This is a genomic window from Cupriavidus sp. C2SS-8b, assembly GCF_057073745.1.
In genome coordinates this window covers 3,058,319-3,286,423 of record NZ_CP172716.1, presented here as the reverse complement: position 1 = coordinate 3,286,423, position 228,105 = coordinate 3,058,319, and the positions used below count along the sequence as shown (strand labels likewise).

Sequence of the window (228,105 nt, the reverse complement as noted above, 5' to 3'; positions counted from 1 at the left end):
GACCGTGCAGTACAAGCCGTATCGCGGGTCGCCGGACGACACCGATGCGACCATCCGCACCCAGGTGATCAACAAGGGCGAGCCGATCCAGCTGGACTACCGCCTCGAGAAGACCGCGCAGGGCTGGAAGGTCTATGACATCAACGTGCTGGGCGCGTGGCTGACCGAAGCCTACAAGGGCAGCTTCAACACCATCGTCGGCCAGCAGGGCGTGGATGGCGTGATCAAGACGCTGCAGGACCGCAACCGCCAGCTGGCTAACGCCAAGAGCTGATACCCCGGGTGTCGCTGCATCGCAGCACGCACCCCCGAAACTGCTCTACAATAGCCCGCACGCACATAGGCTCCCGCTTGAAGCGGGAGCTTGTGTTTTCCAGAACGCCGCTGGCTTCGCTCGAACCAACCTCCACCATGCTCTCGCTTGGCACCTCGCTGACCAACCAGAACGCCGCCGCCGTGCTGCGTGATGGCCTGTCGCGCGTGGCGCAAGGCGAAACGCAGGTAGACTGCGCCGCGCTGGCGCAGGTGGATTCGTCCGCCGTGGCCGTGCTGCTGGCCTGGCAACGCGCCGCCGCTGCGCGCCAGGGCAAGCTGTCGCTGCAGGGCGTTCCGCCGCAACTTGCCGAGCTGGCTTCGCTGTACGGTGTCGACGGTCTGCTGGGCCTGGCGCCGCAAGCGGCTTCGCATCGACATTGAACCGGCATCCCTGACCACGCGCCTCGGCCGTGGTTATCCGGATGCCCCGGCCGCCGCCTGAAACGGTGGCCGCGCCCCAAGCGGGAGTCTCCCCGCATCCCCTATAATTCCGGGTTGTTCGCCCATTCCCCCGCAGCCCCGCAACACGTCGGGGCCGGTTCAGGGTAGCCCGGGCACCAGTGCTCCAGGTTGGTCCCCATTTCCAGACGGTTGGTCCCAGGCGGGCCAGCTCCAGACATTCGGCCATGAAAGCCATCGAACTCACCGACGTTCGCAAGCGCTACAGCAACCTGCAGGCGCTCAAGGGCGTCAGCTTCACCGTCGAGCGCGGCGAATTCTTCGGGCTGCTCGGTCCCAACGGTGCCGGCAAGACCACGCTGATCTCCATCCTGGCGGGCCTGAACCGCGCGGACTCGGGCCGCGTCAGTGTGCTCGGGCACGATGTCGTGTCCGATTACCGCATGGCGCGGCGTATGCTCGGCGTGGTGCCGCAGGAACTGGTGTTCGATCCCTTCTTCACCGTGCGCGAGACGCTGCGGCTGCAGTCCGGCTACTTTGGCCTGACGCGCAATGACGACTGGATCGACGAGATCATGGCCAACCTCGATCTCACCAACAAGGCCGATGCCAATATGCGCCAGCTGTCTGGCGGCATGAAGCGGCGCGTGCTGGTGGCGCAGGCGCTGGTGCACCGTCCGCCCGTGATCGTGCTGGACGAACCTACCGCCGGCGTGGACGTGGAGTTGCGCCAGACCCTGTGGAAGTTCATTTCGCGGCTGAACCGCGAAGGGCACACCATCATCCTGACCACGCACTACCTGGAGGAGGCGGAGGCGCTGTGCGACCGCATCGCCATGCTGAAATTCGGCGAGGTCGTGGCGCTGGACCGCACCAGCAACCTGCTGACGCAGTTCGCCGGCCTGCAACTGGTGCTGACGTTCGCGCGCGGCACGCTGCCGGTGGCCCTGGAGCCATTGCGCATGCCGGCCAACCCGGGCGAGCGCGCGGTGCGACTGCGCCTGTCGGGTTATCCGGCTGTGGAACCCATCCTGGCCGCCTGCCGCGAGGCTGGCTGTGAAATCGAAGACATGGAAATCAACAAGGCCGATCTCGAAGACGTATTTGTCCAGATTATGCGGCGCGAGGGCCACATGCCCGGCGCCTTGCCCGACCAGGCCATGGAGGCCGCGGCATGAAGCAGCCTGGCGATATCGAAGTGCTCGACAGTACAAGGCTCGCGCCGATGTCCGTCGGCGGGCTGGTCGGTTTCCGGACCCTGCTCTACAAGGAAGTGCTGCGCTTCTGGAAGGTCAGCTTCCAGACCGTGGCCGCGCCCGTGCTCACGGCGGTGCTGTACCTGCTGATCTTTGGCCACGTGCTGGAAAACCGCGTCAAGGTCTATGACCAGATCAGCTACACCGCCTTCCTGGTGCCGGGCCTGGTGATGATGAGCGTGCTGCAGAACGCCTTCGCCAACAGCTCGTCGTCGCTGATCCAGTCCAAGATCACCGGCAACCTGGTGTTCGTGCTGCTGCCGCCGCTATCGCACTGGGACATGTTCGGCGCCTATGTGGTGGCATCGGTCATCCGCGGGCTGACGGTGGGCCTGGGCGTGCTGCTGGTGACCGCGTGGTTCGCCAACCTGCATTTCGCCAATGTCGGCTGGATCCTGGTGTTCGCGCTGCTTGGCGCGGGCATCCTCGGCACGCTGGGGTTGATCGCCGGTATCTGGGCCGAGAAATTCGACCAACTGGCCGCTTTTCAGAATTTCCTGATCATGCCCGCGACGTTCCTGTCGGGCGTGTTCTATTCCATCCATTCGCTGCCGGCCTTCTGGCAGGCGGTTTCCCATGCCAACCCGTTCTTCTACATGATCGACGGCTTCCGCTATGGCTTCTTCGGCGTCTCGGACGTGTCGCCGCTGTTCAGCCTGGCGGTGGTCGGCGCGGCCTTCGTGCTGCTCGCGACGCTGGCGCTGCGCCTGCTGAAGTCGGGTTTCAAGCTGCGCCACTGAAAACGCGGCCCTCCACACAGAAGAGAAGACATCATGCTGCCTACTCCGGAACAAGTCAGGGATTACATTGCCCAAGGTTTGCCCTGCGAACATCTGGAAGTCGAAGGTGACGGCCAGCACTTCTTTGCCACCATCGTCAGCAACGAATTCGATGGCAAGCGCCTGATCCAGCGTCACCAGCGCGTGTACGCCGCACTTGGCGACCGCATGCGTGCCGAGATCCATGCGCTGTCGATGAAGACGCTGACGCCGGCCGAATGGCAGGCGGGCGCCGGCAAATAAGCGGCCGGGGACGGTTTCACCGATTCGGGCTGCGTGCTATGCATGCGGCCCTCGCGATAACGACGCCGGGCGTGCTCACCCCGTCCGGCTGCAACTGACAGAACATGGACAAATTCCAGATCCAGGGCAATGGCCCGCTCAAAGGCGAGATCCGTGTTTCCGGCGCCAAGAACGCCGCGCTGCCGATCCTCTGCGCCGGCCTGCTGACGGCCGACACCGTCACGATCGACAACGTGCCGAACCTGCAGGACACGCGCACCATGCTCAAGCTGCTGCGGCAGATGGGCATGCATGCCGAGATGACCGGCGCCACGGCTACGCTGGCAGGCGCGGACATCAATTCGCCCGAGGCGCCGTATGAGCTGGTGAAGACCATGCGCGCGTCGATCCTGGTGCTCGGCCCGCTGGTCGCGCGCTTTGGCGAGGCCCGCGTCTCGCTGCCCGGCGGATGCGGCATCGGCGCGCGTCCGGTGGACCAGCACATCAAGGGCCTGCAGGCCATGGGTGCCGAGATCAATATCGAGCACGGCTTTATCCATGCCCGCGCGAGCCGCCTGAAGGGCGCCCGCGTGGTGACGGACATGATCACCGTGACCGGCACCGAAAACCTGCTGATGGCCGCGACCCTCGCCGACGGCGAGACGGTGCTGGAAAACGCCGCGCGCGAACCCGAGGTGACCGACCTTGCCGAGCTGCTCGTCAAGATGGGCGCGAAGATCGACGGCATCGGCACCGACCGGCTGATCGTGCAAGGCGTCGACAAGCTGCATGGCGCCAAGCACTCGGTGGTTGCCGACCGCATCGAGGCCGGCACCTTCCTGTGCGCGGCCGCGGCCACGCTGGGCGACCTGGTGCTGCGCGACGTTTCGCCGCTGATCCTCGACGCCGTGCTGATCAAGCTGCGCGAGGCCGGCGCCAACGTGGAAACCGGCGACGACTGGATCCGCCTGTCGATGCCGCGCCGCGCGCAGGCCGTGAGCTTCCGCACCTCGGAATACCCGGCGTTCCCGACCGACATGCAGGCGCAGTTCATGGCGCTGAACGCCGTGGCCGAAGGCACCGCACGCATTACCGAGACGATCTTCGAAAACCGCTTCATGCACGTGCAGGAGCTGAATCGCCTGGGCGCCAACATTACGGCGGAAGGCAACACGGCCGTGGTGACGGGCGTTCCGCGCCTGTCCGGCGCCACCGTGATGGCGACCGACCTGCGCGCCTCGGCGAGCCTGGTCATTGCCGGCCTGGTGGCCGACGGCGACACGGTGATCGACCGTATCTACCACCTGGACCGCGGCTACGACCGCATGGAAGACAAGCTGTCGGCGGTTGGCGCCAAGATTCGCCGCATCGCCTGAGGAAACCGATGAGTCCCGCTTTCAACGCTTCGCCCAGCCAGCTCACCCTGGCGCTTTCCAAGGGCCGCATCTTCAAGGAAACGCTGCCGCTGCTTGAAGCCGCCGGCATTCGCGTGACCGAGGATCCGGAGACTTCGCGCAAGCTGATCCTGCCGACCACCGATCCCGCGGTGCGCGTGATCATTGTGCGCGCGTCGGACGTGCCGACCTACGTGCAATACGGCGCCGCCGATTTCGGCGTGGCCGGCAAGGACGTGCTGATGGAGCACGGCATGACCGGCCTGTACGCGCCGATCGACCTGAACATCGCGCGCTGCCGCATGTCGGTGGCGGTGCCCGCCGGGTTTGACTACGCCAAGACCGTGCGCCAGGGCGCGCGGCTGGCGGTGGCGACCAAGTACGTGCAGACCGCGCGCGAGCACTTCGCCAAGAAGGGCGTGCACGTCGACCTGATCAAGCTCTATGGCTCGATGGAACTGGGCCCGCTGGTCGGCCTGTCGGATGCCATCGTCGACCTGGTCAGCACCGGCAATACGCTGCGCGCCAACAACCTGGTGGAAGTCGAAGAGATCGTGCAGATTTCGTCGCGCCTGGTGGTGAACCAGGCTGCGCTGAAGCTCAAGCGCGAACGGCTGACGCCGATTCTCGACGCGTTCGAGAAGGCATCGGCGGCGCTGGCCTGAGGCCCGCGCCCCAGAGAGGAATGGAGTCATGAACGCAACCGAAATGGACAACGTGTCGATCCGCCGGCTCGACTCCGCGGAGCCTGGCTTTGCCAAGGCGCTGCGCGAGGTGCTGGCCTTCGAGGCGGGCGAGGACGAGGCCATCGACCGCGCCGCGGCGCAGATCCTGGCCGACGTGAAGGATCGCGGCGACGCCGCCGTGCTGGAGTACACGCAGCGCTTTGACCGCGTCGAGGCCGCGTCGATGGGCGCGCTGGAAGTCTCGCAGAGCGAACTCGAAGCTGCGCTCGAAGACCTGGAGCCCAAGCGCCGCGCCGCGCTCGAAGCCGCCGCCGCGCGTGTGCGCGCCTACCACGAGAAGCAGAAGATCGAGTGCGGCAGCCACAGCTGGGAATACACCGAGGCCGACGGCACCATGCTGGGCCAGAAGGTGACGCCGCTGGACCGCGTGGGCATCTACGTGCCGGGCGGCAAGGCCGCGTATCCGTCGTCGGTGCTGATGAACGCGATTCCGGCGCGCGTGGCCGGCGTCAAGGAAATCATCATGGTCGTGCCCACGCCGGGCGGCGTGCGCAACGAACTGGTGCTGGCTGCCGCGCAGATCGCGGGCGTGGACCGGGTGTTCACGATCGGCGGCGCGCAGGCGGTCGGCGCGCTGGCCTTCGGCACGGCGACGCTGCCGCAGGTCGACAAGATCGTCGGCCCGGGCAACGCCTACGTGGCCGCCGCCAAGCGCCGCGTGTTCGGCACGGTCGGCATCGACATGATCGCGGGCCCGTCGGAAATCCTGGTGATCTGCGACGGCACGACCGATCCGGACTGGGTCGCGATGGACCTGTTCTCGCAGGCCGAGCACGATGAACTCGCGCAATCGATCCTGCTGTGTCCGGACGCCGGCTATATCGCCGAAGTCGAGGCGAGCATCCAGCGCCAACTCGACAGCATGCCGCGCCGCGAGGTGATCGCGGCCTCGATCTCGGGCCGTGGCGCGCTGGTCAAGGTGCGCGACATGGAAGAGGCCTGCGAGATCGCCAATGCGATCGCGCCGGAGCACCTGGAAATCTCCACCGAGAATCCGCGCCAGTGGAGCGAGAAGATCCGCCACGCCGGCGCCATCTTCCTGGGCCGCTATACCAGCGAATCGCTCGGCGATTACTGCGCCGGCCCCAACCACGTGCTGCCGACCTCGCGCACCGCGCGCTTCTCGTCGCCGCTGGGCGTGTACGACTTCCAGAAGCGTTCGAGCCTGATCGAGGTGAGCGAGGGCGGGGCGCAGATGCTGGGCCAGATCGCCGCCGAACTGGCGTATGGCGAAGGCCTGCAGGCCCATGCCCGCAGCGCCGAATATCGTTTCAAGCGTAGTTGAACCCATTGCTGCCGCATCGGTGCGGCAGCGCAAACAGGAGCATCCATGTCAGTCGTAGACCCTTCCCTGATCGAGCGAATCATCCGTGATGACGTGCGCGCCATGGGCGCCTACCACGTGCCGGATTCGCATGGTCTGGTGAAGCTCGATGCCATGGAGAACCCGTACCGCCTGCCGCCCGAGCTGCGCGACCAGCTGGCCGCGCGGCTCGGCGAGGTGGCGCTGAACCGCTACCCGATGCCGAGCAGCGAGGCGCTGCGCGCGAAGCTGAAGGACGTCATGCAGGTGCCCGCCGGCATGGACGTGCTGCTCGGCAACGGTTCGGATGAAATCATCAGCATGCTGGCGCTGGCCGCGGCCCGGCCCGGTGCGAAGGTGATGGCGCCTGTGCCCGGCTTCGTGATGTACGCGATGTCGGCCCAGTTCGCCGGCCTGCAGTTCGTGGGTGTGCCGCTGCGCGCGGACTTCACGCTGGACCGCGAAGCGATGCTGGCCGCCATGGCGGAGCACCAGCCTGCCATCGTCTACCTGGCCTATCCGAACAATCCGACCGGCAACCTGTTCGATGCCGCCGACATGGAGGCCATCGTCCGTGCCGCGCAGGGTCCGGTGTGCCGCAGCCTGGTGGTGGTGGACGAGGCCTACCAGCCGTTCGCGCAGGAAAGCTGGATGCCGCGCCTGACGGAATTCGGCAACCTGCTGGTCATGCGCACGGTCTCAAAGCTGGGCCTGGCCGGTATCCGCCTGGGCTATGTGGCAGGCGCACCACAGTGGCTGGAGCAGCTCGACAAGGTGCGGCCGCCCTATAACGTCAATGTGCTGACCGAAGCGGCGGCGCTGTTCGCGCTCGAGCACGTCGCGGTGCTGGACGAACAGGCCGCGCAACTGCGCGCCGAACGCGCGCGCGTGGCGCAGGGCATGGCTGCCCATGCCGGCGTGACCGTGTTTTCAAGCGCCGCTAATTTCCTCCTTGCACGCGTGCCGGATGCGGCACAGACGTTCGACCGGCTCCTTGCGCGCAAGGTGCTGATCAAGAACGTGAGTAAAATGCACCCATTGCTGGCCAACTGTTTGCGCGTCACGGTCAGCACTCCCGAAGAAAACGCGCAATTTCTTGAGGCATTTGCAGCTTCGCTGCAGGATTAACACCATGCGTGTTGCAGAGGTCACCCGCAATACTTCGGAAACGCAAATCCGCGTTTCCCTGAATCTCGATGGCACCGGCCGCCAGCATCTGGCGTCCGGCGTGCCATTCCTCGACCACATGCTCGACCAGATTGCGCGCCACGGCATGTTCGACCTGGAAGTCGAGGCTACCGGCGATACGCATATCGACGACCACCACACCGTGGAGGACGTCGGCATCACCCTCGGCCAGGCTGTCGCCAAGGCGATCGGCGACAAGAAGGGCATCACGCGCTATGGCCACAGCTATGTGCCGCTGGACGAATGCCTGTCGCGCGTCGTGATCGACTTTTCCGGCCGCCCCGGCCTGGAATTCCACGTGCCGTTCACGCGTGCGCGCGTGGGCAGCTTCGACGTCGACCTCCTCATCGAGTTCTTCCGTGGATTCGTCAACCATGCGGGCGTGACCTTGCATATCGACAACTTGCGGGGCATCAATGCCCACCATCAGTGCGAGACCGTGTTCAAGGCCTTTGGCCGGGCACTGCGCATGGCGGTGGAGCTGGACCCGCGTTCGGCGAACACCATCCCATCGACCAAGGGCACGCTCTGACCGGCTGCTGAACCGAAGGCGTGCCGGCTGGTTGCGGCGCCCGCTGACCGAACTTCGCGAAACTGGGCCGGGGCACCGGCTAATCCGCAACCGATGGATACGCTCAAGTCGTTCATCTCGCTGCTGGCGCTGATCAACCCGATCGGCGCCATTCCGTTCTTTATCAGCCTGACCGGGCAGCAGTCGGAAGCGGAGAAACTGCGTACCATCAAGATCGCATCGGTCTCGGTGGCCATCGTGGTGGCGGTATCGGCGCTGCTGGGCCAGCAGATCATCGAGTTCTTCAATATTTCGGTGGCGTCGCTGCAGGTCGGCGGCGGGCTCATCATGATCATGATGGCCATGAACATGCTCAACGCCCAGACCAGCCGGACCAAGGCCACGCCGGAAGAAGAGGATGAAGCCGAGGCCAGGTCCAGTATCGCGGTGGTGCCGCTGGCGCTGCCGCTGCTGACCGGGCCCGGCTCGATCAGCACGGTGATCGTCTATGCCGGCAAGACGCAGCACTGGTACCAGCTGCTGATCCTGGTCGGTATTGGCGTGGTGCTGGGGGCGGTGGTGTATGCGGTGTTTCGCGCGGCGGATCCGATCGCCCGTGTGGTTGGGCGTACCGGCATCAATATCGGCACGCGGCTGATGGGGCTGATCCTGTCGGCGCTGGCCGTCGAATTCATTGTGGACGGGCTGAAGACATTATTGCCTGTTTTGAAATCATGACTACCATAGCAATTGTGGATTACGGCATGGGCAACCTGCGCTCGGTGGCGCAGGCCCTGCGTGCCGCGGCGCCTGAGGCGGATGTGCGCGTCGTGGATGTCCCGGAAGGCATCCGCAGCGCGGACCGCGTGGTGTTGCCGGGGCAGGGTGCCATGCCGGACTGCATGTCGGCGCTGGGCGCTTCGGGGCTGCAGGAGGCGGTGCTCGAGGCGGCGGCCAGCAAGCCGATGTTCGGTGTGTGCGTTGGCGAACAGATGCTGTTCGAACACAGCCGCGAAGCCAGGGCCGGCACCGACAAGACGCCTTGCCTGGGGCTGATGCCCGGTGAAGTCATCCGCTTCGAGCTGGAAGGGATGACCCAGCCGGACGGCTCCCGCTTCAAGGTGCCGCAGATGGGCTGGAACCGCGTCAGGCAGTGCAGGGCCCATCCGCTGTGGGATGGCATTCCGGACGAAAGCTGGTTTTACTTCGTGCATAGCTACTTCGTGCGCGCGCAGGACCCGGCCCATATTGCCGGCGAAACGGAGTATGGGAGTGTGTTTACCAGCGCGGTAGCACGCGATAATATTTTTGCCACGCAGTTCCACCCCGAAAAAAGCGCAGCCATGGGGTTGCAGCTTTACCGGAACTTCGTGCATTGGAATCCCTGAAGATCCGATCCGAGCCAGTCAACGCCATGCAGGAATGCTTGCCTATTGATCCGGACCTGCCGGCCGTTGGCCGCACTGGCTCTATCTCACTCACTTAACCACGCTCGTCACGATTATGTTGCTCATTCCGGCCATCGACCTGAAGGACGGTCAGTGTGTACGCCTCAAACAAGGCGACATGGACCAGGCCACCGTCTTTTCCGAAGATCCCGCCGCCATGGCACGTCACTGGGTCGATCAGGGTGCGCGCCGCCTGCACCTGGTCGATCTCAACGGCGCATTTGTCGGCAAGCCCCGCAACGAAGCCGCCATCAAGGCCATCATCGCCGAGGTTGGCGACGAGATCCCGGTGCAGCTCGGCGGCGGCATCCGCGACCTCAATACCATCGAGCGCTGGCTGGATGGCGGCCTGTCGTACGTCATCATCGGTACCGCCGCCGTGAAAAACCCTGGCTTCCTGAAGGATGCGTGCTCGGCCTTCGGCGGCCACATCATCGTTGGCCTGGACGCCAAGGACGGCAAGGTCGCGACCGACGGCTGGAGCAAGCTGACCGGCCACGAAGTGGCTGACCTGGCGCGCAAGTACGAAGACTATGGCGTGGAAGCCATTATCTATACCGACATCGGCCGCGACGGCATGCTGCAGGGGATCAATATCGACGCCACCGTGAAGCTGGCGCAATCGATGTCGATCCCGGTGATCGCCAGCGGCGGGCTGTCCAACCTGGCCGACATCGACAACCTGTGCGCCGTGGAGAACGACGGCGTGGAAGGCGTCATCTGCGGCCGTGCCATCTACTCTGGCGATCTCAACTTTGTCGACGCGCAGGCGCGCGCGGACAAGCTGAGCGCCGGGGAATAAGCCAAACGCGCCCTTGCCGGGCGCCGCCGCTGCGGGCCGCCACCGGGCCCGCGGCGGACAAGGAATCTCATGCTAGCCAAACGTATCATCCCCTGCCTCGATGTGACGAACGGGCGGGTGGTCAAGGGCGTCAATTTCGTCGAGCTGCGCGATGCGGGCGATCCCGTGGAAATCGCGCGCCGCTATGACGAACAGGGCGCCGATGAAATCACTTTTCTCGACATCACCGCGACCAGCGACGGACGCGACCTGATCCTCCACATCATCGAAGCGGTGGCTTCGCAGGTCTTTATTCCGCTGACCGTGGGCGGCGGCGTGCGCGCCGTGGAAGACGTGCGGCGCCTGCTCAATGCCGGCGCGGACAAGATCAGCGTCAATTCGTCGGCCATCGCCAATCCGCAACTGGTGTCGGACGCAACCGGCAAGTATGGTTCGCAGTGCATCGTGGTGGCCATCGACGCCAAGCGCAGTTCGGCGCCAGGCGAGCCGCCGCGCTGGGAAGTCTTCACGCATGGCGGGCGCAAAGCCACGGGACTGGACGCCGTGGCGTGGGCGAAGGAAATGGCCGCGCGCGGCGCCGGTGAAATCCTGCTGACCAGCATGGACCGCGACGGTACCAAGAGCGGCTTCGACCTGGAACTGACGCGCGCCGTCAGCGACGCGGTGCCGGTGCCGGTGATCGCCTCGGGCGGCGTGGGTGGCCTGCAGGACCTTGCCGACGGCATCCGTCTGGGCCACGCCGACGCAGTCCTGGCCGCCAGCATCTTCCATTACGGCCAGCATACGGTTGGCGAGGCAAAAGCATTCATGGCCCGCGAGGGCATTCCCGTGCGGATCTGATCATGGCAAAGAAGTGGCTCAACAAGGTCAAGTGGGACGATAACGGCCTGGTGCCGGTGATCGTCCAGGAAGTCGGCAGCAACGACGTGCTGATGTTCGCGTTCATGAACCGCGATGCGCTGCAGAAGACCGCGGAACTCGGCGAGGCCGTGTTCTGGTCGCGTTCGCGCAAGCGCCTGTGGCACAAGGGCGAGGAATCCGGCCACGTGCAGAAGGTGCACGAGATGCGCCTGGACTGCGATGAAGACGTGGTCCTGCTCAAGGTCACGCAGGTCGACAGCATTGCGTGCCACACCGGCCGGCATTCCTGCTTCTTCCAGAAGTTCGAGGGCGATGCCGAAACCGGCGACTGGCAGACCGTCGAGCCGGTGCTCAAGGATCCTTCGCAAATCTACAACGCCAAGCCATGACCGAATCCCACTCCGCCGGCGCCGACGTGCTGGCGCGCCTGGCCGCGGTGCTGGAATCGCGCAAGCCTGAAAACGGCGGCGACCCCGAGAAATCGTACGTTGCGCGCCTGTTCCGCAAGGGCGACGATGCCATCCTCAAGAAGATCGGCGAGGAAGCCACCGAGACCGTGATGGCTGCCAAGGACGCGCGCGCGGCCGGAAAGACCGGCGCGGACGCGGACAAGGTGGTCTACGAGGTGGCGGACCTGTGGTTCCATACCATGGTGCTGCTGGCCAACTTCGGCCTGAAGCCGGCGGACGTTGTCAACGAACTCGCGCGCCGCGAAGGGTTGTCCGGCCTCGAGGAAAAGGCCAGCCGCCCGGAGCAGGGCTGACGGGCAGGGCAACGGCGGAATCGAAAGGGCGAGCATGGCGAACGATTACACCGGGCAGGTCACGACCAGCGATAGCGAACGGCTCGCCAGCCTGCGCAAGCTGATGCACATCCTCTATGCGCTCTATGCCATCTTCTGGCTGACGGGCGGCGTGACGGCGCTGATCGCCATCATCGTCGACTACGTCAAGCGCGACGATGCGCGCGGCACATTGTATGCGTCGCACTTCGCGTGGCAGATCCGCTCGTTCTGGTGGTCGGTGGCGTGGGCGGTGCTCGGCGGCGTGTTTTTCGTCAGCGTGGTGCTGATTCCGCTGGCCTTCGCGGTGTGGGCGATTCTGTCCCTCTGGATGCTGTATCGTATCGTGAAAGGTTGGCTCTATCTCCATGACAGCAAGCCGATGTACGCGGAACAGGGCTTCTAGTGATCAAGTATGTCGCGATGACCGGTGTGCGCTCGACATCGCAACAAAAATTTCATGAATTCCCAGGATAATTGCATCTTCTGCAAGATTGTGGCCGGCCAGATCCCGTCGCGTAAGGTCTACGAGGACGACGACATGATGGCCTTCCACGATATCCACCCCAAGGCCCCGGTACACTTCCTGCTGATCCCCAAGTCACATGTCGACTCGCTGGCGGAGTGTGGTCCGGCCGAAGGGGAGGTGCTTGCTAGAATGATGCTGAAGGTGCCCGAACTGGCGCGCGCGGCGGGCTGTGGCAATGGCTTCCGGACGGTAATCAATACCGGCCCGGATGGCGGCCAGGAGGTCTACCACCTGCACTTGCATGTGCTTGGTGGTCCGCGCAACGAATGGAAGGTGCCGCTGCCCTGACCGGGCAGACGAAGCATAAGGAGCCGGACCGCGTGCGCGGACCGGACGCTGCGCCGGCAACCGTCGCCCGGCGCAGCCAGATTTGGACGGAACAACGGGTCCGGGCGGCAACAGGTATCGCCCGCGGCTTCATCAGGAGCAAGAAATGGGTTCGTTTAGCATTTGGCATTGGCTGATCGTTCTGGTGATCGTCATGCTCGTTTTCGGTACCAAGAAGCTGCGCAATATCGGCCAGGATCTGGGCGGCGCGGTCAAGGGCTTCAAGGACGGCATGAAGGAAGGTGGTGACGACAAGCCTGCAGAGGCCAAGGAATTGCGTGATTCCACCACCATCGATGTGGAAGCCAAGGAAAAGAGCCGCCAGCAATAAGCCTGGCATTGCCGCTGTTTCCCTTTTCGCCCTGTCTCCGCACCGAGTGGTTGCACGACCGATGATTCTCGCCCTGGCAGTAATCCGCCTGACGCCCGCATGATCGACCTTGGCATTTCGAAGCTGGCGCTGATCGGCGCCGTGGCGCTGATCGTGATCGGCCCCGAGCGCCTGCCCCGCGTGGCGCGGACGGTGGGTGCGCTGGTCGGGCGTGCGCAGCGCTATATCAATGACGTCAAGGCTGAAGTCAGCCGCGAGGTGGAGCTCGAGGAACTGCGCAAGATGCGTACGGAATTCGAAGACGCCGCGCGCGATGTCGAGCGCACCATCCACAAGGAAGTCAGCGAGCAGACGCAGGCGCTGAACGAAGCGCTGGGCGGTGCGGAGGGCTCTGCCGCGCCTGGCAGCGATGCCTCGAGCTTCTCGCCCAGCTGGGACTCGGCGCACAAGTCGCACAACGGGCGCAAGAGCTGGCGGGTCAAGCAGGGCGCGCGTCCGCTCTGGTTCAAGCGCCAGAACAATGTCCGCGTCTGGGTCCAGTCCGGCGCCGCGCGCGTCAAGCGACACCGCCCGGCCGCCGGCCGGGCCCGATCCTTCTTCGAATGAGCATGGCCGGGCAGCAGCACGCTTGCCGCCCGCCATCGCGATGCCTGCCGCGCAAGCGGTCTCACCGAAATACAAATGCCAGCCGCCACGGCTGAGCGGTCCACGCCATGAGCGACAACCGGTCGAACGATCCCCAAGACGAATCGCAGCAGGAAACCTTCATTTCCCATCTGGTCGAGCTGCGCGAACGCCTGGTCAAGGCGGTGGCCGGCGTCCTCCTGGTCTTCGTGGGGCTGGTGTACTGGGCACCCGTTATCTTCAACCTGTTCGCGCGCCCGCTGATGGATGCGCTGCCCAAGGGCGGCAGGATGATCGTGACAGATGTGACCGGCTCCTTTTTCGTGCCGATGAAAGTCACGCTGCTGGTCGCTTTCCTGATTGCGCTGCCGTGGGTGCTGTACCAAGTCTGGCAATTTGTCGCGCCGGGCCTGTACCAGCATGAGAAGCGGCTGATTGTTCCGCTCGTGAGCAGCAGCTACGTGCTGTTCCTGTGCGGCGTGGCGTTCGCGTACTTCCTGGTCTTTCCGACCGTCTTCCATTTCATGGCGCACTACAACGCGCCGCTCGGCGCGGACATGTCGACGGACATCGACAAGTACCTGAGCTTTGCCATGACTACGTTCCTTGCCTTCGGCATCACTTTCGAGGTGCCGGTGGTGGTGATCGTCCTGGTTCGGTTTGGCGTGGTGGAGCTGGATAAGCTCAAGCAGATCCGTCCCTATGTAATCGTGGGTGCATTCATCATTGCTGCCGTGGTCACGCCTCCGGACGTCCTGTCCCAGCTCCTCCTTGCCGTGCCATTGATCGCCTTGTATGAGCTTGGGTTGCTGATGGCGCGCTTTGTGGGTCGCCCTGACGCCCGCACCGATGCCGCCGCCGAGACGCAGGCTGATTGATTCAATGGGACAAGGAAGCGGCGGTTTTGCACCAATTTGGTGAAATTCTGCCTTGTTTCTGTTGTTCAGTCACAACAAAAAGCGGAGGTATACGCGGTTTACGCCGAAAAAGCCTTCTGACGGCCGGGGACGCTGGCCCATAATACGCAGCAGACGTGAAAGTAAATGCGTCGCCCAAACACTTGGGCAACCAAGATTTCCCAATCAGTTGACAAGGAAAGTGTCGATATGAAGATGAAACTGTTTGCTGCTGCCGTCGCCGCTCTGGCCGCTGGCGGCGCATATGCCCAATCGAGCGTAACCCTGTACGGTGTGGTTGATGCTGGTATCGAATACCAGAACAATCAGCCTGCCAACGTGGCTCAAGGCGTTGGCTCCGGCCACAGCGTGACCCGCATGATCTCGGGTGGCCAATCGGGCAGCCGTTGGGGCCTGCGTGGCGTGGAAGACCTGGGCGGTGGCCTGAAGGGTCTGTTCGTGCTGGAAAGCGGTTTCACCGTTGACGACGGCAAGATGGGCAACGACGGTCGCCTGTTCGGTCGTCAAGCCTACGTCGGTGTTGGCAGCCAGTTCGGTCAGCTGACCCTGGGTCGTCACCAGACCCCGATGTATGACTTCGGTCTGCAGTTCGACCCGATGGCCATTGCATCGAACTACTCGATCACCGCGCAAGACGGCGCCTTCGCTGGCCGCGCTGACAACTCGATCAAGTACATCGGTACGTTCGGTGGCCTGACCGCCAACGCTCTGTACAGCTTCGGCTCGAACACGGGCGGCGCCGCTGGTGCATTCCAGGGCAATGCTGGTGAAGTTCCGGGTACCTGGAAGATTGGCCGCGAGTACAGCCTGGCGCTGACCTACGCTGGTGGCCCGTTCGCTGTGGGTGCCGTGTACGACGAAACCAACCTGGGCTTCACCGCTCAGCCTGACGCGACGGTTCGCCGTGCATCGCTGGCTGGTTCGTACGCCTTCGGCCCGGCCAAGGTGTTTGCCGGCTATCGTTGGGCCAAGGGCGTTGACACCGGTGTTCTGCCGTTCCTGGGCAACACCAGCCTGCAAGCCATCACCGGCGCAAAGGCTTCGTCGAACCTGTACTGGCTGGGTGCTGGCTACCAGATCACCCCGGCGTTCTCGCTGAGCGGTTCGGCTTACTACCAAGACTTCCGCGGCGCCAAGGCTGATCCGTGGCTGTTCGTTGCTACGGCTGACTACGCTCTGTCGAAGCGCACCGACGCTTACCTGAGCCTGGCCTACGCCTACAACCGCGACAACTCGAACCTGGGTGTTAGCGGCTTCGGCAAGACCAACGTTGACTCGACCGGCAAGGGCGACAGCCAGTTCGGCGCTACCGTTGGTATCCGCCACAAGTTCTAATCTGATGCGGGCCTGAGCCCGCTGTAGATTGGCTTGAAAAACGCCGGCACTCGAAAGAGCGCCGGCGTTTTATTTTGTCGGTTGTACGTCGAGCTGGATGCCAGGGGCGATGCTACGGCAAGCGCGCTGAGCGAAGTCCTGTGTGCAAAGTCGATTGACGACTTGATGATGGCTCGGGGTCGCAGGAAGCGGGAGGCGAAAGCCTGCGCCTCGCGTCGGCACCGCCTGACGAGCAACATGAGACGATGTGCTCTCGGTCATCGCTACCCCTCCGGCTGGGCCTGTCTCCCGGTGGCGTGCGACGGCTCGCGATTCTGTCGGCATCATGCCGCGCAATCTGCGGTTTATGTGATCGGGCTAGAGCACCTGCCGGTGACATGACAACAAAAAAACCCCGCCATCTGCAGCGGGGTTTTTGTTTTGCGTACTTGGACGAGGGATCAGACGAGCGCGCTATTCCTCGTCGTCGAACGGCACGGCACGCCGTGGAGGCGGGGGCCGCTTGCCAATGGTCACGGTCAGCTCGGCCGGCTTGCCGCGGCGGATCACTTTCATCTTGCTGTCCACGCCCGGCTTGAGCTGGGCGATCGCGTTCAGCAACGCGGTGGTGTCGGTGATGGGCTGACCATCCACGGAAGCCAATACATCGCCCGGCTTCACACCGGCCTTGTCGGCCGGGCCGCCTTGCACCACGGCGGCGATCAACGCGCCTTCCTTGGCCTCGAGCCCGAACGATTCAGCGATTTCAGGCGTCATGTCCTGTGGTTCCACGCCAATCCAGCCGCGTGTCACGCTGCCGGTCGAGATGATCGATTCCATCACCTGCTTGGCCGTCGAGACCGGGATGGCGAAGCCGATGCCGAGCGACCCGCCCGAGCGTGAATAGATGGCTGTGTTGATGCCCAGCAGGTTGCCCTGCGCATCCACCAGCGCACCGCCGGAATTGCCCGGGTTGATCGCCGCATCCGTCTGGATGAAGTTCTCGAACGTGTTGATCCCGAGATGGCTGCGGCCCAGCGCGGAGACGATGCCCATGGTCACCGTCTGGCCGACACCGAACGGATTGCCGATGGCCAGCACCACATCGCCGACCTTCACGTTCTCCAGGCGGCCGAGCGTGATGGCAGGCAAGTCCTTCAGCGAGATCTTGAGGACGGCCAGATCGGTTTCAGGATCCGAGCCCACGACCTTGGCGTTCGCCTTGCGGCCGTCGGTCAGCGCCACCTCGATTTCATCGGCGCCATCGACCACGTGGTGGTTGGTTAGAATGTAACCCTCGGCACTGACAATGACGCCCGATCCCAGGCTGGACACCGGCTCCTGGCGTTCCGGCAGGCGGTCGCCGAAGAAGAAGCGGAACCACGGATCCTCGGCCTGCGGGTGGGGCGAGCGCCGGGTGCCGTTCTTGCTGGTAAAAATATTCACGACGGCGGGCATCGCCACCCGGGCAGCTTCACTATAAGACCCTTCCGCGGCGGCGCCGGCCACGTTGGGCACGACCTCCTTCAGCGCCACGATGGGCGACCCCGACTGCACCGCGACGCGCCCCCTCTGAAGCCACTCGGGCTTGAGCGTGGCGACGACGAACCAGACTGCCAGCACGACGGTGACAGCCTGGGCAAAGAACAGCCAAAAGCGCCGCAACATATTGGAGTTTGATCAAAAAATGAAGACGAAAGAGCTGGAATTGTACTTGAACGACCTGTTGGCGGTTTCCCGCTACAAGGACTATTGTCCTAACGGCCTGCAAGTGCAAGGCAACGCCGAAGTCACACACATCGTGACGGGCGTGACGGCCAGCCTGGCGCTGGTCGAAGCGGCCATCGAGGTCGGTGCGCAGGCCATCCTCGTGCATCATGGGTACTTCTGGAAAAACGAGGATGCGCGCGTGGTCGGCCAGAAGCATGCTCGCCTCAAGCGGCTGCTGGGCTCGGACGTCAACCTGTTCGCGTATCACCTGCCGCTCGACAACCACCCGGAGTTCGGCAACAACGCCCAGCTCGCGCAGCAACTCGGCTTCACCCCGACGGGGCGCTTCAGCGGCGATGAACTCGGCTGGACCGGCACGCTGCCTTCGCCGATGCCGCTGCAGGCGCTCGCTGCCCATGTCGGTGGCGTGCTCGGCCGCGAGCCACTGGCCATTGGCGACCCCGACCAGATGATCCGCACGGTGGGGTGGTGCACCGGCGGTGCGCAAGGCTATTTCGATGCAGCCGTTGCAGCGGGCGTCGATGCCTACCTGAGCGGCGAAGTCTCCGAGCAGACCACGCATCTCGCGCGCGAAAGCGGTGTGGCATATCTCGCAGCCGGGCATCACGCCACCGAGCGCTACGGCATTCGCTCGCTCGGCGAGCATGTGGCACAGCGCTTCGGCCTGCATCACACCTTCATCGATATTCCCAATCCTGTTTGACTCGTATCAATAAAAACGGCCCCCACGGGGGCCGTTGTCTTGTCAGAATCCTGCTCTTGCCCAATCAGGGCTGGCGGGTCTGCAAGCTGTCGCGGATTTGGCGCAGCAGGACAATATCTTCAGGCGTCGGCGGCGGTTCTGCCGGAGCTGCCGGCTCTTGCGCACGCATCTTATTGAATGCCCGCACCATCAGGAAAATGATGAAGGCCAGAATCACAAAGTTGACCAAGATGGTCAGGAAATTACCGTAAGCAAACACTGGCACGCCGGCTTTTTTCAATGCGTCAAGCGTCATTGGCGTACCCGGCGGCGGCTCCGCCAGCGTGACGAACATATTGGAAAAATCCAGCTTGCCAACGATACGCCCGATCACGGGCATGATCAGGTCATTGACCACCGAATCGACGATTTTCCCGAATGCCGCGCCAATGATCACGCCGACCGCAAGGTCGATCACGTTGCCGCGCATTGCGAAGGTCTTGAACTCCGACATCATGCTCATGGGGCTTTCTCCTTCTTGTTGCAAAGCAATGAACGCCTTCAAGCCCAGAAGCCTGCCGCATCGATGGGCGGAAAGCAAGCTTGCAAGCGGCTATCAGTGCGTTCGACCGATAATCGTACATTCCCATTGGGTTTTTCGCCTATCTTGCGCGGAGGTGCCTCATGTACAATTTATGGTTGACGCAAAATCTAAATTGACTTCCCCTGGGGTTTGGAATGAGTGACCAGCAAGACGTGAAGAGCGTGGATAAAGGTCGCCGCAATTGGTTGATCGCGACATCCGTCGCTGGCGGCGTCGGAGGCGTAGCAGTAGCGGTTCCTTTCGTCAGTACCTTTGCACCATCCGAGAAGGCCAAGGCGGCCGGCGCGCCAGTGGAAGCCGATATCGGCGCCCTCAAGCCCGGCGAGATGATGACGGTCGAATGGCGCGGCAAGCCGGTCTGGATCCTGCGCCGCACCGACGAGATGCTGGCCTCGCTCAAAAAGACCGACGGCGAAGTCGCTGATCCCAATTCCGACGTTCCGTTCACCATGAAGACGCCGGAATACTGCAAGAACGAAACCCGTTCCCGCGCGGAACACAAGGACCTCCTGGTCGTCGTGGGCATCTGCTCCCACCTGGGTTGCTCCCCTTCGGGTCCTTTCCCTGCCGGCTCCAATCCTCAGCTCGGCACCGATCCCGGTTTTCTCTGCCCCTGCCACGGCTCGACCTTCGACCTGGCCGGCCGCGTCTTCAAGAACAAACCGGCTCCACAGAATCTCGATGTTCCCCCATACCAGTTCCTGACCGACACCAAGCTCGTGATCGGCAAGGATGAAAAAGGAGAAGCTTGATCATGGCGGCCGATAAGCAAGTCAAGACGACCGGTCTGCTGGGCTGGGTCGACGCCCGCTTCCCCGCCACGCAACTGTGGGAAGACCATCTCTCCAAGTACTACGCGCCGAAGAACTTCAACTTCTGGTATTTCTTCGGTTCGCTGGCGCTGCTGGTGCTGGTAATCCAGATCGTCACCGGCATCTTCCTGGTGATGAACTACAAGCCGGACGGCACGCTCAACGCCGCCGGCATTCCCGTGGCGTTCGCCAGCGTGGAATACATCATGCGCGAAGTCCCATGGGGCTGGCTGATTCGCTACATGCACTCGACCGGCGCCTCGGCGTTCTTCGTGGTCGTGTACCTGCACATGTTCCGCGGCCTGCTGTACGGCTCGTACCGCAAGCCGCGCGAGCTGGTCTGGATCTTCGGCTGCCTGATCTTCCTGTGCCTGATGGCCGAAGCCTTCATGGGCTACCTGCTGCCATGGGGCCAGATGTCGTACTGGGGCGCGCAGGTGATCGTGAACCTGTTCTCGGCCATCCCGGTGATCGGCCAGGACCTGTCGCTGTTCATCCGCGGCGACTACGTGGTGAGCGATGCCACGCTGAACCGCTTCTTCTCGTTCCACGTCATTGCGGTGCCGCTGGTGCTGCTGGGGCTGGTGGTCGCGCACATCATCGCGCTGCACGAAGTGGGTTCCAACAACCCGGACGGCGTCGAGATCAAGGCCAAGAAGGACGCAAACGGCGTGCCGCTCGATGGCATCCCGTTCCACCCGTACTACTCGGTGCACGACCTGCTGGGCGTGGGCGGTTTCCTGATGATCTTCTCGGCGGTGATCTTCTTCTTCCCGGAAGTCGGCGGTTATTTCCTGGAATCCAACAACTTCTTCCCAGCTGATCCGCTGAAGACGCCGCCGCACATCGCGCCGGTGTGGTACTTCACGCCGTTCTACTCTATGCTGCGCGCCACCACGTCGAACTTCCTGCCGATCCTGTGGGTGTTCTTCGCGCTGGTGCTGGGCATGCTGTTCGTGCGCAGCAAGGACGCCCGCATCAAGGCGGCGTCCGTCGCCATCGCCGTGATCCTGGCGGTCGGCTTCTACTTCATCGACGCCAAGTTCTGGGGCGTGCTGGTGATGGGCGGCTCGGTGGTGATCCTGTTCTTCCTGCCGTGGCTCGACTGCTCGCCGGTGAAGTCCATCCGCTATCGTCCCGCCTTCCACAAGACCATCCTGACCGTCTTCGTGGTGGTGTTCATCGTCCTCGGCTACCTCGGCGTGCAACCGCCGTCGCCGGTTGGCGAGAAGGTGTCGCAGCTGGGCACGCTGCTGTATTTCGCCTTCTTCCTGACCATGCCGCTGTGGAGCCGCGCTGGCCAGTTCAAGCCGGTCCCGGAGCGCGTCACGTTCCATCCGCACTGAACGACGCGCGAACCGACAAGAGGACAAGGACACACGATGAAAAAGCTGCTTTCCATCATTGCGCTGGCAGGCGCCTGCTTTGCCGCCGCGCCCGTCATGGCCAACGAAGGGGGGTATCCCCTGGAGCCGGCACCGGTGAACACTGCGGACCTGTCGTCCCTGCAGCGTGGCGCCAAGCTGTTCGTCAACTACTGCCTGAACTGCCACAGCGCTTCGCTGATGCGCTACAACCGGCTCAAGGACATTGGCCTGACCGATGACCAGATCCGCGACAACCTGCTGTTCTCCGCGGACAAGGTTGGCGAGACCATGACCATCGCCATGCAGCCGAAGGAAGCCAAGGCCTTCTTCGGCGCGCAGCCGCCCGACCTGTCCGTCATTTCCCGCGCCCGCGGCGATGACTGGCTGTACACCTACCTGCGTACCTTCTACCGCGACGACAGCCGCGCCACCGGCTGGAACAACCTGGTCTTCCCGAGCGTCGGCATGCCGCACGTGCTGTGGGAGCTGCAGGGGCAGCGCGCCGCCAAGTTCGCCGAAACGGAAGAGCATGGCGAGAAGGTCCACAAGTTCGCCGGCTTCGAGCAACTGAGCCCCGGCAAGCTGAGCAAGGTCGAGTATGACCAGGCGACGGCCGATCTGGTCGGCTTCCTGGACTGGATGGCGGAACCCGCGCAGAACCACCGCAAGCGCCTCGGCGTCTGGGTGCTGCTGTTCCTGGGTATGTTCACCATCTTTGCGTGGCGCCTGAATGCCGCCTTCTGGAAAGACATCAAGTAACGTCCCAGCCGGCCCGGTGGCATAAAAAAGGGGCCAGAGCGGAAGTTGCTGTAGCAGCACCGCTCTGGCCCTTTTCCTATTGGGATTGCTCAATCAGTCATCCCATAAGTGACGTATTTATATCTTATTTGCTTTTCGATGCCCGAGTTTGGCAGAATGTCTGACCTTACCGTCCGACCCCGCATCGGCTAAGCCCAAGGAATCCAACCATGATGGTGTTGTATTCGGGTACGACTTGCCCGTTTTCCCAGCGTTGCCGTCTCGTCCTGTTCGAAAAAGGCATGGACTTCGAGATCCGCGACGTTGACCTGTTCAACAAGCCCGAAGATATTTCGGTGATGAACCCCTACGGCCAGGTGCCTATCCTGGTCGAGCGCGACCTCATCCTGTATGAGTCGAACATCATCAACGAGTACATCGACGAGCGCTTCCCGCACCCGCAGCTGATGCCGGCCGACCCGGTGCAGCGCGCGCGCGCGCGCCTGTTCCTGTTCAACTTCGAAAAGGAACTGTTCACCCACGTCTACGTGCTGGAGAACGAAAAGGGCAAGGCTGCCGAGAAGAACCACGAGCGCGCCCGCGCCGCGATCCGCGATCGCCTGACCCAGCTTGCGCCGATCTTCGTCAAGAACAAGTACATGCTTGGCGAGGAATTCTCGATGCTCGACGTTGCCATTGCCCCGCTGCTTTGGCGCCTGGACCACTATGGCATCGAGCTGTCGAAGAACGCCGCGCCGCTGCTCAAGTACGCCGAGCGCATCTTCAGCCGTCCGGCCTATATCGAAGCGCTCACCCCGTCGGAAAAGGTGATGCGCCGTTAAGCTGGCAGGCCCGATGCTTGCGCATCGGGTCAACCACCGGCGTCATGAAGAAGCACCATGCCTGAAACTTCCACCAAGCCCTACCTGATCCGCGCCATCTACGAATGGTGCACGGACAACGGCTTCACGCCGTACGTCGCCGTTTTTGTCGACGCCAACACCAGCGTGCCGCGCGAGTTCGTCAAGAACAACGAGATCGTGCTCAACGTCAGCTTCGACGCCACGAGCGGCCTGGACATGGGCAATGAGTGGATCACGTTCAGCGCGCGCTTTGGCGGTATCTCGCGCAAGATCGACGTGCCCGTGGAAAATGTGCTCGCCATCTACGCGCGCGAAAACGGCCAGGGCATGGCATTCCCGGTCGAGCGCAGCGTGCCGGAAACCCTGGCCGCGACCGAACGGGAAAGCAACCCGCCGCCCAAGCTGGCCCCGGTGGAATCCGAGACTCCGGTCGACGCCGAGCAGGGCGCTCCGGACGACGACGAAACGCCGCCGCCCGTGCCGCGCATCGGTGGCAAGAAGCCGTCGCTGAAGGTGGTGAAGTAAGTCACCCGCAACGCACCAAAGCGGACCGCAATGCAGTAGAATCGCGGTCTGAATCAGAAATGCCGGCTTAGCTCATCAGGTAGAGCAGTTGATTTGTAATCATCAGGTGGCGGGTTCGAGTCCTGCAGCCGGCACCAGCATTTAAAAACGGGCTACGCAATCTTGCGTAGCCCGTTTTGCTTTTTAGGTGGCGCAGGAGATCCGGTCAACTAAGTCTGCCGCTTCTGCGTGTCACTGGGCAACTCATTGAAGCGTGCCGCGTAATAGGCGGCGAAGCGGCCAAGATGGCCGAAGCCGAGTGCCAGCGCGGTTTCAGTGATGCTGGCCCCCGGGTCGAGCAGCAGGCGCGCGCGTACCGCATCCAGGCGGATATTGCGCAGCAGTTCCATTGGCGAGATGCCATGGTGACGGTGGCAGACCGCATTCAGCGTGCGAAAGCTGACGCCCGCGGCGCGCGCCAGGTCCTCGAGCGAGACCGGCGCGCAAAGATGGGACTCGATGTAGGCCATCACGGCATCCATCTGCCGCATGCCACGGCCGGCCGGTGTGGCTGCGGCTTGCCCCGACACCGCAGCAAGCGGCAGCGGCAGGGCGACAGTACTCACGGGCTGGTGCAAGAGGAGAAACAGGGCCAGGCTCCGCTCCAGATGATCAACCCAATTGGCATGCACGGCAGAGTCGTGCGAGCACGACAGCACATTCAATAGCGATTGCGCGATCAGGTCCCATTGCGGTTCGAGCACACGCGGCAGCAGGACGCCGGGGGTGAGTTCGACAGGGGCCATGCCTTCGCGCCCCACGGCCTCATGCAACAGCGTGTTAGGCACCCTGACAATCATCTGCTGATTGCCGGGGCTCCATCGGAGCCGAATCCGCTCCTTTGGCGCGAGCACCGCGGTGCGGCCCTCGGCAACCCACAGCCGGTGGCCGTCACATTCGATTTCGGCGCCGCCTCCGAGCGACGTATGGACGAGGGAAAAGTCCTCGAACGGCCGAGCGGATATCTCGACTTCGGCGCCATAGCGCAGCGCATAAATCTTCAGGCGATTGAGTTCGCCCTTGAACATCGCCGCATTGGGCGCGCCAGGTTTCCAGCGCAGCACATGGTCGGTGAGTTCACGCGCGACGTGATCATGCGCCTCCACGCGTACATCGGATCGGAACAGCGGATTGCTATAGAGCGCGGAGAGGGCAGGGGTCCGCGGAGAAAGTGGCATTTGTTGTCCCCGTTTCGGGGCCTTGCGGTGGTTTCACTGCGCCGCCTGCACTGAAACTGCCTGGAAAGGCCCGGACTGATCTGCGGGAGGGCCTGATGGCCCTTTTGTTTTTCTGCGATCCATCTTGCCATAGCGCGCGCGGCATGAGTAGCGCCGCACGGCCGCCGCAACCCCCATCTTGCCGAAAGTGGATGGCAAATCGGGGGCACCTTGCCATTTCCGGATAGCCCGCGCCTGTGCGGCAAAAAACGGATCGCCGCGCGGCGCGGGTTCGCCAGTTTCGGATAGTGCGGCTGGCAGTGAATTCCTACACTCGGCCCATTCCCCTACCCACATAATTTCGCGGAGACAGCGATGTCAGACTCCCCACGGATGGCCGGGTGCGCCAGCGATCGGAAAGTGTTCTTTCCCCAGGCCGACGGCTCATGCGTTCCCTACAGTGTGTTCAGCTCGCAAGAGGTCTACGACCGGGAGCAGGAGCGCATCCATCGCGGGCCATATTGGAGCTTCGTCGCCCTGGCCTGCGAGATTCCCAATCTCAACGATTTCAAGAGCACGTTCGTCGGCGACACGCCGGTAGTGGTAACGCGCACGGCAAACGGCTTTGCCTGCTGGGTCAACCGCTGCGCGCACCGCGGCGCGATGGTGTGCCGCGAGAAGTATGGCAATGCGGAGTCGCATACCTGCGTGTACCACCAGTGGAATTACTCCTGCGAGGGCGACTTGCAGGGCGTGCCGTTCCGGCGCGGACAGAAGCAAGGCACCGTCACCTTGACCGGGATGGCCAAGGCCGAGCCTGTCAGATTTTTAGTGTGACGAGGTCATGAGACGATTACGGAAACGTCCTATGACCGACACAACAGTGACCAAGAAGAGCAAGAGCCCGAAGGCACCCAAGCTGTTCCCTGATGAACTGATCGATCAACTGCTGGCGCAGGTCCAGAACAAAGATGCCGAGTCGATCCTCGGCGAATCAGGCCTGGCTGGGCAGTTGAAGAAGCAATTGGCCGAGCGAATGTTGGCGGCCGAACTGACTCATCACCTGGAGAGCGAGGCGGAGCAAGGCAAAGCCGGCAACCACCGCAACGGCAAGAGCCCCAAGACAGTCATTACGCCCAACGGCGAGCTGACGCTCGATATCCCGCGCGATCGGCAGGCAACGTTCGAGCCGCAGTTGGTTGGCAAGTATCAACGCCGGCTTCCAGGCTTCGACGACCACGTCATCAGCATGTATGCGCGCGGCATGAGCGTGCGCGAGATTCAGGGCCATCTGCTGGAGCTATACGGGCTCCAGGTGTCGCCCGATCTGATTTCCACGGTCACGGATGAGGTGCTGGCCGACGTCGAGCAATGGCAGCAACGGCCGCTCGAGGCCATGTATCCGATCGTGTACTTTGACGCGCTCCGGCTGAAGATTCGCGACGAAGGCACGGTCAAGAACAAGGCGGTCTATCTGGCGCTGGGCATTCGGGCCGACGGCCGCAAGGAAGTACTGGGCCTGTGGATCGAGCAAACCGAGGGCGCCAAGTTCTGGCTGAAGGTCTTCAACGAATTGAAGAACCGCGGTTTGAACGACATCCTAATCGCAGTGGTCGATGGCTTGCGCGGCTTTCCCGAGGCGATCGAAGCGGTCTATCCGGATGCCCAGATCCAGACCTGCATTGTGCATCTCATCCGCAATTCGCTGAGTCTGGCGAGTTGGAAGGATCGCAAGCCGCTCGCTGCGGCGCTCAAGCCGATCTATCAGGCCGCCACGGCCGATGCGGCAGCAGCGGCGCTGGAGGCTTTCTCCCAAGGCGAATGGGGTCGTAAATTCCCTACCGTCGCGGCCATGTGGCAACGCCAGTGGGAGCAAGTGATTCCCTTCTTTGCCTATCCACCGGAAGTACGCAGAATCATATATACGACCAACGCCATTGAAAGCATGCACATGCAGTTGCGCAAGATCGTCAAGAATCGAGGCCACTTCCCCAGCGACGAAGCGGCCAGCAAGCTGTTGTTTCTGGCCTTGCGCAACATCGAAAAGGATTGGAAGATGCCGCCTATCACCTGGCGGCAGGCAGTCAATCAGTTCGCCATTCTGTTTGGCGAGCGATTCACCAACGCCATCGGCTGAGATTTCTTACAACGACCTCAGCACACGAAATTCCTGACACGTCCCCAAGGCCTTCGATCCGTCGCAGCACGGACTGCAGAAGCTGCGCGTTGAAGAGTACCGTGGTCTGTTGTTCGCCACCTTCAGCGACGGGGCGCCGCCGCTGCCCGACTACATCGGCCCCGAGATGCGCCCCTGGGTGGATCGCGTCTTCCACAAGCCGGTCGTCTACCTGGGCTGCACCCGCCAGTACTCGAAATCGAACTGGAAGCTCTACTTCGAGAACGTGAAGGATCCGTATCACGCCAGCCTGCTGCACCTGTTCCATACCACCTTCAACATCTTCCGCGTCGGCATGAGCGCGCGCTCCATTCCGGACGCCACACATGGCCTGCACAGCCTCATCACGGTGACCAAGCCGAAGCAGGACACCAACACCGCGGCGGCATACACGGACCAGAAGATCCGTTCGATGCAGGACGGCTTCGCGCTGGAGGATCCATACGTGCTGGGGCAGATCTCCGAGTTCGAGGAGGACTGCACCAACCACATCCAGCCCATCTTTCCGCAGCTGGTCATCCAGCAGATCCACAACACGCTGGTGGCGCGCCAGTTGCTGCCCAAGGGGCCGAACAACTTCGAGCTGGTGTTCCACTTCTTCGGCTACGAGGACGACACCCCGGAGATGCGCGAGTTGCGCCTGCTGCAGGCCAACCTGGTGGGACCGGCCGGCTACATCTCGATGGAAGACACCGAGGCCACCGAGCTGGTGCAGCGCGGCACCGTGCGCGACGGCGACAAGACGTCCTACATGGGCATGGGCCTGGATGCGCCCGAGCAGACCAACAGCAATATCACCGAAAACCTGATTCGCCGCTTCTGGGCCGGATATCAGCACGCGATGGGGTACTGACATGAATAATGACCTGCAGCTCTGGATGGAGTTGAGTGCGCTGCAAAACCGCTATGTGCACGCCATCGACAACAACCTGCTGGAAACCTGGCCGGCCTTCTTCACCGAGGAAGGCACGTACACCATCATTTCGCGCGAGAACGCCGACCGCGGTCTGCCCGCACCGATCATTCACTGCCGCAACCAGAAGATGATGCGCGACCGCATCGTCGCACTGCGCCACGCCAACATCTATGAAGCTCACGGCTATCGCCATGCACTCGGTGGGCTGGTGATCGAAGCCGCAACGGACGAGGAAGTGCGCACGGTGTCGAGCTATATCGTGGTCAGTACCGGCGCCGCCGGCGACTCCGTGGTGTACCAGGCCGGCGTGTACCGCGACACCGTCGTCAGGCAGGACGGTGCCTGGCGCTACAAGGAAAAGCGGGTCGTCTACGACACCTCCCGGGTCCAGACCCTTCTCGCCACGCCGATCTAGGAGTGCATCCAATGAGTACATGGCATGACGTCGGCGCCGCCGATGAATTCATCGAGGACGAACCGCGCGCCGTCGAGGCGGCTGGGGTATCGATTGCCGTCTTCCGCGTGGGCGAGGAGTTGTTCGCGCTGCATGACCTGTGCACCCATGAGCGCGTGCCGTTGTCCGAAGGCTTCGTCGAGGACGGCTGCGTTGAGTGCCCGCTGCACCAGGGTTTGTTCGACCTGCGCACCGGCGCGCCGCGCAAGGCGCCTTGCGTGACGCCGGTCCAGACCTATCCGGTGCGGGTGGCAGAGGGCCGCGTGCGGATCCAGGTGCTGCCGCAGCTGGTCGCGCTGTCCTGAAGGCGGGAGCTGTCATGAGTACGGATCCAAGGACGATTGTCATTGTCGGCGCCGGCCAGGCCGGCGGCTGGGCCGCACGCACGCTGCGCAGCGAAGGCTTCGACGGCAGAGTGGTGCTAATTGGCGACGAGGCTCACCCGCCCTATGAACGCCCGCCGCTCTCCAAAGTGGTGCTGGCTGGCGAGGCCGCGCCTGAAAGCGTGCATCTGCTCGACACAGCGACGCTGGCGTCCTTGTCTGTCGAATGGCTGGGCAGCGCGCGCGTGGCGCGCCTCGACCGCGCGGGCAGGCATGTTCAGCTCGCGGGCGGCAACACGATCGCCTACGACAAGTTGATCCTCTGCACCGGCGGGCGCGCACGCATGCTCGACGTGCCGGGGGCCGACCTGCCCGGCGTACACACATTGCGCACCATCGACGATGCGCAGCGCCTGGGCCCGGCGCTGCGGCCTGGCGCGCGCGTGGTGGTAGTGGGCGGGGGCTGGATCGGCCTGGAAGTGGCAGCCACCGCGCGCAAGCGCGGCGCCGAGGTCACGGTGATCGAAGCCATGCGCAGGCTGTGCGAGCGCAGCGTTCCGACAGAACTGTCCGAACACCTGCTCGAACTGCATGCCGCCCGAGGCACCGAGGTGCTGCTCGATACCGGCGTGACCGGCATTTCGGCGATCGCATCGGGCGGGCTCCGCCTGAGGTTGTCCAATGGCCGCGAGATCGATTGCGACGTAGCAGTCGTGGGCATAGGCCTCGTGCCGAACGACGAGCTGGCACGTGTGGCGGGACTGGATTGCGATGGTGGCGTGCTGGTCGACGCGCAGTGCCGCACGTCCGATCCGGACATCTTCGCTGCCGGCGACGTGGCAGTCGCACGCAATGGCTGGGCCGGGCGCCGCATGCGGCTCGAGTCGTGGCAGAACGCGCAGGAGCAGGGCATTGCAGCGGCAAAGTCCGCGCTCGGACGCGAGGTGCATTACGACCCGCTGCCGTGGTTCTGGTCCGACCAGCACGGCACGAACCTTCAGATCTACGGCGTGCCGCAGCCGTCCCAACAGATGGTGGCGCGCGGCGATCCGGCATGCGGCAGCTTTGTCTTCTTCTATCTCGAAGGCGAATGCGTAATGGCCGCACTGGGCGGAAATGCCGCGCGCGAGCTGCGCTTCGCGCGCCGCCTGATCGAGAACCGCACACCGGTCAGGCCGCAAGACCTGGCCGACCCAGGCATATCGCTGGCCAGGCTTTAGTGGCTGGCACCACGCAGCCAATGCCACACGGATGGCATTCAAGACATAAAGAAACGGAGGAGACCATGCGGCAAATCGACATCCAGAGAATGGCCGGCGAGGCCAGGCTCAATGCCTTCCACTACCGCGTGCTGATCTGGTGCGCGCTGATCATCATCTTCGATGGCTACGACCTGGCCGTGGCCGGCATCGCACTGCCGTCGATCATCAAGGAAATGGGGGTCGGCCCGACCCAGGCCGGCTTCCTGGTCAGTACCGCGCTGTTCGGCATGATGTTCGGCAACATCCTGCTGGGCACCGTTGCCGACCGCATCGGCCGGCGTCGGGCCATCGCGGTCTGCATCGCACTGTTCAGCGTATTTACCGCAGCAGCAGGGTTTTGCAAGGACCCGCTGTTGTTCGGCGTGGCGCGCTTCCTGGCCGGCATCGGCATCGGCGGCGTGATGCCAAACGTCATCGCGCAAATGACCGAATACGCGCCGCAGCGCGTGCGCAGCACGATGGTGACGCTGATGTTCAGCGGCTACTCGGTTGGCGGCATGCTGGCGGCCGTATTGGGCAAGAGTCTGATCGAGAGCTACGGCTGGCAATCGGTGTTTATCGCCGCGGGCCTGCCGTTGCTCCTGATCCCGCTGGTCCTGAAGTCAATGCCGGAATCCGTGCCGTTCCTGATCCGGCGCGGCCGCACCGACGAACTCAAGCGCCTGGCGGGCAGCATTGATCCGGCGTACCGGCCGGGCGCCGACGACCGCTTTGTCATCGCTGGTGCCGAGGTATCCACGAGCGCGCCGCTCCGCCAGCTGTTCCAGCAAGGCCGTGGCCTGAGCACGCTGATGTTCTGGCTGTCGTGCTTCATGTGCCTGTTCATGGTCTACGCGCTCAGCTCGTGGCTGACCAAGCTGATGGCCAGCGCCGGCTACAGCCTGGGCTCGGCGCTGACCTTCGTGCTGGTGCTCAACCTCGGCGGCATGATCGGGGCCATCGGCGGCGGCTGGCTGGCGGACAAGCTGCATATCAAGTACGTGCTGATCGGCATGTACCTGATGGCCGCGGTGTCGATCACCCTGCTGGGCCATCCCATGCCGACCGGCTGGCTGTACCTGCTGGTCGGCCTCGCCGGCGCATCGACCATTGGCACGCAGATCGTCGGTTGTGCCTATGCCGGGCAGTTCTATCCCATCGCCATCCGCGCCAGCGGCATCGGCTGGACCCTGGGCATGGGCCGTGGCGGCGCCATCCTGGCACCGATCGTGATCGGGGTGCTGGTCGGGATGGGATTGCCGCTCGCGCAGAACTTCATGGCCATCGCGGTGCCCGGGATGGCAGCGGCGCTGGCCGTGCTGATGATCCGGCACGCACGCTCGGCCTCGGCCGCGGCTGACCCGCGCAAGGCCACGATCAGCGGCGAGAGGATCGATATTCCGCAACGTCCTGCAAATTCCAACCCTTAAGGAGACCACTCATCATGGCTGAATACACCCCTTCCGAACTCCTCGCGCTGGTCAACGGCAGCCAGGTCAGCGCAGGCGACGAGCGCGTGCGCGCCATCACAGCGTGCATCGTTGCCGATCTGTTCCGCACCATTGAGGCGTTTCAGGTCACGCCGAATGAATTCTGGTCGACCATGCAATGGCTGACGCGCCTGGGCCAGGCCGATATGGTTGGCCTGATCACAGCTGGCCTTGGCTTCGACCGGCTGCTCGATATCCTCGAAGACGAGGCCGACCAGGCCGCCGCGCGCGCCCAAGGCACGCCGCGTGCCATTGAAGGCCCGCTCTACGTTGCAGGCGCGCCGTCGGCCCAGCGCGAAGTGCGTCTGGATGAAGGCAATGAGGGCAAGGGTGAAGTCCTGGTGATGGAAGGCCGTGTGCTGGACCTGGACGGCAAGCCGGTGCCGCACGCGAGCGTCGACGTCTGGCATTGCAACGAACTGGGCCGCTACTCGCACTTCGACCCGGCGCAGCCCGACTACAACCTGCGCCGCCGCATCGAGACGGACGCCGATGGCAACTACCGCTTCCGCAGCTTCCTGCCGCCGGGCTACGCGATTCCGCCCGACAGCCCGGTGTCGGAACTGTTTGCGCTGCTGGGACGCCACGGCAATCGCGCGGCCCACATCCACTTCCTGGTATCGGGCAGCGGCAAGCGTGCGCTGACCACGCAAGTCAACATCCCGGGCGACACCTTCCTGGACGACGATTTTGCCTTCGCCACTCGCGATGGCCTGGTCGTGTCGCTGGAAAAGGTGGCGCGCTCGACCGAGTATGCGGCGCTCGGCGTGACGGGCCCGTTCACCCGTGAGCGCTTCGACTTCGTGCTCCAGGATGCGCTAAACGAAGCAGAAGCAGTCGCCGCCAGCCGCTACGCCACTGCGGCTGCCTAAGCTCGCAGCAAGCGGGCAACGCCACGGACCGATCGATCTGGCTGTGGAAATATTTGAAATATAAACAATCGTAGCCTAAATTAGTCGGCAATGGGCCCTCCCGAGGGATGGCCCTTGATTCCGGCAAGCCCTGGCGAAGCCGGAATTGCACACGCCAACTAGAACGAAAAGGGGGAGCAACGAATGAACATCAACAAAAGCAGAGGAGTGTCAGCCTGGCTCGGTCTCGCGGCTGTCGTGCTGCCGCTTGCAGGCTGCGGGGAGGGCTCATCGGAACCTGTCGCCGACACGATCTACACCAACGCAAAAGTCCTGACCGTCGATGCTGGCAACGCTGTAGAACAGGGATTTGCCGTCAAGGATGGAAAATTCCTGACGGTCGGATCGGCAGATGCATTGACGAGGCATATCGGGCCGGCCACGCGTGTGGTCGACATGGGCGGACGCACCATTGTCCCTGGGCTCAGCGACGGCCACCTGCATGGCGCGGGCGGTGGTCCTGGCATCGACCTGTCGCGTACGCGCAGGATTGACGATGTGCTGGCAGCCATTCGCGATGCCGTTGCCAGTCATGCGCCGGGCGAACTGCTGCAAAGCAACTCCGACTGGCACGAGGCCCAACTGAAGGAGGTTCGCCTGCCTACCCGCGCCGAACTCGACGCAGCGGCGCCGAATAACCCGCTGGTGCTGCACCGCGGCGGCCTGACGGCCATGCTCAACAGTGCGGCGCTGGCCAAGTGGAATATCACGGACAGCACAGTGTCGCCCGAGGGCGGCATCATCCAGAAGGACAGCAACGGCCAGCTGACCGGCGTCCTGATCAACAACGCGCGCTCGCTGATGACGCTGCCCGCGCCGCCCAGATTTGACACCGCGGCACTGGAAGAAATGCAGCGCAAGCTCAATGCGCTGGGGCTGACCAGCATACGCGTGCCGGGCATGTTCACGGGCACCGACGTACCGTCAGCCTACGCCGTCATCCGCCAACTCCAGGGTGCAGGCAAGCTGAGCCTGCGCTTTCAGCTGCTGCTCAACGCCATGGCGCCGGTAAGCACCGCCGGGCAGGTCAAGGCCATTATTGGCTCGGCCCAGCTGCCGCCAGGGACTGGTGACGAATGGGTACGCATCTGGGGCGCGAAGACCTCGGTCGATGGCGGGTTTGAAGGCGGCTATATGAGCCAGCCTTACAACGAGCCGTTCGGCAAGGGCGGCACGTTCTACGGACTGCCGCTGGTTTCCGGCCAGGCGTACCAGGATGTTGTCGCGGAGCTGGCCCGCAATAAGTACCGCGTGGCCGTGCACGTCGTTGGCGATGCGGCACTGGACCAGGTCCTGGCGGCGTGGGAGAGTCTTGACAAGGCCAGTCCGGGCGCCGTCAAGGGCTGGACCATCGAGCATGCATTCGTGGTCCGCAAGGAGCAGCTGGAGCGCGTGCGTGCCCTGGGCGCCCGGCTATCCGTGCAGGCCCACCTGTACGTTGCGGCACCGGTACTGTCCAAGTACTGGGGGCATGATCGGGCGGAACACGTGACACCCGTGAAGACCTTCATGGATTTCGGCTTTAAGCTGGTAGGCGGCACCGATTCGGCGAACATGCCGGTCAATCCGTTCTGGGCGATGTATCACTTCATTACCCGCGACACGATTACCGACGGCGTATATGGCCCGGACGAGCGCGTGGGACGTAACGACGTGCTGCGCATGTTCACCATCAACTACGCCGACCTGAACGGCGAGGCCGATACCAAGGGCTCGATCGAGAAGGGCAAGCTGGCCGACTTCGTGGTGCTGTCGGGAGACTATCTGACGGTGCCTGAAGTCGACATCCAGAATCTCCATGCTGTTGCGACCTATGTCGGAGGCCGGCAGGTCTACCGCGACGCGGCCACTTCGGTTCCAGCCTTTTAAATCGACGCCGGGCGCACGGAGCAATTTCAAAACGAACAAGGGCGGGAGGCCAAAACCTCCCGCTCTTGTTCTCTTGGCTGAATTGCCCGCGGGGGATGCGCCCGGTTACCCTTATCGTGATTATCGTGACAACGCGGCCTCGATGCGTGCGATTTCGCCTTCCATCCAGCGCCGCAGCAAACCATCCGACATGACCAGCGCCGTGCTGCCCCCAAGGATGCGATAGACCTTCTTGCGATCGGTCTTCGAGACCTTGCCCGGATCGAGCCAATCCTCGTTCTCCACGAGCAGCCGCAACGTATCGAGCCCGATCAGAATCGGCCACAGGCAAGCGAGCCGCAAACGCACGGCGGTGCGCGGAATCGCCAGCGTGTAGGCCATGGCTTCGCGGAAGTGGTCCAGCGCCAGCCGCACCAGTTCGAACAGCACCGGTCGCATGCGCCGGAAATTTGCCGGTTGCAGCAGGTCGTGCGGTTCGTATCCGTGGCGATCGAGAAGTGCCTTGGGCAGATAGCAACGCCCGATACGCAGGTCGCCGCCGCAGTCGCGCAGCACGTTGACCATCTGCAAGGCTTTGCCGAAGCGGATGCCCCGGCGTTGCATGATGGCTGGCTCTTCTCGGAGTACGCCGGGCTGGTGCGCGTAGGTCATCGTCGACCAGAAGTCTCCCACGCAGCCGGCGACCAGGTAGGTGTAGCGGTCCAGGTCGGAAAGATCCTCCAGCGCGCCAAGTTCGCCCGAGCGCTCGTCCGGGAACGTGCGCAGGTCGAACTCCATGCCCTCGGTCAGTGTGGTGACGATGCCGCGGACCGCGGCGCGGTCGGCATCATCGAGTTGCGCCAGCACGTCGAACGCGGGTCCGATCGATTCCAGCAGTGCCTTTTCTTTTGATTCCGTCTGATGACTGGCGACTTCGCGCGACAAGCGCTCGGAGAACGGTGCCGGGTCGCCGCGGCCGTTGACACACTCGCGCAGCGCCAGCAGCAGATCCAGGCGCTCCGCAGGAGGAATCAGAGCGGTGTCCGCAATGGTGTCGGCCGCGCGCGCCAGCAGGTAGGCCAGCCCGACCGGGTCGCGCATGCCCGCCGGCAGGATGCGCAGCGTCAGGTAGAACGAACGGGAAACTCCCTTCAGCAGCGGGCCGAGCAGGTAGGCCCGGGTCGGGTTTTGCATGGGTCGATGGTGGCGCGAGGGTAGGGCGCATTGTAGCGGGCGTGGGCGGCATTGCCGCCGCTTTGAACCATCAGGGGAGCCGCGCGATCGCCTCTTTCAGCTTTCCCGCAAACCTCGATTCTTCGCCGCACGTCATCACCAGTTGTCGCGTTGCTCTTGTCATCGCGACGTAGAGAAGGCGGGCCTCTTCTTCCACCGATTCATCGTATCGATGCGGCATGCCTGTTGCCGGGATGCAGACCAGCGGAAATTCCAGCCCCTTGCTGCTGTGCATCGTCACAACCTTGACGGTATCCGCGCCGGGCATGAAACGCTTGCTCTTCTGCGGCAGTTCAAACGGGATGCCTTTGCGTTCCATCATGCCGATCAGCGGTTCAACCATATCGAGATGCCGATACACGACGGACATCTCCTTCCATGGCGTACCTGTCCGGTTCTCATCAAGCAAGATTTCCGCGATGCGATCGGCCTCGTCCTTTAGCGTCGGCAGCTCCAGCAACAGCGGCCTGGGCCCCTGGCGCCCGGCGGCGACGGGTTGCACGGTGGGCGCTTCGTCTTCCTGGGCATCTTTCGGCGCCAGCAATTCATCGGCAAACCTCCGTGCGACGCGCAGGATCTCCCGCGTGTTCCGATAGTTCAGCTTCAGGATGGTGGTCCGGCCGGTTGCCTTGATGCCAACGCTCGCGAAGGTGAATTTCTGCTTCTTCGATCCCCCGTAGATCGATTGGGCATCGTCATACAGCACCAGCAGCGAATTGCTCTCGGGGTTCACCATCTGAACAATGAGCTTGAACCACTCCGGTCGGAAATCGTGGCCCTCGTCGATCAGCACGGCATCGTATTGCCCGGAGGGAATCGCCTTTCTGTCGACGCCGCAAATGACCCGTTCGACCATCGCATCGAAGAACGCCTCATTTCTTGGGCCTTGCGGCTCGCCGACATGGAATGCTCTCAACTGGCGCGAGCACCAGGAATGGAAGTTGTGAACGTGGACTTTGTCCTGGATGCCTTTCTCTTCCATGCTCGCAGCCAGCTTGGCCGCCAGCGTGCGATTGAAGCAGAGGACGAGAATCGGGCGGCTGACCACCTTTGCGAGGTGCTCGGCGCGATAGCCCAGAATGATGGTCTTGCCGGATCCCGCCACCCCATGGATGACCCGGTGACCCTCGCCGAGACTTCTGGCCAGTTGTTCCTGCTGCAGATCCATCACGCGCAGGATGTCAGGGATTTCTTGCGCGTCCGCCGCATCGTCCTGAAACAGGCTGCGCTGCTCCGGCATGCGAATCTGCGGAAAGAGATGCCAGCGAATCCGGTCGATCTGTGGCAACGACAGCTTCATGGTGAACTTGACCGGAAACATTTCCCAGAAACGCTTCTGAAAGGCTTCCGCATCAACGCTGTCGTACATCTCGTCCTGGCAGATCACAAGGTGCGGCGGCAGGACTTCGCCGAGGTTGGTCTTGTCGAACTGCGCGCGGGTGATATTGGCGAGCACCACGCCGTGCCCATAAGGGAAATACGGCTTGCCTTTCAGGGACCCCGAGGGCCATACCAGTTGCGGATCGCGTTGCAGCAGGTCTGTCACGAAATACATGAACTGCCGCGCCTGCTCCAGCGGGTTCAACTCATGCACGAGCCCGCGGGCTGTCAATAACGTGACGTTGCGCTGGTCGATCTCGTGGATGGTGTCCAGGCGCCAGTCCTTGACTTCGAGAATCAGCAACCCGCGGCTTGGGTGGAAGACGATGAAATCCGGATGCCGCGTCTTCTCGCCGATCGCAACGTCGTACCAGCAGAGGTAGTCGTCCTCCAGCTTCGCTTCGAGACGCTCGGCGAAGCGGCGTTCGCCACCGGTCATGCGCGATGTGACCGAACCCAGCGCGGGAATCAGCGTGGCCATACCTTGTGTCGTTTTTTGGCTTGTTTGCGGCTGCACGAACGGCGTACAAGCAGTCGCGGACCCGGTGCGACGACCGTTCTGGCAGGGTATTCCTCCGCGCAATTGTAAGCAAGAAGCGGTAAATGTGGCGATTTCGTTTCCTTCTTGCTCGTCGCGGCCGGATGCTGAGGTCTGGCTTCTGGCTCTGCCATCCGTTTCGCCGATAACCCTTACCGAAATATCGAGTTATGCGCCGCCCCGCCTGCTAGCGACAATTCGCCAAAGTCCTCATCGTGGACACTATATTCAGAACAAAAGGGAGAAGACCATGACTGCCCCCGATCATCCCCACCACCGCGATACGCGCGAGCGGCGTCGTTTCCTGCAGGGAGCCGGCGCTCTGATGGCGCAAGCCGCGCTTGGCGCCACGGCATTTGACGCATTGGCCGCCGGCACGCCGGGCAAGGTCGTCTTGCCCTTCGCCAATGGCGAGCGCGAAATGGCCACCTTCCCGCAAAAGCGACCGCTGATCTTGCTGACCAGCCGCCCGCCTCAGCTCGAGACGCCGTTCAGCGTGTTCAACGAGGGCATCATCACGCCCAATGACGCGTTCTTTGTGCGCTACCACTGGAGCGGCATCCCGACTTCGATCGATCCCCAGGCTTATCGCCTGCGCATCGGCGGCCATGTGAAGGCGCCGCTGGAACTGTCGCTGGCGGACCTGAAGTCCTTGGCCGATCCGGTCGAGATCGTCGCCGTGAACCAATGCTCGGGCAACAGCCGTGGCTTCTCTGAACCGCGCGTGAACGGCGGCCAGCTGGCCAATGGTGCGATGGGCAATGCGCGCTGGACGGGCGTGCCCTTGAAGAAGGTTCTGGAAAAGGCCGGCGTGCAGCCGGGTGCGGTGCAGGTGACCTTCAATGGCCTCGACAAGCCGCCTCTCGAAACCGGCCCGGACTTCGTCAAGGCGTTGAACATCGATCACGCGCTCGACGGCGAGGTGATGCTCGCCTGGGCGATGAACGGCGCGGACTTGCCGATGCTAAATGGCTACCCGCTGCGCCTCGTGGTGCCGGGACACTACGGCACGTACTGGGTCAAGCATCTGTCGGACATCCAGGTCGTGGACAAGGTGTTCGATGGCTTCTGGATGGCGTCGGCCTACCGCATTCCGGCGAACCCGTGCGCCTGCGTGCCACCCGGCACCGCGCCGTCGGCCACCACGCCGATCGGCCGCTTCACCGTGCGTTCGTTCATCACCAGCCTGGAAAACGGGGCCAAGGTGCCGACGGGCCGCGAAACGGTGGTGCGTGGCATTGCCTTCGACGGCGGCTACGGAATCGGCGAAGTCGGCTTCTCGCCCGATGGTGGCAGGACCTGGCAGGCGGCAAAACTCGGTCAGGATCTGGGGCGCTACTCGTTCCGTGAATGGACGGCCGTACTGCGCCCGCCGCGCCGCGGCAATCTTGACCTGCGTGTGCGCGCCGTGAACCGCATCGGCCAGAGCCAGCCGATGGAGGCGCTTTGGAACCCGCCCGGCTATATGCGCAACGTGGTGGAAACCACTCGCGTCACCGCGGTTTGAGGGAGGGGACATCATGAACATGAAGACCCTGATTGCCGCCGCGCTCGCTGCTTCCGCTTTGCCAGCCATGGCGCTGGAGATCACCCTGCCGGCGGAAACCGCCGCCTGGCGTCCGAGCGATCTGCCCGGATACCGGCTCGTGCAGCAGAACTGCATGACCTGCCATTCGGCGCAGTACGCGGAGACACAGCCGCAGACGTCCCCGCGCGCCTATTGGGACGCGACCGTCAAGAAGATGAAGAAGCCGTACGGTGCCCCGGTGCGGGATGAAGACATGCCGGCTATCGTCGACTATCTCGTCAAGACCTATGGTGCTGAGCGCGGCAGTGCGACACCTGTAGCCGCTGGTGCTGTGCCTGCCGCGCCGGCAGCCGCTGGTGGCGCGCCGCGCACCGCGGATGCGCTGCTCGGCGCCAACCAGTGCAGCGCCTGCCATGCGGTCGACAAGAAGGTCGTTGGCCCGGCGTTTCATGACGTGGCGGCGAAGTACGCCGGTAATGCCGATGCTACCGGCAAGCTGATGCAGAGCATCCGCAACGGCGGTAGCGGCAAGTGGGGACAGGTGCCGATGCCGGGGTTCCCGCAGTTGGATGAGGCGGATCTGAAGACGTTGGCGACTTACGTGTTGTCGCGGTAATCAAGCGGCGAATCTGGCGCAATGTTCGCATCGTGCTGTCCGGCAGTCACAACTTGTCGGACAGCAGGATCGGATGGCTGCTTGCCGGACGTTAGGTGACGGCAGTCTCGTCTGTGTTTTGGGGTTCGAACTTGGATGCCCACCCCGATTTAGCCGCACGCAGCACAATTCGTTGCTTTTCTGCCCGCTCCACGGCGTTGATGCGCTCAACGACCGAGGCAATCGGGGCATTGCCTTCGGCCCTTGCCAGGTAAAGAAGGCGCACCAGCTTGTCCGCCCAACGCGGCACCTTGCCCGTTTTTTCCCACCGGGCAACGGCCTGCTCGTTATTGCCGAGAAGATTGGCAAGCCCAGCTTGAGATTGCATTAGGCCGGCACTGCGGAGATAGCGGAATTCCACGCCCGTGAGTGGTGAGAGTTTTTTTGCGAGCGCGAGGCAGATGGCGACACACAGGCCATCCAGATCCTTGATGGATACGCCCTCGCCGTAAGGCGTCATTCGCACTTCATAGCCGTTGACCAGCCACACGTCCTTGAGGCCGCCGTCTGTGTAGTGGTACATGTGCTTCATCCTTTGGTGACTTCCATCACCGTGATGATGGTCAATTCAGGGGCACGGTGTTCGACCAGCACAACGACGCCCACATTCATGCCGGAAACATACCGCTCCATCACGCAGCGCAGCCCCATTGCGCGCATGTCTGGCTCCGGTTCGCGCACGATGACGCCTTTGCGCAGCGTTTCCAGCACCATCGGATCGTTGATTCTCCTTTGCAGCATGCGCTCACGGGCGTGATGCACGAACACGATGTTCGACGTATCCTGGGCGCATGCACGGACGTGCTTTTCGAGCTGGTGTTTCGAAGGTTGTCCCAACGAGTCACCTATTATTTTGATAGGTTGAAGTGTACCGAGGAGTTCGGCCTGCGTCTATCAAGAGGAAGGCTCGTGACTTACCAATCGGCAGCTGAATTTCCCGACTGTTGCGTCGTGTGGCATTGCCACACGGATACGACGTCCTGGCGCAGCGCAAGGCTATGCCACGCCAGAACCACTCGAGTTAATGCGCCAGCAATTCCCCAGCCATTACCAATCCCAGTCGCGCCCTGACCAGCTCAAGCAGGCAGAACGCACTGAAGCACTCCTCCGACCGCTCACACTGCGGCTCCAGCAGGCGAAGCACACCTTCGATTCCTGCGCTGACTTTTTCAAGGCTGGAATCCGCTGCTGCTACATCGATGATCGACATATGACCTCCATCGTTTATGGAAAGCCTGCCGCAAGAAGTTTGGGAGGCGGCGGGCCTGACGACGAGGGTGGAAGACCGGTGCAGTGATCGGTAAGCCTTGCGGCTGCCTCGTGTCCGCCCGCCATAGAAGCGGATGATTCGCGAACTCGAATCGAACGGCCCCTTGAGGGCCGTTCGATCACTGCTCTCGGGCTTCCACACCCGGTCACCGCTACGCGATGACAGCCCCAAGTATTCCGCGGCGCCGATGGCGATTCGATAGGACAGTTCGCATTTCCGTGCGAACCCGCGCATGCTGCGTCAGCATGGTCGCCTGCGAAATGGCGGCGCGCTGAAACCGATCGCCGAAATTTCCGATTCCCTGTGCCGGTTAACTTGCGTCGCCAAAATCGAGCAACACCTTGCAGCTCTCGCGCGGGTTGCGTTCGGCGAGATCGAACGCGCTGGTGACTTCCCGAAAATCGACCGCATGCGTGACGATATGCCCCGGGTCCACCAAGCCGCGCGAGATCCAGTCGATCACGGTTGGGAACATCGCGCAGTTCAGGCGCGACGCATACAGAGTCAGTTCCTTACGCGTCAGCTCCTGCTGTGGGATCGCCGACGGTGTCGCGGAAAAGCCTAGAACGCCGATCCTGCCCGCCGGCGCTGCCATGCGCACCGCTTCTTCCAGAATCGAAGGGTGGCAGACGGCGTCATAGATCAGTGTCGGCCCGCCCTCTGCGCCGCGCCGTGCAAGCGCCTGCTCCAGCGGTTCGCGCAAGGTGTTGATGATCTCGTCCTCTTCGGCCCCGCAGCCGCGCGCCAGCGCAAGGCGCTCATCGACGTGATCGGTAATGAAGGTCCGCACGCCATGCACGCGCTTGAGGACCTGCAGCAAGTTGAGGCCGACCGGCCCCGCGCCATAGATCAGCGCGATGTCTTCACGCAGCACGCCGGTGCGGTAAATCACGTTGGCCGCCACGGCAAACGGTTCGATCACTGCTGCGCTGGTGGCCGGCAGGCCATCCGGTACCGCGTAGGCGTTGCGCGCCGGCACGCACGCGTATTCGCTGAAGCCGCCGTCGCGGTGGACGCCGATCACTTGGAGGTGGCTGCAAACATTCTGCCGGCCAATCCGGCACGCATGGCATTGGCCGCAACTGATCACCGGATCCACCACCACCCGCTCGCCAATGCGCGCTGCGCTGACGCCCACGCCCACCGCATCGATCTGGCCCACGAACTCATGGCCGATGACGCGCGGATAGGCCGCGAAAGGGTTCTTCCCATGGAAGATATGCAGGTCCGAGCCGCAGATGCCGGCGTAGCGCACGCGCACGCGGACTTCGCCCGCGGCGGGCTCGGGGGTCGGCCGTTCGCACACGGCCATGCTGTTCGGTTTGTCGACGACCACGCTCAACATGCTCGATCCTTGTTCGGCTTACCAGTTCCACATCGCACCGTCGCGCAGGCGCGCCACGGGCAGGTAGGCGCGCTCGTACGGATATTTCGCGGCCAGGGCCTCGTCGATGTCGACGCCAAGGCCCGGCACTTCATCCATGACGAGTTGGCCGTCTTCAAGGCGGTAGTTGTGCGGAAACACTTCATTGGTCAGGGCGCTATGCGGCATCAGTTCCTGGATGCCGAAGTTCGGCGCCCACAGCCCGAAGTTGACCGCGGCCGCCATGCATACCGGCGACAGGTCCGTCGCGCCGTGGAAGCCGGTGCGCACCTGGTACATGGCCGCGAAGTCCGCGATGCGACGCACGTGCGTGATGCCACCGGCGTGCACGATAGTGGCCCGGATGTAGTCGATCAGCTGGTGGCTGATCAGCTCCTTGCAGTCCCAGATGGAATTGAAGATCTCGCCCACGGCCAGCGGCGTGGTGGTGTGCTGGCGGATGAGGCGGAAGGCATCCTGGTTCTCGGCCGGCGTGGCGTCTTCAAGCCAGAACAGGCTGAACGGTTCGAGTGCCTTGCCGAGGCGGGCCGCTTCGATGGGTGTCAACCGGTGGTGCGCATCATGCAACAGATGGGGCTCGAAGCCGACCGCCTCGCGCACCTTGCGGAAGAGTTCCGGTGTGTGGCGCAGGTAGAGCGACGTATCCCATGGCTCCTCTGGGGGCAGGCCTTTCTCCGCCGGTTCGTAGTGGCCTTGTTGCTTGCCCACGCCGTACACCTTCGACAGGCCCGGCACGCCGGATTGCACGCGGATGGCCTTGTAGCCTTCCTCGATATGCCTGTGCACGGCATCGATGACCTCGCTGTGGTCGCGGCCATTGGCATGGCCGTACACCATCAGTCCGTGGCGGCTTTTGCCGCCCAGCAACTGGTACACCGGCATGCCCGCCAGCTTGCCCTTGATGTCCCACAGCGCCATGTCGATGGCCGCAATGGCGGTCATCGTGACCGGACCGCGCCGCCAGTAGGCGCCGCGGTAGAGGTACTGCCAGATGTCCTCGATATTGCGCGGGTCGCGTCCCACCAGGCAGGGAATCACATGCTCGTCGAGGTAAGCCACGACCGCTAGCTCCCTGCCGTTGAGCGTGGCATCGCCCAGTCCGTACACGCCTGCGTCGGTCGTCACCCTGACCGTCACAAAGTTGCGATCGGGGCAGGTGACGATGGTCTGTATGTGTTCGATCTTCAAGGCGCGCGCTCCGGTCGGATCCGTCAGTGAGGTAGCTTTCCGTACAAGGATGCTACGTGGTGGAGCGCCATGAAAATTGGGGCGATGTCTGCAAAAAATGCGGCATTTTCCGCTTACACCGGCGGAAATGGAGAAGATCGGCGCGCCCATCCGCGATGTACGCTCGCAGTCATCTGCAAATTTCAGGCGGCGAATGTGGAAAGGCGGACGATCGAGGTACCGAGATGATGGAACTGGGCCAGCACACGCTTTCCAGCACCGAGACGGGAAAGACCAGTATCCAGCTGCCCGGCTACCATCCCGGCTGCCTGGCTCGCGGCATCGTCCACCTCGGCCTGGGCGCGTTTCACCGGGCGCACCAGGCGCTCTATACGGAGGCCGCCATCCGGCAAGGCGATAAGCGATGGGGCATCGTCGGCGTCAGCCTGCGGGATCCGCGCACGGTGCAGGCGCTGGCGAGCCAGGATCACCTCTACTCCGTCACCGAACGCGAAGGCGATGAGGCCACGACGCGCGTCGTAGGCGCCGTGGTGCAGGCCCTGTATGCGCCGCAGGCCTTGCAGCAGGTCATCGCGGCGCTGGCTGACCCGGCCGTCACGGTTGTCACCTGCACGGTGACAGAGAAGGGATACAGCCAGAACCCGTCCACGTCGGACCTCGATATCGATGATGCGGACATCCGCCACGACCTCTGTCATCCGGCTGCGCCAGCCAGCACGCTCGGTGTCCTGGCCGCCGGCCTCCGCAGGCGACCTGCAGGAGCGCCGCTCAGCATCGTGTGTTGCGACAACATGTCTGACAACGGCGATACGCTGCGCAAACTGCTGACGCAATACGCCGGGCTGATCGATCCGGCGCTGGCGCGGCGCGTCCGGGACGAGATCGCACTGCCCAATTCCGTGGTGGACCGGATCGTGCCAGCCGCCACGCCAGCATCGCTGGACTGGGTTCAGGAACGCCTCGGCGTGCGTGACGAGGCGGCTATCGTTTGCGAGCGCTTCACGCAGTGGGTCATCGAAGACTGCTTCGCGGGGCCCAGGCCGGCGTGGGAAGCGGGCGGCGCCTTGCTGACCGGCGATGTGCGCCCCTACCAGGCAATGAAGCTGCGCCTGCTCAATGGCACGCATTCGGCCATCGCCTATGCCGGGCAACTGTGCGGCTTCGAGAGCGTAGCCGCGGCCATGGCCGACCCCGTCGTCGGCGCCTTTGCCCATGGCGTGATGCAGGACTTGCGGGACACCGTCGACGCGCCGGCCGCCTACGACGTTGGCCGCTACTGCGGCGAGCTGTTGCGGCGCTTTGCCAATCCCGCTCTCGCACACCGCACCGCACAGATCGCGATGGACGGTACCCAGAAGGTTCCGGTGCGCTGGCTTCCGGCCTTGCGCGAAAGTGCCAGCGCCGGCATCGAACGGCCATGCCTCGAACGCGCGCTCGCCGTCTGGCTGCACTACCTGCGCAACGATGCCTGTGACAGCGGCGAGCCGCTGGCCGTCCGTGACCCCGGCGCGCCCGCGCTCGCCGTGCGCCTGCGCGTAGCGGCCAGCGACCTCGAGGCCGCAAGGCTGGCGCTCGGTCATACCGCCGTGTTCGGCGACGAACCGTGGCCGCCATCGTTCGCGGCACGGCTGGCCCGTTATCTGGCGGTGCTGCGCGAACGCGGCGCGGCCGTGCTGCTGTCGTCCTGAGCCAGCCGCAATCCAAGTTCAACACAAGAGGAGACATCCCAAGTCATGGCTACTGCATTGACCCGGCGCCGGTTCGGCGCTTTCGCCGTCGGCCTCGCCCTGACGCTGCCCACCTGCCGGGCGCTGGCCCAGGCCGGCACCATCAGGCTGAAGTACGGCACGGCTTTTCCGGCGGATCATCCGGGCACGCTGCGTATCCAGGAGGCCGCGCAAGCCATCCGCAAGGACACCGGCGACAAGGTGGATCTGCAGGTTTATCCGACCAGCCAGCTCGGCAGCGAACCGGACATGATTTCGCAAGTCCGTGCCGGCGCCATCGATTTCATGTCCACGGCCGGCACCAACCTGCAGACGCTGGTGCCGACCGCCGGCATCAACGGCGTCGCCTTCGCCTTCAAGGACTACGCCACGGTGTGGGCCGCCATGGACGGCGAGCTGGGCGCCTATGTGCGGGCCGCGCTTGGCAAGGCCAACCTGCATGGGTTCGATCGCTGCCTGGACAACGGCTACCGCAACATCACTACGGCCAGCCGGGCGGTCAACACGCCGGACGACCTCAAGGGGCTCAAGCTTCGGGTGCCTGGCATTCCGCTCTGGATTTCGATGTTCAAGGCCTTGGGTGCGTCGCCAACGGCCGTCCCGTTCGGCGAACTCTATTCAGCGCTGCAGACCCGGGTGGTCGATGGCCAGGAGAACCCGCTGGCCCTGATCCGCAGCGCCAAGCTCTATGAAGTGCAGAAGTTCTGCTCGCTGACCGGCCACACGTGGGACGGCCACTTCATCTTCGGCAACGCCAGGAAATTCCAGGCGCTGCCGCGCGAAGTGCAGGCGTCGATCACCGCCAACTTCACCGCTGCGGCGCTGAAGCAGCGCGAGGACATCGCGCGCCTGAATGTCGATGCGCAGGCCGAACTGACGCGGCTCGGCATCACGTTCAACCGGCCCGATTCGGCGCCGTTCCGCAAGCTGCTGCAAAGCGCCGGCTTCTATGCGGAATGGAAGCGGAAGTACGGCGGCGAAGCCTGGTCCAAGCTGGAGAAATATTCCGGCCCGCTCGCATGACGCCAGACGCAACCGATAAAACAAGAAGGAGGAGACTGTGATGGAGCACGCCGCCGAAACTTTTGTCCATCCGTCACACGCATCGTCGGCGGCCATGGTGCTCTGGGGCCGGATCATGGCCTGCCTCGTGGAGGTGCCTGCCGCGCTGATCGTGCTTGCCGAAATCGTGATCCTTGGTGGCGGTGCCTTCGCGCGGTACGTGCTGCATGACCCCATTCCATGGACGGATGAACTGGCCGGCATCCTGTTCCTCTGGCTGGCGATGCTCGGCGCCATCATTGCGCTGCATCGCAGCGCGCACATGCAGCTGACCACGTTCATCAAGAACGTGTCGCCGGCCACGCGCGTTTGGCTCGATACCTTCGGCATGTGGCTGGTGGTGGCGTTCCTGCTGCTGCTGGTCGGGCCAGCCTGGGAACACCTGACCGCACACCTGGAAGTCACGACACCGACGCTGGAGGTCAGCGAGGGCTATCGGGCCGCAGCCGTATTCGCAGGCGTGGTGCTGATGCTGGTGACCGCCGCCATGCGCTTGCTGGACCGCGCAAGCTGGAAGCCGATCATCCTGAGCGGCGTGCTGGTCGCCGTTGGTGGCGGCGCGCTCTGGATGTTGTCGCCCACGTTGATGGAACTCGGCAATGCCAACCTGGTGATCTTCTTCCTGCTGATGCTCGTCACCTGCGTGGTCATCGGCGTTCCCATCGCCTTTGCTTTCGGCCTTGCGACGCTGTCCTACCTGGCGCTGTCCACGGCAACGCCGCTGTCCATCATCCCGAACCGCATGCAGGAAGGCATGTCCCACCTGATCCTGCTGGCGGTGCCGCTGTTCGTCTTCCTGGGCGGACTGATCGAGATGACGGGGCTGGCGCGGGCGATGATCAACTTTCTGGTCAGCCTGATCGGCCATCTGCGTGGCGGCCTGCAATATGTGCTGCTGGGCGCCATGTACATCGTCTCGGGCATCTCGGGCGCCAAGGCCGCCGACATGGCCGCCGTGGCGCCGGCGCTGTTTCCGGAGATGAAGAAGCGTGGTGCAAAGGATGGTGACCTGATCGGGCTGCTGTCGGCGTCGGGGGCCATGTCGGAAACCATTCCGCCTAGCATCGTGCTGATCACGGTCGGATCGGTGACCGGTGTGTCGATCACCGCGCTGTTCGTTGGTGGCCTGATGCCTGCAGTCGTCGGCCTGGTGATGATGGCCCTCGTGGTCTGGTTCCAGACGCGCGGGGAAGACATGAGCGGCGCCGCGCGGCCATCGCGCAAGGCAATCCTCAGGTCGCTGCTGATTGCGTTGCCTGCGTTGGCCCTGCCGGTGATCATCCGCACCGCGGTGGTGGAGGGCGTGGCCACGGCTACCGAGGTATCGACCATCGGCATCTTCTACACGGTGCTGGCAGGCGTCCTGGTCTACCGCCAGTTCGACTGGCGGCGGGTCTATCCGATGCTGCTGGACACGGCGGCGCTGTCGGGGGCGATCCTGCTGATCGTTGGCTGCGCTACCACGATGGCGTGGGCGCTGACCCAGTCGGGCTTTGCGCAGGACCTGGTGAAGATCATGTCGGCCGTGCCGGGCGGCAAGATCGGCTTCCTGCTCGTCTCGGCGTTGGCCTTTGTAGTCCTGGGCAGCCTGTTGGAAGGCATTCCCGCCATCGTGCTGTTCGGGCCGCTGCTGTTCCCGATCGCGAAGCTGATTGGCGTGCACGAGGTGCATTACGCCATGGTGGTGATCTTCGCGATGGGCCTTGGCCTGTTTGCGCCGCCGTTTGGTGTGGGCTTCTATGCGGCTTGCGCCATCGGACGGGTTTCGCCCGATGTGGCGATGCCGCGGGTCTGGCCCCACATTGCCGCGTTGTTCATTGCTCTGTTGCTGCTGACGCTGGTGCCGTGGTTCTCAATCGGCTTTCTGTAAGCCTGGCACGCGGGCTAGAGTTCGCGCGACGCCAGCCACAGACGCGTGTCGAACTCAAGCTGGTGGTAGTGCGGCTCCATGTGCTCGCACAGGCGATAGAACGCCTTGTTGTGGTCGCTCTCCTTGAGGTGGGAGAGTTCGTGCACGACGATCATGCGCAGGAATTCGGGCGGCGCTTCCTTGAATAGCGAGGCCACGCGGATTTCCTTCTTGGCCTTGAGCTTGCCGCCCTGCACGCGGGAGATCGCGGTATGCAGGCCGAGCGCCTTGTGGGCCGTGTCGAGGCGGGCTTCGTAGCCGACCTTGTGCAGCGGCGGGGCGCTGCGCAGGAATTCCTGCTTCAGTTCGGACACGTAGTCGTACAGCGCACGGTCGGACTGCACGCCGTGCTGGCCCGGGTAGCGGCGCGAGATGTGCTCGCCGAGCTTGCCGGCCGCGGCCAGTTCGCGCACCTGGTCGAGTACGCCTGGCGGGTAGCCGCCCAGGAAGCGCATCGGGTCCTTCGCGGACGGCTGCCAGGTGTTTGCGTTCACGGCGCGCGGATCAGTGGTGGTGATGGTGGTGCATCCAGCTGTTGTCCATCGAATTGACGAAGGACTCCACGGCGTCCTTGTCGCCAGTGGCATGGCGCATCAGTTCGCCGCACTTGCAGAAGCCCTGGTAAGGCGTGATATGCGAGCACGCCGAGGTCTTCTGCAGGTACAGCGTGACGGGCTTCGTGCACTTCTTGCACTTGAACTTCAGGGTCAGGGCGGGTTTGCTCATGGGCGAATGAAATCAATGGGTTAGCGCTTCGGCGAACCGTCGATTGTACCGTTCGTCAGGGCATTTCGCAGGCCGGCGCGCACGTGCTTTGTTAAACTCGGCCCATTCCCAAAATTCCCTGAAAACCCGGACACCGCACTCCATGGCTCAGTACGTTTTCACCATGAACCGCGTGGGCAAGATCGTTCCGCCCAAGCGTCACATCCTGAAGGACATCTCGCTGTCCTTTTTCCCCGGCGCCAAGATCGGCGTGCTGGGCCTGAACGGCTCGGGCAAGTCCACGGTGCTGAAGATCATGGCTGGCCTGGACAAGGAGATCGAAGGCGAAGCCACGCCGATGCCGAACCTGAACATCGGCTACCTGCCGCAGGAACCGCAGCTGGATCCCGAGCAGACCGTGCGGGAATCGGTGGAAGAAGCGCTCGGTGGCGTGTTCGAGGCGCGCAAGAAGCTCGACGAGATCTACGCCGCCTATGCCGAGCCGGATGCGGACTTTGACGCACTCGCCGCCGACCAGGCCAAGTACGAGGCCATCCTGGCCGCCAGCGATGGCAACAACGCCGAGCTGCAACTGGAAATCGCCGCGGACGCGTTGCGCCTGCCGCCGTGGGACGCCAAGGTCGGCCACCTGTCCGGTGGCGAGAAGCGCCGCGTGGCGTTGTGCCGCCTGCTGCTGTCGCGCCCTGACATGCTGCTGCTCGACGAACCGACCAACCACCTGGACGCCGAGTCGGTGGACTGGCTGGAGCAGTTCCTGACGCGCTTCCCGGGCACCGTGGTGGCCGTGACCCACGACCGCTACTTCCTCGACAATGCCGCCGAGTGGATCCTCGAACTGGACCGCGGCCAGGGCATTCCCTGGAAGGGCAACTACAGCTCGTGGCTGGACCAGAAGGAAAACCGCCTCAAGCAGGAAGAAGCCAGCGAATCGGCGCGCCAGAAGGCACTGCACAAGGAACTGGAGTGGGTACGCCAGAACCCGAAGGGCCGCCAGGCCAAGTCCAAGGCGCGCCTGGCCCGATTCGACGAGCTGAACAGCCAGGAATACCAGAAGCGCAACGAAACCCAGGAAATCTTCATCCCCGTGGGTGAGCGCCTGGGCAACGAGGTGATCGAGTTCGACAACGTCAGCAAGGGGTTTGGCGACCGCATGCTGATCGAAAACCTGAGCTTCAAGGTGCCGCCCGGCGCCATTGTCGGCATCATCGGCCCGAACGGCGCCGGCAAGTCGACCTTCTTCAAGATGCTGACGGGCCAGGAACAGCCGGACAGCGGCGAGATCAAGATCGGGCCGACCGTGAAGATGGCCTTCGTCGACCAGAGCCGCGACGCACTGGATGGCAGCAAGACCGTGTTCGAGGAGATTTCGGGCGGCGCGGACATCCTGACCGTGGGCCGGTACGAAACCCCGTCGCGCGCCTACATCGGCCGCTTCAACTTCAAGGGCGGCGACCAGCAGAAGCAGGTCGGCACGCTGTCGGGCGGTGAACGCGGCCGCCTGCACATGGCCAAGACGCTGATCGCCGGCGGCAACGTGCTGCTGCTGGACGAACCGTCGAACGACCTGGATGTGGAAACGCTGCGTGCGCTCGAAGACGCGCTGCTGGAATTTGCCGGCTCCGTGATGGTGATCTCGCACGATCGCTGGTTCCTGGACCGTATCGCCACGCACATCCTGGCCTTCGAAGGCGATTCGCACGTGGAGTTCTTCCCGGGCAACTACCAGGAATACGAGGCCGACAAGAAGCGCCGCCTGGGTGAGGAAGGCGCCAAGCCGAAGCGGATCCGCTACAAGCCGATTTCTCGCTGATTGGTGCGGCAGTAGAGAAAAGCCAGGCCCTTGCGCCTGGCTTTTTTCATTCTCGGCAAATTTACGAGTATTTCGGCACTAGCCTTCCGCCCGTACCAGCCGCACCCGCGTAATCTCCGACGGCGCCCCAAACCGCTTCGGCGGCCCCCAATACCCCGTCCCGCGGCTGACATAGACCCACATCGATCCATGCCGCGCCAATCCCGCCGTGTAAGGCTGCTGCATCGGCACGAACAGGTTCCATGGCCAGAACTGACCGCCATGGGTGTGGCCGGACAACTGGAGGTCAAAGCCGGCCTCGACTGCCGCCGGCGCCGTGCGCGGCTGGTGGGCCAGCAGCACGCGTGCGCCGGCGCGCGGTGCGCCTTGCAGCGCGCGCGTCGGGTCGCTGCGGTGGTGCTCATGGAAGCGGCCGGCCGAATAGTCGGTCACGCCGGCGAGCACCAGCACGTCGCCGTCATGATCGAGCGCCACGTGCTCGTTCATCAGCACGCGCAGGCCAAGCCGCCGGAGTTCGGCGATCCACGATTCCGCGCCAGAGTAATACTCATGGTTGCCAGTGACGAAGTACACCCCGTGGCGTGCCTGCAGTCGCGCCAGCGGCGCGGTGTGGGCGGACAGCTCGCGCACGGTGCCATCGACCAGGTCGCCGGTGATAGCCACCGCATCGGCCTGCAGGCTGTTGACCCGGTCGACGATACGGTCCAGGTAAGGCCGCTTGATCGTCGGGCCGACGTGGATGTCGCTGATCTGGGCGATCGTGAAGCCATGCAGCGCCTCGGGCAGGCGGCTAACCGGCACGTCGATTTCGACCACGCGGGCAAGCCGTCGCGCATTCACATAGCCGACCAGCGTTACCAGTAGCGCCAGCGCTGGCACTGTGGCGGCGCTGTAGGCGTACAGCCCGGCAGCCTGCCAGCCCGCTAGCCAGGCCACGCCCAGCACGATGTCGCGCGCAACCGTCAGCACCAGCAGCGTGGAGAAGAAGCCCATCGCCAGCATGCCGATCCAGGACACCGCGTCCGACCACGGCTGGCTCACGCGGCGCGCCAGCATGCCAGCCGGCAGCAGCGCGCATGACAGCGCCAGCCAGGCGCCGCCCAGAATCTTGACCAGCATAGGCACCGGCAGGTCAGGCAGCAGGCGCAAGCCGATATAGGCGTGCAGCAGTGCCGCGATGGTACCGGCGGTCAGGATGGTGATCCTTGGGGTCATGGGGGCGGATTTGGGCGAGCGTCCGGAAAAGGTGGGGCCAGCGCGGCGCAGGTTCAAGGGCGTACACGCTGCCGGCGTGGCTGCAATGTGTCATTGATGATCGTGGCGGGATTTACCGCCGGTCTTCCGGGATCCAACCGAAATCGGCATGTGACGCAGCCGGCGCGCTTCGCGCATGCCGCGGTGAGTGATCTGAGCCCTTTGCGGTCTCGTGCTGAATGTTTTTGAAACGGATTGTCCGCCCTTGCAGGCTCATCTAGATTCGCACACAGACGCGTCGGTTGTGCCGCATCGTGCCCAGCGTTCGTCTGTTATGCCTGCACGGCGGTCATCCCAAGCCGGAGATATGCCATGTCGTTTCGCCTGAAGCACGCCAGCGCGCTGGCGGTTGCCGTCTGCATCGCGCTGTCGCCGGCCGCGCCACAAGCGGCAACACCGTCCAAGACGGTTACCCCACTTACCTGGCCACGGAATTTCGACGCGGCCAGCGAGCATGTCGAGCTGTACCAGCCCGAGATCGAGAAGTGGGAAGGCAACCGCATGTCGGGCCGTGCCGCGGTGGCAGTCGGCGCGAAGGACGGGTCGCCGACTTATGGCGTGGTCCATTTCTCGGCCATCGCCGATATCGACAAGCCGTCCGCGCTGGTTCAGCTGACCCAGATCACCATTGAAAGCGTCGAGGTGCCGACCCGCCCCGACGCCGCCGATCAGGTGCGCAACGCGCTGCTGGCCCGGCTTCCGCCCGCCGGCCTGACCGTGCCGCTGGATGAGCTCCAGGCCAGCTACGCCGTCTCGCGCCAGCTGGCCAGCGCCGCGCGGGTGACGGTGAAGAACGATGCCCCGCAAATCATTTTTGCCACCACGCCGACCCTGCTGGTGCTAGTGGACGGCGACCCGGCCTGGCGCGCCGTGCCGGGGACCAGCTACGAACGCGCGCTGAACAGCCGGGCCATGCTGCTGCGCGAGCCCGGCGGCGAGTTGTACCTTCAGGCGGCAGGGTATTGGTATCGGTCCGAATCCGCAGGCGGCTCCTGGGAAGTGATGGCGAGCGTGCCAAAGAGCCTGCAGTCCGCCGCCACCAAGGCCGCCGCATCCTCGAAGCCCGACGCGATGCTGCCGGCGGACGGCAAGCGCCCCGCGCGCGGACCTGACATCGTGCTGGCGACGCGGCCGACCGAACTCGTGGTCACCAGCGGCGCGCCGCAGATGAAGCCGGTGAGCGGCGGCGGACTGCTGGCCATGTCTAATGCGGACCACGCCGTGTTCGTCGATCCGACTTCCAACAACTACTACGTACTGGTGTCAGGCCGCTGGTTCCGCGCATCGATGCTGCCAGGCCCCTGGGAGTACGTGCCCGGCGCCGAGCTTCCGGCCGATTTCGCGAAGATCTCCCCGAACGATCCCAAGGCCAACGTGCTGGTGTCGGTGCCGGGCACGCCGCAGGCAAAGGAGGCCGCGATCGCCGCCTCCATTCCGCAGACGGCCACCGTGTCGCGAGCGAAGGCGGAACTGACCGTTGCCTATGATGGCGCGCCGCGCTTTGTGCCGATCACCGGCACCTCGCTCAGCTACGCGGTCAACACCGGCACGCCGGTGATCGAGGTGGACAACAGCCATTACTACGCCGTGGCCAACGGCGTCTGGTTCACGGCGCCTTCGCCGGCGGGCACCTGGCGCGTGGCGACCGAGGTGCCATCGGCCATCTACACGATTCCACCGAGTTCCCCGCTCTACTACGTGACCTACGTGCGCATCTACTCGGTCACGCCGGAGACCGTCGTGGTCGGCTATACCCCGGGCTACATGGGCGTGGTGGTCAGCGCCGATGGCACCGTGGTGTACGGCACCGGCTACGTCTATCCGGCGTACGTGGGCGGGGTCTATTACGGCTATCCCGTCACCTACGGCTATGGCGCGGGCTTTGGCATCGGCCTGGCCGAGGGGTTTGCATTCGGCTTTGCGGCCGGCGCCTTCTGGGGCGCGGCATCGCCGTACTGGGGACCGTACTGGTGGGGCGGCGGCCCCTACAACTGGAATTACGTGAATGTGAACCAGGCCAATTTCTACGGCCGCTGGGGACAGGGCACCGTCACGCACGCGCAGGGCTGGAATGCCTGGACAGGCACGGAATGGCGCGGCACTGCCGCCGCGGGATTCAACCCAGCCACGGGCGCGCATTTCCAGGGCAGCCGTGGCGCGGCGTTCAATCCGTATTCCGGCAATTTCGCGGCGGGACGGCAAGGGTCGTTCGCCAATCCGTCCACCGGCCGTGAAGGCGCTGGACGCGGCGGTGTCGTCGGCAACGAATACACCGGTAACTACGCGGCGGGACGCCAGGCCGCCGGCTACAACGCCCAGACCGGGCGCGTGGGCGCGGCCGAGGTCGGCATCGCCGGCAATGCCCAGACCGGCCAGCACGCGGCCGGCAGCCGTGGCTTCGTTGCCAACCCGGACAAGGGCAATGCCGTGGTCTGGAACAACGGCAATGTCTATGCCGGGCACGACGGGTCTGTGTACCAGCACACTGACAACGGCTGGCAAAAGCACACGCCGGGCGGCTGGGAACCGGTGCAACCGAACAACGAAGTCACCGGACGGCTGGATCAGCAACGCCAGGCGCGAGAGGTCGGCCAGCAGCGCTTCCAGGGTGCGGCGCAGCGATGGCAGGGCGGCGGCCGTTTCGGCGGCGGCGGCTTCCGTGGCGGCGGATTCCACGGCGGCTTCCGGCGCTGAGGCGCCGGCGGCAGAGCGAAGCGGCACCCGCGCATGACCGTCGATTTGCGCGACGAAATGAGTAAACACGGCCACAAAAAGTTTGAATAGGCGCGCCCTTTGGCGCGCCGTAACCTGCCTGAACGGGCACCAGCACGGCCGGCATTGGCTCGTCGTGACTGGAACAAGAGGCTGCCATGTTTGCTGGCACAGGAGGTCACGTGAGGACAATGCTCAACTGGCGCAGGGCAGCGGGGCTGCTTGCGGTCTTGCTGGTGGCGGGGTGCAGCAAGGAAAAGCCGGTGGCAGCTGCGCCTCCTGCGGTGGAGGTCGGGGTCATGACGGTAGCGCTGCGGGACGTGCCGCTGGTCTACGACTTCGTCGGCCAGACCGAGAGTTCGCAGCAAGTGGAGATCCGGGCGCGCGTCAATGGCTTCCTGGACAAGCGGGTCTATACCGAAGGCGCCGTGGTCAAGGCCGGCCAGACCCTGTTCGTGATGGACCGCAAGCCGTTCGAGGCCACCTTGCAGGCGGCCGAGGCCGAACTGGGGCAGCAGCAGGCCCGCCTTTCCACGGCCCGCGCCGACCTGAAGCGCGTGCGGCCGCTGGCCGAGCGCAACGCCCTGAGCCAGCGCGATCTCGACGATGCCGTGGGCAAGGAGCAGGCCGCCGCGGCAGCGGTCGAAGGCGCGAAGGCCAATGTCATCAGCGCCAGGCTCAACCTGGGCTATACGACCATCACTTCGCCGGTGGCCGGCCTGTCGAGTTTCGCCAAGCGCCAGCCGGGCTCCTATATCGACGCGGCCAACAGCCTGCTGACCTACGTCGCCAGGCTTGACCCGATGTGGGTGAATTTCAGCCTGTCCGAGAATGAAGTGTTGCGCATGCGCACGGATCGGGAATCGGGCGCGATCAAGTATCCCGGACAGGACCAGTTCGATGTCGTGATCGTGCTGGCCGATGGCACCGAGTTCCCGAACCATGGGCGCATTGCGTTCGCCGATGCGTCGTTCAACGCGCAAACCGGCACTTACCTGGTCCGTGCCGAGGTGAAAAACCCGGAAGGCGTGCTGCGCCCCGGCCAGTTCGTGCGGGTCAAGGTGCATGGCGCCACGCGCACGAGTGCGATCGCCGTGCCGCAGGATGCCATCATCCAGACCCAGCGCGGCCAGACGGTGTGGGTGATCGGGCCTGACAACAAGGCCCAGCAACGCGTGGTCGATGTCGGCGAGTGGACCGGCAATAACTGGGTGGTACGTTCCGGCCTGAAGGCCGGGGAGCGCGTCGCGGTGAGTGGCACGCTGCGCCTGGCGCCTGGCGTACCCGTCAAGCCGGTCGAGGCCACGCCTGGCGCAGCCCCCGCTGCGGCCAGCAGCGCCGCGGCGCCACCCGCGGCTCCCGCTCCGGCATCGAGCACCGCGGCAGCAGCACCGGCCGGGGGCAAGTCATGAAACTTGCCCACTTTTTCATCGACCGCCCCATCTTTGCGGCGGTCGTTTCCATCGTCATCACGGTGGGCGGCCTTGTCGCGCTGACCAAGCTGCCGATCGCCCAGTTCCCGGACATCACGCCGCCGACGATCACCGTCACCACGCGCTACCCGGGCGCCAGCGCCGAAGTGGTGGCCCAGAACGTGGCCGCGCCGATCGAACAGCAGGTCAACGGCGCGGACCGCATGATGTACATGAGCTCGACGAGTTCCTCGACGGGCGACCTGACGCTGACCTCCTATTTCGAGATCGGCACGGACCCGGAACTCGCGCAGGTGGACGTCCAGAACCGCGTCAACCTGGCGTTGCCCACCTTGCCGAGCGAGGTGACATCGCAGGGCGTGTCGGTGCAGAAGCGTTCGTCCGCCTTCATGATGGTGATTGCCATCTACTCGCCGGACAACAGCTACAACCAGACCTTTGTCGGCAACTACGCCAACATCTATGTGCTGGACGCGATCAAGCGAATACCGGGCGCCAACCAGTCGTCGATCTTCGGCAGTCCGGACTACGCCATGCGTATCTGGCTGCGGCCGGATCGCATGGCCTCGCTCGGTATCACGACCGAGGACGTGAAGAACGCGGTCGCCGCCCAGAACCAGCAGTTCTCCGCCGGGCGTATCGGCCAATCCCCGACCAACGGTCCGGTGCAGCTGACGTTCCCGATCTCGACCAAGGGCCGCATGACGGAGCCGGCCGAGTTCGACAACATGATCCTGCGCGCGCAGTCCGGCGAAACGGCGCTGGTGCGGCTCAAGGACATCGGCCACGCCGAACTGGGCTCCAAGGATTATTCGCTGCGCAGCCGCTACAAGGGCAAGACCGCCACGCTGATGGCGGTCTACCAGCAGCCGGGCGCCAATGCGCTGGACGTGGCCAAGCAGGTGCGCGCCACGCTTACCGAGCTGAAGAAAAGCTTCCCGCCTGGGCTGGAGTACGAGGTCGCGCTGGACACGACCGAGTTCGTGCACGAGTCGATCAACGAGGTGGTGCATACGCTGCGCGACGCCGTGATCCTGGTGATCCTGGTGGTGTACCTGTTCCTGCAGAGTTTCCGCGCCACGCTGGTGCCGCTGCTGGCCGTGCCGGTGTCGATCATCGGCGCCTTTGTCGGCATGAGCGCGTTCGGCTTCTCGGTCAACATGCTGACCTTGTTCGGCATGGTCTTAGCGATCGGCATCGTCGTGGACGATGCCATCGTGGTGATCGAGAACGTCGAGCGCAACATGACCGAGTTCAAGCTGCCACCGAAGGAAGCCGCCAAGCGGGCGATGGACGAGGTGAGCGGACCGGTGGTGGCGATCGTGCTGGTGCTGCTCGCGGTGTTCATCCCGGTGGCGTTCCTGTCCGGCATTACCGGCCAGCTCTACAAGCAGTTCGCCGTCACCATTGCCGTATCGGTGGTGCTGTCGGGGGTCGTGGCGCTGACGCTGTCGCCAGCCCTGGCGGCCATCCTGCTCAAGCCGGGCGAACACAAGAAGAACCGCTTCTTCACCTGGTTCAACAACAAGTTCGACCAGCTCATCGCCGGTTACGACAAGTCGCTGCAGTTGGTGATACGGCGCTCCGTGGTGTCGATTGCGCTCATCATTGTGATGGTGGCCGTGAGCGTGCTGATGTTCATCCGCATTCCGGGCTCGTTCCTGCCGGTCGAGGACCAGGGCTATCTGTTCGGCGCCGCGGTCATGCCCGATGCCGCCAGCCTGGACCGCACCGGCGACATGACCAAGCGCGCGGAAACCTGGCTGGCCAAGCAGCCTGGCGTGGCCTCGGTGGCGACCGTCGACGGCTACAGCCTGATCGACTCGCAGAACAAGGCCAATGCCGGCACGCTGTTCATTACGCTCAAGGGTTTCCACGACCGCGGCAAGGGAGAAAGCGCCAACGACCTGATCGTCAAGGGCAAGAAGGAGTTTTCGGCCTACCAGGACGGCGTGGTCATCCCGATCAATCCGCCGTCGATTCCTGGCCTCGGTACGACCGGCGGCTTCGAGTTCTGGCTGCAGAGCACGGGCGACAACACGTACCAGCAGTTGGAGGAGCGGGTGCGCGCGTTCATTGCGAAGGCGCACCAGCGGCCGGAACTGACGGGCGTGAATTCGACCATCAACTCGCGCTCGCGCCAGTACCTGGTGGAGGTGGACCGCGAACGTTCCGAAACGCAGGGGGTGCCAGTCGAGAACGTGTATTCGGCGTTGCAGACCATGTTCGGGTCGCTGTACGTGAGCCAGTTCCCCAAGAACAGTCGCCTGTTCCAGGTGATCCTGCAGGCGGAGCCGGATTTCCGCTCGCGGCCGGAAGACCTCGACAAGGTCTACGTGCGCAACAGCAAGGGCGAGATGGTGCCGATCAAGGCGGTGACCTCGACCAAGTACATGCCTGGCGCCGACATCGTCACGCGCTTCAATAACTTCCCCGCCGCCAAGATTGTCGGCGACGCCGCGCCGGGCTACAGCTCGGGGCAGGCACTCTCGGCCATGGAGGAAATCGCGCAGGAGGTGCTGGGCGAGGGCTACGCGTATGCATGGAGCGGCCAGGCCTACGAAGAGAAGACTGCCGGCTCCACCGCCGTCTACGTGTTCGCCTTCGCGTTGCTGATGGTGTTCCTGATCCTGGCGGCCCAGTACGAGAAATGGTCGCTGCCGCTCGGCGTGCTGCTGGCGGTGCCGTTCGCACTGTTCGGCGCCTTGCTCGGCATCCTGATGCGGGGCATGGAGAACGACGTCTACTTCCAGATCGGCCTGACCGTGCTGATTGCGCTGGCCGCGAAGAACGCCATCCTGATCTTCGAGTTCGCCGTGGAAATGCGCGAGAAGGAAGGGCTCAGCGCGTATGACGCCGCCATCCACGCGTCCAAGATGCGGCTGCGACCGATCATCATGACCTCGCTCGCGTTCATCCTCGGCTGCGTGCCGCTGGCCATTGCAAGCGGGGCTTCGGCAGCCAGCCGGCAGTCGCTCGGGACGGGCGTGATCGGCGGCATGCTCGGCGCCACGGTGATTGCGCTGTTCTTCATCCCGATGTTCTTCTGGGGGCTGGAGCGCATGTCCGAAGGCAAGGCCAAGGGCGAAGCCAAGGCCGGGGGCGCATCGCAGCCGCCAGCCGTGCCACCGGCGGGAGAACCATCATGATTGCGCGTGCCTGGATGCTGGGCGTCGGTGCCGCGGCGGCGCTGAGCGGATGTGCAATCGGTCCCAATTACCAGCGGCCGGAAACGCCGGATGTCGCGCAATACCGCATGGATACCGGCCAGTTGGCCATTGCGGCGGACGGCGACTGGTGGAACCAGTTCAACGATCCGCAGCTCAACGCGCTGGTCGACGAGGCGTTGGCCAACAACTACGACGTGCGCATTGCCGCCGCGCGCATCGACGAATTCCGTGGCCAGCTGATGGTCGCGCGCTCGGGCCTGTTCCCGCAGCTGAACCTGAACGCGGCCGCCACGCGCCAGCGCGCGGGCACGTTCAACGGCACGCAGTTCGCGTCGTTCGACGGGCCGCGCAACGCGTACCAGCTGCTCGCCAATGCGAGCTGGGAACTCGACCTGTGGGGCCGCATCCGGCGCCAGGCCGAGGCCGCCGAGGCCACCCTTTGGAATGCCGAGTACACGCGGCGCGGCGTGGTGCTGTCGCTCGCGGCATCGGTGGTGCAGGGCTATGCCACGCTGCGCGGGCTCGATGCGCAGCTTGAAGTCGCCAAGCAGACGCTGGACTCTCGTGCGAGCGGGCTGGACATCTTCAAGCAGCGCTACGAAGGCGGTGTGATCTCCGAGATGGAACTGGCCCAGGCGCAGAACGACTTCTATGTCGCGGAGGCGTCCATTCCGCAGATCCGCACCAGCATTGCGCAGACCGAGAATGCGCTGTCGGTGCTGCTCGGACGCCAGCCGGGGCCGGTCGAGCGGGGCAAGGGCATCTATGAACTGCAGGCGCCGCCGGTTGGCGCTGATCTGCCCGCGGTGCTGCTGTCGCGCCGGCCCGACGTGCTGCAGGCCGAGCAGGTAGCGGTGGCGGCCAACGCGCAACTGGGCGCGGCGCAGGCGCTTTACCTGCCGTCCGTCAACCTGAGCGGGTTGTTCGGCGCGATCGCATCGTCTCCGGCGGGGTTGTGGGACAGCGCATCGCGGGTGTGGGGGTTTGGTGCGGGACTGACGCAGCCGATCTTCCAGGGCGGCGCGATCCGCGGCCAGGTGCAGACGGCGTCAGCGCAGCGCACCGAGGCCATGCTGGCCTACCAGGGCACGGTGCTGGCGGCGCTGGCCGATGTGAACACCGCTCTCGCCAACGGGGTCGAAACGCGTAACCGGCTGGGCAGCCTGCGCAACCAGGAGAAAAGCCTGACCATCTATGCCGACCAGGCCTTTGCGCGCTATGAGGGCGGTTATTCGAGCTACCTCGAAGTCACCAACGCGCGCGAGAAGCTGTTCGACGCGCAGCTGGCGGCGATCCAGGGGCAGGTCGATGTGCTGAATGGCACTGCGGCGCTGTACAAGTCGCTGGGCGGCGGCTGGCCGGCGGTGCCCGATGCGGTCAGGGGCGCAGGCATGCAGGGCGACGCGCCCGTGCTAGCGCGCTGACCATTCCCCCTGGCGCACGCCCAGCGCCGTGACCAGGCCGTAGGCGGTGATTCCCATCGCCACGCCCAGGAAATGCCCGTCCAGGCCCATGCCGGCGACATTGGCCAGCAGCCAGCCGCCGCCGGCGGCCAGGCCGATCCGGCACAGGCCGGCCGCGATCGGCCAGCGCATGCGGCCCGCGCCCATCGAGGCAAAGTACAGCGCCATGCCCAGCCCGAAGCCGCCAAAGGCCGGTCCGACCCAGGACAGCGCGCGCGCGGCAATGGCGGCGACCTGCTCGTCCTGCGTGAACAGCCCGGCGAACCGGTGCGGCATCATGCCGACCAGTGCGCCGGCCACGCCGGCGATCAGCAGCGCCAGCAGGGCGCCGACCCAGGCAGTGCGGCGCGCGGTGTGCCAGTCGCCCGCGCCGACTGCGCGGCCGACCAGCGCGGTCAGCGCCGAGCCGACGCCGAACGCCAGCGGAATCATCAGGAATTCCAGCCGCGCCGAGATGCCGTAGGCGGCCACGGCGGCGGTGCCATGGTGGCGCAACTGCGCGGTGACGAGGATGGTGGTCAGGTTGGCCACCGACGCCAGCGCGCACGCCACCAGCCCGACCGACAGGATGCGCACGAACAGCGCGCGTGACGGCCGCATGCGCAGCACGGGCACGAAGCCGGCGCCGCCGCGCGCCACCACCACGGCCATGGCCAGTGCCGCGGCCCACGACACCGCCGCGAGAGCCGCGCCGATGCCGGCCAGACCCATGCCCATCGGTTCGGCCAGCAGCCACGACAGCAGAGGGAAGGCCACCCACATCAGCGCCAGCACGCGCGCGGCGAGCGCATGGCGCCCGCCGCCGCGCAGCACTGACGCGAGCGTGTTGGCGAGCCAGGCCGGCACCGCGCCGACCCCAAACAGCCAGATCGCATAGGTGGCCGCGGCCTCGGCTGCCGTGACACCGGCCACCGCGCCCAGCACGCCACGGGGGAAGCCTGCCAGCACGACGGCGAATGCCAGGCCGGCCGTCACCGCGATGATGAGCGCATGCAAGACCAGCGACGAGGCCTCTTCACGCTTGTTGGCCCCAAGCGCGCGGGCGATGGCCGACACCACGCCGCCGCCCATGGCGCCCGTGGACATCTGCTGCAGCAGCAGCGCAAACGGCAGCACCACGGCCCAGCCGGCCAGGGCCGCGGTGCCCTGGCGGGCAGCGAGCCAGGTTTCCACCAGCTGCGCGCAGGATTGCAGAATCGCGATCACGGCGGTTGGCCCGGCCAGGCTGCCGATGCGGCGCGCCAGTTCGGTCGCCGGTACGGGGTCCGTGCTGGCGGCCGAGGCGACCGTATTGGGTATGGTGATGGCGGGCGTCTCAGGCATGGTTATCCTCCGGCTCGGCGTCGGGCTCGCCGAAGCGGCGGTGCAGGAAGCGGCCCGCGCCGGGGCCGGGCAGGACGCGGACATCGTCCAGCGTGATCGCGCTGCCATCGGCGCGCGTAAGCGAGGGCGTGGAGATTTCGGTGCCGCTGCGCTTGTCCTGCAGGACCGTCAGCGGCCCCTTTTCATCGGTCATCCACCGGTCCGCCCAGGCCTTGAGCGCGACATAGGCCGGGAAGAAGTCCCGGCCTTTTTCCGTGAGCTGGTAGACATGGCGCCCGCCGCTTTCCGGCGTGACGCGGTCCAGTAGCCCATGCGTCACGAGCGTTTTCAGCCGCGCGCTCAGGATGTTGGGGGCAATGCCCAGGTTCTTCTCGAATTCGTCGAAGCGCGTACTGCCGTAGAACGCTTCGCGCATCACCAGGATGGCCCAGCGCTCGCCCAGCACCGCCATTGAGCGTGCCACCGGGCAGGGCATGGTGGTGAAATCGGTTGGGGGCATAGTGTCTCCGCGCGGCTTTACTATCGATTTGCAAGTTCGAGGAATAATAGCTTGCAAATCGAAAGTTTGCAGTGTGTTTTATGTGGCGGGAGCGTTCATTTGTCCGATTGAATGGAAGCACCGGCATCTGCGCCGTTGATGGCCCCGACCAACCGACTACTGAGCCGCGCAGCAGCCGAAGGCGATGATGCGATATCGCCGGCAGTGTCGAGCCACGGACAGGTTCGGGGCTGGTTCAATCATTGCCGGAGAGCCTGCATACGGACGCGCTCCACGCGGCAGGCAGCGGGGCAGACTCTGAAGCGAGTACCCGCACGCAATTCTTCGCACACTACGATCAATATTCGTCCGCTAGGACAAGTAAACGCGTTTTTTGGTTACTTTTTGTCGCTCGGACAAAAAGTGACTCGCAGGCTACGCCTGCGAAACAGCGGCGCCTGCCAAGAACGATGCCCCGCAAATCCCCGAAGCTCCCCGCCTGCCCCCCTTTCACCCATTGAACACCGGCAGCTTCCCAATCTCCTCCTTCAAAAACGCAATCAGCGCCCGCGTCGCCATGGTCGGATGCCGGCTCGGCGTGGTGATGACATAGAGGCTGCTGCCGAGCCCTTCAGGTTTCCAGTCAGGCAACACCGGCACCAGTTGTCCCTGCCGCACTTCCTCCCAGCTCATATAGCGCGGCAGCAGGCTGATGCCATGGCCTTCGCGCACGGCCTGGTGCAGAAACCGGAAGTGCTCCGATTGCAGATGGGGCGTCAGTTCGACTTCCTCCCGAAGGCCGTCGCGGTTCAGGGCCAGCACGAAACGCGTGCCGTAGGGCGGACACAGGAAGTGGCAGCGCTTCAGGTCGGCTGGCACGCCCGGCGGCGCAACGCGTTCCAGATACGCGGGCGATGCGCACAACTGCCAGTCGATCGGACAGATCTCGCGTGCCACGTGATCCAGCGGCGGCGACGAAGTCACCCGCAGCGCCACGTCGATTTCCGATGCAATCAGGTCGACCACGCGGTTCGCAAAGAACACGCGCAGCGTGATCCCCGGGTAGCGCTGCGCGAACTGCAGCAGCAGCGGCGCGACGAACGCATCGCCCAGGCCCGTGGGCATGCTCACGCGCACATGGCCGCGCAGCGTCTTGCCCAGGCTGTCGATCTCGGCCTGCGCCGATGCCACCTCCTGAAGGATCCGCAGCCCATGCTGGTAGAGCGCCTGGCCCGGCTCGGTCATCTCCAGCCGGCGCGTGGTCCGGCGCAAAAGCTGGGCGCCGGCCTGCCGTTCCAGTTCGCGCAACTGGCGGCTCACCTGCGAGCGCGTCACGCCCCGGCGCCGGCCGGCCTCGGCCAGATTGCCGGCATCGACGATGTCTACAAAAGCCTCGATCAGGTTCAGGTCCATCGGGAATTGCCTGCAGGATTGTCACGTCTGGCGCAACATTGTGATTCCGGCGTGGTGAATTGTCGATGCCACGCAGCGCGGCTACAGTGGAACGCTGCCAAACAAGACAAAGCACAGGAGACCACCAATGGCGACAGACCTCTGGTTCGAAGACATGCACCGCGACGGCGCCGAACTGCTCGACCGTGGCGCCCGCCTGGCTGGCGGCCTGCGCGCCGCGGGGCTGAAGGAGGGCGACGTGGTGGCGGTGCTGCTGCGCAACGACCCGGTCTATGTCGATGTCGTCCAGGCGTGCCGCATCGGCGGCACCTATTACTGCCCGATCAACTGGCACTTCACCACCGAGGAAGTCCGCTTCCTGCTGGCCGACAGCGGTGCCCGCGCGCTCATCGTGCATGCAGGCCTGCTGGCTGCCGTGCGCGAGGCCATACCGGCAGGCATGACCGTGCTGGTCGTCGCCGACGATGCGCAGGCGTCTGACGACGGTATCGACTACGAAGCGTGGCTCGCACAGCAAGCGCCGTATGACGGCCCGCGCGTGTCTCCGCGTGGCCACATGGCCTACACCTCGGGCACCACCGGCCGTCCCAAGGGAGTGCTACGCGAGCCGGTGCCGCTTGACCAGCTCGAAGACCAGCTCGCGCGTGCGCGCTCACTGGTGCGGCAGGTCTACGGCATCGTCCCCGGCTGCCGCGTGCTGATGACGGCGCCGCTGTACCACAGCGCACCCGGTTCGTTTATCCAGAACGCGCTGCAGATGGCCGATCGGCTGGTGCTCACGCCGCGCTTCGATGCCGAGCAGGTGCTGGCCCTGGTGGAGAAGCATCGCATCGACGTGCTTTACCTTGTGCCGATCATGTACGTGCGCCTGCTCAAGCTGGCGCCCGAGGTGCGCACGCGCTACGACCTGTCGTCGATCCGCTTCGTCGCCTCGACCGGCTCGCCGTGCGCGCCGGAGGTCAAGCGCGCGATGCTGGAATGGCTCGGCCCGGTCATTCACGAAACCTATGCGTCGAGCGAGGCCGGCATGATAACGGTCGCCACGCCCGCCGATGCCGCCGCCCGCCCCGGCACCGCCGGCAAACCGGTGGACGACGCGCAACTGCGCATCCTCGATGCCGACGGCAAGCCGTGCGCGCCGGGCGAGATCGGCATGGTCTATGTGCGCCAGCCCGCCTACCCGGACTTCACTTACCGCAACAATGAGGCTGCGCGCCGCGCCATCGACCGCGACGGCCTGGTGACGCTTGGCGACATGGGCTATGTCGATGCGGATGGCTACCTGTTCATCTGCGACCGCGCGTCCGACATGGTGATCTCGGGCGGCGTGAACATCTATCCGGCCGAGATCGAGCACGAACTGGTGCGCTACCCCGGCGTGGCCGATTGCGTGGTGTTCGGCGTGCCCGACGATGAATATGGCGAGCGGCTGCTGGCCATGGTGCAGCCGATGCCGGACGCGACGATCCGCGAGGAAGACGTGATCGACTGGCTGCGCGCGCGCCTGTCGGGATTCAAAGTGCCGCGCAGCATCGTGATCGAGCCGCAGTTGCCGCGTGACGAAACCGGCAAGCTGGCCAAGCGCCGGCTGCGCGACCGGTACTGGGAAGGGCGCCAGCGGCGCGTCTGAGCGCAACGAGGCAAGGCCGCATCCATCAAAACCAGAACTAGGGCGCCCACGATGGCGCCGCCAGACAGGAGACACTATGCAAGGCAGTAAATTCGGCCGCCGGGCCTGGCGTGCCTCAACGGCAGCCGCAGTTTGTGTACTGGCAGGCGGCGCGGCGCCCGCGCTGGCCGCGTATCCCGATCACCCGATCAAGCTCGTGGTGCCGTACACCCCGGGCGGCTCGACCGACCAGTTCGGCCGCGCGATGGCCGACGGCATGTCGCGCCAGCTCGGCCAGACCGTGGTGGTGGAAAACCGCCCGGGCGCGGCCACCATGGTTGGCACCACCAGCGTGGCGCGCGCGCCGGCCGACGGCTACACCATGGTGCTGGCCACCAACGGCAGCATGGTGCTCAACCCCATGCTGTACAAGAAGATCTCCTACGATCCGCCGCGCGATTTCAAGATCTTCAGCGTCGGCGCCGAGGTACCGCTGGTAGTGGTGACCAATACCAAGGTGCCGGCCACCAACATCCGCGAATTCGCCAGCTATGCCAAGGCCAGCGGCGGCAAGCTCAACTATTCGTCGGTCGGGCTGGGCAACGCGCTGCAGCTGGCCACCGAGATGCTGAAGACCGAACTGGGCATCGAGGTCACGCATGTGCCCTACAACGGCAGCGCGCCGGCGCTGTCGGCGCTGCTCGCCAATGACACGCAGCTGATGGTGGACGTGGTCAGCACCTCGCTGCCGCACATCAAGGCCGGCAAGCTCAAGGCGCTGGCCGTCACCGGCCGCCAGCGGCTGAACGTCCTGCCCAATGTGCCGACGGTCGCCGAAGGCGGCTACCCCAACTTCCAGGCCGCCACGTGGTTCGGCCTGGCCGTGCCGGCGCAGACCCCGCCCGAGGCCGTGGCCAGGCTGCGCGCCGCGGCCGACAGCGTGCTGAAGGACCCTAAATTCCGCGCCACCTTCAGCGACCTGGGCCTGGTGGTGCAGCCGCCGCGCACGCAGGCCGAGATCGACCGCTATGTCGAAGCGGACCGCGAGCACTGGGGCAAGGTCATCAAGGCCAACAACATCACGCTGGATTGACGAACCACCGCGCGGTGGAGCGCGGGTTTGGGCGCCGGTGGCATTCGGCCGATTACCGGCGACGTGCGGTGCGCTCCGCGCTGACGGGCGTATAGTGCGACATCCAGGCACAGGCGCCCGCAATGCCGGGCGCGCAAGATGCCGCAATGTCCGCACGTCATGACAGACCCCGCCCCACACGAACCACCCAGCGCTTCCGCCGCCGCCGAGAACGCAGCATCCGTCAGCCCGGAGGCTTCGGATGTCGTCGCTGATCCCCCACCCGGCCGCGCCAATGACCGACTGACCGACGCGATCAGCCGCCGCGCCCGCCTGGCGGCCTGGCGCAAGTCGCGCCAGGCCGGACGCATCTCCCGGACCACGCTGCGCTATGCCGTTTTCATGTGCGGCGCCGGCTGCGTCGCGCTGTTCTCGCTGGTCTTCGCATGGATCGCCGAACTGGCGCTGCGCTGGAATTACCACATGACGCAGGCCACGCCATGGATCTCGTTCGTCATGCTGCCGTTCGGGCTGGCCGCACTGCGCTGGCTGACCATCCGGCTCGCGCCGCAGGCGCGCGGCAGCGGCATTCCGCAGGTGATCGCGGCCGTCACGCTGCCGCCTTCGGGGCCGGCGCAGACGCTGCTGGTGTCGTTCCGCCAGTCGATGTGGAAGGTGGTGCTGACCGCGGCCGGCCTGCTCGTCGGCGCTTCGGTCGGGCGCGAGGGGCCGTCGGTGCAGGTCGGGGCGGCGGCCATGCTGGCCTGGGGCCATTGGTGCCATGAGAAGCTGCGTTTTCGCATCGGCTTCCACCCGAATGCGCTGATCGCGGCGGGCGCCGCGGGCGGCCTGGCCGCCGCATTCAACACGCCGCTGGCCGGCGTGGTATTCGCCATCGAGGAACTTGGCCGTGGCACGGCCGTGCGCTGGGACCGGCTGGTGCTGTCCGGTGTGCTGACGGCCGGCTTCCTGTCGCTGGCCTTGCTCGGCAACAACCCGTACTTCGTCGTCAAGGTGCCCATGCTGGCGCTGCATGCCGCGTGGGGGCCGGTGATCCTGTGCGCGTTGGTGTGCGGCGTCGCGGGCGGGCTGTTTGCCAAGGCGCTGATCGGCGGCGTGCCGGGGCTGTTGCCGCAGCGCTGGCGCCACTGGCCGCCCGCGCATCCGGTGCAAGCGGCATTTTGCTGCGGTCTGGTTGTGGCGGCGCTGGGCTGGGCGACGGCCGGGGCGACGCTGGGCACGGGCTATGAGCAGGCCTCGGCGCTGATCAATGGCGAATCGCACGCCACGCTGTGGTTCGGCCTGGCCAAGCTCGCGGCTACGGTGGTGTCGTATTTCGCGGGCATTCCCGGCGGCATCTTCACGCCGGCACTGGCCATTGGCGCCGGTATCGGCGAGAACGTCGCGCATTTCATCCCCGGCATGCACGAACCGCGTTTGCTGGCGCTGGTGGCCATGGCCGCGTTCCTGGCTGGCGCTACGCAGGCGCCCATTACGGCCAGCGTGATCGTCATGGAAATGACGCGCACACAGGACCTGACCCTTTTCCTGCTGGCTGCCTCACTGCTGGCGTCGTTTATCTCGCGGCAGTTCTCGCCGCACCCGTTCTACCATTACGTTGGCCATGTCTTCCGCCGCGAGGCCCAGGCGCTGGTGCGCAAGACCCCGGCAGGCTAACCGCCCAGGCCAGGATGGGCGCACTTTGCAATGGGCGAGGTGCCCCATGCGCCATGCCCTGCGGGGTGTTATGCAGGCGGCCGGAACATCCGGCGCGCCGCGGGCTCCAACAGGGGCCTTTTTTGAGGAGTCCGGATTTTGAAATTTCCCGTTGCCAGGCTGGCTGCCGCCGGCCTGATCGGCGCCGCCACGAGCGCCTTTGCCGCCCCGGCGGCTCCCGCCCCTGCCGCCGCGGCACCGAAGCCTGCCCAGAAGGCTGCACCCGCCGGCGATAGCGCGCTCGCCCCGATGCTGAAACTGCTGGAAATCGGCAATCCGCTGCCCGCGCTGCCTGATTGTGCTGACAAGCGCACGCCCGATGGCCGCGACGTGACCGCTTTCTGCGTCGAGGTAAAGGGCGACGGCATCATGCGCCAGGTCGGCATCCCGCGCGACAAGCGGCCGGCCTTCATGGACGGCGTGCATGTCCTGGCCTTTGCGGACGGCAACGCCCTGGTCGGCGTGGTGGTCCCGACCGGTGGGGCCAATTCGCAACAGGCCGCCCTCGACAGCGTCAATGCCCTGTACGGAAAGCCGTTCCGCCAGGAGCAGGAAGACATGCGCGACAAGTCCGGCAACACGGTCAAGACCATCCATGCTGGCTGGATGCAGAAGCCGCTGACGGTCGAGCTCTACGCCATGCCGGAAGACCCCAGCACCGGCACCATCGAAATGCTGCTGCCGCGCGCCCGCGCGCTGATGGCGGACAAGGACGCGCAGGTCGCTCAGCAGCTGGCGCCTGCATCGGCGCCCGCTGCCGCGCCAAGCAAGGAAAAGAAGCCGGCGCCCAAGCCTGTCAAGCCAGGCAGCTGGTAACACGCCTGGCCTGATCCGGCCGATGCCGGCCTGTGTGCCGGCTCAGATGCCTTCCATCACCTTGTCGAGCCCGCGTACCACGCCCCGCACGGTGTGGACCTTGCGGATCGCCAGCAGCGCGCCCGACACGTAGGGCTTGGAGCCGTCGCCGGCTTCATGCTTGAGGTGCAGGCGCTGGCCGTCGGCGCCGAAGATCACTTCCACGCCGAGCTGATAGCCGGGCAGCCGCACGGCATGCACTTGCGTGCCGGACATGGTCGCGCCGCGCGTTTCACGCGGGCCGTTGACCTGGTCCACCGGTACCGCCTGCTGCGCGGCCTTGACCTCGCCGAGACGGAACGCCAGCTCGCGCACGGTGCCGGATGGCACGTCGACCTTGCCGGCCTTGGCGTAGTCGATGATCTCCCAGTGATCGAGATGGCGCGCTGCCATTTCCGCGAACTTCTGCAGCAGCACCACGGTGATGGCGAAATTGCCGCACGCCAGCACGCCGCGCTCGGCCTTGCGCGCGGCCGCGTCGATCTCGGCATAGTCATCGTCGGTCAGGCCCGACGTGCCGACCACCACGTGCGCGCCGTGCGCCAGCGCCTGCAGGATGTTGTGCTTGGCAATGGCCGGCTTGGTGTATTCCACGTAGACGTCATAGGGCGTGCTGCCCAGCGCCTCGATACTGGCCGCCGCCACGCCCGGCGTATCGGCATGGCCCGTCAGCTGCGCCAGCGGCTGCCCCGCGGCGCCGCGCGACAGGCCGGCCACCAGCGTCATGTCGGCCGCGTGCGCCACGCCGCGTGCCAGTTCGCCGCCGGCCCAGCCGGTTACGCCGCCTACGGCGACACGGATCGGATTGCTCATCGTCTTTTCTCTCCCGTTTCCTGAAGGTGGTCGCAGGAGCATACCGCGCTAGCCGGTTGCGCGTCGGCGGTCGATTTTTCTCGCCAGCACGATCGACGTTGTGGTGTGGTTCACGCCGTCGAGCATGCCGATCTCGTCGAGCAGCTGGTCGAGCCGCGCGTGGGTATCGCAGCGGATCACCGCCATGTAGTCCACCGGGCCGCTGACCGAACTCAGTTCCTCGATTTCCGGCAAGCGCTGCAAGGCCCGCACGATGGCCGGGCCGGCCTTGGGCTGCACCGACAGCCCGCAGAACGCCTGGATGGCGTTGTCGCCCATCTCGCGCCCCAACCGCACGCCATACCCGGCCACCACGCCGAGACGTTCCAGCCGCGCGATGCGCGCCACCACCGTGGTGCGTGCGATACCCAGATGCCGCGCCAGGTTGGCCGCACTTTCGCGCGCGTTGGCCTGCAGCAGCGCCAGCAGGTGCCGGTCGGTCTGGTCGAGCTTGTCGGAATCAGCCATATTGTCGAAATTCGTCGTCGTTTCGTTTGATTATGGAGGACATTCGTCGAACTCATGCCTTCTTTCTGTTGTGCGTGCTGACCATACTTCAATCAGGCATCGACAACGCACCAACAGGCTTGGACAGAGGAGGACACCATGCAGCCATCTACCCTTGGCCGCGGCTCGCCGCGGGACCTGACCCGGGCCAAAGGCACCTTGCAAGTCGTGGTACTGGGGGCCGGCAAGATCGGCCGCACCATTGCCGCGATGCTTCACGACAGCGGCGACTACCGTGTGAGCCTGGTCGATAACGATGCGCGCCACCTTGATGGCCTGCCGCGCGCCATCACCGTACGCGCCGGCGATCCGACCGAGCCTGGCACCTGTGCCGCACTGCTGGCGGGCGCCGACGCGGTCCTCAACGCGTTGCCGTTCCACGCCGCGGTGAGCGTCGCCACGGTGGCCGCGCGGCTGGGCGTGCACTACTTCGACCTGACCGAGGACGTGGCCGCTACGCAGGCCATCCGGCAACTCGCACAGAATGCGCGTTCGGTACTGATGCCGCAGTGCGGCCTGGCGCCCGGCTTTATCGGCGTGGTCGGCAATGACCTGGCGCAGCGCTTCGTGCGCGGCGGCGGCGAGCTGCTGGACCTGCAGATGCGCGTTGGCGCGCTGCCGCGCTACCCGAGCAATGCGCTCAAGTACAACCTGACCTGGAGCACCGAAGGGCTGATCAACGAGTACTGCAATCCGTGCGAGGCGATCGTCGATGGCCGCCGCGTCGAACTGCCGGCGCTCGAAGGGCTGGAAAGCTTTGCGCTGGACGGCATCGAGTACGAGGCCTTTAATACCTCAGGCGGGCTTGGCACGCTGCCGGAAACGCTGGCGGGCCGCGCGCGCAATGTCGACTACAAATCCATCCGCTACCCGGGCCACTGCGCGCTGATGAAGCTGCTGCTCAACGACCTGCGCCTGCGCGAGCGGCGCGGCTGGCTGCGCGAGATCTTCGACCGGGCGATTCCGGTCACGGAGCAGGACGTGGTCATCATCTTCGCCACCGCGACCGGCTATCCGGCAGGCGGCGAGCGCGGGCGCGGGCCGTTGACGCAGGCTTCGTTCTCCGCGCGCATCGGTGGCGTGGATGGCCCGGCCGGGCACGTCAATGCCATCCAGCTGACGACGGCCGCGGCCATCTGCACGGCGCTGGACCTGGTGGCCAGCGGCGGGCTGCCGCAGTCCGGTTTCGTGCGGCAGGAAGCCGTGCCGCTCGCGGCGTTCCTGGCCAACCGTTTTGGCCGCCATTACAAGCAGCACCCACTGCAGGAGTTGACCGTATGAAAGCGCAAGAGATCGCGGCGTGCTGGCAGTCGATGGGATTGCCCCGGCCATGGAGCGACGGCACGCCGGCTGGCACGGTCATCGTGCGTTCGCCTGTCGATGGCGAAGCCTTCGGCCACGTTCCGGCCTGCACGCCGGCCCAGGCCGACGCGCTGATTGCACGCGCGCACGAGGCGCAAAGCGGCTGGGCATTGGTGCCCCCGCCAGTGCGCGGCGAAATCGTGCGGCGCTTCGGCGAGGTGCTGCGCGAACACAAGATGGCGCTGGGCCGGCTGGTGTCGCTGGAATCGGGCAAGATCCTGCAGGAAGGGCTGGGCGAAGTGCAGGAGATGATCGATATCTGCGACTTCGCGGTCGGGCTGTCGCGGCAACTGCATGGGCTGACGATCGCGTCGGAACGCCCGCAGCATGCAATGCGAGAGACCTGGCATCCGTACGGCCTGTGCGGCGTGATATCGGCCTTCAATTTCCCGGTGGCGGTGTGGGCGTGGAATGCGGCGCTCGCGCTAGTGTGCGGCAACGCGGTACTGTGGAAGCCGTCGGAAAAGACCACGCTGTGCGCGCTCGCCGCGCATGGCCTGTTCGAGCGCGTGCTGGCTGCCACTGCGCCACAGCATGCGGGCATATCGGCCGTATTGCCGGGCGGCCGCATGATCGGCACGCACCTGGTCGGGCATCCGGCGGTGCGCCTGGTCAGCGCGACCGGCTCCACGCGCATGGGCCGCGAGGTCGGCGTGGCATGTGCCCAGCATTTCAAGCGCAGCATCCTGGAGCTGGGCGGCAACAACGCGGCCATCGTGACGCGCTCGGCCGATATCGAGCTGGCCGTGCGTGCCATCACGTTCGCGGCGGCCGGCACGGCGGGGCAGCGCTGCACCACGCTGCGCCGCTGCTTCGTCCATGCCGACTTGATGGACACATTAACGAGCCGCCTCGTCACGGTGTTCGACCGCCTGCCGGTCGGCGATCCGCTCGAAGACGGCACGCTGCTGGGCCCACTGATCGATACCGCGGCGGCCGATGCCATGGCCAACGCCATGGCCAGTTGCCGCGCACAGGGCAGTATCGTCACGGGCGGCGAACGGCTGCTGGCCGACCGCTTCCCGCATGCCAGCTACGTGCGCCCGGCCCTGGTCATGACCGAAACGCAGCACGACACCATGCTGACCGAGACCTTCGCGCCGATCCTGTACCTGATGCCCTACACCTCGCTCGACGAGGCCATCGCGCTGAACAACGCGGCGGCGCACGGGCTGTCGTCGTGCATCTTCACGGAGTCGCTGCGCGAGGCCGAGTACTTCCTGTCATCGGCGGGCAGCGACTGCGGTATCGCCAACGTTAATATCGGCACCAGCGGGGCCGAGATCGGCGGCGCATTCGGCGGCGAGAAGGCGACCGGCGGGGGCCGCGAGTCGGGATCGGATGCGTGGAAGGGCTATATGCGGCGGGCCACCAACACCATCAACTACGGGGATACCTTGCCGCTGGCACAGGGCATCCGATTCGAGATCTGAGTCACAACCGAGCGGTTTTACGTTCATCCAATCGTTGCGAATCGTAACAAGGGTTACAGCGCCTTGACGCTGTATTACGGGAGTGCCCCGTATAACGTTTCCAGGGCAGGCACATGCCCGGAAGCGACCCCAAGGAAAAAACGATGAGAACAGTAACGATTGGACTGGCCGCAGCGGCCGCCGCCACAGCCTTGCTGGGCGGGTGTGCGGTGTATCCGTATCCGGCCGGCCCCGGCCCCGCTGTCGCGGTGGCGCCGGCGCCCGTCTATGTCGGCCCGCCGGCGGTGGTGGTGTCGCCGCGGCCGTACTACGGCTATGGCGGATATGGCTACTACGGCCGGCGCCACTACTGGTAAGCCGGCACCGGAGGGGGCGGCTCAGTTGCCGCCGTCTCCGGCCTTGCCGTAGCCGCCGTTCAGGCCCGGCCAACTCGGGACCAGGGTCTGAGCGATATCGGGCAGGTCGACCAGGTCGAGCACGCGGCCCACAGTGTGGTCGACCAGCTCGGCAATGCTTTGAGGCTTCTGGTAGAAGCCGGGCACGGGCGGAAAGACGATGCCGCCCATCTCCGTCACGGCCGTCATATTGCGCAGGTGCGCCAGGTTCAGCGGCGTCTCCCGCACCATCAGCACCAGCCGGCGACGCTCCTTCAGCGTAACGTCGGCTGCGCGCGTGATGAGATTGTCTGACAGGCCGTGGGCAATCGCGGCCAGCGTGCGCATCGAGCACGGGGCCACCACCATGGCATGCGCGTGGAACGAGCCGCTGGCAATGGTCGCGCCGATATCGCGCACGTTGTGGACGACATCGGCCATGGCTTCCACCTCGGCGCGGCTGATCTCCAGCTCGTGCTGGAGGTTCATCACGCCCGCCGGGGAAATCAGCAGGTGGGTTTCCACCGTCGGCACCTCGCGTAGCACCTGCAAGAGGCGCACGCCATAGATGGCGCCGGTGGCGCCCGTGATGGCGACGATCAGCCGTTGCGGCACGGCGCCGCCGGTCACGGGCATGGCAAGCCTCAACCCTTGAGCAGGGTCTGGAGTTCGCCGTTCTGGTACATCTCCATCATGATGTCCGAGCCGCCGATGAACTCGCCGTTCACGTAGAGCTGCGGGATGGTCGGCCAGCTGGCGTATTCCTTGATGCCCTGGCGGATGCCTTCATCTTCCAGCACGTTGACCGTGGCCGGCGCATCCACGCCGCAGGCCTTCAGGATCTGGATGGCGCGGCCGGAAAAGCCGCACATCGGGAACTGCGCGGTGCCCTTCATAAACAGGACCACCGGGTTGCCCTTGACGATCTGGTCGATCTTTTGTTGCACGTCACTCATGATTGCTTTGTCGGTTGAGGTGGCGCCTGCCTTTCCGGAGCCACCGGGTGTCGAAGGACGCACGGGGATGCCGCGCGACGGTGATCTGACTGCAAATTTTACCGGATTCGCCGCCGGCCTTCAGGCGGCCCCATCATGCGGCTCCCGGACGGCGTCCGCCGGTGCAGCGTTCCTGACCGGCCAGGTCGCGCGCGGTGAAAACTTCGGTGAACCCGGCACGTTCCAGCAGCGTCTGCGTGGCCTTGGCCTGGTCGTAGCCATGCTCCATCAGGAGCCATCCGCCCGGCAGAAGCCGCCCGTGCCCGCCGGCGATGATCGCGGCCAGGTCCGACATGCCATCCTTGTGGTCGGTCAGTGCGTCGATCGGCTCGAAGCGCAGGTCGCCTTCCACCAGGTGTGGGTCGCCTTCCGCAATATACGGCGGGTTGCTGACGATCAGGTGGAAACGCAGCTCGGGCGGCAAGGCGGCGTACCAGTCCGAAACCAGGAACTGGATGCCGTCTGCACCGAGTGCGCAGGCGTTGTCCTGCGCCACCATCAAGGCGCCCGGTGAAATGTCGGTCGCCCACACCTCGGCATCGGTGCGTTCGCGCGCTATGGTCACGGCCAGGATGCCCGAACCCGTGCCCAGGTCCAGCACGCGCGGGCGTTGCACGCCGGCCAGCCGCGCGAGTGACGATTCCGCGGCGATTTCCGTGTCAGGGCGCGGGATCAGTACATCGGGCGTCACACGGAAGTTGCGGCCGAAGAATTCGCGCTCGCCGATCAGGTAGGCCATCGGCTCGCCGGCCAGGCGGCGCGCCAGCAGCGTGGCAAAGGCATCACGCTGGGGCAGGGTCAGCGTGTCGCCGTCACGGGTGATCAGTTGGGTGCGGGTCAGCCCGGTGACGTGCGTCAGCAGCATCCGCGCTTCCAGCGTGGGCAAGCCAGCCATGGCGGCCAGCGTCTGCGCTTCGCGCACGGTGGGAGTAGCCGGCAAGGCGCCGGACAGGGCAGGGGACATCGGCAATGCGGGAACGGAAGCGCCGGCGGCGACACGCCGGCCGAAAATAAAAACCCCGCCGGGCGTTGGCCTGGCGGGGCTTTCGGCGGGTCTACCAGCTAGGGAGGCAGTGTAGCGCCGAACTCCTGGCGGCTGGTGAGAATCCCCGTAGCGGTCATTACTTATTGACGGCGTCCTTGGCCTTGTCGGCGCCCTCGTTGACGGCGTCCTTGGCGGCTTCCTTGGCATGTTCCATGGCGTTGCCAGCGTCGGTCTTGGCTTTGTCGGCGGCGGCCGAGACATCGGCGGCGGCATTGCTGGCCGCGGCCTTGGCGGCATCGGCGGCGTTGCTGGCGGCTGCGGCGGCATCGCTGGCGGCGGCCTTGGCCGATTCCGCGGCGCTTTGCATGGCGCTATCGGCGCTCGGCGTGGCCGGCGCTTCTTCCTTCTTGCTGCAGGCGGCCATGGCCGCGGTGATCATCAACAGCGCGAGCAGTTTCTTCATGATTTCGTCCTTTATGTCCGTGCGTCAGAGAGACAGTTGCCGGCAGCTTCTTCTGTCGCCGGTCGAAATCGATTATAGACAGCGCCCTTTCGCCCGCCAGTGCTGTTTCAAGCATTTACAACAGATACAAAGCTTTGACCGCAGTTGAGCGGGGATCCTGCCAAGTCGCCGTGGGGCGCCGGAGCACGTGACGCTCAGGCGTCATCGCCGAGCGCTGCCAGCTGGTCGGCCTGGTGTTCCGCTGCGAGCGCGGAGACCAGTTCCTCCAGGTCGCCGTCCATGATCATGTCGATCTTGTAGAGCGTGAGGTTGATGCGGTGGTCGGTCACGCGCCCCTGCGGGAAGTTGTACGTGCGGATACGGTCGCTGCGGTCGCCCGTGCCGATCAGGTTGCGGCGCGTGCTGGCTTCCTTGGCCTGCGCGGCGCGCGTCTGCTGGTCCTTGATGCGCGCCGCCAGGACCTTCATGGCCTTGTCCTTGTTGCGGTGCTGGCTGCGATCGTCCTGGCACTCGACCACGATGCCGGTCGGGATATGCGTGAGGCGCACCGCCGAGTCGGTCTTGTTGACGTGCTGGCCGCCGGCGCCCGACGCGCGGAACGTATCGATGCGCAAGTCGGACGGGTTGATTTCCACTTCGCCCACTTCGTCGGCCTCGGGCATCACCGCCACCGTGCAGGCCGAGGTATGGATGCGGCCCTGCGCCTCGGTGGCCGGTACGCGCTGCACGCGGTGGCCGCCGGATTCGAACTTCAGGCGCGAGAACGCGGCATCGCCGGCAATGCGCACGATCACTTCCTTGTAGCCGCCCAGGTCCGATTCGGACTCGCTCATGATCTCCACCTGCCAGCGCTGGCGTTCGGCAAAGCGCGTGTACATGCGCAGCAGGTCGCCCGCGAACAGCGCGCTTTCCTCGCCGCCGGCGCCGGCGCGGATTTCCAGCAGCAGGTTGCGGTCGTCGTTGGGGTCCCTGGGCAGCAGCAGCTTCTGCAGGCTGGCTTCCAGCGTCTCCAGGCGCTCGCGCGCGCTGGCGATCTCGTCGGCCGCGAAATCCTTCATCTCCGGATCGTCGAGCAGCGCCTGCGCGGTGGCCAGGTCGTCTTGCGCCTGGCGATACAGGCCATATTGCTCGGCCACCGGCGACAGTTCGGCATGCTCGCGGCTGAGCTTGCGGTACTGGTCGATCTTTGCGGTCGCGTCTTCGCGGGCAAGCAGGGCGTTGACTTCATCGAGTCGCTCGGCCAGTTGGTCGAGCTTGGCAAGCATGCTGGCTTTCATGGGAATCCGGTGGGGAAGGCGGAAGAGCCGGGGCGCGATTGTTACAGCGCGGGCGGCGAATTGCCGGCGCGCAGGGCGCGCGGGCGCAGCGGTCGGGCGCGGCTAGCGCTCGGAGTGGCTGCTGTGGCGGAACAGGCCGGGCACCAGGCGCACCAGCGCCTCGCGATCCTCGCCCTGCAGGTGGTTCAGCGCATGGGTCGGGCCATGCAGGAACTTGCGCGTCAGCGCGCCCGACAGGGCTTCGAGCACGGCTTCCGGGTCGTCGCCGCGCGCAAGCATGCGGCGGGCACGGTCCAGTTCGGCCTGGCGGATCGATTCGCCGGCGGTCTGCAGTTCGCGGATGACCGGCACCACGCTGCGCGTTTCCAGCCAGTGCATGAAGTTCTGCACGCGGCTTTCGATGATGGCTTCGGCCTGCGCCACGGCGGCCTGGCGCAGCGCATTGCCTTCGCGCACGACGGCGCCGAGGTCGTCCACGGTATAGAGAAAGACGTCGTCCAGGCGCGCGACTTCGGGTTCCACGTCACGCGGCACGGCAAGGTCGACCATCATGATCGGGCGGTGCTTGCGGCGCTTGACCGCGCGCTCCACCGCGCCCAGGCCAATGATCGGCAATGAACTGGCGGTGCAGGACACCACGATATCGAACTCATGGAGCCGGTCGCCCAGTTCCTGCAGGCGGATCGCCTGCGTGGTCAGGCCCTGTTCGGCGAGCTGTTCGGCGAGCTTCTCGCCGCGTTCGACCGTGCGGTTGGCCACCACGATCTGGCGCGGCTGCTGCGCGGCGAAGTGCGTCGCGCACAGCTCGATCATCTCGCCGGCGCCGATGAACAGCACGCGCTGCGTCGAGATGCTCTCAAAAATCCGTTGCGCCAGGCGCACGGCCGCGGCGGCCATCGACACCGAATGCGCGCCGATCTCGGTCTGGCCGCGGACTTCCTTGGCCACCGCGAAGGTGCGCTGGAACAGCTGGTTCAGGTAGGTGCCCAGCGAGCCGGCCTCGCCGGCGGTGCGCACCGCGTCCTTGAGCTGGCCCAGGATCTGGGTTTCGCCGAGCACCATCGAATCGAGCCCGCTGGCGACGCGGAACGCGTGGCGCACGGCCTCGGACTGCGGCAGCGAATACAGGTGCGGCGCCAGGTCGGATGCCGGCACGTTGTGGTGCTGCGACAGCCACCGCAGCGTATGCTCGAAACCCTCCGCACCCGGCTTGAGGATGTCGGTCGCGCAGTAGATTTCGGTGCGGTTGCAGGTGGAGAGAATGGCGGCTTCGGTACCGTTGCGACCTGCCAAGTGGCTTTGCAGCGCCCCAAGTGCCGGTTTGATCTGCTCAAGCGGAAACGCCACCCGTTCGCGCAGCGAAACTGGTGCCGTCGTATGGTTGATGCCGATCGCGAGCAGTTGCATTTGTAGGGACTGGTACCGGGTGCGCAGCAAGTGCGGCCCGATTGCCATTATAACGTTGGGATCGGAACTTGCAGGCCGCACAGGATCAAAGCCGCCGGCGCGGTATCGTTACGCCGGAATCGCCGGACTGTGGTTCCGGAGACACACGGGAGTCAGGATGCTGGGCACGTTGATCGTCGGATTGCTGGTGGGACTGGCCGCGCGCCAGATGCATCCCTCGGGCAAGGTCGTTTCCCTGCCGGCCGCGCTGGTACTGGGCATGGCGGGCGCGGCGACGGCTTTCTATGGCGGGCGCGCGCTGCATCTGTTCATCGACGGGCAGATGAGCGGATGGCTGGCGGCGATCGTGGGCGCCTCGCTGCTGGTCGGACTCTGGGGCACGTTGCGGCCCCGCCACGGGTAAGGTCAGAACTGACGATCCAGTGCGGAATCGACGCCGCCCGGGATGCGGATCAGGCGCGCGCGGCCAGGAAGCGGCGCAGGATGCCGTCCGAATAGTGGCTCGCCACGTCCTTCAGGAATGCCGGAAAGTCGACATGGGCGCTGTCATCGGCGCGGTCCGAGATCGTCCGCATGACCGCGTACCGCACGCCGTATTCATGGCAGACCTGCGCCACGGCGGCGCCTTCCATTTCCACGGCCAGCAGTTCGGGCAAGCATTCGCGCAGCCCGGCGACAGCGCTGGCCGCGTTGATGAACTGGTCTCCGCTGGCAATCAATCCCGACTGAAGTGACGGCGTGCCGATGCCGAAACGCTCGCGCACGGCGGGCGGTACCTCGGTGGGCAGGTCCTCGCGCAGGAAACTGTCCGCTGCGGCGCGCAGGGCTTCGGTCAGGTCGGCATCGGCGGGAAAGCGCGAGCGGTCCAGCAGCGGCACTTCATGGCGCGGGAACAGCGGACGGGCATCCAGGTCGTGTTGCATGGTCTCGCTGGCAATGACGATGTCGCCGACCCGCACGCCGTCGCCCACGCCGCCGGCCAGGCCGGTGAAGACGATCTCGTCTACGCCGAACTCGCGCACAAGCGTCACCGTGGTGGCGGCCGCGGCGACTTTGCCGACGCGCGCCAATACCAGCACACAGGCCTGTCCGTGCAGGTGGCCAACGTGGTAGTCACGCATGCCGATACGGTGGATGGTCGCGCGCGCGTCTTCATGGCGCATGGCTGCGACCAGGCTGTCGACTTCATCGTGCAGCGCGGCGAGGATGCCGAGGGTCATGGGGGCGTGTCCCAAACGAAAGGCCAAAGGATACCGGCAGCCAGGGCCCGGGCATAGGCCGCCTTGACGAGTCCACGTGCGGCGGCAGCGGCGCTTTGCTAGAGTCATTCCATTCCGACTCCGGGACACGCGCATGACCCTCTCATCGACACCGGCAACCGGCCAACGCCGCGCCATCCGCCAGGCGCTGGCCGACTGGCGCGCGGAGGGCCGGCTGGCAGCCGGCAGCGTGGCGCGGCCCTGGGCGCGCACCGAGCCTGGGGCAGCCGACTGGCGCCGCTGGCTGGATCACGGCCTGCTGGCGCTGGGCACGGTGCTGCTGTGCGCAGGCGTCATCGTCTTCTTCGCCTTCAACTGGCAGGACCTGCACAAGTTCGCGAAATTCGCGGTGCTGGCCGCGGCCATCAGCCTGCTGGCCGGGTTCGCGCTGTGCCGGCCGTCCCCCGACATGGCCGGACGTGCCGCGCTGGGCGGTGCGCAGGTACTGGCCGGCGTACTGCTGGCCGTGATCGGCCAGACCTACCAGACCGGGGCCGATGCCTGGCAACTGTTCGCGCTGTGGACGCTGCTGTCCGTGCCATGGGCGCTTGCGGCGCGCGCGGCGCCGCACTGGTGGCTGGTGATCGTGATCGGCAACGTCGCGCTGCTGCGCTATTTCAGCGTGCGGCTCGGCGTCGGCGGGATGTTCGAACTGCTGTTCGATGCGCGACATGCACGCGTCACGACCTTACTGTTGCTCGGTGCGGTCATGCTGCAGCTGGCGCTATGGGCGTGGCTATGTGGGAATGCCGCCTCGCTGGGCTTCCGGGGCCAGGCCGGGGCACGCATCCTGGCTGCATTGGCCTGCTTTCATGCTGGCTTCGCGGGCCTTTCCTCGCTGTTCGATAACCGTCCCGACCTGTCGGCCTTCGGGCTTGCGGCCATCGCGCTGCTGGCGCTGGGCTGGTGGTTCCGGCAGCGCGCCTTCGACATCGTGGTGCTGAGCCTGGCGAGCCTGACCGGCATCGTCCTGGTCGTTGCCGCGGTCGGCCGGCTGCTGCTTGAGGGCAAGGCCGATTTCGGTGCCTTCCTGCTGCTCGGCCTGATTACCGTAGGCATGGCCGCCGGTGCGGCTGCCTGGCTGATGCGGGCGTACCGCGCGCAAGCCGTGGAGCTGACATGACCCATTCCATCCAGACCGAACAGGCCTTGTGGCGCGAGCTGGCCGCGCGTGGCGAGGTGCAGGGCGACCCTGTCGCCCGCGTGCGCACCCCCTGGGCCGTTCGTGCCCTGATGGGCGCGGCCGGGTGGCTGGGCGCGCTGTTCTTCCAGATGTTCTTCCTCGGCGCGGTCTTCGTCGCCGTGCGCGAGAACGCGGGCGCGATCGCGCTGACGGGCCTCGCCATGATTGTCCTGGCGGCCGTGCTGTACCGGCGCGGCGGCGGGGGGATCGCGCTTGGGCAGTTCGCGCTGGCCGTGAGCCTCAGTGGCCAGGGCATGGTGATCTATGGCGTCGCCGAGTCGCTCGGCGGCGCGCGGCTGATCGAGACGGCCGCTTTTTGGCTCGGCCTGGCCGCGTTCGAGGCGGCGCTGTACGCGCTGGTGCAGAACCGGCTGCACCGCTTCCTGTCCGCGCTGGGCGTGTGGATCGGACTGGCGGTCGCCGTGCATATCGCGCTGACGGTTTCGGAGCGCCACGCATGGCTGGCCATTCCGTGGTCGCTGGGCTGGCTGGCGCCGGCCGCGTGCGCGCTCGCAGTGTGGTTCACGACCGCCGAGGAGCGCCTGTGCGCCGCAGGCCGGCACGGCGCGTTCGAGCCCGCGATGGACGCCACGCTGCTGTTCGCGCTGGGCGCGGCGCTGGTGGTGACAGGCGCCACCCATCCGCTGGCCTGGCTCCAGCTCCAGGAAACCGTGCCGCTGTTTGCCAGGGCGCGCTGGCTGCCGGGCCTGCTGGTCGGCGTGGTGCTGGTCGGCTTTGCGTTGCTGGAGTGCCGGCGTCTGGCACTTTCCTTTCCGGCTGTCGTCGCCGTGGTCGCCGGGACTGCGGCATTCAGTGTCCTGATGGCCGCCGCGCCTGCCGTGGGGGCTGGTGCGCTGGCGTTTGGACTGGCACTGCGGCGAGACTCGCTGCCATGGCTGGGCCTTGGCATCGCCGCCATCGCCATCGGCTTCATCTGGTACTACAGCTCGCTGCACTGGACGCTGCTGGCCAAGTCCATCACGCTGGCCGCGGCCGGCGTCATCCTGATAGCGTTGCGTCACTGGCTGCTGCATGCCGTGCCGGCAAAGGAGGTCGCATGAAACGCTGGATCATGATTGCCTGGGCGTTGACGCTGGCCTTGGCCGCGGTGGGGATCGCGGGCAAGGAGAAACTGCTGGCGCGCGGGGACACCGTCTATCTCCGCCTGGCACCGGTCGATCCTCGCTCGCTGATGCAGGGGGACTACATGGCCCTGAACTTCGCCATCGGCGCCCCCATCCGTGCCGCGCAGCAGCCCGAGCGGCGCGACGGCGTCGCCGTCATCAGGCTCGATGCAAACGGCGTGGCCTCCTTCATCCGGTTGCACGGGGATGAGCCGCTGGCATCCGGCGAACGGCTGCTGCGCTTCCAGACGGTCGAGTCGCGGTGGGGCGGCCGGCAGGTGCAGGTGTCGACCGATGCTTATTTCTTCCAGGAAGGTCAGGGCGGGCGCTTCGAGAAGGCGCGCTATGGGGAGTTCCGGGTGGATGGGAGCGGGCAGGCGTTGCTGGTGGGGTTGAGCGGGGAGGGGATGGAACGGTTGTGAAGCTCCCGGTCCCGCCACATCAAACGGAATGCAGCCGTCAATGCAGCGCCTCGGCGGCCAACAGAATGGCCATCGATATCATCAATCCGCCGCCAATAATATTGAAAAGCCTCAGATTGCTCCTGCTGAATACGGCGCTCGAACTCGCGGCATGAGCGGCCGCGACCCATGCCGTGTCTATGACCAGCCCCAGGCCAATCGGTATCAGCGAAAAGCCCAGCAAGTAAAGGATAGGGCTGTCCGCTCCGTTGCTCATGAAGCTCGGAACGATCGAGCCAAACATGATCAGCGCTTTCGGATTGGTCGAGCCCACGATGATCCCTGCGACCAACGATTGCCGGCTCTTCTTTGGGTTACTTGCTCCTTTTGCCGGCGCACGCCGGGAAACGAACAAATATTGAAGGCCGATGCCCAGCAAGACCACGGCGCCCAGCAATCGAATGAAAACCAGGGCATGGTCGGAGCGCATAAGCAGAGAGCCGATGCCAACGGCCACGATCACAGCCACACAGTAGGTTCCGATCGCATTCCCGATCACGCCCTGCAACGCATGTTTCCGTCCCACGGCGATCGTTTGCCCGACCAGGAACATGATGCTCGGGCCTGGGACTGCGATCAACACAGCGGAGGTCAGGGCAAGTCCCAAAACGCCGCTCAATGCATTTAACTCTACAGGCATGAGTAGTCCTATCCCTTGTCCGCCGACGTCTTTACTCGCTTCCAGCATCCTTGGGATTACCCAGCTCCCGCTCAATCTGCTCAATGCTAGGCAAGCTGGTCTGCAATTCTGCAGGCAGGGACTCCACCAGTTGATATTCGGCTACGCCCAGTGGCTGGGCGTTGTTGCGCAGTGCGTATTCAGCCACCACCTTGTTCTTGCCTTTGCACAGCAGCAGGCCGATGGTAGGGCCGTCGTCTGGATGCTTCACCTGTGTGTCGACCGCCGTCAGGTAGAAGCCCAGTTGCCCAAGATGCTCGGGCTTGAACTTGCCCGCCTTCAATTCGATCACCACGTAGCAGCGCAGCTTGAGGTGATAGAACAGCAAGTCGATGAAGAACTCATCGCCGCCCACGTCCAGCAACACTTGCCGGCCAACGAAGGCGAAGCCTGCGCCCAATTCCAGCAGGAAATCAGTGACGTGCTGCATCAATGCGTTCTCGATCTCGTGCTCGTGTGCTTCCTCACCCAAACCGAGGAAGTCGAAGCGGTACGGATCTTTTAACGACTCGATGGCCAGATCGGACTGTGGTGCAGGCAGGCGCTGTCCGAAGTTGGTGACGGCCTTGCCTGTGCGTTCCAGCAGGCGGGTTTCGATGTGAATGTTCAGTACATTGCGCGACCAGCCATGTTCGATGGCGGCGTGGGCATAGGCCAGGCGCGCGGCTGGTTCTTTCAGACGATCCAGCAATACCAGGTTGTGACCCCAGGGTAATCGTGCAGCAGCCTGTTGCACAATTTCGACGTCCGGCCAGGCCTCGGCAAACGCCCGCATGTACTTGAGGTTGCGCGGCGAAAAGCCCTTCATTTCCGGGAAGGCCGTGCGCAGGTCATGCGCCAGCCGGTCGATCACCTTCGCGCCCCAACCCTGCTCGGCCTGTCCGGGCCAGAATGTCTCGGCCGATATGCCAGTACAGTCCCACCAGTTCCCGATTGACCGCCAGCGTTGCACGCTGCTGCGCGGTGTGGATGCGGTCTTTCAGGTCGGCCAGCCAGTCGGCGTAGCCTTTGGGGGTTGGAGTCAGGGAGGCCGGCTTGTCGGTCATGGCAATATCACTCCTTTGCGCACACCCCCTCCCCCGGGATTTTTCAGGCCTCGATGAACAACAGGAACGCCCGGCAGACCGTATTGTCTGGCAAGCCCTTGATTTCAATAGGCCTGCTCAGTCCGCCGAGCGGCACCAATCTCTCCCGAGATCAGCAAAAACCGTCAGACGTTAAACAAGAAGTTCATCACATCCCCATCCTTCACCACATACTCCTTGCCTTCCGCCCGCATCTTGCCCGCTTCCTTGGCGCCGGTCTCGCCCTTGAAGGCGATGTAGTCGTCATAGGCAATGGTCTGCGCGCGAATAAAGCCGCGTTCGAAGTCGGTGTGGATCACGCCGGCGGCCTGCGGGGCGGTGTCGCCAATGTGGATGGTCCAGGCGCGGACTTCCTTCACGCCGGCGGTGAAGTAGGTCTGCAGCCCCAGAAGCTTGTAACCAGCGCGGATCACGCGGTCCAGGCCGGGTTCTTCCATGCCCAGGTCAGCCAGGAATTCGGCCTTGTCGGCGTCATCCAGGTCGGCGATCTCGGCCTCGATGGCGGCGCAGACGGCCACGACCGGGGAGCCCGTGGTCTTGGCGTACTCGCGTACCGTGTCGAGGTGCGGGTTGTTCTCGAAGCCGTCTTCACGGACGTTGGCCACATACATGGTCGGCTTGGCGGTGATCAGGCAGAACGGGCGGATGGCTTCCCACTCTTCCGGGGCCAGGTCGAGCGTGCGCACGGCCTTGGCCTGGTCGAGCACGGTCTGTGCCTTTTCCAGCACGGCGACCAGGCGTTGGGCTTCCTTGTCGCCGGCGCGTGCCGGCTTCACATAGCGCGCCAGAGCCTTCTCGACGGTGGCCAGGTCGGCCAGCGCCAGTTCGGTGTTGATCACCTCGATGTCCGACAGCGGATCGACCTTGCCGGCCACGTGGATCACATTCTCGTCTTCGAAGCAACGCACAACGTGCGTGATAGCGTCGGTTTCGCGGATGTTGGCCAGGAACTGGTTGCCCAGGCCTTCGCCCTTGGAGGCGCCCGCCACCAGGCCGGCGATGTCGACGAATTCCACCACGGCGGGCAGGATGCGCTCGGGTTTGACGATCTCAGCCAGCTTGGCGAGCCTCGGGTCCGGCACTTCCACCACGCCAACATTGGGCTCGATGGTGCAGAACGGATAGTTCTCGGCGGCGATGCCGGCCTTGGTCAGGGCGTTGAACAGCGTGGACTTGCCGACGTTGGGCAGGCCGACGATGCCGCATTGGAGGCTCATGGTGTCTGGCGGGAAATTGCAAAACCCATATTCTAGCGGATGGGCTCCCAAGCCTTGCCCTGCCGGCTCTGCCCAGCCGGGGCTGCGAGGGGTGACGTGGCTATAATCCAGCCATGACCCGATCCAATGCGTCCGTGCGTAATCCGTCAGCTTTCCAGATCGCCGTTGTCGGCGGTGGCATCGTAGGCAAGTCCTGCGCGCTGCTGCTGGCGCAGCAGGGCATGAACGTGGCCCTGGTCGCGCCGCGTCCCGCGCGTGCAAGCGCGCCGGCCGGTCCCGATGACTGGGACAGCCGCATCTATGCGTTTTCCGCGAGTTCGCAGGCGCTGCTGGAGCGCATGCGGGTCTGGGAAGCGCTCGACCCGGCCCGTATCCAGCCCGTGCGCGACATGCGCGTGTGCGGCGATGCCAGCGCCGCCGAAACCTCTCCGAGCCTCGACGGCGACCTGCATTTCTCGGCCTATGCCGCCGCGGTGCCGCAACTGGCGTGGATCGTCGAATCCGGCCTGGTGGAGCGGGCGCTCGATACCGCGCTGGGCTTCCAGCACCAGGTCCACTGGCATGACGATACCGCCGCCGGCTTCGAGCGCGATGCCGACGGCGCTACCCTCACGCTGTCCGGCGGCGCGAAGATCTGCGCGGCCTGTGTGGTCGGCGCCGACGGCGCGCGGTCCTGGGTGCGCCAGCAGTGCCATATCGGCGTGACCACGCGGCGTTATCGCCAGCTTGGCGTGGTGGCGAATTTCGAATGCGAACGGCCGCATCACGATACGGCCTGGCAATGGTTCACGGGCGCGCCCGAAAAGCTCATGGCGGACGAAGAGGCCGCCAACGGCGAGATCCTGGCCATCTTGCCGCTGCCGGGTTCGCGCGTCTCGATGGTCTGGTCGGCCGACGAGGCCCACGCGCACGAATTGGTCGCACTGTCGCCCGAGGCGCTTGCCGCCACGGTGATGCAGGCGGCCGCCGGCGCGGTCGGCAGCCGCTTCGGCAAGCTGCGCTGCGTGACGCCGGCGCAGGGATTCCCGCTGGTGCTGCAGCGCGCGGAGCAGTTCGTGCAGCCGCATCTGGCGCTGGTGGGCGATGCCGCGCACGTCGTGCATCCGCTGGCGGGGCAGGGCATGAACCTCGGTTTGCGCGATGTTGCGGAACTCGGCAAGGTCATGGCCGCCAAAGAACCTTTCCGCAGCGAGGGCGACCTGCGCCTGCTGCGCCGCTACGAACGGGCCCGTGCCACTGACCTGCTGTCGCTGACCGCCGCGACCGACGGCCTGCACAGGCTGTTCTCGCTGCCCGGCAGCGTGGCGCGCGTGGTGCGCAATACCGGTATCCGCACCGTGGGCCGGCAGTCGCTGCTCAAGCGCTTCCTGATTGAACGGGCGCTCGGCTGACGCCGGGTGCCCGGACCCTGACCGAACTGGAGTCGATATGTTCCAACTCATGCGCCGCCACCCCGCCTGGACCACTGCCATTGCCGGCGGCCTCGCGGCAGCAGGCTTTGCCATGCACGCCATGGCGGCGGGCGAACCCGGCACCGATCGCATCAAGGAATCCCTGCAGAAGATGCTGGGCGGCCGCGCCGAGGTGAAGAGCGTGACCAAGAGCCCGGTGCCCGGGCTGTTCGAGGTCAACGTCGGCGGGCAGGTGGTCTACACCGACGCCACCGGCCGCTACGTCATCAATGGCGAGCTGATCGATACCAAGACCGGCACCAACCTGACCGAAGAGCGCATGGCGGACATCAACCGCATCAAGTGGTCCGACCTGCCGCTGGCGCGCGCCATCAAGTGGACCAAGGGCGACGGCAGCCGCCAGGTCGCCGTGTTCTCGGACCCGAACTGCGGTTACTGCAAGCGCATCGAGCAGACCTTCCAGCAGATGGACAACATCACGGTCTACACCTTCCTGTATCCCGTGCTGTCGCCGGATTCCTCGACCAAGGCGAAGCAGGTCTGGTGCTCCGCCGACCGCACCAAGGCGTGGCGCGACTGGATGCTCAACAAGGTCGCCCTGACCGGCAACGGCAGCTGCAAGACGCCGGTCGATGAAAACCTGGCGCTCGGCCAGAGCCTGAACATTACCGGCACGCCTGCCGTGTTCTTCATGGACGGCACGCGCATTCCGGGCGCGGCCGATGCCGGCACGCTCGAACGCAAGCTCGCCAGCATCAAGAAGTAAGGCGCGGCCGGTGTCCCGGCCCGAGCAACGGCCGGACCGAGTCCGGCCGTTTTTCATTCCGGATCTTCCCCGATCACCTCATCGAGACAGACCGCCCGCAGGGCGGCACAGGAGACTTCCATGACGTTCCAGGCATTGCTGCTGACCCAGGCCGACGGCGCGACCCAGGCCAATATCGCCACGCTGGACGAGACACAACTGCCCGCCGACGGCGACGTGCTGGTCGCGGTCGACTATTCCACGATCAACTTCAAGGACGGGCTGGCCATCACCGGAAAAGTGCCGGTGGTGCGCAAGTGGCCGATGGTGGCCGGCATCGATGGCGCCGGCACGGTACTGGAGTCCTCCCATCCGCGCTGGAAGGCCGGCGACAAGGTCATCCTGAACGGCTATGGCGTCGGCGAGACGCACTGGGGCTGCTTGGCGCAGCGTGCGCGCCTGAAGGGCGACTGGCTGGTGCGCCTGCCCGATGCCTTCACCACGCGGCAGGCGATGGCGATTGGCACGGCGGGCTACACCGCGATGCTGTCGGTGCTCGGGCTGGAGCGTGGCGGCGTCAATGGACCGGTGCGTCCCGGTGATGGCGAGGTGCTGGTCACGGGCGCATCCGGCGGTGTTGGCACGGTGGCGATTGCGATTCTCGGCAAGCTCGGCTATCGCGTGGTGGCTTCCACCGGCAAGCGCAACGAAGCCGATTTCCTCAAGGCGCTCGGCGCCGCGGAGGTCATCGATCGCGCGGAGCTGTCCGCGCCGGGCAAGCCGCTGCAGAAGGAACGCTGGGCGGCGGTGGTGGATGCGGTCGGCTCGCACACGCTGGTCAATGCCTGCGCGCAGGTACGCTACGGCGGAGTGGTCACGGCATGCGGGCTGGCGCAGGGCATGGATTTCCCTGCGTCTGTGGCGCCCTTCATCCTGCGTGGCGTGACGCTGGCCGGCATCGACAGCGTGATGGCGGCGATGGCCTTGCGCGAGCAGGCGTGGGCGCGTCTGGCGACGGACTTGGAGCCGGACCGCCTCAACGCGATCACGCGCGAGATCGGACTGGGCGAGGCCGTCGAGGCCGGCCGCAGCATCGTTGAAGGCGGCTTGCGCGGACGCACGGTGGTCAACGTCAACCGCACCTGAGCGCGAACTGACCGCACGCGCCTGCGTGCGACAGCCTCGGCGGATCGCGCCGAATGACGAACGCTACAATCATGCCCATGACGCCGATCCGCTATGCCATCGCCCCGCTTCACCCCGAAGCGCATCTCTTCGCCGTCACCGTCACGGTGACTTCGCCCGATCCCGCCGGCCAGCGCTTCTTCCTGCCGGCCTGGATTCCGGGCAGCTACATGGTCCGCGACTTCGCCCGCCATATCGTGCGCATCCGCGCCGATGCGGGCGGCAAGCCGGTGGCGCTGAACAAGCTCGACAAGCAGAGCTGGCAGGCCGCGCCGGTCGACGCAGCCGCCGGTGCGCTTACGCTGAGCTACGAAGTCTATGCCTGGGACCTGTCGGTGCGCGCCGCGCATCTCGACACCACCCACGGCTTCTTCAACGGCAGCTCGGTGTTCCTGTGCGTGGACGGGCAACAGGACCAGCCCTGCACCGTGGATATCCACGCGCCCGCCGGCGATGCCTACCGCAACTGGCGCGTGGCCACCGCGATGCGCGAGGCCTCGGGCCGCGAAGGCGCGAAGCGCTACGGCTTCGGCCGCTACCAGGTCGCCGACTACGACGAACTGGTCGACCACCCCGTGGAAATGGGCGAGTTCCTGCTGGCCAGCTTCCGCGCGTGCGGTGCCCAGCATGACGTGGTGTTCACGGGCCGCGTGCCGCAGCTCGACATCGAGCGCGTCTGCCGCGACCTCAAGCGCATCTGCGAAGCACAGATCCGCCTGTTCGAGCCACGTGGCGCGCGCGCACCGTTCCTCGACAGCAATCGCCGCTACGTCTTCATGACGATGGTGACCACGGACGGCTACGGCGGTCTCGAGCATCGCGCCAGCACCGCGCTGATGTGCGCGCGTTCGGACCTGCCGGTGCGCGGCGACAGCGAGACCAGCGAGGGCTACCGCACCTTCCTGGGCCTGTGCAGCCACGAGTATTTCCACACCTGGAACGTCAAGCGCATCAAGCCCGCCGCGTTCGTGCCGTACCGGCTGCAGCAGGAAACCTACACGCCGCTGCTGTGGCTGTTCGAGGGCTTCACCAGCTACTACGACGACCTGGTGCTGGTGCGATCGGGCTGCGTGACCGACACGCAGTACGTCGAGATGCTGGCCAAGACCTGGAACGGCGTGCTGCGCGGCAATGGCCGCACCAAGCAGAGCGTGGCCGATAGCTCGTTCGATGCGTGGACCAAGTATTACCGGCAGGACGAGAACGCACCGAATGCCATCGTCAGCTACTACACCAAGGGTTCGCTGGTAGCGCTGACGCTGGACCTGACCATCCGCGACAAGACCGGCGGCCGGCGCTCGCTCGATGACGTGATGCGGGCACTGTGGCAGCGCTACGGGCGCGATTTCTATGCGCCCGATGCGGTGCAGCGTGGTGTCACCGAAGCCGAAGTCCATGCGCTGTTCGACGAGGTCACGGGCCTGCGCCTGGGAGCGCTGCTGCGCTCGCTGACCGAAGGCACCGGCGAACTGCCGCTGGCGCCGCTGTTCAGGCGCTTCGGCGTCAAGGCCGAGACGCAGAAGGCGAGCCGCACCGCGGCGCTGGGCATCAAGACCAAGACCGACGATGGCTGGGTGCGCGTGACGCAGGTGCTCGACGGCGGCGCGGCGCAGGCCGGCGGCGTGTCCGCGGGCGATCTGCTGGCCGCGGTCGACGGCCTGCGCGTCACGCCCGGGCAACTCGACAAGCTGCTCGCGCGCTACCGTGCCACGGATCCGGTCACGCTGCATGTGTTCCGGCGCGACGAGCTGCTGGTGCTGCCGCTGACGCTTGCGCGCGAACCCGCGACGCAGCACAAGCTGAGCCTGGAAGGCGGGCGCCATGCCGCGCGCACGCGCTGGCTGGGCCGCTGAAGTCCGCGTTCCCGATCGCCTCTCCGTCAGCCTGACCCAGCCTCGCGTCCATGCAATACGCGCACGACCCCCGCACCTTCGTCTATTCGCACTATGTCTACCGTGGCCTGCGTTCGGCCACGGGCGTGATCGGCGCCACGCTGATCGCCCTGCAGTTCGCCGACCTGCCTACCGCGATGGTGGTGTCGATGGGCGCGCTGTGCACCAGCCTGATGGACCTGCCCAGTCCGCTGAACCACAAGTTCAACGAGATGCTGGCCAGCGTGCTGCTGTGCGGGGCCGTCACGCTGCTGGTGGCGCTGACCACGCCGTTTCCGCGCGTGATGCCGTTCGTGCTGGTGCTGGTTACCTTCATGGCCGGCATGATGACGGTGTACGGCAACAAGACGCTGCCGCTGCAGTTCTCCACGCTGTTCGTGATGACGCTGACCATCAACGAGGACTTCGTGGTGCGCCGCGCGCTGGAGCATACGGCGCTGTTCGTCGTCGGCGCGGTGGCCTACCTGGCGTACGCCATGCTCGTCAGTTGGGTGAACGAGCGCCGGACCAAGCAGCAGATCCTGGCCGAGTCGCTGTACGAGATGGCCAGCTATCTCGAGGTCAAGGCCCGCTTCTACGACGCCGGCAATGACTACGAGGCCCAGTTCAACCAGCTGGTGCGCCAGCAGATCGTCGTGGCCGAGCGCCAGCAGGCCGCGCGCGACCTGGTGCTGCGCGGCAACCGCACGCCGCACGACGGCCTGCTGGTGCAGGTGCACCTGCGCATGCTGGACCTGTACGAGTACATCCTGTCGACCAACACCGACTATCCGCTGCTGCGCCGGACCTTCGGCAGCACGCCGGTGCTCGACCACCTGCGCAATCTGGTGATGCTGATGTGCAAGGACGTGGAGGAAATCGCCTACGAGGTCACGCGCGGGCGCCCGTCCTATGCCGCGGTGGATTATCGCGACGGACTGCACGCGGTCGAGGCCGAGATTGCCCAGCTGCGCCACCACCACATCTCGGCCGCGGCCATGACGGCGCTGGTGGATACCCTCGACATGATCCGCGGCGCCATCACGCTGGTCGGACAGCTGCACGAGGCGTCGCGCACGCCCGTGGAGCCGGCCAAGGTGCTGCCTGGCGCCGACATGACGCCGTTCCTCACGCGCCAGAAATACGAACTCGGCGTGCTGCGCGACAACCTCAGATGGCGCGCGCCCGCGTTCCGCTTCGCGCTGCGGATCTCGATGGCAGTGGCGCTCGGCCTTTGGATCGCGGACCACGTGCCGTACGCCTCGCACGGCTACTGGATCCTGCTGACCATCATCGTCATCCTGAAGCCCAACTTCAGCATGACCAAGCAGCGCTACAACGACCGCGTGATCGGCACGCTGATCGGCTGCATCATCTCGGTGGGCATCCTGAAGGTGTTCCACGAGCCGCTGATCCTGCTCGGTTTCCTGTTCCTGGCGCTGGTGGCCAGCGCGGCGTTCGTCACCATCAAATACCGCTATACGGCCATCGCGGCCTGCGTGCAGGTCCTTATCCAGATCAACCTGCTGATGCCGAGCACGCAGAATGCCGCGGGCGAGCGGCTGGTGGATACGGTGATCGGCGGCATCATTGCCTCGCTGTTCAGCTTTGTGCTGCCAAGCTGGGAATATCGCGCCATTCCCAAGCTGGTGGAAAACGTGCTGCAGGCCAACCGCCGCTACATCGTCGCCACACGGGACCTGCTGCTGCGCCGGGCCAAGGACGACTTTGCCTACCGCGTGCAGCGCAAGCAGTTCATGGATGCGCTGTCGGCACTGATCGGCTCGTTCCAGCGCATGCTCGACGAGCCCAAGAGCCGGCACCGCGCCGTGGACAACCTGAACCGCTTCATCGTGCAGAACTACCTGGTGGCGGCGCACGTGGCGGCGGCGCGTATCCAGGTGCGGCAGCACTACGACGAGCTGGACATTCCGGCGGCGGAAGCCGCGATCGAGCAGGCGACGGAGGCGGCCAGCCGCAGCCTCCAGTTGGCCGTCGAACGGCTGGCGGCGGATGATCGAACGGGCAGCCGCGGTGCCGGCTTTATCCGTGCAGCGGAGCCGGTGGCCAGTGCCGCCGGCCCGTCGCTGGAAGACTCGCTGCCGGAAGGGCCGCCGCCCGAACACGCCGACGACCGGCGTGCGCGGCTGGCCGATTCCGCCGACCGGCGCCGTGCCGATGAGCTCGCGCATGCCGCGGCGGCAAGGGAGTCCGTCCACGAAGCCGGCCCGACGGCCAGCTCCACGGGGCGCCCGGCCAATGCGGTGCTGGAGCGCCGGCTACGCGCGCTGCGCGAGGATGCGGCCAAGATCGCGCTGCGCACGGGCGCGATCGGGCGGGCGATGCGGATGCGCGACTAATGAGGGCGCAGGAGTTCGTGCACCGCTGGTTCTCTCCCCTCTCCCGCTTGCGGGAGAGGGGCGAGGGAGAGGGCGGCCGCATCCACGAAGTCCAGCCCATCGCATCGAGATAATCCGGCCCTCTCCCCCAACCCCTCTCCCATAAATGGGAGAGGGGAGCATTGCTCCCGGCAAGCTTGGGGCTCTAATCTCCCGCCTGTCCCGCTTCCTCCTGTTCCTCCCTCGGCAACGTCAGCATCCCGCTGTTATAGCTGTACTCATACACCTCGCCATGGCGTCCCCAGTCGATCGCCACGGACAGCACGCGCTCCGCTTCCTCGGGCTTGAGGAACGCTTCCAGTTCGCGCAGCACCTGCTCTTCGCCGACTTCGCCGTCTTCCGACGCTTCCAGTTCGCGCCGGATATGCGTGGCCAGCGCGACATGTCCCAGCAATTGCCGGCCGAACATGGCCTTGCGCTCGTTCGGCTCGGCCGCATAGTATTCGCGGCCGGTCCCGGTGGTGGTGATGTCGCCGCGCTCGATATGCGCGAGCTGCAACAGTTGCAAGGCTTCGCAGGCCGGCAGCAGGTCGTCGTCGGTCAGCCCGGCCTCGTCGGCCAGGTGCGGCAGGTCCGCGCGGCCGTTGAACGGCGGTTCGGACAGCAGGTCGAGGATGGCGTCCATCTGGCTGATGTCCACGTCCGGCAGCCGGTAGCCGATCTGCCGCGAAGGCGCCAGTGCCGGCACGCGCGGCTCGGGCGCCGCCGGGGAGGTCATCAGCGTGTAGACCTCGTCGATCAGCGCGCGCACCTGGACGGCGTCGCGGTTGCGCGGGCGCGGGAACGGCACGCGCACTTCGGCGCGGATGCGGCCCGGATCGCTCGACAGGATGACGATGCGGTCGGCCATCATCACCGCTTCCTCGATATTGTGCGAAACGATCAGGATGCTCCGGATATTGGCGCGGCCGCTCTCCCACAGGTCCAGCATCTCGTCGCGCAGCGTTTCGCCGGTGAGCACGTCGAGCGCGGAAAACGCTTCGTCCATCAGCAGCAGGTCGGGCTGCGTCACGAGCGCGCGCGCGATGCCCACGCGCTGGCGCATGCCGCCGGACAGCTCGCGCGGCAGCGCGCCGTTGAAGCCCGACAGCCCGATCATGTCGATGGCCGCTTCCGCGCGGCGCGCGCGCTCGGCCTTGGCCACGCCCTGGGCTTCGAGCCCGAGTTCCACGTTCTGCTGCACCGTGAGCCACGGGAACAGCGCGAACGACTGGAACACCATGGCGATGCCTTCGGCCGTGCCGTTCAGGCGGCTGCCGCGGAACTGCACGTCGCCGCGGTCGGCGCCGACCAGCCCGGCCATGATGCGCAACAGCGTCGACTTGCCCGAGCCCGATTTGCCGAGCATGGCCACGATTTCGCCTTCGCGCAGCGTCAGGTCGACCCCTTCCAGCACGGCGCGGTCGCTGCGGCTGGCGGTGCGGAACATCTTGGAGACGCCGCGCAGTTCGATCACGGCCGGTGCCGTGACGGCGGGGTTCTGGTTTTCTGCCATCGTTGCCTTACAAGCGGGTGCGCTCCTGCGCGAGTTGATACAGGCGGTTCCACAGCAGCCGGTTGAAGCCGACCACGAACAGCGCCATCACACCGATGCCCAGCGCGATGCGCGGGAAATCGCCGCGCGCGGTGGTTTCGGCGATATAGCTGCCAAGCCCCGTGGCGACCAGCGTGCGGTCGCCCCAGGTCACATATTCCGCGACGATGCTGGCATTCCAGGAACCGCCGGCCGCCGTCACCAGCCCGGTCAGCAGGCTCGGGAACACCGCGGGGATCAGGAAGCGCTTCCACAGCAGCCAGCCGCGCAGGCCGAAATTGCGCGCCGCCAGCTTCAGTTCGGTCGGGATGCCCGAGGCGCCGGCCACCACATTGAACAGGATGTACCACTGCGTGCCGAAGATCAGCAGCGGGCTCAGCCAGATTTCCGGATTCAGGCCAAAGCGCACGATCAGCATGACCACCAGCGGGAACATCAGGTTGGCGGGGAAGGCCGCCAGGAACTGCGCCACCGGCTGCGCAATGCGGGCCACCGACGGGTTCAGGCCGATACGGATGCCGATCGGCACCCAGATCACGGCCGCCAGCGCGATCAGCAGGATCACCCGCACCATCGTCAGCGTGCCCAGCCACACCACGTGGGCGACCTCGGCCAGGCCCACTTCGCTGTGCACGAAATACATCACGCGGCCCAGCGCGGCCAGCGCCACCAGCAGGATCACGGCGTTGCCGGCGCGCTCGCGCCATTGCGCGCGGCGCGGATCGGGCTCCGCGGGCGTCGCGCGCTGCCGGCGCCCGCCCCAGGCCAGCGTGCGCTCGGCCAGCGCCGTGGTGCGCACCAGCAAGGCCCGCACCCATTCCGAGCGGCGCAGCAGGTCGAGCAGCCACGACTCGGGCTCCTTGTCCTGGGCCAGCGTCTCGAAGCGGAAGCGGTCCGCCCATGCCACCAGCGGGCGGAACAGCAACTGGTCATACACCAGGATGCCGACCAGCATGGCCACGATGGCCCAGCCGATGGCGGCCAGGTCCTGCTGCTGGATGGCCAGCGCGATATAGGAGCCGATCCCGGGCAGCCGGATGTCGTGGCCGGACACCGAGATGGCTTCCGACGCCACCACGAAGAACCAGCCGCCGGACATCGACATCATCATGTTCCACAGCAGGCCCGGCATGGCGAACGGCACTTCGAGCCGCCAGAAGCGCTGCCACGGCGACAGGCGGAACATGGCCGCCGCCTCGAGGAGGTCGCCCGGGATGGTGCGAAACGACTGGTACAGGCTGAAGGCCATGTTCCAGGCCTGCGAGGTGAAGATGGCGAAGATCGCCGCGCATTCCACGCCGATCAGGTTGCCCGGGAACAGCGCGATGAAACCGGTCACCGTGATCGAGAGGAAGCCGAGCACAGGGATCGATTGCAGGATATCCAGCGCCGGCATCAGCACTTTCTCGGCCGTGCGGTTCTTGGACGCCAGTGCCGCGAACGCGAGCGAGAACACCAGCGACGCCGCCAGCGCCGCCAGCATGCGAATGCTGGTGCGCATCAGGTAGTAGGGCAGGTAGGCGATGTCGAGGTGCACCGTCATCGGCTCGCCAGGCACGAACGGCACGTTCATCTGCTGTGCGGCGAACGCCACCATGACGATGATCGCCAGGAGGATCGGCAGCAGCGCGAAGTCGAAGCGGTTGGGCGGCGCGGTCAGCAGCTGGCTGTCATAGCCGGGTGCGGGCGTGGCCGGGTTGTCGTTGGCGGGTTGCTGCATCATGGCGCTTGGTGGGCTGGCGCAGCCGGCATGGCGGTGACCGGCGCGGAAGGGGCGGCCCATGGAGGGACCTGGCTGATGGCTGGGTGCCGGCAGCATCACGTCTTGCGGCGTGCGTTCTCTGGTAACGCCTGGGACAGCCGTCTAGTTTACGTCTTGTGGATGACATGCCGGTGTAGTGGGTCCGCTGGCAAGCGGTCAAGGAGGAAGATGCCATGGAAATCTGGCACATGACGGCGCACGGGCGCGTGCAGGGCGTTGGCTACCGTGCAGGCTGCGCGCAGGCGGCCATTTCGCTGGGGCTCAAGGGCTGGGTGCGTAACCGGTCCGACGGCACGGTTGAAGTCATGGCCGCCGGTACGGTGTTGCAACTGGAAGCGCTACGCGACTGGATGCAGTCCGGTCCGCCGGCCTCGCAGGTCACGCATGTGGACGTGGAGCCGGGGCAGGGACGGTTCGAGGATTTTGACCTGCGGCCGACGGTTTAAGCGTGGCTTGCCGCGGCCGGGACAGGTCTATCGGTATTGAGTGCGTCTTTCATCGGGCTCGTCCGGGCAGCGAGCGCCGGGCCGGGGACGGCGCGGCATCGGCCACTGTCCCCGCGCGCGCGTCCAGGAACACGCGTGGCGATATCTTGAGGCCCAGCAAGGAAAGCAGCTCCAGCATTCCGGCACCGGACTCGCTGCGCATCTGGAACTGGATTTCGGGCACCTTGTCCGTGTCCGATCCGATTGCCGCGGTCCCGGTGTCGGGCACGGCGGGCCAGCCAATCTGGTACGTCGCGCCATCGATCTGCCGGATGTGTCCGCGCGCGAGCATGCGCAGGAGCCCGAAGCGCCCGGCAAACTCGTAGCTTTTGTTCGTCCCCGCGTTTTCGGTCTGCCACTGCAGCCGGGTGCCGAGGTCCGGCAGATGGTTCGAAGGCCACGCCATACGCTGCCAGCTTTCGCGCTGGTTGTAGTAGTGCAGCTTCTGGCCGTCGATAATCAGCACGGTATCTGTCAGCCCCGGCGTCGGCACGGGCTTGAGTTCGAAGCGGTACTGCGGCTCCCCCTGCACCATCAGGTGGGCACCGATGCGCTGCGTCAGGTTGATGAACTTCAGGAAATCCGGGTCAAAGGTGATGCCCCGCGCCCCGACGGCCGGGACCCACTGATTGCCCTGGAGTTCCAGGACACCGGCCAGCTGGGTGGTCAGGAACGCCTGGATGCGACCCCCTTGCGGGCGGACAAACTGGGCAAACTCCGGCAATGAGGCATCGTTGACCGTGTCGGCAAAGGGATAACGTCCGGCAAAAGACTGGTTCCAGTCGCCGACCACGGCGCGATTCCACAGGTCGTTCAGGCTTGCCTGCGCGGGCAGCACGATAGTCTGTGTCGCCTGGGTGATGGGGCGCACGAACAGGGTCTCGCCCATGCCGGCCCATTCGGTGCCAAGGCTGGCTGCCATCAGTTCGGCATAGGCGCGCGTGTCTGCCAGCTCCGAGCCCTTCCCCTGGAACAGCGCCTGCGCCAACTGGCGCGCCTGCTCGTCAGCGTCGGGGCTGCCATTGACCTGTTGCAGCCGCAGACGCAGGGCGGTGGCCCGGTCGAGGAAGCGCTGCAAGCTCAGGTCGCTGTTGGCAGTGCCTTGCCCGGATTGGCCCACCAGGCGCAGCACCGGCCCGAAGGCCGCATCCAGCGGTCCGACCGGCTCGGCCTTGGCCGCGTGCGAGGTGTCGCTCTTGCTGGTGAGCATGTCCTTCGCCTTGTTCACCAGCGCGTCCGACAGGGACGGCTGCTGCATACCGGCGCCACCCTGGTATTCCAGTGCCTTCATCAGCGCGATCACCGGCGACTGGCGGGCATCGGCCAACAGCTTGAGCTGCCCGATTGCCGCTGGCAGCGTGGCAGCGGGCTCCCACTGCAGCGCATTCATGAAGTCCTGCCATCGCTCGGCATAGTCGGCAAAGTACTGCTGCGTCAGCGCCATGCGCAGTTCGTCGGCAGACTGGTTCGGCCGGTTGCTGCCCGCCTGGGCACCGGCCAGTACCCAGTCGGTGCTCACGTCGCGGCGCTTAACGGCCTCTTCGATGGCATCCGCGATGTAGCCCTCGTAAGCCTGGCGGGTGAATACCTCGGGCACGATGGCCGAAGCACGCAGCAGTCCGCGCGTGTCTGTGCCCAGGGTCAACGACGCGAGGGTCTGGTCCGGATACTTGCTGCCGATGCCGTCCAGGATCTGCTGGTAGACCGTGTCCTGCGCATTGCGGGCGCCGACTACCGCCAGCAGCGTCTGGCGGGCGCTGGCAACGAGTTCAGGGCGGGACTCGATTTTCCAGCCGGGGTTGGACTTCAGGTGTTGGGCATAGAACCGGAACAGGCGCTCGGCAAGGTCTTGCTGTTCGCCGGGCGTGACGCGGGCTTCGGTGGTCCATGCCTGCGCCATTTGCTGGGCCAGGAAGGCCGGCTCCGCGCGCTCCGGCTCGGCCAGCATCAGGTAGGCCTTGAGCCCATCGCGTCCGCTCATGGCCCAGCGGCTGGTCCTGTCATCGAGCGAAGTGGTCTGTAGCTGGCCGAGATCGGTCAGCGAGGCCTCGAGCGTTTGTTGCACGGGCGTGACCAACTGCTGGCGGACTGCCTGGGTGTAAGGCTTCCACAGTGCGGCCAGGACTTGCGCATCGCGGTTCATTCCGAAGCGGGTCAGGAGCGGGGCATGGTGCTGTGTGCGGTATTCGTAGTGCTCGATCTGCTGCTGCAGGGCCAGCAGCGCATGCAGGCGATTGGCCGGGTCCGTGGCGGCACGGACGGCATGAATGGCGTCCCCGGCTACGCTGATCTCTCGCCAATTGCGCACGCCGGACACAGCCATGCCGGCGGCCCAGAGAGCCAGACACCCTAGCGCTACCACCACAACTACCGTCCACGGGTAAAAGCCGATGCGGCGGCCATGATGACTCTTGGCCTGCTGGGCAATTTCACGCCACGTCAGCCGCAATGCCGCCGAATCCATGCGCGCGGGCAGTGAACGGACCCCCTCAGCGGCAATACGGGTCACGTCTCCAGATGCGTCTGCCACTGGAATCGGCCCGGTCATCGCGGGCGCCGCTACAGCGGGCGCGAACATGATGCCGGCCAGCGGCGCATATCGCCAAACCGATGCTTGCCACGCCGCCCAGCGATCGGCGATGCCAGCGCGCTGGGCGCCAATGTAGGCTGAGATCACGGCAATGAAAGGCGCTCTCTCGTCTTTGAAGCGAAACAACATTGCATTGGTCGTGCTGGTTTCAAGCGCGGCCAGTTGGTCGTGCATGGGCGTCTGGTCTGGCGAGCCGCGATGTGTCGCATTCACTAAGACACCTATCGGCTCGTCCTGATCAGGCTGAGGGCCGTGCGCCGGTACAGGTACCGCGTACAGGAACATGATTGGCGCGGCCCAGCCCAGCCTTCGCTGGCAGTCGTTCAACAGGCGCAATGACTGGACATCCGATACATCTGCGGGGCCGTTGCCTGCGACTTGCACCACGGCGTCGACGGGCCGGCGCCGGCGCAAGGTACGAATCTGCTCTTGCCATGCGGTTGCTTCGATGCCTTGCGGTGCCGCATGCACCAGAATGACTTCGTCGGTGCACCGCACCCCGACTTGCTTGAGGCCCGGTACGACCTGATCGATGGCGGAGTCGTCGCCGCAGATCATCAGCCATGGCAGGCGATAGCGCCAACGCCAGCCGGGTTGGCGACGCAACTCCATGCTCAGTTCCTCAAGCCGCCAGTCACATCGTCGTGCAGTGGCTCTCCGTTCCACCGATACTCCAGCGCTTACGCGGGAAAGAACACGCTGGATAGCCTTGTGGCCGCCCAGGAATACCGCTAACACGTAGACCAGGCATAGCACGAACACTGCAAGCACAGTCCACAGCATGAACGTAATCTTTTCGGTCTGCGATGTCAGGCCGAGAGCCCCATCATTCAGCCACACGATTAGATCAAGGGCGATCCCGATTATGGCAATCGACATCGGACCGCCCCATAGCGTCATCGGGGCGCGGTCGGGCGCTGCCCTGGGTCCGTGCTCCAGCGCATTTAGGTTATTGCTCGGATTCGTCATGAGGAGTGGTCTTGACATAAAGGACCGCCGCTCGGGCATTGTCCACAATGAAATGGGCACCGGCCTGGCATGATTCGATGGCAGCGGCGATGGAAAGCAAGACGTTCAAGGGGCCAGCATTACCGACGACGACATCCACGCGGCGCTGTGCTTCTCCCTTGCTGAGAATTGCGAGAGGCGGCTGTTTGAATGCCGCAAGCAGCGCGGTATCGTCCGGGCTGGCCAGGCCTGTGATCCACGCTTTGATCATCGATTCGTTGGCGGCGTCGCCCCACACCACGGCGTTTGCGAATACGGCATTCAGCGCGTTGATGGAGCCAGACACCGGTCGATGCAAGACCCCGGCAACGTTCACCTGCTCGGGCAACTCGAAGCATCCCGGATTGAGCAGCACGGCCACACAGCCTTCTGTGCTATCGACGGGCGGCTCGGCATCATGCCATTCGGCCGCCACCAGCAACAGCGGGCGCCATTCGCATTGATCGAGCCACACGTCGGCTTCCGTCAGGGCATCGTCTACGGTCGCAATCTGGCAATCCAGTGCTGGCAGACCGAGACGCCGCATGGCGTCTTTGACCTCAGCCAGTCGAATCGCGGCAACTGGTGCCCGCGCCAATACCTTCACCGCAGGGGCAAAGTGAGCACCATATTGGGAGAGAGCCTCAAGGCTTGAAACAAGAGGGGTGATCGCATCCATCAGTTTGAGAACGACGGTGTGAACCGTTTCGGATTTCTCTTCGGCGGCGTCGTCGCCATCGGGCGCGGGGTCAGGATTGGGTGCGGCGGAAATGACGGACAGGTTGTCGTCATCAAAGCGATTATGGCGGACGAGGTCTGCACCTTCCCTTGGTGCCCTTTCATCTGCCAAAGGCTTTCCGGCATCGAGCGCTGCTACTAAGGTCGTGTGCTTCTGTAATGGCAGGCTGTAGCCCGCGCCAAGTACCTGCAAGGGACGCTGCGCTTCGCGTATCCACGTCTCGACCCGGTTTCTCCGGATGGTGTTCCAGTGATGGACCCTCCACCACTGAAGTTCGCAGACGACCCGAGCCATGCCAAGCATGGCCAGAAATGCAATGTTCGGAATGCCTACGGCGTTCAACCAGAGCGAAAAACCCTTTGCCGGAATTCCCTTTGGCCACAAATAAATCGAGATTGCGGCGCCGGCCACGCAGACCGCCAGCCACGTGCAAAACCATGGCAGGAATCGCAAACCACGCGGTGGGTACGGAACCGCATAGCCCGCAAGGGACAGGTCGATCGGCATGCTCAACCAATCCAGACGTTCTGTAGCGACGCGATCAACCGGCAGCCGCATGCGCAGCGGTGGTGATGCATGGCAATAGGGTGTCCGTCCTGATCGCAAAAGCCTTCGGCGCCTTCCGCGATGGTGGTGGATCCGTGTAATGCGCAGAGCGCGGAGTCGCCCTTGCGGGCGAGGGGACGGCCCATGAAGCTCATGGTTGGTGAGGCGCTGCAGACTTCGCCGCCGTTTTCTACTGCGTCGCCTAAACAAACTGGATTCTGCATTTTTAAGGTTTTTTTTTTTGGTGGTATGAGATTCAACGCATAGGTGAGTTTCCATCAAAATATGCACTTGCAAATTTATTCCTTAACTCTGGTTTTACCTTTTGCTTTTTTGTGCGCACTCTTGTTTTTCAAAGATGGGCTCAGACAGCGGAGAAAAAGATTTCTTCATCTTTCTTTTTATGTTTATCACGTCGAAACCAAAGCGACTATTGACCAAAACCATGTCACGATCTTTGCCTACTGAAACATCAAAAATCCCGCCTCCATATGACATGCTCATGATCTTGTGGGGATTTGGCTTTAAAGCGTATGCTGAGAGGCGCATCGCCTGTGGGTGCGCAATATCCATGGCATCGGGAATGCCGTAAGCAATAAAGAATGAATCACCGAGATCGAATACACCGCCCACGATGTTGTGGCTAACTTTACCTCTCCAGATCGCCTTATTATGTTTCTCCACAACTATAATCCCTTGCTTAAGAATTCGTGCCGAAAAAATTCCGCTGCATGAGTTAATTGATTCGGCTTTGGTGAAGCCCATCAGGGAAAGGAGAAAAAGGAAGCAAAGATATCGTTTCAAATCGCGTCCCCTAAAATTTGGTATGAACGCTGCGTCTCTCTCCAGCGATCTGGCGGGCTTGTAATGTCATATGGATTCACAATCTTCGTAACAGATCGAGATGCAACTTCCACAACTCCCTTGTCCGCAGCTTTGATGACCCGATATCGCACGCAAAAGAATCCTGCTGTATCGACACATGAATATGCTTCATCTCCGACTCGTTGTGGATTGGGAATAGTGGGTCCGGGCTTGAATTTTCCGTTATTTTCTTTAAACCACGAATGATCGTATGTCTTTGAATCTAACCAGCCCCTATAGACCCAATATTCTGCGTAGTTATATCGACCGGTTAGCTGCTTAAATCCCCGCCCCCGAAATTTAACGCCGTCACCGGCATCGGTGTTCCCGAGGGATACTCGGTGATCGTACAATTTCGAAAAATATGACACATCAGAAATAGACGCCGGCGGAGACTGCAAGTACCCGTTAACCTCATCTGCTATGTGGACGTGATTTTCCCTAATTGCCAAAGGTACTCTAACGCCACACTCTCTGACTGCCATCATATAGAACGATTCGATGGCGCATTGCCCAAAGAAATGGGCCCCGCGAACTGGGTTATCGAGCGAGTATTTTCGCGAGATCTTATTGAGATCCGGTCTGTAATGCTCTTTATAATCCTCGCCTTTCTTTTCTACGGATTTATAGTTTGACTCAGCGTAGATTTGAGAGAGCTCTTCTTTGGCGAGCCATCCGCACCTTCTGAAGTGCCGAATAAACGCCAACGGATGAAAGAACCAAAACTTCCTCCCGCCAGCCAGTGCCGTTTGCTCCAAAAACTGAAGCTGTGTATGGAACTTGAGGAAGTTGGCGTATCCCTCAGGATCGTTTGCCTTGCGCTTTCCAAAAAATCCATCCGGATCATTTAGGCGTCGGTACCGGGCGTCATTGCCACCCGCATCCCACTCGCTGGGTGCATGGCAAATGAACCCTCTGAGCTTTTCACGCACTGCGGGATGTGTCTGGATGTAGGTCGCCAGCTTGTCTTCCTGTTCCCATTCGGGGCGCAGTCGTTCGGCCGGCGTTTCAAGCTCTTCAACAACGCCAACAATCCTGCGCAACGCATCGAAATCACACAAGCCATCCTGATTGAATGGCGTGTTTCCTTTCTCGACCCTCTGCCATCCCCTGAAGAACGGGAAATCCGCGTCCGAGAGCTTCTGGATTGTGCTTTGGCTGATATCGACATACCCCTGCTTGCCCACCTCAAACGTCACGGGAATCCAAGTCATTGGCGGCGCCACCGAACGAGTGGCCTGCTCGTTCAGGATGCGACCGAACCGGAGCATTTCATAGCCATCGCTAGGACATTGCGGATATAGCGCCGTGGCGCGCGCGTACATCTCGTACTCATAGTCCTTGTCAGCCGCCACAGGCACTGGCGTCAGCGATGTGATCGTGCCGGCCCGATCCAGCCAGGAACGGGTGTAGCGTTGCCCCTTGTGGAAGAACGCTTCTACATACAACTTGCTGCCGGTAGGCAGTGTGCCGTCCTGTAGCGGTGGGAAATATTTCGCAGCGGCGCCGATAGCCTCGGGAGGCGTGCGGACAAAGGGCTGTCCTGGAGGAATGACAAAGTAGCTATGCCCCCAGTAGTCCCTGGACGCCGGGGTGGTGGGTGCCTTGTTGTCGAGCAACACCCCATGCCCGGGCTGACTGAACCACGCGGTGAAGTCGCTCTCGGTCATGAAGATCTCGAAATGCAGATGCAAGTAGCCATGGCACGCTCCCGGGTACCCGAGCATGTCCTTGCGATAGACCTTCTGCTTTGCCGGTACTTGCACGCCATTTGTCGGCTTCAGCAACCATTTCGGTAACGCCGTAGAAGTGCCAACTTCCGGTGGATTGTTCGGTTGCGGCTGCAGCCGTCGAATGCCATCGAGATCCAGCAAGTGCATGTATAGCGAATGGAACGTAATGGTCCTGCCATCGCCAGTCTCGGTTGTGTGCTTGAGCAACACAAAGCCGGTATTGGAGTTCAAGGCTTCCGCCCCGTTTTGGTCTTTCCTTCCGTCGGCAATGGCCTTCTGGCAGACCCGATACGCGACCACTTCACCGTCCGCGATGGCCCGCACAGGCTCATTCTGGAATCTGGGCGTCAGGTGCACACCGCAATGCCAGCGGCGGTCAAAGGCAATGGGATAGACGCCATGGTGCGGCAACTCAAAGCCGTCCACGGCGTCCATCATCGGGTCGATCCCGGAGGGATCGTTGGCATTCAGGGCCTCGGCTGTCAGAGCGGGCAGGAAGGGTGGGCTAATGATCATGGCTCAGTGGGAGGACGGATATTGATCGCTGACTTGCAATTGGCTCTTGGGCAACGCCGGCAATTGACAGCTTTGGCCGTCCGGGCCTTCGAACGTGAATGACGCAGCCTTGATCTTGAAACCACCGGAGCAATGGAATGTGGCGGCGTGATTCTCGAAGACGAGATAGGCACCGCTGCTGCCGATCGCCACCTTCTTGCCCGCATCGATCAGCACGTCGGCATTGGCGCTGGCGATATGCAGTTGCCTGTCGGCGAACAGGTCAAGCGCATCGCTCTGGGCCTGGATTTCAACCTTTCCCTTGCTCGCAAAAATCTTGATTCCCAACCGGGATGCGAACAGCGACAGGGCTTCGCCGGCAGCAAGGGCGATCTTGGCCATCGCGCTGACATTGCAGTCCGCCTTGGTGGCTACATGGACATCCCGGCCTGCGGTTACCGAGACGCGATCCGGAGTTGCCATAGCGATGCCATTGGGGGCCGTTAGCAGCATGACGGCCTGCTTTAGCTCATTCACGCTGCTGCGTAGCCACTCGTTCTCTGCTTTCAGATCCGCGATTTCGGCCTTGGACTGGCTGGCGGCATTCGCCAGTGCTTGGGCCTGGGATAGCACGGTGCGGATATCGTTCATGGCCGCAGCCATATCGAGTTGGGGCGCGTCAGCCGGTTGCGTCCATGCGGTGAACAGCATGCCGCGTCCTGATCTCAGTGCGCCATGCCCGCTCGTCCGCAACTCGAACCCATCCCCCCGCCTCTTCCTCTTGCCATCAACCAGATACCCCAGGTTGAGCTGCGTCTTCCCCCCATATTCCGTGGACAGCTTGATGCTCTCCTGGCCTTCCCAGTCCTCCATGCGCAGCTTGTTGTTGCTCTGCGTGTGGATGACATTGCGTGACAGCCACTGGTGCTGGTTCGTGATGAGATCGCCATGCTCGCTGTTATGCATTGCGTGTGCGATGTACGGCCGGTTCGGATTGCCGTCATGAAAGGCGATTGCCACTTCCGTTCCATCGATCAGCGGGAAGTGGAAGCCCGTCTGCAGGGCGCCCGCGAAGGGCTTGGCCAGTCGCAGCGGCACGCTCTCTTCGCCCTTGGGCCACGCGTCGAAGTCGAGGTCAAAGCGGACGACGTAGTGGCCGTCCTTGGTGAGGTACGCGTACTTGTACTTGCCCGGCGAGGTGACACGGCCACTGAGCGTGCCTGACATGCGCGGCCACTTCGCATCGTTGATTGGCAGGCGGAAACGCCGGTCCGAGGGAATGGCCTTGTACGTGTTGCGGTACGCCTCATCGCGAGCGCCGGTGTGGATAACCTCGGTGATGACCTGCCCATTAGGCGCATCGGGCAACGTGATGTCCATGCGCAAGATGCGCGCTGGGCGCAGTTCCAGCACATTGCTCTCGCCCTCGTAGACGACCTGTTGGGACAGCGCGGCTTCGTGGCGCAGTTGCGCTTCCCATTTGGCGCTGTCCTGATCGAGGTGGTGGGTGCCGTAGATGTAAGGCTGCCCGTAGGTTGTGTGGTCCTTGGGCGCGATGTTGGCCTCGGCGCTGAATCGCTCGTAGGCCTTGGCCGGGTTGTAGTCGGCCGCGAGGAATGACTCCGGCACCGTTTTCGCACGGGTCTGGAGGGCAAACACCGCTTCGATGCCGGCCTCCAGACCCGCTGTCTCGCGGTAAGGCACTCTCAATTCTGGCTGATAGATGTAATGGTCGATGTCATCGCCAAATACAATCATCTCGCCGAACTTGCCGGGTACGAAGTAGGAGTACAACCCTTCCTGTTCCATCAACAGCCGGATGTACTCCCAATCGGACATCTGGTGTTGCAACCTGAAGTCGTGCACCAGGTACCGGCGCCGCGTCTTGAAGTCAAACTGGTGTCCCAGCAGGTCGTGGCTTCGCAGGATGGCCTCGATGATCTGCGGTGCGCTCTTGTGCTGGTAGACACGGCTTCGCGTTGTCAGTCCGAGCAGCGCCACCTCGGGCTGGACCACCATCTCGTAGGCGCAGAAGTCTTGCGTCTGGCGGGTCTTGCCAAAACTGGTGATGCGTCCTGCGAAACGTCGCGGCTCGCTGCCATCCGCTGGCTGGATGACAAAGGTGGCCGGCTTGGTGAGGTAGTCGGCGCGATCCAGTTCCAGTGGATGGGTAAGCTGGACGGTCAGCTCGTAGGGCTCGCCCAGGCGCTCCACGGCCCTGAATGACACCACCGAAAGTTTGCTGGCGCTTGGTGCACTGCGGATTTCCAGAAGGTACGCTTGCCTTCCAGTCACCAGCGCTGCTGGATCACTCCATCGCTCGCCCATCGTCGATTTCCTTTTTCGGCACGCCCGTCGGGGCGTGCGGGTATCAGGCAATCTTGGGCGTGAGGATCACGAACCTGCTACGCCCAAGCTCGCCAAAAAATAAGGCAATCGACTTAGGGCGGAAATGGGCGCGGTCGGATTTCTAGTCGGGGATTTCCACTTTCTGATCAGCTCATGATGCATCGCAAAGAATTCGGGCGATGCGCAGATGAGCCGAGTTGAGCGAGCAGGAAGAGGCGGCGCTCAGGCCGCCAGCCAGTCGATCGGCGCACGACCGTGCGCTTCCAGCCAACGATTGGCTTCGCGGAAATGTCCGCAGCCGAGAAAGCCGCGGTGCGCCGACAGCGGCGAAGGATGCGGGGCTTCGAGCACGCAGTGGCTGGCCGTCAGAAGCGGCTTCTTGGCCTGCGCGTGGCTGCCCCACAGCAGGAACACGAGGTTCGGATGGCTTTCGGCCAGCGCATGGATCAGGCAGTCGGTCACCGCTTCCCAGCCACGCCGCGCATGGCTGGCGGCCTGGCCCTGTTCCACCGTCAGCACGGTGTTGAGCAGCAGCACGCCCTGACGCGCCCAGCCTTCAAGATTGCCGGACGCGCGCGCCACGGGGCTGCCACCATACTCGGCCGCGATTTCCTTGAAGATGTTGCGCAGGCTCGGCGGCACCTTCACGCCGTCCGGTACCGAGAAAGCCAGGCCATGCGCCTGTGGCAGTTCCACGCCGCCGACCACGCCGGTGCCGTGGTACGGGTCCTGCCCGAGGATGACGACCTTGACCGCTTCGGGCGGCGTCAGGTGCAGCGCATGGAAGACCTCGTGCGGAAAGACCGGCTTGCCGGCCGAGCGCTCGCCGTCGACGAAGCTGGCCAGCTCCTGCCAAGCTGGCGCCGTCAGGCAGGGGGCAAGCAAATCGCGCCAGGCGGCGGGCAGGGCGTCAGCCTGGGCCTGCAGCCCGGCGGTAGCGGTTGCACGCGGCGTTGCGGTGTCGGTCTCAGGGGCGAACAGGTCAGCTTGCATGCGTACGGATGGAGGCGGAATCGCAGTGAGTAGGGAAGCTATCAGGCGTTGGCGACACCGGCCAGCCGGTAGCCGCGCGCGGCCTTGCTGAGATCGGACGGCGTCAGCGCGGCAATGGCTTGCAGGCGTGCGCCCAATGCGCGCAGCGCGTCGGCTGCCCGGCTTTCATCGCCCGACAGCCATTCCAGTTCCAGTTCCTGGATGCGTTCCTGCGCGTGGGTGGCCGGTGCAGTGATCACGCCACTGTCGAGCGCGGCCTCAACGCGCGCGCCGTCTTGTTCAACGATCCACGTGCGGCGGGTAAAGTCGGTACGAAAAACTGGGGCAAGGCGCTCGGCCAGCGGGGCAAGCAGCGCCCGCGCCTCGTCCGGCAGCCGCTGCAGCTCGATGGCTTCGCCGGCGACTTCGGTTTCCCACTCGTACCGGCTGGCCAGCCCCGCCTGGCTTTGCCCGGCAGTCTTCAGCGTTTGCAGCCACTGAGCGCTCTTGCGGCGCAGGCGCAGCGCGGCGCGCGCGCGGGCCAGGTCGCGTTCGGGCGTGTCGAGGTAGACGTTGAGCAGCGTGAGCTCGCCCTTCGCCTCACCATTGGCGTCGAGCCAGGCGGCGACCGGCGCCATTGCCGCATCCGGCACCGCAAGCTTGAGCTCGATTTCCTTGGCCATCGGCTTACGCGAACAGCCGGGCCAGTTCGACGCCAGGGTCCGGCGCACGCATGAACGCTTCGCCGACCAGGAAGGCGTGGACATCGGCATCGCGCATGCGCTTCACGTCGTCCGGGCCCAGGATACCGGATTCCGTCACCACGAGGCGGTCGGCCGGCATGCGTGGCAGCAGCTCCAGCGTGTTGTCGAGGGAGACTTCGAAGGTGCGCAGGTTGCGGTTGTTCACGCCGAGCAGCGGCGTCTTCAGGCGCAGCGCGCGGTCGAGTTCATCGCCGCCGTGGACTTCCACCAGCACGTCCATGCCAAGCTCGTGCGCGCACGCTTCCAGGTCGGCCATCAGGCCCGGGTCCAGCGCCGAGACGATCAGCAGGATGCAGTCCGCACCCCAGGTGCGCGCTTCATAGACCTGGTACAGGTCGAGCATGAAGTCCTTGCGCAGCGCGGGCAGGGGGCAGGCGCCGCGCGCGCGCTTCAGGTAGTCGGCGTGGCCCTGGAAGAAATTCACGTCGGTCAGCACCGACAGGCAGGCGGCGCCGTGGCTGGCGTAGCTCTCGGCAATCGCCTCGGGCACGAAGTTCTCGCGCAGCACGCCCTTGGACGGCGAGGCCTTCTTGACCTCGGCGATCACGCCGGCGTGGCCGGCGGCGATCTTCTCGCGCAGCGCGCGTTCGAAGCCGCGCGGGGCGAAGCCGGCCTCGTTGCGCAGGCTTTCGGCCTCGGCGCGCAGGCTCGGCAGGTCGCGCTTCTTGCGCGCGGCGGCGACTTCGTCGGCCTTGACGGCCATGATTTTTTGCAGGATGTCGGACATAGGTAACTCTCACTCCGTCGCTCCCGCGAAAGCGGGAGTCCAGTGACTTTTGCTCTGTGGCCAAAGCAAAAGTCACTGGGTCCCCGCTTTCGCGGGGACGACAGGCGCTTACTTAAACTGCTGCGTGGCGCGCACGAAGTGGTCGAGCTTCTCGCGCGCGGCACCGCTGGCGATGGCTTCGCGCGCACGGCGGATGCCGTCTTCGATGGAGTCGGCCACGTTGGCGGCGTACAGCGCGGTGCCGGCGTTGAGCGAGACGATCTCGCGCGGCGTGCCGGGCACGTTGCCGAGCGCCTCGAGCAGCATCTCCTTGGACTCGATCGCGTCGGCCACCTTCAGGCCACGGTTCGAAACCATCGACAGGCCGAAGTCTTCCGGGTGGATCTCGTACTCGCGGACTTCACCGTCCTTCAGTTCGCCGACCAGCGTGGCGGCACCTAGGGAGACCTCGTCCATGCCGTCCTTGCCGTAGACAACCAGCGCGTGCTTCGCGCCCAGGCGCTGCATCACGCGCACCTGGATGCCGACGAGATCCGGGTGGAACACGCCCATCAGGATATTCGGCGCGTCGGCCGGATTGGTCAGCGGGCCGAGGATATTGAAGATGGTGCGCACGCCCATTTCCTTGCGGATCGGCGCCACGTTCTTCATGGCCGGGTGATGAGTCGGGGCAAACATGAAACCGATGCCGGTCTGCGCGATGCACTCGCCGACCTGTTCCGAGGTCAGCATGATGTTCACGCCGAGTGCTTCCAGCACGTCGGCGCTGCCCGACTTGGAACTCACGCCGCGGTTGCCATGCTTGGCGATCTTCGCCCCGGCCGCGGCCGCCACGAACATCGAGGCAGTCGAGATATTGAACGTATGCGATCCGTCGCCGCCGGTGCCGACGATATCGACAAAGTTCTCGCGGTCCGCCACGTCGACCTTGTTGGCGAATTCGCGCATCACCTGCGCGGCGGCCGAGATCTCGCCGATGGTTTCCTTCTTCACGCGCAGGCCGGTCAGGATCGCCGCGGCCATCACCGGGGAAATCTGCGCCTGCATGATCTGCCGCATCAGGTGCAGCATCTCGTCGTGGAAGATCTCGCGGTGTTCGATGCAGCGGGTCAGCGCTTCCTGGGCGGTGATGGTCATGGCGGTCTCGGTCGTTGTTGTGGCGGGCGGCGCGATGGAAACGGACGGGGTCGGGGTGTCGAGCAGCCTCATCGCGACGTCTTCACGAAGTTGGCCAGGAGCGCATGGCCATGCTCGGAAAGAATCGACTCGGGATGGAATTGCACGCCTTCGACGGCCAGCGTCTTGTGGCGTACGCCCATGATTTCGCCGTCAGGCGTCCAGGCGGTCACTTCCAGGCAGTCGGGCAGGGTTTCGCGCTCGATCGCCAGCGAATGATAGCGCGTCACGTCGAAGTGCCTGGGCAGGCCGGCGAACACGCCTTCCTGCGTGGTCTCGATGGTGCTGACCTTGCCGTGCATGACCTGCTTGGCGCGGATCACCTTGCCGCCGAAGGCCTCGCCGATGGCCTGGTGGCCCAGGCACACGCCGAGCAGCGGCACCTTGCCCGCGAAGTGCTGCAGCACGGCGACCGAGATGCCGGCTTCCTTCGGGCTGCACGGGCCGGGCGACACGCAGATGTGATCGGGCTTGAGCGCCTCGATTTCCTCCAGCGTGATTTCGTCGTTGCGATACGTGCGCACGTCCTCGCCGAGTTCGCCGAAGTACTGCACCAGGTTGTAGGTAAACGAATCGTAGTTGTCGATCATCAGCAGCATGGCGATGTCTCCCAATCTCTCTCGGTTCAGATGTCGGAGTCCAGGCCATCCTGGACCTGCTCGGCGGCGCGGATCACGGCGCGCGCCTTGGCTTCGGTTTCCCTCCATTCGGCTTCGGGGTCCGAATCGGCAACGATGCCGGCCGCGGCCTGCACATAGAGATTGCCGTCCTTGACGATGCCGGTGCGGATGGCGATCGCCAGGTCCATTTCGCCGCCGAACGACAGGTAGCCCACGGCGCCACCGTAGATGCCGCGCTTGCGTGGCTCCAGTTCGTCGATGATTTCCATGGCGTGCACCTTGGGCGCGCCCGACAGCGTGCCGGCCGGGAAGGTCGCGCGCAGCACGTCCAGGTTGCTCATGCCCGGGCGCAGCGTGCCCTCGACCGAGCTGACGATGTGCTGCACGTGCGAGTACTTCTCGATCACCATCTTGTCGGTGACTTTGACCGTGCCGGTCTCGGCGATGCGGCCGATATCGTTGCGCGCCAGGTCGATCAGCATCACGTGCTCGGCGATCTCCTTGGGGTCGTTGAGCAGTTCGGTGGCGAGCTGGGCGTCTTTCTCGGGCGTATTGCCGCGCGGGCGCGTGCCGGCCAGCGGACGGATGGTGACGATATGCTCGTCGCGGGCGTCGCCGTTGGTGCCGACCTTGCGCGATTCCTGGCGCACCAGGATCTCGGGCGACGCGCCGACTATCTGGAAGTCGCCGAAGTTGTAGAAGTACATATACGGCGACGGGTTCAGCGAACGCAGCGCGCGGTACAGCGACAGCGGCGCGTCGCGGTACGGCTTCATCAGGCGCTGGCCGATCTGCACCTGCATCATGTCGCCGGCCATGATGTATTCCTTGGCCTTGTGCACGGCGGCGAGGTAGTCGGCCTTGTCGAACTCGCGGTAGACCTCGGTCTGCACCGACGGGCTGGTCACCGGCACGTCGACCGGCTGGCGCAGCTTCATGCGCAGCTCGCGCAGGCGCTGGCGCGCGCGCGGGTAGGCTTCGGGCGTGGTCGGGTCGGCGTAGACGATCAGGTAGAGCTTGCCCGACAGGTTGTCGATGACGGCCAGTTCCTCGCACAGCAGCAGCTGGATGTCGGGCAGGCCGAGGTCATCGTCCTTCTTCGTGTCGGCCAGCTTCTTCTCGATATAGCGCACCGCGTCGTAGCCGAAGTAGCCCGCCAGGCCGCCGCAGAAGCGCGGCAGGCCGGGGCGCAGCGCCACCTTGAAGCGGCTTTCGAACTCGGCGATGAAATCGAGCGGGTTGCCTTCGTGGGTCTCCACCACCTTGCCGTCGGTCACGACTTCGGCGCGATTGCCGTACGAGCGCAGCAGCGTGCGGGCATGCAGGCCGATGAACGAATAGCGTCCGAAGCGCTCGCCGCCCACTACCGATTCGAGCAGGAAGGTATTGACGCCGCGCGTCTGCGACTGGGCCAGCTTCAGGTACAGCGACAGCGGCGTTTCCAGGTCGGCAAAGGCCTCGGCGATCAGCGGGATGCGGTTGTAGCCCTGGTCGGCCAGCGATTTGAATTCCAGTTCGGTCATGTCGATCCTCGTTTGCGGCGCGCGGCGTTATCAGGTGGCGCGGCGCCGCGGTGTCGGCAATTCGGCGGGAGACGGCACAAGGCCAACTCCGGATTGGGAACCGTGGTGCGGGAAGACTGCGGACAAGACCGCACACGGCCTGGGCGGCGTGTGGCGCGTTCTGAGCTAAACGTAGCACATGGGGCTACGCTTGCTGGCGGGGAGTGAAGAGGGATCCTGGTAAGGATGCCGGCACCCTGGCCGGTTGCTAAAGGCCTTCGGTACGAAGGCCCATCAGCGGACTCGCGAACGCACTTTACGCCTGTTGGGAGGCGCGCCAGCGACGCCAGGGCCAAGCCTGCCGATCACTGCCAGAAGAGATGCGTTTGCGGTTGAAGAACATTGAGGTGTTCAGGGGCTATGAGAGATCTGATTGCCTGGGGCCGCCGGCTGAATGCACCGGATATCAGCGTGTTTCGTGTGCAGAAAGAAGCTCTGCCACGCGGGCAATGGAATCGACTATACCATCGGCGTCGACGGCTTGTACAGGGTTGCCATGGTTGTAGCCATAGGGCATCAGCAGCACGCCCATGCCCGCCCCGCGAGCCGCCTGCGCGTCGTTTTCGGAGTCGCCGATCGCCAGCATGGCGGATGGATCGAGGTGGAAAACCTCGGCCACCTTGAGCAGCGGGTACGGGTCCGGCTTGCGCAGCGGGAACGCGTCGCCGCCGTAGACCAGCTCGAAATACTGCGCCAGGCCGGTCTTGGCCAGCAGCGGCTCGGTGAAGCTGTAGGGCTTGTTGGTCACGCAGGCCATGCGCAGCCCTGCAGCCTTCAGCGCCGCCAGGCCTTCGCGCACGCCGGGGTAGACCTGCGAGAACTGGCCGTTGATGCGGATGTACTCGCGGTCGTAGAGCGCATAGGCCTCGGCGAACAGGCTGTTGGCGTGCAGCGGCGCAAAGCGTGCGTCGAGCACGCGCCGGATCAGGTTTTCCGAGCCCTTGCCGACGAAGCTGACGATGTCCTGTTCGGACATCGGCGCCACCGGCCCAAGGTTGGGGTGCAGTCGCGCCAGCGCCAGCAGCATGGCGTTGATCGAGGCGTGGAAATCGCCGGCGGTGTCGACCATGGTACCGTCCAGGTCGACGATCATGCCTTCGATGCCGCTCCAGTCGGCGCGGCGCAGCGTCATGCCCGCGCTCATTGGCCGGCCTTGGCCAGCTCAGCGCGCAGCGCGGAAATGATGCCGCGGTAACCGCCGTCGGCATCGGGCTTGCCGAACACGGCCGAACCCGCCACGAAGGTGTCTGCGCCGGCGGCGGCGATCTCCGCGATGTTGTCGACCTTCACGCCGCCATCCACTTCCAGCAGGATCTTGCGGCCGGTGCGCTCGGTGTAGGCGTCGATGCGCTGGCGCACCGCGCGCAGCTTGTTCAGCGTCTCGGGGATGAACGACTGGCCGCCGAAGCCCGGGTTGACCGACATCAGCAGGATCACGTCCAGGCGGTCCATCACATGGTCCAGGTGGTGCAGCGACGTGGCCGGGTTGAATACCAGGCCGGCCTGGCAGCCGTTGTCGCGGATCAGCGCGAGCGAGCGATCGACGTGTTCGCTGGCTTCCGGGTGGAACGTGATGATATTGGCACCGGCCTTGGCGAAATCGGGAATGATGCGGTCCACCGGGCGCACCATCAGGTGCACGTCGATCGGGGCGGTCACGTGCGGGCGGATGGCCTCGCATACCAGCGGGCCCACCGTCAGGTTCGGCACGTAGTGGTTGTCCATCACGTCGAAGTGGATCCAGTCTGCGCCGGCCTCGGTCACGCGGCGGACTTCCTCGCCCAGGCGGGCAAAGTCGGCGGACAGGATGGACGGGGCGATGCGGAAGGTGGGCGTGCTCATGGCGGCGGGCGAAAAAATGGGGACAGTAGGGTGGCGGCGCGGCGGAATCGGGACGGGAATCTGCTTCCTGCGGGGCGATCCCGGGACTGCCGGCCGGCGAATGGCGCGTATTTTACGCCTGTCGGCGCGACGGGACCCGGTCGTGCTTCGCACTTGCCGCTGCCAGAGCCTTGCCGCACAATGCGCCTACCCTTGAGCCGGATTCCGCAGACAAATGAGCGAGTACGCTTTTTCCGTGGCGGTACGTACCCAGTACCTGCCCGACCAGTCCGACCCCGAACGTGGGCGCCATGCCTTCGCCTACACCATCACGATCCACAATACCGGCGAAGTCGCCGCGCAGCTGATCTCGCGCCACTGGATCATCACCGACAGCGACAATGCCTCGCAGGAAGTCGCGGGCCTGGGCGTGGTTGGCCACCAGCCGCTGCTCAAGCCGGGCGAGCATTTCGAGTACACGAGTTGGGCCACCATCTCGACGCCGGTGGGCTCGATGAAGGGCGAGTACTTCTGCGTGGCCGAGGACGGCCACCGCTTCGAGGTGCCGATTCCCGAATTCGCGCTGGTGCTGCCACGCATGCTGCACTGAACGCGCATCACCACGTCACGCGCGCGCGGGGAACCTACTGGCGCGGCTGGCTGTCCTGATCCTGCGCCGGCTTTTGGTTTTGATCTTGGCCCTGGCGCGACGGGTGGTCGGCGGGGGCACGGGACGGGCGCGGGTTTTTCTTCGCCGTGCCCATGGTCCAGACCACGATGAAGATCAGCAGCAACAGCGCCACGCCGGCTTCGGCCGCGAACAACAGCATCGGGTGGGCTTCAAGGAACTCGGACATGATCGGGACGGCGGGCGGCCTTTACGGGCGCCGCAACGGTGACGATTGACGCCGGGCATTGTAGGCCATCGGCCCCGATGCATGCGCGGCGGCGCTGGACAATACGAACTGACAAGATGGCAATTCCGCATTTCTCTTCCGCGTATCCACGACTCAAGGCCGACCGCGCGGCCGGCGCGCCATGGCGGGGCTGGGTCGCGCTGGCCGCCGGCGCCGCGCTGCTGGCCGGCTGCATGAGCGGGCCGCCGCCGCGCATCGAAACCGGCGGCACGCCCGGCACGACGACCCCGACCCCGGGCACGCAGAAGGGTCGTTTGCAGGCCGCGAACTGGAGCGAGATCAACGGCTGGAGCCAGGATGACATGCGCGCCGCCTGGCCCGCGCTGCAAGCCAGCTGCCAGGCGCTGAAGAAGCGCGCCGAATGGGGCCGAGCCTGCGCCGCAGGCCTGATGGTCGACGCCGGCGACCTCGTCGCCATGCGGGCCTATTTCGAAACCAATTTCCAGCCGTTCCGCGTCATCAACGGCGACGGCTCCGACAGCGGCCTGATCACCGGCTACTACGAACCCATCCTGCACGGTTCGCGCACGCGCCAGGGCCAGTTCCAGATTCCGCTGTACCGCAAGCCGGCGCAGATGGCCGGCCGGGCGCTGCCCGCGCGGGCGGAGCTGCTGCAGAACCCGTCCATGCGCGGCAACGAACTGGTGTGGGTGGACGACGCAGTCGAGGCCGCTTTCCTGCAGATCCAGGGTTCTGGCCGTATCCGGCTGCCCAACGGCACCCTGATGCGGGTGGGCTTTGGCGGCACCAATGACCAGCCGTTCCGCTCGTTCGGCAAATGGCTGCTTGACCGCGGCGAGATCACGCCGGCGCAGGCGACCATGCAAGGCATCAAGGCGTGGGCGCGGGCCAACCCGTCGCGCGTGGAAGAGATGCTTAATGTGAATCCGCGTTTCGTGTTCTTCCGCGAGCTGCCGCCGACCAATGACGGCCCGGTCGGCGCGCTGGGGGTGCCGCTGACGGCGGAGCGCTCGATCGCGGTCGATCCGGCCACCATCCCGCTGGGCGTTCCGGTGTTCCTGTCGACCACGCGTCCGCTGTCGACCGAACCGATCGAGCGGCTGATGTTCGCGCAGGATACCGGCAGCGCCATCAAGGGCGGCGTGCGCGCGGACTTCTTCTGGGGTGCCGGCGATGCGGCGGGCGAGACCGCCGGCCGCATGAAGCAGGGCGGCCGGATGTGGGTGCTGATGCCGCGCAGCTGACGCGCGCGGCCGCAGTGCCTAGCGCGGGCGCTGGTCGACGATTCGCCTTGCCTTGCCGACCGAGCGCTCGATGCCGCCGGCCGGCAGCACCTCGATGCCGGCGCTGACACCAATATACGCCTTGATGTCGTGGGCCAGCGCCTCGCGCGCGGCCTGCGCCGTCGACGGGTCGCCGCCGTGGGCGCATTCGACGCGCACCGTCAGGATGTCCATCGGACCTTCGCGCGTCAGCACGCACTGATAGTGCGGCGCCAGTTCCGCGCGCTTCAGGATCAGTTCCTCGATCTGCGACGGGAACACGTTCACGCCGCGCACGATCATCATGTCGTCGGTGCGGCCGGTGACCTTTTCCATGCGCCGGAACGCCGCCCGCGCCGTGCCGGGCAGCAGCCGGGTCAGGTCGCGGGTCCGGTAGCGGACCACTGGCATCGCTTCCTTCGTCAGGGAGGTGAATACCAGTTCGCCGAACTCGCCGTCGGGCAGCACCGCGCCGGTATCCGGGTCGATGATCTCGGGGTAGAAGTGGTCTTCCCAGATGGTTGGGCCGTCTTTGGTCTCGGCGCATTCATTGGCCACGCCCGGGCCCATGACCTCGGACAGGCCGTAGATGTCCACCGCCGAAATGTTCATGCGCTTCTCGATGGCCAGCCGCATTTCCGGGGTCCACGGCTCGGCGCCGAAGATGCCCACGCGCAGCGAGGTCGTGGCCGGGTCGATGCCCTGGCGCTCGAATTCATCGGCGATCGCCAGCATGTAGCTCGGTGTGACCATGATGATCTCGGGCTTGAAATCCAGGATCAGCTGCACCTGCCGCTCGGTCTGCCCGCCGCCGAACGGGATTGCCGTGAGGCCGGCCTTTTCCACGCCGTAGTGCGCGCCTAGACCGCCGGTGAACAGGCCATAGCCGTAGCTGATGTGTACCTTGTCGCCGCGCCGGGCGCCGGCCGCGCGGATCGATCGCGCCATCACAGTGGCCCAGGTATCGATGTCCTTGAGCGTATAGCCGACCACCGTCGGCTTGCCCGTGGTGCCCGACGAGGCATGCACGCGCGCCACGCGGTCCTGCGGCACGGCGAACATGCCGAACGGGTAGTTGTCGCGCAGGTCCTGCTTGGTCGTGAACGGGAAGCGCGCCAGGTCCGCCAGCGTCTGGATCTGGTCCGGATGCACGCCGGCCTCGTCGAACTTGCGGCGGTAGACCGGGGAATGCTCGTAAGCGTGATGCAGCGACCACTTCAGGCGTTCGAGCTGCAGCGCCTGCAGTTCGGCGCGGCTGGCGGTCTCGATGGGCTCGAGCGGAAGATCGGTCAGGCGCGTACTCATCTCGTCTCCTGCAAGGGGGGCGTTCTTGTCGATGACATCGTCTTGCGCGGGGGCCGGCCGCGTGCCTGGCGAGGCGTCAGTTGACGCTGTCCGGCGGTACCACGTGTCCCTTGATCTGCGCCGACTTGCCGCGGAACATCGCCACGGCTTCGCCGGCGGCATTGGTCACGCGGATGTCGTAGACGCCGTGCCGGCCGGACAGGGTCTGCTCTACGGCCTCGGCCGTCAGGACATCGCCGCCGTGCACGGGCTTCAGGAATTCGATGCTGCAACCCGCGGCCACCGTGTTGATATTGTGGCTATTGCACGCGAAAGCGAAGCTGGAGTCAGCCAGTGTAAACATCAGGCCGCCGTGGCAGATGCCGTGGCCATTGAGGAATTCCGGGCGCACCGGCATGGTCAGGCGGGCGTAGCCGGGCCGCACTTCCTGCACCACGATGCCCAGCCAGCGGCTGCAGGTATCGGCTTCGTACATGGCGGCTGCGGCCGCCTCGGCGAGTGCCTGCGGATTTTTGGTCAAGCGGATCTCCTGTCTCTCGGTGGGGCGGCGCCGGATGGCACCTGGCAGTCAGCGGCCGGTGAACTTGGGTGCGCGCTTTTCCAGGAAGGCATTGACGCCTTCCGCATAGTCGGCGGATTGCCCCAGTTCGCGCTGCAGGTCCCGCTCCAGGTCGAGCTGCGTATCCAGCGTCGAGGTGCCGCTCGCATACATGGCACGCTTGATCGCCGCGAGCGCGCGTGTGGGCTGGGCCGCGAGATGCGTGGCCAGCGCCAGCGCCTGCTCTTGCAGCAGCGGATCATCCATGATGTCCCAGACCAGGCCCCATCGCTCGGCTTCTTCGGCCGTGAGCTTGTCGCCGGTCATGGCCAGGCCCATGGCGCGTGCCATGCCGATCCGCTTGGGCAGCAGCCAGGTGCCGCCGGAATCTGGCACCAGCCCGATCTTGACGAACGCCTGGATGAAGCTGGCCGAGCGCGCTGCCAGCACCATATCGCAAGCCAGCGCCAGGTTGGCGCCGGCGCCTGCTGCGGTGCCGTTCACGGCGGCCACCACCGGCAGCGGCAGGGCCTGCAGGCGGCGGACGAGCGGATTGAAATAGGTGTCGATCAGCGTGCCCAGGTCGGTCATCTTCCCCGGGGTGAATTCCAGGTCGGCAAGATCCTGTCCGGCGCAGAAGCCGCGGCCGGCGCCGGTCAGCAACAGCGCGCGGGCGCCGCCTGCCTCCACGTGATCCAGCGCCTGCTGGAGTGCGCCATGCATTTCGCGGGTGAAGCTGTTCAGCTTATCGGGGCGGTTCAGGGTGATGACGGCCACGTTGCCTTGCCATGCCAGCAAGACCGGGCCGGAGTCCAGGCTGACCGGCTGGCCAGCGGGCGCGGACATCGGGGGCATTGTTGTCTCCTGCCTTTATATTGTTGCCTGGCGGTCCTTAATTAACCGACCGGACGGTCGGTGAATGGTAGCACCAAAAATCTGAGCCGGGTTGTGTTGCCCCAGTGCCTTATCGGTGGCGGCGCGACAGGGTTTGCGCGATTGCCGGCGCCCCTCGCAATGCCGGCGGAGGGTGTCGCTCTATAATCCCGCTGCAAACAATAACCTGAAACACGTCGGTCTCCTTACCCGGAGACCGGTGTGCCTGTCTATTCGCATTGGATACCTCCATGAAGAAGTTCGCTGCACTACTCCTGATTTCGACCGTCGCGCTGCTTGGCGCGTGCGGCAAGAAGGAATCGGCCCCCGCCGCCAATACGGAGTCGGCACCGGCTGCGGCCACCAGGATCATCGTCGGCCTCGACGACAACTTCCCGCCGATGGGCTTTCGCGACAGCAACAACGAACTCGTTGGCTTTGATATCGACATGGCCAAGGAAGCGAGCCACCGCCTCGGCATGACGGTCGAATTCAAGCCGATCGACTGGAGCGCGAAGGAAGCCGAACTCAACGGCAAGCGCGTGGACGTCCTGTGGAACGGCCTGACCATCACGGAAGAGCGCAAGCAGAACATCAGCTTTACCGCTCCCTATATGACGAACCACCAGATCATCATTGTTGGCATCAAGTCGCCGGTGAAGACCAAGGCCGACCTGGCCGGCCGCATCGTCGGCGCGCAGGACGGCAGCAGCGCGGTCGATGCGATCAAGAAGGAAGCCGCGGTCGCGGCCAGCCTGAAGGAACTCAAGACCTTCGGCGATAACGTGACTGCCCTGATGGATCTCTCGACCGGCCGTCTCGACGCCATCGTGGTCGACGAAGTGGTGGGCCGCTACCTCATCAGCAAGCGCGCCGGCGAATACCGCGTGCTGGACGAGAACTTCGGCACGGAAGACTACGGCGTTGGCGTGCGCAAGGACGACGCCGAGCTGCTTGGCAAGCTCGACAAGACCCTCGGTTCGATGAAGGAAGACGGCACCGCCGCCCGCATCGCCACGAAGTGGTTCGGCGCCGACATCACCAAGTAATCCCGACCTTTCGCGACGTCCTGCGCTGCCTTGGCGCGGCGTCGCGCCTTATCGCGGTCCGGGGGCGGCTCGGTAGTCACGGCCCGCCGCCCCGACCCGAATCCATTCCATCCGCGCAAGCATGGATTACGTCTTATCCCTTCTGTCGCCTTTGGCGCAGGGTGCGAAAGTCACCCTCACACTGTTCTTCATCACGCTGGCGCTTTCTGTACCGCTGGGCCTGGCGCTGGCGCTGGCCCGCATCTCGAAATGGCCGCTGCTGAGCGGCCTAGTCAATGGCTATATCTGGCTGATGCGCGGCACGCCGCTGATGCTGCAGATGCTGTTCATCTATTTCGCGCTGCCGTTCGTGCCGGTCATTGGCGTGCGCCTGCCGGACTTTCCCTCCGCGGTGGTGGCATTTGCGTTGAACTACGCGGCCTATTTCGCGGAGATTTTCCGCGCCGGGATCAAATCGGTCGACCGCGGCCAGTACGAAGCCAGCAAGGCGCTGGGCATGACCTACTTCCAGACCATGCGGCGCGTCGTGCTGCCGCAGATGGTCAGCCGTGTCCTGCCGCCGGTCAGCAACGAGACCATCACGCTGATCAAGGACACGTCGCTGATCTATGTCCTGGCGCTCAACGATATCCTGCGCACTGCGCGCGGCATCGTGCAGCGCGATTTCACCACCACGCCTTTCCTGGTCGCCGCGCTCTTCTATCTGGTGATGACCCTGATCCTGACCTGGTTCTTCCAGCACCTCGAGAAACGCTATGCCAAACATGATGACTGACCGCGCTGGCACCAATTCCAGCCGCGCCCCCGGTGTCATGATCGCGGCCCGGGACATCGTCAAGGCGTTCGGGCCGTTGCGGGTCCTGCATGGTGTCTCCCTGACTTTGCGCAAGGGTGATGTCACGGCGGTGATCGGCCCCTCCGGCTCTGGCAAGAGCACCTTGCTGCGCTGCCTGAACCATCTCGAGGTGATCGACAGCGGCAAGATTGAGATCGAAGGCGAGGCACTGGCGGCCACGGGGGCCGACGGCGCTGCCAAATATGTGCCGGATGCGGAAATCCGCCGCATCTGCCGCAAGATGGGCATGGTGTTCCAGTCGTTCAACCTGTTCCCGCACATGACGGTGCTGCAGAACATCATCGAAGCGCCGATGACCGTCAAGGGCTTGTCGCGCGATGCCGCAATTCCCAAGGCGGAGGAACTGCTGCGCAAGGTTGGCTTGCTGGCCAAGCGGGACAACTATCCGGCGCGGCTGTCGGGCGGGCAGAAGCAGCGCGTGGCCATCGCGCGAGCGCTGGCGATGGAACCCGACATCATGCTGTTCGACGAGCCGACGTCGGCGCTCGATCCGGAGTTGACCGGAGAAGTCCTTCGGACCATGCGGCAACTCGCTGACGAGCATATGACCATGCTGGTCGTCACACACGAGATGGGCTTCGCACGCGAAGTCGCCAATCATGTGGTGTTCATGGACGAGGGCAGGATCCTCGAGGAAGGGCCGCCCGAGCAGGTATTCGGCGCGCCGAGCCATGCCCGCACACGGGAATTCCTCGCGCACATGCTCTGAATCGGTGGTCGGGCATCGCATGAGACAACTTCGTGCGATACGCCCTCATCGTTCGTCCTTCAGGAGGACGCAATGTCTTCCTATCCGCCTTCGTCGCCTATGGTTGAAGGCGGGTGGCCGGCCGCCCACCAGCAGCAATGTACCTTGCAAGTTACATCACTCGCGTAAAAGTGATCGAAAAATCACTTCTGGAACGAGTCATTTGCAGGCAACCAAAGTATAGTTGGCTTGTCTTTATATCCGAACAAAACTCTGAAACACTCGCGCCACGACGTCTTGGGTCGGCGAGCTGCCGGATATATCGGCCAACAAGATTGCGGAGGTTAATGTTGCAAAAAACGAAATTGGCTAACGGGAAATCGCGGCCGCGGGCACTGGTTCTTTGCATTGGCGGCCTGGGCGATGTCGTTTGGGCGAGCGCATCCATCGATGCTTTGCGGGAAACCTATGGCGGCGATCTGGAGATCGACCTGCTGCTGAAGCACCGGTCTGCGGACTTGTTCGAGCATGACCCCCGCATTTCTCGAGTCCTCATCCTGCGCGGCGGTCCAAGGCTTCCGTTGCTGGTGAATCCGCACAAGTGGCTGATCCTTTCGCGGGCCATGCTTCGTTATCCGTATCACCTGATATTGGACCTGACCATCAACCGGACGGACTTTTTCCCCAGCCTGGGCTGGTGCTTCCCGGTTGCCCGCAAGGTCAAGGTCTATAAGGTGCGCCATGAAGTGGATCCGCCAGACACCCACAGGACCAAGGTGGTCCAGCGCCTGCTGGCCTATTGCACCCCGGACCATATCGCCCGTCGTGCTATGCCGTCGCTGCGAAGGCCGGACATTGATATCCGCGCACGCTTCGGGCTGGAAACGCCTTGTATCTGCCTGCATACCGGGAACAGTTCGTTCTATCACAAGCGGGCCAATACGCGCCTGTGGCCGGTGGAGCGATGGATCGGCTTGCTGGAGGGCTGGTCGCGATTCTTTCCCGACCATCGGCCCGTACTGATTGGAACGCCGGCGGAAGCGGGGCATGTCTCACAGATCGCGGCGAAATTTCCCGATGTCTTGAATCTCTGTGGGAAAACTTCGTTGCCCGAAATGATGGCGTTGATCGCTGACTCGGCTTTGTTGATCGGCACGGATACGGGGCCCACACACGTCGCGGCGGCATTCCGCACGCCGGTCATCGCGATCTTCGGGCCGACGCTGTCGCACGTGACGGGCCCGGCCGGGGACGACGATTGCATGCGTATCGTCAAGCCATTGACGGGCACACGGATCGAGGACGTGCAGGTGGACCAGGTCGTCAGCGCCGCGCACGAGCTGATTTCGAACCGGGAGGAGCTCAGCTCCGCGGTGCAATCCGCTGCAACACAATCGGGTAACGTGGCAGACTTGCTGCCGGATCAACATCTGGTTCTTTTGCAGACAAAGGAGAAGACATGTCGTACGAAAACATCCTGGTGGAAACGCGCGGCCGCGTCGGACTGGTCACGCTGAACCGCCCGAAAGCCCTGAATGCGCTCAATGACGCGCTGATGGACGAACTGGGCGCCGCGCTGACGGCTTTCGACAAGGATGAAGGCATCGGCGCCATCGTGATTACCGGCAGCGAGAAGGCTTTCGCCGCCGGCGCCGATATCGGCATGATGTCCAAGTATTCGTTCATGGACGTGTACAAGGGCGACTACATCACCCGTAACTGGGAAACCATCCGCACCATCCGCAAGCCGGTCATTGCTGCGGTCGCGGGTTATGCACTCGGTGGCGGCTCCGAACTCGCCATGATGTGCGACATCATCATCGCCGCCGAAAACGCGCGCTTTGGCCAGCCGGAAGTCAAGCTCGGCACCATGCCGGGTGCGGGCGGCACGCAGCGCATGCCGCGCGCGGTGTCCAAGGCCAAGGCCATGGACCTGTGCCTGACCGCCCGCATGATGGATGCGGCCGAGGCCGAACGCGCTGGCCTGGTGTCGCGCGTGGTGCCGGCCGACAAGCTCCTGGACGAAGCGCTGTCGGCAGCCGAAGCCATCGCCGGCTTCTCGTTGCCGGTGGTCATGATGATCAAGGAGTCAATCAACGCCGCCTACGAAACCACGCTGGCGGAAGGCGTGCGCTTCGAGCGCCGGCTGTTCCATTCGACATTTGCCAGCGAAGACCAGAAGGAAGGGATGGCGGCTTTCGTCGAGAAACGCACCCCGGATTTCAAGCATCGCTGATAACTTGATAGGGAAATACCCGAGGGTTTTTATTGGGTATTGAGTTTCTCGATTTCAGGGAAAACCCGATATTTCCTTATCGATCAATGGCTTGGGCCTGAAGGTGGGGGCGAGTTGCGGTGCGCTTGTGACAAAGGTGTTGCAAGCTTCGGAAATCCCCCCTAATATTCGCCCCCTCGCAACACAACGCGGCGCTGCAAAGCAGACGCAGCAAGGGTAGCGGGGTTGATCGGGTGGTTCGGCGGCGCGAAGTTGGCGCGACGAACCGGAGCAAAAAAGATTGCTGACCTGGTTGACGAAACGAAGAAAGTGCTACATAATCTCGTTTCTCTGCTGCAGACAACGCAGCGCGCTGAACGGCAAAGCCGGCAGCGAAGTTCTTTAACAACCAAACAACCGATAAGTGTGGGCGCTGGGTAGCGGACGCACGAGGTCTTCGGACTTCGGAGCTTCACAAGTTATACAGTGCTCGCACAGCAAAACGTGACTGGGTCTTCGGATCTGGTCAGTCAGTTTTCTGAGAGTGAGCGACCGCTCGAAAGAGCGAGGGTCTTCGGACCCACACAGAGATTGAACTGAAGAGTTTGATCCTGGCTCAGATTGAACGCTGGCGGCATGCCTTACACATGCAAGTCGAACGGCAGCGCGGGCTTCGGCCTGGCGGCGAGTGGCGAACGGGTGAGTAATACATCGGAACGTGCCCTGTCGTGGGGGATAACTAGTCGAAAGATTAGCTAATACCGCATACGACCTGAGGGTGAAAGCGGGGGACCGGTAACGGCCTCGCGCGACAGGAGCGGCCGATGTCTGATTAGCTAGTTGGTGGGGTAAAAGCCTACCAAGGCGACGATCAGTAGCTGGTCTGAGAGGACGATCAGCCACACTGGGACTGAGACACGGCCCAGACTCCTACGGGAGGCAGCAGTGGGGAATTTTGGACAATGGGGGCAACCCTGATCCAGCAATGCCGCGTGTGTGAAGAAGGCCTTCGGGTTGTAAAGCACTTTTGTCCGGAAAGAAAACGTCCTGGTTAATACCTGGGGCGGATGACGGTACCGGAAGAATAAGCACCGGCTAACTACGTGCCAGCAGCCGCGGTAATACGTAGGGTGCGAGCGTTAATCGGAATTACTGGGCGTAAAGCGTGCGCAGGCGGTTTGATAAGACAGGCGTGAAATCCCCGAGCTTAACTTGGGAATGGCGCTTGTGACTGTCAGGCTAGAGTATGTCAGAGGGGGGTAGAATTCCACGTGTAGCAGTGAAATGCGTAGAGATGTGGAGGAATACCGATGGCGAAGGCAGCCCCCTGGGACGTCACTGACGCTCATGCACGAAAGCGTGGGGAGCAAACAGGATTAGATACCCTGGTAGTCCACGCCCTAAACGATGTCAACTAGTTGTTGGGGATTCATTTCTTCAGTAACGTAGCTAACGCGTGAAGTTGACCGCCTGGGGAGTACGGTCGCAAGATTAAAACTCAAAGGAATTGACGGGGACCCGCACAAGCGGTGGATGATGTGGATTAATTCGATGCAACGCGAAAAACCTTACCTACCCTTGACATGCCACTAACGAAGCAGAGATGCATCAGGTGCCCGAAAGGGAAAGTGGACACAGGTGCTGCATGGCTGTCGTCAGCTCGTGTCGTGAGATGTTGGGTTAAGTCCCGCAACGAGCGCAACCCTTGTCTCTAGTTGCTACGAAAGGGCACTCTAGAGAGACTGCCGGTGACAAACCGGAGGAAGGTGGGGATGACGTCAAGTCCTCATGGCCCTTATGGGTAGGGCTTCACACGTCATACAATGGTGCGTACAGAGGGTTGCCAACCCGCGAGGGGGAGCTAATCCCAGAAAACGCATCGTAGTCCGGATCGTAGTCTGCAACTCGACTACGTGAAGCTGGAATCGCTAGTAATCGCGGATCAGCATGCCGCGGTGAATACGTTCCCGGGTCTTGTACACACCGCCCGTCACACCATGGGAGTGGGTTTTGCCAGAAGTAGTTAGCCTAACCGCAAGGAGGGCGATTACCACGGCAGGGTTCATGACTGGGGTGAAGTCGTAACAAGGTAGCCGTATCGGAAGGTGCGGCTGGATCACCTCCTTTCCAGAGGCGCGCGTTCTGCGTGTCCAGTGTCCACACTTATCGGTTTGTTTGCTGTTACAGCCAAGGGTCTGTAGCTCAGGTGGTTAGAGCACCGTCTTGATAAGGCGGGGGTCGTAGGTTCAAGTCCTACCAGACCCACCAAGTTATCCGAGGGGGGATTAGCTCAGCTGGGAGAGCACCTGCTTTGCAAGCAGGGGGTCGTCGGTTCGATCCCGTCATCCTCCACCATCGCTCTGACGAGTGAGTTGCGGAAACCTGGAATTGGTTGTCAAAGGAAAGCATTTGATTGAGTGCTTCCCTTTGGCATTGCCAAGCGAGCGCGGGTCTATCCTGCGCATCGGCTGTTCTTTAACAATATGGGATGTAGTAAAGGTGTCGCGCGAGCGTTGATGAGACGCTGCAGTACAAACGCGATACCGGGTTGTGATTGTATCAACCAAAATGTATTTAAGTGATCGAAAGATGACTTGGAATACGGCACAAATGCGAGAACTCACCTGTAGCGATAGTGTCGCTGAGACACACTCGTTATAGGGTCAAGCGAACAAGTGCATGTGGTGGATGCCTTGGCGATCACAGGCGATGAAGGACGCGGTAGCCTGCGAAAAGCTTCGGGGAGCTGGCAAACAAGCTTTGATCCGGAGATGTCCGAATGGGGAAACCCGGCCCGCATGGGTCATCCCTTGCTGAATACATAGGCAAGGGAAGCGAACGCGGCGAACTGAAACATCTAAGTAGCTGCAGGAACAGAAATCAACCGAGATTCCCAGAGTAGTGGCGAACGAAATGGGAAGAGCCTTGTACTCTTTAGCAGTGTTGTTAGCAGAACGGGATGGAAAGCCCGGCCATAGCAGGTGATAGCCCTGTATGCGAAAACAGCGTTGTGGAACTAGGTGTACGAGAAGTAGGGCGGGACACGTGAAATCCTGTCTGAAGATGGGGGGACCATCCTCCAAGGCTAAATACTCGTGATCGACCGATAGTGAACCAGTACCGTGAGGGAAAGGCGAAAAGAACCCCGGGAGGGGAGTGAAATAGATCCTGAAACCGCATGCATACAAACAGTCGGAGCCTGGAAACGGGTGACGGCGTACCTTTTGTATAATGGGTCAGCGACTTACATTCAGTGGCAAGCTTAACCGATTAGGGCAGGCGTAGCGAAAGCGAGTCCGAACAGGGCGTTCAGTCGCTGGGTGTAGACCCGAAACCAGATGATCTATCCATGGCCAGGTTGAAGGTGCGGTAACACGTACTGGAGGACCGAACCCACTAACGTTGAAAAGTTAGGGGATGAGCTGTGGATAGGGGTGAAAGGCTAAACAAATCTGGAAATAGCTGGTTCTCTCCGAAAACTATTTAGGTAGTGCCTCGTGTCTCACCTTCGGGGGTAGAGCACTGTCATGGTTGGGGGGTCTATTGCTGATTACCCCGCCATAGCAAACTCCGAATACCGAAGAGTGCAATCACGGGAGACAGACATCGGGTGCTAACGTCCGGTGTCAAGAGGGAAACAACCCAGACCGCCAGCTAAGGTCCCCAAATATAGCTAAGTGGGAAACGAAGTGGGAAGGCTAAAACAGTCAGGAGGTTGGCTTAGAAGCAGCCACCCTTTAAAGAAAGCGTAATAGCTCACTGATCGAGTCGTCCTGCGCGGAAGATGTAACGGGGCTAAGCTATATACCGAAGCTGCGGACGCACAGCAATGTGCGTGGTAGGAGAGCGTTCCGTAAGCCTGTGAAGGTGTCTTGTAAAGGATGCTGGAGGTATCGGAAGTGCGAATGCTGACATGAGTAGCGATAAAGGGGGTGAAAGGCCCCCTCGCCGTAAGCCCAAGGTTTCCTACGCAACGTTCATCGGCGTAGGGTGAGTCGGCCCCTAAGGCGAGGCAGAGATGCGTAGCTGATGGGAAGCAGGTTAATATTCCTGCACCGTCGTATGATGCGATGGGGGGACGGATCGCGGAAGGTTGTCCGGGTGTTGGAAGTCCCGGTCCCTGCATTGGAGAAGGCGCTTAGGCAAATCCGGGCGCGGGATTCAAGGATGTGGGGCGAGCGGCCTTGTGCTGCGAAGCAATTGGAAGTGGTTCCAAGAAAAGCCTCTAAGCTTCAGTCATACGAGACCGTACCGCAAACCGACACAGGTGGGCGAGATGAGTATTCTAAGGCGCTTGAGAGAACTCGGGAGAAGGAACTCGGCAAATTGGTACCGTAACTTCGGGATAAGGTACGCCCTGGTAGCTTGACTGGCCTGCGCCAGAAGGGTGAAGGGGTTGCAATAAAATGGTGGCTGCGACTGTTTAATAAAAACACAGCACTCTGCAAACACGAAAGTGGACGTATAGGGTGTGACGCCTGCCCGGTGCCGGAAGATTAAATGATGGGGTGCAAGCTCTTGATTGAAGTCCCGGTAAACGGCGGCCGTAACTATAACGGTCCTAAGGTAGCGAAATTCCTTGTCGGGTAAGTTCCGACCTGCACGAATGGCGTAACGATGGCCACACTGTCTCCTCCCGAGACTCAGCGAAGTTGAAGTGTTTGTGATGATGCAATCTCCCCGCGGCTAGACGGAAAGACCCCATGAACCTTTACTGTAGCTTTGCATTGGACTTTGAACCGATCTGTGTAGGATAGGTGGGAGGCTTTGAAGCGTGGACGCTAGTCTGCGTGGAGCCGTCCTTGAAATACCACCCTGGTTTGTTTGAGGTTCTAACCTTGGCCCGTGAATCCGGGTCGGGGACAGTGCATGGTAGGCAGTTTGACTGGGGCGGTCTCCTCCCAAAGTGTAACGGAGGAGTTCGAAGGTACGCTTGGTACGGTCGGACATCGTACCTAAAGTGCAATGGCAAAAGCGTGCTTAACTGCGAGACCGACAAGTCGAGCAGGTGCGAAAGCAGGACATAGTGATCCGGTGGTTCTGAATGGAAGGGCCATCGCTCAACGGATAAAAGGTACTCTGGGGATAACAGGCTGATACCGCCCAAGAGTTCATATCGACGGCGGTGTTTGGCACCTCGATGTCGGCTCATCTCATCCTGGGGCTGTAGCCGGTCCCAAGGGTATGGCTGTTCGCCATTTAAAGAGGTACGTGAGCTGGGTTTAAAACGTCGTGAGACAGTTTGGTCCCTATCTGCCGTGGGCGTTGGAATCTTGACGGGGGCTGCTCCTAGTACGAGAGGACCGGAGTGGACGTACCGCTGGTGTACCTGTTGTCTCGCCAGAGGCATCGCAGGGTAGCTATGTACGGAAGAGATAACCGCTGAAAGCATCTAAGCGGGAAACTCGCCTGAAGATGAGGATTCCCTGGCGGCTTGACCGCCTTGAAGGGTCGTTCGAGACCAGGACGTTGATAGGCTGGGTGTGGAAGCGCAGTAATGCGTTAAGCTAACCAGTACTAATTGCCCGTAAGGCTTGATCCTATAACCAGTGTGTTTTAGCCTGGTGAGTGAATCGCCTGTGCCGGCTGATACAGCACAACCCAAGACTACAAAGACTACATCCCGAATTGGTGGCGTTGGACGAACTGCCCAGCGCCACAACCCCTTATGCCTGGTGACCATAGCGAGTTGGAACCACCCCTTCCCATCCCGAACAGGTCCGTGAAACGACTCCGCGCCGATGATAGTGCGGATTACCCGTGTGAAAGTAGGTCATCGCCAGGCTCTTACAATGCAAAACCCCTCGACAGCATGTGCTGCGAGGGGTTTTTGCTTTGGTGGCCGGTGCAATAAGCACGATCCCGCCAACCTCTGAACCTTTCCGGCTGTTGTTTGCCTGCGATTGAGGGTACCGGAGTATTACGGGCGTGCACCGCTTCTGATAACGTCCATCCCAAGTCCCGGGCCAACCGGGATGAAGCAGTCTGCCGCGCGCAATGCGCGGCAAGCAGTACGTAATACCAACGCCCGCTGCGAAGCAGCACTGCGGGCGGATTTCCGGAAGCAGGGGGTCACATGGCGGCCAGGACGTATCGGCTTGTATTGACTGGCGTAGCGGTCGCGCTGACGTTGGCGGGATGCGCATCGACGCAGGTCAGTCCGCCTCCGGACCCCGCATCGGTGGCAGCTGCGTCGTCCATCGATTGCAAGGTTTTCGCGGCACGCGTCGCGACAACCGAGAACGGCACGGCCGATGCGCCCGCATCCGATGCAATGACCGCAGCCAGCGAGCAAGCCGTCGAGGCGGAAGCCGGCGAGGATGGCGATGCCGCGCCGCCGCCGCTCCTGGCTCGCCTCCCCCGTTTTTCCACCGCATCCCTGCAGAACCAGCTGCCAGTTGGCTGGCAACCCTGGACGATCAATCGCAACAAGACGCCGACTCGCTATACCCTCGCCGAAGTGGATCAGCGCGTCGTCGTGCACGCCCAGGCCGACAGTTCTGCCTCAGGCCTTTACGTGCCCTTGCGTGATCGTGATGCCGGCATGCTGCGCTGGACCTGGAAAACCCATGGCATTATCCGCAATGCGGACAACGGCCAGGGCCAGCGGGAAGATTCTCCGCTGCGGCTGTTTGTCGCGTTCGACGGCGACAAAGGCAGCCTGTCACTGAAGGATCAGCTCATGTACGAAATGGCGCGCCTGACGACGGGCCGCGAAATGCCGTACGCGACGTTGATGTACATCTGGGGGGGCAAGCGCCCGGAAGGCTCGGTCCTGTCCAATCCCCACACCGATCGTGTGCGCATGATCGTGGTGGATAGTGGCACGAAGCACGCCAATGAATGGCGTTGTCACGAGCGCGACCTGCGCGCCGACTATCGCAAGGCCTTTGGCACGGACCCCGGCCGGGTCATTGCCATCGGCATCATGACCGATACCGACAACACCCGCAGCAAGGCCGAGTCCTGGTACGGCGATATCGCATTGGACTAAGCGGTCATGCGCCGCCGACCGGCTCGCTGAGCGCCAGCACCGCGAACGACGCAAGCCAGTGCGTGGCGACATAGCCGCCACCCACGGCTTGCGGCAGCGAGGCTTCGATATGATCTGACCACGCGCGAATAGCCAGCGGCCGCAAGTCCTCAGGCAGGGCCGGCTCCAGCATGCGCCAGCACCACGCGCGTGACAGGTTGAGACCGTCGAGGTGCGTCATCTTCGGGTCGGTGCGATCGGTGACTGCTACAGGCGTCAGCCAGTTGGCCAGCTCCGTGCGCGGCGGGGCGAACAGCTCCCACCATTCCGCAAAGGCGCATCCGTCCATGACGGCGTGCATCAGTACGGCCTCCGTCAACCCACCGGACAGGAATTCATCGCCGCCAGGTTCGTAGCGTGCGGGATAGCGCTGGTCGTGTCCAAACCAGCGGTGCGCGCGGCGCACAATGGCCCGGCGCAGCGCGTGATGCTGGTCCGTGCGCGCGTAAAAGAGCGCCATGATCAGCGCGAAAGCACTGTTGAAGTGCGTGCCGGTACGGACGGGGAAATCCGCTACATCGAGATAGTCGACGAGTTGCTGCGCCAGATGCCGTGCCAGCGGCGCACAGCATTCGGCCCATCGGGCTGCCTGTGCATCGTGCGCTCCCGCCGACTGGAGTTCGGCCTGAAGCCGCAGCAGCCAGGCCCAGCCATATGGCCGCTCGAACGTCCGTGATGCCGGCCGCTGGAAGTAGGCCAGCTCTGCCTGGATCGCCTCGGGCCGAAATTGCCTTTCAAGCGTAGCCCTGATCCGCGATACCTCGCCAAGGTCGGGCCAGAGCGACAGCAGTCGGACCAGCATCCAGTGCATATGCACACTGGAGTGCCAATCATAGCTACCACAGAACACTGGATGCAGCACGCCAGGGTCGAGCGGCTCGCCCGGCCCCGTCATCATGTGCTCCAGCTTGTACGGATAGCGACGCCCGATATTCTCCAGCGCCACCCGGGCAAAACCCTCCGCCGTATTTCGATCGAGTGCGATGCGCGCCATGGCTGTCGTGCTCGCTCAGGCCGGTGCCAGCCATTTTTCCACCAGCCTGACAAAGAAGGTCGACCCCACGGGCAGCAACTCGTCGTTGAAGTCATAGCTCGGGTTGTGCAGCATGCAGGGCCCCATGCCGTGGCCCGATTCGCGGTGCGCGCCGTCGCCATTACCAATGAACAGATAGCAGCCCGGCTTCTCCTGCAGCATGAAGGAGAAATCCTCCGCGCCCATCGTCGGCTCGACGTCGGCATCCACGCTTTCGGGGCCAACCAGCGCGGCAGCCACGCCGGCTGCAAATTCGACTTCCGCCGCGCTGTTGATGGTCGGCGGATAGTTGCGGTGGAATTCGTATTCGACCGTGCAGTCGAAGGCCGCCGCCACTGCCCGCGAGACTTCCTCCATGCGCCGCTCGATCAGGTCGAGCACCGGCAACGTAAAGGTGCGTACGGTGCCCCCAATCCAGGACTGGTCCGGCACGATGTTGGTTGCATCGCCGGCATGGAATTGCGTGACGGAAATCACCGCCGTGTCGATCGGCCGCTTGTTGCGCGTGATGATGCCTTGCAGCGCCGAGACGATCTGCGCCGCGGTGAACACGGGATCATTGCCGTTGTTCGGCATGGCCGCATGCGCGCCCTTGCCGCGCACGACGATGCGGAATTCGTTGCTCGATGCCATCAGCGGACCCGCGCGGGTGCCGAAGGCGCCGACCGGCATGCCGGGCCAGTTGTGCATGCCGAAGACGGCATCGCACGGGAACCGCTCGAACAGGCCGTCCTTGATCATTTCGCGCGCGCCGCCGCCGCCTTCCTCGGCGGGCTGGAATATCAGGTTGACCGTGCCGTCGAAATTGCGGTGCTCGGCCAGATAGCGCGCCGCGCCGAGCAGCATGGCCGTATGGCCATCGTGGCCGCAGGCATGCATGCGGCCGTCATGCTGCGAGCGGTGGCCGAAGGTGTTGGCCTCCTGCAGCGGCAGCGCATCCATGTCGGCGCGCAGGCCGATGCTGCGCGGGCCGTTGCCCTGGCGGATCACGCCGACGAGGCCGGTCTTTCCCAATCCACGGTGGACTTCGATGCCCCAGGATTCCAGCGTGCGCGCGACCACGTCGGCGGTGCGCTGCTCCTGGAAGCACAGCTCGGGATGCGCATGGATGTCACGTCGGATCGTGCGGATTTCGGCTTGCGCCTGCAGGATTTCAGGGATGAGCTTCATGGTGCAGGAGCCGGTGCGGCTGGCGGTTGGATACCCCCGATCATACGATGCCCGCACCGAAAGCGCCAAAGCGCGCCGGTTCGCGGCCCGCACGACGGGCAAGGACGGCATTGCGATGGCGCAGTGCAATACAGGTGGGTGGGTTTCCCCCAATGCCCCGTTTCGTTGGCTGCTGGAACAGTTCATGCTTGAAGTGCCCGGCCGGCAATACCGTCGTCACCTGATGCCCGACCGCACCAGAATGCAGCGCCCGTGGAGGATCGCTGCGCGCGCGCATTGCCGATCCTAACGTCTGCTTCACTTGTCCCAGGGAGAATTGCGCGATGTCCCTTCGCACATTCAAGAAGGCATTTTGTGCTGTCGCGGTAGCCGGGGCCATGAGCCTTGCGCTGGCCGGCGCAGCGCAGGCCGCCGATCTCAAGCTTGCCATGAGTTCGCCGCCAACCTCGATGGATCCGCACTTCTACAACCTGTTCTCGAACATCAACGTGTCGGAGCACGTCTTCGACTCGATGATCAAGATGGATCCTGACAGCCGCATCATTCCCGGCCTGGCGGAGTCCTGGAAGATGATCAACAACCTGACGTGGGAGTTCAAGATCCGCCAGGGTGTGAAGTTCCACGACGGCTCAGAACTGACCACCGAGGATATTGCCTGGTCGCTCGACCGCCCGGCCACGATCCAGAACAGCCCGGGCAAATTCGACGTCTACACCAAGGCGATCGTCAACAAGAAGATCATCGACAAGTACACCATCCAGCTGATCACCAGCCAGCCGTATCCGCTGATGCTGAACGACCTGACGTCGATCTTCATCGTGCAGAAGAAGGCGACCCAGGGGCTCAGCTCGGATGACTTTGCACAAGGCAAGGGCATGGTCGGCACCGGCCCGTTCAAGTTCGTCAGCTACGCGCGCGACGATCGGGTCGAACTGGTGCGCAACAACGATTACTGGGGACCGAAGCCCGCCTGGGACAAGGTGACCCTGCGCTTCATTCCCAACCCCGCCACGCGCCTGGCCGCACTGCTCTCCGGCGATGTGCAGGCGATCGAGAACGTGCCGACGCCGGACCTGCCGAAGGTGCGCAGCGATCCCAAGCTGTCGTTCTTCTCGAAGATCTCGCACCGCGTGATCTACCTGTACTTCGATGCCAAGCGCGACAAGTCGCCTTACGTCACGACGAAAGACGGCCAGCCGATGGACAAGAACCCGCTGAAGGATGCGCGCGTGCGCAATGCCATCAGCATGGCCATCAACCGGCAGGGCATCAAGGACCGGCTGATGGAGGGCCTGTCCGAGCCGACCGACAACCTCGTGCCGCCCACGCTGTTCGGCTACAACCCGAACCTCAAGACCGTCAAGTACGACCCGGAGGGCGCGAAGAAACTGCTCGCCGAAGCCGGCTACGCGAATGGCTTCGGCGTGACGCTGCACACGCCCAACAATCGCTACGTCAACGACGAGAAAATCGCCCAGACCATCGCGCAGAACCTCACGCGCATCGGTATCGTGACGAAGGTGGAAGGCATGCCGATGGCCACGTATTCGTCCAAGGGCATCAAGCACGAATGGTCGTTCGGTCTGCTTGGCTGGGGCGCCCAGACCGGCGAAGTCAGTTCGCCGTTGCGCGCGCTGCTGGCGTGCGAGGACAGCAAGAAGGGCTTCGGCACGACCAACTGGGGCCAGTACTGCAACCCGAAGATGGACGTCGTGCTCGAGAAGGCGCTGTCCACCGTCGATGACGGCGAGCGTTCCAAGCTTCTGCAGGAGGCCACCGCCATCGCCATCCACGACGGCGGTATCATCCCGATCCACCAGCAGGTGACCACCTGGGCCACGCAGAAGGGTATCGTCTATGTACCGCGTACCGACGAACGTACCTATGCGCACAACTTCAAGCCGCAGTAAGCGGCGCCGTCCGGTCGCCTGCGGATAGTCATCGCGGCAACGCACATCATTCAGGCTGCGCCAGGCACGGGCGCGGCCTGCAACGGTGTGCGAAAGGATAGTGGTCTGACATGCTGGTCTTTATCATCCGGCGACTGATGCAGAGCGTGGTCGTGCTCTTCATCATGTCGCTGCTCGTTTTTCTCGGCGTCTTTGCCATCGGCAATCCCGTCGACATCCTGATCAATCCGCAGGCGGACCAGGAAGATATCCGGCGCACCATCGCCGCGCTCGGGCTCGACAAGCCGCTCTGGGAGCAGTATCTCGTCTTCCTGCAGAATGCGTTGCACGGCAACCTGGGCACTTCGTTCGCGCACGGCACGCCCGCGCTCAAGCTGATCTTCGAGCGCATGCCCGCAACGATGGAGCTTGCCGTGTTCGCGATCCTGCTAGCCATCGTGCTCGGTATTCCGCTGGGCCTTTGGGCCGGGCTGCGCCCCAACGGCATCGCGGGCAAGTCGATCATGACCGTGTCGATCCTGGGCTTTTCGCTGCCCACCTTCTGGGTCGGGCTGATGCTGATCATGGTCTTTGCCGTGCAGCTCGGCTGGCTGCCCTCGAATGGCCGCGGCGAGACTGTGCGCGTGCTTGGCATCCCATTGAGCTTCCTGACCGTCGATGGCATACGCCACCTGATCCTGCCGGCAGTGACGCTGTCGCTGCTCAATATCGCGATGGTGATCCGCCTGACGCGCGCGGGCACGCAGGAGGCCATGCTGCAGGACTATGTGAAGTTCGCGCGCGCCAAAGGCCTGACCAACGCCCGCATCGTCGGCGTGCACGTGCTCAAGAACATCCTGATCCCGATCGTGACCGTGATTGCGCTGCAGTTCGGCTCGATCATCGCGTTCGCGATCGTGACCGAATCGATCTTTGCCTGGCCCGGCATGGGCAAGCTGATCATCGATTCGATCCAGCTGCTCGACCGGCCTGTGATCGTCGCGTACCTGATGGTGATCGTGACGCTGTTCATCCTGATCAACCTGGCGGTGGACATTGTCTACAGCATGCTCGATCCGCGCGTGCGCATTGCCGACAACAAGGGCTGAGCCATGACTGCCGCTACCGCAGACCAACCGAAGGCCGCGCGCGAGCAGACGCCGCTGCGCCGCTTCGCCGCCGAATTCCTGTCCAGCAAGATCGCCGTCGCGGGGCTGATCACGCTGATCGTCATCGTCCTGATTGCAATCTTCGCGCCGTGGCTCGCGCCGCAGAACCCGTATGACCTGGCCACGCTGGACGTGCTCGATGCGCGCCTCGCGCCCGGCGAGCAAGCCGGCAATGGCATGACCTTCCTGCTCGGCTCCGACGAGCAGGGCCGCGACATCCTGTCCGCCGTGATGTACGGGCTGCGCATCAGCATCGGCGTGGGCGTGGTCAGCACGATCATCGCGCTATTGCTCGGCGCGACGCTGGGCCTGCTCGCGGGCTTCCTTGGCGGACGCACCGAGGCCTTCATCATGCGCGTGGCCGACCTGCAGCTGTCGTTTCCGCCGATCCTGCTGGCGCTGATCCTGCTGGCGTTCCTGCGCCCTGGCATCGGCAATATCGTGATCGCGCTGGTCGCCGTCCAGTGGGCCTACTACGCGCGCACCACGCGCAGCGCGGCACTGGTGGAGCGCCGCAAGGAATATATCGAGGCCGCCACGTGCCTGGGCCTGCCACCGGGGCGCATCATGTTCCGCCATCTGCTGCCCAACTGCCTGCCGCCGCTGATCGTGATCGCGGCGTTGCAGGTGGCATCGGCCATCACGCTCGAGGCGACGCTGTCGTTCCTCGGGCTTGGCGTGCCGATCACCGAGCCGTCGCTGGGCTCGCTAATCGCCAATGGTCAGCAGTACATGCTGTCGGGCAAGTACTGGATCAGCTTTTTTCCGGGTATCGCGCTCGTCGTGACCATCGTGGCCATGAACCTGGTGGCCGACCAGTTGCGCGACGTGCTGAACCCGCGCCTGCAGACGCAATAGGGGAGGGAGCGCAACATGGCACAACCAACCCTGGTGGTGGAACACCTCAAGACGCAGTTCTTCACGCGCGGCGGCATTGCCAAGGCGGTGGACGACGTGTCGTTCACCGTCGGCCGTGGCGAGATCATGGGCCTGGTCGGGGAATCCGGCTCGGGCAAGTCGATGACGGGCTATTCGATCATGGGCCTGATCGACCCGCCGGGCAAAGTGGTCGACGGCCGCATCGCGCTGACCAGCCGCGATGGCGTCACGCGCGACCTGCGCGCGCTCACGCCGGCCCAGCAGCGCGACGTGCGCGGCAACCGCATCGCCATGATCTTCCAGGATCCGATGATGACGCTGAACCCGGTGCTGCGCATTGATACGCAGATGATCGAGGCGGTGATGGCGCATGACAGGATCAGCAAGGCCGCCGCGCGCGAGCGTGCGCGCAATGCGCTCGCGCGCGTGGGCATCCCTTCTCCGGACGAGCGGCTGCTGGCGTACCCGCACCAGTTCTCGGGCGGCATGCGCCAGCGCGTGGCGATTGCCATCGCGCTGCTGAACAAGCCCGACCTGATCATCGCCGACGAGCCGACCACGGCGCTCGACGTGACCATCCAGGGCCAGATCCTCTACGAGATGCAGACGCTCTGCCGCGAATCGGGCACGGCGCTGATCTGGATCACGCACGACCTGTCCGTGGTCGCGGGCCTGGCCGATTCGGTCTGCGTGATGTATGCCGGCAGGATCGTCGAATCCGGAGATGTTCGCCAGGTGCTGGAACATCCGGAGCATCCCTATACGCACGGGCTGATCGGCTCGGCACCTTCGCGCAACCCGCGCGGCGCGCCGCTGAAGCAGATCCCCGGCATGACACCGTCGCTGCTGAACCTGCCCGGCGGCTGCTCGTTCCGCGAGCGCTGCCCCTATGCCACCGAGATCTGCAAGACCGAGCCACTGCTGGAGACCGCGGCCGACGGCCGGCGGCTGCGATGCTTCCATCCGGTGATGTCCCGGCAGGAGGCCGCATGAGCGAAACGGACCTGGATACCCCTGCCATGACCGACAGACCATCGCAGCCCGCTACGCCGCAGGCACCGCTGCTGGAGCTGCGCGGCGTTTCCAAGCGCTTCGTCAAATCGCTGGATACCGCGGCGCGTATCGCCAACCTGTTCGGCGCCCATGCGCGCGAAGAGGTCGTGCACGCGGTCGATCGGGTTGATCTGAGCATCGGGGAGGGCGAGGTGGTCGGCCTCGTGGGCGAGTCTGGTTGCGGCAAGTCGACGCTAGGCCGCATGGCGGTGGGCCTGCATACACTGACCGAAGGCGAGCGTCTGTGGCGTGGCACCAACCTTGACCACTTGCCGCCGGAGAAGCGCCGCGAGAAACAACTCGCGATCCAGATGATCTTCCAGGACCCGTATGCGTCGCTCAATCCGCGCTTGCGCGTGATTGATATCGTCGGCGAGGCGCCGGTCGTACATGGCATGGTTGCGCGCGGCGAGCAGAAGGCCTACGTGGAAGACATGCTGGTGCGCGTGGGGATGGACCCGACCGTGCTGCGCCGCTTCCCGCACCAGTTCTCGGGCGGGCAGCGCGCGCGCATCGGCATTGCCCGCGCGCTGGCGGTGAAGCCGGAATTCCTGGTGTGCGATGAATCGGTGGCGGCGCTCGATGTATCGATCCAGGCCCAGGTGCTGAACCTGTTCATGCGCCTGCGCCAGGACCTGAACCTGACCTATCTCTTCATCAGCCACGATCTCGGCGTGGTCAAGCACATCAGCGATCGCGTGGTGATCATGTACCTGGGCCGCGTGGTGGAATCGGCGCCGACCGAGCAAGTCTTCGCCGCCCCCAATCATCCGTACACGCAGGCATTGCTGGCGGAAGCGCCGAAGCTCGAAGTCGGCAAGAAGACCTACGTGGCGATCCGCGGCGAGATTCCGTCGCCGCTGCATCCGCCCACGGGTTGCCATTTCCATCCGCGCTGTCCCCATGCGATGCCACGTTGCACGGCGGAGCAGCCGTTGCTGAAGGAGATTGCTCCGGGGCGCCTCTCGGCGTGCCACCTTAACGACATGGCGTAGGGCCCCGCAACCCTCAGCGAATCACCTGCCCCTTCGAGTTGATGATCGTCATCTCCACGAACTTCGACCCCACGTGGTTCTCGGGCGTGAAGTTGACGATGAAGCCGCCCAGGTCGACATTGCGCATGCCTTCCAGCGATGCCATCAGCCGTTCGCGCGTCAGGTCCTTGCCCGCGCGGCGCAGGCCTTCCGTGAACGCCTTGGCGGCGATGAAGCCCTCGATGCCGACATAGTCGAATTCATCGGGCTTGCCGGTCGCCTGCAGCAGGCGCAGGTATTCACGCACCACCGGCAGCGTGGCGTTGCCCGGGTGCGGCATGACCTGCGAGATGATCACGCCGCTGCCCTGCGGGCCCAGTTCGCGCGCCAGCGCCTGCGTGCCGACATAGGACACGTTGTAGAACTGGCCGGTGTAGCCGCGGCGCAGTGCTTCCTTCACGAAGGCCCCGGCGGTGCGATAGGCACTGATCAGCACCACCGCGTCGGGCCGGGCCTTCATCGTGCCCTGCATGGCATCGCCGATCTCGACGGTGTTGCGCACCACGTTTTCACGCGCCACGATCTGCACGCTGCTGTCGGGCGATGCCTGCAGCGCACGTGCCAGCCCTTCCAGGCCGGCCTTGCCGTAGGCGTCGTCGTTGTAGACCACAGCCACGCGCTTGAGCCCGGTGGTGCGGATCTGGCGGACGATGGCGGCGGTTTCCTCGTTGAAGCCGGCACGGACATGGAAGATGTTGCGCGCGCGCGGATCACGCAGCGACTGTGCGCCGCTGTAGGGCGCGAAGAACGGCACGCCGGCCTGGGCCGCGACCGGCAGCGATGCCTCGGCATTGTCGGTGCCGACATAGCCGAACAGGGCAAAGACGTGGCTTTCGCCGATCAGCTTGCGCGTGTTGGCCGCCGCTGTTTCGGGCTCGTTGTAGTCCTCCAGCGTCTGCAGTTCGATGCGGCGGCCGTAGATGCCGCCCTGGCGGTTGACGGACTCGAAGTACAGGCGCGCGCCGGCGCCCATCTGCTTGCCCAGCGCCGCGGTCTGCCCGCTCAGCGCCGCCGACTGGCCCAGCACGATAGTGTCGGCCGTCACGCCGGCTTCCGCTGCGATGGCGGCGCCCGATGCGCCGCAAAAGCCAATGGCGCATGCCATCAGCAGGCCGGCGAAACGCCAGGCCTTGACCCCGTTCAGATCGGACATGGAACCCCGTTAAAAAGTCAGGTTGGATACCTATGCGCCACCCGGGCCGGTCTGCGCCGGCGTCGGGCTCCCCGGGGCTCTCCACATGCCTGCGCAAGCCATTTCCGGCTGCGTGGCAAAGGGTCGCCTTCGGGACATTTCCGGCCAGGACCGGAACACGCCGCTGCATCATAATCGAATACAATCCGATCCAGAAACTGCCTCGTCCGCCGCAGGTCTTCCGGCGCTGACAGGCATCGGGCCAACCCCCTCAAGGCCATCGCCCCCGACCCACATTCCAGTGCCAGTCTGGCTTTCACCTTCTCGCCCCGCCCCGGAGATTCCATGGCTTCCCGCATCGTCCGCGCCGCCTGTCCGCATGACTGCCCCGACACCTGTGCCTTGCTCGTAACGGTCGAGGACGGCCGCGCCACCAAGGTCGGCGGCGATCCGGACCACCCCGGCACGCAGGGCGTGCTGTGCACGAAGGTGTCGCGCTACACCGAGCGCACTTACCACCCGGACCGGCTGCTGACGCCGATGCGCCGCGTCGGGCGCAAGGGCGAAGGCAAGTTCGAGCCGATTTCCTGGGACGAGGCGCTGGACGAGGTGGCCACGCGGCTCAAGGCCATTGCCGCACGCGACCCGCAGGCGATCGTGCCGTACAGCTACGCCGGCACCATGGGACTGGTGCAGGGCGAGAGCATGGCCGCGCGCTTCTTCCACAAGCTCGGCGCCTCGCTGCTGGATCGCACCATCTGCGCGAGCGCCGGCGCCACGGCGCTGCGCTATACCTATGGCGCGAGCGTCGGCATGGACATGGAAAACGTCGTCGACGCGAAGCTCGTGATCATCTGGGGCGGCAACCCGATCGCCTCGAACCTGCATTTCTGGACGCGCGCGCAGGAAGCCAAGCGCCGCGGCGCGACGCTGGTCGCGATCGACCCGTACCGCTCGCTGACCGCCGAGAAGTGCCACCGCCACATCGCGCCGATGCCGGGCACCGATGGCGCGCTGGCACTGGCCATCATGCACGTGCTGATCCGCGATGACTTGCTCGACCACGACTACATCGCGCAGCACACGCTGGGCTTCGACGCGCTGCGCGAGCGCGCGCAGGCCTATTCGCCGGCCCGTGCCGCGCAGATCTGCGGCATTGCCGTGGAAGAGATCGAATGGCTGGCCGGCCTCTACGGCACGCTGGCCGTGCGCGAGCGCCAACCGGTGGCCATCCGCCTGAACTACGGCATGCAGCGTGTGCACGGCGGCGGGCAAGCGGTGCGCGCGGTGGCGTGCCTGCCGTCGCTGGTGGGCGCGTGGCGTCATCCGGCGGGTGGGCTGCAGCTGTCGACCTCGGGATTCTTCCCGATCAACGACAGGGTCTTGCAGCGGCCCGACCTGCTGCCCCGCGGCAAGTTGCCGCGCACCGTCAACATGAGCACGATCGGCGATGCGCTGCTCGATGCGGGTAGCCCGGGCCATCCGCGCCTCGAGGCGCTGGTGGTCTACAACAGCAACCCAGTGGCGGTGGCGCCGCAATCGAGCAAGGTGGCCGAAGGCTTCGCGCGCGAAGACCTGTTCACGGTGGTGCTCGAGCAGTTCCGCACCGATACGGCCGACTACGCCGACATCCTGCTGCCCGCGACCACGCAGCTCGAGCACGTGGACGTGCACAAGGCCTACGGGCATACCTACTTTCTCGCGAACAACGCCGCCATCGAGCCGATGGGGCAGGCGCTGCCGAACACCGAGATCTTCCGCCGGCTGGCGCAGCGCATGGGCTTCGACGATCCATGCTTCGCTGACAGCGATGAACAGATCGCGGCGCAGGCCATCGTCCCCGGCGACGCGCGGGCGCAGGGCATTACGTGGGAATCGCTGAAGGCGCAAGGCTGGCAGAAACTGTCGCTGCCTGCGGCGCCGTTCGCGCATGGCGGGTTCCCCACCGGCTCGGGCAAGTGCGAGTTCTATTCCGAGGCCATGCGCAGCGCGGGGCTCGACCCGCTGCCCGACTACGTGGCGCCGTACGAGGCACCGTCTTCGGCGCCCGAACTGGCCGGCAGGTATCCGCTGGCGATGATTTCGCCGCCCGCGCGCAATTTCCTCAACAGCACCTTCGTCAATATCGACAGCCTGCGCGCGACCGAGGGCGAGCCGCACCTGGACATCCATCCCGACGATGCCGCCGCGCGCGGCATCGTCAACGGGGCCCGCGTGCGCGCCTTCAATGACCGCGGCAGCATGCTGGCGCGGGCGCGCGTGACCGACCGCGCACGGCGCGGACTGGTGGTGGGGTTGTCGATCTGGTGGAAGAAGCTGGCGCCCGACGGCAAGAACGCCAACGAGCTGACCAGCCAGCGGCTGACCGACCTGGGCCGCGCGCCGGTGTTCTATGACTGCCTGGTCGAGGTCGAAGCGTGCCACGAAGCCAGCCAGGCGGTGGCCGCGGTCTCCTGATCCGGTGATGGACTGGAAGCGGGGCCGCCTGCGCGCGGCGGGCATCCTGGTCGCGGCAGGGCTCGCGCTGGCGGTGGCCGGCTGCGATACGGTCGGCTACTACTACCAGTCCATCGGCGGCCACCTTGGCGTGATGGCGCAGGCGCAGTCGCTCGATGAGGCGATTGCCGGCGCGCAGGCCTCCAATGACGCGCGCCTGGTCCAGCGGTTGGCGCTGGCGCGCCGCATCCGCGACTACGCCTCGCGCGAGCTGAAGCTGCCCGACAACGGCAGCTATCGCCGCTACGCCAACCTGCACCGTCCCTACGTGGTCTGGAGCGTGTTCGCCACGCCCGAACTGTCGATGTCGCTGCACCAGTGGTGTTTCCCGATCGTCGGCTGCATCAGCTATCGCGGCTACTATGCACAGGGCGATGCCGAGCACTATGCCGCCGGCTTGCGCCGCGAAGGCCTGGAAGCCTACGTGGCCGGCATTCCGGCCTATTCCACGCTGGGGTATTTCGATGATCCGCTGCTGAATACCTTCGTCTACCTGCCCGAAGGCGAACTGGCCCGCATGATCTTCCATGAACTCGCGCACCAGGTCGTCTATGTGCGCAACGACACGGCGTTCAACGAGTCCTTCGCGACCGCGGTGGAAATCGCCGGCGTAGGGCACTGGCTGCGCGACGACGCGTCGGACGATGCGCGTGCCAGCTATCGGCTGTACGACAGCCGGCGCCGCCAGTTCCGCTCGCTGCTGCTGGACACGCGCGATCGGCTCGATGCCTTGTATCGCTCGAATGCCAGCGACGAAGCCAAGCGCCAGGGCAAGGCGGAGATCTTCGACAGCCTGCGCAGCCAGTACGCCAGGCTGCGCGTGGAGTGGGGCGGCTACAGCGGCTACGACCGCTGGTTCGACCAGCCGCTGACCAACGCGCAGCTGGCCGCCGTGGCCACGTACCAGCAATGGGTGCCGGCCTTCACGGCGCTGCTCGACAGCGTGGGCGGCGACTGGACGCGTTTCTATGCCGAGGCGGCCCGCATCGGCGACCTGCCACCGGACAAGCGCCACGAGGTCTTGCGCAAGCTGGCGCCACCGGCCGTGAACACCGGCACGCTGAATGCCGAGGAGCGTGCGCCCGGCAGCGTTCGTTCCGACCACTGAGCGGGCGTCGTGCCGGTCAGTCGCCCGTCGGTTGTAGACGGCGACGCTCGGCATGCCCAGGGCCGCGGCCGTGCGGGCGAGGTGGCATGAGAGGTCAGCGCAGCGCTTCGGCCAGCGGTATCAGGTCCTGCTTGCGCACCTTGCCGGTCGCGGTCAGCGGCAGCGCGTCGACGATGCGCAGTTGCGGCACCTTGTAGATGGCCATGTTGCCGCGGCACCAGCCGGTCAGCGCGCTTTCATCGACGGTACCGACGGCGTCGGGCTTGAGCATGATGAAGGCCACCGGTACCTGGCCCCGGTCCTCGTCGGCGCGGCCGACCACCGCCGAGCCCAGGATGGCCGGATGCTGGCCGAGCAGGGGTTCGATCTCGGCCGGGAATACGCTCATGCCGTTGACCTTGAGCATCTCCTTGCGCCGGCCAAGGTAGTGCAGGTAGCCATCGATGTCGATCACGCCGATGTCGCCGGTATGGAACCAACCGTCGCGCATGGATTCGCGCGTGGCATCGGGCTTGTTCCAGTAGCCCTTGAGCAGCGTGGGCGTGCGCACGCACAACTCGCCCTCGGCACCCGGCGGGAGCAGGTCGCCGGTGTCGAAATCGCACACCTTGAACTCCGTGCCGGGCACCGGCAGGCCGACAAACACGGGCTGCGCACGCAGGTCCATGTCGTTGTCCTGCATGCCATAGGTAAACGTGTTGCAGGTCTGGGTTTCGGTCATGCCCCACGCGGTTTCCGCGATAGTGGAACCGGTCAGCGCCTGCCAGCGGCCACGGTAGTCGAGGTTCAGCTTCTTGACGAAGGACGACACGCCGACGTGGCGCAGCGAGCGCAGGTCATAGTCGGCGACGCGCGGGTGGTCCATCACCTCGACCGCGCTGTCGACGAGCATCGACGCATTGGTAACCCGATAGTGCTGCACGGCGGCCATGAAAGTTTGCGCATCCCAGCGCGCCAGCAGCACCAGCGGGACGCCGTAGAAGACCGGGAAGATCAGGCACAGGTTCTCGCCGGCGATCCAGAACTCGGGGAAGAAGCCCAGCATGACGGCGTCGTCGGCGATGGGCAGTGCCACGGCGCCGAACGCGGCGGCCATGTCGACCATATCGCCCTGCGTGTGGATGCAGCCCTTGGGCAGGCCCGTAGTGCCGCCGGTGTAATTGAGCGCAGCCGGGGCGTCGAGGTCGGGGACCGCGTGCGGCGCCGGCGCCGTGCAGGCGGCCATCGCCGCGAGCAGGTCGATCGCGCGGTCTTCCGGTTCGGGCACGAGGCGCGCGGCCTGCGCCATGGGCGGCAGCGGCAGCGAGGGCTGGTCCGGCGCCACATCGGCGTAGCTGGTGACGAACAGCAGGCGCAGTGGATCGGCCGCGCCGAGTTCGTCGCGGGCGTCCGTCACCAGCGGCAGCAACTGGTCCAGCGCCACCAGCGCGCACGGCGTGCTGTCTCGCAGCGCGTGCAACAACTCGGCATGCTGCGACAGCGGGCTCACGGGCACGTAGATCGCACCGAGCTTCAGGATGCCGAAGAACACGATGTGAAACTGCGAGCAGTTGGGCAGCAGCACCGCGACGCGGTCGCCCGGGCCGATACCTTGCGCGGCGAGCAGCGCGGCGCAGCGGTCGCTCTGTGCGTCCAGCTCGGCATAGCTGGTGACGTGGCCATAGAAGTGGACGGCGGGCTGCTGCGGCCGCTCGCGCGCCCAGTGGCGAAGCATTTCCGAAAGCGGCATCCGGCCCAGCGGGTACTGTGGTTCACGCGGTGCGCCAGCGGGCCACGCGGCGTGCCAGAGGCGGCGCAGGTTATCCAGATACGCGGCTTCTTGCCGTGGCGCGCCTGTGGCGGGGGTGGCCGCCGGGGTTGGCGTTGCGGTCGGGTCCATCAGCGGGTGCCTCCTCGCAGGATGTGTCGGCAGCGGCGCGACGGGCGCACCTGGGCGTTTACCACTTAGTATATTGATGTGCCGAGGGGCATGAGGCTAGGCCTGCCGCGCTTGGGCGTCAACCGGACGAATCCCCGCGAGCGGCCATGACGCCCCTGACGGCAGGCGCCTACCACGGGGTTTGGGGGATGGCGCGGCCTTGGCGGCGTGCGAGAATTGAAACATGTCGATTGCACCGAAACCCGCAGCGGCGGCCGAGGACACGCCGGCCCGCCCGCATATCGCCGAGCGCCAGGAAGCCCGTCGCCGCCAGATCCTGGACGCCGCGGCGCAGCTCTTCTACACCAAGGGCTATCCCGGCATGACCATGAACGACCTGTGCCGCTCGCTTGGGGTGACCAAGCCGGCGGTCTACTACTACTTCACGGACAAGTACGAGATCTTCGACATCCTGTGCCGCGAATCGGCACAGACCTGCCTGCCAGTGATCCGCGAGACGGCCGATCCGTCGTTGCCGGTCCGCGAACGGCTGAATGCCTGCCTGCTCGAAATGGCGCGGCGCTGCGTGTCGTGCCATGTCGCCGCCACGCTGAGTTTCCGCGACAACCAGTACCTCAAGCCCGAGACGGTGGCCTGGCTCGACAGCATGGCGCGCGAGTTTTATCGGGACCTCTACACGTTGCTCGAGGAAGGCAGGCGCGAGGGCGTGTTCGCGTTCGGCGATGCGCGCGTCACGGCCCATTCGATCGGCAGCGTGATCGGCTTCATGTACACCTGGCACCAGCCGGGCCGCATGGATCCCGACGCGCTGGCCAGGGAGCTGGCCTCCAACATGATGAAACTGGTGCTGCCCGCCTGAGCACGGTTTCAGGGTTATCCCGTGGCCGGCGCTGTCGCGGTGGCGCATAATCCTCCTGAGCGCGGGCCCGGCCCCTGAGGACTTCATCTAACGTGTTGTTTTCATACGGAGCGCCGTTTAGCATTCCCGAAAAATCGAACGACCATTCAGAAATCAGGAGACGGTGTCATGGACAGGTTTTGGCTGAAACACTACCCGGCCGGCGTACCCGCCGACATCGATGCCAGCCAGTTTCCCTCGCTTGTGCAACTGCTCGAGCATTCCTTCCGCACCTATGCCAATCGCCGTGCCTTCGTCTGCATGGACAAGGCCATCACCTACGGCGAGCTGGACCGGATGTCCACGCACTTCGCCGCGTGGCTGCAGTCGCGCGGCCTGCGTCCGGGCGCGCGCGTGGCGATCATGATGCCGAACGTGCTGCAGTATCCGGTGGTGCTGGCCGCCGTGCTGCGCGCCGGGTTTGTCGTGGTCAACGTCAACCCGCTTTATACCCCGCGCGAACTGGAGCACCAGGTCAAGGACAGCGGCGCCGAGGCCATCGTCATCCTCGAGAACTTCGCCACCACGCTGCAGCAGGTGCTGGCGCGCACGCCGGTCAGGCACGTGGTGGTCGCGAGCATGGGCGACATGCTGGGCGGCCTCAAGGGCGCGATCGTCAATTTCGTGGTGCGCAACGTCAAGAAGATGGTGCCGGAGTGGGAACTGCCCAACTGCGTGCGCTTCAACGCCGTGCTGGCGGAAGGGCGCAAGCTCACGCTGCAGCCGGCCACGACCGGCCCGGACGATGTCGCGTTCCTGCAATACACGGGCGGTACCACTGGCGTTTCCAAGGGCGCGGAGCTGCTGCACCGGAACGTCGTGGCCAACGTGCTGCAGTCCGAAGCGTGGATGCAGCCGGCGCTGAACAAGGGCGCGCCGATCGAGCAGGTGGTCACGATCACCGCGCTGCCGCTGTACCACATCTTCGCGCTGACGGTCTGCTGCCTGCTGGGCATGCGCAATGGCGGCATGAGCGTGCTGATCCCGAACCCGCGCGACATCCCGGGTTTCATCAGGGAACTGCAGAAATACAAGTTCCACATGTTCCCGGCGGTGAATACGCTGTACAACGCGCTGATCAACAACCCCGAAATCGGCAAGGTCGATTTCTCGGGCCTGCGCGTGGCCAATGGCGGCGGCATGGCGGTGCAGGAAGCCGTGGCGAAGCAGTGGCTGGCCAAGACCGGCTGCCCGATCATCGAGGGCTACGGCCTGTCCGAGACCTCGCCGTCGGCGACCTGCAACCCGACCGACAGCACGGCGTTTTCCGGCACCATCGGCCTGCCGCTGCCGTCGACCGATGTCGCCATCCGCGACGATGACGGCCGCGACGTGCCGCTCGGCCAGCCGGGCGAAATCTGCATTCGCGGCCCGCAAGTGATGGCCGGCTACTGGAACCGGCCGGACGAGACCGCCAAGGTCATGACGCCCGACGGCTTCTTCAAGACCGGCGATATCGGCGTGATGGACGAACGCGGGTACACCAAGATCGTCGACCGGAAGAAGGACATGATCCTGGTGTCGGGCTTCAACGTCTATCCGAACGAGATCGAAGGCGTGGCGGCTGAATGCCCCGGCGTGCTGGAAGTCGCGGCCGTGGGCGTGCCCGACACGCATTCGGGCGAGGTGGTGAAGCTCTACGTGGTGAAGAAGGACCCGGCCCTTACCGAGGCGGACGTGATCGAGTTCTGCAAGGAACGCCTGACCGGCTACAAGCGTCCCAAGTACGTGGAATTCCGCACGGAGCTGCCGAAGACCAACGTGGGCAAGATCCTGCGCCGCGAACTGCGCGATAGTCGCCAGGCGGCCTGATCCCAGCCCAGGGCAAAAACGGAACGGCCTCCCTCATGTTGTCGAGGGAGGCCGTTCTGCTTTTCACGCGCGATTCAGCACTCGTTTGATGGCGCCAGGCGGGGTTCGCTGCCACCGTCCGGGTAGATCAGCCGCACGCAGGCGCCGGGCTCCAGTCCGGGCGCGGCCGGGGCATTGACCGAGGCGATGGTGCCGTCGAGGGTGCGCACCTTGTATTGGAACAGGTCGATCTGTTGCTGCGGCGGCGGCCTGCTGAACAGCCGCGAGAGGTCAAACGAGAAGCCGACGCCCACGCCGCCTCCGCCGCCACCGCTGCCTCCCACTGCACCGACGCCAACGCCGCCATAGTTGCCGTAGCCGGCGTTGTCGGCGACATCGATGCGGGTCAGGAAAGTTTTTTCGGTGACGCGGCCGAGCTTGATGGTGGCATTGAGCGGCGTGACCTGCGGCGCGGGCGGCGTCGTATTGCAGCCGGCCAGCACGGTCAGCGCGGCGGCCAGGACCAGTGTGCGTGGGGTCTTCATGGCGAAGTCAGGCCGGCCTTGAGCCGGCCAAGCAGGCGGAACAGGGCGCGGCGGTCGGTATCGGCCAGGCCCGCGAACAGTTGCTCGATCCAGTCTTCATGCGCGCGCGCCATGCGGGAAAACGCCTCGCGGCCGGCCGGCGTGAGGCGGATCAGGTAGGCGCGCCGGTCGGTAGGCAGGGCCTCGCGCGAGACCAGTCCTTCTTCTTGCAACTGGTCGGTGATGCCGGTGACGTTGCCCCCGGTCACCATCATGCGGCGCGACAGCTCGCCCATCTTCAGGCCTTCCGGATGGCGATCGAGCTGGGCCATCAGGTCGAAGCGGGGCAGGGTGCAGGCGAAGTCCTGGCGCAGCCGGCTGCGGATGTCGGCTTCCACCAAGTTGGTGCAGGTCAGCAGGCGCAACCACAGGCGCAGCGCTTCATGCACGGTGTCGCCGGCGCGGGTTTCCAGGTCGACCGGGGCGGCATCGGCATTGCCGGCGGTGGAGGGATTGGGCATCTCGATGGCAGGTTGTGCGACCGGGCGGCCCGCTCCGGCGGGCTGTCCAGACATTTGATGCCTCAAGTATATGCCGGTTGGACTGTTCGAACCGCTATCTCAGTCCACCTTGGCCCCGGACGCTTTCACCACCTGGGCCCACTTGGCGGTTTCGGCCTTGATCAGCGCCGCGAACTGCTCGGGCGTGTTGCCGACCGGCTCCGCGCCCTGGGCCTGCAGGCGCTCGCGCACGGCCGCTGAGCCCAGCGCCTTGGCCACCTCATGCTGCAGCCGGCTGATGATCTCGGGCGACGTGCCGGCCGGCGCCAGCAGGCCGAACCAGGAGCTGGCCTCGTAGCCCGGCAGGTTCGCGGCGGCGGCGATGGTCGGCACGTCGGGCAGGGCCGGCGATGGCTTCGCGCTGGTCACGGCCAGCGCCTTGAGCTTGCCGGCCTTGATCAGCGCCATCGAGGACGGCAGGTTGTCGAACATGACCTGCATGGTGCCGCCGGCGAGGTCCGTCAGCGCGGGGCCGCTGCCCTTGTACGGGAAGTGGACCATGTAGGTGCGCGTCTGTGTCTTGAACAATTCGCCAGCCAGGTGAATCGACGTGCCGTTGCCGCTCGACGCCATGTTCAGCTTGCCTGGATTGGCGCGCGCGTAGGCGATCAGGTCGCGCACATTGTTGATCTTGTTCTGCTGGGCGAAGGCCGGGTTGATGACCAGCACGTTGGGCACCGCGGCCACTTCGGTGATCGGCGCGAAGTCCTTGATCGGATCGAACGGCAGCTTGCTGTACAGCGACTGGTTGATGCCGTGCGTGCCGACCGTGCCCATCAGCAGCGTGTAGCCGTCGGGCGCGGACTTGGCCACGATGTCGGCACCGATATTGCCGCCGGCCCCGGGTTTGTTGTCCACCACGACGTTCCAGCCGGGCAGCTTCGCCAGCTCGGCCGCCACGGCGCGCGCCAGGATGTCGGTCGTCCCGCCCGCCGCGAAGGGCACCACGAGCCGGATCGGCTTGTTTGGATAGGGATCGGCCGCCATGGCCGCCTGGCCGACCAGTCCGGCCAGGCAGCCGGACAGCATCAGCGCCATCAGGCGCCGGCGATTGCGTTGCATGGGTGTCTCCTCTCTTGTCCGGTGGACTGGTTGGCTTGTGAGGGCATTCTAGTTACTGCCCGTGACCACGCCGATGAGGAAATGCCCTATGCGTCGCCCGCACACCCATGAAAAAAGGCACCCGAAGGTGCCTTTGCCCTGCCATGGAAGTCCGATCAGAACTTGTGGCGGATACCGATGGCGGCGCCGAACATCGAACTCTGACCATTGGCGAGCGCATAGCTTTGACCAAGGGAAAGGCTCGTGGCGTACGTAGTGGCCAGGGATTCCATCGTGAGGCCAGCGTTCCTGGCGTAGGCGGTGCTCAGGTAGACATCGGTGCGCTTGGAGAAGGCGTAATTCGCAACGAAGGCGATTTGCCACGGGTTAGCAACGTGCGTGTCGCCGAACAGGCTCTTGATGTTGTCGTAGTTATACTCGAGCGTCAGGCCGACAGACGGGGTGACCTGGTAGTTGGCGCCGATCCAGAAGAAATCGTCACGCTGGATCAGCACGTCTGCCGCGTTCTTTTGCTGGCCCCAACGGTAGCCGCCCATGATCTTGGCCGGACCCCACGAATAGCTGCCAGCGACCGAAGCCTTCTTGACGGTGCCGTTGCCGGTACCGATGGTCGGATTCCACTGGTCGTAGCCAATGGTTGCGCCGAACGGGCCTCCAAGGTAGGTGACAGCCGCACCGTAGCCGGTATCGCGCCGGAACGCGCCCGGGACTTCACCGTTGCCACCGATCGGCGTTGCCACGCCAACGGTTGCCGGCAAGGCTACGCCCGTGCCGAATGACCAGTGGGCCCCAGCGGTGAACGGGCCGAACTTGCCCGTGTACTTGATGGTGTTGTCCTCGCGGTAGTTCGGACCTTGCTGCAGTACGACCGGCTCGTACTGGGTGGCATAGGCGGTCGGCGAGAAGTTGGCCAAGGCGTCGAACATCGAGACGTACTGGCGACCGAAGGTGAACTGCCCAATTTTGTCGCTTTGCAGACCCACGAAAGACTGGCGACCAAAGAGGCGGCCGCTTTGCTGGAGGCCGCCCGTGTCGCTGCTGAAGCCGCTCTCAAGCACGAACACAGCCTTCAGGCCGCCGCCGAGGTCCTCCGTGCCGCGCAAGCCCCAGCGCGACCCGGACAGGCCGCCAGGGTCCATGCGGGTAACGGAATGCGCCGGACCACGATTGAAGCCGTTGGCTGCCGTGGGCACGACGCCAACGTTATTGACATATTCGATGTTGGCGTCCACCACGCCGTACAGCGTCACGCTCGATTGTGCTTGTGCCGCACCAGCAAAGGCACCCAATGCCGCCATCGCGATAAGCGATTTTTTCATGCTCAAGGATCTCCACTAATGATTGTTATGTGGTCAGGCGGGGAAACCTCCTCGGTCTCCATTCCCCACTGCCAAACTTCGTAAGAAGTTGCGAAGTACTGTAACAAACAACCCTAAATTCACTATCTGCGGGCAATGCACCTTGTCTTCTTTTAACAACTCAGGGTTTTTGTGTACTCGCGGGTAAATTGCGAGGCCTGGCATGGGTTGGCGGGAATTAGAGGCTTGCTACAATGCGGGTAATCCCGATGCTTGCGCCGGTGCGCGGCGGTATGTTCGCGCTCGCTGTGCGGAAATTTCGGGCCCATTTGCCTGCCTTTCTTTTAATTTCTCTGCTCTATTCGCTTTCCCGCATGGACACCTTCATCCGCGAATTCGACATGGCACTGCGCGCCATCTCCGGCGCCACACGTTCGGGCCGTTCCAATCCGGCAGACCGGCTCGCGCCGGACGACGGCCAACTCAGTGCGGACGAGCGCCGCCACGTGGCTGGCCTGATGCGCGTCAACCATGTTGGCGAGGTCTGCGCGCAGGCCCTGTACCAGGCGCAGAAGCTCACCGCGCGCAACGGTGAAGTGCGGGACCAGATGGACGCCGCCGCGCGCGAGGAAGAAGACCACCTCGCCTGGTGCGCGGAACGCCTGCGCGAACTGGACTCGCGGCCCAGCTTGCTGAACCCGCTCTGGTATGCCGGCGCCTTTGCCATCGGCTTCCTGGCCGGACGCGCCGGCGACCGCGTGAGCCTGGGCTTCGTGGCCGAGACCGAGCACCAGGTCGAGCAGCACCTGAGCGGCCACCTTGAACGCCTGCCCGACGCCGACGGCCGCTCGCGCGTCATCCTCGAACAGATGCGCGACGACGAGATCCGCCACGGCGACGCCGCCCGCGCGGCCGGCGGCCTGCCGTTGCCGGCTCCGGTGCGCGCGCTGATGCGCGGTGCGTCGCGCGTGATGACCACCGCTGCCTACCGGATCTGACCTTCGAGAAGGGCCCGTCGCCGGCCCCTTTTCGGGGCCGATGTCTGGCGAATGTTGTATCCTTCCCCACGGTCGCGGGCCGGTCTTTCCCGCACCGTCGGCAGTTCCTCCCCCGGTAGTTCTCAGGTGGTTTCTCTGCTTTGCTCCCTAAGATCTTCATTTCATTAAGGATTCGCTTCTGCGCGCGTGTCGGTGTGCGCGCTAAGTCTTTGTTCTGATTCGAGAATCCCGGTTTGTTGCCCCGCAGCGAGCCTTGACCCGCGAAATTGCTTCCTCTAAAGTGGGAAATAGTGTGAGGAAGTGTATTTTTGTGTGAAATTGAGCCCCTCCCGTGGGATGATCCACAGGGTCGGGAAATGAGCGATTCACGCAGAGTGCCGGCCAGGCAGAAGCCGGTCGGGACCGGGGGGCGAGCTTGTTTCAGGGAGCATCGGCGCTCTCGCTGGATGCCAAGGGGCGGATGTCCATTCCGTCGCGGCACCGGGAAGCGCTGCAACAGCAGGCCGAGGGCCGGGTGACGCTGACCAAGCACCCGGACGGCTGCCTGCTGCTGTTTCCCAGGCCCGAGTGGGAAGTTTTCCGGGAACGGATTGCGGCGCTGCCGATGGATGCGCACTGGTGGAAGCGCATCTTCCTGGGCAACGCTGCCGACGTGGAGATGGACGGCGCAGGCCGCGTGCTGATTGCACCGGAGCTGCGCGGTGCCGCCATGCTCGACAAGGAAGTCATGCTGCTCGGCATGGGCAGCCATTTCGAAGTCTGGGATGCCGCGACATACGCCGCCAAGGAACAGCAGGCGATGGCGCAAGGCATGCCGGAAGCATTGAAGAATTTCTCTTTCTGACAAGGTCATGAGTCCTACCGGATCGCCGGCAACCCCCGCCCTGCGCCATCGCACCGTGCTGCTGGACGAGGCCGTCGAGGCGCTGGTCTGGCGCCCGGACGGCGCCTACGTGGACGGCACCTTCGGCAGGGGAGGGCACAGCCGGGCGGTTCTGGCCCGGCTGGGGCCAGACGGGGCGCTCGTCGCATTCGACAAGGACCCAGCAGCAATCGCAGAAGCGGGCACCATCCAGGATGCCCGCTTCTCCATTGAGCACGAGAGCTTTGCAGCCATGGGCGAGCGCCTGGCCGGGCGTGGCCATGTGGCTGGCGTGCTCCTCGACCTGGGGATCAGCTCGCCCCAGATCGACGAGGCGGCGAGGGGGTTTTCCTTTCGTTTCGAGGGCCCGCTGGACATGCGCATGGACACCACGCGCGGCATCACTGCCGCCCAGTGGCTGGCGCAGGCGGAAGAGCATGACATTGCCAGGGTGATACGAGACTATGGGGAAGAACGGTTTGCTGTACAGATTGCAAAGGCGATTGTTGCTCGCCGGCGCGAACCCGGCGATGGCGGACCTCTCGCCACTACTGCCGACCTTGCCGCGCTCGTGGCGAAAGCCGTCAAAACACGCGAGAAGGGTCAGGACCCTGCGACCCGCACCTTTCAGGCTCTACGGATTCACATCAATCAAGAGCTTGAGGACCTCGAAAGAGGGCTGAAGGCCGCCTATGACCTGCTGCAGGTAGGGGGCCGCCTCGTGGTGATCAGCTTCCATTCGCTGGAGGACCGCATCGTCAAGCGGTTCATGGCGGCGCACGCCCGTCCCCAGCAGGATGCCGATCCGGCGCTGCGCCGCGCGCCGCTGCGCGCGGCCGACCTGCCGCAGCCGACGCTGCGCCTGCTGGGCCGCGTCAAGCCCGGCGCGCAAGAGGTTGCCGACAACCCGCGCGCGCGCTCGGCCGTGATGCGCGTGGCCGAGAAGCTGGCGCCGGCCGTACCGGGCCAGGGAGGCCGGCCGGCATGAACCGCCTGACCTTCTTCCTGCTCGCCGCGCTGATCTTCTGCGCGCTCTCGCTGGTGAGCGCGCAGCACCAGGCGCGCACGCTGTTTGTGGCGATGGAACGCGCACAGTCCGAGGAGAAGCAGCTCGACGTCGACTGGTCGCGGCTGCAATACCAGCAAAGCGCGCTGGGCAAGAGCGCGCGCATTGCGGAGGCCGCGCGTACCCAGCTGCACATGGCGCCGGTCATGGCGGGCAGGACCCAGTACCTCTCGGGTATCGTGCTGCCGCAGGCGGCGCCGGCACCCGCGGCGGCCGCATCGGCTCCCGCCGGGGAGGAACGTCCATGAACATGCCCCGCAACGGCGCCCCCTCGCGCAACCGCCCGAACAATTCGCGTCCGCGCACCGGCCAGTTCTCGGCCAGCCCCGTGCTGGGCCTGCGCCTGCCGATGTGGCGCTCCAAGTTCGTCGTGTTCCTGATGTTCGCTGCGTTCGTGGCGCTGGCCGTGCGCGCGCTGTGGATCCAGGGCCCGGGCAACCAGTTCTATGAAGCGGAAGGCAAGAAGCGCTTCCAGCGCACGCTCGAGCTTCCCGCCACGCGCGGCAAGATCCTGGACCGCAACGGCCTGGTGCTGGCCACCAGCCTGCCGGTCAAGGCGATCTGGGCCGTGCCCGAAGACGTGCCGAACCAGGTCGAAGCCGCCAAGATCCGCCAGCTCGCGAAGCTGCTCGACATGTCCGAGAAGGACCTCGGGCGCAAGCTGTCGGAGGACAAGAGCTTTGTCTACCTGAAGCGCCAGGTGCAGCCGGACGTGGCGGAGAAGATCGCCGCGCTCAAGATCGAAGGTATCCACCAGACCCGCGAATACAAGCGCTTCTACCCGGAAGGGGAGGCGATGGCGCACATCGTCGGCTTCACCAATGTCGAGGACCGCGGCCAGGAAGGCGTGGAGCTCGCGCGCGAAGCCGGCCTGGCCGGGCGCGCCGGCGCGCGCCAGGTGATCAAGGACCGCCTGGGCCGCGTGGTCGAGGACGTCGGCATCATCAAGACGCCGCGCGACGGCGCCGACATGCAGCTGTCGATCGACGCCAAGATCCAGTACCTGGCCTACAACGAACTGAAGGCGGTGGTCGAGCGCAGCAAGGCCAAGGCCGCCAGCGCGGTGGTGCTCGACGCCCAGACCGGCGAGGTGCTGGCGCTGGCCAACTGGCCGACCTACAACCCGAACGACCGCACCCGGCTGTCGGGCGAGCAGCTGCGCAACCGCGTGCTGACCGACACCTTCGAGCCGGGTTCGATGATGAAGCCGATCTCGATCGGCCTGGCCCTGCAGCTCAAGCGCGTGACGCCGTCGACGGTGATCATCACCACCGGCAAGTACAACTTCGAGGGCGCCACCATCAGCGACACCCACAACTACGGCGCGCTGACCGTGGGCGGCGTGATCCAGAAGTCGAGCAATATCGGCACGACCAAGATCGCGATGATGATGAAGCCCCAGGAAATGTGGGACATGTTCACCAGCGTGGGCCTGGGCCAGGCGCCGAAGATCGGCTTCCCGGGCGCCGTGGCGGGTCGCGTGCGGCCGTACAAGAGCTGGCGCCCGATCGAGCAGGCCACCATGTCCTACGGCTATGGCCTGTCAGTGTCGCTGTTCCAGATGGCGCATGCCTACACGATCTTCGCCCATGACGGCGAGATCATTCCCGTGTCGATGTTCCGCACCAACGGCCCCGTCTCCGGCGAGCGCATCCTGTCGCCGCAGGTCGCCCGCGACGTGCGCGCCATGCTCGAAACCGTGACCGCGCCGGGCGGCACCGCGCCGGAAGCGCAGGTGATGGGCTACCGCGTCGGCGGCAAGACCGGTACCGCGTACAAGCACGAAGGCCGCGGCTACAACCGCAGCAAGTACCGCGCCTCGTTCATCGGCCTGGCGCCGATGTCCAACCCGCGCGTGATCGTGGCCGTCAGCGTGGACGAGCCGACCGCCGGCAGCCACTACGGCGGCGCCGTCGCCGGCCCGGTCTTCGCCGCCATCACCGGCGGCACGCTGCGCGTCCTGAACGTCCAGCCCGATTCGCCGATCCGCCAGCTGGTGGTCAGCGACAAGGTGCAGGAAAGCGAACCGTGGAGCTCGACGCAATGACGGCCAAGCCGCTGCTCCCGCTCGAGATCGCCGCACAGGCCAGCGACGCGCTGGCCTGGCTGCGTACCAAGGTGCCGGCCAATGCGCAGCTGACCGGCGACACGCGCCGGCTGGCGCGCGGCGATGTCTTCTTCGCCTACGTGCTCGGCAATGAACGCCTGTCCACCGACGGCCGCCCGCATATCGCCCAGGCCATCGCCGCCGGCGCTGGCGCCATCGTCTATGAGGCCGATGGCTACGACTGGACCTTCGGTGACACGGTCCCGCACCTCGCGCTGGAGAACCTGCATCAGCTGGCTGGTCCGATCGCAGCCGGCTGGCACGGCAATCCTGCGCGCGGGCTCGCGGTGACCGGCATGACTGGCACCAACGGCAAGACCTCGTGCAGCCAGTGGCTGGCGCGGGTGCTGCAGGCCACTGGAACGCCGTGCGCGACCATCGGCACGCTGGGCACCGGTTTCCCGGATGCGCTGCAACCCACCGGCTTCACCACGCCCGACGCCGTGCAACTGCAGGCGAGCCTGGCCAGCCTGCACGACGCCGGCGCACGCGCGGTGGCGATGGAGGTCTCCTCGCACGGACTCGAGCAGGAGCGCGTGGCCGGCACGCATTTCTCGGTGGCGGTCCTGACCAACCTGACGCAGGATCACCTCGACTACCACGGCACCATGGCCGAGTACGAGGCCGCCAAGGCGCGCCTGTTCGGCTGGGATGGCCTGCGCACTGCGGTGATCAATCGTGATGACGGCATGGGCCGGCGCCTGCTGGCGTCCAACGGCGCAGCCGTCCGGGCGCCGCACGTGATCGAGTACGGCATCGACGGCCCGGCGGGCGCGTCGGTCAGCGGCGCGCGCGGGCAGTGGGTGCGTGCCACCGGCGTCCGCGCGACGGCGACCGGCACCGCTTTCCATATCGATGGCAGCTTCGGCAGCGCCGACGTGGCGACGCCGATGATCGGCGCGTTCAATGTCAGCAACCTGCTCGCGGTGTTGGGCGCGGCGCTGGCCAATGGCGTGGCATGGGATGCCGCGCTGACCGCATTGCGCGCACTCGCGCCCGTGGACGGCCGAATGGAGCTGTTCGGCGCCCACGGCGGCCAGGACAGCCCGCTGGCCGTGGTCGACTACGCGCACACGCCCGACGCGCTCGAAAAGACGCTCGAAGCGTTGCGCCCGGTAGCCCAGGCGCGCAATGGCCGCCTGTGGTGCGTGTTCGGCTGCGGCGGCGACCGCGATCCGATCAAGCGTCCGCTGATGGGCGCGGTGGCGGAACGCCTGGCCGACGAGATCGTGCTGACCAGCGACAACCCGCGCAGCGAGGAGCCGCAAGACATCCTCGACGCCATTGCCGACGGCATGGTCGATCGCGCGCGGGGGCGCCAGATCGAAGATCGCGCCGCCGCCATTCTTTATGCAATCAAGCACGCGGCCAGTGCCGACGTGGTGCTGGTGGCCGGCAAGGGCCATGAAGCCACGCAGGAGAGCCATGGCCGCAAGCGGCCGTTCTCGGACCGCGAGCACGTACGCCTGGCCCTCGCCGCGCGGGGGGTATCGGCATGAGCCATCCAGTGATGACCAGTTTGCAGGAAGCCGCCGGCTGGATTGCCGGCGCGCGTGTATTGGGCGATGGCGCGCAGGGCTTTGCCCGCGTGCATACCGACAGCCGCACGGTCGAGCCGGGCGACTTGTTTGTCGCCCTCAAGGGCGAGCGTTTCGACGCGCATGATTTCATTGCCGACGTGGTCGCGCGCGGCGCTGTCGCCGTGCTGGTGAGCCGCGAGGTCGATGCCGGCGTGCCGGCGATCGTCGCGCCGGACACGCGCATCGCGCTCGGCGAACTCGGCGCCGGCTGGCGCCGCCAGTTCACGCTGCCGGCGGTTGCGGTGACGGGCAGCAACGGCAAGACCACGGTCAAGGAAATGATCGCGGCCATCTTCGCCGCGGCCGTGGGCGAAGACCAGCGCCTGGCGACCGGCGGCAACCTGAACAACGACATCGGCCTGCCGCTGACGGTGCTGCGCCTGCGCGCGTCGCACCGGCTCGCCGTGCTCGAACTCGGCATGAACCATCCGGGCGAGACGGTCTACCTGGCCGGCATCGCCCAGCCGACCGTCGCCGTGGTTACGAACGCCCAGCGCGAGCACCAGGAATTCATGGTCAGCGTGGAAGCGGTGGCCCACGAGCACGCAGCGGCCATTGCCGCGCTGCCCGCCGACGGCGTGGCCGTGTTTCCGCTCGACGAGGAAGGCGGTGGCCAACACGCCGCGGTGTGGCGCAACGCTGCCGGAGCACGCCGCGTGCTGAGCTTCGGCACCACGCCGAAGGCTGACGTGCATGCCACCATGGCATTGGTCGACGGAGTACAGGTGATGCAGGTCCGTGCGCCGGGCCATGCCTTCGAAGTTCGCCTCGGACTGCTCGGCACGCACAACGTGCGCAATGCGCTAGCGGCAACGGCCTGTGCGCTGGCGGCCGGCGTGCAGGTTCCGGCGATCCAGGAAGGCCTGGCGGCGTTCAAGCCCGTCAAGGGCCGCCTGCAGGTCAAGCACACGCCGGGCGGCACCGTGATCATCGACGACACCTACAACGCCAACCCCGACTCCATGCGCGCCGCCATCGACGTGCTGGCCGGGTTTGCCGCGCCGCGCTTGCTGGTGCTGGGCGATATGGGCGAAGTGGGCGATCAGGGGCCGGCCTTCCACACGGAGATCGGCGCCTATGCGCACGCGTGCGGCATCGAGGCGCTGTGGGCGATCGGGGAACTCGCTCCGCACGCCGTGCAGGCATTCGGCGCGCAGGGCAGGCATTTCGGCCGGGCGGAGGATCTCGTCCGGGCGCTGGAGGAAGACGCAGGGGGCATGGTGGCCGGGGCTGGCGCCGTGCTGGTGAAGGGATCGCGCTTTATGCGCATGGAACGGATGGTGGATGCGCTGGTCGCAAACACTTCCGCAAACTAAGTAAGAAGACACGATGTTATTGGCTCTGGCCCAGTGGCTGCAAAACGATTACAGCTTCCTTCGGGTCGTCAACTACCTGACCTTCCGCGCGGTGATGGCAAACCTCACCGCGCTGGTGATCGGCCTGGCGGCTGGTCCGTGGGTCATTCGCAAGCTGACCGAACTGAAGGTTGGCCAGGCCGTGCGCACGATCGGCCCGCAGACCCACCTGGTCAAGTCCGGCACGCCGACCATGGGCGGCGTGCTGGTGCTCGTCTCCATCGCCATCTCGACGCTGCTGTGGTGCGACTGGGGCAACCGCTTTATCTGGGTGGTGATGCTGGTCACCTTCGGCTATGGCGCCATCGGCTGGGTCGACGACTACCGCAAGGTGGTCTATCGCGACCCGCGCGGCATGTCGAGCCGCGAGAAGTTCTTCTGGCAGACGCTGATCGGCCTGGTGGCTGCCGTCTACCTGGCCTTCTCGGTCTCGGAAAGCAGCAACGTCCGGGTCTGGGAACTGTTCCTGAACTGGGTCGAGGGCGGGCTGTCGCTGGACATGCCGTACAAGTCCAACCTGATCGTGCCCTTCTTCAAGGAAATCAGCTACCCGCTGGGCGTGGCCGGTTTCATCGTGCTGACGTACCTGGTGATCGTCGGGTCGAGCAATGCGGTCAACCTGACCGATGGCCTCGACGGCCTGGTGATCATGCCGGTCGTGCTGGTCGGCGGCGGCCTGGGCGTGTTTGCCTACGTGATGGGCAGCTCGGTCTACAGCAAGTACCTGCTGTTCCCGCATATCCCGGGCGCGGGCGAACTGCTGATCTTCTGCTCGGCACTGGCCGGCGCGGGGCTGGCCTTCCTCTGGTTCAACGCGCACCCGGCGCAGGTGTTCATGGGCGACGTCGGCGCGCTGGCGCTGGGCGGCGCGCTTGGCACGGTGGCCGTGATCGTGCGGCAGGAGATCGTGCTGTTCGTGATGGGCGGCATTTTCGTCGTGGAAACCGTGTCGGTGATGCTCCAGGTCACGTGGTTCAAGATCACCAAGCGCCGCTATGGCGAAGGCCGACGGCTCTTCCGCATGGCGCCGCTGCACCACCATTTCGAGCTGAGCGGCTGGAAGGAGACGCAGGTCACCGTGCGCTTCTGGATCATCACCATGCTGCTCGTGCTGATCGGGCTGTCGACGCTGAAGCTGCGCTGATGCGGGCGCGGATTATTTAGACAACAGGACTACTGAACTCAAAAGGCGGGAATACGAAGTGTTTGGCGAGCTGCAAAAACCTCATGTGCTGGTACTGGGCCTCGGCGAGTCGGGGCTTGCCATGGCGCGCTGGTGTGGCCTGAACGGCTGCGCGGTGCGCGTGGCCGACACGCGCGAGGCCCCAGCCAACCTTGTCTTCCTGCAAGCCGAGTTGACCTCGGCCGAGTTCGTGGGCGGCGCATTCACCGAAAGCCTGCTCGACGGCATCGGCATGGTGGCGATCAGCCCGGGCCTGTCGCCGCTCGAGGCCGACACCGGCGCACTGCTGGCTGCCGCGCGTGCGCGTGGCATCCCCGTGTGGGGCGAGATCGAACTGTTCGCGCGCGCGCTCGCGCACCTGCAGGCCGAGTCCGGCTACGCGCCGAAGGTGCTGGCGATCACCGGCACCAACGGAAAGACCACTACCACGGCGCTGACCGGCCGGCTGGTCGAGCGGGCGGGCAAGAGCGTGGCGGTTGCGGGCAATATCAGCCCGTCGGCGCTGGACAAGCTGTCGGCCTGCATCGCCTCGGTCACGCTGCCGGACGTGTGGGTGCTCGAGCTGTCGAGCTTCCAGCTCGAAACCACGCACACGCTGGTGCCGCACGCGGCGACCGTGCTCAACGTCACGCAAGACCATCTGGACTGGCATGGCTCGATGGAAGCCTATGCCGCGTCGAAGGCGCGCATCTTTGGCCCGGCCGGTACGGCCTGCGTGCAAGTGCTGAACCGCAATGACCGCCTGACCATGGACATGGCCCGTCCGGGCACGGCGCCGGTGACGTTTGGCACCGACCTGCCCGAGACGCCTGGCAGCTTTGGCGTGCTGCGCGAGGGCGGCATGCCCTGGCTGGTGCTGGCCGAAACCGATACGGAAGCGGAAGCGGAGAACAAGCCACGCCGCCGCAAGGCCGCCGCCGAGCAGGAAGCCGTGCCGGTGCGCCACAAGCGCCTGATGCCGGCCGATGCGCTGCATATCCGCGGCATGCACAACGCCACCAACGCCATGGCGGCGCTGGCGCTGTGCCGCGCCATCGACCTGCCGCTCAACGCGCTGCTGCACGGCCTGCGTGAATACCGCGGCGAGCCGCACCGCGTGGAATGGGTCGCGACCATCGATGACATCGAATATTTCGACGACAGCAAGGGCACCAACGTGGGCGCCACGGTGGCCGCGCTGTCGGGCCTGGACAAGCGCGTCGTGCTGATCGCCGGCGGCGAAGGCAAGGGCCAGGATTTCTCGCCGCTGGCCGCGCCGGTGGCGCAGTACGGGCGTGCGGTGGTGCTGATCGGCCGTGCCGCCGGTGAACTGCGCGCTGCCCTGCAGGGCAGCGGCGCGTCGCTGGTGGATGCCGCCACGCTGGAAGAAGCCGTCAACAAGGCTGCGGAGCTGGCAGAGAGCGGCGATGTCGTGCTGCTGTCGCCGGCGTGCGCCAGCCTGGACATGTTCCGCAACTACGTGCACCGCGCCGAAGTGTTCCGCGCCGCGGTGGAAGAACTGGCCCTGTCGCGGGGGATCATGCCATGAGTGACTCGCAGGTCAAGCGCAGCGGTTTTATCGGCGCCACCATCGGCAACGCCTGGGGTGGCCTGCGTGATGCGGTATCCGGCGTCAAGCCGACCCGCTCGCGCATGATGGAGTACGACCAGCCCCTGCTGTGGGTGGCGATCGTGCTGCTCGCGCTCGGCCTGGTGATGGTCTACTCGGCGTCGATCGCGCTGCCGGACTCGCCGCGCTACGCCAACTATCGCGAAAGCCACTTCCTGGTCCGGCACCTGTTCGCGCTGCTGATCGGGCTGTCGGTCGGGCTCGCGGCGTTCCAGATTCCGGTCAAGGTGTGGGACCGCTACGCGCCCAAGCTCTTCATCATCGCGCTCCTTATGCTGGTGGTGGTGCTGGTGCCGTTCGTCGGCAAGGGCGTGAACGGCGCGCGTCGCTGGATTCCGCTGGGGATCATGAATTTCCAGCCGTCGGAGCTGATGAAGCTCGCGGTGGTGCTGTATGCGGCCAACTACACGGTGCGCAAGCAGGAGTGGATGCAGACCGTGGCCAAGGGCTTCCTGCCGATGGGCGTGGCCGTAGTGGTGGTGGGCATGCTGCTGCTGCTCGAGCCCGACATGGGCGCGTTCCTGGTGATTGCCGCGGTGGCCATGGGCATCCTGTTCCTGGGTGGCATCAACGGCAAGCTGTTCGCGGGGCTGGTCGGCGTGGCGGTCGGCGCGTTCGCGCTGCTGATCACGGCGTCGCCATGGCGGCGCGAACGGATCTTTGCGTACCTGAACCCGTGGGAAGAGAGCAACGCGCTCGGCAAGGCCTACCAGCTCACGCACTCGCTGATCGCCTTCGGGCGCGGGGAGTGGACCGGCGTCGGCCTGGGCGGGAGCATCGAGAAGCTGCACTACCTGCCCGAGGCGCACACCGACTTCATCCTCGCCGTGATCGGCGAGGAATTCGGCTTCGTGGGCGTGCTGGTCGTGATCATCCTGTTCTACTGGCTGGTGCGCCGCGCGTTCGGCATTGGCCGCACCGCGCTGCAGCTCGATCGCACCTTTGCCGGGCTGGTGGCCAAGGGCATCGGCGTGTGGATCGGCTGGCAGACCTTTATCAATATGGGCGTGAACCTCGGCCTGCTGCCGACCAAGGGCCTGACGCTGCCGCTGGTCAGCTATGGCGGCTCGGGCATCCTGATGAACTGCGTGGCGCTGGCGATCCTGCTGCGTATCGATTATGAGAACCGTGTGCTGATGCGCGGAGGGAAGGTATGACGCAGCAGCGCACCCTGCTTGTGATGGCCGGCGGCACCGGGGGACACGTGTTCCCGGGGCTGGCGGTCGCGCACGCGCTGCGCGAGCAGGGCTGGAAGGTGGTCTGGCTGGGCAACCGCACGGGCATGGAAGCCACGCTGGTGCCCAAGCACGATATCCCGATGGAGTTCATCCAGTTCGGCGGCCTGCGTGGCAAGGGGCTGGTGACCAAGTTCCTGCTGCCGCTGAACCTGCTGCGCGCGTTCTGGCAAAGCCTCGGCGCGCTGCGCCGTGTGCGTCCGAGCGTGGTGCTGGGCATGGGCGGCTATATCACGTTCCCGGCGGGCATGATGGCGTCGCTGCTCGGGCGCCCGCTGGTGCTGCACGAGCAGAACTCCATCGCCGGCCTGGCCAACAAGGTGCTGGCCAAGGTGGCAGACCGCGTGCTGTGCGCGTTCCCGGACACGTTGCCCGGCAGCGAGTGGACCGGCAATCCGGTGCGCGACGAAGTCGCCCATATGGCCGGGCCAGAGGCACGCTATGACCAGCGCACCGGTCCGCTCAACGTACTGGTGGTAGGCGGAAGCCTGGGCGCCGCGGCGCTCAACGAGGTCGTGCCGAAGGCCATCGCCATGCTGCCGGAAGCGCAGCGTCCGGTGGTCACGCATCAGGCCGGTGCGAAGCAGATCGACACGCTGCGCGCGAACTATGCCGCCGCGCAGGTGTCTGCACAGACCGTGCCTTTTATCGACGACATGGCGAAGGCGTATGCCGACGCCGATCTGGTGATCTGCCGCGCGGGCGCGATGACGGTTTCGGAAGTGGCGGCCGCCGGCGTCGCGGCGCTGTTCGTGCCGTTCCCGCATGCGGTGGACGATCACCAGACGACCAACGCGGAATTCCTGGCGAAGCAGGGCGCGGCCCTGCTCGTGCAGCAAAAAGAACTGACGGCGGACGGGCTGGCGCAAACCATCGCCAGCCTGAACCGGCCGCAACTGAAAGACATGGCGCGCCTGGCGCGCGGACTGGCCAAGCCTGAGGCAACCCGGCGCGTAGCCGAGGTATGCAGTCAGATGGCCAGGGACTGAAGCCTAATACATGTAGTGACTCAATGAAGCATATCGTCAAGAACATCCACTTCGTAGGCATCGGCGGCGCCGGCATGAGCGGCATCGCGGAGGTCCTGCTGAACCTGGGCTACAAGGTCTCGGGTTCCGACCTGGGCAGCAATGCCGCCACGCGGCGCCTGGCCTCGCTCGGCGCCACGGTCATGCACGGGCATGACGCGGCCCATATCGCCGGCGCCAATGCCGTGGTGGTTTCCACCGCCGTGAGCGGCGACAACCCCGAAGTGCTGGCCGCCCGCGCCAAGCGCATCCCGGTGGTGCCGCGCGCGCTGATGCTGGCCGAGCTGATGCGCCTGAAGCAGGGCGTGGCCATTGCCGGCACGCACGGCAAGACCACCACCACGAGCCTGGTGGCCTCCGTGCTGGCTGAAGGCGGGCTCGACCCGACCTTCGTGATCGGCGGCCGTTTGAATTCCGCCGGCGCCAACGCGCGCCTGGGCACCGGCGACTTTATCGTGGCCGAGGCGGACGAATCCGACGCATCGTTCCTCAACCTGTTCCCGGTCATCGAGGTCATCACCAATATCGATGCCGACCACATGGACACCTACGGGCACGACTTTGCGCGGCTCAAGCAGGCGTTCATCGAATTCACGCAGCGTCTGCCGTTCTACGGCATCGCCGTGCTGTGCGTGGATGACCCGAACGTGCGCGAGATCCTGCCGTTCGTGTCCAAGCCCATCGTGCGCTATGGCTTTGCCGAAGACGCGCAGATCCGCGCGGTCAACGCGCGCGCGGTCGACGGCCAGATGCACTTCACCGTGCTGCGCCATCTAAACGGCCATTCGGAGCCGCCGCTGGACATCGTGTTGAACCTGCCGGGCCTGCACAACGTGCAGAACGCGCTCGCCGCGATCGCCATCGCCACCGAACTCGAAGTGCCCGATGCCGCCATCGTCAAGGCGCTGCGCGAATTCCACGGCGTCGGCCGCCGCTTCCAGCGCTACGGCGAAGTCGCCACGGCCGATGGCACCGGCACCTTCACGCTGGTGGACGACTACGGCCACCACCCGGTGGAAATGGCCGCCACGCTGGCTGCCGCGCGTGGCGCGTTCCCGGACCGCCGCCTGGTGCTGGCGTTCCAGCCGCACCGCTTCACGCGTACGCGCGATTGTTTCGAGGATTTCGTCAAGGTGCTCGGCACCGTTGATGCGCTGCTGCTGGCCGAAGTCTATGCCGCCGGCGAAGCACCGATCGTCGCGGCCGATGGCCGCGCGCTGACCCGTGCCCTGCGTGTGGCAGGCAAGGTCGAACCTGTATTCGTGGAGCAGATGGAAGAAATGCCGCAGGCCATCATGAGTGCCGCCCGGCCCGGCGATGTGGTCGTGACCATGGGGGCCGGCACGATCGGCGCGGTGCCGGGACAAGTGGTCTCGCACCAGCAGCCGCTGCAGGCGGGAGGTGCGGCATGAGCTTCGTTGCCAATCCCAAGATCGACCCGAAATCGCTCGGCAAGGTCGGCGTGCTGTTCGGCGGCCGCTCGGCCGAGCGCGAGATCTCGCTGATGTCCGGCAAGGGCGTGCTGGCCGCGCTGCAATCGCGCGGCGTGGACGCGCATGGTTTCGATCCGGCCACGCAAGGCGTCGCCGAACTGGCCGCGGCCGGCTTTGACCGCGTCTTCATCGCGCTGCACGGCCGCTACGGCGAAGACGGCACCATGCAAGGCCTGCTGGAGCAGCTCGGCGTGCCATACACCGGCAGCGGCGTGCTGGCCTCGGCGCTGGCCATGGACAAGGAAGCGACCAAGCGCCTGTGGATGACGCATGACCTGCCGACGCCGCGCTTTGCCATGCTGCACGCCGACACCGACTTCGATGCCGTGGTGGCCGACCTTGGCCTGCCGCTGATCGTCAAGCCGGCGCGCGAAGGGTCGTCGATCGGCCTGAGCAAGGTCACCGACGCGTCGCAGATGCGCGAAGCGTTCGAGAAGGCGGCCGCGCTCGACAACGACGTCATTGCCGAGACCTTTGTCGACGGCGCCGAGCTGACTTGCCCGCTGGTGGGGGAGGGCGCCACGGCCGAAGCATTGCCGGTGATCCGCATCGTCGCGCCGGATTCGAACTATGACTATCAAAATAAGTACTTTACTGACGATACCCAATATCTGTGTCCGTCAGGCCTGAGCGCCGAAGTCGAGCGCGAGGTGCAGCAACTGGCGGTGCAGGCCTACCGCGTGCTGGGCTGCCGTGGCTGGGCGCGCGCGGACGTGATGCTGCGCGCCGACGGCAAGCCTTTCCTGCTTGAAATGAATACCTCGCCGGGCATGACCGGCCATTCGCTGGTGCCGATGGCCGCGCGCGCGGCTGGCATCAGCTACGAGGATTTCGTCATGCAGGTGGTGGCTGCCGCAACGCTGGATCTGCATCCGAACGAACACTGGAAACCCGAATAACCCTGGCAAGACCGTACCGGACGAACTCGCACCATGTGGCACAACGCTCGCCTGCTCAACCTGATCGCCTCCGCGCTCTACGCGCTGGTGGCGCTGATGGCGCTCGCGGCCGGTCTGCTGTGGCTGGCGCAGCGGCCCGTGTTCGCCATCACGCATGTCGAGGTGGCGCCGATGGACGGCGGCGCGCTGCGCCACGTCAACGCGCCCAGCGTGCGCTCGAACGCAGTGGGCAAGCTGACCGGCAACTTCTTCACGCTGGACCTGAATGCGGCGCGCCAGGTGTTTGAGTCGGTGCCCTGGGTGCGGCGCGCCAGCGTACGGCGCGAATGGCCCAACGGGCTGACCGTCGAAGTCGAGGAACACGAAGCCCTGGGCACCTGGGGCCCCCCCGACAGCGGCAGGCTGGTCAACACCTATGGCGAAGTGTTCGTCGCCAACACGGCCGAGGCCGAGGAAGACGCCCAGCTGCTGGCGCTCGATGGTCCGCCGGACAGCGAAGGCGACGTGATCGAGAAGCTCGAGGTCATGCGCGAATGGTTCAAGCCGCTCAAGGCGGAGCCCATGGCGGTGGCGCTGTCCGGCCGCTATGCCTGGCGCACGAAGCTGTCGAACGGCATGGTCGTGGAGCTGGGCCGCGAGCAGAACGACGAAGAGCGTGCCGCGATGGAGCAGCGCGTGAAGCGTTTCGTTGCCGCGTGGCCGCAGGTCACCGAGCAGTGGGGCAAGCAGATCGACTACGTGGACCTGCGCTACCCGAATGGGTTCTCGATCCGCACCGCCAGCGCCCGGTTCCTGACCGACGCGCAGGCCGCGGCCGCGGCGAAAGCCAGGGCAGCAGGCACGGGAACCACAGCAACAGGTACTTCCAACAACAATCCGACGCGACTGAAGAGCAAGGCGGAGAAAACCCGATGAGCAAGGAATACAAGGACCTGTTGGTCGGTCTCGATATCGGCACCTCGAAGGTGGCGGCCGTGGTGGCGGAACTGCGCCCCGACGGCAGCTACGAGGTGATCGGGATGGGCCAGTCGGAATCCAAGGGTCTGAAGAAAGGGGTCGTGGTCAATATCGAGGCCACTGTGCAGTCCATCCAGAAGGCGCTCGAAGAGGCCGAGCTGATGGCCGACTGCAAGATTGCCGAAGTGTTCACCGGCATCGCCGGCAGCCATATCCGCAGCTTCAACTCCAGCGGCATGGTGGCCATCAAGGACAAGGAGGTCACGCAGACGGACGTGGCCCGCGTGATCGAGACCGCCAAGGCGGTCAATATCCCGACCGACCAGCAGATCCTGCACATCCTGACGCAGGAGTTCATCATCGACGGCCAGGAAGACGTGCGCGAGCCGATCGGCATGAGCGGTATCCGCCTGGAAGTGAAGGTGCATATCGTCACCGGCGCGGTCAGCGCGGCGCAGAACATCGTCAAGTGCGTGCGCCGCTGCGGCCTGGAAGTGCATGACCTGATCCTGCAGCCGCTGGCCTCGAGCCTCGCGGTGCTGACAGAGGACGAGAAGGAACTGGGCGTGGTGCTGGTCGACATCGGCGGCGGTACCACCGATATCGCCATCTTCAGCGAGGGCGCGATCCGGCATACGGCCGTGATCCCCATCGCCGGCGACCAGATCACCAACGACATCGCCATGGCGCTGCGCACGCCGACGCCGGATGCCGAGGACATCAAGATGCAGTACGGCATCGCCAAGCAGGCCATTGCCGATCCGGAAGACATGATCGAAGTGCCCGGCGTGGGCGACCGCGGCACGCGCACGCTGTCGCGCCAGGCGCTGGCGGCCGTGATCGAACCGCGCATCGAGGAACTGTTTTCGCTGGTGCACCAGGTGGTGCGCGAATCGGGCTACGAAGAGCTGCTGTCGTCGGGCGTGGTGATCACCGGCGGCACGGCGATGATGCCGGGCATGGTCGAGCTTGGCGAGGACATCTTCCTGAAGCCGGTGCGCGTGGGCGTGCCGGAATATCGCGGCAATTTGCACGAGGTCGTGAAGAGCCCGCGCTATGCCACGGTGATGGGCCTGCTACTTGAAGGACGCGTGCAACGCATGCGCGGACGCAAGGTTGCGGTGCAGAGCGGCTCGGTCAAGCAGGTGTGGGGCCGCATGAAGGAATGGTTTGTCGGCAACTTCTGACGCAAAGCTTGTCTGATGAAAAGGAAAGTCGCGCTGTCTTGACGATCGTGTCTACCACGGCAGAGATGGCGCGTTGATGGGAACAATTTCATTTAATCGGTTTCTTGTTCAGGAACCAGGGGTTGCGGCGGGGAGGCTGCAAAGTCTGGGGACTGATTTTTCTCGGAGGCAGTGATGGACTTTGACATGATCGAAACGGAAGTGATGGACGGCACCATCATCAAAGTGGTGGGCGTGGGCGGCGCGGGCGGCAATGCCGTGCAGCACATGATCAGCCGCGGCGTGCAGGGTGTGGAATTCATCTGCATGAACACCGACGCGCAGGCACTGAAGCGTTCGACCGCTTCGCGCGTGCTGCAACTGGGCAATTCCGGCCTGGGCGCTGGTGCCAAGCCGGAAGTCGGTCGTAACTGCGCCGAGCAGGCCCGCGAGCAGATCGCGGACGCACTGCGCGGCGCCCACATGGTCTTCATCACTGCCGGCATGGGCGGCGGCACCGGTACCGGCGCCGCACCGATCGTGGCGCAGGTGGCCAAGGAAATGGGCATCCTGACCGTGGGCGTGGTCAGCAAGCCGTTCGACTTCGAAGGCGCGCGCCGTGCCAAGGTGGCCGAACACGGTTCGAGCGAGCTGGAAAGCTCGGTTGATTCGCTGATCGTGGTGCTCAACGAGAAGCTCTTCGAAGTCATGGGCGATGACGCCGAGATGGACAAGTGCTTCCAGTGCGCGGACGACGTGCTGCACAACGCCGTGGCCGGCATCGCCGAAATCATCAACGTGGACGGCCTGGTGAACGTCGACTTCGAAGACGTGAAGACGGTGATGGGCGAGCAGGGCAAGGCGATGATGGGCACGGCCACCGTGTCGGGCGTGGACCGCGCCCGCCTGGCGGCCGAGCAGGCCGTGGCCAGCCCGCTGCTGGAAGGCGTGGACCTGTCCGGCGCGCGCGGCGTGCTGGTCAACATCACCGCCAGCCGTTCGCTCAAGCTGTCGGAAACCAAGGAAGTCATGAACACCATCCGCAGCTACGCCGCGGAAGACGCGACCGTGATCTTCGGTACGGTGTATGACGACGCCATGGGCGATGCCCTGCGCGTGACCGTGGTGGCCACGGGCCTGGGCCGTTCGGCCAAGAAGCAGCAGCCGATGACGCTGCTCAAGACCGGCACCGACAACATCCCGGTGCAGATGATGGCCGGCATGGCTGCCGCCGCCGTGCAGCACAGCTCGCCGGACTACAGCGGCCTGGATACCCCGGCCGTGTGGCGCAGCTCGCGTGAATCGGCGTCGGCCCACGTGGCCGCGCTGCAGGAGAAGGGTGTCGATACGTACGACATCCCGGCCTTCCTGCGCAAGCAGGCAGACTGAGCCGGGACGGCCGGATCCAGCATCGCAGGGCCGACCCCTGACGGCTTGCGCGTCCTTGTCGCAAAGCACGAGCGCTCCCTATCCGCGCGTGCCTTGCATGGACCGTGTAAACCGCCCGGGCTGCCGGTGATGCCGCGTCCGCGCTGAACCGCCTCCGTTCACATCCTGTCGCCGGGACGGGCGGCCGCTGGCCGCCTCCCGGACTGGTTCCCGCCCTCCCGGTCGGGATGTGCCGTCGTCCGCGCGGCGCGCTGCAAGGCGCGCCGCGCGGACGTTTTTGTAGCAAGCTGTATCGAATTGCCACCGGATGTCATCGGTCTTGGACGAGCGCGCCCGGGAGCCTATGATTGGCGGCAGGCTTTCCCCGCTTTCCCCTTCCTTTTGACAGGTTGCCAATCACCATGATCGCTGTCGGACAACGCGTCCCGGACGCCACGCTGCAAGAATTCTTCGATACCCAGAGCGAAGGCTGTTCGCTGGGTCCCAATGCGTTCCGCGTATCGGACCTGGTCAAGGGCCGCAAGATCGTGCTCTTTGCCTTGCCAGGGGCATTCACGCCGACCTGCTCGGCCAAGCACGTGCCTGGCTATGTCGCCGAGGCGCAGTCGCTGCGAGACGCGGGCGTGGACGAGGTCTGGTGCGTGTCGGTCAATGACGCCTTCGTCATGGGCGCCTGGGGCCGCGAGCAGCACACCGAAGGCAAGGTGCGCATGATGGCCGACGGAAGCGCAGAATGGACGCGTGCGCTGGGCCTGGACCAGGACCTCTCGGCGCGCGGCATGGGCGTGCGCTCCAAGCGGTACGCGATGGTGCTCGACGATGGCGTGGTGACCCACCTGCAAGTGGAAGCGCCGGGCGAATTCAAGGTCAGCAGCGCGGAATCCATGCTGGAGACGTTGCGCGGCTGACACAAATCCTCAGCTCTGTGTGCAGTATTTGCAACTTCGTGTGCCTCCATTAACACACCGACACAAAGAGGCTTAGCGGGATTTCCCTAGCAGTGGTAAAATCACTTAATCGACTAAGAAAACCTGATAGGTTTTAATAATATTGAGGCCGCCATGCTCAAACAGCGCACTATCAAGTCCCTGGTGAAGACGGTCGGTATCGGTCTGCACTCGGGTCGCAAAGTGACGCTGACCCTGCGGCCGGCCCCGGCTGGCACCGGTATCGTTTTCACCCGCGTGGACCTGCCCGAAGCCGTGGAAATTCCCGTGGCCGCCAGCGCGATCGGCGACACGCGCCTGGCGTCGGTGCTGCAGAAGGATGGCGCGCGCGTTTCCACGGTCGAGCATCTGATGTCCGCTTGCGCCGGCCTCGGCATCGACAACCTCTATGTCGACGTCGACGCCGAGGAAATCCCGATCATGGACGGCAGCGCGGCATCGTTCGTGTTCCTGCTGCAATCGGCCGGCATTGAAGAGCAGAACGCCGCCAAGCGTTTCATCAAGGTAAAGAAGGCCGTGGAAGTGCGCGAGGGCGACAAGCTGGCGCGCCTGGAACCGTTCTTCGGCTTCAAGCTGTCGTTCACGATCGACTTCCGCCATCCGGCGGTCGACAAGACTGGCCAGAACTTCGCGATCGACTTTGCCGACACCAGCTACGTGCGCGAGATCGCCCGTGCCCGGACCTTCGGCTTTGCGCATGAGGTCGAGGCGCTGCGTGAAATGGGCCTGGCCCGTGGCGGCAGCCTGGACAACGCGATCGTGCTGGACGAGCACCGCATGCTCAACAACGAAGAGCTGCGCTATGGCGACGAGTTCGTGCGCCACAAGATCCTGGACGCGATCGGTGACCTGTACGTCGTCGGCCATCCGCTGATCGCTTCCTATGTCGCGCACAAATCGGGCCACGGCCTGAACAACCAGTTGCTGCGCGCGCTGCTGGCAGACCAGGAAGCCTATGAACTGGTCACGTTCGACCGTGTCGAGGACGCACCCGCCGCGTTCCTGCCGCAGGTCCAGCCCGCGTTTGCCTGATTGCGGCAAGCGGTGGAAACAAAAAACCGGCCCTCAGGCCGGTTTTTTGTTTTTCGGATCTTGCCGATGATGCGACAGCAGGGTCTTCAATGCATCCTGCAGCGGCGATGGCGGCAAGCTGCGCGCCAGATCGTCCAGGCTGGCGAGCCCGACCGCCGACATCTGTCCGTTGGTCCGCGGCCGCACCACGGGGCCGGTGTCCCAGTCGCTGTGGCGCGTCGCCTCAGGTTGTACCCGTACCCGGATTGCCGTCACCTGCGAGCCCCGCTCCTGCAGGCGGGTCAGCAATGTCGGCACGACCTGGCGCACCCGCGCGGCGGCCGCGCCGTGCGCGGCCAGCAACAGCAGGACCTGTTCCTGTTGCGGTCCGCGGCCATCGCGCTTGACTCCGGCGACGGCAATGCCGTTGCGCATGGTCGGCGGCAGCAGCGACAGCACCTCCGCTTCCAGCGAGGCGAGTTCCCGCGCGGTCTGCATCAGCGCGGAAACCGGGCCGGCCTTGGCCAGCCAGTCGTTCAGGGGCTTGGCCGCCGGTGTCTGCAGGGCGTGGTGGGTGAACAGGCGCATGCGGGCATTCTAGCAAGCCGGCCCCTGGCGCGCCCCGGATTGCCGGCCCATGTGGAGGGCCAGCCACGCCCGCGGAAGCGCACTTCCGGGGGCCTCCGATTGAACCTTGCCGATCCATCCCGATCTGCAGATAAATCCACGTCCCGCCGGGACCCGCGCGGCTTTGGCACGACGGCACTTCCCGTCCCGGCCGCGACCCCGGCACATGATAAACTCGGCGTTTCGCGCCAATCTATCCATGCCTGGCACGGCTGGGGCCGCCCGTACGCGGGTCGCCGGACCGGTCCGCGCAGGTGAAAGCACTCGATGATCACGGGCCTTCTCAAGAAAGTCTTCGGCAGCCGCAACGAGCGGCTGATCAAACAATACCGCCGCACGGTGGAGCAGATCAACGCGCTGGAGCCCAAGTTCGAGCAGCTCTCCGACGACGACCTGCGCGGCATGACGGAGACCTTCCGGCAGCGCCACGCCGGCGGCGAATCGCTCGAATCGCTGCTGCCCGAGGCCTTTGCCGTGTGCCGCGAAGCGAGCAAGCGCGTCATGAAGATGCGCCACTTCGACGTGCAGATGATCGGCGGCATGGTGCTCAATGACAACAAGATCGCCGAAATGCGCACCGGCGAGGGCAAGACGCTCACCGCGACGCTGGCCGTGTATCTCAATGCCATCACCGGCAAGGGCGTGCACGTGGTGACCGTCAACGACTACCTGGCCCAGCGCGACGCCGAGTGGATGGGGCGCCTGTACAACTTCCTGGGCCTGTCGGTGGGCGTGAACCTGTCGCAGATGGCGCACGACCAGAAGCAGGCCGCGTACAACGCAGACATCACCTACGGCACCAACAACGAGTTCGGCTTCGACTACCTGCGCGACAACATGGTCTATGACCCGTCGCAGCGCGTGCAGCGGCCGCTCAACTACGCGATCGTCGACGAAGTGGACTCGATCCTGATCGACGAGGCCCGCACCCCGCTGATCATCTCCGGCCAGGCCGAGAACCAGACCGACCTCTACCAGCGCATGAACGGCATCCCCCGGCTGCTGGAGCGCCAGATCGGCGAGGAAAAGGCCGACGGCACGGGCGTGGAGAAGCCGGGCGACTATTTCGTGGACGAGAAGGGCCACCAGGTCTACCTGACCGAGGCCGGCCACGAGAAGGCGGAAGAGATCCTGGCCCAGCAGGGCCTGATCGGCGAGGGCGAGTCGCTCTACGCGCCGCAGAACATCACGCTGATGCACCACCTGTACGCCGCCCTGCGCGCGCACAGCCTGTTCCACCGTGACCAGCATTACGTGGTGCAGAACGACGAAGTCGTCATCGTCGACGAATTCACCGGCCGCCTGATGACGGGCCGCCGCTGGTCCGACGGCCTGCACCAGGCCGTGGAGGCCAAGGAAGGCGTGTCCGTCCAGCAGGAAAACCAGACGCTGGCGACCATCACCTTCCAGAACTACTTCCGCATGTACACCAAGCTGGCCGGCATGACCGGCACGGCCGATACGGAAGCCTACGAATTCCAGGAGATCTATGGCCTGGAAGTGGTGGTGATCCCGACCAACCGCCAGGCCCAGCGCAAGGACCTGCAGGACCAGATCTACAAGACCTCGACGGAGCGCTACGCCGCCGTGGTGCGCGATATCCGCGACTGCTTCGAGCGCGGCCAGCCGGTGCTGGTCGGCACGACCTCGATCGAGACGTCCGAATACCTGTCGGACCTGCTCAACAAGGAAAAGCTGCCGCACCAGGTGCTCAATGCCAAGCAGCACGAGCGCGAGGCCGAGATCGTGGCCCAGGCCGGCCGCCCGAAGATGATCACCATCGCCACCAACATGGCGGGCCGCGGTACCGACATCGTGCTCGGCGGCAATGTGGAGAAGCAGGCCGGGTTCATCGAGGTGGACGCGAACTTGTCCGACACCGACAAGGCTGCGCGCATCCAGCAGCTGAAAGACGAATGGCAGTCGCTGCACGAACAGGTCAAGTCCGCGGGCGGCCTGCATATCGTCGGCACCGAGCGCCATGAGTCGCGCCGTATCGACAACCAGCTGCGCGGCCGTGCCGGCCGCCAGGGCGACCCGGGCTCGTCGCGCTTCTACCTGTCGCTGGACGACCAGTTGCTGCGCATCTTCGCGGGCGACCGCGTGCGCGCCATCATGGAGCGCCTGAAGATGCCCGAGGGCGAGCCGATCGAAGCCGGCATCGTCACGCGCTCGATCGAGTCGGCGCAGCGCAAGGTCGAAGGCCGCAACTTCGACATCCGCAAGCAGCTGCTGCAGTACGACGACGTGGCCAACGACCAGCGCAAGGAAATCTACAAGCTGCGCAACGACGTGCTGGAAGCCAATGACGTCGGCGAAATGGTCAAGAACCTGCGCGAAAGCGTGCTGATCGAGCTGTTCCGCGAGCACGTGCCGGCCGAGACCATGGAAGAGCAGTGGGACATCACTGGCCTGGAAGCGCGCCTGCGCGACGATTGGGGCCTGGAGCTGCCGCTGGCACAGACCATCGAAGGCGCCCAGAGCATCGAGGACGAGCAACTCCTCGACATGATCCTGAAGGCCGCCGAGGAACGCTACGAAGGCAAGGTCGCCATCGTGGGCCGCGAATCGTTTGCCGGCTTCGAGCGCTCGGTCATGCTGCAGAGCATCGACACGCACTGGCGCGAGCACCTGGCCGCGCTGGACCACCTGCGCCAGGGCATCCACCTGCGCGGCTATGCGCAGAAGGACCCGAAGCAGGAGTACAAGCGCGAGTCGTTCGAACTGTTCGCGCGCCTGCTGGACGTGATCAAGAACGAAGTCACGCGCGTGACCTTCAACGTGCAGATCCAGTCGCCGGAAGAGCTGGAACAGGCTTCGGAGCAGATCGAGGAAGGCCTGTCGCACCTGGAGAACGTGCAGTACAAGCACGACGAGTTCGCCGAGGGCCGCGAGCCCGTGGAAGACGCGCCGTCGCCGCGCACGGGCGCCGCCGTGGCTGCTGCGGAAATGGCAGCGGCCGGGATGGCCAAGGTGGGCCGCAACGATCCTTGCCCGTGTGGTTCGGGCAAGAAGTTCAAGCAGTGCCACGGCAAGCTGAGCTGAGCCTGGCGCCAGCCGGACCATGCACGACAGCCCTGGCCGCCACGGCGCAAGGGGCGAAGAAGTAACGACATGCCCGCGCCAAGCGGGCATGTTCGTCTGACGACTGAACAGACAGATCAAGCAGGACTACAGGACAGGAACCGATATGCCCGTGAATCTTCCGCTGCCGCAGGCAGAAAACCTGAAACCCGTTGCCGGCGTCGAGCTCGGCTGGGCCGAGGCCGGCATCCGCAAGGCCAACCGCAAGGACGTGCTGGTCGTGCGCGTGGCGGAAGGCAGCACCGTGGCCGGCGTGTTCACGCGCAACCGCTTCTGCGCCGCCCCGGTGCAGGTCTGCCGCGAGCACCTCGCCGGCGGCAAGGGCATCCGCGCGCTGGTGATCAACACCGGCAACGCCAATGCCGGCACTGGCGAGACCGGCCTGGCCAACGCCCGCGCCACCTGCGACGCGCTGGCCGGCCAGCTTGGCATCGCTGCGCAACAGGTGCTGCCGTTCTCGACCGGCGTGATTCTCGAGCAGTTGCCGATGGACCGCCTGCTGGCCGGCCTGGCACCTGCGGTTGCCAACGCGAAGGCCGACAACTGGCTGGCTGCCGCCGAATCGATCATGACCACCGACACGCAGCCCAAGGCGGCATCGCGCACGGTGCAGATCGACGGCAAGACGGTCACGCTCTCCGGCATCAGCAAGGGCGCCGGCATGATCCGCCCGAACATGGCGACCATGCTCGGCTTTATCGCCACCGACGCGGGCGTGGCCCAGCCGGTGCTGCAGGCTCTTGTGTCGCATGCTGCCGACCACTCGTTCAACAGCATCACGATCGACGGCGACACCTCGACCAACGATTCCTTCGTGCTGATCGCCACGGGCAAGTCGGGCGCCGTCATCGATCGCGCCGAAGGCCCGGCCTTCGAAGCGCTGCGCGAGGCCGTCACCAGCCTGGCCCAGGAACTCGCGCAGATGATCGTGCGCGACGGCGAAGGCGCCACCAAGCTCATGACCATTCGCGTGGAAGGCGGCAAGGACGTGGCCGAGTGCCGCCAGATCGCCTATGCCGTGGCCCACTCGCCGCTGGTCAAGACGGCGTTCTTTGCCTCGGACCCCAACCTGGGCCGCATCCTGGCTGCCGTCGGTTATGCCGGCGTGGACGACCTCGATGTCGACCGCGTCAACCTGTGGCTCGACGACGTCTGGGTGGCCCGCGATGGCGGCCGCAACCCGGACTACCGCGAAGAAGACGGCCAGCGCGTGATGAAGCAGGCCGAAATCACCGTGCGCATCGCACTGGGCCGAGGCAACGCCGAGGCCACGGTGTGGACCTGCGACCTCTCGCACGACTACGTGTCGATCAACGCCGACTACCGTTCCTGATCATCCCCCCTGTTCAACGACGCTCCGCTGCTGCCATGTCTGACCTCGCCTCCCGCCTCGACAACTTCCTCGCCCGACTCGAACAGTGGCTGCCGCCGCAACTGACGGATGCGGACTGGCAGGAGGCGGTAGCGTTCCGCTGGCGCAAGCGGCAGAGCCTGTTCGGCAATATCGGCTACCTGCAGCCGGTGCGCCAGCTGCCGCCGATCCACCTCGATGACCTCAAGAACATCGAGCGCCAGAAGGACGCCATCGTCGGCAATACGCGCCAGTTCGTGAACCGGCTGCCGGCCAACAACGTGCTGCTGACCGGCGCGCGCGGCACCGGCAAGTCGTCGCTGATCAAGGCCTGTCTCAACGCCTTCGTCAAGGACGGCCTGCGGCTGGTGGAAGTGGACAAGAGCGACCTGGGCGACCTCGGCGATATCGTCGAGCAAGTCGCGCAGCGCCCCGAGCGCTTCGTGATCTTCTGCGACGACCTGTCGTTCGAGGACGGCGAATCGGGCTACAAGGCGCTCAAGTCGGCGCTGGACGGCTCGGTGGCCGCGCAGTCGGACAATGTGCTGGTGTATGCGACGTCCAACCGCCGCCACCTGCTGCCCGAGTATATGAAGGACAACGAGTCCTATCGCCATACCGAAGACGGCGAGATCCATCCCGGCGAAGTCGTCGAGGAGAAGATCTCCCTGTCCGAGCGCTTCGGCCTCTGGTTGTCGTTCTACCCGCCCAAGCAGGACGAGTACCTGTCCATCGTCGGTCACTGGCTCAAGCATTTTGGCTGCACCGACGAGGACATTGCCGCCGCGCGCGGCGACGCGCTGGTGTGGGCGCTGGAGCGCGGCTCGCGCTCGGGCCGCGTGGCCTGGCAGTTTGCGCGCGACTGGGGCGGCAAGCATGGCAAGCCGTTCATCGCCGACGTGGAGGGCGCATGACGCAAGCGCAGGCGCAAACGCAAGGCACGGCCACGCCGCGCAAGGTCACCGAGGTGGCCGTAGGCGTGCTGGTGCAGCCCGACGGCCGCTTCCTGCTGGCGCAGCGCCCGGGCGGCAAGCCGTACGAGGGCTACTGGGAATTCCCGGGCGGCAAGCTGGAACCGGGCGAGACCGTGGAAGCCGCGCTCGCGCGAGAACTCCATGAAGAACTGGGCCTCGATATCTCCGAATGCGTGCGCTGGCACGTGCTCGAGCACGATTACCCGCACGCCTACGTGCGGCTGCATTTCTGCAAGGTCACGGCCTGGCGCGGCGATCCCGTCGGACGCGAAGGCCAGGCCTTTTCGTGGCAGACCGTGCCGGTGACGGTCGAACCGCTGCTGCCGGCGACCATCCCGGTGGTCGAATGGCTCGGCGAAGAATCCCGGCCAGCCTGACAATCTGAGCAGTACCCGCGCCCCTGCGGTCGCGGCGCCCGTGATTGCGCCGACACAAAAACAGCAAGAAAGGAGCCCGTATGCTGCGTGCTGACCGCGTTGCCGACGATATTTCCCTGCCTGAGCTGACCCTGCGCGGCATCATCCTGGGGGCGCTGATCACGGTGGTGTTCACCGCCTCCAATATCTACCTCGGCCTCAAGGTCGGGCTGACCTTCTCCTCGGCGATTCCCGCAGCCGTCATCTCGATGGCGGTGCTGCGGCTGTTCCCAGGCGCCAATATCCTTGAAAACAACATGGTGCAGACGCAGGCCTCCGCCGCGGGCACCTTGTCGTCGATCATCTTCGTGCTGCCGGGCCTGGTGATGCTTGGCTACTGGCAGGGCTTTCCGTTCTGGCAGACGCTGTCGATCTGCGCGGCCGGCGGCATGCTCGGCGTGCTGTTCAGCATCCCGCTGCGCCATGCGATGGTGGTGCAGAGCGAACTGCCTTATCCGGAAGGCGTGGCCGCCGCCGAGATCCTGCGCGTGGGCAGCGCCGGGCAGGACACGGCGCCGGGCGCGAAGCAGCAGGGCACCGGACTGGCCGACCTGATGGCTGGAGGCCTCGTCGCAGGTGTGTTCAGCTTCGCGGCGGGCGGCCTGCGCCTGCTGGCCGAAGGCGCCAACCTGTGGCTGGCGGCCGGGACATCGGTGGTGCGCTTCTCGATGGGCTTCTCGCTCGCGCTGGTCGGCGCGGGCTACCTCGTCGGCATCGTCGGCGGCCTGGCCATGCTGCTCGGGCTGCTGCTGACTTGGGGCATTGCGGTGCCGTGGCTGACCGCCATCACGCCGCGTCCGGAGGGCGCCACGCTGCAGGCGTTCGGCACGATGGTGTGGAGCACGCAGGTCCGCTTCATTGGCGCAGGCACCATCGGCATCGCTGCGATCTGGACGCTGATCACGCTGGCGCGGCCGATGCTCGATGGCATCCGTGCGTCGCTTGGCGCGATCAAGGGCGCCGGAGCGGGCGGTGCGGACATGCCTCGCACGCAGAAAGACATGCCGGTGCGCTGGATCGGCATTCTGGCCGTCGTCCTGGCCCTGGTCCTGGCGGCCACGTTCGGCTATTTCATGATGCCGGCGCCGGTGGATGCCGGTGCGCGCTGGCAACTGGTGGCCTGCGCCGTGCTCTTTGCCTTCGTGTTCGGATTCCTGGTGGCCGCGGCCTGCGGCTACATGGCTGGCCTGGTCGGTTCGTCGGCCAGCCCGATCTCGGGCATCGGCATCATCGCGGTGATCCTGGTGTCGCTGCTGATCCTGGCGATCGGCACCGCCGACGGCCTGCTCGATACGCCGGAAGGCGGCAAGTTCGCGATCGCGCTGGCCATCTTCACAACCGCCGCCGTGCTGGCCGTGGCCACCATCTCCAACGATAACCTGCAGGACCTGAAGACCGGCTGGCTCGTGGGCGCCACGCCGTGGCGCCAGCAGGTGGCGCTGCTGATCGGCTGCGCGGTGGGCGCGGCAGTGATCCCGCCTGTGCTGGACCTGCTCTACAACGCCTACGGGTTTGCCGGTGCGCTGCCGCGCGCGGGCATGGACCCGGGGCAGGCGCTGGCCGCCCCGCAGGCCACGCTGATGACGGCGATTGCCACCGGCATCTTCACGCACAAGCTCAACTGGAGCATGATCCTGACCGGCATTGCGCTCGGCGTGGTGCTGATCGCGATCGACGAGATGCTGCGCCGCCGGGGCGGTACCGCGCGCCTGCCGGTGCTGGCCGTGGGCATCGGCATCTACCTGCCGCCGACGATCAGTTCGGCGCTGGTGGTGGGCGCCGTGCTGGCGTGGCTGCTGCTGCGCGCGGAGCGCCGCCGCGCGGTCGCACGTGGCGATGACGTCAAGCTGGCGCTGGAACATGCCGAACGCCGCGGTACGCTGCTGGCCTCGGGCCTGATCGTCGGGGAAAGCCTGGTCGGGGTGCTGCTGGCGGCCGTGATCGGCCTGTCAGGCAAGGACGCGCCGCTGGCCGTGGTGGGCGAGGGCTTTGCCGTGACGGCCGAATGGCTCGGCCTGGCGGTGTTCGTGCTGGTGTGCGTGGGGTTCTACCGCCGCGTGCTGGCCGCGGCGCACTGAGCGGTCGGGACGGTTCCGGTCGTCCCGGCTCAGTCGTCTTCGTCTTCCGGCAGGTCCGGCGATGGGGTTTCGCCGGGTTTGCTGCCGATCACGTACTTCTCGGACGCCCATGCGCCCAGGTCGATCTGCCGGCAGCGCTCGGAGCAGAACGGGCGGAACTTGTTTTCGGGAATCCATTCCACCTTGGTGCCGCAGGTGGGACATTTGACGACGGCAGGCATGACTTCAGAAATTGCAGAGCTTGAGCAGGAACGGGATGTCGGCGTCGACCGAACGCGGGCGCAGGTCGCCGTCCTGCTGCGTAAAGCGGACCCACAGCATGTACTTGTTGGCGCTCATCTCGGGGATAAAGGCCAGCAGCGAGTCATCGAGGTGCACCTGCATCAGCTGGTAGCTGCGGCCCGATAGCATCTGCTGGTAGCTGCCGCCCGTGGCGATCACCTTGCCGCTCTGGCCCGATTCACGCAGCAGGCGCAATACCGTCGATGTGCCGGCGCGCAGCGCCACCAGCGGCCTGGCCCATTTCAGGATATCGGCGCGGCGTTCCTCGGCCGGACGATGTTGCCAGGCATAGTAGGCCGGCAGGTCGAATTCGCAGGTGCCGCCCGGAATGATCGCGCGGCTGCGGATGCTGGTCAGCCACTCGTTGTCGGCCAGCAGCTGGCCCGCCTTGCCCACGGTCTGGTTGAGCATGGCAATGCCTTGCTCGATCTCGCCGATGACGGCGTCCAGCGCTTCCTGGTCGATCTGGGGATTGACGCGCAACGCGGTCAGCGCCTGGCGCTGGCGTTCCAGTTCCTTGATCAGGTCGGTCTTGAGGTCGGCGCGGCCGGCCACGTCGATGATCTCGAACAGCGTGGTCAGTGCGACATGGTGCTGCAGAGCGTGTTCCTGGCCGAGGAAGTAATCCAGCCGATCGAACAGGTCCTCCAGGCGCAGCAGCATCCTGATGCGTTCGTTGAAAGGATATTCGTACAGGATCAAGTGCTATGTCCGTGCAGCGCTGAGGCGGCGCTCCCGTGGGAGCGTCCCGGTGCGGGCGTGGCCCGGGGAACGTCAGGAATGCGTGGCAGCCGCGGCCGTCCACGCATTTCGCGTTAGGTTCCAGCGCATTCTATGCGAGACGGGCTGCGAGGACAATGCAATGTGCATCATGCGCCGAGCCCATGAGCAGAGCGGTGACTGCTTGTGCCCTGAATCAGGTGCGCGTGACGCCGGCGGCTGACAACGCGCGATAGGTCCGGTCCAGCAGGTCAACCTGCGCGGTGAGTGCCTCGACCTGCCCGTCGTTGTCGACCACATCGTTGGCCACGGCCAGCCGCTGCGCCCGCGTCGCCTGTTTCGCCATGATGGCCAGCACCTGCTCGCGGCTGAAGCCATTGCGCGCCATGACGCGCGCGATCTGCGTTTCCTCGGTGCAATCCACCACCAGCACGCGCCCGACGCGCTCGACCCATGCGCCGGACTCGACCAGCAGCGGCACGACGTAGATCAGGTACGGATGCTCACCGGCATCGGCAATGCTCTTGGCGCGGGCCGTGGTCAGTTCTCGGATCAGCGGATGGGTAATGCCTTCGAGCCTGGCCTTGGCGGCAGGGTCGGCAAAGACCAGCGCGCGCATGGCATCGCGGTTCATGGCGCCGTCCGCGCGCAGGCACTGCGGGCCGAAGGCCTCAACCAGCGCGGGAATGGCCTGCCCGCCCGGCGCGGTGATTTCATGGGCAAGCAGGTCGGTGTCGATGATGGCGGCGCCGCGCGCGGCGAACATGTCGGCCACGCGGGTCTTGCCGCTGCCGATGCCGCCAGTCAGTCCGATCTCCAGCATGTCAGGTTCCATGGGTGCAATGCCCGAACGATACCAGCTTGGCGCGCCGCAGGCCGCCGCTCACGGCGTCGGCAGCGGCAGCACGCCGGGCCCGAAGAACAGCACCAGCGCGCCGGCGCCGGCAATGAACGGTCCGAACGGGAACGGCGTGTCGCGGTCCTGGCGGCGCAGCGCGATGCTGGCCACGCCAAAGACCACGCCGACCACCGAAGACAGCAAGACCAGCGTCGGCAGCGCCTGCCAGCCGAACCAGGCGCCCAGCGCCGCCATCAGCTTGAAATCGCCATAGCCCATGCCTTCCTTGCCGCGCACCAGCTTGAACGCCCAGTAGGCGGACCACAGCAGCAGGTAGCCCGCCACGGCGCCGATCACCGCATCGGCAAGTGGCACGAACAGGCCGCCCAGGTTGAGCAGCAGCCCCAGCCACACCAGCGGCAGCGTGATCTGGTCGGGCAGCAACTGCGTGTCGGCATCGATCATCGTCAGCGCCAGCAGCGACCACAGCAGCACCAGCGCCGCCACGCCTTGCCAGGTCGGTCCGAAGTGCCAGGCGGCCAGCGCACTGAGCACGCCGCAAGCGAGTTCCACCAGCGGATAGCGCACGCCGATCGGCGCCTTGCACGACGAGCAGCGCCCGCGCAGGAAGAGATAGCTGATGACGGGAATGTTCTCCCACGCGGCGATGGCATGGCCGCAGTGCGGGCACGCCGAGCGCGGCACCATCAGGTTGTAGCGTTCGGGGTAGGGCAGGGGATCGCCGCGCAGTTCGGCGATGTAGTTGGCTTCGTCATACTCCATCATGCGCGGCATCCGGTGGATCACCACGTTCAGGAAGCTGCCCACCAGCAGGCCGAGGATGGCCGCTGCGGCGAGCAGGAACGACGGCGGCAGCGCGGCCAGCGCCGGCAGCACAGCGGAGCCGCCGGCGCGGAATACCGGATTTATCAATTACACCACCTGTCCCAGCTTGAAGATCGGCAGGTACATCGCCACCACCATGCCGCCGATGAGCACGCCCAGCACCACGATGATCAGCGGCTCGATCAGGCTCGAAATGGCCGCCACGGCGTCATCAACTTCTCGCTCGTAGAATTCGGCCACCTTGAGCAGCATGTTGTCGAGCGCGCCCGACTCCTCGCCGATCTGGGTCATCTGCAGCACCATGTTGTCGAACACGTGCGTGGCCTGCATGGCGTTGGTCAGGCTGGTACCGATGCGCACCGCCTGTTCGATCTCGCGCGTGGCGTCGTAGTAGACCCAGTTGCCGGCGGCGCCCGCCACCGACTCCATCGATTCCACCAGCGGCGTGCCGGCCGCGAACATGGTGGCGAGCGTACGCGTCCAGCGCGCGATCACGGCCTTGCGGAACAGGCTGCCGAAGATGGGCAGCTTCAGCATCATGCGGTCGGTGCTGCGCTGGACCTTCTCCGACTTCTTCAGGGCCCGTATATAGAGCGCAACGCCGCCCACCGGTATGCCAATGACGATGTACCAGTACGAGACAAAAAAGTCCGAGATGGCGATCACCACAAGCGTGGGCGCCGGCAGGTTGGCGCCGAAGCTCGAGAACACGCCCTTGAAGGCCGGGATCACGAACAGCATCAGGATCACGGTGACGGCAAAGGCCACGGTCAGCACCGCGATCGGGTAGATCATCGCGGACTTGATCTGGCTCTTCAGCGCGATGGTCTTTTCCATGTAGAGCGACAGGCGCTCCAGCAGGGAATCCAGGATACCGCCCTGTTCACCAGCGTCGATCAGGTTGCAGTACAGCGTATCGAAATAGCGCGGGTGACGGCGGAAGGCCTGCGCCATGCTGCTGCCGGATTCGATGTCGAAACGGATGTCCGACAGCAGTTGCGTGAAATTCGGGTTGGCGTGGCCGCGCGCGATGATGTCGATCGACTGCAGCAGCGGAATGCCCGCCTTGAGCATGGTTGAAAGCTGGCGCGTGAAATACGCAATGTCTTTCTGGGTAATCTTCTTGCCGCGCGCTGCCTTGCGCTTTTTCATCTTGACCACGGTGAGGCCCTGCTTGCGCAGGGTCGCCGTGACCTCGGCCTGGTTCTCGGCCCGCTGTTCCCCGGTGAACGTCTTACCTTTGCGGTCCTTGCCTTCCCACTCGAAGATGTACTGCGTAGGTGCCTTGCGTCCTGCTTTCGCGCGTGACGGCGCTGCCGCCCGTGCGCCCGCTGCTGGTGCGCGCGTTGCCATGATTGACCCCCGACATGAACGTCTGTTGTTTTACGTATTCGTTGTGGCCAGCACTTCTTCGAGTGACGTGACCCCCTGCTTGACCTTCAGCAAGCCGGCTTCCCGCAAAGATAGCACGCCGTCGCGGCGGGCCTGTTCGGCAATCTGCAGCGCCGTGCCGTGCGACAGGATGATCTGCTGCATCGCCTCGGTAATCGGCATGACCTGGTAGATGCCGCAGCGTCCCTTGTAGCCGCTGCCATTGCAGCGCTCGCAACCGACCGGGTGGTAAGGCTGCCAGCTGCCGTCGATCTGGCTTGCCTTGAAGCCGGCTTCGAGCAGCGCCTCGTTCGGGATCGAACCCGCGCGCTTGCACGTGCACAGCCGCCGCGCCAGCCGCTGCGCCGTGATCAGCAGCACGCTCGAGGCGATATTGAACGGCGCCACGCCCATGTTCATCAGGCGCGTCAGCGTGGTCGGCGCATCGTTGGTGTGCAGCGTCGACAGGACCAGGTGGCCGGTCTGGGCGGCCTTGATCGAGATGTCGGCGGTTTCCAGGTCGCGGATTTCGCCGACCATGATGATGTCCGGATCCTGGCGCAGGAACGAGCGCAGCGCCGCGGCGAAGGTCAGGCCGGCCTTGTCGTTGACGTTGACCTGGTTGATGCCGGGCAGCTGGATTTCGGCCGGGTCTTCGGCCGTCGAGATATTGATGTCGCCCTGATTCAGCAGATTCAGGAACGTATAGAGCGAAACGGTCTTGCCGCTGCCGGTCGGGCCGGTGACCAGGATCATGCCGTAGGGGCGCTTGATGGTGTCCATCAGCAGCGCCTTCTGTTCGGGCTCGTAGCCGAGCTGGTCGATGTCCAGCTTGTCGCTCGACGACTCCAGGATACGCATCACGATCTTCTCGCCGAAGAGCGTGGGCAGCGTCGACACACGGAAGTCCACTGCCTTCTCGACGATTTCCTTGGCGTCCTTGCCTTGCGGCAGCGGAATCAGCAGCTTCATGCGGCCGTCCTGCGGCACGCGCTTTTCAGAGATGTCCAGGCGCGACAGCACCTTGATGCGCGTGGCGATCTTGTCGCGGATATCGAGCGGCGGGCGTGCCACCTCTTGCAGTACCCCGTCCACGCGGAAGCGCACGCGGTAGAAGGTCTCGAACGGTTCGAAGTGAAGGTCCGATGCGCCACGGTGGAAGGCCTCGGTCAGCAGCTTCTGCAGGAAGCGCACGACCGGCGCGTCGTCGATGTCGCTGGTGGCGGTGCGATTGCGCTGCGCGGCGGCGGCCACCGGGTCGTACTCGATCAGCTTGCGCTCGGTGGACGTCCCGGGTGCGACGTCCTTGAGCGTGCCCGCGGCTTCCCCGGCGGAGCGCACATGCTTCATCAGCTTGTCGTGCTCCACCACCACGGTGTCGAGCGGCAGGTTGTACTTCTGCTTGATCGCGTCGAGCCCGGCCTGGTTGGACGGGTCGGAGATGCCCACCACCAGGCGGTTCTCGCGACGGCCAAGCGGCAGCAGCCGATGGGCGTGGAATTCGCGGTTGCCCGCCAGCGCGGGCGGAACCTTGTTCAGGTTGTACTGCGCCAGGTCGAGCAGCGGCAGCTGGTATTTATCCGCCGCGAACAGCGCAACGTCATGCGCGGTCATCGTGCCGCTGCCAACGATCTCGTCGATCAGCTGCGTCTTCTTTTCGCGCGCTGCCTGTTCCAACTGGGCGAGCAGCGCGGGCGCGATGCGACGGCTCTGTGCTAGGGCGAGACCAAGTGTCATGGCAGGAACCAGGTGGTGCAGGCGCCCGCGAGCGCCCGTCGGGGCCATAGGCCCCCGGATCGGCGCAGTTTGCCGCTGGGGTCACTTTTTGTAAAGGCGACAAAGGGCCATGTCGGCATTTGTGCGACAGGGGCGCAACCCTACTGGCGCGGGGAGTATGGAGAAGGGGAAGGTAAGACGGAACGGGCCGCGAGAATGCCGGCGCCAAAACAAAAAAGCCGCACATTGCTGTGCGGCTTTTTGCTGGCCGGAAACTGCGTGGCCATGAATTCTGGTCGGGGTGAGAGGATTCGAACCTCCGGCCTCTACGTCCCGAACGTAGCGCTCTACCAGGCTAAGCTACACCCCGAATTCTGACTTTGTTGCCCACCGTTGCCGGTCAGCAGCAAAGAACGTAAGTCTAGCAGCGTTTCTCCCGAATGGGAAGAGGGCTTCAGCGGTTTCAGGATTGCCGCTGCAGCGAGAACGCGCACAGCGCAATCAGCGTGTCTTTCAGATCCGAAGGCGGAAACTGCCGGGCGGCCTGTTCTGCGGCCTCGGCCTCGCGGCGCGCGGCTTCGAAGGTGACATCGAGCGCGCCGCTCGCATGGATGGCCGAAAACACCGCGTCGAAATGCTCGGTGCCGCCTTGCACAATCGCTTCGCGCGCCAGGGCGCGCTGCTCCGGCGTGCCGTGCTCCAGCAGATGCAGCAGCGGCAGCGTGGGCTTGCCTTCGCGCAGGTCGTCGCCGGCATTCTTGCCCATCTGCTCGGCGCTGGCGGTGTAGTCGAGCATGTCGTCGATCAGCTGGAACGCGGTGCCGATGCGGCGGCCGTACTCGGCTGCGGCTTCTTCCATGGCGGCGTCCGCGCCCGCGAGCACGGCGCCGAGCTGGGCCGCGGCCTCGAACAGCTTGGCCGTCTTGTAGCGGATCACCTGCAGGTAGCGCTCCACCGTGACGTCGGGATCGTGCATGTTCAGCAGCTGCAGCACTTCGCCCTCGGCGATCACGTTGGTCGCGTTCGACAGGATTTCCATGATGCGCATGCTGCCGGCATCGACCATCATCTGGAACGCACGCGAATAGAGGAAGTCGCCCACCAGCACGCTGGCGGCGTTGCCGAACACCGCATTGGCGGTCTCGCGGCCACGGCGCAGTTCGGACTCGTCGACCACGTCGTCATGCAGCAGCGTGGCGGTGTGGATGAACTCCACGACGGCGGCCAGCTCATGGTGGCGCTGGCCGTCATAGCCGAAGGCGCGGGCCGACAGCAGCAGGATGACCGGGCGCAGGCGCTTGCCGCCGGCGCTGATGATGTATTCGCCGATCTGCTCGATCAGGGGAACTTCGGAAGACAGCCGTTGACGGATGACTGCATCGACCGCGCGCATGTCTGCAGCGACCGGGGCAAGCAAGGCAGTGGCGGAAGGCTGGGTCAAGATGATCACCGTTACGCAAAACCGGACGATTATATGCGATGCCAACGTGGTTCACGCCAGTGTCCAGTCCCCGTTCGGGGGAGGCGCGGCCGCCGGGGTCTATAATTCGGGCATGAACAAGTCCACGTCCCGCCGCAGTGCCCGCCGCACGGCCTGGTGGGTGGCATTTGCCGCACTGGCGGGCTTCCTGCTGGCCGATCTGACCTGATCCACGCGTGCGCAGAAGTGCGCAAGGCGTCGCCGGACAGGCTATGTGCCTGTTTTCTTTGCGTTTTTGTCCAGCCTGGTTTATAGTTCTCGGTTTCCTCCGGTGGTTTTGCTCGTCTTGCGGGTATCGACCGGCGGGAGATAACCGGGCCGCACAGGCGTTGGCGGGCTGCTTGGCAGCATGCAAGCGCGACGTGCCGGCATTCGGCGTTTTATTCACATCCGAGAGGTTCGACAATGTACGCGGTCGTAAAAACCGGCGGCAAGCAATACAAGGTTGCTGCTGGCGAAAAACTTAAAGTAGAACAGATACCGGCAGACATTGGCGCAGAAATCACGCTCGACCAGGTGCTCGCAGTGGGCGCCGGCGACCAAATCAAGTTTGGTACGCCGCTGGTGAGCGGGGCTTCCGTCAAAGCTACCGTTATCTCCCAAGGTCGTCACGACAAGGTGAAGATCTTCAAGATGCGCCGTCGCAAGCACTACCAGAAGCGTCAAGGCCATCGTCAGAACTACACCGAGCTGCGCATCGAAGCGATCAACGCCTGATCATTCGAACGTAACCCGGTAAAGCGACAGGAGTAAGACATGGCACAGAAAAAAGGCGGCGGTTCCACGCGGAACGGCCGTGATTCCGAATCGAAGCGTCTGGGCGTGAAGGTGTTTGGTGGCCAGGCCATCAACGCCGGCGGCATCATCGTCCGCCAACGCGGCACCCGCGTGCACCCCGGTGACAACGTGGGCGTGGGCAAGGACCACACCCTGTTTGCACTGGTCGACGGCCACGTGCAATTCGCCGTCAAGGGCCCTGCCAAGAAGCAGCAAGTCAGCGTCGTTCCGGCGGCCTGATAACAGCCTTTGCAGCAAGAAGGCCCCGCAATGCTTGCGGGGCTTTTTCATTTTTGGCGACAATGCAAGTTGCCAATGCCGGTCGGTAGCCCGGTCCACCACGGAAACTCACTATGAAGTTCATCGACGAAGCCCGAATCGAAGCCATCGCCGGCAACGGCGGCAATGGCAGCGCCTCGTTCCGGCGCGAGAAGTTTGTGCCCTTCGGTGGTCCGGATGGGGGCGACGGTGGCCGGGGCGGCAGCGTGTTCGCCGTCGCGGACCGCAATATCAATACCCTGATCGACTTCCGCTACGCCAAGAAGCACGTGGCCCGGAACGGTGAAAACGGCCGTGGCTCCGATTGCTACGGCGCCGCCGGCGAGGACGTCACGCTGCGCATGCCGGTCGGCACGCTGATTACCGACATGGACACCGGCGAGCTGATCGCCGACCTGACCGAGCACGGCCAGAAAGTCTGCCTGGCCGAAGGCGGCATCGGCGGCTGGGGCAACCTGCATTTCAAGTCCAGTACCAACCGTGCCCCGCGCCAGCAGGTGGACGGCAAGCCCGGCGAGCGCCGCATGCTCAAGCTGGAACTGAAGGTGCTGGCCGACGTCGGCCTGCTGGGCATGCCCAACGCGGGCAAGTCGACATTCATTTCGCATATCTCCAACGCGCGCCCGAAGGTGGCGGACTATCCGTTCACCACGCTGCACCCGAACCTGGGCGTGGTGCGCGTCGACCACGAGCAGTCATTCGTGGTGGCGGACATTCCGGGCCTGATCGAAGGCGCGGCCGAAGGTGCCGGCCTGGGCCACCAGTTCCTGCGCCATCTGCAGCGTACCGGACTGCTGCTGCATATCGTCGACCTGGCGCCGTTCGATGAAGCGGTGGACCCGGTGGCGGAAGCGAAGGCCATCGTCAACGAGCTGAAGAAGTACGACGAAACGCTCTACGACAAGCCGCGCTGGCTGGTGCTGAACAAGCTCGACGTGGTGCCGGAAGACGAGCGCGCCACGCGCGCCAAGGACTTCATCAAGCGCTACAAGTGGAAAGGCCCGGTCTTCCAGATCTCCGCGCTCACCGGCGAAGGCTGCCGCGAGCTGATCTACGCGATCAAGGACCACCTGGCCGCGATCAAGGCCGAAGAAGCTGCCGCACTGGCCGAGCCCGACATCCGGCTCGACGAGCGGCGGCACAACGTCGACCAGGAAGGTCACGAGCAGTAAGCCAGCTTTTTTCCCTCGCCCATGCGGGGCGAGGAACCACAATTGGGGACGGAAAGAAATGCCCCCCGGAGACAGGATTTCTCGCCATGCAATCGGTCATTGCCCAGGCAAAACGTATCGTCGTGAAGGTTGGCTCCAGCCTGGTCACCAACGACGGCAAGGGGTTGGACTACGACGCCATTGCGCGCTGGGCGGCGCAGATCGCCAAGCTGCGTTCGATCGGCAAGGAAGTGGTGCTGGTCAGCTCCGGCGCCATTGCCGAAGGCATGCAGCGCCTGGGCTGGGTACGCCGTCCACGTGAAATCCACGAATTGCAGGCCGCCGCCGCCGTCGGCCAGATGGGGCTGGCGCAAGTCTATGAAAGCCAGTTCGGCCGCTATGGCATCCGCACCGCGCAGGTCCTGCTCACGCACGCCGACCTGGCCGACCGCGAGCGCTACCTGAACGCGCGCTCCACGCTGCTGACGCTGCTGTCGCTGGGCGTGGTGCCCATCATCAACGAGAACGACACCGTGGTCACCGACGAAATCAAGTTCGGCGACAACGACACGCTCGGCGCGCTGGTGACCAACCTGATCGAAGGCGATGCGCTGGTCATCCTGACCGACCAGCGCGGGCTCTACACCGCCGATCCGCGCAAGGACCCGAACGCCGAGTTCGTCGACGAGGCGCTGGCCGGCACGCCCGAGCTCGAAGCGATGGCCGGCGGCGCCGGCACGTCGATTGGCCGCGGCGGCATGCTGACCAAGATCCTGGCGGCCAAGCGTGCGGCCAAATCCGGCGCGCACACCACCATTGCCTCGGGGCGGGAGGCCAACGTGCTCGAACGCCTGGCGGCAGGGGAGGCCATCGGCACGCAACTGCTGGCCCCGACCGGGCGCCTGACCGCCCGCAAGCAGTGGATGGCGGATCACTTACAGCTGCGCGGCCGCGTGATGATCGATGCCGGCGCCGTGGAAAAACTGACCAGCGGCGGCAAATCCTTGCTGCCGATCGGCGTGGTCGAAGTGCAGGGCGAGTTCGCGCGCGGCGAGGTGGTGGCCTGTGTCGGGGCCGATGGGCGCGAAGTGGCGCGCGGCATCACCAACTATTCGAGCGCCGAGGCGCGGCTGATCGCCCGCAAGCCGTCGTCGGAAATCGAATCGGTGCTGGGCCACCTGAACGAGCCTGAGCTGATCCACCGGGACAACCTCGTGCTGGTCTGAACCGGCGTCACGATGCAAATAGAAAGGGCGATGCCGTGGCATCGCCCTTTTTCCTTCTGCCTGCAGAGGCTCAGCGCCGCGGGGCGTGGTCCTTCAGGTCGCGGACCATGGCATCCGGCGTGCCGGCCACTGTGCGGCCTTCGCAGAAGAAATCGGTCGCCAGCGTCGCCGCGTAGGCGTTGCGGGCCGAAGTCTGCATGCGGATCCAGTCTTCACGCGTTTCGCCGCGGTTGAGCTGCCATTCCTTGGCGCCCATCGGCAGTGTCGCGTAGATCTTGCGCTCGAACGCATCGCAGCGCAGGCCTTCGAAGTTCACGTTGCGGGCACCGGTCGTGCTGCTGATCACGACCGTGAAGCGCACCACATTGTCCTTGCCGACCGATACCGATTTGCTATCTACCGCGAAGGTGAGGTTGCCGGTGCCGTTGACCGAGAACGGGATCAGGTTCGCATCCTGCGGCAGCGGCGGCAGGATGGATTCTTCCTCCTTGAAGGTCTTGGGCTCGAACGGATTGATCCACTTCGATTCTTCTTCGGGCATTTGCTTGCCGGTGGTCTTGCAGCCTGCCAGTGCCAGGCAGGCGGCGGCGAGCAACAGGCCGGCAGCGGTCAGGCCGCCGCGGCGGCCCTGGCCGGTAACACGATTCATCAGGACTCCGTGTGGTTGGAAGCCGGCGCGGCCGGCAAAACTGCGGCATCTTCCGCTGCGCCCGCTTCGGCCGCCACCGCGGGCATGCCCTGGGTGACGGCTTGCTGCGGCCGGCGCTGCCCGCCGCCATGGCGGCCATGATGGACGCCATACGGGCTGAGCGGCACGCGCGAGTTCCGGTTCAGGAAGCGCGACAACTCGCCCAGCGCAAGCTGGTAGACGTCGCGCTTGAACTCGATCACCGCGTCCAGCGGCACCCAGTAGTCGCTCCACCGCCAGGCGTCGAACTCCGGATGGTCGGTGGCACGCAGGTGGATATCGCAGTCCCTGCCCGCCATGCGCAGCAGGAACCAGATCTGTTTCTGGCCTCTATAGTGGCCGCGGATCTCGCGGCGGATGAACTTGTCCGGCACCTCATAGCGCAACCAGTCGCGCGTGCGACCGACGATCCTGACGTGCTCCGGTAGCAGGCCGATCTCCTCATGCAGTTCGCGGTACATGGCCTGTTCCGGCGTTTCGCCGTACTTGATGCCGCCTTGCGGAAACTGCCAGGAATGCTCGCCGATTCGCTTGCCCCAGAAAACCTCGTTTCGTGCGTTGATGAGGATGATGCCGACGTTCGGGCGAAAGCCTTCACGATCGAGCATGACTGCACCTCGAATCCTTTAGAATTACGTCGATTATAAAGGATGCGCGCGGCCCGGCTCAGGCGGGGCCCTGCTGGTTTTCCCCGAGCGGGAAGGGCAGTTTCAGGCAGTTGCCGGCGCGTTCCAGTCGCTTATGCGCGGCATGGCTGCCGCCAATTCACCGGGATTCCCGGTTTCCAGAGAAGACATTCGGATGAAAGCCTCGCAATTTTTCATTTCCACCCTGAAAGAAGCCCCCGCCGACGCGGAAATCGTGTCGCACAAGCTGATGATGCGCGCGGGCATGATCAAGAAGCTCGGCGCCGGCATTTACAACTACATGCCGGTGGGCCTGCGCACGATCCGCAAGGTGGAGAATATCGTTCGCGAGGAAATGAACCGGGCCGGCGCCGTGGAACTGTCCATGCCCGTGATCCAGCCGGCCGAGCTGTGGCAGGAAACCGGCCGTTGGGACAAGATGGGCCCCGAACTGCTGCGCCTGAAGGACCGCCACGAGCGCGATTTCGCCGTGCAGCCGACGTCCGAGGAAGTCGTCACGGACATCGCCCGCTCGGAAATCCGCAGCTACAAGCAGCTGCCGGTCAATTTCTACCAGATCCAGACCAAGTTCCGCGACGAGCGCCGGCCGCGCTTCGGCATCATGCGCGGCCGTGAATTTACGATGAAGGACGCGTATTCCTTCGACCGCGACGCGGAAGGCCTGAAGCAGTCGTACCAGAACATGTACGACGCCTATGTGCGCATTTTCCAGCGCTTCGGCCTGGAATTCCGCGCCGTGGCGGCCGATAACGGCGCCATCGGCGGTTCGGGCTCGCATGAATTCCACGTGATCGCCGACACCGGCGAAGACGCCATCGTCTACTGCCCGACGTCCGACTACGCCGCCAACATGGAGGCCGCCGAGGCACTGCCGCTGGTGGCAGAGCGCGCCGCGCCGGCCCAGGCGCTGGAAAAGACCTTCACCCCGGAGAAGGTCAAGTGCGAGCAGGTGGCCGAATTCCTGAACGTGCCGCTGGAGCGCAACGTCAAGTCGATCGTGCTGGCCACGGAAGGCGACGCCGGTGTCCAGATCTGGCTGCTGCTGATCCGCGCCGACCACGAACTGAACGAGGTCAAGGCTTCCAAGGTGCCGGGCCTGGCCGAATTCCGCTTCGCCACCGAAAACGAGATTGTCGATGCCTTCGGTTCGCCCCCGGGCTATCTGGGCCCGATCGACATGAAGAAGCCGGTCAAGGTCGTTGCCGACCGCACCGTCGCCAACATGAGCGACTTCATCTGCGGCGCCAACTACCGCGATTACCACTTCACCGGCGTCAACTGGGGCCGCGACCTGCCCGAGCCCGTCGTGGCCGACCTGCGCAACGTGGTGGCCGGCGATGCCTCGCCGGACGGCAAGGGCACGCTGGAAATCTGCCGCGGCATCGAAGTCGGCCACGTGTTCATGCTCGGTACGCGCTATTCCGAGTCCATGAACGCGACCTTCCTCGACGAAAACGGCAAGACCCAGCCGATGCAGATGGGCTGCTACGGCATCGGCGTGACCCGTATCCTGGGCGCGGCGATCGAGCAGAACTTCGACGAGCGCGGCATCATCTGGCCCGCCGCCATCGCCCCGTTCGAGGTGGTGGTGTGCCCGGTCGGCTATGACCGCTCCGAGGCCGTCAAGGCCGAGGCCGACCGCATCCACGCGGAGCTGCTGGCCGCCGGTGTCGATGTCATCCTCGACGACCGTGGCGAGCGCCCGGGCGTGATGTTCGCCGACTGGGAGCTGATCGGCGTGCCGCACCGCGTGGTGGTCGGCGACCGTGGCCTGAAGGAAGGCAAGGTCGAATACCAGGGCCGCCGCGACGCCCAGGCGACCCAGGTGGCCGTCACTGACGCGGTCGGCCATGTCCGCAGCCAGATCGGCAAGTAAGACCATGCGCGCGGTCGGTCTGGCTCGCACTGCCGGCAGCCTGCTGCTGGCCCTGGCCGCCGCCGCGCACGCAGGGGCGCAGAAGGAAGAGGATCTGGCCGACTCCGTGCGCGGCGCGCTGGCGGCAGCCATTGCCGACTCCCGCCCGATACGTCCTGTCTTTGCCGCGGGCGGCGAGCGGCTGGCCTACCTCAAGTGGCTTGGCGAAATGTCGCACCGGCTCGAAGGTCGCATCCCCGAGCCGCAAATGCGCGTGGAACTGATCGAAACCGCGTACTACGAAGCCAAGCGCGCCGGGCTGGAGCCTGCGCTGGTGCTTGGCCTGGTGCAGGTCGAGAGCAATTTCCGCAAGTACGCCATCAGTTCGGTCGGCGCGCGCGGGCTGATGCAGGTGATGCCGTTCTGGACTCGCACGATCGGCGACAACGATCCACGCAAGCTGTTCCACCTGCAGAGCAACCTGCGCTACGGCTGCACCATCCTGCGTTACTACCTGGACCGCGAGCAGGGCGACCTGTTCCTGGCACTGGGGCGCTACAACGGCAGTCGCGGCCGCGCCGAATATCCCAACGCGGTGTTGGCCGCGTGGAAGCGCTGGCAATACTCCGAGGCCACGGTCACCGTCGCGGGCGATCCGGAAATCGCCCCGACCCGGCCGCGCAAGCTGCCGCCCGAGGCGCCGGCGCGCAACCCGTTCTCCCCGCAGCGGGTGGCCAATCCGTCATGAGCACCGACACGCGTCCGGCCGTGGGGTCGCCGGGCTACGCCACCTCGTCGCCGGAGCTGGAACGCTGGCTGGCCAGGCATATCGCCGAGGGATTTGGCGCCGAGTCGCTGGTCCTGTCCATGCTGCGCTCCGGCTATGACACCGCCTTTGCCCGCGCCGCGGTGGCCACGGCCATGGGGCACCGGCGTGCCGCGCCGGCCACTCCTACACCCAGTCCCGCACAGCGCCAGGGCGAGCGCGAGATTCCCGTGCTGTTCTCGCTGCAAGCACCCGCCATCCGCCTGTACCAGCAACTGCTCAGCGATGCCGAATGCGATGCGCTGGTCGATCTCGCGCGCGGACGGCTGGAGCGTTCGCCGGTCATCAATCCGGACACCGGCGACGAGAACCTGATCGACGCGCGCACCAGCATGGGCGCCATGTTCCAGGTCGGCGAGCATGCGCTGCTGGACCGCATCGAGACCCGCATCGCCCGGGTGACGGGCGTGCCCGCCGATCACGGCGAGGGGTTGCAGATCCTCAACTACAAGCCCGGCGGCGAATACCAGCCGCATTTCGATTTCTTCAATCCGAAGCGCCCCGGCGAGGCCCGCCAGCTCCGCGTCGGCGGCCAGCGCATCGCCACGCTGGTGATCTACCTGAACACGCCGCAAGCGGGGGGCGCCACGGCTTTCCCGCGCATCGGCCTGGAGGTGGCGCCGGTCAAGGGAAATGCTGTGTACTTCAGCTACCTGCTGCCCGAAGGCCGGCTGGACGAGCGCACCCTGCACGCCGGCCTGCCGGTTGAAACTGGCGAGAAATGGATTGCCACCAAATGGCTGCGCGAGCGCCCATACCGCGCCCCTGCATAGAAACTGTCCCGCCAAACCAAGGCATTCCGTCATGGCAGAATTCCGGCGAACTGTACCGGTACTGTACCGTTTGGCGTGACTAGACTGGCAGCATTCCCCCTGCATCTTCTGGTGTGTGTGCCATGGTTTTTCCCGACCTTGTCGCCGGTTCCGGCGTCTTCCTCGCGTTCTCGGCGTTTGCGCTGGTCTCCTCCATCACGCCAGGCCCCAACAACACCATGGTGCTGGCCTCGGGGGTGAACTTCGGTTTTGCGCGAACGATTCCACACCTGCTTGGCATCAGCGGCGGGTTTGCGCTGATGGTCGCGCTGGTCGGCCTGGGGCTTGGCTCGATGTTTTCCCACTGGCCATGGACCTGGCAGGTGCTGCGCGTGGTGGCCGGGGTCTACCTGGTCTGGCTGGCGTGGAAGCTCGCCACGTCAGGCGGCATGCAGGAGCGCCAGGTCGCGCGCCCGATGGGCTTCCTGAAGGCGGCGGCGTTCCAGTGGGTCAACCCCAAGGCGTGGGTGATGGCGGTGGGCGCGTGCAGCACCTATGTGCTGCACGGCAATGTGTGGCTGAACGTGCTGATGCTGGCGGGCATCTTCGCCGTGATCAACCTGCCGAGCGTGGCGATGTGGGCCGTGTTCGGCTCGGCCCTGCGCCGCTGGCTGGCGCAGCCGCGGGTGCTGCGCGTGTTCAATGGGGGGATGGCCTTGCTGCTGCTGGCGTCGCTGTGGCCGATTCTGGGGGCGCACCACGCCGGCTGACGGCGCTTACATCAACGCCCGGATCGTCCCCAAATTCCGCCAATACCCCTTGGCATCCATCCCGCACCCGAACACATACCGGTCCGGCACCTGGAACCCGCAGAAGTCCGGGTGCATCGGCTTGAGCTTGGTCAGCGTCTTCTCGCACAGCACGGCGGCGTGGAATTCCTTCGCGCCCATGTCCATGATGCGCTCGCGGATGGCGGCCATGGTCTCGCCTTCATCCAGGATGTCGTCCAGCACCAGCACCACGCGATCCTTGACCGATTCACGCGGCGCCACGCGCCATTGCATCTCGCCGCCCACGGTTTTGTTGTTGTAGCGGGACAGGTGGATGTAGTCGAATTCCAGCGGGAACTGCAGCTTGGGCAGCAGCATGCCGGTGAACACCACCGCGCCGCCCATCACGGACAGCACCAGCGGGAACGCATCGCCCATCTTCTCGGTGATGTCCTTCGCCATGCGGTCCAGCGACAGCTGGACTTCTTCGGCACTGACGATTTCCTCGGATTGGGACCACAGTTCGCGGGCCTGTTCAGCGGTCATCATGATGTCTTTCCTGTTCTTGTCTCTTGCGGGGTAGGGCGCCTGGCGCGGATCAGCGGTTGAAGAGGCCCTTCATGCCGCCCTTCATCGCGCCCATCTGGCGCATCATCTTCATCATGCCGCCGCCCTTGAGCTTCTTCATCATGCCTTGCATCTGGTCGAACTGGTTCAGCAGGCGGTTCACTTCCTGCACCGGCACGCCCGCGCCCGCGGCGATGCGGCGCTTGCGGCTGGCCTTGATCAGCTCGGGCTTGGCTCGCTCGGCGGCGGTCATGCTGTTGATGATGCCTTCCATGCGGGCCACCTGCTTTTCCGCCTGATCCATATTGGCGCCTTGCGCCTGCTGCGCGAACTGCGCGGGCAGCTTGTCCACCAGGCTGCCCAGGCCGCCCATCTTCTTCATCTGGCCGATCTGGGCCTTGAAGTCTTCCAGGTCGAAGCCGCCGGTCTTCTTGATCTTCTTGGCCAGCTTCTCGGCGGCGTCCATGTCCACGCCGCGCTGGGCTTCCTCGACCAGCGCGAGGATGTCGCCCATGCCCAGGATACGCTGGGCCATGCGGTCGGGGTAGAACGGCTCCAGGCCGTCGAGCTTTTCGCCGACGCCGACGAACTTGATCGGCCGGCCCGTCACGTGGCGGACCGACAGCGCGGCGCCGCCACGGGCATCGCCGTCGAGCTTGGTCAGCACCACGCCGGTCAGCGGCAGCGTGTCATTGAAGGCCTTGGCGGTGTTGACCGCGTCCTGGCCGAGCATGGCGTCGACCACGAACAGCGTTTCCGCCGGCTTCAGCTCGGCGTGCAGCGCGGCGATTTCCTGCATCATCGCCTCGTCGATACCCAGGCGACCCGCGGTATCGACGATCAGCACGTCGTGGTAATGCTTGCGCGCCCAGTCCACCGCCGCACGGGCGATATCGACCGGCTTCTGGTCGGGCTGGGAGGGGAAGAACTCGGCGCCCACCTGTTCGGACACCGTCTTCAACTGTGCGATAGCGGCCGGGCGATACACGTCGCACGAGACCGTCAGCACTTTCTTCTTTTTGTTCTCTTTGAGCCACTTGGCCAGTTTGCCGACGGTGGTCGTCTTGCCGGCGCCCTGCAGACCGGCCATCAGGATGATCGCGGGCGGCTGCACGGCCAGGTTCAGCTCGGCGCTCTTGGCGGCGCCGGTTACGGCTTCCTCGCCGCCGATCACCGAGGTCAGCTCGCGCTGGACCACGCCGACCAGCGCCTGCCCCGGAGTCAGGCTGGCGACGACATCCTCGCCCAATGCCTTTTCCTTGACGCGGGCGATGAACTCGCGCACGACCGGCAGGGCCACGTCGGCCTCGAGCATGGCCAGGCGCACTTCGCGCAGCATTTCGGCGGTATTGGCCTCGGTCAGGCGGGCCTCGCCGCGCATGGTCTTGACGACCCGCGCCAGGCGTTGAGTGAGATTGTCCAGCATGGCAGGAATGGGGGAAGAAAGGGCTGTGTTGCGGCCTCTGTTACCGGATCAGCCGCCCGCCACCGGCAGGGGGCACTAAGGTAAACTGCGCAAATGGTCATTGTACTGTATGCCCTGACGGCACTTCTCTATTGCGGGCTGGCTTTCCACGGCTGGGCCACGCGCAATCCGCGGCTGGCCGCGGCCGGTAGCCCGGCCGGTGGCGCGGCCTCGGCCGTGATGACCGCCAACGGCGGGCCAGCGGCCGGCAGCGACGCCCAGCCGGGCTGGTGGCACCTGCTGATGGCGGCCGTGCTAGCCAGCCACGGCCTGCTGCTGCACGAAACCATTTTCCCGGCCGACCATATGATGTTCGGCTTCGCTTTCGCGCTGTCGGCCATGCTGTGGCTGGGCGTGGGCATCTACTGGATAGAGAGCTTCTTCTTCTCGCTGGCCGGGCTGGGACTGATCGTGATCCCGGTGGCGCTGGTCGCCAGCCTGATGCCGCTGGCGTTCCCGGGCTCGCAGATCCTGGGCTACGCCGCTCGGCCGCTGTTCAAGCTGCACTTCATCATCGCCAACGTGGCCTATGGCCTGTTCACGCTGGCCGCCTTCCACGCCTTCCTGATGCTGCTGGCCGAGCGCCGCCTGCACGGCTTCAAGCATGCGCCGTCGCGTCCCGGCAACGTCAAGCCCAAGGGCCCGGCCGAACAGTGGCTGGGCCGCTGGCTGGACCTGCTGCCGCCGCTGCTGACGCTGGAAAAGCTGCTGTTCCGCCTGATCGGGGCGGGGTTCGTGCTGCTGACGCTGACCATTGCCTCCGGCCTGCTGTTCTCCGAGGAACTGTTCGGCCGTGCCTTCCGGCTCGACCACAAGACCGTGTTCGCCTTTATTTCATGGGCGATGTTTGGCGGCATCCTGGCCGGGCGGCATTTCCGCGGCTGGCGCGGCCGAGTGGCGCTGCGCTGGGTCATCGCGTCGTTCGGCATCCTGCTGCTCGCTTACGTTGGCAGCCGCTTCGTGATCGAAGTGATCCTGCACCGGCTCTGAGACCGCCATGGCAAGAATCTTCATACTGCTGGCCGTGGTGCTGGGGGTCTTCTGGTGGCTGCGGTCGCGCGCCGAGGCCCGACATAACGAAGCCGCCCGCGCATCCCGCCCGGCCGACGCCCCGGACAACGGCAAGGGCAACCCCGAGGCCATGGTCCAGTGCGCCCACTGCGGCGTTCACCTGCCGGGCAGCGAAGCCATTGCCTGGCGCGGCCTGCACTATTGCCGGCGCAGCCACCTGCCGGACGACAGCGGCGACCGCGCATGATCACGGCGCGGCCGACGCATACCGCCCGGCTCGCCGCATGGCCCGGCTTCGCGCAACTGTGGCGCGCGCCCGAGCCGCCTGATTTCCACTGGCGCCTGCTGCGCTATTTCTGCTGGACCCGCATCGCCGTCGGCCTGCTGCTGCTGGCCTTCACCATCATGCAGCGCGGCGCGGAGTCGCACGGCGTGTCGCTCGTGCTGCCGTTCCAGCTCGCCTTGCCCGCCTACAAGACGGCGGCCATGCAGCTGGCCTTGCCCTACCTCGGCATCGCGCTGGCCATGCTGGCCGGCACGCTGTGGCGGCGGCGCTTCCACCTGCGCGTGCGGCTGCAAGTGTTGGCCGACCTGGCCATGCTCGGCCTGATCTACGAGGCTGTTGGCCGCAACGGCCATGCCGACGGGCTGGCGATGATCTTCCTGCTGCCGGCGCTCGAGGCCGGCGCGCTCACCAGCTTGCTTTTCGCGCTGTTTGCCGCCTCGGTCTCGGCCCTGGTGGTCATGGCGCACCCGTTCGCGCTGACCATCCTGCAACGCCAGGCGGATGGTGGTCTGCTCGGCTCCGGCCTGTACGGGCTGGTGTTCATGATCGCGGCGCTGCTGATGTACATGCTGGCGTACCGCCAGGTGGCGCAGGAAAAGCTGGCGCTGGCGCGCGAGCAGGAGTTGCGGCTGCAGCAGCTGGTCAATCGGCTCATGGTCAACGACATGCAGGACGGCGTGATGCTGGTGCGCGCCAACGGCATGGTGGTAGCGGCCAACCCCGCCGCCGTGGTGCTGCTGGGCGTGCAGCCGCATGAACGCGTGTATTCGCGCACCAGCCGCGACAATGTGGGCGTGGAGGGCGGCCAGGCTGTGCTGTTCGACCTGCGCCGCATCCCGCGCCTGCAGCCGCTCATGGAAATGCTGCGCGACTGGGTGCGCAGCAAGGACGACGTGCCGCGCATCCTGCAACTGCTGCCCATCGTCTCGCGCTCCGCTCCCCCGGGCGGCGGCAACCTGCACACGCGGCTGCGCCTGCGCTTTGTATTGCCGGGCCTGGCAGGGCTGCGCAATACCATCTCCAGCACCTCGACCCTGCCATCCAGCCTTGACACCGCCGCGTGGAACGAGCTGACGCCCGAGGTCGCGGCGCGCCTGCGCCTGGCCATCGCCCAGCAGGAAGCCATGGCCTGGTCCCCCGACGACGAGGCCCTGCTGCGCAGCGAGATGCGCGACACCGTGCTGGTCCATATCGAAAGCTGGGAGCGCATCGCCGAGCAGGTCCAGCAGGAAAAGCTCGCCGCCATGGGGCGGCTCGTGGCCAGCGTCGCGCACCAGATCCGCAATCCGCTGGCGGCCATCAGCCAGGCCAGCGAGCTGCTGGGCGACGGCGCGGGCATGGGCGGCGATGGCGGCGTGGAATCGGATGTCGATGCACGCCTGCTGCGCATCATCCATGACAACGTGCGGCGGCTGGACCAGGTCGTGTCCGACGTGCTGCAGCTGTCGCGCCGTCCGCGCACGGGCCGCAGCACCGCGCAGCTGGCGCAGGCGCTGCCCGAGATCGTCGAGCGCTGGCGCCTGGAGATGCGCTCTCGCCGGCCGCGCGCCGGCGACACGCGCCAGCCGGGCCGTGGCGAGATCAACCCGAATGCGGTCCGCCTCACGGTCGACGTGGCGCAGCCGGTGGTCTTCGACACCTCGCAGCTCCAGCAGGTGCTCGGCAACCTGCTCGACAACGCATGGCGCTACTGCAGCCGCCTGCCGGGCGCCATCCGCCTGCTCGCGCACGCGCTGGACCAGCACCATGCCGAGCTGATCGTCTGGAACGACGGCACCGAGATTCCGCGCGAACACCAGCGCAGCCTGTTCGAGCCGTTCTTCACCAGCAACGCGCAAGGCACCGGGCTGGGCCTGTTCATGGCGCGCGAGCTGTGCGGCGCCAACGACGCACAGGTCCGCTACGGCACCATCGCGCTGGATGACCTGCTCGCGCGCACCGGCCTGCTGGCTGCACCGCGCGATACACTGCCCGCCAAGGCCTTCGTGCTGACGCTGCGCATCGACACTGGCGATGCGATGCAGGCAGACACGCAGATCCATTGAATTTCCGCACCTGACACGCCACTCCATGCCACCCAGAACGCCCGGCCCTGACCCGATCCTCGTCATCGATGACGAGGCAGACCTGCGCGAGCTGCTGGATATTTCCATCCGCCGCATGGGGCATGACGTGGTGCTGGCCGGCTCGCTGGCCGAAGCGCGCGAAAAGCTCGCGCAGCGTCGCTACAGCCTGGTGCTGACCGACATGCGCCTGGGCGATGGGCTGGGCATCGAGATCGTGCGGCAGCTGTCGGCTTCCCCGGAACGCGTGCCCGTGGCCGTCATCACGGCCTACGGCAGCGCCGACAACGCCGTCGAAGCGCTCAAGGCCGGCGCGTTCGACTACATCGCCAAGCCGGTGTCGCTGGACCAGTTGCGCAGCCTGGTGATGAACGCGCTGGGCCGCCAGCAGGCGCGCGAAGACCAGGACGCCGCCGCCAGTGCCGATGCCAGCCTGGGCGCCGACCGCGCCGCCGCGCTGCTGCCCGGCCACTCGCCGGCCATGCAGGAGGTGCGTCGCTCGCTCTCGCGGCTGGCGCGCAGCATGGCGCCGGTGGTGATCAGCGGCGAGTCGGGCAGCGGCAAGGAGCGCGCCGCGCACGCCATCCACGCCACCAGCGCGCGCGCCGCGCATCCGTTCGTGGCGGTGAACTGCGGCGCCATCCCCGAAAACCTGATGGAGTCCGAGTTCTTCGGCCACGTCAAAGGCGCGTTCACCGGCGCCGACGGCGAGCGCGGCGGCTTCTTCCAGTCGGCCAACGGCGGCACGCTGCTGCTCGACGAGGTGGCCGACCTGCCGCTGGCCATGCAGGTCAAGCTGCTGCGCGCGCTGCAGGAGCGCCGCGTGCGCAAGATCGGCGCCACGCGCGAAGATGCTGTCGATGTGCGCGTGATGTGCGCGAGCCACAAGGATCTCGCCGCCATGGTCGCGGCTGGCCAGTTCCGGCAGGACTTGTACTACCGGCTCAATGTGCTCGAACTCCGCATGCCGACGCTGCGCGAGCGTGCCGAGGATATCCCCGTGCTTGCGCGCGCCATCCTCGAACACCTGGCTGTGCGCTATGGCGACCCCCGTCCGCGCCGCCTGTCGCAGGCCGCGCTGGAAAGGCTGGTGGCCTATCCGTTCCCGGGCAATGTGCGCGAGCTGGAAAACCTGCTCGAACGCGCCTACGCGTTTGCCGAGTCCGAAGATATCCAGGTGGCCGACCTGGGCCCGCTCGACGCCAATATGGAACGCGCGGCGCTGCGTGCGGCGCCGTCGCCACTGACCCCGTACACACCGTGGGCCGGCGGCGGGATGCCGGCGGGCATCGTGCCGGCCGAGCCCGCCCCGGTCCCCATGCCGATCGTGCCGCAGCAGACTGCAGCAACGCCGGAGGCGGAAGCCGTGGCCGTGGCTGAAGACGTGCCCGATGCCGCCGAGCGTGCCTGCCGCGGCGTGGCGTTTCCGATCGACCTGCAAGCCCGGCTCGAGAAGGTCGAGCGCGAGATCATCCTGCAGGCGCTGGCGCAGACCAGCTTTAACCGCACGGCCGCAGCGCCGCTGCTGGGCCTGAACCTGCGCCAGCTTCGCTATCGGATCCAGCAGCTTGGTATCCGCGACGGGCGGGACGAACGCGACGAAGGGGAGGGCACGGCATGACGTCTCCGGCGTGCGGCCCCGTCCCAGCCAGCTTCCTGCCGGACGCCGAAGGCTGGGTGCCGGCCGCGCGCCGCGTGCCATCGCCCAATTACGACGAGCGGCCCGCGGGCATGCCCGTCGACCTGGTGGTGCTGCACAACATCAGCCTGCCGCCAGGCCAGTTCGGCAGCGGCGATATCGAGGCCTTTTTCCAGAACCGGCTCGACCCGGACCGCCACCCGTTCTTCGCCACGATCCACGAGGTCCAGGTGTCCGCCCACTTTCTGGTTCGGCGTGATGGCGAACTCGTGCAATTCGTGCCGTGTGGCAAGCGCGCGTGGCACGCGGGGCTGTCCGACTTCTTCGGCCGCGGCCGCTGCAACGACTTCTCGGTCGGCATCGAGATCGAAGGCGCCGACGACCAGCCATTCACCGCCGCCCAGTACGCCACCACCGCCACCCTGGTAAAGGCCCTGCGCGCCACTTTGCCGGTGCAGGCGATTGCCGGCCACAGCGACATCGCCCCGGGCCGCAAGACCGACCCCGGACCGCACTTCGACTGGGACCGTTTCGCGCGTCTCGCCGACGTTCCGGAAAACCTGTTACCCTTCCGCCCCTCGCACAGTTAAGGTGCTTGCGGGGCCGCCGAGGGGCTGTCACAGCACCATGTCGGCGCGATGTCACATGCCAAATCCCCACGTCGGTGTGGGGCTATCGGACGCGCCGCCCGGATAAAAAAAATTTCCAAAAAATGTGCGTCTGCGCACGACTTGGCGCGAGCCCTTGTCGTAGCGCGGTTCCCGGGAATGTGGCGCTGCCGCACTTGTCATCCGGGTGTCGCAAGCACGCTTGTCAAGACTGGTCATCCGGATTTCTTTCACTATACTTAGCCCAGTTTTCCGCAGTGACCACTATATCTAGTAGTTGATCCGGGGAGCTGGCCTAGCAGTGAAGGGTTGCTGTCGCAGACGTGGCGATAGTGGTTGAAACCCTGATGTGGGGTCGGCGCATCATAAGAGTCCCTGGCGAAATGTTTAGCAAACGGCAGTCAGTCCCGTCACCTTCCATGAGCGGCAGGACACTTTCGCAGCCCATTTCGCCAGGGACTCTTTTGTCTCTTAAAACAGGCTAAAAACAGGAGTTCCTATATGCAAACGGCCCAGAACGAAATCACCACGGGCGCAGCGGGCGCCGCCGGTATTGCAGGTACCGCGCAGCAGGCCCCCGCCGCCCAAGCCGGCACGACGAACTACCAGGATTACAAGATCATCCGCCGCAACGGCGCCGTGGTGGCGTTCGAGCCGTCCAAGATCAACGTCGCCATGACCAAGGCCTTCCTCGCCGTGAACGGAGGGCAGGGGGCGGCCTCCGCCCGCGTGCGCGAGATCGTCGAGCAACTGACGCAGAACGTGGTGCGCGCACTGGTGCGCAGCCGCCCGAGCGGTGGCGCCATCCATATCGAAGACGTGCAGGACCACGTTGAGCTGGCCCTGATGCGCTCGGGCGAGCATGAAGTGGCCCGTTCCTACGTGCTGTACCGCGAAAAGCGCGCCCAGGAGCGCGCCAGCGCCAGCGCGCAGGCCGTGGCCCGCGTGCAGGAAGCCGGCATCCAGTTCAACGTGACTGACGGCGGCGTAACCAAGCCGCTGGACATCGTCGCGCTGCACGCCCTGCTCGACAACGCCTGCGCCGGCCTGGGCAAGGCCGTGAGCGCCGAGCCGATCCTGAAGGAAACGCTGAAGAACCTGTACGAAGGCGTGCCGATGACGCAGGTGTACGACTCCGCCATCCTGGCCGCGCGTACCCTGATCGAAAAGGACCCGGACTACAGCCAGGTCACCGCCCGTATCCTGCTGCACACCATCCGCAAGGAAATCCTGGGTGCCGAAGTGACGCAGGCCGAAATGACCACGCGTTACGCCGAGTACTTCCCGAAGTTCATCGCCCGCGGTATCGCCGCCGAGCTGCTGGACGAGAAGCTGGCCACCTTCGACCTGGCCCGCCTGGGCGCCGCGCTGGACGCAGGCCGCGATTTCCAGTTCAACTACCTGGGCCTGCAGACCCTGTATGACCGCTACTTCCTGCACATCGACGAGACTCGCATCGAGATGCCGCAGGCATTCTTCATGCGCGTCGCCATGGGCCTGGCCCTCAACGAAACCGACCGCGAAGCGCGCGCCATCGAGTTCTACCAGCTGCTGTCGTCGTTCGACTTCATGTCGTCCACGCCGACCCTGTTCAACTCGGGCACCCAGCGCTCGCAGCTGTCGTCGTGCTATCTGACCACGGTCTCGGACGACCTGGAAGGCATCTACGAAGCCCTGAAGGAAAACGCGCTGCTGTCCAAGTTTGCCGGCGGCCTGGGCAATGACTGGACCAACGTGCGCGCACTGGGCTCGCACATCAAGGGCACCAACGGCAAGAGCCAGGGCGTGGTCCCGTTCCTGAAGGTGGTGAACGACACCGCCGTGGCCGTGAACCAGGGCGGCAAGCGCAAGGGCGCGGTCTGCGCCTACCTGGAAACGTGGCACCTGGACATCGAAGAATTCCTGGAGCTGCGCAAGAACACCGGCGACGACCGCCGCCGCACGCACGACATGAACACGGCCAACTGGATTCCGGACCTGTTCATGAAGCGCGTGATGGAAAACGCCGACTGGACGCTGTTCTCGCCGTCGACCTGCCCGGACCTGCACGACAAGGTCGGCAAGGCGTTCGAGCAGGCCTACCTGGGCTACGAAGCCAAGGCAGCCGCCGGCGAACTGAAGCTGTTCAAGAAGGTGCCGGCCATGCAGCTCTGGCGCAAGATGCTGGGCATGCTGTTCGAAACCGGCCACCCGTGGATCACCTTCAAGGATCCTTGCAACATCCGCAGCCCGCAGCAGCACGTCGGCGTCGTCCACAGCTCCAACCTGTGCACGGAAATCACGCTGAACACCAACGACAGCGAAATCGCCGTGTGCAACCTGGGTTCGGTGAACCTGGTGGCCCACCTGGCCAAGCAGGCTGACGGCTCCTACGTGCTCGACCACGCCAAGCTGCAGAAGACCATCCGCACCGCCATGCGGATGCTGGACAACGTCATCGACATCAACTACTACGCTGTCGAGAAGGCCCGCAACTCCAACCTGCGCCACCGTCCGGTCGGCATGGGCATCATGGGCTTCCAGGACTGCCTGCACGTGCTGCGCACGCCGTACGCCAGTGACGCGGCGGTGAAGTTCGCCGACACCTCGATGGAAGCCGTGTGCTACTACGCCTACCAGGCCTCGACCGAGCTGGCCGAAGAGCGTGGCCGCTACGAGACTTACACCGGCTCGCTGTGGGACCGCGGCATCCTGCCGCAGGACTCGCTCAAGCTGCTGGCCGAAGAGCGCGGCGGCTACCTGGACGTGGACATGTCCAGCAGCATGGACTGGAGCGGCCTGCGTGCCCGCATCAAGCAGCACGGCATGCGCAACTCGAACTGCATCGCGATCGCGCCGACCGCCACGATCTCGAACATCATCGGCGTGTCCGCGTGCATCGAGCCGACGTTCCAGAACCTGTACGTCAAGTCGAACCTGTCGGGCGAGTTCACCGTGGTCAATGACTACCTGGTGCGCGACCTGAAGGAACGCGGCCTGTGGGACGAAGTGATGGTTGCCGACCTGAAGTACTTCGACGGCTCGCTGTCGCGCATCGACCGCATTCCGCAAGACCTGCGCGACATCTACGCCACCGCGTTCGAAGTCGAGCCGAGCTGGCTGGTCGAAGCCGCCAGCCGCCGCCAGAAGTGGATCGACCAGGCCCAGTCCCTGAACATCTACATGGCCGGCGCCTCGGGCAAGAAGCTGGACGACACCTACAAGCTGGCCTGGCTGCGCGGCCTGAAGACCACGTACTACCTGCGCACGATGGCTGCCACGCACGTGGAGAAGTCCACCGTGTCGCGCGGCTCGCTGAACGCGGTGTCGTCGGGTAGCGACAGCGGCTCCGGCCTGGACGCCGCAGCGGCATCGGCCCCGGCCATGCCGGAAGCCGAAGGCGCGGTCTGCACGATGCGCCCGGGCGATGCCGGGTTTGACGAGTGCGAAGCCTGCCAGTAAGCCTTACCTAACCCCTCGGTTTGCTCCCCTCTCCCGCTTGCGGGAGAGGGGCCGGGGGAGAGGGCCGGCGCAACCACGAAGTTGCACAAGTCAAAAATTGACCAACCGCCGCCCCCCAATCGAATCACGGAGAACCACATCATGCTGAGCTGGGACGACGACGTTCAAGCCACCCCGCAGGCCGCACCGCAGCCTGCCCTGCAACCCGCTGCATCGGCTCCTACCGCTGACCAGCAAGGCGTGCTGCCGTCGAGCGCCACGCAAGCCGGCATCCTGGGCAACAACCCCAACGCCGCCGCCGCGCAGAGCAACCGCCGCGTCAACGCCGCCGACAAGCGCGTGATCAACGGCTCGACCGACGTCAACCAGCTGGTCCCGTTCAAGTACAAGTGGGCGTGGGAAAAGTACCTGGCCGGCTGCGCCAACCACTGGATGCCGCAGGAAATCAACATGTCCCGCGACATCGCCCTGTGGAAAGACCCCAACGGCCTGACCGAGGACGAGCGCCGCATCATCAAGCGCAACCTGGGCTTCTTCGTCACGGCCGACTCGCTGGCCGCCAACAACATCGTGCTGGGCACCTACCGCCAGATCACCGCGCCGGAATGCCGCCAGTACCTGCTGCGCCAGGCCTTTGAAGAGGCCATCCACACGCACGCCTACCAGTACATCGTTGAATCGCTGGGCCTGAACGAAGCCGAGATCTTCAACGCGTACCACGAAGTGCAGTCGATCCGCGACAAGGACGAGTTCCTGATCCCGTTTATCGACACGCTGACGGATCCGTCGTTCAAGACCGGCACGCCGGAGAATGACCAGAAGTTGCTGAAGTCGCTGATCGTGTTTGCCTGCATCATGGAAGGGCTGTTCTTCTATGTGGGCTTTACGCAGATTCTGGCGATGGGGCGGCAGAACAAGATGACTGGGGCTGCGGAGCAGTATCAGTACATCCTGCGGGATGAGTCGCTGCACTGCAATTTTGGTATCGACCTGATTAATCAGATCAAGCTGGAGAATCCGCATCTGTGGACGGCTGAATTCAAGGCCGAGATCACCGAACTGTTCAAGAAGGCGGTGGATCTGGAGTATCGCTATGCCGAGGACACGATGCCGCGTGGGGTGCTGGGGCTGAATGCGCCGATGTTCAAGGGGTACCTGCGCTTCATTTGCAACCGCCGTTGCCAGCAGATTGGGTTGGATCAGCTGTTCCAGAATGAAGAGAATCCGTTCCCGTGGATGAGCGAGATGATCGATCTGAAGAAGGAGAGGAACTTCTTTGAGACGCGGGTTATTGAGTATCAGACGGGTGGGGCGTTGAGCTGGGATTGAGGAATCATCAAGCATCGTCGTCGTAGATTGATTGATGAAAAATGGGAGCCACTGGCTCCCATTTTTCTTGATATGGAGGCAGTCTCAAAGTCCAGGTGAACATCTTGGGACTGACATCCCACACTTCCGATCCCCGTGCAACTACTGCAGAACTTTGATCGTTGCGCGGGCGCCCCGCTTTGCCATCGGCTACGGTATGCCGTGACAAGAAAACAGACCTTGATTGGGTTACCATTTGGTTTCCATTGCATCAAGCGACCTGCCGAAAAATTCTAATGAGGCAGTATGAGAGCTTCCACTGTCGCGCAACTACAGCCGCAGAGTACCCGCGAAATGTTCGCCTCAGAAGGCATTGCCGGGTCATTTTGAATTGCACGCCAAAGGTGAGCCGGCTAATGCGATCTCGGAGTTGGGTCTTGAATGGCGTGAGTGCGATGCAGATATGTGAGGGGGAATACGGAAATGACTGAGAGTCGATAAAATGCGCGTAACCGAAGCACAGGTTAATCTTGCCTATCGGAAGCTGAAAAGCCTGGTCTACTATGACAAGACAGATCTCCGGTTGCGTGCAAGGCTCGCGGCTTTCGAGTGCGCCGAAGACTTCGAAGAGAAGCTTGCCTCCGTGTACAGGGTTGTAAATGCAGATCGGCCGTCGTCGGATCGCGAGTTTCGACGCTGGCTGAAAGGCATCGGATACCGACTGGCACCAAAAAAGCTCAAACCGGGGACACAAGACCGATCCGATGCTCAACCACAACAAGGACGGTTTATCACAAATGTGACAACCGCTGCGACCATCGACGTTGATAGGGTCAATTTTTTCTTCGATGGCCCTATTGAACTTCATCTTGTCGCCGTCCTTTGGATTATGCTGGAAGGGCGAATTTTGGATAATGCGCTAGGTGGGGAGTGCTGTGGGTCGCGATTATCAAGCCACCTCCATGATGCGGACGATGATTCTCTTGCGCTATTCACCAAGTATCACGAACAATATGCGCAATGGCGCGACACTGGTATTCGCAGGGCCAAGAAGCTGCTCATCGATGAGCAGCGCAATGTAGCGATCTTGGGTCTTGATTTGCAGGAATATTACTACAGGGTTAGCATCGATTTTGACGAAGTCGGTGCTGCCCTTGATGCAACCGGGGAACACCTATCGACGGATGATGCTGACCCCTATCCGTTGCTTCGCTGTATTCAGTCCATTAATGAGTCCTATAGGGCATGTATTGCACCGATCCTAAATCGCACACACCTGGGCATTGGTGATGATGTGGTCGGGCTTCCCATTGGGCTTTGCTCGTCCCTAGTCCTCGCCAACTGGTATTTGCTAGGCTTTGATTCAGCGGTGCTGAAGAGAGTTCGTCCTGCCTATTATGGTCGATACGTTGATGATATTCTGCTCGTGGTCCCACTTCCCTCTGATCCGTCTGCTAAAAATGAGAATCCGGTAGCTGCATTCATTGCATCTCTATTGGTTAAGACTGATATTCTTCATGATGCAGGCGGTGGAACATTTGAGATTAGTGCGCGACCAGGTCTTCTGTTGCAGCAGTCCAAATGCATTCTGCAATATTTCGATGCACGTCATTCAATAGCGGGATTAGAAAAGTTTCAGAAGCAACTGGAACAAAACGGCAGCGACTTTTTGCTTCTCCCGGTCGATGAAGCCGACAACTCTATGGAGGACGTCGCTTACGAACTACTTTATGAGGGGTCGACAAACAAGTTCAGAAGTGTCAAGGGGGTCTCTGAAAATCGATATGAACTAGCGAAGCACCTTGCCAGGCAGACCATCCTCCACCTGATGACAGATGATCCACCCGACCGGAAGGTCAGCCGGGGCCTGCAGAAATTCTTCAAGGGGCGCAGTGCAATCGAGTTTTTTGACTTGTGGGAGCGCGTGCTTACTCTGCTAGGTATCGCGAATGACAAGATCACGCTTCGGGCTTTCAGCAAGCAGCTCAAATCCGAGATCGCACGTGTGCGCGCCGAGGATGCAGCGGTAACGCAACAACTCGTTGCAGATCTCAAGGTCCACTTTCAACTTTCGCTCGCTATGGCGGATGCGGTCTGTGCAGAGGATGTGGGACTTTCTGACCTTGTGGACGGCATCCATTCAGGAACGTTACGGCGCGCAAATCTCTTGCGGCACCATTTTGTTCGTAGACCACTGCTGAATTTCACGACCTAACGGGACCATTGAGCGATCGAGCGACAAAGTTGTCAGTGAAGATGGACCGGCGCAAAGTTGAATACTCTCCGAGGTTTGTCAACTTCGACGAGTGCATGCTGCTTGCGTACAGCGGTGTCCTCCGGCTCGGAACCAAAACAGCCTTTGATGCGGCATCGGATATCTTCATGGCTATCAATCGACATCCGGTTGTCGGTGTAGAGTGGTCCGCACCAGTAGACCTTGAGGAATGAGCAACGTGCCAAAGTACGATGTGGTCGCCGTGGGATCGGGAGCTGCCGATCTTCACGGCAGCATTCAAGTCGCGCTGGCAAACATTTCTGTCAGTGCAGCAAATATCGAGTCCAGTTACCTAGGCCGACCAAATCTCAGCCGAGATCGACTGAAGGAACTTACGAGTCTTCTAAACGAGATTTCACTCTATCGGGGCAAGGACAATCGGCGGATTGATCTCGTTGTTTTTCCAGAGGTAAGCGTTCCACACGACTGGGAGCCGATATTGGTCGCGTGGGCGCGTAGACATCGGATCGGCGTCGTTTGTGGCCTCGAACATCAGATCAACGCGCGAGGACAAGCCTTAAATGAGGTTCTGGCGGCACTACCTTATCAAGCAGGATCAGGGCACTGGGTGTGCGTGCCTATCCGCCGCCTGAAGCGCTTCTACTCACCCGAAGAAGAGTTCATTCTCATTAATGAAGGGCTCAAGGTGCCGGCCAAGAAAGTTCCGTTCCATCTCTTCAGATGGCGAGGCGCGAGCTTCGCTATATACAACTGCTTTGAGTTGGCATCGATTGAAGATCGATCGATATTTAAGGGAAAAGTGGACTTCATCGTTGCCTCCGAGTTCAATCGGGACATCAACTATTTCTCGAACGTCGTCGAGTCAGCAGCTCGGGATCTCCACTGTTATGTGATTCAGGTGAACGATTCATCCTTCGGCGATTCCAGGGTGGTCAGCCCCTCTAGGTCGGAAATGATGAACCCGCTCCGAATCAAGGGGGGAGACAATCTGGCTTTTTTGACAATGAGTCTGAACTTGGCATCCTTAAGGACACATCAGCGTAAAGGCTACGGCTTACAGAAGGAGTCGAAAGAGTTCAAGCCGACGCCGCCTGGCTTTCCTCTCGATGAAGTCCATGTGCGCATTAACCTCGGCAAGTAGGACAAGCAGAACGTGGCAGGTAGGGCTCGCCGGCCGGCAATGGATGTTCGGCGGCAAGCCTCCTACGAGGGCTACTAATGCTGGCCGAGATCGAATCGGACTGCCGCAAGTCGCCTGTGTATTCAACCGGTCGATGCCACACTTCCACTGCTCACGCAGTCGTTAGTGTGCTTCATCGACCGGTTGAATCCGCAGTTGTGGGCGGCCGTTCGCCCGCGCAAGCCGGCTAGGCCCCTTCCCTCTACACCACCCAAATGACAACCCGTTTGCGTTGCACTTTGACCTTCAGCAATTGTCCGACGTTGAATCCAGCCTTTTCCAACCAAACACCACGCAGTCGAATCCAAGGAACCGCCCGCAGGCCGGTAAAGCCATTACTGCTGCCCGGGACGACGGGAAAGTAGGTGCGGCTAACCTTAACAGTGCGAATGGGCGCCGGCGAGTTTCGTTTCGTCATGACAATCCTTGCGAAGATTGTTAAATTCGCCCCTGTTCAGAGGGCGGCCAGGTACGTGAACACCGCTCGCAAACGGCCCGCATGTTTTCCCTTTCGGGTCTTGTATCGATGCGCGCTACCCGGCCTTAGCGGAAGCTATGGACGAATAAACACCGCAGTCTGTCGGGTGCGGTGAGGCCGTTGCGAGTGGTGTGTTCAGCACCAATCACAAGGCTAACGAACGTTGATACTCCCGCCAATGAGACAGCTCTGCATTGTGTTACCGCAACCGAGCAGAGAAAGAGGAGGGATCGGATCTATTTCAAACTCATCTTTCGTCCGGTCCATTGATGAGCAGATTATGCGCACTACAGGAGGCCTCGGCGCTGGCCCCGAACTGCACCTCGTCACACAAGGGCCAATACTTGCCAACCAACCTATCACGCGGAAACGACGCAATCGCCGCCGTACTCAAGCCTTCACTGTCGACAGAAATGACTTGCTTAGCCACCGTCCGATAGCTGGCGCGGAAATGGTTGGCTCCTTTGATTGCAACGAGTTTGTACCCAGTAACGTCTACTCCATGCAGCACAAACGGCTCGACATCAAAGATCTGCTCCGCGCGCGAAGCCACGATGACATCGACACTCTGGATGATCAGCCGACACATCGCGCCTAGGTCGAAGCGAACACCTTCGAACATCGAGCCAGGACGATTCACGAAACGCCCATCCGTGATGCATTTCACATAGGCATCAGCCTCGATCGGAGCGCCCTGGAAGCGGCCTTGCTTGCCACCCAGCGAAACCCTGATCGTCGCGCCGACACCCGCGCGCTGTGCCTGTGCAACCACGGCAGCGTCGTTGATCGACGCGAAACAGCACGTGCCCGCGGCTGGATCGGCGTCCAGCAACGCGCGAAGCAAATGCGTGCCGTCCCCGGGTGTGCCGCCCCCCGGATTGTCTGCGTACTCGTTGACAACGACAGGCCCCTCCGCCGCCGCCAGAGCAAGAGCGACACCCTGTGCGGGCGACGGAAACGCCGGCCGAAACTCCTCCCGATGCGACCAAATCCATTGCGCCACTTCATCCACGCAACGTTGCGCGAGCGCGGCGTCTCCGGTAGTGGTGCACACAACCGCCGGGCAGGGCGCCGCAATATCCGCATAGGGAAACCCGTGGAACCACGAGCAGTCGATTACCCCCGGCTGTGCGGCCAGCTTCCGGCAAACCTCGTTGACCTCCGCCGGAATGAACCCGTCTTGCGTCGTCACGATATACGGCAGCATCGGTAACCGTCGCACCGCGGTAACCGGCGTGAGCCTTCCCCGAACCATCTCAAGCAGCAGCTCGACAGCTTCGACGCCGCGGTCATGGAAGTCGGTATGCGGGTACAGCTTGCACGGCAACGTCAGGTCGCAAGCGTCGCGCATCGCGTCCGTCAGATTGCCGTGCAGATCGTAGACCGCAGCAATCGGGACACCTGGCCCGACCAGCGCACGAACGGCAAGCGCCAGATCGCCTTCGATGTCCTCGGTGCCGTCGGCGACACCGGCGCCATGCAGGGCCAGCAGCACGCCGTCAACCGGCAGCACAGCGCGAATGCCGTCGAGGATCTCTTGCTTCATGGCGGCATACGCGCCGGCTTCGATCGTGCCCGACGGCGTTGCCTGCCCGACATAGGTGGGAACGAGCGTGGCGCCGGTCCTGCGGGCGCCTTCGATAAAGCCGCCCACCTGATGATTCGATTTGTCGAACGCCGCCAGGATCTCGTCGCCCCGATACTGCTCGAACGCGCGCAGCGGCGTCATGCCCGCGAATTCGGCTGCGTACGTGTTGGTCTCGTGGATGAGTCCGGCAACGGCCAGGCGGACGGGCAATTGGTCTGAAGTCACGGGAATGCCTCCGGGAGGTGTGGGTCGCGCGCGATCAGCGATTGACCTTCTTTGGATCAAAGCTTAGGGCGATCAGGGCGCTGCCGACAAGCGCGCCGGCGATGATAAAGATGGCCGGCGCGGTGCTGTGGTACATATCGCGGATCCAGCCGATCAGGTACGGGCTGACGAAGCCGCCAAGGTTCGCCAGGCTGTTGATCGCCCCGATGCAGGCCGCGGCCGTCGCCCCGCCGAGGAAGGCCGTCGGCAACGTCCACATAATCGGCGAGAAGCTGATGATCCCCGCCGCCGCGATCGACAGCGAGATCACGGCGAGCACGAGATTCTGTCCCGCGAACACGCTCGCCACGAGCCCGAACGCGCCCACCAGCATGATGCCGGCAAGGTGCCAGCGTCGCTCTCCATGCCGATCCGAACTCCGCCCCACCAACACCATGGCCACCACGGCGACGCAATAGGGAATCGCGCTGAGCAGCCCGATCTGCACACCACTGACCGCCCCGGCGTCCCGGATCAGCGTGGGCAGGTAGAAGCCGAGTGTGTACAACGCCATCATCGCCGGAAACGTCATCAGGATGATCTTGCAGATTCGCATATCGCGCAGGATGCCGGTCAGCGGCATGTGCTCGCGGCCATGATCATCCTGCGCGATATCGTTCTCGATCAACTGGCGTTGCGCCGGTGACAGCCATTTGGCGTCCTTGACTCGATCTGTCAGGATCCACAGCACGCCGATGGCCAGCGGAATCGTCGGCAGGGCTTCGAGCACAAATACCCATTGCCAGCCGGCGTGACCGCCGACCAGGTGAAAGCGCTCCAGGATCCAGCCCGACAAAGGGCTGCCGAGCAAGCCGGCGATGGGAATTCCCGCCTGAAAGATGGCCGTCACCTTGGCGCGGCGCCGATTCGGAAACCAGTACGTCAGGTAGAGGATCACGCCGGGATAGAAGCCGGCCTCGGCGACGCCGAGCAGGAAGCGCACCGTGTAGAACTGCCCCGGTGTCGTGACAAATGCCATGACGCCCGAGAGCAGGCCCCAGGAGATCATGATCCGGGCAATCCAGCGCCGCGCGCCGACACGATGCATGATGAGGTTGCTCGGTACCTCGAACAGCATGTAGCCGATAAAGAACAGCCCTGCACCGAGCCCATACGCTGCCTCGCTGAATTGCAAGTCGGCCAGCATGTTGAGCTTGGCGATGCCGATGTTCACGCGATCGAGATACGCGACGACGTAGCACAGCATCAGGAACGGGATAAAGCGCAGGGCGACCTTGCGGTAGGTGGCGTCTTCGAATGCGTAAGTGTTGGGCCGCCCCTGAGCATCGGGCGAAAGCGTAGCGTGCTGCTCCATGAAAGTGTCTCCTTCTATTGTTTTGGGGGCGACGACGAGAGGGTCAGGCGGCCTGTTCCATCGCCCCAGACCCATGACCGGCCAGTGTTGCGGCGTAATCCTGGAACCGGCGCAGTTCCTCTCTCGGGACGAGCGAGCCCCCGGTTGCCCAGATCACATGCGTGGCGTCGCGCATGTCCAGCCCGTGATCGCGCACATACGCCTGGCCTTCCGGTGAGTTGCGCAGCCAGCCCGGGCCGCCGATTCCGGCCGCTGCTGAAGGTTCGACTTCCACGCCCATCGACGTCTTGAGCGCGAGCAACTGAACGTAGAGTTGATCGTCGGCGACAGTGAATACGCCGGCGAGCTGCGAAGCCATCAAGGGGCTGACCAGATGGGAAGCCTGGCCGACGGCGAGGCCATCGGCATCGGTCCGGTTATCCAGTCCGATGTCGTAGACGGATACGGGAGCGTCCGCACCTGATGCCAACTGCACCAGTACGCACGGCGAGGCCACGGGCTCGGCAAAGAAGCAGTGCACATGTTCGCCGAACAACGCCTTGAGCCCGTAAGTGATGCCACCAGGCGCGCCGCCGACACCGCAGGGCAGATAGACGAAGAGCGGATGCGCGGCATCCACGACGCGGCCGGCATCGGCCAGTTGGCGCGCCAGGTGACGTGCCGCGGCGGCATATCCGAAGAAGAGCATGGCCGAGCGCTCGTCATCCACGAAATGGCAGCGCGGCGCCGCCAGCGCCTGCTCACGGCCTGCTGCAACGGCTTCCGCGTAGTCGCCTTCATGTTCCACGACGCGCACGCCGCGTTGGCGCAGGCGGTCCTTCTTCCACGCCTTGGCGTCCGCGGACATATGCACCACCGCATCGAATCCGAGAGCGGCTGCCATGACGCCGATGCTCAAGCCGAGGTTGCCGGTGCTGCCGACCGTGACCGAGTATTGCGAGAACAGCGCGCGCGCCGCCACCGTCGCCAGCACGCGGCGATCACCTTCCGGGTCGAGGATGCCGTGCTCGATCGCGATGGATTCGGCAATCGCCAGCACTTCATGAAAGCCGCCGCGCGCCTTGATGGAACCGGCGATCGGCAATTCGTCGTCACGCTTGATGAACCATGCTCCCTCGGCGCCATCGTTGCCGACGATCGCGTGTTGGAGTGCGGCGGCCGGCATCAGTTGCGATTCCACTTGCCCATGGCTTGGCGCGAGTTCGGGAAACAGCGTCGCCATGAGCGGTGCACAGCGCGCAAGACGCGCCTCGGCCGATGCGATCAGTTCTGTCGATGGGGCAGAAGCCGGCAGGGGTTGCCCGAGCCTTGGATTCAGCCAGAGAAGCGGCTGTCTCGATTGAAGCGTTGCTAATAGATCGCCAGTGAGCGGCAGGGAGGGCATCACGTCCTTCTCCAAGGAATTCCCGACAAGCCGTGATCGCAGATGCTCCGCTCGTGCAAAAATAGCGATCGTTTCTAACGCATGCATTAGTCAGGCTAATACGTATGCAGCTCGATTCCTCCGTTCTCGGGGCGCTGCGGTGTTATGAAGCCGCCGGGCGCTTGCTGAGCTTCACCAAGGCCGCCGAATCGCTGAGCCTCACCCAAAGCGCGGTGAGCCAGCAGATCCGCCATCTGGAAGACCGTCTCGGCTACATGCTTTTCGTGCGGCAGCCGCGCAGTTTGAAACTGACGCCAAAGGGTGAGGCGCTGTTCGAGACGACCACGCGCGCACTGCATGACATCCAGCAGACCATCCAGCGACTTGGCCTGCCTAACGCGCCTTTGCAGGTCAATTGCCTGCCGTCGTTTGCGCTGCAATGGCTGATGCCGCGCTTGACCGAATTCCACCGCGAGCAGCCGGATGTGTCGGTGCGCCTGAAGGCAGAGTTCCAGGCCTTGGACAGGCAATCGATGGATGCGGAGGACATTGACGTGGCAGTGCGTTACGACCCGGTTCGCTACAGCCAGTTGCAGGCTGATGTTTTGATGGATGAGTACCTGATGCCGGTGGCTACGCCGGAATACCTCGCCCAGCATACCGGGCTGTCCGACGGGAGATCACTCGACGGTGTTGTGTTGCTGCACGACGCATCGCCATGGGTAGGCGCAGCTGAGTTCGTGGAATGGCGTACATGGCTTGAGGCCTTTCATCCGGAATGGATCGCGCATCTTGAGGGGCCGCAATTCAATCTATCCAGCCTTGCCATCAGCGCGGCGCTGAATCACCAAGGGGTGGCAATGGGGCGTACGGCGCTGGTCTATGACGAGATCAGGAGCGGACGGCTGGTGGATGTCTTTGGCAAGCATGTACGCGCGCCGGCGCGTTACATGCTGCTATCTCGTAGCCCGGAGGATCGACGGGCGACCATTTTCTCGGCGTGGCTGAAGGCGGAGTGTGCGCGCTTTGATGCGGACAGACAGGGGGCTCTCAACGACGGACAGACAGTGGCATAGCTAACCTGCGATGCCCGAGTCAGTCTGGAGATGGCTATCTATCAGGCATCTGAGTCCCCCGGCTTTCGGCCCGTATTCGTTGAACGACCGCAGCAGTCATGCGGACACACGCAATTGCGTTGGGGAATGATGCATACCCAAGCCAAAGCGCGGCAGCTACCTTAAGACCATTATCTGACTCCCTCGTCAACTACCCGAGCTGCCAACGTCTGCTGCCTTCGTGGAGCCGGATCGCTTGTTTCACGGAAGCTTTGCCCGCAGCCTGTCCAGCCATGTGGGAGGCAGCCGAACGTATGCGGGCGGCGAGGCCCCGGTGTTGTAATAGACCCTATTGTCGCCCCACACGATCTTCGGTTCTAAATCGTTGTAGCTGCGCTCCGCCAGAAGTTCGCCGCTCTGCGCGTCGTAGAGGCGAAACAAGGTTCCATACTGGGTCGGCAAATAGCAGACCTCCCCAATGTAAAGCCCCGCCTCGACGTCGCGGGTGCAATCATGAGCCTCTCTGCGATGTGCCACGTCGCAACCGTAGGGAACAATCAGCAGCACGCCGAAAAGGAAACCCATCCACTTTAACCACCGCCAGGCTCGAGTTCGGATCATAGATCGAACTCCAACACTTTTGCGGGGCGCAGTGACATGCACTTCCTGTCGGAGTACAAGACCAGGTCGCCTCCCTGTTTATGTTTCAACTGCCAATGGCGATAGTCCTTGTTACGTACCGGGTAAAAGACTGTCGCGTCGGAGATGATGCCGTTTCTGGCAACGGGGTACATAAGCCAGTCTGCCGTGGATAGCTCCCCGGCCGCAACGGCGGATGGAACGATGATGAATCCACTCTTGTTCCAATGCCCAAGGTATTGGGTTCCGCCCTTGCGTTCTCGATCATGAAACGTAAAAACGTCTCGCATGTAGATCGAGATCTCCTTGATGACCAGTCGGGTGCGAGTTGAGGTCAGGCGCTCATAGAAGAAGCCGTCCAGGGTTGCATTGAAGGAGAAGGCTCCGAGCGAGCCGTATAGGTCGTCCATCATTACGCCGTTTGGTGCTGCGACGCCTCTTAGTAGCATCAGGAATTTGTCCGTGTTCTCACTGTCAACCAGAGTTCGCTGGTATTGAAACTTCTGATGGTACTTCTGAATGTCACCCTCACACGCTTTCCACGAATCGATGAAGTAAGGGGATGGCTCAAGCCCCCTGACGATCTTCTTTAGCGATCCGTACGCGCTGTCATCGAACAGTTTTGTATTGACCAGCTCGTCAAATTTTTCCCTTGCGCGCGCGAAGCCCAATATCCATCGGAGATTGAACGTGCTGGACTTTAGACATTCAGCGCCCCGAATCGGGATCGAGAAAGTAGTTGGAAATCGGAAAAGCGCTTGACATGGATGGGCAACCGTGAGGCCGCTGCGCTGCTTGCGCGGTTTTTTTGCGCAAGCAGCGCAGCGGCCAATGAGGATCGTTTTCGATCCTTGTTTGCCCGTCGATGTCCCTGACTGAACGTACCCGGTTTTGCCTGTCCGAATGGATCAACATTCTCCTCATCGCCGTCCCGCTTCGCTCGCAGGCCAGCTTCGTGGAACTGCTGTGCGGCTGCATGGTTTCGCCAGAGGGTTGGGTAACGCGAGCGATCTCGGCGATCCACGGCAAGAAGCACTGGACGACGTACTACAAGTTGCTGGAACGCGGCAGCCTGCGCACGGTACGGATCGCACGGGCACTGCTGCGGTTGGTGATTGCGGTACTGCCCTGCGATATGCTCACGTTGGTCCTCGACGACACGCTGGTGATGCGCTGCTCGGAGAAGGCCCCCGGTGTTGCCTGGCGGCGCGAGCACAGCGGCAAGACCAATCGACCCCGAAATGTGTGGGCACAGTGCATCGTGACCTTGGCGGTGAGCGTGTTGGGCAACAGCGGCATCGGCATGGTGCTGCCGATCGTCTCGCGTCTGGTTCCCCGGAGGGGCAACACCAACAAGCTCAAGATCGCGCTGGCACTCGTGCGAGCGATCTCCGGCGCGACCGACAAGCCCATCCGCGTGATGTTCGACTCGTGGTTCATGCGCGCACGCCTGGTCTTGCCGCTGTTGCGCCGGAACATGCATGTCATTGGCCAGGCTCGTATCGATACCGCCTTGTTCCAGTTGCCCGTGATGCCCAAGAGGCCCCGGCGTGGGCGGCCGCGTACCTATGGCGAACGACTGAGCAAGCAAGCCATCGAAGCGCTGCCGGCTACCGAACTGAGCCTGTCGGTCTACGGCAAGGAGCAACGCGTTCGCTTGCGCTCGATTGTTGCAGTGGTCCGCTTCCTCAAGGGCAAGCCAATGCGTGCCGTCTGGTGTCAGTTCTACGACGAAAAGCGACAGTGCTGGACGAAGGCACGATTGATGCTGGCCTCCGAGACCGAACTGGATGCTCAAACCGTCGTGCTGCTGTACGCGCGACGCTGGGCGATAGAACCGCTGTTCCACAACCTCAAACGCTGGTTTGGCTTCAACAATCTCTGGCAGCAGACACGTACCGTGCTGGAGTTGTGGATGCAAATTCGATCGTGCGCGTGGACGCTCACGCAATTGCTCAGCCTGGCAATCGCCGACGCGTTCCCGATGGACACGATCGCACCGTGGCGTGTCGGCCAGCCCGTCACTGCCGGGCTGGTGGCCCAGTGGCTGCGCCGCGAATTTACCGGACTTGCACTCGGGCTGGCCGAATTGGCCAAGTGCTGGAAATTCCGCCGGCCAGAACCGAGGCAAGCTCCAGCAGCAACCGGGTAACGCCGCTTCTGCGGCCTTGCTCGTGCGTTTCATCGCAATCACCGTCTCGTTTGTCACTCCACGATCGCTCTGCTACGCGCGCTCGCGGAGGGCATTCGAGTGTCTAAAGTCGAGTGAACGTGGTTGTGTCGACCATTGCGGCTGGAAACGGCCGGCCATTCTGATTTATTCCTCTAATGGCCCCGTTGTCAGTGTTTGCGTAGTTCAATTCCCCCGCGAACCACTTGCGCATGATCTTGGCCGACATCGGCCATCCGATACGCTCCATCGCGTCGGGAATATCCTGCAGATCGAATGGCTTGACGCGTGGTTTGGTTGACCCCGGTGCTGGTGCTGGCTTTTGCTGTGGCGCCGATGGTGCGTTAAGCCACTCATGGAACGCCAGGAAGCCTTCGATCAATGTCTTCCTTTCTCGCTTGACCAGAACTGGCGTTGGCTTTGGCGGCGGAGGTGGCTGATCTCGTAGCGATGGAGGCGTTCTCGCTGTCGATAGAGGGAACTCATTGACGTCCAGTTTGTGACATCCTTCCATTCCCTTCTTCTCTTCCCACCACCAGGGCATGCCGAAGCGCCCATTCTGGTAGTACTTAAATATCTCCTGGCTGTCAGCCATATAGCGCCTCCAAGGGTCTCTCTGGGTACTGATTCACTGCAGCAGGAGAATCGAGGGCGACAGCCTTGCCCATCTCCGTACAAGGCACGCGCGGCCCGACAAAAGCTACTGTGGCTTCGCGCTTGCATACGGCGCAGTACACGGCATCGCCTTCTCGGGCAACCGGGACGTTGTGCCAGAAGTACGAGTTTCTGCCGCCGGAGATGATCGCGCCGTTGTTGGCCTTGTTGCTTCGAGATACGTCCGCGTCACCATGGCAAAGCCTCCGCGCGCATGTGTACGTCAGAGATTACTGACGTAGCGCGAAGGCTTGGCGTGGATGGTCTTGGGAGAATCGCGCTTCTGATTGCGGCCATATCCGACTCCGATGAGCGTGGCAAGTCGCCACTGGAGTCATGGAACAAGGTGCCCGGTGCGGAATCAATCGGGCAAATCCGAAAATGGCGCTGGAAATTCCGCTTGCTGCAACAGGGCAGAGGAGGCGAACGAACAACCCCAGATGCCAACATACTCTTTGCCCAGGGCCACAACCCATCCGACACTGATACAAGCCTCAAGTGGCCCCCACATCAGGCTTGACGAGATCGCCGGGAACCAGCTAGATTTGCGCAATCATGCGCCGCCGCCCCATCTCCCTTTCCCCTTATCCCACTGCGACCCAACCGCAGTGGGACGCGCGCGCAAAATCCAAAAAACAGTCGCTCATCTGACCGGAGCGCGCTGTTCCGTCAGTTGAGCGACGGAACAGCATCTGTGTAGAAGACGGTCTGCCAATCCCCCCTTACCGTCTTGAGCGCGTCTTGCTCTGTCGCTTGCCTGTGCGGTTTCCGAATCGGTCGATCCGGAGCATGCAATGCAAGAAGTGGAATATCTCTATCGTGGTATCTGGCTACCCCTGGTCACCCCGTTTCGCAACCATGAGGCGGATCACGTCGCACTACGGCGGCTAGTCGCCCATTACCGCTCCAGCGGATTGGCCGGGTTGGTCGTTTGCGGCAGCACCGGCGAAGCGGCTTCCCTCGATGAGGCGGAACAGTTGGCCGTTCTGGATACCGTACTGGCCGAAGCCGGAGAGTTGCCGGTCATGATGGGCCTGGCCGGCAATAATCTCCGGCACGTGCTGGGCCGTCTGGACAGGATCAGCGAACGTCCGCTCGCTGGCCTCCTGGCGCCGGCTCCTTACTACATCAGACCGTCGCAGGAAGGATTGAAGGACTACTTTCGCGAACTGGCCGACAGGTCGCGGGCACCACTAGTGCTGTATGACATCCCCTACCGGACCGGTGTGACGCTGAGTGCTGAAACGCTGCTCGCGTTGGCAAGCCACGGCAACATTCGGGGTATCAAGGACTGCGGTGGTAACGCTGAAACCACGCAGGCATTAATCGCCGATGGCCGCCTGGCTGTTCTTGCGGGAGAGGATCATCAACTGCTTGCCACGCTGTGCATGGGCGGGCAGGGTGCAATCGTTGCGTCAGCGCATATTCGGCCGGATCTCTTCTCCGCCTTGTGGCGCGCAGTGGCGGATCAGCGTCTGAGTGTCGCCCGCCAGATTTTCCAGGCACTGATGCCGCTGATTCGGCTGATGTTTGCCGAACCTAATCCGGGCCCGATCAAGACATTACTGGCCAGGCATGGCTGGCTGTCCGATGAACTGCGTTTGCCAATGACTTCGGCTTCAAGCGCGCTCGCGGAGCAACTGGGCGTTGTGTGTGAAGCCTTGGACTCAGTGCACGCGAACGCGTTGATTCGGGCGGAAGCTCCGTCGCCTCCATCAGCATGAAGCTCTAACTGCATAAAATGCGGCGATAAGCCATGGCACGCGGCGAAGATTCCGCATGCCATGGCATTGCGCACACTGCAATATGAGACAACATTGAGAACGATGCTGTCGGCAACAGCGATGGTTTCTCCCGATCGAGAATGACTGAGCGCCTGAAATCGGAAGCAACGATCATCTATGTTTGCCTGGTCTTCCGGACGATATTGGTGGCCACGCTGTTCGATGTGCTCAGCCCCGTTCTCCCTTTGATCGGCGGTGACTTTGGCGTCAGCCAGGCGAGATTCCAGGCCTTCTTCTCAGCGGCCTTGATGGTGGGCGCCTTAGTTTTGCTCGGTGCGCCGTGGCTGGTCGACCATATTGGCAGGACGCGCGCAGTGGCCGTAAGTGCCGTGGCGACGAGCTTGCTTGGCATATTGAGTGCGACTGCTCAGAACTACCTGTCCTATGCCGTAGCTTTGCTCGGAATGTCTGCGGCAAACGCAATAGGCGCAATTGCAAGCCGGGCCCTGATGCGTGACCTCTTGACCCATGACCGCTACAAGATGCTGTTCGCCTACGGGCAAGCCGCATTGGAAGCAGCCAGCATCGTGGCCCCCTTGGTTGCTGGCTGCATCGCTGCCGCGTGGGGTTGGCGCGCAATGTTTGCAGCGTTCTGCATGCCGCTGCTCGCGGTTCCGCTGCTGCTCGCATTATTTCCCCCTCCCGTTGCCCCCGCTGATCGCAGTGCCGGGCCTTCGGGCCAAGCGATGTCGTTTGGCGCGTTGCTTGGCTTTTGCAGGATGGCAGGGGTCCCACTGATCCTGATGTGCGCAATACAGGGCGGCTTAAAGTGGACCCCTCGGTCAAGACAGATTTCAACCGAGTTTAAGCTGCATCCATTTCTTCACATGCAGCGGAACAGCGCTGCCCTGATTTTGCGCGGGGAGAATCCCCTGCGCAGCGTAGCGGAGCAGGGGATTCTCCCCGCGCACCGCCGAATTTATCGACAATCATTGCCCCGCCGCCCTCGCCGCTGGCATAGACGGCCTTCGGCGTTTTGTAGCCCAGCGACTGGTGCGGCCGTTCCTCGTTGTAATACGAGAAGTACTGCGCCAGCCCGATCATCAGCTCCGCCATGTTGGCGTACCCCTTCAGGTACACATCCTCGTGCTTCACGTTGCGCCACAGCCGTTCGACGAAGATGTTGTCCAGCGCCCGGCCGCGACCATCCATGCTGATGGCGATGCCTTCGCGCTTGAGCACGCCCGTGAAGACGTGGCTCGTGAACTGGGAGCCCTGGTCACTGTTGAACACCTCCGGCCTTCCGTGCTCCCGCAGCGCATCCTCCAGGCAGTCCACGCAGAACGACGCGTCCATGCTGTTGCTCAGGCGCCAGGACAGCACCCTCCGGCTGTACCAGTCGATGATCGCCACCAGGTAGGCAAAACCGCGCGCCAGGCGAATATAGGTCACGTCGGTCGACCACACCTGGTTCGGTCGCGTCACCTCGACCCCGCGCAGCAGGTACGGATAGACCTTGTGCTTCGGATGCTTGGCGCTCGTCGCCGGCCCCGGCGCCATGCCCGCCAACCCCATCTCGCGCATCAGGCGCTGCACCCGCTTGCGGCTCACCACGCAGCCCTGGCCGCGCAGGAATACCGCCATGCGCCGGCTGCCGTAGAACGGCCGGTTCGTATATTCCTCGTCGATCAACCGGCACAGCCGCAGATCCTCGTCGCGCTTTTCCCGCGTCGTCTTGCCCTGCCTCCGATACACCGTTGCGCGCGACACTTCCGCCAGGTCGCACTGCCGGCTCAAAGGCAGTTCCTCCGCACCATCGATCCACCCCATTCGCGCTTCCCGGCTCACTCCCCCAACTTTTTTTTAAGCCAGTCCACTTCCATTTTCAGCCGCCCGATCTCGCCGTACAGGCGATCCTCGTCGCTTTTTTCCTCGGCCGGCTTGGGGCCACGCTTGGTTTCGAACAGGGCGCCGGCCCGCTCAAGAATTTCCTTCTTCCATTGCCCAACCAACACCGGATGCACGCCGTATGTCTGCGCAATCTCGCTGATCGTCTTCACCCCGCGCACGGCTTCCAGACCAACCTTGGCCTTGAATTCTGCCGTGTGTACCTTGCGCTTCTTGCCTTCACTCATTTGCCATCATCCCGTCAAGGACAACAGCTTAAACCACCGCCTGATCACTGTCTCAAATCGTGGGTCCACTTTAGCTACACCACTTTATTGGTAGCCAAACCATTCCTGCTCGCCAGCCGTTTTGGCTTGCCGGTCACTGCAATTGGAGTCGTTCTCGCGGGTTTTGCAGCAGTCGGCTTGATCGGCTATCTGTGCTCCGGCGCGCTGATGACGCGCGTCTCGGAGCGCAGCCTGGTTGTCGCCGGCATCATCTGCCAATGCGTCTCGGCGCTTGCACTATTGCTCCTTTCAGTCACGGAAGCGCATGCGCTTTACCTGTTCCTGGCAGCGTTGGCTGCAGCACAAATTGGTTACTGCCTGATCGTGCCCGTCGCCAACGCATGGATCCTGAATGTCGCCGCCGAGTACCGTGCCGTTGCCGCTGGCATGCTGGGCGGCCTGCAGACATTGACCGGCGGCGCTGTCGCGTTCCTGGCGGGTCTTGCCTACAACGATTCGGCGCTGCCGGTCGCCGTTATCTGTACGATTTCTGCGCTTATTGCGGCTGTCACACTGCGGCGTGTGCACTGACAGTCAGGCGTCCCGCTCGGTGGCCCGAAAAGTTGCCAAACGGAAGCCAGTCTTCAGAAATAGCCGCCGCGAAGCCTCATTGCCGGGGGAAATCCTGGCGCGACACAAGGGAAATCCCTCGGCAGCAAGAGCATTCATGCACCGGCGCAGCAAGCAGGTGCCCACGCCCCTGCGCTGTGCAGAAGGGAGGACAGCGATCAGG

200 protein-coding genes, 4 tRNA genes, 3 rRNA genes and 5 pseudogenes (2 of these 212 only partly in view) are annotated in these 228,105 nt (G+C 64.5%); 133 read left to right on the top strand and 79 right to left on the bottom strand.

What is annotated here, in order from left to right; translation table 11 throughout:
• From ACIGJB_RS15235 to ACIGJB_RS15130, 22 genes are all read left to right on the top strand, one after another.
• A protein-coding gene (locus ACIGJB_RS15235; RefSeq protein ID WP_483730563.1) for an MlaC/ttg2D family ABC transporter substrate-binding protein crosses the window boundary here: on the top strand, positions 1-274 show its final stretch. Its footprint begins 356 nt before the window's first position; 274 of the gene's 630 nt are visible here — the last part of the coding sequence; the start codon falls outside the window, past its left edge; its stop codon occupies positions 272-274.
• Between the two features lie 137 nt (positions 275-411).
• Positions 412-696 (top strand): STAS domain-containing protein, encoded by a 285-nt coding sequence (locus tag ACIGJB_RS15230; RefSeq protein WP_483732347.1) that lies wholly within the window; start codon positions 412-414, stop codon positions 694-696.
• Positions 697-941: 245 nt separating this feature from the next.
• Positions 942-1,892 (top strand): ABC transporter ATP-binding protein, encoded by a 951-nt coding sequence (locus tag ACIGJB_RS15225; protein WP_211949882.1) that lies wholly within the window; start codon positions 942-944, stop codon positions 1,890-1,892.
• Positions 1,889-2,710 (top strand): ABC transporter permease, encoded by an 822-nt coding sequence (locus ACIGJB_RS15220; protein WP_483730562.1) that lies wholly within the window; start codon positions 1,889-1,891, stop codon positions 2,708-2,710. The genes ACIGJB_RS15225 and ACIGJB_RS15220 overlap by 4 nt, the downstream gene beginning before the upstream one ends.
• Positions 2,711-2,743: 33 nt before the next feature.
• The gene (locus ACIGJB_RS15215; RefSeq protein ID WP_483730561.1) at positions 2,744-2,992 is read left to right on the top strand and encodes a BolA family protein; all 249 of its coding nucleotides are present in this window, start codon (positions 2,744-2,746) and stop codon (positions 2,990-2,992) included.
• Between the two features lie 104 nt (positions 2,993-3,096).
• Positions 3,097-4,347: a UDP-N-acetylglucosamine 1-carboxyvinyltransferase gene (murA, locus tag ACIGJB_RS15210; RefSeq protein ID WP_483730560.1), complete on the top strand. Its 1,251-nt coding sequence runs from the start codon at positions 3,097-3,099 to the stop codon at positions 4,345-4,347.
• Between the two features lie 8 nt (positions 4,348-4,355).
• The gene (gene hisG, locus ACIGJB_RS15205) at positions 4,356-5,030 is read left to right on the top strand and encodes an ATP phosphoribosyltransferase (RefSeq protein WP_483730559.1); all 675 of its coding nucleotides are present in this window, start codon (positions 4,356-4,358) and stop codon (positions 5,028-5,030) included.
• A gap of 28 nt (positions 5,031-5,058) precedes the next feature.
• Positions 5,059-6,396: a histidinol dehydrogenase gene (hisD, locus tag ACIGJB_RS15200; RefSeq protein ID WP_483730558.1), complete on the top strand. Its 1,338-nt coding sequence runs from the start codon at positions 5,059-5,061 to the stop codon at positions 6,394-6,396.
• Between the two features lie 45 nt (positions 6,397-6,441).
• A complete protein-coding gene (gene hisC / locus ACIGJB_RS15195) occupies positions 6,442-7,542 on the top strand; it encodes a histidinol-phosphate transaminase (RefSeq protein ID WP_483730557.1) in 1,101 nt (366 codons plus the stop codon).
• A gap of 4 nt (positions 7,543-7,546) precedes the next feature.
• Positions 7,547-8,134, top strand: coding sequence for an imidazoleglycerol-phosphate dehydratase HisB (hisB, locus tag ACIGJB_RS15190; RefSeq protein WP_483730556.1), 588 nt, complete (start codon positions 7,547-7,549; stop codon positions 8,132-8,134).
• Positions 8,135-8,227: 93 nt separating this feature from the next.
• Positions 8,228-8,851, top strand: a complete 624-nt coding sequence (locus ACIGJB_RS15185; RefSeq protein ID WP_211949890.1) for a YchE family NAAT transporter — start codon at positions 8,228-8,230, stop codon at positions 8,849-8,851.
• Complete coding sequence (gene hisH / locus ACIGJB_RS15180; RefSeq protein WP_483730555.1) at positions 8,848-9,501, top strand: imidazole glycerol phosphate synthase subunit HisH; 654 nt, start codon at positions 8,848-8,850, stop codon at positions 9,499-9,501. Before ACIGJB_RS15185 ends, hisH begins: the two co-directional genes overlap by 4 nt.
• A 115-nt stretch (positions 9,502-9,616) precedes the next feature.
• Positions 9,617-10,363 (top strand): 1-(5-phosphoribosyl)-5-[(5-phosphoribosylamino)methylideneamino]imidazole-4-carboxamide isomerase, encoded by a 747-nt coding sequence (gene hisA, locus ACIGJB_RS15175; protein WP_483730554.1) that lies wholly within the window; start codon positions 9,617-9,619, stop codon positions 10,361-10,363.
• Positions 10,364-10,432: 69 nt separating this feature from the next.
• Complete coding sequence (hisF, locus tag ACIGJB_RS15170) at positions 10,433-11,203, top strand: imidazole glycerol phosphate synthase subunit HisF (protein ID WP_211949893.1); 771 nt, start codon at positions 10,433-10,435, stop codon at positions 11,201-11,203.
• 2 nt (positions 11,204-11,205) lie between these two features.
• On the top strand, positions 11,206-11,613 hold the full coding sequence (hisI, locus tag ACIGJB_RS15165) for a phosphoribosyl-AMP cyclohydrolase (protein WP_211949894.1): 408 nt from the start codon (positions 11,206-11,208) through the stop codon (positions 11,611-11,613).
• Positions 11,610-11,987 carry a phosphoribosyl-ATP diphosphatase gene (locus tag ACIGJB_RS15160; RefSeq protein ID WP_483730553.1) on the top strand — a complete coding sequence of 126 codons (378 nt, stop codon included), beginning with the start codon at positions 11,610-11,612 and terminating at the stop codon, positions 11,985-11,987. Before hisI ends, ACIGJB_RS15160 begins: the two co-directional genes overlap by 4 nt.
• A gap of 34 nt (positions 11,988-12,021) precedes the next feature.
• Positions 12,022-12,411: a DUF4870 family protein gene (locus ACIGJB_RS15155; protein WP_483730552.1), complete on the top strand. Its 390-nt coding sequence runs from the start codon at positions 12,022-12,024 to the stop codon at positions 12,409-12,411.
• Between the two features lie 54 nt (positions 12,412-12,465).
• A complete protein-coding gene (locus tag ACIGJB_RS15150) occupies positions 12,466-12,822 on the top strand; it encodes a histidine triad nucleotide-binding protein (RefSeq protein ID WP_483709575.1) in 357 nt (118 codons plus the stop codon).
• Between the two features lie 145 nt (positions 12,823-12,967).
• The gene (gene tatA, locus ACIGJB_RS15145) at positions 12,968-13,192 is read left to right on the top strand and encodes a Sec-independent protein translocase subunit TatA (RefSeq protein ID WP_483709574.1); all 225 of its coding nucleotides are present in this window, start codon (positions 12,968-12,970) and stop codon (positions 13,190-13,192) included.
• A 99-nt stretch (positions 13,193-13,291) separates the two neighbouring features.
• A complete protein-coding gene (gene tatB / locus ACIGJB_RS15140) occupies positions 13,292-13,798 on the top strand; it encodes a Sec-independent protein translocase protein TatB (RefSeq protein ID WP_483730551.1) in 507 nt (168 codons plus the stop codon).
• Between the two features lie 107 nt (positions 13,799-13,905).
• Complete coding sequence (tatC, locus tag ACIGJB_RS15135; protein WP_483730550.1) at positions 13,906-14,694, top strand: twin-arginine translocase subunit TatC; 789 nt, start codon at positions 13,906-13,908, stop codon at positions 14,692-14,694.
• A gap of 228 nt (positions 14,695-14,922) precedes the next feature.
• Positions 14,923-16,068: a porin gene (locus ACIGJB_RS15130; protein ID WP_483730549.1), complete on the top strand. Its 1,146-nt coding sequence runs from the start codon at positions 14,923-14,925 to the stop codon at positions 16,066-16,068.
• A 453-nt stretch (positions 16,069-16,521) separates the two neighbouring features.
• On the opposite strand, the gene ACIGJB_RS15125 is transcribed toward ACIGJB_RS15130, so the two are convergent.
• Positions 16,522-17,715 (bottom strand): Do family serine endopeptidase, encoded by a 1,194-nt coding sequence (locus ACIGJB_RS15125; protein ID WP_483730548.1) that lies wholly within the window; start codon positions 17,713-17,715, stop codon positions 16,522-16,524.
• 19 nt (positions 17,716-17,734) lie between these two features.
• Between ACIGJB_RS15125 and ACIGJB_RS15120 the strand changes: the two genes are divergently transcribed.
• On the top strand, positions 17,735-18,481 hold the full coding sequence (locus ACIGJB_RS15120; RefSeq protein ID WP_483730547.1) for a Nif3-like dinuclear metal center hexameric protein: 747 nt from the start codon (positions 17,735-17,737) through the stop codon (positions 18,479-18,481).
• A 64-nt stretch (positions 18,482-18,545) separates the two neighbouring features.
• Here ACIGJB_RS15120 and mscL read toward each other — a convergent pair whose 3' ends face one another.
• Entirely contained in the window at positions 18,546-18,983 is a 438-nt protein-coding gene (gene mscL, locus ACIGJB_RS15115) for a large conductance mechanosensitive channel protein MscL (protein ID WP_483730546.1), read from the bottom strand.
• A gap of 215 nt (positions 18,984-19,198) precedes the next feature.
• On the opposite strand from mscL, the gene petA reads away from it, so the two are divergent.
• The 6 genes from petA (at position 19,199) to ACIGJB_RS15085 (ending at position 23,506) form a co-directional block, all read left to right on the top strand.
• Entirely contained in the window at positions 19,199-19,816 is a 618-nt protein-coding gene (gene petA / locus ACIGJB_RS15110; protein WP_483709566.1) for a ubiquinol-cytochrome c reductase iron-sulfur subunit, read from the top strand.
• A gap of 2 nt (positions 19,817-19,818) precedes the next feature.
• Positions 19,819-21,222 carry a cytochrome b gene (locus ACIGJB_RS15105; protein WP_483709565.1) on the top strand — a complete coding sequence of 468 codons (1,404 nt, stop codon included), beginning with the start codon at positions 19,819-19,821 and terminating at the stop codon, positions 21,220-21,222.
• Positions 21,223-21,258: 36 nt separating this feature from the next.
• The gene (locus ACIGJB_RS15100; protein WP_483709564.1) at positions 21,259-22,002 is read left to right on the top strand and encodes a cytochrome c1; all 744 of its coding nucleotides are present in this window, start codon (positions 21,259-21,261) and stop codon (positions 22,000-22,002) included.
• A 209-nt stretch (positions 22,003-22,211) separates the two neighbouring features.
• Complete coding sequence (locus tag ACIGJB_RS15095; RefSeq protein WP_008643086.1) at positions 22,212-22,823, top strand: glutathione S-transferase N-terminal domain-containing protein; 612 nt, start codon at positions 22,212-22,214, stop codon at positions 22,821-22,823.
• 57 nt (positions 22,824-22,880) lie between these two features.
• Positions 22,881-23,369: a ClpXP protease specificity-enhancing factor gene (locus ACIGJB_RS15090; protein ID WP_483730545.1), complete on the top strand. Its 489-nt coding sequence runs from the start codon at positions 22,881-22,883 to the stop codon at positions 23,367-23,369.
• A gap of 61 nt (positions 23,370-23,430) precedes the next feature.
• Positions 23,431-23,506, top strand: a tRNA-Thr gene (locus ACIGJB_RS15085).
• A gap of 72 nt (positions 23,507-23,578) precedes the next feature.
• On the opposite strand, the gene ACIGJB_RS15080 is transcribed toward ACIGJB_RS15085, so the two are convergent.
• Positions 23,579-24,586: an AraC family transcriptional regulator gene (locus tag ACIGJB_RS15080; protein WP_483730544.1), complete on the bottom strand. Its 1,008-nt coding sequence runs from the start codon at positions 24,584-24,586 to the stop codon at positions 23,579-23,581.
• A 354-nt stretch (positions 24,587-24,940) separates the two neighbouring features.
• On the opposite strand from ACIGJB_RS15080, the pseudogene ACIGJB_RS15075 reads away from it, so the two are divergent.
• The 9 genes and pseudogenes from ACIGJB_RS15075 to ACIGJB_RS15035 form a co-directional block, all read left to right on the top strand.
• Positions 24,941-25,369: pseudogene (locus ACIGJB_RS15075) on the top strand (Rieske 2Fe-2S domain-containing protein); the annotation flags it as partial.
• Positions 25,370-25,433: 64 nt separating this feature from the next.
• Positions 25,434-26,702: an IS256 family transposase gene (locus ACIGJB_RS15070; RefSeq protein ID WP_483729500.1), complete on the top strand. Its 1,269-nt coding sequence runs from the start codon at positions 25,434-25,436 to the stop codon at positions 26,700-26,702.
• Between the two features lie 40 nt (positions 26,703-26,742).
• Positions 26,743-27,594, top strand: a pseudogene (locus tag ACIGJB_RS15065) (SRPBCC family protein); the annotation flags it as partial.
• Position 27,595: 1 nt separating this feature from the next.
• A complete protein-coding gene (gene andAd / locus ACIGJB_RS15060) occupies positions 27,596-28,072 on the top strand; it encodes an anthranilate 1,2-dioxygenase small subunit AndAd (protein WP_483730543.1) in 477 nt (158 codons plus the stop codon).
• 11 nt (positions 28,073-28,083) lie between these two features.
• A complete protein-coding gene (gene andAb, locus ACIGJB_RS15055; RefSeq protein ID WP_483730542.1) occupies positions 28,084-28,416 on the top strand; it encodes an anthranilate 1,2-dioxygenase ferredoxin subunit AndAb in 333 nt (110 codons plus the stop codon).
• A 14-nt stretch (positions 28,417-28,430) separates the two neighbouring features.
• Positions 28,431-29,654, top strand: coding sequence for an NAD(P)/FAD-dependent oxidoreductase (locus ACIGJB_RS15050; protein ID WP_483730541.1), 1,224 nt, complete (start codon positions 28,431-28,433; stop codon positions 29,652-29,654).
• Between the two features lie 65 nt (positions 29,655-29,719).
• On the top strand, positions 29,720-31,105 hold the full coding sequence (locus tag ACIGJB_RS15045; protein WP_483730540.1) for an MFS transporter: 1,386 nt from the start codon (positions 29,720-29,722) through the stop codon (positions 31,103-31,105).
• A gap of 14 nt (positions 31,106-31,119) precedes the next feature.
• On the top strand, positions 31,120-32,037 hold the full coding sequence (locus tag ACIGJB_RS15040) for a dioxygenase family protein (RefSeq protein ID WP_483730539.1): 918 nt from the start codon (positions 31,120-31,122) through the stop codon (positions 32,035-32,037).
• 183 nt (positions 32,038-32,220) lie between these two features.
• Entirely contained in the window at positions 32,221-33,945 is a 1,725-nt protein-coding gene (locus ACIGJB_RS15035) for an amidohydrolase (RefSeq protein WP_483730538.1), read from the top strand.
• A 120-nt stretch (positions 33,946-34,065) separates the two neighbouring features.
• Here ACIGJB_RS15035 and ACIGJB_RS15030 read toward each other — a convergent pair whose 3' ends face one another.
• Both ACIGJB_RS15030 and ACIGJB_RS15025 read right to left on the bottom strand, forming a co-directional pair.
• The gene (locus ACIGJB_RS15030) at positions 34,066-35,118 is read right to left on the bottom strand and encodes a phytoene/squalene synthase family protein (RefSeq protein WP_483730537.1); all 1,053 of its coding nucleotides are present in this window, start codon (positions 35,116-35,118) and stop codon (positions 34,066-34,068) included.
• Positions 35,119-35,188: 70 nt separating this feature from the next.
• Positions 35,189-37,018 carry a DEAD/DEAH box helicase gene (locus tag ACIGJB_RS15025; RefSeq protein WP_483730536.1) on the bottom strand — a complete coding sequence of 610 codons (1,830 nt, stop codon included), beginning with the start codon at positions 37,016-37,018 and terminating at the stop codon, positions 35,189-35,191.
• A gap of 307 nt (positions 37,019-37,325) precedes the next feature.
• Here ACIGJB_RS15025 and sorA point away from each other — a divergent pair, with 307 nt between their 5' ends.
• Both sorA and sorB read left to right on the top strand, forming a co-directional pair.
• Positions 37,326-38,582: a SorA family sulfite dehydrogenase catalytic subunit gene (sorA, locus tag ACIGJB_RS15020; RefSeq protein ID WP_483730535.1), complete on the top strand. Its 1,257-nt coding sequence runs from the start codon at positions 37,326-37,328 to the stop codon at positions 38,580-38,582.
• A gap of 19 nt (positions 38,583-38,601) precedes the next feature.
• Complete coding sequence (sorB, locus tag ACIGJB_RS15015) at positions 38,602-39,219, top strand: SorB family sulfite dehydrogenase c-type cytochrome subunit (RefSeq protein ID WP_483730534.1); 618 nt, start codon at positions 38,602-38,604, stop codon at positions 39,217-39,219.
• A 91-nt stretch (positions 39,220-39,310) separates the two neighbouring features.
• Here sorB and ACIGJB_RS15010 read toward each other — a convergent pair whose 3' ends face one another.
• From ACIGJB_RS15010 to manD, 5 genes are all read right to left on the bottom strand, one after another.
• A complete protein-coding gene (locus ACIGJB_RS15010) occupies positions 39,311-39,781 on the bottom strand; it encodes a hypothetical protein (protein ID WP_483730533.1) in 471 nt (156 codons plus the stop codon).
• A 5-nt stretch (positions 39,782-39,786) separates the two neighbouring features.
• On the bottom strand, positions 39,787-40,026 hold the full coding sequence (locus ACIGJB_RS15005; RefSeq protein ID WP_483730532.1) for a DUF4258 domain-containing protein: 240 nt from the start codon (positions 40,024-40,026) through the stop codon (positions 39,787-39,789).
• 253 nt (positions 40,027-40,279) lie between these two features.
• Entirely contained in the window at positions 40,280-40,468 is a 189-nt protein-coding gene (locus ACIGJB_RS15000; protein WP_483730531.1) for a hypothetical protein, read from the bottom strand.
• Between the two features lie 370 nt (positions 40,469-40,838).
• Positions 40,839-41,873, bottom strand: a complete 1,035-nt coding sequence (locus ACIGJB_RS14995) for a Zn-dependent oxidoreductase (RefSeq protein ID WP_483730530.1) — start codon at positions 41,871-41,873, stop codon at positions 40,839-40,841.
• Between the two features lie 18 nt (positions 41,874-41,891).
• Positions 41,892-43,100, bottom strand: a complete 1,209-nt coding sequence (gene manD, locus ACIGJB_RS14990; RefSeq protein ID WP_483730529.1) for a D-mannonate dehydratase ManD — start codon at positions 43,098-43,100, stop codon at positions 41,892-41,894.
• A 227-nt stretch (positions 43,101-43,327) separates the two neighbouring features.
• Between manD and ACIGJB_RS14985 the strand changes: the two genes are divergently transcribed.
• From ACIGJB_RS14985 to ACIGJB_RS14975, 3 genes are read left to right on the top strand one after another with little or no spacing between them, the layout of a single operon-like run.
• Positions 43,328-44,788 carry a mannitol dehydrogenase family protein gene (locus ACIGJB_RS14985; RefSeq protein WP_483732346.1) on the top strand — a complete coding sequence of 487 codons (1,461 nt, stop codon included), beginning with the start codon at positions 43,328-43,330 and terminating at the stop codon, positions 44,786-44,788.
• Between the two features lie 45 nt (positions 44,789-44,833).
• Entirely contained in the window at positions 44,834-45,850 is a 1,017-nt protein-coding gene (locus ACIGJB_RS14980) for a TRAP transporter substrate-binding protein (RefSeq protein WP_483730528.1), read from the top strand.
• Between the two features lie 40 nt (positions 45,851-45,890).
• A complete protein-coding gene (locus ACIGJB_RS14975) occupies positions 45,891-47,759 on the top strand; it encodes a TRAP transporter large permease (RefSeq protein WP_483730527.1) in 1,869 nt (622 codons plus the stop codon).
• Positions 47,760-47,773: 14 nt separating this feature from the next.
• On the opposite strand, the gene ACIGJB_RS14970 is transcribed toward ACIGJB_RS14975, so the two are convergent.
• Positions 47,774-48,253: a M48 metallopeptidase family protein gene (locus ACIGJB_RS14970; RefSeq protein ID WP_483732345.1), complete on the bottom strand. Its 480-nt coding sequence runs from the start codon at positions 48,251-48,253 to the stop codon at positions 47,774-47,776.
• A 49-nt stretch (positions 48,254-48,302) separates the two neighbouring features.
• A complete protein-coding gene (locus tag ACIGJB_RS14965; protein ID WP_483730526.1) occupies positions 48,303-48,524 on the bottom strand; it encodes a hypothetical protein in 222 nt (73 codons plus the stop codon).
• A gap of 142 nt (positions 48,525-48,666) precedes the next feature.
• On the opposite strand from ACIGJB_RS14965, the gene ettA reads away from it, so the two are divergent.
• On the top strand, positions 48,667-50,334 hold the full coding sequence (gene ettA, locus ACIGJB_RS14960; protein WP_483709541.1) for an energy-dependent translational throttle protein EttA: 1,668 nt from the start codon (positions 48,667-48,669) through the stop codon (positions 50,332-50,334).
• A gap of 78 nt (positions 50,335-50,412) precedes the next feature.
• Here the strand turns inward: ettA and ACIGJB_RS14955 are convergent, their stop codons facing one another.
• Positions 50,413-51,549 (bottom strand): metallophosphoesterase, encoded by a 1,137-nt coding sequence (locus tag ACIGJB_RS14955; protein WP_483730525.1) that lies wholly within the window; start codon positions 51,547-51,549, stop codon positions 50,413-50,415.
• Between the two features lie 351 nt (positions 51,550-51,900).
• Between ACIGJB_RS14955 and ACIGJB_RS14950 the strand changes: the two genes are divergently transcribed.
• From ACIGJB_RS14950 to ACIGJB_RS14935, 4 genes are all read left to right on the top strand, one after another.
• Entirely contained in the window at positions 51,901-54,282 is a 2,382-nt protein-coding gene (locus ACIGJB_RS14950; RefSeq protein ID WP_483730524.1) for a carbohydrate-binding family V/XII, read from the top strand.
• A 209-nt stretch (positions 54,283-54,491) separates the two neighbouring features.
• Entirely contained in the window at positions 54,492-55,712 is a 1,221-nt protein-coding gene (locus ACIGJB_RS14945; RefSeq protein ID WP_483732344.1) for an efflux RND transporter periplasmic adaptor subunit, read from the top strand.
• Entirely contained in the window at positions 55,709-58,882 is a 3,174-nt protein-coding gene (locus ACIGJB_RS14940; RefSeq protein ID WP_483730523.1) for an efflux RND transporter permease subunit, read from the top strand. Before ACIGJB_RS14945 ends, ACIGJB_RS14940 begins: the two co-directional genes overlap by 4 nt.
• Positions 58,879-60,327: an efflux transporter outer membrane subunit gene (locus tag ACIGJB_RS14935; protein ID WP_483730522.1), complete on the top strand. Its 1,449-nt coding sequence runs from the start codon at positions 58,879-58,881 to the stop codon at positions 60,325-60,327. The genes ACIGJB_RS14940 and ACIGJB_RS14935 overlap by 4 nt, the downstream gene beginning before the upstream one ends.
• On the opposite strand, the gene ACIGJB_RS14930 is transcribed toward ACIGJB_RS14935, so the two are convergent.
• From ACIGJB_RS14930 to ACIGJB_RS14920, 3 genes are all read right to left on the bottom strand, one after another.
• The gene (locus ACIGJB_RS14930) at positions 60,316-61,689 is read right to left on the bottom strand and encodes an MATE family efflux transporter (RefSeq protein ID WP_483730521.1); all 1,374 of its coding nucleotides are present in this window, start codon (positions 61,687-61,689) and stop codon (positions 60,316-60,318) included. The genes ACIGJB_RS14935 and ACIGJB_RS14930 overlap by 12 nt on opposite strands.
• Positions 61,682-62,188, bottom strand: coding sequence for a winged helix-turn-helix transcriptional regulator (locus ACIGJB_RS14925; protein ID WP_483730520.1), 507 nt, complete (start codon positions 62,186-62,188; stop codon positions 61,682-61,684). Before ACIGJB_RS14925 ends, ACIGJB_RS14930 begins: the two co-directional genes overlap by 8 nt.
• Positions 62,189-62,677: 489 nt before the next feature.
• A complete protein-coding gene (locus tag ACIGJB_RS14920) occupies positions 62,678-63,580 on the bottom strand; it encodes a LysR substrate-binding domain-containing protein (protein WP_483730519.1) in 903 nt (300 codons plus the stop codon).
• A 127-nt stretch (positions 63,581-63,707) separates the two neighbouring features.
• On the opposite strand from ACIGJB_RS14920, the gene ACIGJB_RS14915 reads away from it, so the two are divergent.
• From ACIGJB_RS14915 to ACIGJB_RS14900, 4 genes are all read left to right on the top strand, one after another.
• Positions 63,708-65,210, top strand: coding sequence for an acyl-CoA synthetase (locus ACIGJB_RS14915; RefSeq protein ID WP_483730518.1), 1,503 nt, complete (start codon positions 63,708-63,710; stop codon positions 65,208-65,210).
• 76 nt (positions 65,211-65,286) lie between these two features.
• On the top strand, positions 65,287-66,282 hold the full coding sequence (locus ACIGJB_RS14910) for a Bug family tripartite tricarboxylate transporter substrate binding protein (RefSeq protein WP_483730517.1): 996 nt from the start codon (positions 65,287-65,289) through the stop codon (positions 66,280-66,282).
• A 159-nt stretch (positions 66,283-66,441) separates the two neighbouring features.
• Positions 66,442-67,938: a chloride channel protein gene (locus ACIGJB_RS14905; protein ID WP_483730516.1), complete on the top strand. Its 1,497-nt coding sequence runs from the start codon at positions 66,442-66,444 to the stop codon at positions 67,936-67,938.
• 138 nt (positions 67,939-68,076) lie between these two features.
• Positions 68,077-68,793, top strand: a complete 717-nt coding sequence (locus ACIGJB_RS14900) for a hypothetical protein (RefSeq protein ID WP_483730515.1) — start codon at positions 68,077-68,079, stop codon at positions 68,791-68,793.
• Positions 68,794-68,835: 42 nt separating this feature from the next.
• Here ACIGJB_RS14900 and dapB read toward each other — a convergent pair whose 3' ends face one another.
• Both dapB and ACIGJB_RS14890 read right to left on the bottom strand, forming a co-directional pair.
• Positions 68,836-69,645, bottom strand: a complete 810-nt coding sequence (gene dapB, locus ACIGJB_RS14895) for a 4-hydroxy-tetrahydrodipicolinate reductase (protein WP_483730514.1) — start codon at positions 69,643-69,645, stop codon at positions 68,836-68,838.
• Between the two features lie 48 nt (positions 69,646-69,693).
• Positions 69,694-70,152 (bottom strand): Lrp/AsnC family transcriptional regulator, encoded by a 459-nt coding sequence (locus ACIGJB_RS14890; RefSeq protein WP_483730513.1) that lies wholly within the window; start codon positions 70,150-70,152, stop codon positions 69,694-69,696.
• Between the two features lie 138 nt (positions 70,153-70,290).
• Here ACIGJB_RS14890 and ACIGJB_RS14885 point away from each other — a divergent pair, with 138 nt between their 5' ends.
• The 3 genes from ACIGJB_RS14885 to ACIGJB_RS14875 all read left to right on the top strand — a co-directional run bounded on the left by ACIGJB_RS14885 (position 70,291) and on the right by ACIGJB_RS14875 (position 73,342).
• Positions 70,291-71,472 (top strand): saccharopine dehydrogenase family protein, encoded by a 1,182-nt coding sequence (locus ACIGJB_RS14885; RefSeq protein ID WP_483730512.1) that lies wholly within the window; start codon positions 70,291-70,293, stop codon positions 71,470-71,472.
• On the top strand, positions 71,469-72,986 hold the full coding sequence (gene amaB, locus ACIGJB_RS14880; protein ID WP_483730511.1) for an L-piperidine-6-carboxylate dehydrogenase: 1,518 nt from the start codon (positions 71,469-71,471) through the stop codon (positions 72,984-72,986). The genes ACIGJB_RS14885 and amaB overlap by 4 nt, the downstream gene beginning before the upstream one ends.
• A 143-nt stretch (positions 72,987-73,129) precedes the next feature.
• Entirely contained in the window at positions 73,130-73,342 is a 213-nt protein-coding gene (locus ACIGJB_RS14875) for a hypothetical protein (protein ID WP_483709518.1), read from the top strand.
• 21 nt (positions 73,343-73,363) lie between these two features.
• Here ACIGJB_RS14875 and ACIGJB_RS14870 read toward each other — a convergent pair whose 3' ends face one another.
• The 6 genes from ACIGJB_RS14870 to hemA form a co-directional block, all read right to left on the bottom strand.
• On the bottom strand, positions 73,364-73,996 hold the full coding sequence (locus tag ACIGJB_RS14870; RefSeq protein ID WP_483730510.1) for a UbiX family flavin prenyltransferase: 633 nt from the start codon (positions 73,994-73,996) through the stop codon (positions 73,364-73,366).
• An 8-nt stretch (positions 73,997-74,004) separates the two neighbouring features.
• Positions 74,005-74,316 (bottom strand): Grx4 family monothiol glutaredoxin, encoded by a 312-nt coding sequence (gene grxD / locus ACIGJB_RS14865; protein ID WP_483709514.1) that lies wholly within the window; start codon positions 74,314-74,316, stop codon positions 74,005-74,007.
• Positions 74,317-74,449: 133 nt separating this feature from the next.
• Positions 74,450-75,319, bottom strand: coding sequence for a peptide chain release factor N(5)-glutamine methyltransferase (gene prmC, locus ACIGJB_RS14860; RefSeq protein WP_483730509.1), 870 nt, complete (start codon positions 75,317-75,319; stop codon positions 74,450-74,452).
• A gap of 157 nt (positions 75,320-75,476) precedes the next feature.
• Positions 75,477-75,803 carry a hypothetical protein gene (locus ACIGJB_RS14855; RefSeq protein ID WP_483709511.1) on the bottom strand — a complete coding sequence of 109 codons (327 nt, stop codon included), beginning with the start codon at positions 75,801-75,803 and terminating at the stop codon, positions 75,477-75,479.
• Between the two features lie 194 nt (positions 75,804-75,997).
• Positions 75,998-77,080 carry a peptide chain release factor 1 gene (gene prfA, locus ACIGJB_RS14850; protein ID WP_483709509.1) on the bottom strand — a complete coding sequence of 361 codons (1,083 nt, stop codon included), beginning with the start codon at positions 77,078-77,080 and terminating at the stop codon, positions 75,998-76,000.
• A gap of 102 nt (positions 77,081-77,182) precedes the next feature.
• Entirely contained in the window at positions 77,183-78,487 is a 1,305-nt protein-coding gene (gene hemA, locus ACIGJB_RS14845; RefSeq protein WP_483730508.1) for a glutamyl-tRNA reductase, read from the bottom strand.
• Between the two features lie 157 nt (positions 78,488-78,644).
• Here hemA and ACIGJB_RS14840 point away from each other — a divergent pair, with 157 nt between their 5' ends.
• Positions 78,645-78,890 carry a GlsB/YeaQ/YmgE family stress response membrane protein gene (locus ACIGJB_RS14840; RefSeq protein ID WP_483730507.1) on the top strand — a complete coding sequence of 82 codons (246 nt, stop codon included), beginning with the start codon at positions 78,645-78,647 and terminating at the stop codon, positions 78,888-78,890.
• 49 nt (positions 78,891-78,939) lie between these two features.
• Here the strand turns inward: ACIGJB_RS14840 and ACIGJB_RS14835 are convergent, their stop codons facing one another.
• Complete coding sequence (locus ACIGJB_RS14835) at positions 78,940-79,707, bottom strand: 5'-methylthioadenosine/adenosylhomocysteine nucleosidase (RefSeq protein WP_483730506.1); 768 nt, start codon at positions 79,705-79,707, stop codon at positions 78,940-78,942.
• 133 nt (positions 79,708-79,840) lie between these two features.
• On the opposite strand from ACIGJB_RS14835, the gene ACIGJB_RS14830 reads away from it, so the two are divergent.
• The 3 genes from ACIGJB_RS14830 to ACIGJB_RS14820 are packed head-to-tail and all read left to right on the top strand — an operon-like array spanning position 79,841 to position 82,475.
• Positions 79,841-80,869 carry a DUF2157 domain-containing protein gene (locus ACIGJB_RS14830; RefSeq protein ID WP_483730505.1) on the top strand — a complete coding sequence of 343 codons (1,029 nt, stop codon included), beginning with the start codon at positions 79,841-79,843 and terminating at the stop codon, positions 80,867-80,869.
• Entirely contained in the window at positions 80,866-81,990 is a 1,125-nt protein-coding gene (locus ACIGJB_RS14825) for a DUF4401 domain-containing protein (protein WP_483730504.1), read from the top strand. The genes ACIGJB_RS14830 and ACIGJB_RS14825 overlap by 4 nt, the downstream gene beginning before the upstream one ends.
• A complete protein-coding gene (locus ACIGJB_RS14820) occupies positions 81,987-82,475 on the top strand; it encodes a GDYXXLXY domain-containing protein (RefSeq protein WP_483730503.1) in 489 nt (162 codons plus the stop codon). Before ACIGJB_RS14825 ends, ACIGJB_RS14820 begins: the two co-directional genes overlap by 4 nt.
• 37 nt (positions 82,476-82,512) lie before the next feature.
• Here the strand turns inward: ACIGJB_RS14820 and ACIGJB_RS14815 are convergent, their stop codons facing one another.
• From ACIGJB_RS14815 to ychF, 3 genes and pseudogenes are all read right to left on the bottom strand, one after another.
• A complete protein-coding gene (locus tag ACIGJB_RS14815; protein ID WP_483730502.1) occupies positions 82,513-83,154 on the bottom strand; it encodes a LysE family translocator in 642 nt (213 codons plus the stop codon).
• A gap of 31 nt (positions 83,155-83,185) precedes the next feature.
• A pseudogene (locus ACIGJB_RS14810) lies at positions 83,186-84,239 on the bottom strand (PDDEXK nuclease domain-containing protein).
• Positions 84,240-84,403: 164 nt separating this feature from the next.
• Positions 84,404-85,495 carry a redox-regulated ATPase YchF gene (gene ychF, locus ACIGJB_RS14805; protein WP_483730501.1) on the bottom strand — a complete coding sequence of 364 codons (1,092 nt, stop codon included), beginning with the start codon at positions 85,493-85,495 and terminating at the stop codon, positions 84,404-84,406.
• A 113-nt stretch (positions 85,496-85,608) separates the two neighbouring features.
• Between ychF and ACIGJB_RS14800 the strand changes: the two genes are divergently transcribed.
• The 5 genes from ACIGJB_RS14800 (at position 85,609) to ACIGJB_RS14780 (ending at position 93,068) form a co-directional block, all read left to right on the top strand.
• Positions 85,609-86,886 carry a UbiH/UbiF family hydroxylase gene (locus ACIGJB_RS14800; RefSeq protein ID WP_483730500.1) on the top strand — a complete coding sequence of 426 codons (1,278 nt, stop codon included), beginning with the start codon at positions 85,609-85,611 and terminating at the stop codon, positions 86,884-86,886.
• A gap of 37 nt (positions 86,887-86,923) precedes the next feature.
• The gene (locus tag ACIGJB_RS14795) at positions 86,924-87,673 is read left to right on the top strand and encodes a DsbC family protein (RefSeq protein WP_483730499.1); all 750 of its coding nucleotides are present in this window, start codon (positions 86,924-86,926) and stop codon (positions 87,671-87,673) included.
• 120 nt (positions 87,674-87,793) lie between these two features.
• Positions 87,794-88,798: an acrylyl-CoA reductase (NADPH) gene (gene acuI / locus ACIGJB_RS14790; protein ID WP_483730498.1), complete on the top strand. Its 1,005-nt coding sequence runs from the start codon at positions 87,794-87,796 to the stop codon at positions 88,796-88,798.
• Positions 88,799-88,875: 77 nt separating this feature from the next.
• Positions 88,876-90,690, top strand: coding sequence for a M61 family metallopeptidase (locus ACIGJB_RS14785; RefSeq protein ID WP_483732343.1), 1,815 nt, complete (start codon positions 88,876-88,878; stop codon positions 90,688-90,690).
• A 50-nt stretch (positions 90,691-90,740) separates the two neighbouring features.
• A complete protein-coding gene (locus tag ACIGJB_RS14780) occupies positions 90,741-93,068 on the top strand; it encodes an FUSC family protein (protein WP_483730497.1) in 2,328 nt (775 codons plus the stop codon).
• A gap of 184 nt (positions 93,069-93,252) precedes the next feature.
• Here ACIGJB_RS14780 and ACIGJB_RS14775 read toward each other — a convergent pair whose 3' ends face one another.
• Both ACIGJB_RS14775 and ACIGJB_RS14770 read right to left on the bottom strand, forming a co-directional pair.
• The gene (locus ACIGJB_RS14775) at positions 93,253-94,602 is read right to left on the bottom strand and encodes an ABC transporter ATP-binding protein (RefSeq protein WP_483730496.1); all 1,350 of its coding nucleotides are present in this window, start codon (positions 94,600-94,602) and stop codon (positions 93,253-93,255) included.
• 7 nt (positions 94,603-94,609) lie between these two features.
• Positions 94,610-96,361 carry an ABC transporter permease gene (locus tag ACIGJB_RS14770; RefSeq protein ID WP_483732342.1) on the bottom strand — a complete coding sequence of 584 codons (1,752 nt, stop codon included), beginning with the start codon at positions 96,359-96,361 and terminating at the stop codon, positions 94,610-94,612.
• A gap of 215 nt (positions 96,362-96,576) precedes the next feature.
• Between ACIGJB_RS14770 and ACIGJB_RS14765 the strand changes: the two genes are divergently transcribed.
• Positions 96,577-96,849 (top strand): acylphosphatase, encoded by a 273-nt coding sequence (locus ACIGJB_RS14765; RefSeq protein ID WP_483730495.1) that lies wholly within the window; start codon positions 96,577-96,579, stop codon positions 96,847-96,849.
• A gap of 49 nt (positions 96,850-96,898) precedes the next feature.
• On the opposite strand, the gene ACIGJB_RS14760 is transcribed toward ACIGJB_RS14765, so the two are convergent.
• The 14 genes from ACIGJB_RS14760 to rpe all read right to left on the bottom strand — a co-directional run bounded on the left by ACIGJB_RS14760 (position 96,899) and on the right by rpe (position 114,854).
• On the bottom strand, positions 96,899-100,486 hold the full coding sequence (locus tag ACIGJB_RS14760; RefSeq protein WP_483732341.1) for an ImcF-related family protein: 3,588 nt from the start codon (positions 100,484-100,486) through the stop codon (positions 96,899-96,901).
• On the bottom strand, positions 100,428-101,711 hold the full coding sequence (locus ACIGJB_RS14755; RefSeq protein ID WP_483730494.1) for a hypothetical protein: 1,284 nt from the start codon (positions 101,709-101,711) through the stop codon (positions 100,428-100,430). The genes ACIGJB_RS14760 and ACIGJB_RS14755 overlap by 59 nt, the downstream gene beginning before the upstream one ends.
• 2 nt (positions 101,712-101,713) lie before the next feature.
• Positions 101,714-101,974, bottom strand: a complete 261-nt coding sequence (locus ACIGJB_RS14750; protein WP_483732340.1) for a PAAR domain-containing protein — start codon at positions 101,972-101,974, stop codon at positions 101,714-101,716.
• Between the two features lie 94 nt (positions 101,975-102,068).
• Positions 102,069-102,554, bottom strand: coding sequence for a hypothetical protein (locus ACIGJB_RS14745; RefSeq protein WP_483730493.1), 486 nt, complete (start codon positions 102,552-102,554; stop codon positions 102,069-102,071).
• Positions 102,551-104,863 carry a hypothetical protein gene (locus ACIGJB_RS14740; RefSeq protein WP_483730492.1) on the bottom strand — a complete coding sequence of 771 codons (2,313 nt, stop codon included), beginning with the start codon at positions 104,861-104,863 and terminating at the stop codon, positions 102,551-102,553. Before ACIGJB_RS14740 ends, ACIGJB_RS14745 begins: the two co-directional genes overlap by 4 nt.
• Before the next feature lie 3 nt (positions 104,864-104,866).
• On the bottom strand, positions 104,867-107,170 hold the full coding sequence (locus ACIGJB_RS14735; protein ID WP_483730491.1) for a type VI secretion system Vgr family protein: 2,304 nt from the start codon (positions 107,168-107,170) through the stop codon (positions 104,867-104,869).
• 243 nt (positions 107,171-107,413) lie between these two features.
• Positions 107,414-108,184 carry a uracil-DNA glycosylase gene (locus ACIGJB_RS14730; RefSeq protein WP_483730490.1) on the bottom strand — a complete coding sequence of 257 codons (771 nt, stop codon included), beginning with the start codon at positions 108,182-108,184 and terminating at the stop codon, positions 107,414-107,416.
• 41 nt (positions 108,185-108,225) lie between these two features.
• Positions 108,226-108,846, bottom strand: a complete 621-nt coding sequence (locus ACIGJB_RS14725; RefSeq protein WP_483730489.1) for a CYTH domain-containing protein — start codon at positions 108,844-108,846, stop codon at positions 108,226-108,228.
• A gap of 4 nt (positions 108,847-108,850) precedes the next feature.
• On the bottom strand, positions 108,851-109,654 hold the full coding sequence (gene trpC / locus ACIGJB_RS14720) for an indole-3-glycerol phosphate synthase TrpC (RefSeq protein WP_483730488.1): 804 nt from the start codon (positions 109,652-109,654) through the stop codon (positions 108,851-108,853).
• A gap of 108 nt (positions 109,655-109,762) precedes the next feature.
• Positions 109,763-110,791, bottom strand: a complete 1,029-nt coding sequence (trpD, locus tag ACIGJB_RS14715) for an anthranilate phosphoribosyltransferase (RefSeq protein WP_483730487.1) — start codon at positions 110,789-110,791, stop codon at positions 109,763-109,765.
• A 68-nt stretch (positions 110,792-110,859) separates the two neighbouring features.
• Positions 110,860-111,429: an aminodeoxychorismate/anthranilate synthase component II gene (locus tag ACIGJB_RS14710; RefSeq protein ID WP_483730486.1), complete on the bottom strand. Its 570-nt coding sequence runs from the start codon at positions 111,427-111,429 to the stop codon at positions 110,860-110,862.
• 26 nt (positions 111,430-111,455) lie between these two features.
• Positions 111,456-112,973: an anthranilate synthase component I gene (gene trpE, locus ACIGJB_RS14705; RefSeq protein WP_483730485.1), complete on the bottom strand. Its 1,518-nt coding sequence runs from the start codon at positions 112,971-112,973 to the stop codon at positions 111,456-111,458.
• A gap of 445 nt (positions 112,974-113,418) precedes the next feature.
• On the bottom strand, positions 113,419-114,156 hold the full coding sequence (gene gph, locus ACIGJB_RS14700) for a phosphoglycolate phosphatase (protein WP_483730484.1): 738 nt from the start codon (positions 114,154-114,156) through the stop codon (positions 113,419-113,421).
• A complete protein-coding gene (gene rpe, locus ACIGJB_RS14695; protein WP_483730483.1) occupies positions 114,153-114,854 on the bottom strand; it encodes a ribulose-phosphate 3-epimerase in 702 nt (233 codons plus the stop codon). Before rpe ends, gph begins: the two co-directional genes overlap by 4 nt.
• 214 nt (positions 114,855-115,068) lie before the next feature.
• On the opposite strand from rpe, the gene apaG reads away from it, so the two are divergent.
• Positions 115,069-115,443 (top strand): Co2+/Mg2+ efflux protein ApaG, encoded by a 375-nt coding sequence (gene apaG / locus ACIGJB_RS14690; RefSeq protein WP_483730482.1) that lies wholly within the window; start codon positions 115,069-115,071, stop codon positions 115,441-115,443.
• Between the two features lie 34 nt (positions 115,444-115,477).
• Here apaG and ACIGJB_RS14685 read toward each other — a convergent pair whose 3' ends face one another.
• A complete protein-coding gene (locus ACIGJB_RS14685) occupies positions 115,478-115,690 on the bottom strand; it encodes a hypothetical protein (protein WP_483730481.1) in 213 nt (70 codons plus the stop codon).
• Positions 115,691-115,806: 116 nt separating this feature from the next.
• On the opposite strand from ACIGJB_RS14685, the gene mltA reads away from it, so the two are divergent.
• On the top strand, positions 115,807-116,955 hold the full coding sequence (mltA, locus tag ACIGJB_RS14680) for a murein transglycosylase A (RefSeq protein WP_483730480.1): 1,149 nt from the start codon (positions 115,807-115,809) through the stop codon (positions 116,953-116,955).
• An 18-nt stretch (positions 116,956-116,973) separates the two neighbouring features.
• Here mltA and paaK read toward each other — a convergent pair whose 3' ends face one another.
• From paaK to paaG, 3 genes are all read right to left on the bottom strand, one after another.
• Positions 116,974-118,278 (bottom strand): phenylacetate--CoA ligase PaaK, encoded by a 1,305-nt coding sequence (gene paaK / locus ACIGJB_RS14675; RefSeq protein ID WP_483730479.1) that lies wholly within the window; start codon positions 118,276-118,278, stop codon positions 116,974-116,976.
• 76 nt (positions 118,279-118,354) lie between these two features.
• On the bottom strand, positions 118,355-118,798 hold the full coding sequence (gene paaI, locus ACIGJB_RS14670) for a hydroxyphenylacetyl-CoA thioesterase PaaI (RefSeq protein WP_483730478.1): 444 nt from the start codon (positions 118,796-118,798) through the stop codon (positions 118,355-118,357).
• 48 nt (positions 118,799-118,846) lie between these two features.
• Entirely contained in the window at positions 118,847-119,671 is an 825-nt protein-coding gene (gene paaG, locus ACIGJB_RS14665; protein ID WP_483730477.1) for a 2-(1,2-epoxy-1,2-dihydrophenyl)acetyl-CoA isomerase PaaG, read from the bottom strand.
• Between the two features lie 269 nt (positions 119,672-119,940).
• On the opposite strand from paaG, the gene ACIGJB_RS14660 reads away from it, so the two are divergent.
• The 11 genes from ACIGJB_RS14660 to ACIGJB_RS14610 all read left to right on the top strand — a co-directional run bounded on the left by ACIGJB_RS14660 (position 119,941) and on the right by ACIGJB_RS14610 (position 131,491).
• Positions 119,941-120,738, top strand: coding sequence for an amino acid ABC transporter substrate-binding protein (locus tag ACIGJB_RS14660; protein WP_483730476.1), 798 nt, complete (start codon positions 119,941-119,943; stop codon positions 120,736-120,738).
• A gap of 121 nt (positions 120,739-120,859) precedes the next feature.
• Positions 120,860-121,513 carry an amino acid ABC transporter permease gene (locus ACIGJB_RS14655; RefSeq protein ID WP_483730475.1) on the top strand — a complete coding sequence of 218 codons (654 nt, stop codon included), beginning with the start codon at positions 120,860-120,862 and terminating at the stop codon, positions 121,511-121,513.
• Between the two features lie 37 nt (positions 121,514-121,550).
• Positions 121,551-122,303: an amino acid ABC transporter ATP-binding protein gene (locus ACIGJB_RS14650; RefSeq protein WP_483732339.1), complete on the top strand. Its 753-nt coding sequence runs from the start codon at positions 121,551-121,553 to the stop codon at positions 122,301-122,303.
• A gap of 326 nt (positions 122,304-122,629) precedes the next feature.
• Entirely contained in the window at positions 122,630-123,799 is a 1,170-nt protein-coding gene (locus tag ACIGJB_RS14645) for a glycosyltransferase family 9 protein (RefSeq protein ID WP_483730474.1), read from the top strand.
• On the top strand, positions 123,742-124,518 hold the full coding sequence (locus ACIGJB_RS14640; RefSeq protein ID WP_483730473.1) for an enoyl-CoA hydratase: 777 nt from the start codon (positions 123,742-123,744) through the stop codon (positions 124,516-124,518). Before ACIGJB_RS14645 ends, ACIGJB_RS14640 begins: the two co-directional genes overlap by 58 nt.
• A 572-nt stretch (positions 124,519-125,090) precedes the next feature.
• Positions 125,091-126,624: ribosomal RNA gene (locus ACIGJB_RS14635) — 16S ribosomal RNA — on the top strand.
• Between the two features lie 64 nt (positions 126,625-126,688).
• Positions 126,689-126,765 (top strand) — tRNA-Ile (locus ACIGJB_RS14630).
• A gap of 11 nt (positions 126,766-126,776) precedes the next feature.
• Positions 126,777-126,852: transfer RNA gene (locus ACIGJB_RS14625), tRNA-Ala, on the top strand.
• Between the two features lie 306 nt (positions 126,853-127,158).
• Positions 127,159-130,039, top strand: a 23S ribosomal RNA gene (locus tag ACIGJB_RS14620).
• A gap of 129 nt (positions 130,040-130,168) precedes the next feature.
• Positions 130,169-130,282: ribosomal RNA gene (gene rrf, locus ACIGJB_RS14615) — 5S ribosomal RNA — on the top strand.
• Together the 16S, 23S and 5S rRNA genes with 2 tRNA genes alongside form the textbook arrangement of a ribosomal RNA operon.
• Positions 130,283-130,573: 291 nt before the next feature.
• Positions 130,574-131,491, top strand: a complete 918-nt coding sequence (locus ACIGJB_RS14610; protein ID WP_483730472.1) for a DUF3047 domain-containing protein — start codon at positions 130,574-130,576, stop codon at positions 131,489-131,491.
• Between the two features lie 4 nt (positions 131,492-131,495).
• On the opposite strand, the gene ACIGJB_RS14605 is transcribed toward ACIGJB_RS14610, so the two are convergent.
• On the bottom strand, positions 131,496-132,524 hold the full coding sequence (locus tag ACIGJB_RS14605) for a DUF2891 domain-containing protein (protein WP_483730471.1): 1,029 nt from the start codon (positions 132,522-132,524) through the stop codon (positions 131,496-131,498).
• A 15-nt stretch (positions 132,525-132,539) separates the two neighbouring features.
• Complete coding sequence (locus ACIGJB_RS14600; RefSeq protein WP_483730470.1) at positions 132,540-133,733, bottom strand: M20 aminoacylase family protein; 1,194 nt, start codon at positions 133,731-133,733, stop codon at positions 132,540-132,542.
• Between ACIGJB_RS14600 and ACIGJB_RS14595 the strand changes: the two genes are divergently transcribed.
• The 6 genes from ACIGJB_RS14595 to ACIGJB_RS14570 all read left to right on the top strand — a co-directional run bounded on the left by ACIGJB_RS14595 (position 133,723) and on the right by ACIGJB_RS14570 (position 139,718).
• Positions 133,723-134,022 (top strand): hypothetical protein, encoded by a 300-nt coding sequence (locus tag ACIGJB_RS14595; RefSeq protein WP_483730469.1) that lies wholly within the window; start codon positions 133,723-133,725, stop codon positions 134,020-134,022. The two genes, ACIGJB_RS14600 and ACIGJB_RS14595, sit on opposite strands and share 11 nt — an antisense overlap.
• A gap of 34 nt (positions 134,023-134,056) precedes the next feature.
• On the top strand, positions 134,057-135,643 hold the full coding sequence (locus ACIGJB_RS14590) for an ABC transporter substrate-binding protein (protein ID WP_483730468.1): 1,587 nt from the start codon (positions 134,057-134,059) through the stop codon (positions 135,641-135,643).
• Positions 135,644-135,753: 110 nt separating this feature from the next.
• On the top strand, positions 135,754-136,731 hold the full coding sequence (locus tag ACIGJB_RS14585; protein WP_483730467.1) for an ABC transporter permease: 978 nt from the start codon (positions 135,754-135,756) through the stop codon (positions 136,729-136,731).
• Positions 136,732-136,734: 3 nt separating this feature from the next.
• Complete coding sequence (locus ACIGJB_RS14580; RefSeq protein WP_483730466.1) at positions 136,735-137,649, top strand: ABC transporter permease; 915 nt, start codon at positions 136,735-136,737, stop codon at positions 137,647-137,649.
• Between the two features lie 15 nt (positions 137,650-137,664).
• Positions 137,665-138,663, top strand: a complete 999-nt coding sequence (locus ACIGJB_RS14575; protein WP_483730465.1) for an ABC transporter ATP-binding protein — start codon at positions 137,665-137,667, stop codon at positions 138,661-138,663.
• Positions 138,660-139,718: an ABC transporter ATP-binding protein gene (locus ACIGJB_RS14570; RefSeq protein WP_483730464.1), complete on the top strand. Its 1,059-nt coding sequence runs from the start codon at positions 138,660-138,662 to the stop codon at positions 139,716-139,718. Before ACIGJB_RS14575 ends, ACIGJB_RS14570 begins: the two co-directional genes overlap by 4 nt.
• A gap of 13 nt (positions 139,719-139,731) precedes the next feature.
• Here ACIGJB_RS14570 and ACIGJB_RS14565 read toward each other — a convergent pair whose 3' ends face one another.
• Positions 139,732-140,910: an ABC transporter substrate-binding protein gene (locus ACIGJB_RS14565; protein WP_483730463.1), complete on the bottom strand. Its 1,179-nt coding sequence runs from the start codon at positions 140,908-140,910 to the stop codon at positions 139,732-139,734.
• Positions 140,911-141,234: 324 nt separating this feature from the next.
• Between ACIGJB_RS14565 and ACIGJB_RS14560 the strand changes: the two genes are divergently transcribed.
• Positions 141,235-143,346, top strand: coding sequence for a molybdopterin-containing oxidoreductase family protein (locus ACIGJB_RS14560; protein WP_483730462.1), 2,112 nt, complete (start codon positions 141,235-141,237; stop codon positions 143,344-143,346).
• A gap of 7 nt (positions 143,347-143,353) precedes the next feature.
• On the top strand, positions 143,354-144,493 hold the full coding sequence (locus tag ACIGJB_RS14555; protein WP_483730461.1) for an aminopeptidase: 1,140 nt from the start codon (positions 143,354-143,356) through the stop codon (positions 144,491-144,493).
• A gap of 94 nt (positions 144,494-144,587) precedes the next feature.
• On the opposite strand, the gene ACIGJB_RS14550 is transcribed toward ACIGJB_RS14555, so the two are convergent.
• Entirely contained in the window at positions 144,588-146,372 is a 1,785-nt protein-coding gene (locus ACIGJB_RS14550) for an AMP-binding protein (protein WP_483730460.1), read from the bottom strand.
• Between the two features lie 223 nt (positions 146,373-146,595).
• On the opposite strand from ACIGJB_RS14550, the gene ACIGJB_RS14545 reads away from it, so the two are divergent.
• Complete coding sequence (locus ACIGJB_RS14545) at positions 146,596-147,231, top strand: TetR/AcrR family transcriptional regulator (protein WP_483730459.1); 636 nt, start codon at positions 146,596-146,598, stop codon at positions 147,229-147,231.
• A gap of 168 nt (positions 147,232-147,399) precedes the next feature.
• Complete coding sequence (locus ACIGJB_RS14540) at positions 147,400-149,082, top strand: long-chain-fatty-acid--CoA ligase (RefSeq protein ID WP_483730458.1); 1,683 nt, start codon at positions 147,400-147,402, stop codon at positions 149,080-149,082.
• A 74-nt stretch (positions 149,083-149,156) separates the two neighbouring features.
• Here the strand turns inward: ACIGJB_RS14540 and ACIGJB_RS14535 are convergent, their stop codons facing one another.
• The 4 genes from ACIGJB_RS14535 to ACIGJB_RS14520 form a co-directional block, all read right to left on the bottom strand.
• Positions 149,157-149,606, bottom strand: a complete 450-nt coding sequence (locus ACIGJB_RS14535) for a hypothetical protein (RefSeq protein ID WP_483730457.1) — start codon at positions 149,604-149,606, stop codon at positions 149,157-149,159.
• The gene (locus tag ACIGJB_RS14530) at positions 149,603-150,106 is read right to left on the bottom strand and encodes a MarR family winged helix-turn-helix transcriptional regulator (RefSeq protein ID WP_483709441.1); all 504 of its coding nucleotides are present in this window, start codon (positions 150,104-150,106) and stop codon (positions 149,603-149,605) included. The genes ACIGJB_RS14535 and ACIGJB_RS14530 overlap by 4 nt, the downstream gene beginning before the upstream one ends.
• Before the next feature lie 99 nt (positions 150,107-150,205).
• Positions 150,206-151,207, bottom strand: a complete 1,002-nt coding sequence (locus ACIGJB_RS14525) for a Bug family tripartite tricarboxylate transporter substrate binding protein (protein WP_483730456.1) — start codon at positions 151,205-151,207, stop codon at positions 150,206-150,208.
• 155 nt (positions 151,208-151,362) lie between these two features.
• A complete protein-coding gene (locus ACIGJB_RS14520; RefSeq protein WP_483730455.1) occupies positions 151,363-152,526 on the bottom strand; it encodes a porin in 1,164 nt (387 codons plus the stop codon).
• A gap of 353 nt (positions 152,527-152,879) precedes the next feature.
• On the opposite strand from ACIGJB_RS14520, the gene coq7 reads away from it, so the two are divergent.
• From coq7 to lpxC, 18 genes are all read left to right on the top strand, one after another.
• On the top strand, positions 152,880-153,503 hold the full coding sequence (gene coq7, locus ACIGJB_RS14515) for a 2-polyprenyl-3-methyl-6-methoxy-1,4-benzoquinone monooxygenase (RefSeq protein ID WP_483730454.1): 624 nt from the start codon (positions 152,880-152,882) through the stop codon (positions 153,501-153,503).
• A gap of 415 nt (positions 153,504-153,918) precedes the next feature.
• Positions 153,919-154,347 carry a division/cell wall cluster transcriptional repressor MraZ gene (mraZ, locus tag ACIGJB_RS14510; protein ID WP_483730453.1) on the top strand — a complete coding sequence of 143 codons (429 nt, stop codon included), beginning with the start codon at positions 153,919-153,921 and terminating at the stop codon, positions 154,345-154,347.
• A 7-nt stretch (positions 154,348-154,354) separates the two neighbouring features.
• Complete coding sequence (gene rsmH, locus ACIGJB_RS14505) at positions 154,355-155,353, top strand: 16S rRNA (cytosine(1402)-N(4))-methyltransferase RsmH (RefSeq protein ID WP_483730452.1); 999 nt, start codon at positions 154,355-154,357, stop codon at positions 155,351-155,353.
• The gene (gene ftsL / locus ACIGJB_RS14500) at positions 155,350-155,679 is read left to right on the top strand and encodes a cell division protein FtsL (RefSeq protein WP_483709433.1); all 330 of its coding nucleotides are present in this window, start codon (positions 155,350-155,352) and stop codon (positions 155,677-155,679) included. The genes rsmH and ftsL overlap by 4 nt, the downstream gene beginning before the upstream one ends.
• Complete coding sequence (locus ACIGJB_RS14495) at positions 155,676-157,478, top strand: peptidoglycan D,D-transpeptidase FtsI family protein (protein ID WP_483730451.1); 1,803 nt, start codon at positions 155,676-155,678, stop codon at positions 157,476-157,478. The genes ftsL and ACIGJB_RS14495 overlap by 4 nt, the downstream gene beginning before the upstream one ends.
• Positions 157,475-159,037, top strand: a complete 1,563-nt coding sequence (locus ACIGJB_RS14490; protein ID WP_483732338.1) for a UDP-N-acetylmuramoyl-L-alanyl-D-glutamate--2,6-diaminopimelate ligase — start codon at positions 157,475-157,477, stop codon at positions 159,035-159,037. The genes ACIGJB_RS14495 and ACIGJB_RS14490 overlap by 4 nt, the downstream gene beginning before the upstream one ends.
• Entirely contained in the window at positions 159,034-160,434 is a 1,401-nt protein-coding gene (locus ACIGJB_RS14485; RefSeq protein ID WP_483730450.1) for a UDP-N-acetylmuramoyl-tripeptide--D-alanyl-D-alanine ligase, read from the top strand. Before ACIGJB_RS14490 ends, ACIGJB_RS14485 begins: the two co-directional genes overlap by 4 nt.
• A gap of 13 nt (positions 160,435-160,447) precedes the next feature.
• Positions 160,448-161,617, top strand: coding sequence for a phospho-N-acetylmuramoyl-pentapeptide-transferase (mraY, locus tag ACIGJB_RS14480; RefSeq protein WP_483709429.1), 1,170 nt, complete (start codon positions 160,448-160,450; stop codon positions 161,615-161,617).
• A gap of 58 nt (positions 161,618-161,675) precedes the next feature.
• A complete protein-coding gene (murD, locus tag ACIGJB_RS14475) occupies positions 161,676-163,184 on the top strand; it encodes a UDP-N-acetylmuramoyl-L-alanine--D-glutamate ligase (RefSeq protein ID WP_483730449.1) in 1,509 nt (502 codons plus the stop codon).
• Complete coding sequence (ftsW, locus tag ACIGJB_RS14470; protein WP_483709427.1) at positions 163,181-164,422, top strand: putative lipid II flippase FtsW; 1,242 nt, start codon at positions 163,181-163,183, stop codon at positions 164,420-164,422. Before murD ends, ftsW begins: the two co-directional genes overlap by 4 nt.
• A complete protein-coding gene (gene murG / locus ACIGJB_RS14465) occupies positions 164,419-165,489 on the top strand; it encodes an undecaprenyldiphospho-muramoylpentapeptide beta-N-acetylglucosaminyltransferase (protein WP_483730448.1) in 1,071 nt (356 codons plus the stop codon). The genes ftsW and murG overlap by 4 nt, the downstream gene beginning before the upstream one ends.
• A gap of 23 nt (positions 165,490-165,512) precedes the next feature.
• Positions 165,513-166,940, top strand: coding sequence for a UDP-N-acetylmuramate--L-alanine ligase (murC, locus tag ACIGJB_RS14460; RefSeq protein WP_483730447.1), 1,428 nt, complete (start codon positions 165,513-165,515; stop codon positions 166,938-166,940).
• Positions 166,937-167,920, top strand: coding sequence for a D-alanine--D-alanine ligase (locus ACIGJB_RS14455; RefSeq protein WP_483730446.1), 984 nt, complete (start codon positions 166,937-166,939; stop codon positions 167,918-167,920). The genes murC and ACIGJB_RS14455 overlap by 4 nt, the downstream gene beginning before the upstream one ends.
• 33 nt (positions 167,921-167,953) lie before the next feature.
• Positions 167,954-168,835: a cell division protein FtsQ/DivIB gene (locus tag ACIGJB_RS14450; protein WP_483730445.1), complete on the top strand. Its 882-nt coding sequence runs from the start codon at positions 167,954-167,956 to the stop codon at positions 168,833-168,835.
• The gene (gene ftsA, locus ACIGJB_RS14445; RefSeq protein WP_483709421.1) at positions 168,832-170,064 is read left to right on the top strand and encodes a cell division protein FtsA; all 1,233 of its coding nucleotides are present in this window, start codon (positions 168,832-168,834) and stop codon (positions 170,062-170,064) included. The genes ACIGJB_RS14450 and ftsA overlap by 4 nt, the downstream gene beginning before the upstream one ends.
• Before the next feature lie 174 nt (positions 170,065-170,238).
• Positions 170,239-171,432, top strand: a complete 1,194-nt coding sequence (gene ftsZ, locus ACIGJB_RS14440) for a cell division protein FtsZ (RefSeq protein WP_483709419.1) — start codon at positions 170,239-170,241, stop codon at positions 171,430-171,432.
• Positions 171,433-171,833: 401 nt separating this feature from the next.
• Entirely contained in the window at positions 171,834-172,340 is a 507-nt protein-coding gene (locus ACIGJB_RS14435) for a redoxin family protein (RefSeq protein WP_483730444.1), read from the top strand.
• Between the two features lie 153 nt (positions 172,341-172,493).
• Entirely contained in the window at positions 172,494-173,411 is a 918-nt protein-coding gene (gene lpxC, locus ACIGJB_RS14430; protein ID WP_483730443.1) for a UDP-3-O-acyl-N-acetylglucosamine deacetylase, read from the top strand.
• A 33-nt stretch (positions 173,412-173,444) separates the two neighbouring features.
• Here the strand turns inward: lpxC and ACIGJB_RS14425 are convergent, their stop codons facing one another.
• Positions 173,445-173,978, bottom strand: a complete 534-nt coding sequence (locus ACIGJB_RS14425) for a DciA family protein (RefSeq protein ID WP_483730442.1) — start codon at positions 173,976-173,978, stop codon at positions 173,445-173,447.
• Positions 173,979-174,284: 306 nt separating this feature from the next.
• Between ACIGJB_RS14425 and secA the strand changes: the two genes are divergently transcribed.
• The 5 genes from secA to ACIGJB_RS14400 all read left to right on the top strand — a co-directional run bounded on the left by secA (position 174,285) and on the right by ACIGJB_RS14400 (position 181,920).
• Positions 174,285-177,062 carry a preprotein translocase subunit SecA gene (gene secA / locus ACIGJB_RS14420; RefSeq protein WP_483730441.1) on the top strand — a complete coding sequence of 926 codons (2,778 nt, stop codon included), beginning with the start codon at positions 174,285-174,287 and terminating at the stop codon, positions 177,060-177,062.
• Between the two features lie 145 nt (positions 177,063-177,207).
• Positions 177,208-178,434 carry a bifunctional glutamate N-acetyltransferase/amino-acid acetyltransferase ArgJ gene (gene argJ, locus ACIGJB_RS14415; protein ID WP_483730440.1) on the top strand — a complete coding sequence of 409 codons (1,227 nt, stop codon included), beginning with the start codon at positions 177,208-177,210 and terminating at the stop codon, positions 178,432-178,434.
• Positions 178,435-178,469: 35 nt separating this feature from the next.
• The gene (locus tag ACIGJB_RS14410) at positions 178,470-179,366 is read left to right on the top strand and encodes an ATP-binding protein (RefSeq protein WP_483730439.1); all 897 of its coding nucleotides are present in this window, start codon (positions 178,470-178,472) and stop codon (positions 179,364-179,366) included.
• Positions 179,363-179,803, top strand: coding sequence for an NUDIX domain-containing protein (locus ACIGJB_RS14405; protein ID WP_483730438.1), 441 nt, complete (start codon positions 179,363-179,365; stop codon positions 179,801-179,803). The genes ACIGJB_RS14410 and ACIGJB_RS14405 overlap by 4 nt, the downstream gene beginning before the upstream one ends.
• Before the next feature lie 80 nt (positions 179,804-179,883).
• On the top strand, positions 179,884-181,920 hold the full coding sequence (locus ACIGJB_RS14400) for an OPT family oligopeptide transporter (protein ID WP_483730437.1): 2,037 nt from the start codon (positions 179,884-179,886) through the stop codon (positions 181,918-181,920).
• A 29-nt stretch (positions 181,921-181,949) separates the two neighbouring features.
• Here the strand turns inward: ACIGJB_RS14400 and ACIGJB_RS14395 are convergent, their stop codons facing one another.
• From ACIGJB_RS14395 to ispB, 8 genes are all read right to left on the bottom strand, one after another.
• Positions 181,950-182,141 carry a DNA gyrase inhibitor YacG gene (locus ACIGJB_RS14395; RefSeq protein WP_211945839.1) on the bottom strand — a complete coding sequence of 64 codons (192 nt, stop codon included), beginning with the start codon at positions 182,139-182,141 and terminating at the stop codon, positions 181,950-181,952.
• 4 nt (positions 182,142-182,145) lie between these two features.
• Complete coding sequence (gene zapD / locus ACIGJB_RS14390; protein WP_483709406.1) at positions 182,146-182,904, bottom strand: cell division protein ZapD; 759 nt, start codon at positions 182,902-182,904, stop codon at positions 182,146-182,148.
• A gap of 214 nt (positions 182,905-183,118) precedes the next feature.
• On the bottom strand, positions 183,119-183,745 hold the full coding sequence (gene coaE, locus ACIGJB_RS14385; protein WP_483730436.1) for a dephospho-CoA kinase: 627 nt from the start codon (positions 183,743-183,745) through the stop codon (positions 183,119-183,121).
• A gap of 60 nt (positions 183,746-183,805) precedes the next feature.
• Positions 183,806-184,690 carry a prepilin peptidase gene (locus ACIGJB_RS14380; protein WP_483732337.1) on the bottom strand — a complete coding sequence of 295 codons (885 nt, stop codon included), beginning with the start codon at positions 184,688-184,690 and terminating at the stop codon, positions 183,806-183,808.
• Between the two features lie 3 nt (positions 184,691-184,693).
• On the bottom strand, positions 184,694-185,959 hold the full coding sequence (locus ACIGJB_RS14375) for a type II secretion system F family protein (RefSeq protein WP_483730435.1): 1,266 nt from the start codon (positions 185,957-185,959) through the stop codon (positions 184,694-184,696).
• A 30-nt stretch (positions 185,960-185,989) separates the two neighbouring features.
• Positions 185,990-187,714: a type IV-A pilus assembly ATPase PilB gene (pilB, locus tag ACIGJB_RS14370; protein WP_483730434.1), complete on the bottom strand. Its 1,725-nt coding sequence runs from the start codon at positions 187,712-187,714 to the stop codon at positions 185,990-185,992.
• A gap of 272 nt (positions 187,715-187,986) precedes the next feature.
• Positions 187,987-188,063: transfer RNA gene (locus ACIGJB_RS14365), tRNA-Pro, on the bottom strand.
• A 93-nt stretch (positions 188,064-188,156) separates the two neighbouring features.
• On the bottom strand, positions 188,157-189,086 hold the full coding sequence (gene ispB, locus ACIGJB_RS14360; RefSeq protein ID WP_483732336.1) for an octaprenyl diphosphate synthase: 930 nt from the start codon (positions 189,084-189,086) through the stop codon (positions 188,157-188,159).
• A gap of 492 nt (positions 189,087-189,578) precedes the next feature.
• Here ispB and rplU point away from each other — a divergent pair, with 492 nt between their 5' ends.
• The 4 genes from rplU (at position 189,579) to proB (ending at position 192,606) form a co-directional block, all read left to right on the top strand.
• Positions 189,579-189,890, top strand: coding sequence for a 50S ribosomal protein L21 (gene rplU / locus ACIGJB_RS14355; protein ID WP_011299103.1), 312 nt, complete (start codon positions 189,579-189,581; stop codon positions 189,888-189,890).
• A gap of 39 nt (positions 189,891-189,929) precedes the next feature.
• On the top strand, positions 189,930-190,190 hold the full coding sequence (gene rpmA, locus ACIGJB_RS14350; protein WP_018006254.1) for a 50S ribosomal protein L27: 261 nt from the start codon (positions 189,930-189,932) through the stop codon (positions 190,188-190,190).
• Positions 190,191-190,303: 113 nt separating this feature from the next.
• Complete coding sequence (gene obgE / locus ACIGJB_RS14345) at positions 190,304-191,401, top strand: GTPase ObgE (RefSeq protein WP_483730433.1); 1,098 nt, start codon at positions 190,304-190,306, stop codon at positions 191,399-191,401.
• Between the two features lie 86 nt (positions 191,402-191,487).
• On the top strand, positions 191,488-192,606 hold the full coding sequence (proB, locus tag ACIGJB_RS14340; protein WP_483730432.1) for a glutamate 5-kinase: 1,119 nt from the start codon (positions 191,488-191,490) through the stop codon (positions 192,604-192,606).
• 70 nt (positions 192,607-192,676) lie between these two features.
• Here the strand turns inward: proB and ACIGJB_RS14335 are convergent, their stop codons facing one another.
• Together ACIGJB_RS14335 and ACIGJB_RS14330 are read right to left on the bottom strand one after the other, a co-directional pair.
• The gene (locus ACIGJB_RS14335) at positions 192,677-193,255 is read right to left on the bottom strand and encodes a CNP1-like family protein (protein ID WP_483730431.1); all 579 of its coding nucleotides are present in this window, start codon (positions 193,253-193,255) and stop codon (positions 192,677-192,679) included.
• Positions 193,255-193,902, bottom strand: a complete 648-nt coding sequence (locus ACIGJB_RS14330) for an RNA pyrophosphohydrolase (protein WP_483730430.1) — start codon at positions 193,900-193,902, stop codon at positions 193,255-193,257. The genes ACIGJB_RS14335 and ACIGJB_RS14330 overlap by 1 nt, the downstream gene beginning before the upstream one ends.
• Positions 193,903-194,095: 193 nt before the next feature.
• Here ACIGJB_RS14330 and ACIGJB_RS14325 point away from each other — a divergent pair, with 193 nt between their 5' ends.
• From ACIGJB_RS14325 to ACIGJB_RS14310, 4 genes are all read left to right on the top strand, one after another.
• Positions 194,096-195,817 (top strand): proline--tRNA ligase, encoded by a 1,722-nt coding sequence (locus ACIGJB_RS14325; protein ID WP_483730429.1) that lies wholly within the window; start codon positions 194,096-194,098, stop codon positions 195,815-195,817.
• A gap of 4 nt (positions 195,818-195,821) precedes the next feature.
• Positions 195,822-196,544: a lytic transglycosylase domain-containing protein gene (locus ACIGJB_RS14320; RefSeq protein ID WP_483732335.1), complete on the top strand. Its 723-nt coding sequence runs from the start codon at positions 195,822-195,824 to the stop codon at positions 196,542-196,544.
• Positions 196,541-197,395: a 2OG-Fe(II) oxygenase gene (locus ACIGJB_RS14315; RefSeq protein WP_483730428.1), complete on the top strand. Its 855-nt coding sequence runs from the start codon at positions 196,541-196,543 to the stop codon at positions 197,393-197,395. The genes ACIGJB_RS14320 and ACIGJB_RS14315 overlap by 4 nt, the downstream gene beginning before the upstream one ends.
• Before the next feature lie 122 nt (positions 197,396-197,517).
• Positions 197,518-198,144 (top strand): LysE family translocator, encoded by a 627-nt coding sequence (locus ACIGJB_RS14310; RefSeq protein ID WP_483730427.1) that lies wholly within the window; start codon positions 197,518-197,520, stop codon positions 198,142-198,144.
• Between the two features lie 6 nt (positions 198,145-198,150).
• On the opposite strand, the gene ACIGJB_RS14305 is transcribed toward ACIGJB_RS14310, so the two are convergent.
• Complete coding sequence (locus ACIGJB_RS14305) at positions 198,151-198,693, bottom strand: hypoxanthine-guanine phosphoribosyltransferase (protein ID WP_483730426.1); 543 nt, start codon at positions 198,691-198,693, stop codon at positions 198,151-198,153.
• 49 nt (positions 198,694-198,742) lie between these two features.
• A complete protein-coding gene (gene ffh, locus ACIGJB_RS14300) occupies positions 198,743-200,137 on the bottom strand; it encodes a signal recognition particle protein (RefSeq protein ID WP_483730425.1) in 1,395 nt (464 codons plus the stop codon).
• A gap of 93 nt (positions 200,138-200,230) precedes the next feature.
• Here ffh and ACIGJB_RS14295 point away from each other — a divergent pair, with 93 nt between their 5' ends.
• The 9 genes from ACIGJB_RS14295 to ACIGJB_RS14255 all read left to right on the top strand — a co-directional run bounded on the left by ACIGJB_RS14295 (position 200,231) and on the right by ACIGJB_RS14255 (position 213,909).
• The gene (locus ACIGJB_RS14295) at positions 200,231-201,166 is read left to right on the top strand and encodes a cytochrome C assembly family protein (protein WP_483730424.1); all 936 of its coding nucleotides are present in this window, start codon (positions 200,231-200,233) and stop codon (positions 201,164-201,166) included.
• 7 nt (positions 201,167-201,173) lie between these two features.
• Positions 201,174-201,434 carry a PP0621 family protein gene (locus ACIGJB_RS14290; RefSeq protein ID WP_483730423.1) on the top strand — a complete coding sequence of 87 codons (261 nt, stop codon included), beginning with the start codon at positions 201,174-201,176 and terminating at the stop codon, positions 201,432-201,434.
• Positions 201,431-203,518: a histidine kinase dimerization/phospho-acceptor domain-containing protein gene (locus ACIGJB_RS14285; RefSeq protein WP_483730422.1), complete on the top strand. Its 2,088-nt coding sequence runs from the start codon at positions 201,431-201,433 to the stop codon at positions 203,516-203,518. Before ACIGJB_RS14290 ends, ACIGJB_RS14285 begins: the two co-directional genes overlap by 4 nt.
• A gap of 25 nt (positions 203,519-203,543) precedes the next feature.
• Positions 203,544-205,157, top strand: coding sequence for a sigma-54-dependent transcriptional regulator (locus ACIGJB_RS14280; protein WP_483730421.1), 1,614 nt, complete (start codon positions 203,544-203,546; stop codon positions 205,155-205,157).
• Positions 205,154-205,765, top strand: a complete 612-nt coding sequence (gene ampD, locus ACIGJB_RS14275) for a 1,6-anhydro-N-acetylmuramyl-L-alanine amidase AmpD (protein ID WP_483730420.1) — start codon at positions 205,154-205,156, stop codon at positions 205,763-205,765. The genes ACIGJB_RS14280 and ampD overlap by 4 nt, the downstream gene beginning before the upstream one ends.
• A 519-nt stretch (positions 205,766-206,284) precedes the next feature.
• Positions 206,285-209,224, top strand: coding sequence for a ribonucleoside-diphosphate reductase subunit alpha (locus ACIGJB_RS14270; protein WP_483730419.1), 2,940 nt, complete (start codon positions 206,285-206,287; stop codon positions 209,222-209,224).
• Between the two features lie 141 nt (positions 209,225-209,365).
• Complete coding sequence (locus ACIGJB_RS14265) at positions 209,366-210,553, top strand: ribonucleotide-diphosphate reductase subunit beta (protein ID WP_483730418.1); 1,188 nt, start codon at positions 209,366-209,368, stop codon at positions 210,551-210,553.
• A 481-nt stretch (positions 210,554-211,034) separates the two neighbouring features.
• Positions 211,035-212,747 (top strand): RNA-directed DNA polymerase, encoded by a 1,713-nt coding sequence (locus ACIGJB_RS14260; RefSeq protein ID WP_483730417.1) that lies wholly within the window; start codon positions 211,035-211,037, stop codon positions 212,745-212,747.
• Positions 212,748-212,985: 238 nt separating this feature from the next.
• The gene (locus ACIGJB_RS14255) at positions 212,986-213,909 is read left to right on the top strand and encodes a hypothetical protein (protein ID WP_483730416.1); all 924 of its coding nucleotides are present in this window, start codon (positions 212,986-212,988) and stop codon (positions 213,907-213,909) included.
• A gap of 241 nt (positions 213,910-214,150) precedes the next feature.
• Here the strand turns inward: ACIGJB_RS14255 and ACIGJB_RS14250 are convergent, their stop codons facing one another.
• From ACIGJB_RS14250 to ACIGJB_RS14235, 4 genes are all read right to left on the bottom strand, one after another.
• On the bottom strand, positions 214,151-214,366 hold the full coding sequence (locus ACIGJB_RS14250; protein ID WP_483730415.1) for a SymE family type I addiction module toxin: 216 nt from the start codon (positions 214,364-214,366) through the stop codon (positions 214,151-214,153).
• 307 nt (positions 214,367-214,673) lie between these two features.
• Positions 214,674-216,239 carry a M81 family metallopeptidase gene (locus ACIGJB_RS14245; RefSeq protein ID WP_483730414.1) on the bottom strand — a complete coding sequence of 522 codons (1,566 nt, stop codon included), beginning with the start codon at positions 216,237-216,239 and terminating at the stop codon, positions 214,674-214,676.
• Positions 216,240-216,273: 34 nt separating this feature from the next.
• Entirely contained in the window at positions 216,274-217,593 is a 1,320-nt protein-coding gene (locus ACIGJB_RS14240) for an MFS transporter (RefSeq protein WP_483730413.1), read from the bottom strand.
• Between the two features lie 43 nt (positions 217,594-217,636).
• Positions 217,637-218,977, bottom strand: a complete 1,341-nt coding sequence (locus ACIGJB_RS14235) for a D-serine ammonia-lyase (RefSeq protein WP_483732334.1) — start codon at positions 218,975-218,977, stop codon at positions 217,637-217,639.
• Between the two features lie 98 nt (positions 218,978-219,075).
• On the opposite strand from ACIGJB_RS14235, the gene ACIGJB_RS14230 reads away from it, so the two are divergent.
• Positions 219,076-220,032, top strand: a complete 957-nt coding sequence (locus ACIGJB_RS14230; RefSeq protein WP_483732333.1) for a LysR substrate-binding domain-containing protein — start codon at positions 219,076-219,078, stop codon at positions 220,030-220,032.
• Between the two features lie 240 nt (positions 220,033-220,272).
• Here the strand turns inward: ACIGJB_RS14230 and ACIGJB_RS14225 are convergent, their stop codons facing one another.
• Positions 220,273-220,596: a hypothetical protein gene (locus tag ACIGJB_RS14225; protein WP_483730412.1), complete on the bottom strand. Its 324-nt coding sequence runs from the start codon at positions 220,594-220,596 to the stop codon at positions 220,273-220,275.
• A gap of 32 nt (positions 220,597-220,628) precedes the next feature.
• Positions 220,629-221,321 (bottom strand): DUF6402 family protein, encoded by a 693-nt coding sequence (locus ACIGJB_RS14220; RefSeq protein ID WP_483730411.1) that lies wholly within the window; start codon positions 221,319-221,321, stop codon positions 220,629-220,631.
• 194 nt (positions 221,322-221,515) lie between these two features.
• Between ACIGJB_RS14220 and ACIGJB_RS14215 the strand changes: the two genes are divergently transcribed.
• Complete coding sequence (locus ACIGJB_RS14215; RefSeq protein ID WP_483730410.1) at positions 221,516-222,802, top strand: IS701 family transposase; 1,287 nt, start codon at positions 221,516-221,518, stop codon at positions 222,800-222,802.
• Positions 222,803-222,905: 103 nt separating this feature from the next.
• On the opposite strand, the gene ACIGJB_RS14210 is transcribed toward ACIGJB_RS14215, so the two are convergent.
• Together ACIGJB_RS14210 and ACIGJB_RS14205 are read right to left on the bottom strand one after the other, a co-directional pair.
• Entirely contained in the window at positions 222,906-223,415 is a 510-nt protein-coding gene (locus ACIGJB_RS14210) for a DUF6402 family protein (protein ID WP_483730409.1), read from the bottom strand.
• On the bottom strand, positions 223,408-223,620 hold the full coding sequence (locus tag ACIGJB_RS14205; protein WP_483732332.1) for a PAAR domain-containing protein: 213 nt from the start codon (positions 223,618-223,620) through the stop codon (positions 223,408-223,410). The genes ACIGJB_RS14210 and ACIGJB_RS14205 overlap by 8 nt, the downstream gene beginning before the upstream one ends.
• 648 nt (positions 223,621-224,268) lie before the next feature.
• Here ACIGJB_RS14205 and dapA point away from each other — a divergent pair.
• On the top strand, positions 224,269-225,198 hold the full coding sequence (gene dapA / locus ACIGJB_RS14200; RefSeq protein WP_483730408.1) for a 4-hydroxy-tetrahydrodipicolinate synthase: 930 nt from the start codon (positions 224,269-224,271) through the stop codon (positions 225,196-225,198).
• A 140-nt stretch (positions 225,199-225,338) separates the two neighbouring features.
• Positions 225,339-225,905, top strand: a pseudogene (locus ACIGJB_RS14195) (MFS transporter); the annotation flags it as partial.
• Positions 225,906-226,146: 241 nt separating this feature from the next.
• Here the strand turns inward: ACIGJB_RS14195 and ACIGJB_RS14190 are convergent.
• Positions 226,147-227,333, bottom strand: a pseudogene (locus ACIGJB_RS14190) (IS3 family transposase); the annotation flags it as partial.
• Between ACIGJB_RS14190 and ACIGJB_RS14185 the strand changes: the two are divergent.
• Positions 227,217-227,903: an MFS transporter gene (locus ACIGJB_RS14185; protein ID WP_483730407.1), complete on the top strand. Its 687-nt coding sequence runs from the start codon at positions 227,217-227,219 to the stop codon at positions 227,901-227,903. The pseudogene ACIGJB_RS14190 and the gene ACIGJB_RS14185 sit on opposite strands and share 117 nt — an antisense overlap.
• Positions 227,904-227,906: 3 nt before the next feature.
• On the opposite strand, the gene ACIGJB_RS14180 is transcribed toward ACIGJB_RS14185, so the two are convergent.
• On the bottom strand, positions 227,907-228,105 hold the final stretch of the coding sequence (locus ACIGJB_RS14180) for an N-acetyltransferase family protein (RefSeq protein WP_483730406.1). Its footprint extends 215 nt past the window's final position; only the last 199 of its 414 coding nucleotides appear in the window; its start codon lies beyond the right edge, outside the window; it ends in the stop codon at positions 227,907-227,909.

Coding starts and splice junctions, on each gene's coding strand:
- ACIGJB_RS15230 (WP_483732347.1), top strand. CDS start 412: ATGCTCTCGCTTGGCACCTCGCTGACCAACCAGAACGCCGCCGCCGTG.
- ACIGJB_RS15225 (WP_211949882.1), top strand. CDS start 942: ATGAAAGCCATCGAACTCACCGACGTTCGCAAGCGCTACAGCAACCTG.
- ACIGJB_RS15220 (WP_483730562.1), top strand. CDS start 1,889: ATGAAGCAGCCTGGCGATATCGAAGTGCTCGACAGTACAAGGCTCGCG.
- ACIGJB_RS15215 (WP_483730561.1), top strand. CDS start 2,744: ATGCTGCCTACTCCGGAACAAGTCAGGGATTACATTGCCCAAGGTTTG.
- murA (WP_483730560.1), top strand. CDS start 3,097: ATGGACAAATTCCAGATCCAGGGCAATGGCCCGCTCAAAGGCGAGATC.
- hisG (WP_483730559.1), top strand. CDS start 4,356: ATGAGTCCCGCTTTCAACGCTTCGCCCAGCCAGCTCACCCTGGCGCTT.
- hisD (WP_483730558.1), top strand. CDS start 5,059: ATGAACGCAACCGAAATGGACAACGTGTCGATCCGCCGGCTCGACTCC.
- hisC (WP_483730557.1), top strand. CDS start 6,442: ATGTCAGTCGTAGACCCTTCCCTGATCGAGCGAATCATCCGTGATGAC.
- hisB (WP_483730556.1), top strand. CDS start 7,547: ATGCGTGTTGCAGAGGTCACCCGCAATACTTCGGAAACGCAAATCCGC.
- ACIGJB_RS15185 (WP_211949890.1), top strand. CDS start 8,228: ATGGATACGCTCAAGTCGTTCATCTCGCTGCTGGCGCTGATCAACCCG.
- hisH (WP_483730555.1), top strand. CDS start 8,848: ATGACTACCATAGCAATTGTGGATTACGGCATGGGCAACCTGCGCTCG.
- hisA (WP_483730554.1), top strand. CDS start 9,617: ATGTTGCTCATTCCGGCCATCGACCTGAAGGACGGTCAGTGTGTACGC.
- hisF (WP_211949893.1), top strand. CDS start 10,433: ATGCTAGCCAAACGTATCATCCCCTGCCTCGATGTGACGAACGGGCGG.
- hisI (WP_211949894.1), top strand. CDS start 11,206: ATGGCAAAGAAGTGGCTCAACAAGGTCAAGTGGGACGATAACGGCCTG.
- ACIGJB_RS15160 (WP_483730553.1), top strand. CDS start 11,610: ATGACCGAATCCCACTCCGCCGGCGCCGACGTGCTGGCGCGCCTGGCC.
- ACIGJB_RS15155 (WP_483730552.1), top strand. CDS start 12,022: ATGGCGAACGATTACACCGGGCAGGTCACGACCAGCGATAGCGAACGG.
- ACIGJB_RS15150 (WP_483709575.1), top strand. CDS start 12,466: ATGAATTCCCAGGATAATTGCATCTTCTGCAAGATTGTGGCCGGCCAG.
- tatA (WP_483709574.1), top strand. CDS start 12,968: ATGGGTTCGTTTAGCATTTGGCATTGGCTGATCGTTCTGGTGATCGTC.
- tatB (WP_483730551.1), top strand. CDS start 13,292: ATGATCGACCTTGGCATTTCGAAGCTGGCGCTGATCGGCGCCGTGGCG.
- tatC (WP_483730550.1), top strand. CDS start 13,906: ATGAGCGACAACCGGTCGAACGATCCCCAAGACGAATCGCAGCAGGAA.
- ACIGJB_RS15130 (WP_483730549.1), top strand. CDS start 14,923: ATGAAGATGAAACTGTTTGCTGCTGCCGTCGCCGCTCTGGCCGCTGGC.
- ACIGJB_RS15125 (WP_483730548.1), bottom strand. CDS start 17,715: ATGTTGCGGCGCTTTTGGCTGTTCTTTGCCCAGGCTGTCACCGTCGTG.
- ACIGJB_RS15120 (WP_483730547.1), top strand. CDS start 17,735: ATGAAGACGAAAGAGCTGGAATTGTACTTGAACGACCTGTTGGCGGTT.
- mscL (WP_483730546.1), bottom strand. CDS start 18,983: ATGAGCATGATGTCGGAGTTCAAGACCTTCGCAATGCGCGGCAACGTG.
- petA (WP_483709566.1), top strand. CDS start 19,199: ATGAGTGACCAGCAAGACGTGAAGAGCGTGGATAAAGGTCGCCGCAAT.
- ACIGJB_RS15105 (WP_483709565.1), top strand. CDS start 19,819: ATGGCGGCCGATAAGCAAGTCAAGACGACCGGTCTGCTGGGCTGGGTC.
- ACIGJB_RS15100 (WP_483709564.1), top strand. CDS start 21,259: ATGAAAAAGCTGCTTTCCATCATTGCGCTGGCAGGCGCCTGCTTTGCC.
- ACIGJB_RS15095 (WP_008643086.1), top strand. CDS start 22,212: ATGATGGTGTTGTATTCGGGTACGACTTGCCCGTTTTCCCAGCGTTGC.
- ACIGJB_RS15090 (WP_483730545.1), top strand. CDS start 22,881: ATGCCTGAAACTTCCACCAAGCCCTACCTGATCCGCGCCATCTACGAA.
- ACIGJB_RS15080 (WP_483730544.1), bottom strand. CDS start 24,586: ATGCCACTTTCTCCGCGGACCCCTGCCCTCTCCGCGCTCTATAGCAAT.
- ACIGJB_RS15070 (WP_483729500.1), top strand. CDS start 25,434: ATGACCGACACAACAGTGACCAAGAAGAGCAAGAGCCCGAAGGCACCC.
- andAd (WP_483730543.1), top strand. CDS start 27,596: ATGAATAATGACCTGCAGCTCTGGATGGAGTTGAGTGCGCTGCAAAAC.
- andAb (WP_483730542.1), top strand. CDS start 28,084: ATGAGTACATGGCATGACGTCGGCGCCGCCGATGAATTCATCGAGGAC.
- ACIGJB_RS15050 (WP_483730541.1), top strand. CDS start 28,431: ATGAGTACGGATCCAAGGACGATTGTCATTGTCGGCGCCGGCCAGGCC.
- ACIGJB_RS15045 (WP_483730540.1), top strand. CDS start 29,720: ATGCGGCAAATCGACATCCAGAGAATGGCCGGCGAGGCCAGGCTCAAT.
- ACIGJB_RS15040 (WP_483730539.1), top strand. CDS start 31,120: ATGGCTGAATACACCCCTTCCGAACTCCTCGCGCTGGTCAACGGCAGC.
- ACIGJB_RS15035 (WP_483730538.1), top strand. CDS start 32,221: ATGAACATCAACAAAAGCAGAGGAGTGTCAGCCTGGCTCGGTCTCGCG.
- ACIGJB_RS15030 (WP_483730537.1), bottom strand. CDS start 35,118: ATGCAAAACCCGACCCGGGCCTACCTGCTCGGCCCGCTGCTGAAGGGA.
- ACIGJB_RS15025 (WP_483730536.1), bottom strand. CDS start 37,018: ATGGCCACGCTGATTCCCGCGCTGGGTTCGGTCACATCGCGCATGACC.
- sorA (WP_483730535.1), top strand. CDS start 37,326: ATGACTGCCCCCGATCATCCCCACCACCGCGATACGCGCGAGCGGCGT.
- sorB (WP_483730534.1), top strand. CDS start 38,602: ATGAAGACCCTGATTGCCGCCGCGCTCGCTGCTTCCGCTTTGCCAGCC.
- ACIGJB_RS15010 (WP_483730533.1), bottom strand. CDS start 39,781: ATGTACCACTACACAGACGGCGGCCTCAAGGACGTGTGGCTGGTCAAC.
- ACIGJB_RS15000 (WP_483730531.1), bottom strand. CDS start 40,468: ATGTCGATCATCGATGTAGCAGCAGCGGATTCCAGCCTTGAAAAAGTC.
- ACIGJB_RS14995 (WP_483730530.1), bottom strand. CDS start 41,873: ATGTTGAGCGTGGTCGTCGACAAACCGAACAGCATGGCCGTGTGCGAA.
- ACIGJB_RS14985 (WP_483732346.1), top strand. CDS start 43,328: ATGGAACTGGGCCAGCACACGCTTTCCAGCACCGAGACGGGAAAGACC.
- ACIGJB_RS14980 (WP_483730528.1), top strand. CDS start 44,834: ATGGCTACTGCATTGACCCGGCGCCGGTTCGGCGCTTTCGCCGTCGGC.
- ACIGJB_RS14975 (WP_483730527.1), top strand. CDS start 45,891: ATGGAGCACGCCGCCGAAACTTTTGTCCATCCGTCACACGCATCGTCG.
- ACIGJB_RS14970 (WP_483732345.1), bottom strand. CDS start 48,253: ATGCGCTTCCTGGGCGGCTACCCGCCAGGCGTACTCGACCAGGTGCGC.
- ACIGJB_RS14965 (WP_483730526.1), bottom strand. CDS start 48,524: ATGAGCAAACCCGCCCTGACCCTGAAGTTCAAGTGCAAGAAGTGCACG.
- ettA (WP_483709541.1), top strand. CDS start 48,667: ATGGCTCAGTACGTTTTCACCATGAACCGCGTGGGCAAGATCGTTCCG.
- ACIGJB_RS14955 (WP_483730525.1), bottom strand. CDS start 51,549: ATGACCCCAAGGATCACCATCCTGACCGCCGGTACCATCGCGGCACTG.
- ACIGJB_RS14950 (WP_483730524.1), top strand. CDS start 51,901: ATGTCGTTTCGCCTGAAGCACGCCAGCGCGCTGGCGGTTGCCGTCTGC.
- ACIGJB_RS14945 (WP_483732344.1), top strand. CDS start 54,492: ATGCTCAACTGGCGCAGGGCAGCGGGGCTGCTTGCGGTCTTGCTGGTG.
- ACIGJB_RS14940 (WP_483730523.1), top strand. CDS start 55,709: ATGAAACTTGCCCACTTTTTCATCGACCGCCCCATCTTTGCGGCGGTC.
- ACIGJB_RS14935 (WP_483730522.1), top strand. CDS start 58,879: ATGATTGCGCGTGCCTGGATGCTGGGCGTCGGTGCCGCGGCGGCGCTG.
- ACIGJB_RS14930 (WP_483730521.1), bottom strand. CDS start 61,689: ATGCCTGAGACGCCCGCCATCACCATACCCAATACGGTCGCCTCGGCC.
- ACIGJB_RS14925 (WP_483730520.1), bottom strand. CDS start 62,188: ATGCCCCCAACCGATTTCACCACCATGCCCTGCCCGGTGGCACGCTCA.
- ACIGJB_RS14920 (WP_483730519.1), bottom strand. CDS start 63,580: ATGGACCTGAACCTGATCGAGGCTTTTGTAGACATCGTCGATGCCGGC.
- ACIGJB_RS14915 (WP_483730518.1), top strand. CDS start 63,708: ATGGCGACAGACCTCTGGTTCGAAGACATGCACCGCGACGGCGCCGAA.
- ACIGJB_RS14910 (WP_483730517.1), top strand. CDS start 65,287: ATGCAAGGCAGTAAATTCGGCCGCCGGGCCTGGCGTGCCTCAACGGCA.
- ACIGJB_RS14905 (WP_483730516.1), top strand. CDS start 66,442: ATGACAGACCCCGCCCCACACGAACCACCCAGCGCTTCCGCCGCCGCC.
- dapB (WP_483730514.1), bottom strand. CDS start 69,645: ATGAGCAATCCGATCCGTGTCGCCGTAGGCGGCGTAACCGGCTGGGCC.
- ACIGJB_RS14890 (WP_483730513.1), bottom strand. CDS start 70,152: ATGGCTGATTCCGACAAGCTCGACCAGACCGACCGGCACCTGCTGGCG.
- ACIGJB_RS14885 (WP_483730512.1), top strand. CDS start 70,291: ATGCAGCCATCTACCCTTGGCCGCGGCTCGCCGCGGGACCTGACCCGG.
- amaB (WP_483730511.1), top strand. CDS start 71,469: ATGAAAGCGCAAGAGATCGCGGCGTGCTGGCAGTCGATGGGATTGCCC.
- ACIGJB_RS14875 (WP_483709518.1), top strand. CDS start 73,130: ATGAGAACAGTAACGATTGGACTGGCCGCAGCGGCCGCCGCCACAGCC.
- ACIGJB_RS14870 (WP_483730510.1), bottom strand. CDS start 73,996: ATGCCCGTGACCGGCGGCGCCGTGCCGCAACGGCTGATCGTCGCCATC.
- grxD (WP_483709514.1), bottom strand. CDS start 74,316: ATGAGTGACGTGCAACAAAAGATCGACCAGATCGTCAAGGGCAACCCG.
- prmC (WP_483730509.1), bottom strand. CDS start 75,319: ATGTCCCCTGCCCTGTCCGGCGCCTTGCCGGCTACTCCCACCGTGCGC.
- ACIGJB_RS14855 (WP_483709511.1), bottom strand. CDS start 75,803: ATGAAGAAACTGCTCGCGCTGTTGATGATCACCGCGGCCATGGCCGCC.
- prfA (WP_483709509.1), bottom strand. CDS start 77,080: ATGAAAGCCAGCATGCTTGCCAAGCTCGACCAACTGGCCGAGCGACTC.
- hemA (WP_483730508.1), bottom strand. CDS start 78,487: ATGCAACTGCTCGCGATCGGCATCAACCATACGACGGCACCAGTTTCG.
- ACIGJB_RS14840 (WP_483730507.1), top strand. CDS start 78,645: ATGCTGGGCACGTTGATCGTCGGATTGCTGGTGGGACTGGCCGCGCGC.
- ACIGJB_RS14835 (WP_483730506.1), bottom strand. CDS start 79,707: ATGACCCTCGGCATCCTCGCCGCGCTGCACGATGAAGTCGACAGCCTG.
- ACIGJB_RS14830 (WP_483730505.1), top strand. CDS start 79,841: ATGACCCTCTCATCGACACCGGCAACCGGCCAACGCCGCGCCATCCGC.
- ACIGJB_RS14825 (WP_483730504.1), top strand. CDS start 80,866: ATGACCCATTCCATCCAGACCGAACAGGCCTTGTGGCGCGAGCTGGCC.
- ACIGJB_RS14820 (WP_483730503.1), top strand. CDS start 81,987: ATGAAACGCTGGATCATGATTGCCTGGGCGTTGACGCTGGCCTTGGCC.
- ACIGJB_RS14815 (WP_483730502.1), bottom strand. CDS start 83,154: ATGCCTGTAGAGTTAAATGCATTGAGCGGCGTTTTGGGACTTGCCCTG.
- ychF (WP_483730501.1), bottom strand. CDS start 85,495: ATGAGCCTCCAATGCGGCATCGTCGGCCTGCCCAACGTCGGCAAGTCC.
- ACIGJB_RS14800 (WP_483730500.1), top strand. CDS start 85,609: ATGACCCGATCCAATGCGTCCGTGCGTAATCCGTCAGCTTTCCAGATC.
- ACIGJB_RS14795 (WP_483730499.1), top strand. CDS start 86,924: ATGTTCCAACTCATGCGCCGCCACCCCGCCTGGACCACTGCCATTGCC.
- acuI (WP_483730498.1), top strand. CDS start 87,794: ATGACGTTCCAGGCATTGCTGCTGACCCAGGCCGACGGCGCGACCCAG.
- ACIGJB_RS14785 (WP_483732343.1), top strand. CDS start 88,876: ATGACGCCGATCCGCTATGCCATCGCCCCGCTTCACCCCGAAGCGCAT.
- ACIGJB_RS14780 (WP_483730497.1), top strand. CDS start 90,741: ATGCAATACGCGCACGACCCCCGCACCTTCGTCTATTCGCACTATGTC.
- ACIGJB_RS14775 (WP_483730496.1), bottom strand. CDS start 94,602: ATGGCAGAAAACCAGAACCCCGCCGTCACGGCACCGGCCGTGATCGAA.
- ACIGJB_RS14770 (WP_483732342.1), bottom strand. CDS start 96,361: ATGCAGCAACCCGCCAACGACAACCCGGCCACGCCCGCACCCGGCTAT.
- ACIGJB_RS14765 (WP_483730495.1), top strand. CDS start 96,577: ATGGAAATCTGGCACATGACGGCGCACGGGCGCGTGCAGGGCGTTGGC.
- ACIGJB_RS14760 (WP_483732341.1), bottom strand. CDS start 100,486: ATGCCCGAGCGGCGGTCCTTTATGTCAAGACCACTCCTCATGACGAAT.
- ACIGJB_RS14755 (WP_483730494.1), bottom strand. CDS start 101,711: ATGCCGATCGACCTGTCCCTTGCGGGCTATGCGGTTCCGTACCCACCG.
- ACIGJB_RS14750 (WP_483732340.1), bottom strand. CDS start 101,974: ATGCAGAATCCAGTTTGTTTAGGCGACGCAGTAGAAAACGGCGGCGAA.
- ACIGJB_RS14740 (WP_483730492.1), bottom strand. CDS start 104,863: ATGATCATTAGCCCACCCTTCCTGCCCGCTCTGACAGCCGAGGCCCTG.
- ACIGJB_RS14735 (WP_483730491.1), bottom strand. CDS start 107,170: ATGGGCGAGCGATGGAGTGATCCAGCAGCGCTGGTGACTGGAAGGCAA.
- ACIGJB_RS14730 (WP_483730490.1), bottom strand. CDS start 108,184: ATGCAAGCTGACCTGTTCGCCCCTGAGACCGACACCGCAACGCCGCGT.
- ACIGJB_RS14725 (WP_483730489.1), bottom strand. CDS start 108,846: ATGGCCAAGGAAATCGAGCTCAAGCTTGCGGTGCCGGATGCGGCAATG.
- trpC (WP_483730488.1), bottom strand. CDS start 109,654: ATGTCCGACATCCTGCAAAAAATCATGGCCGTCAAGGCCGACGAAGTC.
- trpD (WP_483730487.1), bottom strand. CDS start 110,791: ATGACCATCACCGCCCAGGAAGCGCTGACCCGCTGCATCGAACACCGC.
- ACIGJB_RS14710 (WP_483730486.1), bottom strand. CDS start 111,429: ATGCTGCTGATGATCGACAACTACGATTCGTTTACCTACAACCTGGTG.
- trpE (WP_483730485.1), bottom strand. CDS start 112,973: ATGACCGAACTGGAATTCAAATCGCTGGCCGACCAGGGCTACAACCGC.
- gph (WP_483730484.1), bottom strand. CDS start 114,156: ATGAGCGCGGGCATGACGCTGCGCCGCGCCGACTGGAGCGGCATCGAA.
- rpe (WP_483730483.1), bottom strand. CDS start 114,854: ATGAGCACGCCCACCTTCCGCATCGCCCCGTCCATCCTGTCCGCCGAC.
- apaG (WP_483730482.1), top strand. CDS start 115,069: ATGAGCGAGTACGCTTTTTCCGTGGCGGTACGTACCCAGTACCTGCCC.
- ACIGJB_RS14685 (WP_483730481.1), bottom strand. CDS start 115,690: ATGTCCGAGTTCCTTGAAGCCCACCCGATGCTGTTGTTCGCGGCCGAA.
- mltA (WP_483730480.1), top strand. CDS start 115,807: ATGGCAATTCCGCATTTCTCTTCCGCGTATCCACGACTCAAGGCCGAC.
- paaK (WP_483730479.1), bottom strand. CDS start 118,278: ATGAGTACGCGCCTGACCGATCTTCCGCTCGAGCCCATCGAGACCGCC.
- paaG (WP_483730477.1), bottom strand. CDS start 119,671: ATGCCCCCGATGTCCGCGCCCGCTGGCCAGCCGGTCAGCCTGGACTCC.
- ACIGJB_RS14660 (WP_483730476.1), top strand. CDS start 119,941: ATGAAGAAGTTCGCTGCACTACTCCTGATTTCGACCGTCGCGCTGCTT.
- ACIGJB_RS14655 (WP_483730475.1), top strand. CDS start 120,860: ATGGATTACGTCTTATCCCTTCTGTCGCCTTTGGCGCAGGGTGCGAAA.
- ACIGJB_RS14650 (WP_483732339.1), top strand. CDS start 121,551: ATGATCGCGGCCCGGGACATCGTCAAGGCGTTCGGGCCGTTGCGGGTC.
- ACIGJB_RS14645 (WP_483730474.1), top strand. CDS start 122,630: ATGTTGCAAAAAACGAAATTGGCTAACGGGAAATCGCGGCCGCGGGCA.
- ACIGJB_RS14640 (WP_483730473.1), top strand. CDS start 123,742: ATGTCGTACGAAAACATCCTGGTGGAAACGCGCGGCCGCGTCGGACTG.
- ACIGJB_RS14610 (WP_483730472.1), top strand. CDS start 130,574: ATGGCGGCCAGGACGTATCGGCTTGTATTGACTGGCGTAGCGGTCGCG.
- ACIGJB_RS14605 (WP_483730471.1), bottom strand. CDS start 132,524: ATGGCGCGCATCGCACTCGATCGAAATACGGCGGAGGGTTTTGCCCGG.
- ACIGJB_RS14595 (WP_483730469.1), top strand. CDS start 133,723: ATGAGCTTCATGGTGCAGGAGCCGGTGCGGCTGGCGGTTGGATACCCC.
- ACIGJB_RS14600 (WP_483730470.1), bottom strand. CDS start 133,733: ATGAAGCTCATCCCTGAAATCCTGCAGGCGCAAGCCGAAATCCGCACG.
- ACIGJB_RS14590 (WP_483730468.1), top strand. CDS start 134,057: ATGTCCCTTCGCACATTCAAGAAGGCATTTTGTGCTGTCGCGGTAGCC.
- ACIGJB_RS14585 (WP_483730467.1), top strand. CDS start 135,754: ATGCTGGTCTTTATCATCCGGCGACTGATGCAGAGCGTGGTCGTGCTC.
- ACIGJB_RS14580 (WP_483730466.1), top strand. CDS start 136,735: ATGACTGCCGCTACCGCAGACCAACCGAAGGCCGCGCGCGAGCAGACG.
- ACIGJB_RS14575 (WP_483730465.1), top strand. CDS start 137,665: ATGGCACAACCAACCCTGGTGGTGGAACACCTCAAGACGCAGTTCTTC.
- ACIGJB_RS14570 (WP_483730464.1), top strand. CDS start 138,660: ATGAGCGAAACGGACCTGGATACCCCTGCCATGACCGACAGACCATCG.
- ACIGJB_RS14565 (WP_483730463.1), bottom strand. CDS start 140,910: ATGTCCGATCTGAACGGGGTCAAGGCCTGGCGTTTCGCCGGCCTGCTG.
- ACIGJB_RS14560 (WP_483730462.1), top strand. CDS start 141,235: ATGGCTTCCCGCATCGTCCGCGCCGCCTGTCCGCATGACTGCCCCGAC.
- ACIGJB_RS14555 (WP_483730461.1), top strand. CDS start 143,354: ATGGACTGGAAGCGGGGCCGCCTGCGCGCGGCGGGCATCCTGGTCGCG.
- ACIGJB_RS14550 (WP_483730460.1), bottom strand. CDS start 146,372: ATGGACCCGACCGCAACGCCAACCCCGGCGGCCACCCCCGCCACAGGC.
- ACIGJB_RS14545 (WP_483730459.1), top strand. CDS start 146,596: ATGTCGATTGCACCGAAACCCGCAGCGGCGGCCGAGGACACGCCGGCC.
- ACIGJB_RS14540 (WP_483730458.1), top strand. CDS start 147,400: ATGGACAGGTTTTGGCTGAAACACTACCCGGCCGGCGTACCCGCCGAC.
- ACIGJB_RS14535 (WP_483730457.1), bottom strand. CDS start 149,606: ATGAAGACCCCACGCACACTGGTCCTGGCCGCCGCGCTGACCGTGCTG.
- ACIGJB_RS14530 (WP_483709441.1), bottom strand. CDS start 150,106: ATGCCCAATCCCTCCACCGCCGGCAATGCCGATGCCGCCCCGGTCGAC.
- ACIGJB_RS14525 (WP_483730456.1), bottom strand. CDS start 151,207: ATGCAACGCAATCGCCGGCGCCTGATGGCGCTGATGCTGTCCGGCTGC.
- ACIGJB_RS14520 (WP_483730455.1), bottom strand. CDS start 152,526: ATGAAAAAATCGCTTATCGCGATGGCGGCATTGGGTGCCTTTGCTGGT.
- coq7 (WP_483730454.1), top strand. CDS start 152,880: ATGGACACCTTCATCCGCGAATTCGACATGGCACTGCGCGCCATCTCC.
- rsmH (WP_483730452.1), top strand. CDS start 154,355: ATGAGTCCTACCGGATCGCCGGCAACCCCCGCCCTGCGCCATCGCACC.
- ftsL (WP_483709433.1), top strand. CDS start 155,350: ATGAACCGCCTGACCTTCTTCCTGCTCGCCGCGCTGATCTTCTGCGCG.
- ACIGJB_RS14495 (WP_483730451.1), top strand. CDS start 155,676: ATGAACATGCCCCGCAACGGCGCCCCCTCGCGCAACCGCCCGAACAAT.
- ACIGJB_RS14490 (WP_483732338.1), top strand. CDS start 157,475: ATGACGGCCAAGCCGCTGCTCCCGCTCGAGATCGCCGCACAGGCCAGC.
- ACIGJB_RS14485 (WP_483730450.1), top strand. CDS start 159,034: ATGAGCCATCCAGTGATGACCAGTTTGCAGGAAGCCGCCGGCTGGATT.
- mraY (WP_483709429.1), top strand. CDS start 160,448: ATGTTATTGGCTCTGGCCCAGTGGCTGCAAAACGATTACAGCTTCCTT.
- ftsW (WP_483709427.1), top strand. CDS start 163,181: ATGAGTGACTCGCAGGTCAAGCGCAGCGGTTTTATCGGCGCCACCATC.
- murG (WP_483730448.1), top strand. CDS start 164,419: ATGACGCAGCAGCGCACCCTGCTTGTGATGGCCGGCGGCACCGGGGGA.
- murC (WP_483730447.1), top strand. CDS start 165,513: ATGAAGCATATCGTCAAGAACATCCACTTCGTAGGCATCGGCGGCGCC.
- ACIGJB_RS14455 (WP_483730446.1), top strand. CDS start 166,937: ATGAGCTTCGTTGCCAATCCCAAGATCGACCCGAAATCGCTCGGCAAG.
- ACIGJB_RS14450 (WP_483730445.1), top strand. CDS start 167,954: ATGTGGCACAACGCTCGCCTGCTCAACCTGATCGCCTCCGCGCTCTAC.
- ftsA (WP_483709421.1), top strand. CDS start 168,832: ATGAGCAAGGAATACAAGGACCTGTTGGTCGGTCTCGATATCGGCACC.
- ftsZ (WP_483709419.1), top strand. CDS start 170,239: ATGGACTTTGACATGATCGAAACGGAAGTGATGGACGGCACCATCATC.
- ACIGJB_RS14435 (WP_483730444.1), top strand. CDS start 171,834: ATGATCGCTGTCGGACAACGCGTCCCGGACGCCACGCTGCAAGAATTC.
- lpxC (WP_483730443.1), top strand. CDS start 172,494: ATGCTCAAACAGCGCACTATCAAGTCCCTGGTGAAGACGGTCGGTATC.
- ACIGJB_RS14425 (WP_483730442.1), bottom strand. CDS start 173,978: ATGCGCCTGTTCACCCACCACGCCCTGCAGACACCGGCGGCCAAGCCC.
- secA (WP_483730441.1), top strand. CDS start 174,285: ATGATCACGGGCCTTCTCAAGAAAGTCTTCGGCAGCCGCAACGAGCGG.
- argJ (WP_483730440.1), top strand. CDS start 177,208: ATGCCCGTGAATCTTCCGCTGCCGCAGGCAGAAAACCTGAAACCCGTT.
- ACIGJB_RS14410 (WP_483730439.1), top strand. CDS start 178,470: ATGTCTGACCTCGCCTCCCGCCTCGACAACTTCCTCGCCCGACTCGAA.
- ACIGJB_RS14405 (WP_483730438.1), top strand. CDS start 179,363: ATGACGCAAGCGCAGGCGCAAACGCAAGGCACGGCCACGCCGCGCAAG.
- ACIGJB_RS14400 (WP_483730437.1), top strand. CDS start 179,884: ATGCTGCGTGCTGACCGCGTTGCCGACGATATTTCCCTGCCTGAGCTG.
- ACIGJB_RS14395 (WP_211945839.1), bottom strand. CDS start 182,141: ATGCCTGCCGTCGTCAAATGTCCCACCTGCGGCACCAAGGTGGAATGG.
- coaE (WP_483730436.1), bottom strand. CDS start 183,745: ATGCTGGAGATCGGACTGACTGGCGGCATCGGCAGCGGCAAGACCCGC.
- ACIGJB_RS14375 (WP_483730435.1), bottom strand. CDS start 185,959: ATGGCAACGCGCGCACCAGCAGCGGGCGCACGGGCGGCAGCGCCGTCA.
- pilB (WP_483730434.1), bottom strand. CDS start 187,714: ATGACACTTGGTCTCGCCCTAGCACAGAGCCGTCGCATCGCGCCCGCG.
- ispB (WP_483732336.1), bottom strand. CDS start 189,086: ATGCGCGCGGTCGATGCAGTCATCCGTCAACGGCTGTCTTCCGAAGTT.
- rplU (WP_011299103.1), top strand. CDS start 189,579: ATGTACGCGGTCGTAAAAACCGGCGGCAAGCAATACAAGGTTGCTGCT.
- rpmA (WP_018006254.1), top strand. CDS start 189,930: ATGGCACAGAAAAAAGGCGGCGGTTCCACGCGGAACGGCCGTGATTCC.
- obgE (WP_483730433.1), top strand. CDS start 190,304: ATGAAGTTCATCGACGAAGCCCGAATCGAAGCCATCGCCGGCAACGGC.
- proB (WP_483730432.1), top strand. CDS start 191,488: ATGCAATCGGTCATTGCCCAGGCAAAACGTATCGTCGTGAAGGTTGGC.
- ACIGJB_RS14335 (WP_483730431.1), bottom strand. CDS start 193,255: ATGAATCGTGTTACCGGCCAGGGCCGCCGCGGCGGCCTGACCGCTGCC.
- ACIGJB_RS14330 (WP_483730430.1), bottom strand. CDS start 193,902: ATGCTCGATCGTGAAGGCTTTCGCCCGAACGTCGGCATCATCCTCATC.
- ACIGJB_RS14325 (WP_483730429.1), top strand. CDS start 194,096: ATGAAAGCCTCGCAATTTTTCATTTCCACCCTGAAAGAAGCCCCCGCC.
- ACIGJB_RS14320 (WP_483732335.1), top strand. CDS start 195,822: ATGCGCGCGGTCGGTCTGGCTCGCACTGCCGGCAGCCTGCTGCTGGCC.
- ACIGJB_RS14315 (WP_483730428.1), top strand. CDS start 196,541: ATGAGCACCGACACGCGTCCGGCCGTGGGGTCGCCGGGCTACGCCACC.
- ACIGJB_RS14310 (WP_483730427.1), top strand. CDS start 197,518: ATGGTTTTTCCCGACCTTGTCGCCGGTTCCGGCGTCTTCCTCGCGTTC.
- ACIGJB_RS14305 (WP_483730426.1), bottom strand. CDS start 198,693: ATGATGACCGCTGAACAGGCCCGCGAACTGTGGTCCCAATCCGAGGAA.
- ffh (WP_483730425.1), bottom strand. CDS start 200,137: ATGCTGGACAATCTCACTCAACGCCTGGCGCGGGTCGTCAAGACCATG.
- ACIGJB_RS14295 (WP_483730424.1), top strand. CDS start 200,231: ATGGTCATTGTACTGTATGCCCTGACGGCACTTCTCTATTGCGGGCTG.
- ACIGJB_RS14290 (WP_483730423.1), top strand. CDS start 201,174: ATGGCAAGAATCTTCATACTGCTGGCCGTGGTGCTGGGGGTCTTCTGG.
- ACIGJB_RS14285 (WP_483730422.1), top strand. CDS start 201,431: ATGATCACGGCGCGGCCGACGCATACCGCCCGGCTCGCCGCATGGCCC.
- ACIGJB_RS14280 (WP_483730421.1), top strand. CDS start 203,544: ATGCCACCCAGAACGCCCGGCCCTGACCCGATCCTCGTCATCGATGAC.
- ampD (WP_483730420.1), top strand. CDS start 205,154: ATGACGTCTCCGGCGTGCGGCCCCGTCCCAGCCAGCTTCCTGCCGGAC.
- ACIGJB_RS14270 (WP_483730419.1), top strand. CDS start 206,285: ATGCAAACGGCCCAGAACGAAATCACCACGGGCGCAGCGGGCGCCGCC.
- ACIGJB_RS14265 (WP_483730418.1), top strand. CDS start 209,366: ATGCTGAGCTGGGACGACGACGTTCAAGCCACCCCGCAGGCCGCACCG.
- ACIGJB_RS14260 (WP_483730417.1), top strand. CDS start 211,035: ATGCGCGTAACCGAAGCACAGGTTAATCTTGCCTATCGGAAGCTGAAA.
- ACIGJB_RS14250 (WP_483730415.1), bottom strand. CDS start 214,366: ATGACGAAACGAAACTCGCCGGCGCCCATTCGCACTGTTAAGGTTAGC.
- ACIGJB_RS14240 (WP_483730413.1), bottom strand. CDS start 217,593: ATGGAGCAGCACGCTACGCTTTCGCCCGATGCTCAGGGGCGGCCCAAC.
- ACIGJB_RS14235 (WP_483732334.1), bottom strand. CDS start 218,977: ATGCCCTCCCTGCCGCTCACTGGCGATCTATTAGCAACGCTTCAATCG.
- ACIGJB_RS14225 (WP_483730412.1), bottom strand. CDS start 220,596: ATGGGTTTCCTTTTCGGCGTGCTGCTGATTGTTCCCTACGGTTGCGAC.
- ACIGJB_RS14215 (WP_483730410.1), top strand. CDS start 221,516: ATGTCCCTGACTGAACGTACCCGGTTTTGCCTGTCCGAATGGATCAAC.
- ACIGJB_RS14210 (WP_483730409.1), bottom strand. CDS start 223,415: ATGGCTGACAGCCAGGAGATATTTAAGTACTACCAGAATGGGCGCTTC.
- dapA (WP_483730408.1), top strand. CDS start 224,269: ATGCAAGAAGTGGAATATCTCTATCGTGGTATCTGGCTACCCCTGGTC.
- ACIGJB_RS14185 (WP_483730407.1), top strand. CDS start 227,217: ATGCACGCCGTATGTCTGCGCAATCTCGCTGATCGTCTTCACCCCGCG.